The following is a 230,686-nucleotide window of genomic DNA, read 5'->3' on the forward strand; positions in this document are numbered from 1 at the left end:
AGAAAGAAAAATAAAATTTATAGTCTCGATAATGAAGGCGGTTTGCTAAATGATAAACTAACGAAACTAGAAGGCGAAAAAGAATCTATAGACAGGCAATTAAATTATTATTCTAATCTTAAAAACTATTTATTAACAAGTAGTTCGTTTACCGAAATACCTGCGCCTTCTGTTGCTGGTATTGGTGATGGCAATATTTTAAGTAATGTTTCTAAAATTAATGAGCTTTCGGTTCAAAAATCAAAATTGCAATATTCTGTTCGTAGTGATGCTTCTATTTTTAATGATTTAAATCGGCAAATAGAAGGCTTGAAAAATGTGCTTTTAGAAAATATCAGTTCGGTTACTGATGGTTTAAAAAGAGAATTAGTTACCGTAAATTCTAAACTTGATAGTATTGAATCTCAATTTAGTAAGTTGCCCGAAGATCAACAGCAATTATTAACTATTAAAAGGCAATACTCCTTAAGTCAGCAAACATATAATGCGTTTTTAGCAAAACGCGGTGAAGCTCAAATGATTAAAGCCTCCAATGTATCCGATATTTTAATCATTGATCCTGCAAAAAATACGGGAGCTCAACTTTTGGGGAGAAACCTTAATATTCGTTATGTTTTTGCTTTTTTCACGGCACTAATAATTCCGTTATTACTAGCTTTTGTTTTCACATTTATAGATAAAAATATCAACAGCCCTATGGATGTTGAAAAATTATCGGCTATACCTATGTTGGGTGTTGTTGGTAAAAACAGACTGGATAATAATTTAGTAGTTCATAGAAAGCCAAAATCGGCAGTAGCCGAAGCATTTAGAGCTATTCGTTCTAATTTGCAGTACTTTTATAAGTCTCAAGACTTAAATGGCGCAAGAACTTTAATGGTAACATCCTCTGTAAGTGGTGAAGGAAAAACATTTTGTTCCATTAATGTAGCAACCGTTTTTGCTTTAAGCGGAAAGAAAACGATTTTATTAGGCTTAGACCTTAGGAAACCAAAGATATTTGGAGATTTTGGTATAAACAATGATACAGGTGTGGTTAATTATATAATTGGTCAGGCCACCTTAGAATCGGTTATTCAAAAAACAGAAATTGAACATTTAGATGTTATCACATCAGGTCCTATTCCTCCAAATCCTTCAGAGTTATTAATGAGTGAAAAATTAGGGGAGTTAATTACCATTTTAAAAAAGGAATACGAATATATTATTTTAGATACGCCACCAGTAGGTTTGGTAGCCGATGCTTTAGGGTTAATAGACTATGTAGATGCTTCTTTATATGTGATTAGGCAAGATTACACCAAAAAAGGGATGCTTAATTTTATAAACGAAAAATACAAAACGAAGCAGATAAAGAATATCAGTTTAATTTATAATGGCTACGACCAAAAAGCAAAATATGGCTATGGTTATGGTTACGGCTATGGCTATGGTTATGGCTATGGAAATTATGCTAATGGGTATCATGATGATGGAAAACATAAAAAAGGTTTATGGCATAAGCTGAAAAAGGTTTTTAAAAAGGCATAAATGTATTATAATTAACCATTTAAAATGGATGAATTGTTTTTGGCTGCCAAAATACGGTGAGTCTTTAGCAGGAGATTCCGAAACACCTTCGGAATGATAGAAGTGAGTTGATTTGTCATGTTGAACTGGTTTCAGCATCTCCACAACCTAGTTAGTAACAGATTCCGAAACACCTTCGGAATGACAGTTCGTTCATTATTTGTCATGCTGAATTCATTTCAGCATCTCCACAAGCTAGTTAGTAACAGATTCCGAAACACCTTCGGAATGACAGTTCGTTCATTATTTGTCATGCTGAATTCATTTCAGCATCTATTAATGAACCATAATAAACAAAACCAAAACCTTGAAACGCGCGTATCACAATTATTGGGTTTATATTCTAACCAACAAACCCAGAGGAACACTTTACATTGGGGTTACTGGAGGCATAGACGATAGAATGGAACGCCATGTATTAGGTAAAGGATCTGTGTTTACAAAGAAATACAAACTAAAGCAATTGGTTTATTTCGAGGAGTTTCAATATATAGACGATGCTATAAAGCGAGAAAAGCAATTAAAGAATTGGCATAGAGATTGGAAAATCAATCTTATTGAAAGTCATAACCCAGAATGGAAAAACTTGTGGACGCCTTTAGACCTTGATATGTTTAAGCGAGATTCCGAAACGAGTTCGGAATAACAGAAGTGAGTTGATTTGTCATGCTGAACTTGTTTCAGCATCTAAAATATATAGGAAGGGATTCCGAAACACCTTCGGAATGACAACTCGTTCATTATTTGTCATGCTGAATTTATTTCAGTATCTAGTTAAGATGAGATAGATTCCGAAATACTGAAACCAGTTCAGCACAGGCAAGTTCGGAATGACAAAACTCTGTCATGCTGAATTCATTTCAGCATCTCAAAGTAGTTCATATTTACAATATATCAGTTTTTTACTTTAAATGATTTTTTTCAAAACATTTACCTGATTATATTTACTCTTTTAAGCAGAAAACATATAATACATTGATGATAAACAGCTAATTGTCCAGAGAATCTATGCCATTAGAAACCAAAATATATCAAAAAGAAAATAAAATAAGCCTGCTTAATTTGCTTAAAGACACTTTAAGCGATACAAGGCGTTCTTTATATTTGGCAAAACAGTTAACGGTTAGAGATTTAAAGGCACAATACAGACAGTCTTATTTTGGCATTATTTGGGCGTTTATAGCACCATTAACAACAGCATTTGTTTGGATTTTCTTAAATTATACAGGCACCATAAAGCTTACAGACACAGGTATTGCATATCCTGTATTTGCTTTTTCGGGCACTCTTATTTGGTCTATTATTAATAGCGCTATAAACATGCCGCTTAGCAGTACCAATGCCTCTAAAGGCATTATGGCTAAAATTAATTTTCCTAAAGAAGCTCTTATTGTTTCGGGCATCTATAGGCTCTTGTTTGATAGCAGTATTAAAGTAGCTCTGCTGTTAGCCTTTGTGTTTATTTTTGGTGTAGGTTTTCATATGTCTTTACTGCTATTGCCATTTGTGGTTTTGGGTGCTATGTTGTTTGGTATAACCATAGGGTTGTTTATTACGCCTTTGGGTATGTTGTATACCGATGTGATGCGGGTGGTTTCTATGGGTTTAAGTTTACTCATGTATGTAACACCCGTAGTCTATGTGATTCCTAAAACAGGATTATTAAAAACGATCATGGAGTTAAATCCGTTTACAGCACTAATAGTAACCTCAAGAGATTTTATAGTAGGGGCAGACCCTAGCTTTTTATATTATTATTTATGGATTATGTTGGCATGCATACCATTGTTTCTTTTAGGATTAATTTTTTATAGAATATCGATTCCTATATTTTTAGAACGAATGAGTGCCTAGGGACGTGGATTGTGAAGATCGTGAAAAGTGAAAAGTGAATCGTGAATATCGTCTCACGAAAAACGCTTCACGAAATAAAAAAATATGGAACATAAAGATTTAGATGTTTGGAAATATAGTATGGATTTGGTTGAAGAAATCTATAGCATATCCACTAAGTTTCCCGATGATGAGCGTTATGGGTTAACCAGTCAAATACGAAGAGCAGCTATTTCGATACCTTCTAATATCGCTGAAGGTGCTGGCAGAAAAGGAGATAAAGAATTGATTCAATTTATTTCAATAGCTTTAGGGTCGTTAACCGAGTTGGAAACACAGTATTTGATAGCAGTAAGATTAAAATATATTAGTATAAATGAAGCATTAGAAAAATTGATTATGAAAGTAAAACAACTATTGCTGGGGTTTAGAAATTATTTGAAACGGAAAGCGTGAAAAATCGTGAATATCGTGAAAGGTGAAACGTGAATGGTGAAAAAATCGTGAAAGGTGAATGGTGAATCGTGAAAGGTGAATCGACTCCCGACCTCCGTTTCACGTCTCACGTACAACGTTTCACGAACCACGTTTCACGAACAAGAATATGATAGAAGAAAAACACATAGAAACAAATAACGAAGTCCTTGTGAAGGTAGAAGGACTAAGTAAAAAATTCTGTAAAGACTTAAAAACAAGTCTGTGGTATGGAGTGAAAGATCTAGTTTCTAATGTTAGAGGTAATAAACAAGACCGGCAGTTACGCGATAAAGAATTTTGGGCAGTAAAAGATATTAATTTCGAGTTACGCCGTGGCGAATGCTTGGGTTTAATAGGGCATAACGGGGCAGGAAAATCTACCTTACTTAAAATATTAAATGGTTTAATAAACCCAGATGTTGGAAAAGTAACCATAAAAGGGCGTGTGGGCGCGCTCATAGAGTTAGGTGCAGGGTTTAACCCCATTTTAAGCGGTCGCGAAAACATTTATAACAATGGGGCGGTATTGGGCTTTACCAAAAAGGAAATTGACAGTAAAGTAGAAGAGATCATAGATTTTGCCGAAATACGTGAGTTTATAGACATGCCCGTGCAAAACTATAGCTCTGGCATGAAAGTACGCTTGGGCTTTGCAGTAGCCGCACAAATGGAACCCGATGTATTGATTATTGATGAGGTATTGGCTGTGGGTGATTTAGGATTTAGAGTAAAATGTCTAAATAGAATAGGTGAGTTATTAAAAAACACAGCAGTTATTTTTGTATCACATTCTATGCCCCAAGTAGCAAGAGTGGCAAATAAAGTGTTATTGATGAGAAATGGAATGTCTTTAATTTATACAGATGATGTTTCTAAAGGAATACAAGATTATTATTCTGAATTAATGCAAGTTAATAGTGATGGAATAAAGTATGGTAATGGCAAAGTAGAACTTTTAAATTTTAGTTTGAACGGGGTTGATTATAAAGTTGTCGTTCTAGAAACAAAATTTCAACATCCTTTAACATTGACAGTAAGTTTGCATGTGAAAGATGAAGTTACAAAATATTTTATTAGTTATGGTTTTATTGATGTTGACACTAAAATTGTTGCCAATGTTTTTTCTAGTATAAATAATGTTGATTTTTCAGGGAAAGGACAAGTGGAGATAGAAACAACAATACCATCATTATTATTAGGCGCAGGTAATTATACAATATCAATAGCTATAAATCAAATTTCACCTCTTGGAAATAGAGGAGAGGTTTATTATTATAACAGTAATATAGCCAGCATATTGGTTACAGATGTTTTAACAGCAGTTGCTCCTGTGCAGTTTGTTGGAAAATGGTCTGAAAAAGTAATTCTGTAGAGATGAATATTTTTAAGAAACAAAATAAAACAATCTATATTCATATTGGCACTATGAAAACAGGTACTAGTGCAATACAAAAATTTGTGCAAAATAATTTACAATATCTAAAGTCCAAAAACTTATTTTATTCCGAAACCAACATAAAAGCCCAAAATTATTTAGCTTTTTCATTAATGAATGAGGTTCCAAGTTATGTGCAGCAAGTATTACCAGAAAAAGCTGAGAGACTATATGGGAAGTTAATAGATGAGATAATTAAATCTAAGCAAGATAGAATATTAATATCTACAGAAATATACTCATTAATCAGTTGTGACCATTTTTTAGGTTATGAAGTGCCAAAACGATTATTTGAATTTTTTAAAGGGTATGGTTTTAATTTTAAAATTATACTTTTTTTAAGAAGGCAAGACGAATTTTTATTGTCAATGTATAATCAAATAATAAAGAGGCATAATTTTAATAATCTGTATAGCAATGATATTATGTCTTATTATGAAGATAATCAAGAAATTTTTGATTATGAGTATTTAATTAATAAATGGAGTAATGTTTTTGGATTAGAAAATATGATAATAAAACCATTTAATAAGAAAGATAGTATAGTTGATAGTTTCTTTAAAATATTTAATATCGATACTAGTAAATGTATAGATAACATTGGTGTAAATAACAAAAGTTTAGGAAGTAAATCAATAGAATTCATGAGGTTAGCTAATCAGTTTAATATTAATAAGCATGACGGCGGAGCAAATAATACTTTAATTAATTTAATTAGAGATGCAATATCTATTGAAGGTGAATTAGAATTAGAGATAAAAGATTCAAGCTTGATTTTATCAAAATATAACAAATTAAATACAAATATCTCTAATACTTTTTTTAAAGGGGATACAAGTTGGTTTAATTATCAAGATACGAGTATTATAAATGAAAATAAGAATTTAAAACTTGAAATTGATGATGTTGTAAGCATTGCAGTTAATATTTGGAACTATTTTCAAAAAAATAACAATGCATAAAAGAATAGCTTTCTCCTGTGTACTTGATTACTCTCCATTAATGGCTACTCAAGCCTATATTTGGTTGGTTAATTTAATAAGTATTGGTGTTAAACCAGAAACTATTTTTATTCATATAGTTGGTAATGTGCCACAAGAGTTTTTGGAATATCTAAACACCAAACAAGTAAATATTATTAAAAAAACATCTTTTGATGCAAGAAACAAATATTGTAATAAGTTAGTACAGTTAAAAACCTTTGAGCAATTAGATGGTTATGACTATGTGTTTTTAATGGATTGTGATACAGCTGTTGTAAGTTTAGATGGCTTGGTTTTTAAAAAAGACGTGTATGCAAAGGTGGTCGATTTTCCTAATCCACCTTTAAATATTTTAGAGCGCATATTTTCTGAGCATAATTATTCTGTTAACCAGGCGGTAACTACATTTCCATTAAAAGAAGAACAGCTAACAGACTGGAATAATTGTAACGGAGGGCTTTATATTATTTCAAAAACGTTTTTAAAAACTTTAAAGCCAGCATGGGAACGTTATGCACTGTGGTGTATTGAACATGCTGATTTATTTGGGGAGAAATATGATAAACATGCCGATCAAGTAGGGTTTACTCTGGCCATGGCTAGTTTAGGTAAAAAGACAACGCATCTTGGGGTTGAATGGAACTATCCAATTCATGTAAAAACCAATTTGAATGTATCACCTAAAATAATTCACTTTCATGTTGCAATTGATACTCAAATAAAATTAAAAAAGATAGGGCTATATAATGTTGATAATGTTATAGATATTGTAAATAAAAGAATCTCTAATTCAATCCGCTCTAGCCATTTAAATAGTATTTTTTGGGATTTCAGATACGCATTTTTTCCAGAGTTAGGCAGTGGTATTGGCTCCAGAGGTTATACTTTATTATATAAAAGAAAGCTTTTAAAAAGTTGTTTTGGTAATAATAGTAAAGTCATTTCAGTTTTAGATGTAGGTTGTGGTGATTTAGAGATTATTCATGTATTTGATTTTAAAGAATACTTGGGTTTAGATTTATCGTTGGAAGCAGTTAAAAAGGGACGAATTAAAAAACCAAATTGGAATTTTGAGTTAATAGGTAGTTCAATATTTGATTTTGATAAAAAGGATATAGTTATTTGTTTAGATGTTTTAATTCATCAAAAGAAGTATAAATCTTATTTGGATTTGGTTAACTCAATAGTACAACATACTAATTTGAGATTAATTATAGCAGCATATGACAATGAACCGAACTTTATATCTGATATAACCTTTTATCATGAGCCAATCACTGAAACTCTAACACGTGTAGGTGATTTTGAAAGAATTTATAAAGTTGGTGAGTATAATAGTACATCTGTCATTATAGCTGATAAGAAAGAATGTGGATTGATGAGAGTCAAACCCGCTAAGTTTTCACAAAATGAAAAAGACAGTTTAATTTATAGAATATTAAAAAAAATTAAAAAAGTTATTAAGTGATTTCTCATCAACATAAATGTATTTTTATACATATACCTAAAACAGCAGGAACTAGTATAAATTCTTTTTTTCATCCTGGTGTTAAATTTCATTTTGATAATCCAGATTATGAGCGACTTTTTGGGTGGTGTCCTAAGCGGCAACTGCATATGCAACATGCTACATCAAAACAACTTATAGAAACAGGGTTGGTTACTGAGGAACAATGGACTAGTTATTTTAAATTTGCTTTTGTAAGAAACCCATGGGACAGAGCTTATTCAGATTACTTATTTATTCAAGATTTTGCAGGAGTAAAAGGAAGTTTTAAAGACTATTTAGATAAAAAAAATGAGTTTCAACGTATCTTAATAAATACTTCGGGAAGTCATTATTTAGGAGATCATTTGTTAGCACAAACTGAATTTTTTGATGAAGAGAATTATAAATTAGATTTTATAGGAAGATTTGAGAATTTTGATTCCGATATTCAATTAGTTTTAGACAGACTTTCTATAAACGAAAAGTTTAATGAACATCGAAATAAGAGTTTGCGTGTAAAAAATTATTCCAATTTTTATACAAATTCTAAAATTAAAATGGTTCAGAATAAATATGCAGAAGACATTTTAAAATTGGAGTATTCTTTTGAAGATAACAGAACTGGATTTAATATACTTAAACGATTTTTATAAAACTTGAATAAAATTAAAAAATATATAAAGCAAAAAATAAGAACTATATACGAAAAACGTATAGGGTCCTTTTATTTTAAACAAAAAGGGGTTTGTCCTTGCTGTGAGTATGAAGTTTTATTTGTTGCTAATAACCCTTGGTTACGTGATCATTTTAAGTGTAGTAATTGTGGTTGCATTCCTAGAGAACGCGCTTTAATGCTTACCATAAAAAATCAGTATCCAAATTGGATGGCTTTGAAAATACACGAGTCGTCTCCAGGAAACCGAGGACATAGTGTTAATTTAAAAAAGCAATGCAAGAATTATATTTCTTCTCAATTTTATGCAAATGAACCATTTGGAACCATTGTTAATGGTTTTAGAAATGAAGATTTAGAAAATCAAACCTTCGAGGATAATTCATTTGATTTGGTAATAACCTCGGATGTTATGGAGCATATCTATGAACCTGAAAAAGCATTTAAGGAAATTAACCGTACATTAAAAGTTGGAGGTGCACATATTTTTTCGGTACCCATAATAAATAAACATAAACCTACGCAACGTTGGGCTAAAAAAGGGAAAGATGGAGAACCCGTGTTTTTATTCGAGCCTGAATGGCATGGAAACCCTGTAGATAGTAAAGGGTCGCCTGTAACCATGCATTGGGGCTATGATATTAAAGATTTTATTGAAAAAAGCACAGGTGCTCATTGTGAAATTATTTATATTGACGACTTAAATTATGGTATTCGAGCTGAATACATTGAAATAGTTGTTGCTAGAAAAATAAAATAATGCAAAAATTAAAACCCATAGCCTTTGTTTTACCACAATTTCACCCCATACCAGAAAATGATGCATGGTGGGGTAAAGGGTTTACCGAGTGGACCAATGTAACTAAGGCCAAGCCTTTGTTTAAAGGACATTATCAGCCCCATTTGCCAACAGATTTAGGTTTTTATGATTTGCGTTTACCAGAGGCAAGACTAGCTCAGGCCAATTTAGCTAAAGTTTATGGTATAGAGGGTTTTTGCTATTATCATTATTGGTTTAATGGCAAGCGCTTGTTAAACCAGCCTATTGATGGGATGCTAAAGCAAAAGGATTTAGATATGCCCTTTATGCTCTGTTGGGCTAACGAAAATTGGACACGCCGTTGGGATGGTAAAGATGATGATGTTCTAATACAGCAAAATTATAGTTTTGAAGATGATGCCAACCATATGCGCTGGTTGTGCCAAGAAGTGTTTTCTGATAGCCGATATATTAAGGTAGATGGAAAACCTGTTTTTGTAATTTATCGAGATAATTTATTTCCCGATTTAAAAAAAACAGCGGCTATTTGGCGTAAAATAGCTATTGAAGAGTTTAATTTTCCAGATTTATATTTATGTCTTACAGAAAGTTTTTATGGTGAGGCGAATCCTGAGTCTTTAGGTTTTGATGCAGCCATAGAGTTTTCGCCACTTGCTGTTATAAAGAATAAACAGCCAAAACCCTCAAAAAAGCATTTTTTGAAGTTGTTTAATATTCAACCTAAATCATTAGAAATTGATTTTAGGGACTTTGAAAAAGGTGTTAAAAACTGTATAGAAAGACCAATACCTGGTTATAAATTATTTAGGAGCGTTACTCCTTCTTGGGATAATACGGCACGTAAAAAAAAGGACTGGATCGTAGCAAAAGGGAGTAGCCCTGACTTATATTATAAATGGTTGCTGCACATAGTAAAATATTTTAAGCCTTATTCTAAAGATGAAAATTTTGTATTTATCAATGCTATGAACGAATGGGCAGAAGGAAATCATTTAGAACCCTGTATAAAGTATGGTACAAGGTATTTAGAAGCCACTAAAAAAGCCTTGGAATCGTGAACCCCAAAGTCTCAATAATTATTCCCAATTATAACCATGCATTGTTTTTGCAAGAACGGTTAGATTCTGTTTTTAATCAAACCTTTCAGGATTTTGAGGTCATTTTATTGGATGATGCTTCTACTGATGGTAGTGTGGATTTATTAAATCAATATAAAGACCATCCAAAAGTATCGCATGTTGTAATGAACAACGAGAATTCGGGTAGTCCGTTTAAGCAATGGCAAAGGGGGATTGAACTAGCCAAAGGCGATTATATATGGATAGCAGAGAGTGACGATTATTGCGAGCTTAATTTTTTGGAAAGCTTATTGCTATTTTTAAAAGATGAAGAAACAGTGTTAGCCTATTGTGCAACGAAGCATTTTGATGAAATACAAAAAAGTGTTTATCTGGACAAGTGGGCTTCTCAGCTAGATAAAGTTCGTTGGCAATCAAATTACACTAATATCGGTTGTTTAGAGATTAAATATTATTTTCGATATAGAAATATTATTCCTAATGCCAGTGCAGTTTTGTTTAAAAGAACCGCTATATTAAGAGTAGAACTTCCTCTTGAAATGAAGTTTTGCGGAGACTGGTTGATTTGGCTTAAATTGTTACAATATGGGGATATAGCTTATTGCTGTTTACCATTAAATTATTTTAGAAAGCATGAAAAAACAACTAGAGTTTTTAAAGGGTTTGTTGTTGAGAATCAAAGATTTAATGAGTATAAATTTATAGTAAAACAGTATAGTAGTTTTATAGATCGAGTTATAAATCTGGGTAAATACAAATGGATTGTTTTAGAATGTTACTTAAAAAGAAAAACGGTAGGTAAGTTTCCGAATTTCAAACTTAAATTACCCATCGAATTTCAAATAGCTTATGTTTTATTAATTTTAGGTAATAAAATAAATAAATGAAAAATATTATCTGCACAATTATTACTGCTAATTATGTACATTATGCACTTGCTCTTCACGATTCTTTTTTAAGATTTGATTCAGAAACCGAATATTGTATATTTATAAGTAGTGGAGAAATAGATAAAACACTCAAAGAAATAGTTTTATCACGTGGGATATTAATTTATTATACCAAAGATTTTAGAGGAAATAATTTAGCGCAAGAACTAGAGGAGAAGTATTCTGTAACAAATCAGGACGCATATAGATGGGGTATGAAGTCGATTTTAATACTTAAACTTTTAGAAAAGGGGTATAATAAAGTAATTTATGTAGATTGTGATATTTGTTTTTTTAATAGATTCGATTTTCTATGGGATGAATTAGAATTAAATAATATATTATTATCTCCCCATTGGCGTTGTTCGAATCCAAAGATAGATTTGAAAAACTTCAGGCATAATTTTTTAGATGGGATATTTAATGGGGGGTTTATTGGGGCAACAAAAGGTGGTACTGCAGCACTTACTTATTGGGCAGAATTATGCCTTCATAATTGTGAGGTAAACAGAGATGCTGGATATTATGTAGATCAACGCTATTTAGATATTTTGCCAACTCGATTTGATAATGTAGGACATATAACCCATAAAGGTTGTAATGTTGCGAATTGGAATATAGTTGATTGTAAGCGTGTTCTTCAGAAAGATGGCAACGTTTTAATTAATAACTCTGAGGCTATAATTTTTATTCATTTTACAAACAGTTTGTTCAAAGGAGCCTATGTTTGGAATGACGACACTTTATTGATACCATATATAGAGCTATACCGTGATATTGTTTTAAAATATCACAATAAAGACATTATTCAAGATTTTTTTGAAAATGGTATTAAAATACAATCGAGAAAAGAGCAAGAAATTTTTGTTAAAAAGAAGCATACCCTTTTGCTTAAAATGAAGAAGATGATGTATAATAAGTTAAAACAAATAAAGCATAAATTATTTTTACTTTGAACATCGCTATTTTTACTCCCAACCAAAATCCGTATTCTGAAACCTTTATTCAGGCGCATAAAAACCATTTAAAAGGTACTGTATTTTACTATTACGGTAGGGATGCCCATATACAACTTGAAGGGCAACAGCGGTTAATGCCTTTATATCGTTATAAGTTTTTAAGGGTATATGCAAAGCTTTTTAGAAAGCCCAGCAGCTATTTATGGCAACAACGCGTGTTGTATAGTTTAAAGGCAAACAATATTGAAACGGTGTTGGTTGAATATGGTACCCATGCCTATCATTTAAAAGACATACTCAATACTTCGGGATTGCCTGTAGCGGTGCACTTTCATGGCTATGATGCCAGTATTCGGGCAGTTATACAAAAGTGTGAAAATTATAAAGAAGTCTTTGCTATTACTAAAAAGATTATCGTTGTTTCAAAAGTAATGGCGCATAGGTTGTTAGAGTTGGGGTGTCCAAAGGATAAACTTGTTTATAATGTATATGGGCCAAACCCCGATTTTGAAACGGTAGTGCCTACGTTTACTAAAAAACAATTCGTTGCCATTGGGCGGTTTACCGATAAGAAAGCCCCATATTATACCATTATGGCTTTTAAACAGGTGTTGGAAACGCATCCTGATGCCCGTTTGTTAATGGCTGGAGACGGTGCGTTGCTAAACATGTGTAAAAATTTGGTAAAGGAGTATCAAATTGCGGAACATGTCCACTTTTTGGGCGTGGTGACACCAGAGCAGTACCGTGGTTTATTGGCGGAATCGTTGGCTTTTGTGCAGCATTCCATAACCGCTGATACGGGCGATATGGAAGGCACGCCTTTAGCGGTGTTAGAGGCTAGTACAGCGGGATTGCCTGTTATTTCAACTATTCATGCAGGTATTCCTGATGTGATTGTGCATGGCGAAACCGGTTTGCTTTGTGATGAGCATGATGTGGAGGCTATGGGTAAACATATGATGATGTTTTTGGATGATTTGGAATTAGCAAAATCTATGGGAGCTAAAGGGAAACAGCATATTAAGGCGCATTTTAGTTTGCAAAGGCATATAGATAGTTTGCAGGATACCTTGTTATGTTGAGTAGTTCTCGATACGATTTTCTCATGCTTCAAAAATCACTCGAACTGACATTGGTCCTTGGACAGGCTCAGTATGACAAGGTTTGTGGGATTCTGAAATGAGACCCTTAAACGAGTTCAGGGTGACAATCCTTCGACAAGCTCAGGGTGACAGGTACTAGGGTGTGTGGGCGAGGTTCAAAGTCAAACTTCAGTATGGCATCTCATATGCCACCATTCAACATTCATCAACAAATTTCCTATATTAGTGGCACTATAAATTAGTGTTATGACCAATACCCCTTTGATATCTATTATCATTCCAACATACAACCGTACACACCTCATTGGAGAAACCCTTGATAGCGTATTGGCTCAAACTTATGCCAATTGGGAATGTATTGTGGTGGACGATGGTAGTACTGATAATACAGATGAGGTTTTAAAAAATTATTGCCAAAAAGATGAACGCATTCAATACCATCATCGTCCAATAGATAGACCTAAAGGTGCTAATGCCTGTAGGAATTATGGGTTTGAATTGAGTAAGGGGAAATATATTCAATTTTTAGATTCGGATGATGTTTTGGAATCATTTTGCTTTGAAGAAAGAGTTGCGTACTATTTAAGAGATTCTTCCTTAGATTTGTTAATTAGAGATACAGGGTTGCTAAATGATTCAGTAAAAATATATAAATCTATTAATAAAGATCCTGACAAAAGTGATAGAGAAAATTATTTAAGATTGTTTTTATGTTATGATATACCTTGGCATACATCTTCATGTTTATATAGCAAGAAATTGTTGAATATCTGTAGATTTGATGAAAACTTGAGTAGATTTCAAGATGTTAGTTTTAATATAAAAATTCTTTCAACTTTTAAAAATATTAAGCTTTTAAGGGATTTTAAAATAGATACTTTTTACAGAGTTGACAAGCATAAAATTTACAATACTAATTTTAGAAACAAGGTGTTACATTCTTTATTAGATTTTTACAAAATACATTCAGATTTATTGAATACAAAAGAATTTAAACCCGAATTTAGAAAGTTTAATAATAAAATAATTAATGAATTTGTCATTCCCTTTTTTAATAAAAATAAAAAAAGATCAAATCAAGTTTTTTTATGGTCAATTAAATCAGGAATATACAATTTTGAAACTAAAATTTTATTTCTACTAATGATGCTTTTTATGAATTTAGGTATTTTTAAAATTAAAGGTATTGGGATGTATCGATTTTATAAAACATTTAGTTTGAAAATAAATTAAAACTAACAATTTAAAATGTCCATAATTGTATCAATAATAGTTCCTTGTTTTAATCAAGCTGAATACCTAGGTGAAGCATTGCAATCTGTAATGGAACAGACTTATACCCATTGGGAATGTATTATTGTGAACGATGGTAGTACCGATAAAACCGAAAGTATAGCTAAAAAGTGGCTAGAAAATGATGCCCGCCTTAAATATGTGTATCAAGAGAATAAGGGTTTGTCCAGTGCCCGAAATTTTGGTATAGCTAAATCCCAAGGCAAGTTTATATTGCCATTGGATGCTGATGATAAAATTGCAAGCAATTATATAACCATGGCTTTGGAGGCTTTTCAAGAAGATGCCAACCTAAAAGTAGTGTATTGCAAGGCAGAAAAATTTGGTGAAGAACAAGGTTTGTGGGAATTACCTCCTTTTTCTCTGTTAGATTTAGCTCGCTTTAACATGATATTTTGTTCTGGTATGTTCAGAAAGTTAGATTGGAAAATGATAGGGGGGTATGATGTAAATATGAAATTTGGATGGGAGGATTGGGAGTTTTGGATTTCGCTTTTAAAAAATGGAGGAAAGGTAAAATGTTTAGAATATACTGGATTTTATTATAGAGTAAGGAAAAATTCTATGGTAAGACACATTAATCTTGAAGAAAAAAAAAATTCTGAGACTTATGTTACCAAAAAGCATATTGATTTTTTTATTTCAAATTATGATATTTTAAATAAAAACAGAAAACAAATTGAACTTAGTTTTGAGAGCAAAAAATTTGCTTTTAATCTTTTTACCAAAACCTTTTTTAAGTTTAAGCTTTTTTAATTTATAAAATATTTTGTCTGGTCAATGGATGTCTCCATTATTATAATAAATTACAATACAGATGCTTTAACGCTTCAGGCTGTTGCATCGGTTTTTAAATATGTTAAAAACATTGATTTTGAGGTTATTGTTTTAGAGAATAATTCCAAAGTAACATGCCTTGACGTAGAATTGGCTAAATATGAAAACACCTATTTTTATCAATTGGATGAGAATATAGGTTTTGGTAAGGCCAATAATTATGGGTTTGAAAAATCAAAGGGAGATTTTATATTTTTACTTAATTCAGACGCCTATTTAATAAATGAAAATGCTATTATAAATTTTATAGATTATTTAAAGGCGCACCCAAAAGTTGCTTGTGTTGGTGGAAATTTGATTGATGACAATGGAAAACATAATATTAGTTACGGTAATTTTTTAAGTATTGAAAAGTTATTATTTGATTATGGGTTAAAACAGGGAACTGAGGACTATTATTATGACAAATTAGCGACTTCAAAATATTGTAAGATGCATGTTTCTGTACCAGTTGATTATTTAACAGGAGCCGCTATTGTTATAAAACGTGAGGTTATTGAAACTTATGGGCTTTTTAACCCTTCTTATTTTATGTATTTGGAAGATATGGAATTAGGCTTTAGGTATAAAAAAAGGGATTATTGAGTGTGATTTTACCAGATGTTAACATCGTGCATCTTGGTGGCCAATCTTGGAAAAATGATTCTTTATGGAGTAACAGGATTAGTAAAGAAATTGATTATAGTAAATATTTATTTTTACAAAATGTAACTATTTGGCCTGTAGCTTTTGGCTTGTTTGTTTTAGGGAAATGCATAAGGATGTTAAAAAGAGTGAAACATAAAATAAAAAGAATTGTATAAAAAAAACAAAAAAATAGCCATTTATTCTAACGCATGGGATACCAATGCTGGAGGTGGTATTACTTATGTTTTGGCATTGGCTAACTTATTAACATCAAGACAATTTGATGTGACTGTTTTTTTTTTTGAAACTGTTAATGAAACGGAATTAAGGAGTCGTTACAAAACAGGCGATTTACAGATAAAATTTATAGAAAGAAAACCTTTTCCTTTGTTGGAGCAGCTTAAATTTGCATTTAAAGAGCGGCTATATTACGATATTGTTATACAGCAATCATTAGTTGCTCCTAGAATAACCTTGGTTAAAAAGTCATATATTCTTTGTGATTTTCCCATGAAAAAAATAGAATCATTAAGCGAAAAAATACGGCTAAGGACGTGGCAGCATGTTATTGCCAATTCAGAGTTTACAAAACACTGGATATTAAAACGGTGGCATCGTTCAGCCCATGTTATTTATCCACCTATAGAAAACCCAACCGAATTGCCTTTAAATAAAAATGAAGATTGGGTTTGTATAGGTAGGTTTAATGAGGGAGAACGCTCAAAACGGCAAGATATAGTTATTGCATGTTTTATAGATGTTATTAGAAAAGGCAAGACAAATTGTAAATTACACTTGATAGGGTATGTGGGAGATAGGAAATTTGTAAACAGGTTGAAAAAACAAGCTGAAGGTTACCCCATCGTTTTTCATGAAAATGGTTCACTTGAAACACAAAAAGAAATTTTAGAACACTCTGCATTTTATATCAGTGCTTGTGGTTATAAAATTGATGAAACAAAACAGCCCATGTTTGTAGAACATTACGGCATTTCGGTTGTAGAGGCTATGGCCCATGGTTGTATTCCGCTTGTGATAGGTAAAGGGGGACATAAAGAGACTGTAGACCATGGTATAAATGGGTATCATTGGAATACAGAGGAAGCATTGAAATTTTATATTATGAAACTGCTTGAGAACACTTCTGAACTTAAAAAGGATATGGCAGCATCGGCCTATTTAAAATCGAAGTCATACGATTTTAATTCAGTAAAAAAGAATGTCAAAAAAATTTTTTAGCGCTATGAAATTTAAAAAGATAATTAAAAGTAGTGTCATAAGTTTTTTAAATAAAATGCCTTATGTGAGAGGTTTGTATAAACAGAGTCTTAATTGTTGTTTCCCCAATGGCCATTTTTATTCTCCTGTAGTTTCTATAGAAGATATAAAGGAGCGGGCGGATAGTATATGGCAAGCTGTTGAAACGCCTTTAATTAATGGCATTGATTTAAGAACAGAAGCACAAAAGCAGTTGGTAAAAAAGTTTGAAGCGTACTATAAGGAATTGCCATTTAAGCCAGAGAAAAGTGCGGGGTTGCGTTATCAGTTTGAAAATGGATCGTATTCATATACAGATGCTATAATCCTATATTCTTTTATCAGGCACTTTAAACCTAAAAGGGTTATTGAAATAGGGTCTGGTTATTCTTCCATGGTTATGTTAGATACTAATGAATTATTTTTTTCTAATGAGATAGATTTAACTTTTATAGAGCCCTATCCTAATCGCTTGTATGCTTTACTGAAAGAAGGAGATTTGTTAACGAATAAGATTTTAACAAAAAAGATACAGGATGTACCATTATCTGTTTTTGATGTTCTAGAATCTGGAGATATTTTATTTATTGATAGTACACATGTGTCAAAAACAGGAAGCGATGTGAATTTTATAATGTTCCATATTTTACCTAGATTAAAGGCAGGCGTTTTAATACATTTCCACGATATTTTTTATCCTTTCGAATACCCTAAAGAATGGGTCTTTCAAGGTAGAAATTGGAATGAAGCCTATATTATAAAAGCATTTTTAATGTATAACGCGCAATTCGAAATAAAATTATTTTCAGAATATTTGCATAAATTCCATGGTGCTATTTTTGAATCTATGCCCTTATGTTATAGTAATCTTGGTGGTAATCTCTGGTTAGAGAAAAAATAAAACTCTATATTGGTTTTTAATTAGAAACGCACTTGAAAAAAATATTACTTTGTTTTGGTACACGCCCAGAAGCTATTAAAATGGCGGCTATTTGTATGGCGTTAAAGCAACGGCAGTTACCTTATAAACTTTGTGTTACGGCACAGCACAGGCACATGCTGGATCAAGTGCTTGAATTTTTTGATTTGATTCCAGACTTCGATTTAAATTGCATGCAGCCCAACCAGAGTTTAAGCCAATTAAGTTCAAGAATATTATCTGAAATGGATAAAATTTTTGAAAAAGAACGTTTCGATCTTGTTTTGGTTCATGGCGATACTACAACGTCTACCATGGTAGCGTTAGCGGCTTTTCATTGTGGTATTCAGGTAGCACATGTAGAAGCGGGTTTAAGGACTTACAATAAGCGTTCCCCATTTCCTGAAGAATTAAATAGACAGATAACTGGACGAATATCAGATTTTCATTTTGCCCCAACAGAAAAAGCAAAACAGAACCTATTGAATGAGTATGTTCAAGCATCGCAAATTTTAGTAACAGGAAACACGGTGATTGATGCTTTGTTTTATACATTAAATAAAATTGATAACGGCTACACCAATGGTTTTATAGAAAATTTAGCTAAAAAGATAGATTTTAGTAAAAAGATAGTTTTAGTTACCGGACATAGAAGAGAAAGTTTTGGAGCTGGTTTTGAGAATGTTTGTGAAGCCATTTTAGAGATTTCAAAAAAGCATGATGTTGAAATCGTATATCCAGTGCATTTAAACCCGAATGTTCAAAACGTGGTTTATGAGAAACTATCTAACATTAAAAACATTCATTTAATAGCACCTTTAGATTATCCTTCATTTGTTTGGTTAATGAGGAAGTCTAATTTGATTATATCAGATTCTGGCGGTATTCAAGAAGAAGCCCCTTCTTTAAACATCCCTGTTTTGGTTACTAGAGAAACTACCGAGCGGGATGAAGGCATACAAGCCCGGTGTTCCATTTTGGTTGGAACGGACCCAAATAGAATTATTGAAGAAACGAGAAAAGTATTAAACAATAGTGATGCTGTTAATTGCATGAACAATCCTTATGGAGACGGATTTGCAGCCATTAACATAGTAGAATTTATTCAAAATAATAGTATTTAGTACATGTTAAAGCAAATTTTAGTAGTTGTAGATTCTATTAATGTAGATGATAGTAGCGGCTCTAAAGCCAATGTGGCTTTGATTAAAAATTTAGCAGCTATAGGGTACCGTGTTAAAGTTTTACACTATACGCAACAAAACATCCATTTAAAGGATGTTGAATGTATAGCTATACAAGAAAAGAAGTTTACATTGTTTTATTTTTTAAGCAGACTACAACGTGTTATACAGCGTTATTTTAAAGTGAATTTAGCACAATATCTAGAACCTGTATTTGGTTTTTCATTCACTTTTTTTAATGATATACGAAGTATTAAAGCAACTTTAATAAAGCAAGATTTTTCTGATGTATATTTAATAATAACTTTAAGCAAAGGGGGAGTTTTAGACCTCATTATGCCGTAAACAAGCTACCGGTTTTATATAAAAAGTGGCTGGCATATGTGCACGACCCTTACCCGTTTGTTTGTTATCCGCCACCTTATGATTGGAAAGATCCGGGGCATAAACAAAAACAGGCTTTTTTTAAAAGTGTTTCGGATCATGCGAAATTTTCAGGATTTCCTAGTATGCTTTTAAAAGACTGGATGGGTGGTTATTTCCCAAATTTTATTAAAACGGGAATTGTAATTCCGCATCAAGATTCTGAAGTTGAATTGAATCACTCTGTAAACCCTACTTATTTTGATGCTTCTAAATTTAATTTGTTGCATGCAGGAAATTTAATGAAACAGCGCAATCCAGAAGGTTTAATAAAGGGTTTTAAATTGTTTTTAGATAATAACCCTAAAGCAAAAGAAGAAACTAGATTATTGTTGTTGGGAAATGCGGCATATCATAAAAGTTTTATAGAAAAAAATGTGGCTACAATACCCGAAATACATACCCAACTTTCTAATGTTCCTTTTGATGAGGTATATTCGCTACAAAAGAAAGTATCAGTAAATATTATATTAGAAGCAAATTCTGAGATTAGTCCTTTTTTACCAGGCAAGTTTCCGCATTGTATTTCAGCAAAGAAGTTAATACTGCATTTGGGTCCCCTAAATAGTGAAACGAAACGCTTACTCGGTGAAGAGTATGAATACCATTCACGGGTAGATGATGTAGGCAAAATAGCATTATTGATAGAAAGGTTGTATTACATATGGAAAGAAGACCCAAACCGCTTAGTTTTATACCGAGAGGATTTATTATATTATATATCAAAAGACTATTTGAAAAAGTCTATAAATGATTTGTTGAACCGTTCTAGTTTATAAATAATGCAAACGTCTATTTTAATTGTATCAAAGGATAGAAAACAGGAATTGAAAAAAACATTGGAGATTCTTGAGAAATCGGTGGATTATTCAAGTTGTGAAATTTTGGTGTTTTTGGATGGTTGCATTGATGGTTCCCATGTATTAAAAAGTGAGTTCCCCAAAGTTTTTTGGTATGAATCTGAAAAGAGTTTAGGGGCATCATCAGCTAGAAATACATTGTATTCGTATGGCAGAGGTGATGTTTTTATAGGGTTGGATGATGATGCACATCCATTACAATCTGATTTTGTAGATATTGTACATACTGTTTTTAATGAGAATAAAAACTTAGGTATTATTGCTTTTCATGAAATTAAAGGGGTATTTAATAGTGACGAAGAAGCTTTATTGCAAAAATCCACAGATAAAATAGAATTTTTATGCAATAGTTTTGTAGGCTGTGGATTTGCTATTCAAAAAGAGGTTTATGAATCTACCAATGGGTTTCCAATATGGATAGATATTTACGGAGAGGAATCCTGTGTGGCCATAGAAGTTTTAGCAAACAACAAAGATATTCTCTATACCAATAATATTGTAGTAAATCACCGCGTTAATAAGCAGGAAAGATTGAATAATGGAAGAAATTATTATAGATTTGGAAAGCAATTAAAAAATACAGCTTTTTATTATATAGTTTATTATAGAAATCCAGTGTTTAAATTACTAAAGCTATTTTGGCATAACTTTACAAAATATGCACTGGTAGATAAAATCTATTTTAGAACCTATATTAGAATACTTGGGCTAATAATATTTCAAAGTTCAAAGGTTTTAAAGCATAGAAAACCGGTAGAAGCAAGTGTTTTAAAACGAGTAAATGAATTGAATTCACCAGTGTTTTAATAAAAAGAAAATGAGCGTTAAACTAATAGCTGAAATAGCCCAAGCACATAACGGAAGTTTAGACACAGCCCATCGTTATATTGATGCGCTCGCTGTTACCGGTGTTGATGCTGTTAAATTTCAAACGCATATTGCAGAGGCTGAAAGTAGTATTTTTGAACCTTTTCGAATAAAATTTTCAGAACAAGATAAAACCCGTTTTGATTATTGGAAGCGCATGGAGTTTACTTTAGAACAGTGGATAGGTTTAAAACAGCATTGTAATACGGTCGGTTTAGAGTTTATGAGTTCGCCGTTTAGTAATGCGGCGGTAGATTTGTTGGAGAAAGTTGGTGTAAATACCTATAAGATAGGTTCGGGCGAGGTTAATAATTTTTTATTGCTTGAGAGAATTGCTCAAACTGGTAAACCTATTATTGTGTCATCAGGAATGAGTTCTTTTAAAGAACTGGATGAAACGGTAGAATTCTTGAAATCCAAAGACGTTGAATTTTCCATATTACAATGCACCACATCCTACCCAACAAAACCAGAGCAATATGGCTTAAATGTTATTCAAGAATTAAAATCAAGATATAAAGTGCCTGTTGGATTTTCAGACCATTCGGCGAAAATGGAAACAGCTATTGCTGCAGTAGCTTTGGGTGCCGAAATTTTAGAATTCCATGCCGTTTTTAGTAGAAACGATTTCGGACCGGATGTTACGTCATCACTCACTATTGAGGAGATTAAAGCACTTTCAGAGGCTATTAGAAATATTGAGAAAGCCCAAATCCACCCAATAGATAAAAAAGATAATTCAAAATTTAAAGAACTTAAATCTATTTTTGAAAAATCTTTAGCTATAAACAAAGATTTACAATCTGGGCACATTATTAGGTTTTCTGATTTAGAAGCAAAAAAACCTGCAAATAAAGGAATTTCTGCATCAAATTTTGAAGCTATAATTGGGCATAAAATTATAAAAGACATGAAGCAGTGGGATTTTTTAAACATAGATGATATTAAATGAATAAAAGAAAAATTTGTGTAGTTATAACTGCAAGACCTTCTTATAGTAGAATAAAAACGGCGTTAACTGCTATACGGAATCATCCAAGTTTAGAATTGCAACTGGTTGTAGCTGGTTCAGCTTTGTTGGATAGATATGGGAACGCTGTGGATTATATTGAGAATGATGGTTTTAAAATAGATGCTAAAGTATTTATGGTTTTAGAAGGAGAAAACAAAACCTCTATGGCAAAAACCACTGGTTTGGGAGTTATGGAATTAGCTAATACTTTTTATAATTTAAAACCAGATGCAGTTGTTACCATTGCCGATCGTTTTGAAACCTTGGCGACCTCTATTGCTGCTTCTTATCAAAACATTCCTTTAATCCATATTCAAGGAGGAGAAGTTACAGGAAATATTGATGAAAAAGTACGTCATGCCAATACAAAATTAGCTGACATACATTTGGTAGCATCGGAAGATGCAAAACTTAGAGTTATTAAAATGGGTGAGGATGCTAATTACGTTTTTAATACGGGCTGCCCTTCAATCGATATAGCATATAAAGTTAGTAAATCTCCGAAATTAAATTTTAATCCTATAACAAAATACGGTGGCGTAGGACATACGATTAATTGGCAAGAAGGTTATGTTGTGGTGATGCAACATCCTGTTACTACAGAATACCATCAGGCTAAAGAAAATGTTTTGACTACTTTGAAAGTGATACACGAATTGGGAATTCCGGCTTTTTGGTTTTGGCCAAATGTGGATGCTGGTGCCGATGGGACATCCAATGGAATTCGTTCGTATCGGGAAATTCATAAACCCGAGAACATCCACTTTTTTAAAAATATGATTCCCGAAGATTTTTTACGCTTACTTATTAATAGTAAATGTTTGGTTGGGAATTCTAGTGTGGGAATTAGAGAGTGTGCTTATTTGGGCGTGCCAGTAATAAACATTGGTACACGTCAAAACGGACGAGCAAGAGGAAATAACGTTATGGATGTTTCTTATAAACAAGATGAAATAAAATCAGGCATACTAAATAGAATAGAAGCAAAGAATATTATTAGTAACGATACTTTATACGGTGATGGAAATTCTGGTGATAAAATTGCTAATATCATAGCTGAAGTTGAATTGCGTTTTCATAAAACTATTTCATATTAATGAGGATTTTAGGACTTATACCAGCAAGAGGAGGCTCTAAATCTATACCTGAAAAGAATATCAAAATTCTTAAAGGGAAACCTTTAATTCAGTATACCATTGAAGCTGCAAAAAATGCTAAAGAACTAACGCATTTAATTTTAAGTTCGGATGACGAGTCTATAATTGAAGTCGCTAAAAAACTTGATTTGGAAGTCCCTTTTGTAAGACCTAAAAATCTTGCAAAAGACACGTCGCCCACGCTTGTTGTCATTCAGCATGCTTTAAAATTTTACGAAGCACAAAATATTTATTTTGATGCGGTTTGTTTGCTGCAAGTTACAAGTCCTTTTAAAACAGGTATGTTTATAGATGAGGCTATTAAAAAGTTCACCGAAAGTGATTGTGATGCTTTGGTTTCTATACAAAAAGTTCCAGATGAATATAACCCGCATTGGGTTTTTAAAAAGGATAAAGTTGACAACTTAGAATTATTTACCGGTGAAAAAGACATTATTTCCAGACGCCAAGATTTACCCGAAGTGTATCATAGAGATGGACTTATTTATATTACCAAAACCAATGTTTTGTTAGAACAAAATTCTTTATATGGTTCTAAATTAGCTTATATAAAATCACCTTCAGATTATACTATCAATATTGATACTTTAGAAGATTGGAATAAGGCCGAGGCATTTTTAAACTTAAATAACGCATAGAATGTGTGGAATCGCAGGACTTGTTGGAACAGACGATTTTGAGTTTCAATTAAAGCGAATGCTGGAAGTTCAAGGCCATAGAGGTCCAGATTTTACAGGGACTTTCTTTGATAGAGGTTTCTCTGCATTGGGGCACAACAGGCTTTCCATAATAGATTTATCTCAAAAGGCTAATCAACCTTTTAATGATGTTTCAGGCAGATATATAATAGTTTTTAATGGTGAAATCTATAATTATTTAGAGCTTAAAGAAAGGTTGAAGCATGATTATCATTTTAAAACGGCATCTGATACAGAGGTATTATTAGCAGCTTTTATAAAATATGGGAAAGATTGTTTAAGAATACTTAATGGTATGTTTTCATTTGCCATTTGGGATACTTTGAAAAAAGAATTATTTGCTGCACGAGACCGTTTTGGTATCAAACCATTTTATTACTTTAAAAGTAAAGATGTATTTGTTTTTTCTAGCGAAATCAAAGCCATTCATAACACTGGAGTAAATAGAAAACCAAGTGGAATGGTTTGGTCTAATTATTTTGTAAATGGAAGTTATGGTTTACCAAACGAAACATTTTGGGAGGGAATTAATCAACTACAAGCAGGTCATTACTTAGAATTGTCTAATAACCAATTAAAAATAACAAAGTGGTACAATTTTGAAAGCAATGTAAATAATCAAGCTAAAATAACTGATTATGAGGAGGCTAAAGCCATTTATAAAGATTTGCTGATAGACAGCATTAGTTTAAGGTTTCGTGCAGATGTACCTTTAGGTTTTAATGTAAGTGGTGGTTTGGATAGTTCAGCATTACTGGCCTTGGCAAATATTTCACAAAAAGACATATCAAAAATTGAAGCTTTTACATTTTATACTGGTGATAAAAACTATGATGAATTACCTTGGGTAGAACAAATTATAGCACGTTATAAATGCCCGTTAAATAAAGTGTTGCTATCTGCTAATGAAGTTCCGGGTTTATCAAACTTTATAACTCAAATTCAAGATGAACCCTTTGGAGGCATACCAACTTTAGCGTATTCAAAACTATTTGCGTCAGCATCAAAAAAAGGTGTAAAAGTACTGTTAGATGGACAAGGAATGGATGAGCAATTAGCAGGTTACGATTATTACAACAATAATTCCAAATCTACAATTCAAGGGATTAATAAGAGTCCATTTAGAAAAGACATGTTACATCCATCATTCGCGGATAATGTCTCAAAAGGAGAATATCCAACGCCTTTTAAATCTTCACTAGAAAATCAGCAATACAGAGATTTATTTTATACTAAAATACCCAGATCTTTACGTTTTAATGACAGGGTTTCTATGGCTTATTCAACAGAATTAAGAGTGCCTTTTTTAGATTATAGATTAGTGGAATTTGGTTTTTCTCTCCCCGTAGAATTTAAAATTAAAAATAATCAGGGCAAGTGGCTTTTAAGAGATTTAATAAGTAACCATGTTGGTAGAAATGTTTCATATACACCAAAACGACCTTTACAAACACCCCAACGCGAATGGTTAGGTCATGATTTAAAAAGTTTTGTTAAAAATCATATAGATAATATCAAATCTAGCGAGTACAAATCGTGGTTTAATGAAACGAAAATGGATTTGGAATGGCATAAATATCTAGCAGGTGATAATCAATCAAGTTTTCATATTTGGCAGTTGGTTAACTTCTCAATGTTATTGGCTTAATGGTTTTTTGGTTAAACTAAAATATTATCTTTGGGTTCTTAACCACAACCACTCTAAAATTGCAAAACATAAAATCAAAGTTAGCTCTAGTAATAACGGATGGCGTTGGTTTTAGAAATTTCATTTTAAGTGATTTTTTGAAATTTGCAAATCAATCTTTTGATGAGGTTGTTATTTTATCATGTTTGCCAAAAGAAATCTATAATGAACATACGCATTTAAGAGTGATTGAATTGGATGTTTTCGAAGAGCGATTCAAAACATGGTTTTTTAGAAAAGCTAAAGAAATAGCACATCTTAAATTACATGAGAAAGGAAATCTAGGAATTCAAGATAATCTAAAAACCAATGATTCAAAACTTAAAACGCCCAGAGGCTACGCTACACGTTTTATCTATAAGTTGACTTCATTGTTTCATTCAGAAAAAAATATTCAACAGTTTCAGAAACTACAAAATTTAACGTTTTCTAACCATAAAATAACAAAAGAATATAAGTCTATTTTAGAAAAAGAGCAATTTACTTTATTATTTTTTACACATCAACGACCACCTTATATAGCACCATTGGTGTATGCAGCACAACAACTAAAATTAAGAACAGCAGCATTTATTTTTAGTTGGGATAATTTGGCTTCTAAAGGTAGAATGGCATCTAATTTTGATTATTATTTGGTTTGGAGTGATTTAATGAAACAAGATTTACTTCAATTTTATACATCTATTGAACAGGAACAAATAAAAGTGGTTGGAACACCACAGTTTGTACCTTATGCCATGCCAAATTATAAAATTCCCAAAGTAGAATTCATTGAAGAGTTCAATTTAAATACCAATTTGAAAACCATTTGTTTTAGTTGTGGTGATATTTCTACTAGTAAAAATGATGAATTATATATAGAAATTATTGCAACAGCGATTGTTGAAAAAAGCATTGAACCTGTTAATTTTATTGTTAGAACATCGCCAGCTGAAGATCCAATACGTTTTCAAACTTTGGTTGATAATTTTTCATTTATTAAATGGAATTTCCCAAAATGGAAACAAGTCCGGGCAAATCACCAAGAATCATGGTCGCAACGTATTCCAACAATTGAAGATATTAAACAATTACGAGCACTTTTAGAGTATTCAGATTTAAATATTAACATGCTTTCAACCATGAGTTTAGATTTTATGCTGTTTGATAAGCCTGTAATAAACCCTATTTTTGGTAATGTGAATAATGGATTATATAATGATCAACGATTTTTAGGATACGCACATATTCAGCATTTGGTAAATAGTCAATCTTCAAGAATTGTAAAAAATAAAGAACAATTGATTCAAGCTATTATAGCTTATTTAAATAACGATACAGATTCTATAAACCGAAAAAACTTTATTAAACAGCAAGTAGGAGTTTCTTTAGAAGAAACAAACAAACAACTAGTTGCGAGTTTGAAAATATGGGCATAAACCAAAAACATATCGCCATTATTTGTAACTACGAACTTCTTAAAGATAGGGTAGGCGGTATGGATTATTTTTTCTGGGCATTCAATAAAGCTTGTACGGATAAAGGGATAAAAGTTGATTGGTTTTTTCCAAACATAGGAACACATGGCGATTACCATACATTCGAAATTTTCCCTTCTAACGGTGTTACTTTAGAACAAGGTTTTATAAGACATATTAAAAAGCAGCCAGTTCAGTATTCATATATTGTCACCCATTTCGTGGAATTATGCACGTCATTTTTTGCAACTGTTAAAAAGCATCAGCAAGCTAGAATAATTGCTGTAGACCACAACCCAAGACCTTTATTGGGTTATCCGTTTAAAAAGCGATTGAAGAAACGAATAAAGGGGATATTGTATTCTAAATATATCGATTTATTTATTGGTGTTTCAAATTATACAAGTCAGGCCATTTTAAACGATTTTGGCAACTTTTTAAAACCAAAAACCCAAACCATTTATAATGGTGTTTTGATAGATGATATCATTCCTAAAACGGCAGCAAGACGTCGTGTAAATCCCAAGTTTTTAGTAGTGTCTCATTTGCGGGAATCTAAAGGCATTCAAGATTTAATTAAAGCAGTGCATTTACTGCCAGATAATTTAAAAGTTCATTTAAAGGTTGATGTTTATGGTGATGGCCCTTATGAAAAAGAGTTGTTAAAGTTAGTTGAAAACTATAAATTAGAAATCAATTTTAATTTTAAAGGCAGTCAATCTAATTTAAAAGCCTTATGTCAGCATTACGATTATTTAATTCAACCGACTCACATGGAGTGTTTTAGCTTGTCTATTTTAGAAAGTTTAGCTGCAAATATTCCAGTAATTACAACGCCTGTTGGAGGAAACTTAGAGGTGATTAAAGAAGGTAAAAATGGGTTTGTTTTTAAGACAAAAAATATTAAAGAGTTAGCGGTTTTATTAGAGGATGTAATTAATGGGAATAAGTACATTGAAGGACCTACAAGGAATTTAATAAAAACTCAGTTTTCATTAGATGATATGGTTGATAATTATCTTAGACTTTTAGACTAGATTAAGCAGAGCTCTTAATTTAGAATTAGTAATAACTATAAAAAAATGAATAAAAAAATAATTTTCTCAAATTCCTTTTCCCCTAGAACAGGACATAATTTTGCTTCAGAGGTTCTAAAAATATTTACAGATCACGAGGTATTGGCCCATCATCGAAGTGAGACAAGATTATCTACATTTTTAGACGCTTATTATTCGATTTACAATAACATTATTTATTATGAATCAGATAAAGCCTTTTTTGATAAAATTATTTTAAATGACATTAGGAAAAACATTATAAACGAATCTAAAAAAGAGTATGTTATGATAAAGGATACTTCTTTTAAAGGTGTGAAATATTTAAGTGAAGTTTTTCCCGATGATATTCATATCATATTACTTAGGCGTCCACAAGACGTTTTTGGTTCTTTGTTTAAAGGTATGAATTTAAAAAAAAAGGGAGTTAAAAATTTTATCAAGCGTATAACAACCCCTTTAGGGTTGTATCCCTATTTTTATTGTAGAAAGGTAACCCAAAAAGTGTTAAGTGATATGCCTAAAATAACCAAAAAACATTTTGTGTTACGTTATGAAGATTTAGTGCTGAAAAATGATAAAGTATTAAATGAGTTAAAAGTTAAGTTCAATACAAAAAAAACTTTATTACAAATAAAGAAAGAAATTGATGTGATAGAAGTTATAAATACTTCATTTATAGAAGAAACAGGTGCCAAACGGATATGGGAGTCTTTACCTAAAACAGAAGCATTTAACCCAGTAAATAGAAAAAAGCATCCTTTTTTAGTTCAAAAAGGAATTGATTTAGGGAGTAGGAAATTGGCTAGATATTTAAATTACTAGGATAATGAACATAGGCTTTCTAACACCCGAATATCCACACCCTAAAACAGGCAAGTCAGGCGGTATAGGGACCAGTATTTTCAATCAGGCCAAAGCCTTGGTTGATTTGGGACATGAGGTGCGTATTTTAGTGTATGGGCAGGATGGGGATGATTATTTTATGGAAGACGGATTGCATTTTCACAAAATAAAAAATATAAAAGTAAAAGGATTGTCACTGTTTTTAACCCAAAAAAAAGTAGAACGCGTACTTAATGCCTTATATGTGTCTGGTAAATTAGATATTGTAGAAGCCCCAGACTGGACAGGGTTTACAGCTTTTGTAAGACCCAAATGTCCCTTGGTAATTAAAGAACATGGGAGTGATACGTATTTTTGTCATTTGGAACAGCGCCCAGTTAAATTTAAAAATAAGTTTTTGGAAAAGCGTGCCTTCACAAAAGCTGACGGTATCATTAGTGTGAGTGCGTTTACAGGAAAACTCACTAATAGCTTATTTAAACTAAAAAGAGACTTTACTGTGATTCCAAATAGTATTGATAGCACGTTATTTGAGGCAAAAACTAATGATACTAGTACGTTGACGATTCTTTATTTTGGGACCCTAATAAGAAAAAAAGGGCTTTTGGAACTACCAAAAATTTTTAATTTGGTTTATAAAAAAAATACTAAAGCTAGATTGCTTCTTGTTGGTAGAGATAGTACCGATATTAAAACAGGTTCATCTTCAACCTGGGAATTAATGCAACCCTTGTTTGATGAGTCGGCTTTTAATAATGTAAGTTATTTGGGAGCAGTTGCCTATTCTGAAATTCAGGAACTTATTGGAAAGTCAACAGTTTGTGTGTTTCCCTCTTTTGCCGAGGCATTACCTGTTTCTTGGTTAGAAGCCATGGCTATGGAAAAAGCTATAGTAGCTTCTAATATAGGATGGGCAAAAGAAATGATTGAAGATGGTAAAGAAGGGTTTTTGGTAAATCCAATACATCATGAGCAGTATGCTGAGCGTGTTTTGGAATTGCTTGATGATACCAGTAAACAAAAACAATTTGGTAAAGCTGCAAGGGAAAAAGTAATTGCAAAGTTCAGTATGGAAACAGTGGCTAAACAAAGTTTAGAGTTTTATAGTCAACTAATACATTAGGCTATGGTTATACTTTATCATTGTCATAATAAGATTCAAGAGGTGGTTACTACTAAGCATCAAAAAATTGATGTTGATAAAAATGTGACGCTTGTTAAGGCTTTGCATAATCTAGCTAATCAATTTCCAAATGAAATAATAGTGTGGTGCCATCTGGATTACAAAGATTATTTAGATTTAAAGGTCATTAAAACTATTTTTCATCACAACAAAATAATGCTGTCATACCATCCAGGAGACCATCAATTTTTGGATGAGCGAATAGGTTATGTGGAGGAATCCGTTTTTATAAATATCAATAAAAAAGTATCCTACCCTACTTGGCAAATGAGTAGTGCAGTAGGAGCTATACATGCAACTGTTTTATTGGAAATAAAAAACAGCATAGCACTAGATTCTAACTTTGATTATTACCTTAATTCTTTGGCAAAATTAGCGATGCCGCTTGGATTATTCTGTTATTCAGAGCCTCGATTATTATCTGGGGAAATGAAATTGACTAATTCTAAAGCGGATATGTTTACTCTTTTCAAGTTTGTTAAACAGCATTATAAGATGCGATGGGTGTTTTTATTGGTTTTGAATATATGGTTGTATGAAAAAAAAATAATGTTGCTTCCTTTTTTGTATACATTTTGTTTTGGTAAAAGAACCAATATATCTATAAACTTGGATGCCATAACTGTTCAATCTTCCAAAAAAGGATTAGATAAAACAACCATAGATGTTATCATTCCAACCATTGGTAGAAAATCTTATTTGTACGACGTATTATGTGATTTGCGAAACCAAACTCAGCTCCCAAAACATGTGATTGTTGTGGAACAAAATCCAGTTGAAGAAAGTGTTTCAGAATTGGATTATTTAATATCAGAATCTTGGCCGTTTAAAATATTACATACATTTACACACCAAACAGGTGCTTGTCATGCCAGAAACATCGCTTTGAAACAAGTAAAAAGTGATTGGGTGTTTTTAGCGGATGATGATATTGTAATTGAAAATAACTTTCTAGCTAAAATCAATCACACTATTAATCAATTCCCATATAAAGCGTTTACTTTTCGTTGCTATTTAAAAGGAGAAACCAAAGTGTTCAATAAAATTATACAATGGGGAACTTTTGGTTCTGGTTGTAGTATTGTGAATATGGAGTCTTTAAACGGAAGTGTTTTTTCAGAAGCCTATGAACATGGCTTTGGAGAAGACTCCGATTTTGGAATGCAACTTCGTAATAAGGGTATTGATGTTATTTATTTACCAGAACCCTCTATATTACATTTAAAAGCCTCTATAGGTGGCTTTAGAACAAAACCTAAGTTGTTATGGCAAGACGAGGATGTACAGCCAAAACCATCACCAACAGTTATGTTATTTCAATTATTGCACAAAACCAAGACCCAACAATTGGGATACAAAACGTTATTGTTTTTAAAATATTACAATAAGCAATCCATTAAAAAACCTTTTAAATATTATAGAGCATTTAAAAAACAGTGGAGCCAAAGTTTAAACTATGCTAACCAATTAAAAAATAATTTCTAATGATGTTTTCATTGATAGTATGTACCTATATCCGACCGCAACCTTTGTTAGAATTATTGCAGTCGGTTAAAGAACAAACGTTATATCCTAATGAAATTTTAATAATTGATGGTTCATCAAACAACGAAACTGAGACAGTTTTAAATAAAAAACCTTTTAAAAACTTAAGATATTATAAGGTTGATAAATTAAACAGAGGCTTGACCAAACAGCGGAATTTTGGAATTAATTTGGTTTCTAAAGATTCTGAAATAATGTGTTTTTTAGATGATGATATTATTTTAACTCCTAGCTATTTTGAAACCTTAATTGAAACGTATTCAATTAAATCAGACGCATTAGCTGTTGGGGGTTATATTACGAATGAAGTTTCATGGAAATTATCAGATAATCAAAATGACTCGTCAAAATTTTATTTTGATGGTTGGATGCGTAATGAACCTTCGCGATTTAAAATAAGACAATTATTTGGTTTGTTGCCAGATGTGGACCCAGGATTTATGCCTACATTTTCTCATGGGCGTTCTATTAGTTTTTTACCACCATCAGAAAAGATTTATGAAGTTGAACAACTTATGGGGGGGTATCTAGTTATAAAAAAGAAGTTTTCAATAGCCTTAAATTTTCTAATTATTTTGAAGGTTACGGACTTTATGAGGATGCCGATTTTTCATTGAGACTAGCGAAAATGGGTCGTCTATATATAAATACTGGCGCACAATTAGAACATTATCATGATGACTCTGGACGACCAAATAAATATAATTATGGAAAAATGGTTATTAGAAATGGGTGGTATGTGTGGCGCGTGAAATATTCAAATCCTTCAATAAAAGCTAAAATAAAATGGCATTGTACAGCCATATTACTAACTAAAGTTAGGGTTTTAAATATAATAACAACTTCAAACAGAAAAGAAGCTTTAACAGAAAGTTTAGGACGAATTGTTGGTTGGTTTTCGCTTATCTTTAATCCGCCTAAGGTTGAATTATAAAACATCTATCTAATATTTAACAATGAAATTTTTAATCCTCACACATGTTTTACACAAGCAGCAGAACAACCAATGGTTTGCCTATGCGCCTTATGTGAATGAGATGAATTTATGGTTTAAATATGTAGATGAGGTTGAAATAGTAGCGCCAATTTTAATAAATAAAACAAGTTCAATAGAACACCCCTATTCACATAATAATATTAAGTTTAATAAAATACCATCTATTGCCTTTATAAATTTTAAGCAGTCTTTTTTGTCGATATTTTTATTGCCATCAATTTTCTTTAAAATTTTCAAAGCTTGTAAAGAAACAGATCATATTCATTTGCGATGTCCTGGAAATATTGGTTTAATAGGGTGTTTAGTTCAAATACTATTTCCTTCAAAACCTAAGACTGCAAAATATGCTGGAAATTGGGATCCAAACGCGAAACAACCCTTAAGTTATAAGTTGCAAAAATGGATTTTAAGGAATACATTTTTAACTAAAAATATGACCGTTTTGGTGTATGGAGATTGGAACCATCAAACTAAAAATATAAAATCCTTTTTTACGGCTACTTATAAAAACTCTGAAATAGAAAAACTTATAAAAAGAGAGTATTCAGACATGTTAAAGTTTGTTTTTGTGGGCAGTTTAGTTGAGGGCAAAAGACCTTTGTTTGCAATTAAGTTAGTAGAAGAACTATACAAGCAAGGAAAACAAATCACTTTAGATCTGTATGGTGATGGCGTTTTAAAAGAAGTTTTGCAAAATTATATAGTAGAAAACAAATTAGAAGATGTTATTGTCGTGCATGGTAACCAATCTAAAGAAATTATAAAAGAGGCATTACGAAAGGCTCATTTTTCAATATTACCATCAATTTCTGAAGGTTGGCCAAAAGCAATAGCTGAAGCCATGTTTTTTGGGGTAATTCCCATTGCAACAAAAATATCCTGTGTGCCTAATATGTTAGATTATGGAGAAAGAGGCATATTAATTGAACCAAAATTAGATGTTGCTACAACCATTATAAATAAGGCATTACCTAATGTTTTGTTATTAGAAGGGATGTCTCAAAAAGCTTCAAATTGGGCGCAAAGTTATACCTTAGAGGTTTTTGAGGAAGAAATTTCTAAACTGATAATGCCTTCATGAGAGTATTACAATTAATAGATTCATTACATGCTGGAGGTGCGGAGCGCGTCGCTGTAAACTTAGCAAACGGATTATCTACTAAAATTGATAAGTCCTTTTTATGTGCGACTCGACAAGAAGGACATTTAAAGGAAAGTATTTCAAGTCAGGTGGGTTATTTGTTTTTAAATAAAACAAAAACTATAGATTTTAGAGCGATACAAAAGTTGAAAGCTTTTATTAAAGAAGAAAAAATTGAAATAATTCACGCACATTCCAGCTCTTTTTTTTTAGCAACTATTATTAAAATAATATACCCAAAGCTTGTATTGGTATGGCATGATCATTATGGGAAAAGTGAGTACTTAGATAAACGTCCGACATTTGTTTTAAAATGGTGTTCGAAATTATTTAATCATGTTTTTGTAGTTAATTCCAAGTTAGAAAGTTGGTCTAAAGAAATGCTTGATTGTAAATCGGTAAGTTATTTGCCGAATTTTGCAGTTGCTAACAACAAAGCATCTTTAACAAAATTAAAAGGGGAAGCAGGAAAAAGAGTTATTTGTTTAGCAAATTTCAGAGCGCAGAAGGATCATATAAATCTTTTAAAGGCTTTTAATATGGTATGGAAAACAAATACGGGTTGGACATTGCATTTAGTTGGTCATGATTTTAAAGATGAGTATGCATTAGACATTAAAAATTTTATAAAAGATAATGCCTTAGAAAAGCATGTCTTTATTTATGGAAGTTGTACGGATATTTCTCATATTTTAAATCAGAGCGATATAGGGGTGTTATCTTCAAAATCAGAGGGTTTGCCTTTGTCGTTATTAGAATATGGCTTAGCAGGCTTAGCAACTATTACAACTAATGTTGGAGATTGTTACAAAGTGGTTTCCAAAGATGCAGAAGGCCTTTTAATTCCTTCAAATAATACAGATGCTTTAGTAAATGCTTTGTTGAAATATATCAATAATAAAAATTTAAGACTTGAGTCAGGACGATGTTTAAAAGCGAAGGTTAATACGTCGTTTTCTGAACCGTCTATATTAAATTCCATTTTAGAAACTTATAAAAAACACCAAATATGAAGTTGTCTTTGTATTATAAACTTCTTGTGTTTCATATAGTTTTAGCTATTGGTATTTTTGTCTATAAACCATTAGCATTAGCTTATTTTCTGCTCATTATTGTATTTTTTAGTTATAAAATTTTAAGGGCATCTAAAAAGTATAAAACATTCTATGTGCTATTAGCTTGTGCTTACATCGTGGGAATTGAAGTTTTTTTAAGGATGAATGGGGGTACAGTATTTTATGAAGCAAGTAAATATTTAGTTATTGTATTTGTTGTGATGGGATTATTGAGTAATAGCTTTTCAAATCAAGCCATAATTTATTTGATTTATATTTTATTGCTAATCCCAGGGATTTTTGTTGCGGTAACAGAAATGGGGTTTGAATCGGATATTAGAAGAGCCATTGCTTTTAATTTAAGTGGTCCTATTTGTTTAGGAATCACTGCATTTTATTGTTATAAGAGGAGTTTAAGCTTTAAGCAGATAAAAATTATATTGTTAGCTTTTTTATTTCCGCTTATTAGTATGGCTGTTTATTTGGTTTTATATACACCAAATTTACAAGAGATTATAACCAGTACAGGATCTAATTTTAGTGCTTCTGGTGGTTTTGGACCTAATCAAGTAGCAACCGTTTTGGGTATAGGTATGTTTGTGTTATCAACACGTTTTTTTATGTCTAGAGAGTTATTCTATCATAGAATTATTGATTTAATTTTGTTTGCATTATTAGGGTTTAGAGCATTGGTAACATTCAGTAGAGGAGGCGTCATTACAGCTACTATATTGATTGTCTTTTTTTTAGCCGTTTATTATTTTAAAGTTAATATAAAAACGAAATTCCGTATTAAATTTTCATTATTTGTTTTCTTAATGATGGTGGTCTTTACTTGGTTGGTTAGCTCCATTCAAACCAGTGGGTTTTTAGATAAACGTTATGCGAATCAAGATGCAGCTGGAAGAGAAAAGGAAGATATTACTACAGGAAGAACAGATTTGTTAGCTTTTGAGATTGGTGAATTTGTTGATAATCCTTTTTTAGGAATTGGTGTTGGTAAAGTAAAAGAAGCACGTTTAAATGAAACGGGTGTTGCTGCAGCCTCACATAATGAAATGAGCCGTATAGTTGCAGAGCATGGTTTGTTTGGGGTATTTGCTTTTTTAATTTTATTGCTTACTCCATTGGTGTTTAGAATGAGAAATAGAACGAATCTATTTTTTTATTCATTCTATTTGTTTTGGTTTCTAACCATTAATCATTCTGCCATGCGAATTGCTGCGCCAGCATTTATTTATGGACTTTGTTTGTTAAATATCACTTATGAAACACCCAAAACGAAATCATTATACCCAAAACATGATTAAACAGATGCTACATGTGACTCCCGATAGCTATCGGGATGAAAAACAATAAATATAACACATGAAAAAACTTCTATATATAGGAAATCAATTATCTCAAAAAGGTAAAACAGAAACAACTATTGAGACATTAAGCAAATCTTTGAGGTTAGAAGGTTATCTTGTTTTTACTGCTTCAGAAATTCAAAATAAGATAGTTCGTTTACTGGATATGCTATTTCACATACTTAGATATAGAGCCCAAGTTGATTTTGTTTTAATGGATACGTATAGCACACAAAATTTTTATTATGCTTATTTGTGTAGTCAATTGTGTAGATTTTTAAAGTTGAAATATATCCCTATTCTACATGGCGGTAATTTACCAAATAGGTTGAAAACACACCCAAAGTTAAGCAAACAGATCTTTAATAATGCTTATAAAAATATAGCACCTTCTGAATATATTTTATCGGAATTTAAAAAACAGGGTTATCATAATTTAGTATATATTCCTAATTCTATAAAGCTTAAAAATTATCCGTTTAAGCAACGTATTATTGATAAACCAAAACTTCTTTGGGTACGTTCTTTTTCAGAAATTTATAATCCATTATTAGCAATAGATGTTTTTAATCAGTTACTAAAAGAAGACGTTGAAGCCTCATTATGTATGGTTGGTCCGGAAAATGATGGTTCACTTAAAAAAGCGAAAGTCTATGCCAATCAATTAGATGTAGATATTACGTTTACGGGAAAACTTTCTAAGCAAGCATGGATTGATGTATCACAGGACTATAATATTTTTATTAATACCACTAATTATGATAATATGCCAGTAAGTGTTATTGAAGCTATGGCATTAGGATTACCTATTGTCTCAACCAATGTTGGTGGTATGCCTTTTTTAATTGAAAATGAAAAAGAAGGCATATTAGTTAAACCCAATAATGTAAATGTATTTGTAAGCGCCATAAAGAAGCTCCAAACTAATAGAGAACATGTAAATTCAATAACTAATAATGCAAGGAAAAAAGTGGAATGTTTTGATTGGGAAATTGTTAAAAAACAATGGCTTAGTGTTTTGCAGTGATTTTTGGTTTTAGTTGAATTAACTTACTATATTTACAGTCTCTCAAAAACTGCTCATTAAATGTCGAAAAAAGGAATTCACTTCAATATTTCCGAACGTAAAGTATTATTGCGTGTTTTTGATATTATTTCAATACTTGTTGTTTTATATTTTGTAAGTAACACATTTGATTTTGATTATTTTACTATCAATAAAGAAAATTGGAGATGGGTATTTGTGTTAATTTTATACATTTCTCTATTCGGAACTATTTTTGAACTTTACGATTTGCAAAAATCTAGTAGGTTAGAAAAAGTACTAGCTAATATTATACTCACAGCATCTGTTACCGTGCTGTTTTATTTTTTAACCCCATTTTTCACTCCTATTTTACCAGACAATAGATTGCAAATTCTTTATTTTTATTTTGCGATACTATTTGCTCTGTTTGTTTGGCGTTTAGCCTATATAACGTTTATAGTATCTCCACGTTTTTATAAAAAAGTACTAATAGTTGGAGAAACCTCTAATATACAAACGATTGTAGAAGCTTTTAATGGAGCAGATTCTAATTATAAAATAGTTGGTTTTATTAATTGTGAAGTACAGAAAATAGATAAGATTAAATTTAATGGAATAGTTGAATATAGCCCTAAGCAAATTTATCAAGTTATTAAAGATGAAAGTATATCTGAAATTGTTATTGCTAGCTATAATTCAGAATCGATAACACCAGAAATTTATAAAGATCTTATAACACTTTTAGAAGGCGGGTTTTCAATAAAAGAGTATGCACAGGTTTATGAAGACATGACCTATAGAGTGCCTGTTCAGTTTGTAGGAAAAGATTTTTATAAATACTTCCCCTTTAGTAGAAGTAATCAAAATAAAATGTATCTGTTTTTTCATCGTTTTTTTGATGTCCTTATTTCTGTGACAGGAATTTTATTTAGTGTTTTCATTATTCCATTTGTTATGTTAGGTAATTTAATTGGTAATCGTGGTCCTCTTTTTTATTCCCAGGAACGCATTGGTAAAAATGGTAACCTTTTTAAAATAGTTAAGTTTAGAACTATGGTGAAGAATGCTGAAAAAGATGGAGCCGTTTGGGCCAAAAAGAATGATGTTAGGATAACACCTTTTGGGAAGTTTTTAAGAAATTCTAGGCTAGATGAAGTCCCTCAGTTTTTGAATATTTTAAAAGGTGATATGAGTTTAATCGGACCAAGACCCGAGCGCCCATATTTTGTTAGAGAGTTATCGCAAACGCTTCCTTTTTATGAGACAAGGCATATTATTAAACCAGGTTTAACAGGGTGGGCACAGGTAAATACTAGATACGGGTCTTCAATAGATGATAGTTTACTAAAACTTCAGTATGATTTATATTATATTAAGCATAGAAGCTTTTTTCTGGATATTAATATTCTTATAAAAACCATTAGTACTATGATTTTCTTTAGAGGGCAATAGATTACGTTTTATGTCTAAAGTTTGTTATAATGATTTATTAAAAATATATACCGAATACATAAAGCGATTAATAAAGGAATTAGCCCAATTGCAAACACTTGTATTCCAATAATCCAATGTAAGGTTAATAGGCATAAAAGGATGACTAAAAGTTTTATGTACTTTATAAACCAATCACTAATATTCTTTTTATATAATTGGCTTAGTACTAAAATGTTAATAGGACAAGCCCAAAGTAGATTATAATTTTGGTGTGTACCTGTATGATTAGTAGCAAACCAAAGCAGTAAGATAACTACGCTAATAAGTCCAGTAACACTAAACAAAGTGATATCTAACCATTTACTTTGCTTGTTGTTTTTATAATCTTTATAAGTGATGAAGATGATAAGAAATCCAATAATTCCAAAAATGAATAAAGGACTCGTTAAAAAGGATTCTCTTTCTACAGTTTCTTTTTTAGCGTAAAGTATTTTGCTTTCTTTTACTAGTGGCGTACTCCCGTTATTTATGGTTGCTGCTTTAAAGAATTTATAGATGTATTTGGGTAAAAACATCTGTTCTTCTGGTGTTGCTTTTTTATCAATTACAGCACCTAAAGCCATATCGATGCCTAAACTTCCCCAAGAATTTCTATTAAGATTTTCGTGTATTAAGGTTCTAAACGATTTTTCTTCGTAATTTTCAGGAAGCTTAAATTGAATGGTGTTGTTTGCTGCAATATTAGTGACATCTTTAATTTTGGTAGCACAGTTATCAAAAAAGAATTCATATAAATAATTTCTATTTTTTGGCTTGTAATTGTTTAATAAGAAGTTGTATAATTTTTGTTTTTCAGTTTGAGAAAGGTTTAAAATTTGCGCTTTTATACTTCTATTATAATATGCATATACTTGATAAAACCTGTAAAAATCATCTTTCCCTATGGAATAGTTGAGTTTGCCTTGAGCAAATTTTAAATAAAAATTAGGAGCATTAAAATTAAATTCACCATAACCATAAACTTCATCAATTTTATTTTTACGATCTAAAATTCTAAAGGCACTATGTCCAAAAGCATCATTTAAATCATTACCAGGACCAACAGTAAGGACACTTATTTCGGCTTCATTAGATAAAATGTTTGGTTGAGCCTGTAGAGTAATAAAAAACAAAAAAGAGACTAAAAGGATAAGTTGTTTTTGCATATTTTATTGATTACCGAAAGATACTTAAATCTACTTTTAAAGAAAACACATTAGAATATAAAGCCACACTTTGGTCGCCAATATCGGTAAATGCATAATCTATTTGAATACCATTATATTTAAAGCCTAAACCAAAACTAGGTTGAAAACTTAACTGCTCGGTATTATCTATTTGTAACTCATTCTGAAAATTACCTAAACCAGCACGTAAATAAACCATATCTATATAACCAAACTCAAAACCTAAAGCAGGATTGATACTAGCAAATGATGAAGAGAATACATCATTGTTTTCTTCAAACCTAACATTTAAATTAACCGAAGTTAAAAGCGTATAATCGTAGTTGAAGTCTACTAATTTAGAAATTCCAATCTGTAGTTTAGGAATGGTTATTTCAGTAGTTTCTGGGAGTTCTTGGTTCTGTCCCTCTACAGCATTTTGTACTTTAGCAAATTCTGTTTCATCAATTGCCCAAGCATTAAATGTTGTAGTAATATCGCGCGCCATCACTCCAAATTTCCAGTCGTTTTCAGTTTCAAACTGAATTCCTAAATCTAAACCAAATCCCCAAGAAGACGCAAAATCGCCTATAATACGACGAATTACTTTGGCGTTAACACCATAGTTTAAACCTTGTACAGGAAGCTTTCTGGCATAAGAAAACGTTAAGCCATAATCGGCAGTTGAAAATAAACTAATTCTATCATAATTAATATTGCCTTGTTCGTCAATAAGTTGCGTTGTGTTTAAAATATCATCAACTGCAAAGCGAATTAATGATATGGCAATAGCACTTCTATCATCTAAAGGCATGGCATAAGCCGCATAATCATAGTTGGCAATATTAGCAAAGTAGCTAGAATGCATTAATGCTAATTGATTGTCTTCAAGTTTTAATAATCCAGCAGGATTCCAATAACTTGAGTTAACATCAGCCGTATGTGACGTTACTGCACTACTCATACCCAAAGCAGCAGCATCCACACCAATATTCATAAACTCATTAGAATATTTTCTAGTGGTTTGACTAAATATAGATATTGAAATTATAGAGAATAATACCGTTAAATAAGCTTTCAATCGCAATTTTTTTACAAAGATGCACATAATTTACAATCTTTAAAACTTCAAAATGTAATAGATATTGTTTAATACTGGTATTAGACGAAAATTGTTTATTATTTTTACAAAAACAAATTTGAGAACATGAACAAATATATTCCGAATGCATTAACCCTTTTAAATCTTTTCTGCGGAAGTATAGCAGTTATATTTGCGGTTAATAATAATTTTGTAACCGCTGCTTTGTTTGTGTTTTTAGGCATTTTTTTCGATTTCTTTGATGGTTTTGCTGCTCGAAAATTGAATGTTCAAAGTGCATTGGGTGTTCAGTTGGATTCTTTAGCGGATCTGGTAACTAGCGGATTGGTACCAGGTATAGTTATGTATAAACTTCTAGAATTATCTGATAGAAGTTGGACTGCGATAAATTTTATAAATGACTCCAGTTTGAGTTTTAGAGAAATTTCGCTTTTTCCTCTTTTTGGTTTAGCTATAACCTTGGCATCAGCATACAGGTTAGCAAAATTTAATATAGATGAAGAGCAACAAACTTATTTTAAAGGCTTGCCAACTCCAGCAAATACATTACTTATAATAGCATTACCACTAATAATAGAATTTCAAAATAGTGATGCAATAAATACTATTATTCTTAATAAATGGTTTTTAATTGTAGTGACTATTTTAAGCTGTTACCTTTTAAATTCAAACATTAAACTATTCGCTTTAAAATTTAAAGATTATAGTTTTAAAAATAACGGCACTAGATATATTTTTATTTTATTGTGTTTGGTGTTATTAATAGTATTACAATTTGCAGCTATTCCAATCATTATATTACTTTATATATTCATGTCTGTTCTAGACAATTTAACATCGAAATAATTTAATGGCATCAGGTTTTTTTGCACTTTTAGACGATATAGCTAGCTTAATGGATGATGTTGTAGCTATGAGTAAAATTTCCACTAAAAAAACAGCGGGAATATTAGGCGATGATTTAGCTGTGAATGCAGAAAAGGCAACAGGCTTTATAGCCTCTAGAGAACTTCCTGTATTATGGGCAATAACCAAAGGTTCTGCGCTTAATAAATTAATTATTTTACCAATTGCTTTTTTACTAAGTGCCTTTGCGCCATGGGGTGTTACTTTGGCTTTAATTTTAGGAGGATTTTATTTAGCCTTTGAAGGATTTGAAAAAGTATATCATTTCTTTTTACCACATAAACATGAAGGCACAGGAGAAAACCATTCTGAAGTAAAAACTATTTTATCAAAAGAAGAGGTAGCTATTGCTGAAAAAATGAAAGTTAAATCAGCAATTTTTACTGATTTTATATTGTCTGTAGAAATTATAATCATTGCACTTGGAACAGTAATAGGTAAACCTATTTTATTTCAAGTTTTAGTTGTATCAATAGTAGCTATTGTAGCTACAATTGGAGTGTATGGGATTGTAGCTCTTATTGTTAGAATGGATGATTTTGGATTGAAATTAATAGCCTTAAGTGTTAATAAAAAGGGGATATCACATATAATTGGAAATCTATTGATAAGAACATTACCATGGGTTATAAAAGGCTTGTCTGTTATTGGTACATTAGCCTTATTGTTGGTTGCAGGAGGTATTTTTGTTCATAACATAGACTTTTTGCATCATTTTTTAGAAATGCTTCCCAGTTTTATTAGAGATTTTATTGTAGGCTTGGGGGTTGGTTTTTTTGTGTTTATTTTAGTGAAAGTGTTTGTTTTTCTTAACAAGAAGTTGTTAAAGAAGTAGCGCGGAACCTTAGGATTGTACAAATGATAATATTAAATTAGTTAAAAAAGTTTTTATGAAAGACATTAAATATCCAATAGATTTTAAATTTAATATTGGAACGTTAGCTAACGATTTTACTGCAAAAGACTCCTTAGGAATCACAATAGCTTTTGTAAAGCAGAAAATGTTTAAGTTAAAAGAAGATGTTCTTGTTTATAATGACGAAAGTAAGCAACACATACAATATAGTATTCAAGCAGATAGATGGATTGATTTTTCTGCAGCATATAGTATAAAAGATAAAAACAATAAAGAAATAGGTAAAGTAGCAAGAAAAGGATGGAAATCTATTTGGAAAGCAGAGTATGAATTAATAGACCAGCACCAAAAACTTCAATATCATATTAGAGAAGATAATCCTTGGGTTAAAGTTCTCGATTCTTTAATAGGAGAAATACCAATTTTAGGTTTTTTTACTGGATACCTTTTTAACCCAAGTTACAGTGTGCTTAATTTAAATAATAAACCTATTGTTAAGCTAAAAAAAGAAGCCTCTTTTTTCGGAAGAAAATTTGAGTTATCAAAACTCAATGATATTGATTCTGATGATGAAGAACGTATTATTTTAGGTTTAATGATGATGGTACTTTTAGAAAGAAGAAAAGGCTAATCTAATCTTTAGTCTCTGAATTAGAAGATTTGTTTTTAGGTAAACGTTTCGCTTTTTTTAAACTTTCATTAAGCATCCATTCTAATTGACCATTAGTGCTGCGGAATTCATCCGCAGCCCATTTTTCAATAGCCTTTAGCATATCTTCATTTATACGTAATGCAAAAGCTTTTTTTTAGCCATTAGTTTTTTGTTCTAAATATCTATTAATTATTCTATCGGCATCTGCTTGTTTTTGAGTGCCAATTAAAATTTTTTTACCAGTATGTAATATTAATTGTATCCCGATATTTCCTTTTACATTAATAGCAATACCTTTATTTTTATTCAAAAAATTTCCTGATTTTAAACCCCAACCACCGTATTCTGTTAAAGCTTTATATGTTCTGGTTTTAGCATGTTTTATATCGTTCCAAAATATAGTTTTCATTCTAAAATGAAAAGGAAAAAATTGATAATGTATGCCAACATCGTCCATTCTAGTTTTTAATTTGAAGATAAATATTACCCCTGTCGTGATTAAAACTATGCCCATAGGAATTATATATTCAAATAAGTTTCTGTTATTTATATAGGCTTTAGTAATAATAACTATAGAAAATACAGATGTAATAATCATTAATATGATTAACCAAGGTTGTGTAAATCTCTGTTCTTCTTTAAAAATTCTCATTTTTATTGATTTAAGGTTCCAGTATTTAAAACAGGAGAAGCGTCCTTATCACCACAAAGTATAACCATAAGGTTACTAACCATTGCCGCTTTTCTCTCATCATCTAAATCTACAATTTGCTTTTTTCCTAATTCTTCAAGAGCCATTTCAACCATGCTAACGGCACCTTCAACTATTTTATGTCTTGCAGCGACAATAGCTGTTGCTTGTTGTCTTTTTAACATGGCATTTGCAATTTCCTGAGCATAAGCTAAATATCCTATTCTAGCTTCTAAAACTTCAATACCAGCGATAGATAAGCGTTCATCTATTTCTTTTTCAAGAGCTTCGCTAACTTCGTTTACACTCGATCTTAGCGTGATATCTTCTGTATGTCCTTCATCAGCGAAATTATCATACGGATACATACTTGCTAATTTACGTACAGCAGCATCAGTTTGTACACGTACAAAGTTTTCAAAATTATCTACATCAAAAGCAGCTTTATAAGTGTCTTTAACTCTCCAGACCAAAATGGTACTAATCATAATTGGATTTCCTAATTTATCATTTACTTTTAACCGCTCACTATCGAAGTTGCTAGCACGCAAAGAAATCTTCTTTTTTGTGTAAAATGGTATAACCCAATAGAAACCATTCTTATTAATTGTGCCAACATATTTTCCAAATAAGAGTAATATTCTAGAATTGTTTGGTTGCACCATAATGAATCCTGCGGAAATAAGAATAGCTATAAATACAGGAATAATAAAGAAAAAACTTTTAGTTATAAAGATTGTGGTAATGCTGCCGAAAAACATTATAATAAAAATGAATAGCATAAAGTATCCGTTTGCTGGTGTAATTATTTTTTCTTGTTCCATGATTTTATGATTGTTTAAGTGATATCATTTTGATATCATAAAGATATGACTAAATTTTTTATTTTTTATAAATTTTTATTGTTTTTTATAATGTGAGATGTAAATATTGGGCATAGCAGTTTGACCATTAGACTTAATATATAAGGGTAATGGTATTTATAAATAAGAAAATAGTTGTAATGGAAATAGAAAGGTCTTAGACTTTAATCCCGAATTTTCTTTTTACGAAGTTCAAAATTCTGTCCTAAATACACTTTACGCACCATTTCATCGTTAGCTAAATCTTCAGGTTCACCAGCTTTTAGAATACTACCTTCAAACATAAGATAAGTTCTATCGGTAATAGCAAGGGTTTCTTGAACGTTGTGGTCGGTTATAAGAATACCAATGTTCTTTTTAGTAAGTTGTGCTACAATACGCTGTATGTCTTCAACTGCAACGGGGTCAACACCTGCAAAAGGCTCATCAAGTAAAATAAAATTAGGATCGGTTGCTAAGGCACGAGCAATTTCGGTACGTCGACGCTCACCACCCGACAATAAATCGCCACGACTTTTTCGAATATGACCTAAACCAAACTCTTCAATAAGCGATTCCATTTTATGATGTTGCTCTTTTTTACTTAGTTTAGTAAGTTGTAGCACGCTTAAAATATTATCTTCAATACTTAATTTTCTAAAAACGGAGGCTTCTTGAGCTAAATAACCAATACCATTTTGCGCACGTTTGTACATCGGGTATTTTGTTATTTCAGTATTATCTAAAAAAATATGACCGCCATTAGGTTTAATTAATCCAACAATCATGTAAAAAGAGGTAGTTTTTCCAGCACCATTAGGTCCTAAAAGACCAACAATTTCGCCTTGCTTTACTTCAAGAGAAACATCTTTTACTACTTTTCGTCCGCTGTAGGACTTCATTAAATTTTCGGCTCTTAAAATCATATTTTATATACTGAACGCTAAAAATAGTAAAATCATATACACTATTATAGCAAGGTGTTTAATTTATGGTTTGTTTTTCTTTTCTTTTTTGATTTCTAATAACAACTTTTGAAATATAAATACTTACCTGATATAGAATAAGAATAGGTATAGCTACAATAATTTGACTTGCAATATCTGGAGGTGTAATTATAGCTGATAATATTAATACAATGACAAGCGCATACTTTCTATATTTTTTAAGGAATTCTGGTGTTACCAATCCTATTTTAGTTAAAAAATAAATAATAATAGGTAACTCGAAAATTAAACCAGAAGCTAAAACAGAAGCTCTTACTAATCCAATAAGAGAACTGATATCTATTTGATTATCGACTTTAGAAGAGATGCTATAATTTGCTAAAAAGTTGATAGAAAGTGGTGTGATGATGTAATAGCCAAATAAAGCACCTAAAAAAAACAGTATAGAACAAATAATGATGAAGCCACGCGAATGTTTTCGTTCGCTTTTATGTAAGCCAGGGCTTATAAATTTCCATAGTTGATAAATAATATAAGGAAATGAAATAATAAAACCACCTAAAATAGCCGTCCAGATATCTGCAGAAAACTGTCCTGCCATGGTTCTGTTTTGAAGAATCATTGGCATTTCATTATTACAAAAAGAGGTTTCAACGTTTAAAAAACGTCCTGTTTTACATAAAAACTCATAAGTTGGGAAATCCATCTCTAATGGTGCGAAAATAATAGCATCAAAAACAAATCTGCTAAAAATGAAGGCAAGAGAAGCAACAATAATAATTGCAGAACATATTCTAATTAAATGCCAACGTAAATCTTCAAGATGATCTAAAAAAGACATCTCATTTATATCTTTTTTCGCCATTATATAATACCTTCTTTTATTAAATCGTGTAGGTGTACAACACCAGTATATGTTCCGTTTTCTTCAACTAAAATCTGAGAAATATCATGGGCTTCCATAATTTCTAATGCATCAACAGCCATAGAATTACCTTCAATACGTTTTGGGTTTGCACTCATAATATCTTTAGCAGATAGTTTAGAGAAATCATCAACTTTAGTTAACATTCTACGTAAATCACCATCAGTTATAATACCAATAATTTTTTGGTCCTCAATAACAGCAGTAACACCAAGTCTTTTTTTAGTGATTTCTATTATTACCTCTTTAATACTGGTATCTAGGCTAACATTTGGTTTTTCATTTACAGAAGAAATATCTTTAACTCTTAAGTATAGTTTTTTTCCTAATGCGCCGCCTGGGTGATATTTTGCAAAATCGTTACTAGAAAAACCCCGTAAATCTAATAAGCAAACCGCAAGTGCATCGCCAATAACTAATTGTGCTGTAGTACTTGTAGTTGGGGCTAAATTATTGGGGCAAGCTTCTTTTTCAACATAAGAATTTAAAATAAAATGAGCTTCTTCACCAAGAAAAGATTTTGAATTACCAGTAATGGCAATAATTTTATTGTTAGCTCTTTTTATTAAAGGGATGAGTACTTTTATTTCTGGTGTATTACCACTATTCGATATACAAACAACAATATCGTCTTTAAGAATAAGTCCTAAATCTCCATGAATAGCTTCGGCGGCATGCATAAAAACAGAAGGTGTCCCCGTTGAATTTAAGGTGGCAACAATTTTATTAGCAATAATGGCACTTTTACCAATACCAGTAATTATAACACGTCCTTTAGAATTGTAAATAAGATTTACGGCATCTGAAAAATCATCATTTACTAAATTAGATAAATTAGAAATGGCTTTACTTTCCATTTCGATAGTTTGTTTAGCGATTTTAATAATGGAATTTTTGCTGCTCAAAATTTATTATTTTATAATTGTTGGTGCATTTAAAGATTTTATTATCTTTAAATGTTATTCAAATTAAATTTTTATTGTAATTTGAATTTTCGTTACAAAACTAACGAAAAAAATATGAGGGTTCTCGAAATATACTATTAAATTAATTATTGAAAATTGATTTATTATGGTGTATTAAACTGGTGAAAATAAATTTTATAAAATTCATGTCAATAGCAAAAAGTGATTTGCATTCTGCATTAAAAAAATATTTTGGATTCAACAAATTCAAAGGTCTTCAAGAAGGTGTCGTTGAAAGTATCATGTCTAAGAATCATACGTTTGTAATTATGCCGACAGGCGGTGGTAAGTCACTCTGTTATCAATTACCAGCATTAATGCAAGAAGGTACAGCCATTGTTGTCTCTCCTTTAATAGCGTTAATGAAAAATCAAGTAGATGCGATTAGAGGTATTTCAAAAGAGGAAGGTATCGCACATGTATTAAATTCTTCATTAAATAAAACAGAAGTAAAACGTGTAAAAGAAGATATTGTAAACGGCGTAACAAAGTTACTTTATGTAGCTCCAGAATCGCTTACAAAAGAAGAGAATGTTGAGTTTCTACGCTCTGTAAAAGTATCTTTTTTAGCTATTGATGAAGCACACTGTATTAGTGAGTGGGGGCATGATTTTAGACCAGAATACAGAAATTTACGTCATATTATAAAACGTATTGGCGATAATATCCCTATCATAGGATTAACAGCGACAGCAACGCCTAAGGTACAGGAAGATATTATAAAGAACTTGGGTATCACAGGAGCTAAAACATTTAAAGCTTCTTTTAATAGACCTAATTTGTACTATGAGGTACGCCCTAAAACAAAAAATGTTGATGTCGATATTATTCGTTTTGTAAAACAAAATGAAGGTAAATCGGGTATTGTTTATTGTTTAAGCCGAAAACGTGTTGAAGAACTAGCACAAGTATTACAAGTTAATGGCGTAAAAGCAGTACCGTATCATGCAGGATTAGATGCTAAAACAAGATCAAGTCATCAAGATAAATTTCTTATGGAAGATGTAGATGTTGTGGTTGCTACCATAGCATTTGGAATGGGTATAGATAAACCCGATGTTAGGTTTGTAATTCACCATGATATTCCAAAAAGTATAGAGAGTTATTACCAAGAAACAGGAAGAGCAGGTCGAGATGGAGGCGAAGGTCATTGTTTAGCGTATTATGCATATAAGGATATTGAAAAGTTGGAAAAATTCATGTCTGGAAAACCTGTTGCAGAACAGGAAATAGGACAAGCCTTATTGCAAGAAGTTGTTGCATTTGCCGAGACATCAATATCTAGGCGTAAATTTATTTTACATTATTTTGGCGAAGAGTTTGATAATGAAACAGGAGAAGGTGGTGATATGGATGATAATGTTCGGTATCCAAAAAAACAAACTGAAGCTAAAGACGATGCGAAACTGTTGTTAGAAACGATTCAAAATACGAATGAAAAATATAAATCTAAAGATTTAGTTAGCGTTATTGTAGGAAAAGAAAATGCGTTAATTAATTCTCACAGAACGAATGAACAACCTTTTTTCGGAAAAGGTAAGGAGAAAGATAATAAATATTGGATGGCACTTTTAAGGCAATTATTGGTTGCTGGTTATCTAAAAAAAGATATAGAAACATACGGTGTTATTAAGTTGAATGCCTCTGGAAAAGACTTTATAAATAACCCTCAGTCGTTTATGATGACTGAAGATCATATTTTTGAAGGCGAACAAGAAGATGGATCTATTATTACAGCCTCTAAAGGAAGCGGTGCAGTTGCCGATGAAGTTTTAATGGGAATGCTTAAAGATTTGCGTAAAAAGAATGCTAAAAAATTAGGCGTGCCACCATTTGTTATTTTTCAAGATCCTTCATTAGAAGATATGGCATTAAAGTATCCAATTAGCCTTTCAGAATTAGCTAATGTACATGGAGTTGGTGATGGTAAAGCAAAAAAATATGGTAAAGATTTTGTTGCGTTAATTTCTAATTATGTTGATGAAAATGATATTATTCGTCCAGATGATTTAGTTGTAAAATCTACAGGAAGTAATTCTGCTAATAAATTATATATCATTCAAAATATTGATAGAAAATTACCTTTAGATGATATTGCGTCTTCTAAAGGCATGTCTATGGAAGATTTTATAAAAGAAATGGAAGCTATTGTTTATTCTGGCACGAAGCTAAATATCGATTATTGGATTCACGATATTTTAGATGAAGATCAGCAAGAAGAAATTCATGATTATTTTATGGAGTCTGAATCTGATAGTATTGAAGCTGCTATTGAAGAATTTGATGGAGATTATGACGAGGACGAACTTCGTTTATACCGTATCAAGTTTATTAGTGAAGTAGCAAACTAATTACGTTGTAATTTGGGCGTTACCTTATTGGGGCGAGATTTTTACTATATTTTTTGTTTTTTTTTGTCATTCCTGCGCAGGCAGGAATCTATTAACATCGTAAGTGTATATTTTAAAAGTTCGGGATGCTTTAAGAAAAACTAAAGGAAGCCATTACAAATGCTTTGCATTCATGATTTCATTAATATAAGACATTAACCAATGAATACTCCCTAACGCATTTATTTGCTAGCTTATTTTTTTATCAAAATGTAGCCTTGTTTTGAGAGATTCGTTTAACGTTTATGTATAAGGAAAGTTGCGTGTTTGTGTGCGAGGATTTTCCGAAGGAAAATCAGAAGCAAGCAAACGAGCAACTGACATTGGTTTAGCTAAAACTAGCAATTTTTTTTATACAGTGTTAGCCAACGTTATTTATAATAATCAATTTCCCTAATTACAATTTCTACTGGCTTATTATTTTTAAATTGTTTCATTGTAATCCAATTATTCTTACTGTCATAAGTGTAAATATTTTCCAATGTTACTTTATTATTTTCTATTTCTTTGATTTTATTATTGTACTTATCTGTAAGCTCCCCCAAAAACCGAACTGTTTAAAAGTGTAAAATAATTATTAATTTTAAACAGTATTATGAGAAAAAGTAAATTTAGTCCGCAACAGATAGCAAAGATTTTAAAGGAGTTTGACACAGGCAAGAGTGTTGAACAGATTACGCGAGAACATGGCGTTAGTTCCTCTGCATTTTATAAATGGCGAGAACGATATGCTGGCATGAATGGCAAAGAGTTAAAACGGATCAAGGAGCTGGAAGACGAAAACCGTAAACTAAAACAGATGTATGCCACTTTAGCATTAGACCATCAAATGGCCAAAGAGATCATTGAAAAAAAGTTTTGAAGCCCTGCCTTAAACGCAGTATAAGTAAAGAACTTGCTCGTTACGGCATCAGTAGGGCGTGCCGTGTTTTGAATATGAGTAAAAGTGTTTATTATTACCAACCTTTAGCCAAAGATGATTCTGAGATTGAAAAAGCTTTACAAGAAAAGGCTGTCCAACGACCTGAAGAGGGGTTTTGGAAAGCTTATGGTCGTTTGCGTGAAGAAGGTGAATTGTGGAATCATAAACGTGTCTATCGTGTTTATAAAGCATTAGGTCTTCCTTTAAGGCGAAAAGTCAAGAAACGCTTACCAGCAAGAATACTCGAACCCTTAGAAATACCTGTAGAACAAAATCACACATGGAGCATGGATTTTGTAACCGACGTGTTGGAGAATAAAAGACGATTTAGAGCCTTTAATATCATTGATGATTATAATAGGGAGGCATTGCACATAGAAATAGACTTTTCATTAACGAGCAACCGCATTGTATGGGTGCTCAATCATTTGATAAATCGAAAAGGCAAACCAAAAAAAATAAGAATGGATAATGGTCCTGAATTTATAGCTAAGATTACATATGGATGGAGTACCATGCATAATATTGAATTTAAGTACATACAACCAGGTAAGCCTACTCAAAATGCTTTTATAGAACGATTCAATGGATCTTATCGAAGAGGGGTTCTTAATAAATATATCTTTGAGAACATAGACCAAGTCAGAGAACAAACACAAATATGGATGAAAGATTATAATCATCACAGGCCACATGATAGCTTAGGAAAAATATCACCAATAAAATATGCAAAACTTAATTCCAACAAGGCTAATAATATTAAACTTAAAAAGGATAACTTTATAGAAGTTTTGGAAAATTAAACAGTTCTAAATAGGGGAAGCCTACATACTGTTTTTCATCTAATGTTGGCTAACGACTTGATATGAAATCGTTTTAATGTTTTATATCTTACGTTAAACGAAGTTAGCTAATTTTTCTGACAAAGTTAAGTTGTGTTCTATGTTGTTTTGGCTAAAATGTATCAAAACAAATTTTAGTATTCAATAATCAGTCAGTTTCTCTTTCCGCGAAAGCGATAAAACTGTTTTCAAAAAACTTATAAGTGATAAACTCATAACTTTTAACTTCATTCCCTATCTTTGCACTTTATTAAAAATTAGAACAATGCAAGACGGTTTATACGCAAAATTTAACACAACTAAAGGAGAAATTCTTGTTGCTTTAGAATATCAAAAAACACCAGGAACAGTAGGTAACTTTGTAGCTTTAGCTGAAGGAAACTTAGAAAACAATGTAAAACCTCAAGGAACACCATATTATGATGGTTTAAAATTCCATAGAGTCATTCCAGATTTTATGATTCAAGGTGGGTGTCCACAAGGATCTGGTTCTGGAAATCCGGGATATAAATTTGATGATGAATTTCATCCAGATTTAAAACATGACGGACCAGGTGTTTTGTCTATGGCAAACGCAGGTCCAGGAACCAATGGAAGTCAGTTTTTTATCACTCATATTGAAACACCTTGGTTAGATAACAAACACACTGTTTTTGGTAAAGTACAATCAGGACAAGACATTGTTGATGCTATAGCTCAAGGTGATGTTATTGAGAGTTTAGAAATTATAAGAGTAGGAGCAGATGCAGAAGCATATAATGCAGTTGAAGCTTTTAGAACATTTGAAGGTTCTAGAGAGCAAAAACTAGCAGAAGCAAAAGCAGCTGCCGAGGCAGAACTTGAAAAGATTGCTTCTGGTTTTAATAAAACAGATAGTGGGTTACGTTATCAAATTATTCAAGAAGGTTCTGGTACTAAGGCAGAAAAAGGTAAAACAGTATCTGTACATTACAAAGGACAATTATCAGACGGAACAGTATTTGATTCATCATATAAACGTAATCAGCCTATCGATTTTCAATTAGGTGTAGGTCAGGTAATTCCAGGTTGGGATGAAGGTGTTGGTTTACTTAAAATTGGCGACAAAGCTCGTTTTGTTATCCCAAGTCATTTAGCTTATGGAAGTGCCGGTGCAGGTGGTGTTATTCCACCAGATGCCACTTTAATTTTTGATGTTGAGTTGATGGATGTAAAATAACATTCAGAACATATAAATGCTAAAGCGCTCAATTATTGAGCGCTTTTTTTGTTAAATAAACTAAGTAATGCTTTGTTGGTCGATTATATTTTTCATGTTATTTGTTACAATCTACTTTAGCGAAATGATTAGTATAAAAGAGACCAGTTTATATTCAGAAATACTAAAGGAATTTAATTATCCTTTCGGAAATATATTCATTTTTGATGGTTTTGTAGTCTCAGAAATCAATAGAGGAGTTGTTTTTAATTGGGATAATCATGGTAAATTAATAACAGAAGATATCTCCTGTTTTTTAGGAACTAATGGTAACGATATAGTTTATGTTTCTAATAGAATTCATTCGTATTCTTTAGTGGCTTCAGATTGGTTAAAGTTTTTTAAACACAGTTACTTATTAAAATCGTATTTGGTTGTATCTAATGATAAGATTAAAATTTTAAATTCTATGGTTGAAAGTTTGTTTTTTAATGATAAAATTAAGCGTTTCAATAGTTTATATGCTGCCATAAATTTTGTTAGAAAAGGTGTTCTTGAAGTTGCTTGACAATTTCTATCTTTGTTTTTATGACAGAACAAGAATTACAAAAGCTTAAATATCCAATAGGTCAATTTGAATGTCCTGAAAATATCTCTAAAAAACATATTGCAGATTGGATTTCCACTTTAGAGCATTTCCCAAATAAATTGGAAAATCTTGTTAAAGATTTAACCAACGAACAACTAGATACTATTTATAGACCTGATGGCTGGACGATACGACAAGTTGTTCATCACTTATCAGATAGTCATCTCCATAGTTATGCACGTTTTAAATGGACTTTAACTGAAGATAAACCAGTTATAAAGGCATATTATGAAGAACGGTGGGCAGAATTGTTAGATTCTAAAACAGCACCTATAGAAATGTCATTACTTCATTTAAAAAGTATTCACACGAAGTTAGTGTATCTTTTAAAAACTTTAAGTGAAGCTGATTTAAATAAATCTTTTATTCATCCTGAAACTAATAGCGAAGTTCTTTTAAATTTTAATATTGGTAATTATGCATGGCATAGTAATCATCATTATGCGCATATAGAAAATTTGCTAAAGCGTAATCATTGGATTTAATCGAAAAGAATTCCTCTGGGCTCTTTCTTAGGGTTGAAGTTGAAATTGTCATTCCCGTGAAAACGGAAATCTAAAAAAAACATTTATTTTTTATATGATAAGAGTTGTAAATATTAATGACGCCAGACAACTAGTCGAAATTTATAACTATTATGTTTTAAAAACGATTATAACTTTTGATAATGTTCCTTTTTCAATAGAAGCTTTCAAGAATAAAATTGAAATTATTTCAAGTAATTATCCATTTATTGTTTTTGAAAATGACAATAAAATTTTAGGCTATGCTTACGTAAACAAGTGGCGTGAAAAACCAGCTTACAAGCATACTGTTGAAGCAACCGTTTATCTAGATCACAAGGCTGTTGGAAAACAAATTGGCACCAAATTATATGCTGAACTATTAAAGGAGATAAAGAAGCGAAACTATCATGTTGTTATTGGTGGTTTAACTTTGCCAAACGATGCCAGTGTAAGGCTTCATGAAAAATTCGGTTTCAAGCAAGTTGCTCATTTTAAAGCGGTCGGTTTAAAATTCGATAAATGGCTAGATGTTGGTTTTTGGCAATTAACGCTTTAAAAAATAAAAGTCCTTTCCTTTGGGAAGGGTTTAGGATGGGATTTTCCATTTAATATTACAACCAATGCTAGGCTTTTGGGTGCTTGTATTTTCTTTGTTTTCAATTAAACAATCCATAGCATTTTTTAAATCTTTGCCAGTTACAGGAAGTCCGTTTCCTGGTCTGGAATCGTCTAGTTGCCCTCTATAAATAAGTTTTAGTTCTTTATTAAAAACATATAAATCTGGAGTACAAGCTGCATCATACGCTTTTGCGACATCTTGAGTTTCATCGTATAAATATGGAAATGGATAGTTTTCGTTTTCAGCCAAAACTTTCATCTTTTCAGGACTATCTTGTGGATAGTTTAAAACATCGTTACTTGAAATAGCTATAAATTGAATGCCTTTTTTAATATAATCATTGGCGATTTTCACTAGTTGTGAATTGATGTGAATCACAAACGGACAATGGTTACATATAAACATGATAACGGTACCTGTATCTCCTTTTAATTGTTGAAGTGATACATGGCTTTGAGATACCGTATCAAACAAATTAAAATCTGGAGCTTGCGTTCCTAACGGAATCATATTAGAAGGCGTATTTGCCATAAATAAAAGTTTTTACAAAGTTCGTGATTATTTGTATTTTTAAAAAATGAACAACCCAATAACTTTCGAAGATTTTATAAAAGTAGATTTTCGAGTAGGCACTATTATAGATGTTAATGATTTTCCTGAAGCACGTCATCCTGCATATCAACTCACTATTGATTTTGGAGATTTAGGAATTAAAAAATCTTCAGCTCAAATTACAACACGTTATAAAAAGGAAGATTTACTTCAAAAACAAATTGTTGCTATTGTAAATTTTCCTAAGAAGCAAATAGCTAAGTTTATGAGTGAGTGTTTAGTTTTGGCTGCAGTAAATGGAAACGATGTTATTTTATTAAACCCAGAGAACAAGGTTAAAAATGGCAGTGTCGTTGCTTAGCTAAAAACAAAAATCCGCTACATTTTAATTGTAGCGGATTTTTTATAAATTGTTCGAGTTAATTATATATCGTCAAAATCGATATCTGTAAAACTTTCAGGTTTCACTTCTGCATTAACTTCAGTGTCACCAGAGGTATCATCATATTCTTTTTTAAAGTCTTTTTGATGACGCTCACTAATAACTTCATTACCTTTTTCGTTTATGATGTAATCAGTCATTTCAGCTAGAATCTCTTTAAATTCAGCGAAGTCCTCTTTGTAAATATAAATTTTATGCTTTTTATAATGAAAAGATCCATCATCATTAGTGAATTTTTTACTTTCAGTGATCGTTAGATAATAATCTTCTGCTTTTGTAGCTCTTACATCAAAAAAATAAGTGCGTCTCCCTGCTCTTAATACTTTTGAAAAAATTTCTTCTTTCTCCATCATATCATAATTATTCATAGTGTTGTTTTGAAATTTATGCGATTAACATTTGTATCCCAAAAATCTTAAAAAAACCGATACTAACCAACAATTTAGGTAGTTTCTTTTTGAAATATTACTATTTAATGAATATAACAAAATAACAGTAAGCTATAAGTTTTGGTGTTTTGAGAAATTTAAATTTGATTTGAAACGGTTTCACTTAATTGTTTTAAATAAAGGTGTTTGTAGTATCCATCTACGTTAATAAGTGATTCGTGTGTGCCTTTTTGTACGATTTCTCCGTTATCTAAAACAATAATATTGTCGGCGTTTTTAGCCGAAGAAATTCTATGACTAACAATAATAGTTGTTTTGCCTTTAGATAATTTGTTTAAGTTTTTTAGTATTTTTTCCTCTGTTTCGGTGTCTACTGCCGATAAACAATCGTCAAATAATAAAATTTTAGGCGATTTTATAATCGCTCTAGCAATAGAGACACGTTGTTTTTGTCCGCCAGAAAGTGTGATACCACGCTCGCCTAAAACGGTGTTGTAGCCGTTATTAAATTTAATAATATTTTTATGTACTTGGGCATTTTTAGCAGCTTCAAAAACATCGTCATCGGTGGCGTCTTCTTTTCCAAACTTGATATTGTTCTTTATAGAATCAGAAAACAAGAAGGCGTCTTGTGGTACATAACCAATAGCGTTTCTTAAATCTGATAAATTATGTTTGTTAATTTCTATATTATTAATAATAATGCTACCCGTATCAATATCATAAAGCCTTCCTATTAAATCTAAAATAGTAGATTTTCCCGATCCGGTTTTTCCTATTACAGCAAGTGTTTCACCTGCTTTGATATTAAAACTAATGTTGTTTAAAGCTTGAATATTTGTATCATCATAAGTAAATGATACATTATTGAAAGTAATATCACCTGTAATTTCGGTATGAGCCTTAACGTTGTTTTTAATTTCAGGTTCTATTTTTAAAAACTCATTAATTCGTTTTTGTGAGGCTTCCGCTTGTTGCACAATAGAGGTTACCCATCCTACCGTTGCAACGGGCCATGTAAGCATATTTACATAAATTATAAACTCGGCAATGGTACCTAAACTTTCAATTTCACCATTTATATATTGCATACCACCTATGTAAATGACTAATAAATTACTAATGCCAATAAGCAGGATCATCATAGGGAAAAACCAAGCTTGTACTTTTGCTAAGCTAATTTGTTTTTGTTTGCTTGTAGCAGCAAGTTCATTAAAGTTTGTTGATGTTAATTGTTCAATACCATAAGCTTTAATTATAGAAATACCACTAAAAGATTCTTGAGTATATGTAGATAATTTTGATAAATATTCTTGAACAATGGTACTTCTGTGATGTATCTCTTTACTTAGTTTATAAATGACTATAGATAAAACAGGTAATGGTACGATGGTGTAAAGAGCAAGTTTTGGAGCCGTATTAAACATATAAATTAATGCAATTACAAAAAGAGTAATCGTATTAATACTATACATAATAGCAGGTCCAACGTACATGCGTACACGCCCAACATCTTCACTTATACGATTCATTAAATCGCCTGTTCTATTCTTTTTGTAAAAGTTTAAAGAAAGTTTTTGGTACTGGTTATATATTTCGTTTTTTAAATCGTATTCTATATATCGAGACACATTTATAATAGCTTGCCTCATAAAAAAAGTAAGAATACCACCAACTATGGCAGCACCAATAATATAAAGTATAATTATGGTTAGTTCACTTTCAATAGTTGTGCCTTCAGTTACATTCCCTGCTTTATATTTTTCAACTATAACAAAAATTTCTCTAACTAATCTTGGTGTAAAAAGTAAAAATATTCTAGCAACAATAGTGATAAAAATACCTGTTAAAAGGTGAACTTTATATTTTAAAAAATATTTATTTAAATGTTGTAATTCTTTCATTAATCAATTAGTGATTCATTTTTAAGTAAAAATGTGAGTTTACAAAGATAAAGGTTTATAACAAAACACATCTTAGCATTGGCATTTACTAAGTGTTAAATATACTTTAAAATCTCTTTGATAATAATGTAAATAATATGGAGTAGTTTTTTAAAATAATATTATTTTTGCCGAACGAAAATTAATAATAATTTCGTTTTTTAAATTTAAGTTCTTTTTTATTATGCTAAACAGAAGACATATTCGCGTAAAAGTAATGCAAACTATGTATGCCTTTAAAGGTGGTGAAAGTGATGATTTAAGTAAAGACCAAAAGTTTTTACTGTTTAGTATAGATAACATGTACAACTTGTACCTTTTATTAGTATCGTTATTACTTGAAGTTCAAAAAAGAGCAGAAAGCGATTTACAAAAAAAGCAGAAAAAACATTTAGCAACCAAAGAAGATAAAGATCCTAACAGAAAGTTTGTTAGCAATCAATTATTGCAGTTATTTAAAAATAATCTGGAGTTAAAAGACAGGTTAGAAGCTTATAAAATAAATAACTGGGATTTGGATAGTGAGTATGTAGATGTTATTTTTAAAGCTATTGTGGCTAGCGATTTGTATAAAGAATATATGCAAACTAAGGTGTCCGATTTTAAGGAAGATAAAGAATTTCTTGTTGATGTTTTTAAAGATATCATAGCGCCTAATGAGAAGCTTTACGAGTATATTGAAGATAAGAACCTGACTTGGTTAGACGACCTTCCAACTGTAAACACAACGATATTAAAAATATTAAGAAAGGCAAAAGCGAGTTCTCAAGATCATCATTTTACACCTAAACTTTATAAAGATATAGAAGATAAGCAATATGCTATTGATTTGTTTAGAAAAACACTTTTAAATAGATCGGCTATTAATAAAGAAATAGAAGGTAAAACTCAAAACTGGGAATCAGATCGTATAGCAAATGTTGATTACGTATTATTACAAATGGCAATTTGCGAGTTGAAAAATTTCCCATCAATACCTGTAAAAGTTACTATTAATGAATATTTAGAAATAGCTAAAGAATATTCAACGCCTAAAAGCAGTATTTTTATTAACGGAATATTAGATAAGTTAGTTAAAGAGTACGAAGAAGCTGGGACCTTAAATAAAGTAGGACGTGGATTAATGTAATTTTCTGTTAAAGGCATTAATAAAAGTTTTTAATAGATTAAATAATTGCTATTTTTACAACATTAATATTAAATAGTTTTAAAATGAAAAAAGTTATATTTGGATTAAGTGCTTTGTGCATCATAGCATTTGTTTCTTGTAAAGAAAATGCAGCAAAAAAGATAGAAGAAAGTAATGTTATAGCAGCAGCAGAAAGAGATGCAAATTCAACTAAATTTCCAGTTATCGAGTTTGATAAAACAGAGCATGATTTTGGTGAGATTGAAGCAAAAGCACCTCAAGAAACTACTTTCACATATAAAAACACAGGTGACGCTCCTCTAGTTGTTACCAATATTAAAAGTTCATGTGGTTGTACGGTACCACAAGATTGGAGTAGAGATCCTCTAGCTCCAGGAGAATCGGCTAGCTTTACAGTAAAGTTTAATGGTAGCGGTTCAAATAAAGTATCGAAAACAATTACAGTAACTGCGAACACAGAAAAAGGTTCAGAAATAGTAAAAATAACAGCATTTGTAAAACCAGACCCAAATGCTCAACCAAAAGCAGCAGCAGCTGCTAACTAAATAAAATAATATTATGGGAGAAGGAATCGGGCAATTTTTGCCGTTTATCTTAATGTTTGTAGTTGTGTATTTCTTTATGATTGCACCTCAAATGAAACGTGCAAAAAAAGAGAAAAAGTTTGCAGCCGAATTAAAGCGTGGTGATAAAGTGATTACCAAAAGTGGTTTACACGGTAAAATAGCTGAGTTAAATGATAAAGATAACAGTTGTGTTATTGAAACTATGGCTGGAAAGTTAAAGTTTGATAGAACAGCCATTTCTATGGAAATGAGCACTAAACTTAATGCACCAGCAAAATAAAAGAAAATCAAAATTCTTGATAAAAAAAAGCTTCCAAATAGGAAGCTTTTTTTATGGAATTATTTTTATGATAAAAGGCCTTCGATAGAAAGGTAACGCTCTCCAGTATCATAATTCATTGTTAGTATAGTCGCTTCGCCATCATTTAAAGTTTGTAATTGTTTTCTAACGGCAGCTAAAGAGGCTCCAGTAGAAATACCAACTAGAATGCCTTCAGTGGTAGCAATGTTTTTAACTTCGGCAAATGCTTCTTCTTTAGTTATTCTAATAGCGCCATCAATTATTTTAATATTGAAAACCTCAGGAATAAATCCAGGGCCAATACCTTGTAGTGGATGTGGTCCAGGTTCACCTCCAGAAATTATTGCAGAATCATCAGGTTCAACAGCAAATACTTTTAAATCAGGGAATTTTTCTTTTAAAACGTCTGCCATACCAGTAATATGTCCACCTGTACCAACACCTGTAATTAAATAATCTATGCCTTCAGGAAAGTCCTTAATTATTTCTAAAGCAGTGGTTTTTCTGTGTATTTCTGGGTTTGCTGGGTTTGTAAATTGAGAAGGCATCCACGCATTTTTATTATTTTCAACCATCTCGTTTGCTTTAGCAATTGTACCTCCTAAACCTAATTCTTTTGGAGTTAGTACAAGATTAGCACCATAAGCAGCCATGAGTGCGCGTCGTTCAACAGACATAGATTCTGGCATTACTAAAGTCAGTTTGTATCCTTTTACTGCGGCAACCATTGCTAGGCCAATCCCCGTATTTCCAGAGGTAGGCTCAATAATTTCTGTGTCTTTAGTTAAAATATTTCTTTTTTCTGCATCTTCAATCATTGATAACGCAATCCTGTCTTTAATGCTTCCTCCCGGATTTGATTTTTCAAGTTTCATCCAAACATTTGCATTTGGGAATAATTTACTTAATCGAACAACAGGTGTATTACCTATATCTTCTAAAATATTATGTATTTTCATAGTGTTTTATGTATTTGTAAAAACAGGTGTTACGCTTTTTTCTGTTTATTAATTTCGTCTTGCAATTGGCGCCTAACCTTTTGCTCGCGTTCTAAGGCTATTTTGCGGTGCTCTTCAAATTCTTCTTCAATTTCTTCAAGTGAATTTTTAGCATCTTTAGTAATAGCATTACTATTTTTAAACTTATATATGAAGAAAAGTAGCATCGCTAATAAGCCAGCAATAATAGACCACATAAGTACATTATAACCTGTTTTACTCATTTGAATACCAAATAAAGACATGTTGTTTTTTTCAGATTCTGTTTTATCTAAATCTGTTTGCGTATTTAATAGGTTAGATTTTAAATCTGTAATTTCTTTAGCTTGTTTTTTTACAACAACTTGTGTGTTAGCTAAGTCTTTATATGCGGTTTTTAGGGAATCAATAGTATGGGCTCTTAAAGTAAGAAGCATATTAAGTTGTACAGCTTCATACATTTGACCATTTGTACCTCTGAAATTACCTGACTTTTTAAGAACATATTCAAACTGACTATTAATGGTGCCACTGTTTATAGATAGGTTGTCTGCTTCTTCTGTTTTTGATTGTGAAAAGGATACTGATGTGAATATAAAAAGAAAGGCTATAGTTAGGTGTTTAATAGATTTCATTTAAGAAGGGTTTAAAATAGTTTTGTTTGGTTACTAAGTTATAAAATATTGTTTATTAAAACATAGCTTAATTAATAAAAAAAGCCTCACTTAGTAAGGCCAAATTATATACGAATAAAAAATAATTTTAGATTTTTAATTATTAATAAAAATGTAAGGTCTCGTTTAAGAATATATTTTACAAGTTAAAACCCTCTTAAAAATAATTTTTAAGAGGGTTTTAAAAATGTGTAAATAAGTATTTACTACCTAAAGTTATAGCGCTCTTTTTCTCCGTTAGAGTTTATAAGTTCAATTCTTAGAGGCTCGTGAGACGATTTGTTTTCTAAAGCTTCTTTTACGTCGTCAACATTATTTATTTTAGTATTATTAATGGAAGTAATAATAGCACCTTCTTCTACACCATTGTTTTTCCAATAATCGGCATATTCTTCATTTAATTCAATTATTTTAACACCATTAGTCGCTTTTAGCTTTTTTAAATCTTGTTTTTTTGTGTTTTTAATTCTTCCAACTAAAGGCATGGTATAGGTTTCGTTTCTAGTTAAAGTAACCGCTAAAGTTTTTAGCGCACCATCTTTTGAAATAATTAAATTCACAATATCTCCAACACGTTTAGAGCCAATGTGTCCCGTTAAATCGGCGAACTTAGACACTTTAATGTTGTCTATTTCCTTAATAATATCGCCTTTTTCTATACCCGCTTTTTCAGCACCAGAGTCTTCAACTACACTGTCTACATAAATCCCTTCAGTATCATTAATACCTAATTTTTCAGCAAAGGCACTGTTTAAGGAACCGCCACTAATACCTAAGATACCATTTTGAACATTGCCATATTCCATAATATCTTCAATTACACGTCTAGCAATATTGCTTGGTACTGCAAAGGAATACCCTATGTAAGAACCCGTTTGCGATGAGATAGCTGTATTTATACCTACAAGTTCTCCTTTGGTATTTACAAGTGCACCACCAGAATTACCTGGATTTACAGCAGCATCTGTTTGTATAAAAGATTGTGAACTTGTACCTGATAAATCTCGTGCTTTAGCACTAATAATACCAGCGGTTACTGTTGAGGTTAAATTAAATGGATTCCCAACAGCTAATACCCATTCGCCAATTTTTGCTTGGTCAGAATCTGCAAATGTTACATAAGGTAAATCTTCATCGGGTTCAATTTTCAATAAGGCAATGTCGGTTTTTGGGTCAGAACCTACAATTTCAGCTTTATAAGTCTTGTTATTATTTAATGTAACAGACAATTCATCAGAATTATTAATCACATGATTATTAGTAATAATATACCCATTTGCATTGATTATAACCCCAGAACCTGTCCCCATTTGTGCGCGCTTTGGAGATCTTCCAGAAAATAAATCTTGGATAGTCATTTGTCCTGTACTAATAGATACATTTTTCACATGTACTACTGCATTTACTGCATTTTCAGCAGCCACTGTAAAATCTGGAGCTTCGTTAGTTGCTAATAAATTACTCACATTACTAGTAGGTAAAAAAGAAGGGGTAGAGTTTGTTGAACTAAGTGCAACGTCATGCTTTGGTTCTAAAAAAAGTTTATATGAACCTAAGGTTAAAACGCCTCCTAATGCGGATACTAATACTAATGATAAAATCTTCTTCATAATTTTTAATTTAATTTTATTTTAAAATAATTCCTCGAAAATATATTTCCGAGGTTTCCTTTGAAATGGTCATTCCCGTGAAGGCGGGAATTTATTAACGATTAAAATTAAATATTTATTGAGTTACAAATTAAGTTTTAACGATTTTTAACGTCAACTTTAACGAGTATTTAACAATCAAAAAAACGACTTATTATTTATATATTTGTGCTTTATTATGCAACAGACTTTTTATAAATACCAAGGAACAGGAAACGATTTTGTGATGATTGATAATCGTCAGCAAACGTTCAATAAAAAAGACACGAAACACATCGCGTTTTTATGCGACAGACGTTTTGGAATAGGAGCAGATGGGCTTATTTTACTTGAAAATCATCCAGATTTAGATTTTAAAATGGTGTATTATAATGCCGATGGAAACGAAAGTACCATGTGTGGTAACGGTGGACGTTGTTTAGTTGCTTTTGCAAATTATTTAGGTGTTATAAAAGATAAAGCTGTTTTTGAAGCTATTGATGGATTGCATCATGCAACCATTGAAAATGATATAGTAAAACTACAAATGTTAGATGTTGATGCTATTGAGAAACATGAGAATTATGTGTTTTTAAATACAGGATCTCCTCATCATGTCCAGTTTGAGGATTTTATTAATGATTTTGATATAAAAACAAAAGGTGCTGAAATTCGTTATGGCGAACCATATAATGAAGCTGGTACTAATGTAAATTTTGTTAAAAAAATATCAAACGATACATTTAGAGTAAGAACTTACGAACGTGGCGTTGAGGATGAAACCTTATCTTGTGGTACAGGTGTAACAGCTGTAGCAATAGCAATGCATGTGCTTAAAGAGACTAATGAAAATTGCATCACTTTAAAGGTAGAAGGTGGTGAATTAAAAGTATCTTTTGATGTGCAAGATGGTTCATACAAAAACGTTTGGTTAATGGGGCCTGCAAATTTTGTTTACAAAGGCACTATATGATTACTTTAAAAGGAGATAATGTCTATTTACGCGCTTTAGAACCTGAAGATTTAGAGTTTGTTCACACTATTGAAAACGACGAAACGGTTTGGGAAATAAGTAATACCATAACGCCATATTCTAAATATTTAATAAAACAGTATTTAGAGCAAGCGCATAAAGATATTTTCGAGGTAAAACAATTAAGACTTGTAATTTCAAGTTATGAAGAGACTGCTTTGGGTATGATTGATTTATTCGATTTCGATTTTAAAAACGGTAGAGCAGGTATTGGTATTTTAGTAAAAGATGCTAGCGAAAGAGGCAAAGGTTATGGGAAAGAAGCTCTTAAGCTCTTAGTTGATTATAGTTTTACACATTTGTGTTTGCATCAACTTTACTGTAATATTTCGGAAGAAAACGAAACAAGTATCAAACTTTTTTCCAATCAAGGTTTTAAAATGATAGGCCTTAAAAAGGATTGGAATCTGGTTAATGGTGCTTACAAAAACGAATATTTATTTCAGCTTATTAATAATTAAATGTATATAAAAAAAATACTTTTAGCCATTTTGGTTATCGGACTTATTGCTGCTGCTTTTTTTGCAAACTTCGTTTATAAAGCTATGTTAAAGCCTAATACAGCATTTAATAATGAAGAGGCCTATGTTTATATAGCTTCGAATGATACTTATGAAGATGTTCGTAATCAATTAGAACCATTGTTAAAAGATATAGATACATTTGATGATATAGCTGAACAAAAAAAATATACGACTAATATAAGAGCAGGTAAATACGCTATTAAAAAAGGGATGAGTAATAATGATATTATAAACTCTATTAGAAGTAATAACTTGCCAATAAAAGTATCTTTTAATAATCAAAGTACTTTAGAGAAATTAGCGGAAAGAATTTCAAAAGAAATTGAAGCTGATAGTATATCTCTTTTAAATGCTATGAAAGATGAAGCATTTTTAACTAAAAATAATTTTAATAAAGCAACTGCTCTAGGGATGTACTTACCTAACAGTTATGAGTTTTTCTGGAACACGTCTGCTGAAAAATTTAGAGCCAGAATGCTTAAAGAATACAAGCGTTTTTGGAATGAAAAAAGAATTGAAAAAGCACGTAATATAGGGTTGTCTGAAGATCAAGTGATTGCTTTAGCCTCTATAGTTTATGAAGAATCTAAAGAAGCAAGCGAGCAACCAAGAATTGCAGGTGTTTATATGAATAGGTTAAGAATTGGCATGCCGCTTCAAGCAGACCCAACACTTAAATTTGCAGCTTATCAGCTTCCTGAGTATCAAAATACGGTTATTAAACGTGTTTTAAATGTTCATAAAGATATAGAGTCACCTTATAATACGTATAAAAATCTTGGGTTACCTCCAGGGCTTATCGCTATGCCTGATATATCAGCCATTGATGCGGTTTTAAGTTATGAAAAACATAAATACTTATATTTTGCGGCAGATGCAAAGCATTTTGGCTTTCATAAATTTGCTAAAACCTTAACTCAACATAATGTGAATGCTAGAGCATATCAAAGATATTTATCGTCTCAAGGCATAAATAGGTAATGCATATTTCAGCATTAAAATATTTATTTTTATTTACAGGAATACCCTTTTTTACTTTTTCACAGTCTGATATAGATGTTTTTTTAACGCCAAGTGATACTTTAAATGAACCAAGGAGAAATGCTATAATCATTTCTGAGGCTTCAATAGCAGGAATTACATTACTAGGGTTAAATCAGCTTTGGTATGCAGATTATAGACAGTCTAAGTTTCATGTTATTAATGATAATAACGAATGGCTTCAAATGGATAAGATGGGACATGTATTTACTTCCTATCAATTAGGGAAACATGGAGCTCAACTTTTAAATTGGAGTGGAGTCAGCAAAAAAAATCAATTAATTTACGGGGCAACTTTAGGTTTTACATTTTTAACAGCTGTCGAGGTTTTAGATGGTTATTCAGAAGAATGGGGTTTTTCTTGGGGTGATGTTTTAGCAAATGCATCGGGAACAGTTTTGTATATTGGACAAGAATTACTTTGGAAAAAGCAACGCATAGCGCTTAAGTTTTCATTTCATCAAACAAAGTACGCGTCTCAACGTCCAGATAAGTTGGGTAATGGATTTTTAGAAGAAGTTTTGAAAGATTATAATGGTCAAACCTATTGGCTTAGTGCAAATGTATATTCGTTTTTTAAGGAAAGCAAAGTGCCAAAATGGTTGAATGTTGCCGTAGGCTATGGAGCTGATGGCATGTTAAGCGGTGTTAAAGATATTGACAATCAGTTGTTAACAAATTTTGATAGACAACGGCAATTCTATTTAAGTTTAGATGTAAATTTGACTGAAATTAAAACAAATTCGAAGTTGCTTAAAGGTTTTTTTGACATTTTTAATTCCATAAAATTACCTTTTCCAACGTTAGAATTTAATAAAAAAGGGTGTGTATTTCATCTATTCTACTATTAAAAAAAGTAGTTGAACGATTAATTTTGATATTATCAAAAAAAATTCTAATTTTGCACGCTCAAATTTTCAGGCATACTTTACTATGTAAGTAGGCTGAAGAAATTTAAATTTATGAGAAAAAGTATTGCAAGTTACTTAGCCCTAACACTTACAATATGTATTCTATTGTTTGTGTCGTTTTTATCAAATGAAACGATAGATCTAAGTAAGTACTCAACAAATGGCTTAGAGTTACATTATACTGTAAGTCAAGACGAGAGCATTAAAGGTAATGTTTTAGCGTCAAATGATGTGAACCAATCGTTTTCTCCTTATTTAGGAAAATGTTTTGTAGGTTTTAAAGAAGCTTTAGCTTTTAAAGAATCTGGTGGTAATTATTTCTCGGTTAATACTTTAGGGTATTTAGGGAAATACCAATTTGGTAAAGAAACTTTAAAAATGATAGGAATTAATAATCCTGGTCTTTTTTTGAAGAATCCAATACTTCAAGAAAAAGCATTTATTGCTAATGCTGCGCGTAATAAATGGATTTTACGTAGAGATATTAAGAATTTTGTTGGTAGACGAATTAATGGCATTCTGGTAACGGAATCTGGTATTTTGGCAGCAGCACACTTGGCGGGTCCAGGGAGTGTAAAGAAATATTTAAGAAGTTATGGTTTAGATAATTTTGCAGATGGTTATGGTACAACAGTTCAGTATTATATGAAACGATTTTCTGGATATGATACCTCATTTGTAAAGCCAAATAAATTAGCTAAAGCAATATAATTGAAATTGTCATTCTCACGAAAGTGAGAATTTAACTTTTGTGAATAATAAATATGGTAGGTCTTTTATGAAGGTCTACCTTATTTTTTTTCCATGCATTTGCAGTTTGTGTTTTTATAAATTCTGTTGAAAGTGTTATGTCACATGCTACACATACTTCGGTGTTATTTTCAAGTATAGTTGACAGGTCTTCAATCATTTTATTGTTTCTGTAAGGTGTTTCAATAAAAATTTGTGATTGGTTGTGTTCAAAAGACAGGCGTTCTAATCGTTTTATTTCAGATTTTCTTTCGCCTTTATCAATAGGAAGGTAGCCGTTAAAAGCAAAGCTTTGTCCGTTCATTCCAGAACTCATAATAGCCATTAGTATAGATGAAGGCCCAACTAATGGTGTAACTTTTATGTTTTTTTGATGTGCTAATTTTACAATATCTGCACCTGGATCTGCAACACCTGGGCATCCCGCTTCAGATAAAAGTCCGACATTAATACCGTTTAAACAAGGGTTTAAAAAGTTTGGTAATTCACTAGCTTCTGTAAATTTATTAAGAAGAAATATGTTTAAAGAAGGTTGTGATTTTTCTGGAGTAATCTTTTTTATGAATCGTCTAGCTGTTTTTTCGTTTTCTACTATAAAAGTATCAGTGTCTTCTATAACTTTTTTTACTAACAAAGGTAAAACATCCATAGGATCGTTTTCGCCAAGTGTTGTAGGTATTAAGTATAGTTGCCCTTTAGTTGAGTTCATTTTGTTGATTTAAATCTTTGGCAATAATTTCGCAGGCTTCATCAAGCATTTTGTAAACGTTTTCAAAACCATCATTTCCACCATAATAAGGATCGGGAACATTATAATTTTGATTTGGATAGACTTCGTTTAAAATAAATTTGACTTTCTTAATATCAACTTCATTTCTAGCTAAATGAATAACATTATTATAGTTGGAGTCATCCATAACATAAATAAAATCAAATACATCAAAATCTGAAACTTCAAATTGCCTTCCTCTTAAATTAGAAATGTCTAAACGGTACTTTTTGGCAACAGCAATAGATCGTTTGTCTGGAGGGTTTCCAGTGTGATAATTCGCAGTTCCAGCAGAATCTACTAAAAAGTCGCTTGAAAGTTTAGACTTTAATATACCTTCAGCTAGTGGAGAACGACAAATGTTTCCCAAACAAACCATGAGGATTTTAGTCATTGTAATTAAGTTTTAAACAGTAAGTTTTTTAGATATATCTTCAACATATTTTCTAAATTGTTTATCTGTTGACGATAAGTTGTCTACCGTTTTACAAGCATGCAAAACAGTGGCATGATCTCGTTTTCCTATTTGCGAACCAATGCTAGCTAAAGATGCTTTTGTGAATTTTTTCGCAAAAAACATGGCTAACTGTCTGGCCTGAACAATATGGCGTTTTCTAGTTTTAGATTGCAGTGTGTCGATATCCATTTGAAAATAATCAGACACTACTTTTTGTATGTAATCAATAGAAACTTCGCGTTTTGTGTTTTTTACAAATTTCTCAACAATGAGTCTCGCTAAATCAATAGTGATTTCTTTTTTATTGAATGACGATTGAGCGATTAAAGATATAATAGCACCTTCTAACTCACGAACATTTGTTTTTATGTTTTTTGCGACATACTCAATTATATCTTCAGGCATTTCAACGCCATCACGATATAATTTGTTCTTTAAAATGGAAACTCTAGTCTCAAAATCTGGGTTTTGTAATTCGGCAGAAAGTCCCCATTTAAAACGAGATAGTAAGCGTTGCTCAATATCTTGCATATCAACAGGTGCTTTGTCACTTGTTAAAATAACTTGTTTACCGTTTTGATGTAAATGATTGAAAATATGGAAGAATACATCCTGTGTACCTGTTTTCCCAGAAAGGAATTGTACATCATCAATAATTAATACATCTATTATTTGATAGAAGTGAATAAAATCATTTCTATTATTTTTCTTTACAGAGTCTATATATTGCTGAGTAAATTTTTCAGCAGAAATATATAAAACGGTTTTTTCTGGGTATTTGTCTTTTATGTCAACCCCAATAGCATGTGCTAAATGCGTTTTTCCTAAACCAACACCTCCAAAAATTAATAACGGATTAAAAGATGTGCCCCCTGGTTTTGCTGCAACAGCTAAACCAGCACTACGTGCCAAACGGTTAGAGTCGCCTTCCAAAAAGTTATCAAAACTGTAATTAGGGTTAAGTTGAGACTCTATTTTTACATTTCTAATACCAGGAATTACGAAAGGGTTTCTTAATTCGGGATTTTTATTATTTAATGGAATATCGACATCTTGCGATTTTAGACCACTTCTGTTAGAACTAGGGATTTTTTCTGTAAATGGTTGCTTATTACCATACGTGTTTTCCATTTTAATAATGTAAACAAGTTTAGCATTTTCTCCTAATTCTTTTGTGAGTGATACTTTAAGTATTTTTACATAATGTTCTTCAAGCCATTCGTAAAAGAATTTACTTGGTACTTGAATACTCAAAGCTTTATCTGAAAGTTTAACTGCAACGATTGGTTCAAACCAAGTTTTGTATGCTTGCGGTTGGATGTTATCCTTTATAAATAATAAGCAATTATTCCATACCGATTGCGCAGTTACACTCATTGTTTAATTTTGTGATTTTTTGTTAGTTTGTTCTGGTAAAAAACTCGAATCTTTACCCCTTATTTTTGAGTGGCAAATATGTGAACAAAATTCTTAAAAAAAAAATGAAATGTCATTGAATTTCTGGAAAATTTTCACCATGTTTAACCTCTTGCCGAAGCTACAAAAAAATATTTTAAAAACCTTATGAAAATCGACGAAATACAAATTAGAGTGAGATATGGTGAAACAGATCAGATGGGTGTAGTATATCATGGGAATTACGCATTATATCTTGAAATGGGAAGAATTGAATGGCTACGGAAGTTGGGAGTTTCTTATAAAGATATGGAAAAAAATGGTGTTATGTTACCAGTTGTTTCTTTAAATATAAACTATAAAAAATCAGTAGGTTATGATGATGTAATTAATGTAAAAACTCAACTAAAAAAAGTGCCTACTGCTAAGATTGAATTTGAATATGAAATCACTAATGAAGAAGGTGAAATTTTAACAACAGCAAGTACTGTTTTGGTTTTTATTGATATGAAAACAAACAAGCCAACTAGAGCTCCTAAGTATATTTTAGACGCTATTAAGAATTAATATAAATTTCTTTTATTTTTATTTCGAAAAGGTGATTGAACGTTTCAAAAACAAATTCTGCATCTTTTTTTCTTACAGAAATTGTTATTTGACAATCCATTTCTAGTTTTTGATTAATGATATTCAATTTTTTTTCTTTTATAATACGCATTACTGTATTCATGTTTTTGTAATCGAATATTATAAGGTAATCTATGTTGATTGTTTTTTCGATAATAGTTGAAGCTTCTAATACCATTTGAGCAGCTGTTCTGTACGCATTTATTAATCCGCCAACACCTAATTTTACGCCACCAAAATAACGTACAACTACAATTAAAACATTGGTAACTCCAAAAGATTGTATCTGTCCGTAAATTGGCATACCTGCGCTATTGCTTGGTTCTCCGTCATCGTTAGCTCGGTATGTTATAGTTTCGGTGCCTAATTGGTAGGCGTAACACCAATGTCTAGCTGCGTGGTGTTCTTTTTTTAAAGATTCAATATGATGCTTTACGGAGTCTTCATTTAAAACAGGGAAAAGATAACCGAAAAACTTGCTGTTTTTATCTTTAAACAGAACAGGTTCTGTAGCTGTTTCAATGGTTTTGTATGTATCGTTTTCAGTCAAAAAAGATTAGAATAAATCACTTTTAATTTTAAATATATCTGATATATCTTCAGTTTCAGGGTTAATATGCCACGTTTTTATTTTTATTGTATTGGCTGTGTCTATATTGTTTTGATTATCATCAATAAATAAGCATTCATCTGCTTTTAAATTGTTTTCATCTAAGACAAATTCAAAAATATCTTTATTTGGTTTTCTTAATTGAATTTCTTGTGATAAGTAAAACGCATTAAAACAATTTTTAAACTCATTATAAAATGGCACGTTTTCTTTAACCCAATTAATATGAAGTTCGTTGGTGTTGCTTAATAAAACAAGTTTGTATTTGTTAGAGGCTTTTAGTGTTTTTAAAAAATCTAATCGGTGTTCAGGGAAATCTTTGAGCATAAAATTCCATAAATCAATCAATTCTTCTTTTGAAAGCATCGGAAAGTTTTCAGAATAAAAATCTATAAATTCATTTGTTGAAATTAATCCTTGTTCGTAAAAGCTGTTAAAAGCAATCATTTCTTCTGAAAAGACTTCAATATTTAAGGCTTCTAGCATTTTGTTTGTTGCACCTTCAATATCTAAATTGATAAATACATTGCCAAAATCGAAAATAATTGTTTTAATCATTTGTATAAGTTTTAAGATAATCAGTCATGATATTTTTTTCTGAAATTAATTGTCCAGAAAATTTAGGAGCTTTGATGCCTTTTTCAAATTTAATTGACCCAGTAAAAACGCGCGCTTCATCCCATAGGTTTTCATCTATAAAGGTTTGTAGTGTTTTTGCACCTCCTTCAATAATTACAGAGTTTATGTTTTTTTTAAATAAAACCTCGCAAATTTGTTGTGCTAGGTGCTTTGAGAAATCTATATTGTTTTGTGAAATAGTAATAGTTTCAGCGGCATCATTAAAAATGGAATAATTATTATTTGATAGCTTATGTGTTTTGTCAATGACAACACGTACTGGGTTTTCTCCTGTCCAATCTCTGGCTGTTAAACTAGGATTGTCTTGTAAAACCGTATTGGTGCCAACTAAAATAGCTTGTTCTTCGGTGCGCCATTTATGAACTAGTTGTCTCGAAAACACATTGGTTATCCAAACTGGTTTTCGTTCATTTTTAGATTCAGGAGCTATAAACCCATCCGAACTTTCAGCCCATTTTAAAATAATGTAAGGTCGTTTTTTGTTGTGAAATGTAAAAAAACGTTTGTGGTGTTTTTTACATTCATTTTCTAAAACGCCAACAATAACATTGCATCCTGCATTTTTTAGTTTTTCAATTCCTTTACCAGCAACTTGTAAATTATCATCCATACAGCCAATAACCACATTTGGTATTTGATGCTTAATTATTAAATCGCTACAAGGTGGTGTTTTGCCAAAGTGAGCGCAAGGTTCTAAGGTTACATAAATGGTTGCTTCTTTTAAAAGCGATTTGTCTTTTGCATTTTTTATAGCATTTACTTCGGCGTGGTTACCTCCATAGGCACTTGTGTAACCTTCGCTGATAATAATATTGTTGTGTACAACGACACTGCCAACCATAGGATTGGGTCTTGTGCTTCCTAAACCATTTTTAGCAATTTCCAGGCAACGTTTTATGTAAGTTTCGTGGTGCGACAATGTTTATTATTTAATTTTTATAGTTTCAGTTTCGTCAACATGATATCGGTATGAAAATCCAAAAACTTTATAAATGATATCGCCTTTGTATTGTACTTTAAATTTTTTACTGAATAAACTTCCTATTAAACCACTTAGATTTTTATTGCTAAAAATACTGTCGGTTGGAATGTTCGCTTTTAACGGAATTGAAAATTCTTTTTTAGCAGGTACATTGAAGTTTTTTGTAGAAACTGAAGTCATTTCATTGTCATTCACATAAATTTTTATTTCGTCAGTTTTTAATTCACCACCAATGTCATTGGGGTTTAGAAAATAAGCATCAGCATGAAGCGTTATGTTTTTTGATGTAGATTCTGAAACTTTAATATTACCAACGTTTATAAATTGAGGTTTTTCTTTAACCGTACAGTTAAAAAAAAGACTTGATATTGTTGATAAAATTATAAGTCGTTTTATCTTGTGTTTTTTAGATTTAAGTATCTTCACTTGCGTAAAATTAGCATTTTTTAGAGTTAGTAAAGATACTATAGTTATTCGAAAAACTAAGTTTACATAAAATCAAAATAGAAGTTGTTGTTTTAGGGTATTTGAAACATCCATGACTAAAAATTAGTCATATAAAGACATAATTACACTAGAGCTCTATCTAGCTCTTAGAAGCAGCAATAGAAATAAGCATATGAAATTAAAGGAAATACAATATACGTTTCATCAAAAATTAGATGCCATCTATGGAGAAGAAGAGGTGGATAGTTTCTTTTATATTTTAATAGAGGCGTATTATAATGTTTCAAGACTGCAGTTAGCTTTAAATTTAGAGTATGCTGTTAAGGATGCTGGTAGGGTTTTGGAGGCCCTGCATTTATTAGAGGAAGAAAAACCGATACAGTATATTTTAGGTGAAACGGAATTTTACGGTTTGCCTTTTAAAGTAAATGAGCATACGTTAATACCTAGACCAGAAACCGAAGAACTGGTTGAATGGATTATTAAAGAATTCAAAAATTACAATTCAGAAATACGAATTTTAGATATTGGTACAGGAAGTGGTTGTATTGCTGTTGCTTTAGCTAAGAGATTAAAGAATGTTAAAGTGTATGCTTTAGATATAAGTAAAGACGCTTTAAAAATAGCTCGAAAAAATGCTGAATTAAATGATGTAGACATTGAATTTATTGAAGCTGATATTTTAAATATTAATCAGTCTGTATTTAATGAGGAATCAGAATTTGATATTATTGTATCTAATCCGCCTTATGTTAGAGATAAGGAAAAAGAATTAATGAAAGCTAATGTTTTAAACAACGAACCGCATTTAGCTTTGTTTGTGAAAGATGAAAATCCGTTGCAGTTTTACAAAGCGATTACTGAGTTTGCGGTTGAGAAGCTAAATAAAAACGGACAATTATTTTTTGAAATTAATGAGTTTTTGGGTAAAGATATGATTCGACTTTTATTAAAAAATAATTTTAAAAACATTCAATTAAAACAAGATATCTTTAAAAAAGATAGAATGATTAAAGGTGAAAAAGAATAATGAGTAGTATTAAAGAGCAAATACAAGCTTTGCGTGAAGAATTACGCGAACACAACTATAATTATTATGTTTTAGATCATCCTACAATTTCTGATTATGATTTTGATATAAAGTTAAAAACCCTTCAAGAGCTGGAAGCAAAGCATCCAGAGTTTTTTGATGCTAATTCTCCGTCACAGCGTGTGGGAGGAGAAGTGACCAAGAATTTTGAAACCATTCCGCATGAACATCGCATGTATTCTTTAGATAATTCGTATTCAAAAGAAGATTTACAAGATTGGGAAACGCGTATTAGAAAACTGGTAGATGGTGACATTCAATATACTTGCGAGTTAAAATATGATGGAGCATCCATTAGTTTAACTTATGAAGAAGGTAAGTTGGTTCGAGCATTAACACGAGGTGATGGATTTCAAGGCGATAATGTAACCGCTAATATAAAAACTATTAAGTCGGTGCCTTTACAATTAAAAGGTGATTACCCATCAAAATTTGATGCTAGAGGTGAAATAGTGTTACCGTTTGATGGTTTTAATAAAATGAATGAAGAACGCATTGAAATAGGTGAGGAGCCTTATAGGAACACTAGAAATACCGCTTCTGGAAGTTTGAAATTGCAGGATAGTGCTGAAGTGGCTAAGCGTCCGTTAGAGTGTTTGCTTTATAATTTAATAGGATCAAATTTGGGAATAAATTCTCAATTTGAAAGTTTAGAAGCCGCAAGAAAATGGGGATTTAAAGTACCAATTGCAGCTAAACTTGTTCCTTCTATTGATGCTGTTTTAAAGTTTATAGATTATTGGGATATACATCGACACAATTTACCTTATGAAACCGATGGTGTTGTTGTAAAAGTAAATAGTTTACAAAAGCAAGAAGAGTTAGGTTATACCGCTAAGGCACCACGTTGGGCAATGGCTTATAAGTTTAAGGCAGAACGGGTTTCTACAAAATTAAATAGCATTACCTATCAAGTGGGGCGAACTGGGGCTATTACGCCTGTTGCGAATTTAGAACCAGTAGAATTGGCAGGAACTACGGTTAAACGTGCATCACTGCACAATGCCGATCAAATTGAAAAACTAGATATTAGAGTAGGAGACGAAGTTTATGTTGAAAAAGGCGGCGAGATAATTCCTAAAATTCTTGGAGTCGATTTAACTAAACGACCAATAGATTCTACTCCAACAATATATATTACTAATTGTCCGGAATGTGGTACAGAATTGGTTAGGCAAGAAGGTGAAGCACAACATTATTGTCCTAATTATAATGGTTGTAAGCCCCAAATAATTGGACGTATTCAGCATTTTATTTCTAGGAAAGCTATGGATATTGATGGTTTGGGAGGAGAAACGGTTGCGCTTTTAGTAAATGAAGGCTTAATTAATAATTACTCTGATTTATATGAATTGACTAAAGATCAGGTTGTTCCTCTAGAACGTATGGCTGAAAAGAGTGCCGATAATTTGATTAAAGGTATTTTAGAATCTAAAAACATTCCTTTTGAACGTGTTTTATATGCTCTAGGTATTCGTTATGTAGGAGAAACTGTTGCTAAAAAATTAGCGAAGCATTATAAAAGTATTGATGCTATTGCTAATGCTTCAGAAGAAGATTTGGTAAATGTTGATGAAATTGGAGTAAAGATTGCGCAAAGTTTGGTAGCCTTCTTTTCTTCAGAAAAAAATGTATCTATTATTGAAAGATTAAAATCGTTTGGAGTTCATTTAGAAATGTCGGCAGAACAACTTATTGGACAAACCAATAAATTACAAGGGCAATCAATTGTGATTACAGGTGTGTTTGAAAGCATTTCAAGAAATGAGCTTAAAAAGCTTATTGAAGATAACGGAGGTAAGGTGAGTAGTTCTATTTCATCAAAAACAAGTTATATAATCGCGGGCGACAATATGGGACCTAGTAAAAGAGAAAAAGCGGAAAAATTAAATATACTATTAATTAATGAATATGAATTCCTACAAAAATTAAAATAAATCAAAAAAAAATCGATAAAAAGTATATTTTCCCCGCCTAATTGTTAATTTTTTTTATATTTGTGCATTAACCTTAAATAGATGTTATGTACAAGTCAAGAATCTTGGTGGGTTTATTAGTGCTATTTTATATAGTATTTGTGTTTTTTCAATTAAAAGGTAATTTAACATTAGCTGAAAATTTTGATGCATTACTAGTACCAACAATTACTTTAGCTTATTTTTTGTTTGTTAAGCGTAAAACTTTATTTTTCTCACTCTTTTTAATCTTATTTTCTATTTCAGATTTAATGGTTTTAATCGATGATTATATTCCTTATAAGATTGATTATTTTGTAGGGAATGCGCTGTATATCTTAGCTTATGTTTCTTTGTTTCTTAAAATTTGCAAATCCATAAGCATAATTCATGTTCTTAAAAATTTTAAAATACATTTAATTGTTTTAATAGCGTTAAGTTTTTATATTGTTTATGTATTGCAGGTTATAATAGACCCTTATGTAAAAATGACAAACGAATATTATGTAGAGTTAGTTTATAATATTGTGATGCTAGTAACTTTATCAGCTTCTTTATTAAACTTTTTTTATCGAGATAATAACAAATCATTATACTTATTTATAGGAGTATTATGTATTGTTTTTTCTGAAGTCATATGGGTAGCATATACTTATGTTGCAGAAAGAAATTTACTTAATATTATTTCAGGAACACTATCTCTTTTGGCTTTTTACTTTTTCTATAAACAATCTAAACTTGTAGATGAAGATAAAAAGGAAATAGTTATGGTAATAGAATAACTTAATGTGATTTATTAATAAAAGGGATGTCTTTTTTGTAAATATAAAGTATCTTAAAAGCAAGTAAAAAGGTTACGATAGCTGTAGTAAACAAGATCCCATTATCATTATTTATCTCCATTCCCAAAATTGTTAAGTGCATTAATATAGCGCCTCCAATCACACTTAAAGTAAGTAGTGCGCCTAACCATACAGTTTTAGGAATAAGTAATAGGAGGCCCGCAATTAATTCTAAAATGCCAATTCCAATTCTTCCGTAAGGTTCTAAACCCATTTTTTTAAAAATATAAACACTATCTGGATGCGCTGTGAATTTAAAACGTAATGTTTGAATAAGTATTGCTGCTACAATAATCCTAAGAATGAATGGGATGTGTTTTTTCATTTTTATAATGTTTAAAAGAGGTAAACATTATGTCGTTTCATATTCTAATAACTATCAGCTTAAATAAGAATTACACAATTATAGACACACCATTAGCTGATTTATTTTTATCTAAATCAAAATAGAAGTCTATTTTTCCGAGATTAATACCATAACATCCAACTTGATTCACTAATGTGTTTTTGCCTTCTAAGTTTTTTACAACGGTCGGTTTAGATAAAAAAGTATGTGTATGTCCTCCAATAATTAAGTCGATATCTTTAGTGACAGCAGCTAGTTTTAAGTCGCATATTTTGTTTGGTTTCTTTTCTTCATAATAACCTAAATGCGATAGACAAATTATTAAATCGCATTTTTCTTCTGTTTTTAAAATACGAGTCATGTCTTGAGTGATTTCAATAGGGTCTAAATACTTTGTTTCTTTACTCAATTCAGGGAGAACTAATCCGTTTAATTCAATACCTAAACCAAAAACGCCTATTTTAATACCGTTTTTCATGAAAATTTTATAAGGTTTAGTATGTGTGTTTAGTATGGTATTTGAAAAATCATAATTAGCCGTAACAAATTCAAAGTTTTTATGAGGAAATTGGGCAAATAGTCCATCAATCCCATTGTCAAAATCATGATTACCAATAGTAGCAGCATCGTATTTTAGCATGCTCATTAACTTAAATTCTAGTTCGCCACCATAATAGTTAAAGTAAGGTGTGCCTTGAAAAATATCACCAGCATCAAACAAAAGTGTGTGTGGGTTTTCTTTTCTAATAGATTCAATTAAAGTAGCACGTCTAGCAACGCCACCTTTATTAGCGTATTTTCCATCTTCAAAAGTGTCAATATTACTATGTACATCATTAGTATGTAAAATAGTGATTTTTTTAGTTTTTGGAGATGTTGTAAACGACTGTAAACCAAAACTACCAAGAGTTATTAATGCGGTTCCAGCTGTTGCTTGTTGTAAAAAATCTCTACGTTTCATTTTAATTGGTAATTTGTATAAATCTGTCGTCTCTAATTGTTTTCAGGGTGTCAATTTTAATAAAATTATCAATTAAGGCATTTCTAACTTTATAATTTAAGATATATAAGCTGTCATTAGGTTTAAAAAAAGTCATATCATCACCACCATTATATAAATAATCATTACTGGCTACATAATAAACTTTGTCTGTTTCTACTTTACGTCCATTTATTGTGTAATCAATTAAATTAAAATTTTCATCAATAGATAGTTTCAGTTTTGATATTGGGTGCGCTTCTTTTGATTTAATTAAATAAGAAACAAGATTTTTAATTTGAGAACCTTTTAAGGCGACTACAACAATGCTGTTTTCAAAAGGCATTAATCGATAAGCTGTTTTAAATGTAATATTTCCTTTAGAAATTGAAGAACGAATACTACCATAATTCAAAATTACCATGTCTATATTGTGACCTGTTCTCATTTTAAAAATAGGGTTGGCTTCATTAAAAATAGCATCGGCCATAAAGTTGCCAATAGCCGTATTAAATTCGCTATCAGTTTTTGAATAATCTTCTTTTGAATAGGCTAAAACGCTATCTAATTTTTTTTGAACATGTTCTCTATAGGGTTTAATAAAATCTTCAATTTCAGAATTAAGAGATAAAGAATCTGTAACAGGAATCTGTTTTCCTTCTATAGTTTTAAGGTGAAATGGTTCTTGTTTGCAACTGAAAAAAAATAAAATATTTAACAAAAAAAATAAATGTGTGAACCTCATGTGTTAACCTTATGTTTTGAAAGTACTTTTGTTACCTTTGCGCAAAGTATAAAGGTAAATGATTTTAAAAGGTTTTAAAGAAAAATCTAATAAAAAGTACTTAAACAAATTGTTATCTAAAAGACAAGTAAGTGTTACAGATAGTAAGATTGAAAGCTTAGGTATTATCTTAAATATAGATGAAACTGATGGTTTTGAAAAGCTAAGGGATTTAGCTACTTGTTTAAAAATCAGACCAAATAAGTTGAAAATAATAGCCTTTTCTTCAAGTAAAACAAATGATTCAAATGCTTGGGAAGCCTGTTTCAATCCTAAAGATTTTGGTTGGAAAGGTGCTATTAAAAATATTGACTTACAGTCTTTTTTGGATATAAAATTTGATGCTTTAGTTAGTTTTTATGAAAAAGATGTTTTAGAACTCAAGACACTTACTGCTATGTCTAAAGCTAAATTTAAAGTGGGGCTTTTACAAGTAGATGAACGTTTAAATGATTTAATTATTAAAACGAGTATAAATGAATTTAATGTATTTAAAAAGGAGCTTTTTAAATACTTAACTATATTAAATAAAATTAAAAATGAATAGTAAGTTTTTAGGAACTGGAGTTGCTTTGGTTACACCTTTTAAATCAGATTTAAGTGTAGATCATGAGGCATTGGCAAATATTGTAAATTATAATATTGATAATGGCACCGATTATCTTGTAATTTGTGGAACAACGGGAGAAAGTGTAACCATTACTAAGCAAGAAAAAAAGGATGTTATAGCTACAATTTCTAAGGCTAATAAAGGTAGACTGCCAATGGTTCTTGGAATTGGAGGTAATAATACGATGGCTGTTATTGAAGAAATTAGAACAACAGATTTAAGTAATATTGATGCAATTCTATCTGTTTCTCCATACTATAGCAAACCAACTCAAGAAGGAATTTATCAGCATTTTAAAGCCATTGCTGAAGTATCTCCAGTAGATATTATTTTGTATAATGTGCCTGGTCGTACCTCAAAAGGTATGGAAACAGGAACAACGTTAAGACTGGCTAACGACTTTGAAAACATTATAGCTGTAAAAGAGGCTGGTAACAATGTTTATAATTATTTACAATTAATAAAAAATAAACCCGAAGATTTTTTAGTGATTTCTGGAGATGACGATTTAGCGTTAGGAATTGTTTTAGCTGGAGGTGCAGGTGTTATATCGGTTATAGGGCAAGCATTCCCTAAAGAGTTTTCTGATATGATACGTTTGGGGTTAAATGGAGAAGTTAAAGAAGCTTACAAACTTCATTATAGATTAGTTGATGTTATCGATTATATTTTTGAAGAAAATAATCCTGCGGGAATTAAAGCTGTTTTTGAAGCTTTAAACTTATGTAAAGACACGGTAAGATTACCTTTAGTACCAGCATCGAATCAATTAAAAGAAAAGATAGAAGATTTTGTAAATAAGTTTTAGGATTGTTAAATATTACTTAAACCTGATGCTTGCTATGTTTAAGCAATTAATTTAGCATTAAAATATATTTTTAAAATCCATATTAATAACTTAATTTTGCACCCTGTTTTATATTTATGAAAAATTTATTTTACATATTAATAACATTTACTGTTTTAAGCTCATGTAGCGAATATCAAAAGGCATTAAAATCTGAAGATATAGCCACAAAGTTTAAGATGGGAGAAGATTTATATAAAGAAGGTAAGTTTGCAAAAGCAAATAAGCTTTTTGCTTTAATTGTTCCTAATTATAGAGGTAAGCCACAAGCCGAAAAATTAATGTATTTGTATTCTAATTCATTTTATCAAATGAAAGACTACTATGTTGCAGGTTATCAATTCGAGCGTTTTGCATCGAGCTATCCTAAAAGTGAGAAAGTTGAAGAAGCTTCGTTTTTAAGCGCAAAAAGCTATTACATGCTATCACCAGTTTATAGTAAAGATCAAAAAGAAACTAAAGATGCTATAGAAAAACTTCAAACTTTTATTAATTTATATCCAGAGTCTCAATATGTTGGAGAAGCTAATAAATTAGTAAAAGAGCTGGATTTTAAATTAGAGAAAAAAGCTTTCGAAATTGCTAAGCAATATAACCGGATATCAGATTATCCTGCTTCAGTAAAATCATTTAATAATTTTGCTTTTGAATTCCCGGGGTCTTCTTTAAGAGAAGAGGCTTTGTTTTATAAATTGGATTCGGCATATAAACTTGCTATTAATAGTAGGGAAAATAAAATTACTCCTAATGGTATTGTTTCTTTAAAGAAAAACCGTTTAAATGAGGCTAAAGAATATTACGAAGCATTTAAAAAAACTTATGTTAATTCTAAGCATATTGAAGAAGTAGATAAAATGGCTATAACATTAGAAGAAGAATTAAAAAAATACAGCACTAAAAGTTAAATAACAATAATAATGGATTTAAAGAAAACCAATGCTCCAGTTAATACTGTAACATACGATAGAAATCAAATTGACGAGCCAACAGAGAATATATACGAGTCAATTTCAATTATTTCAAGACGTGCAGAGCAAATTAACACAGAGATTAAAAAAGAACTTATTGATAAGTTAGAAGAGTTTGCTACTTATAATGATAGTCTGGAAGAAATCTTTGAAAACAAAGAGCAAATTGAGGTGTCTAAATTTTACGAAAAATTACCAAAACCTCATGCTTTAGCTGTTCAAGAATGGCTAACAGATAAAATTTATTTTAGAAATACTGAGGAAGATTCTCAAGAATAATTTTTTAAAATGTCAATATTAAGCGGCAAAAACATACTATTAGGCATTAGTGCTGGTATTGCCGCTTATAAAACTGCTTCACTAGTAAGGTTGTTTGTTAAATTAGGTGCTAACGTAAAAGTCGTTATGACACCTTCTTCTAAAGAATTTGTAACACCTTTAACTCTATCAACACTTTCAAAAAACCCAGTATATTCCTCTTTTGTAAACGAAGATGATGACGAAGCTGTATGGAATAGTCATGTCGATTTAGGACTTTGGGCAGATTTATTTGTTGTGGCTCCAGCTACGGCAAATACCATGTCTAAAATGGCTAATGGCGTTTGCGACAATTTGTTGTTAGCAACATATTTATCTGCAAAATGCCCTGTGTATTTTGCGCCTACTATGGATTTAGATATGTACAAACATCCATCTACTTTAGCGTCTTTTGAAAAATTAAAATCTTTCGGAAATATTATGATTCCTGCTACAAGTGGCGAATTAGCTAGCGGATTGGTAGGAGCGGGTAGAATGGCAGAACCAGAAGATATTGTAACTTTTATCGAAAATGATATTCTAAGTAAACTTCCGTTACGCGGAAAAAAAGTGCTTATTACTGCTGGTCCTACTTATGAAGCTATTGATCCAGTTCGTTTTATAGGTAATCATTCCAGTGGTAAAATGGGATTTGAAATAGCTAAAGCTTCTGCTAATTTAGGCGCTGAAGTTATTTTAATTACAGGACCAACGAATCAAAAAGTAGCGCATAGTTTCATTCATGTTGTTCCCGTAACCAGTGCAGAAGAGATGTATAATGCAGCTCATGAATATTTTAATGATGTTGATGTAGCAATACTTTCTGCAGCAGTAGCCGATTATAAACCAAAAGAAGTTGCTTCTCAGAAAATAAAAAAGAACGATTCTACGTTAACTTTAAACTTAGTAAAGACAAAAGATATTTTAGCGTCTTTAGGAGCTGTAAAAAAACAGCAATATTTAGTTGGATTTGCATTAGAGACTCATAATGAGCTTGAAAATGCAAAAGGCAAATTAAAAAGAAAGAATTTAAACTTAATTGTTTTAAATTCGTTAAACGATAAAGGCGCTGGTTTTAAAGGAGACACTAATAAGGTGACTTTTATTGATGATAAAAACACCATAACTCAATTTGAGTTGAAGTCAAAAGCAGAGGTTGCAACCGATTTATTAACTAAAATTATAAAAGAAATTGATGCGTAATATTTTAGCTATTTTATTGTTTTGCATAGGAGTTTCAGGTATTTCGCAAGAATTAAATTGTAATGTAGTTGTAAATGCGCAACAAACCGGTAATGAAAACTTCCCTATTTTCAAGACTTTAGAAAAGCAATTAAACGAATTTGTAAATAACACCAAATGGACAAATAGAACCTTTGCTGCACAAGAGCGTATAGATTGTAGTATGGTTATAAATGTGGTAAGTTATAGCGGGGAGTCGTTTCAAGCATCTTTACAAGTACAATCTTCAAGACCTGTTTTTGGTTCGTCTTTTACAACACCAGTTTATAATTTTAACGATAAAGATTTTAATTTTAGATATTTAGAATTTCAAAATTTAATTTTTAATCCGAATCAGTTTGAATCTAATTTAATATCGGTTTTATCCTTTCATATTTATATGATTTTAGGATTAGACGCCGATTCTTTTTCTCCTAACGGCGGAGATGCTTATTATAAACAAGCGCAAATAATTACAAACTATTCACAACAAGGGAATTTTTCTGGATGGAAAGTAGAAGATGGCTTGCAAAGTAGATTTGCCTTAATAGATAATATGTTATCACCAACATTTAAAGAGTACAGAGATGTAATGTACACATATCATAGAGATGGTCTTGATGTTATGAGTAATAATGTTAAGCAAGGGAAAGAGAAAATAGCAGCATCTGTTAATAAGTTTCAGGCAATGAATAACAGAAGACCTAATTCATTTTTGTTACGTACCTTTTTTGATGCCAAAGCGGATGAAATTGAACAAATTTTTAGCGGAGGACCTAATGTTAATGTTACTAGCTTAAAAGAAACACTTCAAAAAGTAGCGCCAATGCACAGTAGTAAATGGCAAAATATTACCTTTTAAATTGGGGCATATTTAAATCCCTTTCACTATATTTATTTTTATAATTTAAATATCATAAAGAGTTTTGCTTACATCACTTTCTATAAAAAACTACGCATTAATAGATCATCTTCAAGTTAATTTTAACGAGGGGTTTTCAATAATTACAGGAGAAACAGGAGCCGGTAAATCTATTTTACTTGGAGGACTATCTTTAATTTTAGGAAAGCGTGCCGATTTAAGTAGCTTAAAAGATACCACGCAGAAATGTATTATTGAAGCTGTTTTTAAAGTGTCTAATTATAATTTAAAAGCGCTATTTGAAGCCGAAGATTTAGATTATGAAGACCAAACTATTATTCGAAGAGAAATTTTACCTTCAGGAAAGTCCAGAGCATTTGTAAACGACACACCTGTTAATTTAAGTAGTCTGCAATTATTAGGAGAACGCCTAATAGATATTCATTCGCAACATCAAACCTTACAACTTACAAGCAACGATTTTCAATTTCAAATTATTGATGCTTTAGGAAGTAATGATGGCGTTTTAGAAAATTATAGAGTAGAATTAAAAGTTTATAAGAAGCTTCAAAAAGAATTAAAAACACTTTTAGATTTTCAAGCTGAAGCCATAAAAGAGCATGATTATAATTCATTTTTATTAAATGAGTTAATTGAGGCTAATTTAGTTGATGGCGAATTAGAAACTCTTGAAGAAGAATACGAAACGTTAAATAATGTTGAGAACATAAAGGAAAAGCTATCTGAAGCCTACCAGTTACTAAATGAAGAGCAAATAGGGGTTTTGTCAAGTTTAACGTCATTAAAGAATGTATTACAAAAACTTTCGGGGTTTTCTAATAAGTATGAAGATTTGTTCAACAGAGTAAATAGTAGTCTTATAGAAATTGATGATGTATTTACAGAAGTTGATGTCCTACAAGATAATATAGATGCTGACCCTATGCGGTTAGAAGTTGTAGATGCAAAACTGAAAGTACTTCATAATTTAATGCAAAAGCATGTCGCAGCAAATGTTTCAGAATTAATTGCAATAAAAGATGCTTTAGACGACAAAGTATCAGTTACTGAGAATTTAGATGGTACTATTAAAAAGAAAGAAGAGGAAATAAGAAGTAAGGAAGATGTTTTAAATACCATTGCTCAAACAATTCATAAAAACAGACTGGATGTTTTACCGCAATTAAAACAACAATTAGAAACTCTATTGGCAAGTTTAGGAATGCCAAATGCTCAGTTTAAAATAGACGTTATTTTAGGTAACAACTTTTTAGCTAATGGAAAAGATGATTTATCCTTTTTGTTTTCAGCGAATAAGGGCGGACAATTTAATGAGCTTAAAAAAGCAGCATCTGGAGGAGAATTATCAAGAATTATGTTAGCTATTAAATCGATGCTTTCAAATTATATACAGTTGCCAACCATTATGTTTGATGAGATTGATACAGGTGTTTCTGGTGAGATTTCAAATAAAATGGGAGATATTATGTTGCAAATGAGTAAAACCATGCAAGTGTTTTCTATTACGCATTTACCACAAATTGCAGCGAAAGGACATTCGCATTTTAAAGTGTATAAAGAAGATGTGAATGAGACGACTCAAACTAATTTAGTGAAGCTAAACCATGATGAGCGTATTGTAGAAATAGCCCAAATGTTAGGCGGTTTAGATATGTCTTCATCTGCCATTGCCCATGCTAAAGAACTACTAAATTGAAAAAAAATAAAAGTTAAAAGTTATAAGTTAAAAGTTTAGTACTTTTGCCCGTAATATTAATGAAGTTGTTTAGACTTTTTAGACAATTGTGAAAAGTTTAAACGAGTTCAATGGTAAGTTTTAAATTAATCAACTAATTAAGATATAAAATAACCAATATGTCATATAATTTATTAAAAGGAAAAAAAGGAATCATTTTTGGAGCTTTAGACTCAAATTCAATTGCTTGGAAAACAGCAGAACGTGTGCATGAAGAAGGCGGGCAATTTGTATTAACAAATGCACCAGTGGCAATGCGAATGGGTCAAATTAATGAGTTAGCTGAAAAAACAGGTTCTCAAATTATTCCTGCTGATGCAACTTCATTAGAAGATTTACAAAATTTAATCGATAAATCTCAGGAGATTTTAGGAGGGAAAATCGATTTTGTATTGCACTCAATTGGAATGTCTATAAATGTTAGAAAAGGAAAGCATTATACAGATCAGAATTATGAGTGGACACAAAAAGGAACAGACGTTTCTGCTATGTCTTTTCATAAATTGATGCAAACACTTTATAAATCTGATGCTATGAATGAGTGGGGAAGTATTGTTGCCTTAACTTATATGGCGGCACAACGTGTATTTCCTGATTATAATGATATGGCAGATAATAAAGCTTATTTAGAAAGCATTGCACGTAGTTTTGGGTATTTCTTTGGACGAGATAAAAACGTACGTGTAAACACTATTTCTCAGTCACCAACACCAACAACAGCTGGTAGTGGTGTAAAAGGTTTTGATGGTTTTATTGCTTATGCAGATAAAATGTCGCCTCTTGGAAACGCAACAGCTTTAGATTGTGCAAATTATACAGTCTCTTTATTTAGCGATTTAACAAAACGTGTTACATTACAAAACTTATTTCATGATGGTGGTTTTAGCAACATGGGAGTTAGTGATGCTGTAATGAGTACTTTTATGGGAGAAGAATAAAATTCTTTAAAATATAGAAAACGAGCCACCCTTAAAACGGTGGCTTTTTTGTTACATTTGTGTTATGCAATTACAGTATTCATTCATAATTCCAGTTTATAATCGTCCGGACGAAGTACAAGAACTTTTAGAGAGTTTTGAGGCTTTAAAAACGAGTACCCAATATGAAATTGTTATTGTAGAAGATGGCTCCTCTATTTCTTCAAAAGAAGTTGTAGAAAGTTTCAAGTCGAAGCTTGATATATCTTATTTCTATAAAGAAAACTCAGGGCCTGGAGATTCTAGAAATTTCGGAATGCAACATGCAAAAGGTAATTATTTTATCATTTTAGATTCCGATTGTATTCTTCCAGAAAATTATTTAAGTGAAGTAGAAAAGAGTTTAAAGCAGGATTATGTAGATTGTTTTGGAGGACCAGATGCAGCACACGAATCGTTTACAAATCTTCAAAAAGCGATTAATTTTTCAATGACATCGTTTATTACTACTGGTGGTATTCGTGGTAATAAAAAGAGTGTTGATCGGTTTCAACCTAGGAGTTTTAATATGGGTATTTCTAAAAAAGCGTTTGAAGCTTCTAAAGGATTTGGACGTATTCATCCAGGTGAAGATCCAGATTTATCTATAAGACTATGGGATTTGGGGTATAAAACTAAGTTAATACCTGAAGCTTTTGTATACCATAAACGGCGAATCTCTTGGAGTAATTTTTATAAGCAGGTTAATAAATTTGGTTTAGTGCGCCCAATATTAAATACATGGCATCCAACAACTAAAAAGTTAACTTATTGGTTTCCATCTTTTTTTATTTTAGGTTTAATATTAGCTATGCTATTATTTTTTATTAACTTTAAATGGCTGTTATTAGGGTATGCCTTATATTTTTTATTAGCTTTTATTGTAGCGTTATTGTCTACCAAGAGTATTATAGTATCATGCTTTGCTTTAATTGCTATTTGCGTTCAGTTTATAGGGTATGGCTACGGGTTTATTAAATCTACTTTTGCTATTTCAATATTAAATAAAGACCCCGAAAATTATTTTCCTAAGCTATTTTTTAAATTGAAATGATAAGAAAAATTAAATCAGACATACTAGCATCTATAAAGAATAAAAGAATTAATGTCTTCATTTTATTTTTATTGTCGGCTTTTGTAATTCTAATATTTACAAAGCTTTCAAAGGATTACACTAACACTATTATATTTAATATTGATAAGGTAAATGTGCCTCAAGAAAATGTTATATTAAATGATTCTAATACGGTTCTTGCTATTACCTTAAAAACGCATGGATTTAAATGGTTAGATTATTATTTTTCAAAACCCAAAATAAAAGTTGATTTCAGTAAAGATGTTTACAAAAGAGATTCTGTTTTTATTTGGAGTAAATCTAAGGCATTTTTGAAGAACACACAGTTTGATAAAAATGTAGAATTGTTAAATATTTCCCCTGATACTTTAGTGTTTCTTTATGATGTTAATTTAATAAAAAGAGTACCCGTAAAGTTAAATGCTACTATTGGATTTGCTCCTGGTTATGATGTTTCAGAAACTTATGTTTTAGAGCCAGATTCTGTTCAAATAATTGGTCCAAAGGTGCTGGTATCTAATATAAATAACATTGAAACAGATTCCGTTTACTTATCCGAAGTCAGATCCAATTTATCACAAACCATAAAATTAAAACTACCAGAAAATAATAAGGAGTTAACGTTTTCAACCAAAAATGTTATTTTAAAAGCCTATGTAGAGAAGTTTACCGAAGGCACATTAAAAATACCAGTGAATGTTATAAATGTTCCTCCAGATAGAAGTTTAAAGTTTTTTCCAAAAGAAGTTAATGTATCCTATTCTGTAAGTTTAAGTAATTTTAATTCCATAAATAGTACAGATTTTAAAGTAGTATGTGATTATAATAAAATATCTAACAATCAGTCAGTTTTAATACCAGAGTTGGTAAAGATTCCTAAACTTGTAAAAAACGCAAAAATAAATCAAAAACATATAGAATTTATAATAACAGAATGATAATAGTTGGTTTAACAGGCGGTATAGGAAGTGGTAAAACTACGGTTGCTAAAGTGTTTAAGGAAAAACTTGGAATCCCTGTTTATATAGCCGATGAAGAGGCTAAAAAACTAATGAATAGATCTAAAATAATTAAAAGAAAACTCATTCAGTTATTTGGAGCCAATGCTTATGTTAATGAAGAATTAAATAAACCTTTTATAGCAAATATCATTTTTAACGATAAAGCATATTTGCAAAAAATGAATGCTATTGTTCATCCTAGAGTCGCAAAACATTTTCAAAAATGGGTGCTAAAGCAAGAAGCACCATATATTATAAAAGAGGTGGCTATTCTTTTTGAAAATGATGGCTATAAACAATGTGATTTTGTAATTACTGTTACAGCTCCTAAAGATTTAAGAATTAAACGCTTGTTGCAACGCGATAATACAACAAAAGCCAACATTGAAGCTATTATGAATAACCAATGGACAGATGAAGAAAAGGTAAAACGTTCTCATTTTGTTATTGAAAATATCTCTCTTGAAAACACTAAAGAACAGGTGCTTGAAGTGCATAACCAGATTCTTAAAAACCTGCAATAAATAACCAATTTTAACATTTCTGTTAATGTAAGGTTAAAAGGCAAGTGGACTAAATGTTAAAATGTTAATTTTGAGCAATGAGTAAAAGAGTATTTGTATTGTTAATCGTTTTAATGAGTTTATCGCTTATAGGTATTATATCTGTGCAGGCTTATTATATAAACGATTCGGTTCAAAATGAAAAGGAGCGCTTTAAATATAACGTAAAGAAGTCTTTAAGTTATGTCTCTAATACAATTGAGGAAAGAGAGTTTGATAATTATTTTCAAATATATCAACAATTAGATAATAAGAAAAAATCAGATTCAACAATTGTCTCTCAATTATTTTTCATTCAGACAAATAAGAGAACCAATGAAACCTTGTTTTACAGTCAAGGGGTTTTAGAAGAAAATTATAAACTATCTTCTTCATTATTAGATGCTGGTATCGATAATGATTCTTTATTCAATTTAAAATCATTGAATCAAGAATCTAAAATTGAAATTTTTCAAAATTCAGATTTAAAAGATAAAGATTTTAAGCAGAGCCCTATTACAAGAATTACTAATAGTGGTCCAATTTTAGAGGAAAATAAAAAGTATTTTGAAAAGAATTTTAAACAAGTTTTAAAAAGAAAACCAATATATAAAAGAGTTTCTGAAGAAGAAATAAAAACATTATTATTTAAAAAATTAACCGAAAATGATATTGATATAGATTATGAGTTTGCTATTTATAGTAATGATTTAGCAACAAAAGTACAAAGTGATAATTTTGAGAATGATGTAGAATCAACTTTTAGTACACCAATTTTTTATGATGATACTAACCAAACACCTTATAAACTTTTGGTTAATTTCCCTGGAGATGGAAAATACATTTTGTCATCTGTAATAAAAATGATATTGTTATCGGTGGTTTTTACATTAATCATTATAATAGCTTATACCAGTTCATTATATCAATTAATTAAGCAAAGAAAAATATCTGAAATAAAAACAGATTTTATAAATAACATGACGCATGAATTTAAAACACCAATAGCCACAATAAATTTGGCTTTAGATTCTATTAAGAATCCTAAAATTATTGGTGATAAAGACAAAGTTTTGCGTTATCTTAACATGATAAAAGAGGAAAATAAACGAATGCATGCGCAGGTTGAAAACGTTTTAAGAATCTCTAAACTAGAAAAAAACGAATTAAATATTAGTAAAGATAGAGTTAATTTACACGATTTAATTCTAGATGCAATAACACATGTAGAGCTTATAATTGAAGATAGACAAGGCTATATAAAAACATTTTTAAATGCAGAGAATTCATCCTTTTTAGCAAATGAAACTCACTTTACTAATGTAATAGTAAATATTTTGGATAATGCTATAAAATATTCTCCAAATGCACCAAAAATAGAAGTGTATACAGAAAATGTTGGAAACAATATTATATTAAAAATAAAAGATCATGGTAGCGGTATGAGTAAAGCTGCCTTAAAACGTGTGTTCGAAAAATTTTATAGAGAGCATACTGGAAATATACATAACGTAAAAGGACACGGTCTAGGTCTTGCGTATGTGAAAAGAATTGTAGACGATCATCAAGGTCATGTGTCTGCAGAGAGTGAAAAAGATAACGGAAGTACATTTACAATTAAACTTCCAATAATAACATAACTATGGAAGCACAAAACAAGAAAATTTTATTAGTTGAAGACGATCCAAACTTCGGTACTGTTCTTAAAGATTATTTAATGATGAACGATTACGATGTTGTTCATGCGAAAAATGGGATGGAAGGATTTGAAAAGTTTAAAAAAGACGATTTCGATTTGTGTATTCTAGATGTTATGATGCCTTATAAAGACGGATTTACATTGGCTAAAGAAATTCGCGAAAAAAACACCGATATTCCTATTGTGTTTTTAACAGCAAAAACCATGAAAGAAGATGTTTTAAAAGGCTATAAAGTTGGAGCAGATGATTATTTAAATAAACCCTTTGATAGCGAAGTGCTGTTGATGAAATTAAAAGCTATTATACAGCGTAAGGCAACAGAAACCATATCTGATAGCAAACAGTTTGAATTTAAAATAGGGCGTTTCGATTTAAATTCTAAATTACGTTTTTTAAAATTTGATGGAGGAGAACCTATTAAATTATCGCCAAAAGAAAATGAGTTATTACGTTTATTAGCGTTACATGAAAACGATTTAATGCCTCGTGAATTAGCTTTAACTAAAATATGGAGAGACGATAATTATTTTACATCTCGTAGTATGGATGTGTATATTGCTAAATTACGTAAGTACTTAAAACTAGACGACAAAGTAGAAATACTTAATATCCATGGCGAAGGTTTTAGATTAGTAGTTAACTAAAAATTCTAGTACATAATATTCTAAAATCCAGCTTTTGCTGGATTTTTTTATGGATATGATTTTGTTGAAAATTTAAAGTGTCGTTTAACGTTGATGTATATGGAAAGTTCGTGTTTGTGTGCGAGGATTTTCCGAAGGAAAATCAGAAGCTAGCAAACGAGCAACTAACTTTGGTTTAGCTAAAACTAGCAATTTTTTTAAACGTTGTTAGGCACAGTATTTTATCTTTAAATATTCTGTAGTCAGAAAATAAGACTTATTAAATATTATACTGTCTTTTCCTTTTTCGATAAATTCAGGTGTTTAATTACAATTTAGACATTTTTTTCATCTATTTTATGCAAAATAATGACATTTCCTTTTTAATTTTCAATCTGTCAATTTCAGATTTGTTCTTGCTTGTATTATTATTATTATTATTTAAATCATTCAAAAAGTAAAAAAAACATTAGTTAGTAAAAATCGTAATTATTTTCTAATTTTAATAATTCTATTAAACTAGTTTTATGCCTATCATTAAAAAACCAAATATTACGTATACAGGGATTAACCAAGAAATAGTATTAGATGATCCGAATGCTACACTTCTAGATTGTTCCATAATGAACCAAATACCCCACCTTCATGAATGTGGAGGGAATGGACGATGTACTACCTGTCGCATTAGAGTTATTGAAGGTCATAACAACTTAACTCCTAGAACACTAATAGAAAAAGAAACCACACGTATTCGGAAATGGGATCCGTCAATTAGATTAGCATGCCAGTGTTATGCAAAAGACGATGTAAGTATAGAGCGATTGGTTTGGACCAGTTCTGAAGTTAATCAACTGCAATTAGAAACTGTTCCTGATGGAGTTGCCGAAGAAAGAGCTATTGCCATTTTGTTTTGTGATATTCGTGGATTTACTAAAATAGTCTCAGAGAATAACACATTTGATATTGCTCACATATTAAACCGATTCTATACGGTTCTTGGCGATCCTATTTTAATTAACAACGGTATTATTTACCAATATGTTGGGGATGAAATTGTAGGTTTATTTGGAGTGTCTGGTGGTATGCGAGACAAGAATTGTAAAGATGCTATTCGAGCCGCCTTAGGTATGCAATATGCGATTAAAAGGCTTAATCATACGGAATTGGTCGATTTTGATATTAACATTAAAATGGGGATTGGAATAAATTTCGGTAAGGCTTATATTGGTCATTTAGGTCATCCCAAGCATAAACAATTTGCTGTTGTAGGTGATCCTGTCAATACTGCAAGTAGGATACAATCTTTTAATAAAGAGGTTAAAACAAGTATATTGATTTCGGATTCTATTTATCGAGGGGTTCCAAAAGACACATTAGATATTGGCCAAGAATTTAGTAATCAAATGGCAGGACATGAGCATCAAACCAAGATATATGAGTTAAAAGGATTTAAAGAAATGGATGTTCAACTTCAATTGCAGTGCTCATTGGACTATTTGTTGAGAAATGAGGAAGAATTCGCTTCTAAATTTTACGATAGAGTTTTTGAAAAAGCTCCAGAAGTGAGATTGTTATTTAAAAAAAATATGACTTCACAAGGAAGACTTTTAACACATATGCTTGGAGGAATTGTTTATTCGATGAGTAGACCAGATCATTTAAAAATGGGATTAAAATTACTTGGTGAAAGTCATTCTCGCTACGGAGTACGTAAAGAACATTATCCAATCGTATTGTCGTCCCTTCTTGAGACAATTGAAGAAGAGCTTGGAGAAATGTATTCAGGACAATTACTATCTGCTTGGGAACAAGCACTGACTATAATAACTTCAGAAATGAAAAAGTACGCCTAGCAAAAGAGTTCTGTTACGTCTAATTAATTTGGATCAATGTTACTAATAGAAAACGAGTAGATATTTTTTGTTACACTATTTTATTATTGTGCCTAACGACTTGATATGAAATCGTTTTAATATTTTATATCTAATGTTAAACGAAGTTAGCTATTTTTTCTGACGAAGTCAAATAGGGAGATAAACCTTCGGCTGTAAAAAAAGTCATTAGATTCGTTTACTCAACCAATCTTTAAGCTCATAAAAATTTTGTGGTGCTACGCCATGTCCTACAGGGAATTCGGAGTATTTATGAGCAATGTTTAAGCTTTTTAAAAACGGAGGCGTTTGTTGTGCCCATTGCACAGGGATTACCTGATCTACACTACCATGAGAACAGTAAAAGTCTAAATTCGAATAGTCTTTTTGGTTGATATCATCAGGGAATATATCTTGATTGATATAACCACTTAAAGCCACCACGTTTTTAACTTTTTCAGGATATGTTAACGCCACAGCATAGCTTAAAATACTACCTTGACTAAATCCTAAAAGGGAGACATTGTTTTTATTAACAGGATATGCTGCAATGGCTTCATCAATAAATTTAGCTATTAAATCGCGTGATTCTTTTGCCTGTTCGTTATCGTTCCATTTGCCTTTTTCGGCATCAAAATTAATAGCATACCAAGCATTTCCGTAAGGCTGCATGGTGTAAGGCGCTTTAACAGAGATAATGAAGAGTTCTTCTGGTAATTCGTTTGCAAATGAAAACAAATCGTTCTCATCGCTTCCGTAACCATGAAGCATGATTAATAAAGGTGCATTTTCAATTAAAGAAGATTTACGAATAATATGTTGTAACGACAGTGCTGTATTTACCATGTTTTAGTTGTCTAAGTTTTTAAAAAGTTTTTGATAGAATGCTCCAACTAAAGGAACTTCTTGTGCTTTTCTGCCAAGAGCACCTGTAAATCCGTAAATGAAAAGTACTGCAAAAAACACATAAAAACCAATGGAAATCATCCAATTATCAAAGCTTCCAATAGGGTAGCCTAAAGCCCAAAAAGTAAGCCATAAACCTAAAGATTGTCTAATATGGAAACTAGCAAAGTCACTTTTCTTATCGTCTTCTTTGTTTAAATAAAAAGCAATGATTACACCTATAATAGTTAAATAACTAATAATGGCATTTTTACGTCCTCTTTCGATATCTTGTTCTGTCATTATTTTAATTTAAAGCTATGTTGTTGTTTGCAATAATACCATAAACTTGTCCTTTTAAAACCTCACCTTCAAAAATGGCGTTTTTAGATTTTGAGACTATATTTTTTGTTGAAAATGTATATTTCGTATCTGGATTAAAAAGTGATATGTTCACTTTGTTTCCTATGTTTATAGGGGTGGTTTCTATTCCAAATCTAGTTTTTCCTTTGCTTAAAAGTTCTATGGTTTTCTTTATGGTAAATATAGATTGAAGCGCACCAAAAGCACTTTCTAATCCAATAGTACCATAAGCGGCATGGTCAAATTCTATTTTCTTGTGTTCAATATCAATAGGATTGTGGTCGCTTGTTACCATATCTATAGTGCCGTCTTTTATACCTTCAATTAAGGCGTCTACATCTGTTTGGGTGCGAAGAGGTGGCAAAACTTTAAAATGTGTATTAAAATCGTTTAATACATCGTCAGTGAAATATAAATTATGAATAGCGACGCTACAACTTACGTTTAATTTCTTCTTTTTTGCTTCTCTTATTAATGCAACCGATTTTGCAGTAGAAATGGTTGGAATATGTAATTTACCTTCTGTGTATTCTAATAGAAATAAATCGCGAGCAATTTGTAATTCTTCAGCAAGTGACGGGTTTCCTTTAAGTCCAAGTGTTGTACTAGTAATATGCTCGTTCATAACACCATGACCAGCTATTTTGTTTTCCTGAGGAAATGAGCAAACTAATCCATTAAAATTACTAGCGTATTGCAAAGCAATTTTCATGAGATTGGGATTGCTAATAGGTTTTTGGTAATCTGAAAAAGCCACTGCACCCGCTGTATTCATATCGTAAAGTTCGGCTAAATCAATACCTTGGCTGCCAACAGTTAGCGCCCCAATGGGTAATAAGGTTACTGCGTTATTACTGGCTTTAGAATTAACAAAAGTAATATCGGAATTAGAATCTATTACCGGATTGGTGTTCGCATTCATAGCAACGGTTGTAAAACCAGAAGCTGCGGCTGTTTTAAGTCCGTTCTTTATGGTGTCACGCTCTTCAAAACCAGGCTCTCCAAAACAAACACTACTATCAAACCATCCTTGAGATATATGGAGGTTTTCTAATGCTATTTCTTGATAATTGTTAGGGTTTTTAATCGTGCTGGCAATCTTAGTAATCACACCATTTTCAATTAATAAATCTTGAGTTGTATTATGAAACTCGCTTTTAGAATCTATAATTGTGGCAGACTTTATAAGTATGTTCATTTAAAATATTTTAAGATGAGCATTTCAATAATTAATAACGCTAATGCAAAAATAACAAACCATTTCCATAGCGCATTAATTTTTGTATCACTTTTTATGGTATCAAACGTTTTTGAGATAGAATTGCTAAGTATTATGTTTTTAATGTTAGATAGGTCTTTGTAAACTAAATCACTTTCAGTTCTGCTGTAATTATAACTTACGTTTTTTATCGTTGAATTATTATTTTTTACAGCGTAAATATTAGCGTCGTTAGGTGCCTCAGAAGTTTTTATAACAACTTTATTATTAAAATAACGCTGTTCTGGAATCATGTTAATAACCTTAGTTGTAAGCGATAAAACAGCATCTTGTTTTAGTTGTGTGCTTACATCAAATGTATTGTTTTTACCAATGGTGTAATATAATTCAGGAGTTTTAAAACTTTGCTTTCCAATATTATATAAAGTAGGAACAATTAAAGGAGAGTTTTTGAAATTTGAATTTTCGTTATTTAAAGCTGAAGTAAAAATATAAGCATAATTATTTTGAAATAAGAAGGGTTTGCCGTCTTCATATTTTAAGATGCTTGAAGCGTTATTTAAATTGGCATTAAAGTAGCTATTTACTTTTGGGTATTGAAAGTTGCTGACTTGCTTTTCAAATACGCCATTGTTGTATAATGGATGCGCATAATTAATAGTTGTGATGCGTTTTTCGGTTTGAATCACTTCATTAAAAGAAGCCTGATAGTTTAATAATAGCGTATTATATGAGGTGTTCGTTATGTCTTTTGAAGGAATTATAATAATAGAACCTCCTTGATTCGTAAATGCTTTTAAAGCAGCTGTTAAAGCGTTTGGAATACTGCTCAATTCATTTAGAATAATAAGGTTTTGAGATTCTAATAGACTATAATTTAATTGATTTTCTGTTGTTGAAATATAATTAAATTCATCATTTGTGTAAATGCGTTTTAAAAAGGAATCGTCTGTAGCGTTTAAAGCTAATACATTTATTTTAGATGTATTGTTGATGTTGAAAAACAAGGTGTTGTCAAACTGTAAGTTGGAGTCATTTATCGTTATTTTTCCGTTTATAATCGTATTAGCAGGAACAGAAAAAGTAGTGTTGGCTTCTTTAGTAATGGCTACCGAAGTTTTTGCTATTAAAGTGTCATTATTAAAGAGTGAAATGGGTAAGTTTTCAATGGGTGAGCCATTGTTTTTTAAAATAACTTTTAGGTTAATAGCTCTTGCTGTTTTTTCAGAAATAAAAACGCTGTCAACAGAAATGTTATGAGTATTTACAGGTTGTAATTTTACAAAATGAATGTTTGTTAATGAATCTTTTTCAATAGTTAAAGGGGTGTTGTTTTCTTGAAAATCAGAAATCAGAATTAAGTTTTTTAAGCTATTTGTTTGTTTACTAAAAAGTGTGTTGCCTTTTAATAAAACAGCTTGTGTTGTTAAACTATTTGGTGAATAACTAAGTTGTAATAATTCATTTTTTATAGCATTAATAGTGGTGTTTTTAAAAACTTTATCGTTTGTAATTACCGACATATTTTCTGTTTCAGGAACATGACTAATAATATCTTGAATCGCACGCTTTAGTAATTCTCCCTGACTTCCTTTTGCTTGCGTACTAAACGAATTATCTATATAGATAACGGTTTCTTTTTTAGTTTTAAACGTATTAATTTTAGATGTAAAAGGTTGTGTAAATGCTATAACAATTGCAGCGATTAATAGTAATCTAGTTAAAAGAATAAGCCACTTTTTTATCTGCGAACTTTTACGGGTTTGTAAAGTTGCCTCTTTTAAAAAAGCGACATTAGTAAAGGCGACTTTTTGAAACTTTCGTAACTGAAATAAATGAACAATAATAGGGATGAGCAGTAAAAATAAAGCGTAAAGAAGTTCGGGGTGTTTAAACTGCATTTCTTTTTAGATTAGTCAAACCTACATAATTTTTTTCATATTTCAGAAAGATTGAAATAAAATCAGTAGATTTTTCAAAGTTGATTATTCTTATAATATGATTATTTTATCAGTTTGATGATGTTAGGATAAAAACCTTTTGTTTTCCCGTTTCTGATTTTTATGGCAAATACTATTGGTAAAATAATATTCAAGGCATTAAAAGTTAACCAAGAAATTATTAACCCTTTAAAAGAAACAAACATACTACTGCCAATACTTAAATGTGTAATTTTTAAAAAAACAAATAAAATAATACTCCCATAATGTAGGCTTCCCCTATTTAGAACTGTTTAATTTTCCAAAACTTCTATAAAGTTATCCTTTTTAAGTTTAATATTATTAGCCTTGTTGGAATTAAGTTTTGCATATTTTATTGGTGATATTTTTCCTAAGCTATCATGTGGCCTGTGATGATTATAATCTTTCATCCATATTTGTGTTTGTTCTCTGACTTGGTCTATGTTCTCAAAGATATATTTATTAAGAACCCCTCTTCGATAAGATCCATTGAATCGTTCTATAAAAGCATTTTGAGTAGGCTTACCTGGTTGTATGTACTTAAATTCAATATTATGCATGGTACTCCATCCATATGTAATCTTAGCTATAAATTCAGGACCATTATCCATTCTTATTTTTTTTGGTTTGCCTTTTCGATTTATCAAATGATTGAGCACCCATACAATGCGGTTGCTCGTTAATGAAAAGTCTATTTCTATGTGCAATGCCTCCCTATTATAATCATCAATGATATTAAAGGCTCTAAATCGTCTTTTATTCTCCAACACGTCGGTTACAAAATCCATGCTCCATGTGTGATTTTGTTCTACAGGTATTTCTAAGGGTTCGAGTATTCTTGCTGGTAAGCGTTTCTTGACTTTTCGCCTTAAAGGAAGACCTAATGCTTTATAAACACGATAGACACGTTTATGATTCCACAATTCACCTTCTTCACGCAAACGACCATAAGCTTTCCAAAACCCCTCTTCAGGTCGTTGGACAGCCTTTTCTTGTAAAGCTTTTTCAATCTCAGAATCATCTTTGGCTAAAGGTTGGTAATAATAAACACTTTTACTCATATTCAAAACACGGCACGCCCTACTGATGCCGTAACGAGCAAGTTCTTTACTTATACTGCGTTTAAGGCAGGGCTTCAAAACTTTTTTTCAATGATCTCTTTGGCCATTTGATGGTCTAATGCTAAAGTGGCATACATCTGTTTTAGTTTACGGTTTTCGTCTTCCAGCTCCTTGATCCGTTTTAACTCTTTGCCATTCATGCCAGCATATCGTTCTCGCCATTTATAAAATGCAGAGGAACTAACGCCATGTTCTCGCGTAATCTGTTCAACACTCTTGCCTGTGTCAAACTCCTTTAAAATCTTTGCTATCTGTTGCGGACTAAATTTACTTTTTCTCATAATACTGTTTAAAATTAATAATTATTTTACACTTTTAAACAGTTCGGTTTTTGGGGGAGCTTACAATAAGATAGAAGCGTCCATAGAATTTGAAAATTTAATATATTAGTACCAGTTTCTTTCAAGCCTATTATTTTATCTTTTTTAGTCATCCATAGGATAAAAGGAATAATTATATTCCCTAATGGAATGATTAGAAAAGTTATAACTGATAAATGCAAATAGATCAAATAACTATTATCTGTTTTCTTTCCATAATCTAAAAGATCTTCAGTATTTAAGTCTAAAACTTCACAAATTAAATGAAGTGTTTTTCCTCTAGGTTCATTTTCGTTGTTTTCTATGCGTTGTATAGTTCTTAAATTTACTTTAGCAGCCTCGGCTAATTCTTCTTGAGAGAGCCCTTTTCTTTTTCTTACTTCTTTAATTTTATTTCCGATGTCATTCATAATTAATTGTGTTTAATTTTTGTCAAAACTACTTATGAATTCTTCTTTTTGATAACGGTTTATTTGCGACATTTTTATGACATTTATGTCTATAGGCATGATTTGCTTCATTTTTGGGAAGATTAACAAAAGAAAATATAATCTTCAACAGGATGCATATTTAGTTTGTCCATGTAATCCTTAATTTCTATTTGCGATGTTTTATTCGCAACTGTAATAATACTTTGCGGATTTTTAATCGTTTCTAAATAACTAAACGGCTGTAATATGTTACCATAAATATCGCGACCTATTTTGTTTGGGTTATTACAAATCCATTGAAAAGAAATATTCATAGCAATTAGTTTTTTAGCTATCGTTTTACCTTTATTCCCTGCGCCCCAAACTATTAATGTTTTGTTTGGGTTGAAATCGAGTTCTAAAAAATAATGCAGTTTTAATTCTATAAAATGATTTTCTGCATAATGTTTATGGGTTCTTGAGGTTCTGGTATTATAATCTCGCCAATCGTGTAAAACAACATCACAAGGAATGCATTTGTAATGATGTTTGTAAAACCGAAACGCTAAATCGTAATCTTCTGGATATCTATTAGGATTAAAAGCATCACAAGCAATTAAATCGCTTTTGTAAACCATCCAACAAGGCGAAGGAATGACGCATTCCTTATAAATTTCAGAATAATTAGTACCCATTTTAGTTAATTGGTTTAACCAAATCTCATAATTTTTATAGCCTTCTTTAATGCCTTCATCAGAAAAATAATTAACTAAACCAACAGCAACATGCTGTTTGCCATGTTTTAATAAGTTACCAACTAAGGTTTCTAACTTGTTAGGAAGCATCAAATCATCGCTATCCATTCTAGTAATAAACTCACCAGTACTTTCTGAAAAGGCAAGCCTTAAAGCATCAATAATACCACTTCCAGAATTTTTAAAAAGCTTAATTCTGTTATCTTTTTTGGTGTAGTTTTTAACAATATTATGACTTGAATCACTAGAACCATCGTCAACTATTAAAAGCTCCCAATTGGTGTAGGTTTGTTTTAAAATAGATTCCAGACAATCTGGTAAATAGGCTTCGGTGTTTTTAAAAGGAATTAGTATGCTTACTAAATTTTGTTGCATGATGCGAATTTAACAAAACCTTAAGAATATAGGGCGTAACATAATGGTATTTTGCAAGTCAATTTAAAAAGTAAAACATAATTACATGAATTCAAAAATATTTGCAGCATTATTTGCTGGTATTTTAATAGCAAGTTGTAATCCGACTAAGGGTGCTTCTAACGATTTAGCAACAAGTTTGCCAATTGATGTTTCTATTAATTTGTCTCAAATTCAAGATGATAAAGCACCAGTAACTATTAATCCAGGACGTTTTACAGTAAGTACAGTTACGTATCGTTTACCAAGAGTCGTTCAAGGAACTTACTCTGTGAGTAATTTTGGTAAATATATTGATACTTTCAAAGCTTATGATTATAAAGGTAATGAACTGACTGTTAATAAAATCGATACGAATACTTGGGAGATTTCTAATGCTAAACAATTAGACAAAATCACGTATTTGGTTAATGATACTTTTGATATTGAAGTAGAGGGCGGTATAGGTAAAGAAGAACCTTTTTCTCCTTCAGGGACAAATATTGAACCTAATAACTTTGTTTTGAACTTACATGGTTTTGTTGGCTATTTTGATTCATTAAAAAACAATCAATATAAATTAGACATAACAGGTTCAACCGATTTAGTTCGTACTTCTGCCTTACAAAGTATAGGTGATAAAACTAGTGAAGATGGAAAAAACACGACTACTACGTATTTAGCAAACAGATATTTTGATATTACAGATAATCCAATGTTTTATGGCGATTTAGATGTTGAGGAGTTTATGGTAGGCAATATTAAAATTGTTTTAAGTGTGTATTCACCAAACAAAGTGCACTCAGCTAAGTCTTTAAAAGAAACTGTTTTTAAAATGATGCAAGCGCAAAAGGTGTTTTTAGGAGATATTAACAGTACACCACGTTACGATATTTATTTGTATTTATCTGATGGTAAAGAAGATTCTGCAAAAGGTTTTGGTGCTTTAGAACATCATACATCAACGGTAGTCGTATTTCCAGAAGCATATAGTGATGAAGAATTAGCCGAAAGTATGATAGATGTTGTATCTCATGAGTTTTTCCATATTGTAACACCTTTAAGTGTGCATTCTGAAGACATACATTATTTCGATTATAATACTCCTACATTTTCAAAGCATTTGTGGATGTATGAAGGCGTAACAGAGTATTTTGCGACTTTATTTAAAGTAAATCAAGGCTTAGTTGAAGAAAGTGGTTTTTACAGAGATATCATGCAGAAGATTCAAAGGTCTAAGCAATTAAATGATGCCATGAGTTTCACTATCATGAGCGAGAATGTATTAAAAGCACCTTATAAAGATCAGTATTTAAACGTGTATCAAAAGGGTGCCTTAATAGGTATGTGCGTTGATATTTTAATGCGTGAAGAAAGCGAAGGACACAGAGGGATTTTGTCTTTAATGAAAGAATTATCAAATAAATATGGTAAGAACAAGCCGTTTGAAGATGATAAACTTATAGATGAAATTACTGCAATGACTTACCCTTCTGTTGGAGAATTTTTAAATACGCATGTGGTTGGAGATATTCCAATTAACTATAATGAGTTTTTTGAAAAAGTGGGAATAGAAATAGGGGAAGGTAAAGTAGAAACTAATTATATTTTAATGGATGGCGCTCCAATTGTTAGTGGAGATCCCCAAAAAGGAACCATCTTTTTTACAGAAAAGGTTTTAGATAATAGCTTTTGGGCTGAACAAGGCGCACAACCAAACGATGTTATTAAATCTATAGACGGTACAGCACTTACTATGCAAAATGCAAATCAAGTGTTACAAGGTGTGTTTATGTGGAAACCAGGAAATGATATTGAGGTAATATTGGATAGAGCAGGAGAAGAAGTTGTAATAAAAACAACTACAACAAAAACATATACTACAGGAAAAGGATTAATGCAAAAAGTAGATGCAACCGATGCTCAAAAAGCATTACGTGACGCCTGGTTAAAAGGATAAGTAGATTAAAATTTTTAGAATTTAGAATTTAGATTAACGATTGATGAACTTTGGTTTGTCAATCGTTTTTTTTGTTTAAAACCCTTCAAAAACCCCTAAACCAAATAAGGCAAAATCATATTTTACAGGATCTGTAGCATCTAGTTTTCTTAATGAGATATCTAATTCTAATAAGGCTTTACCATCATTTTGTTTGCGTTTTAGAAGATTTAATTTCCGGGCTACATTTCCAGAATGTACATCTAACGGACAAGATAATAGAGCAGGTGAGAGGCTTTTCCATATACCAAAGTCTACACCTGTAGTATCAGTTCTAACCATCCAACGTAAAAACATGTTTATCCGTTTTGCAGCCGAATTTCTTAATGGATCACTTACATGTTTCTGTGTTCTGGGTAAATGGTCTATTTCAAAAAATGTTCTTTTAAATTCAGATATAGAACTTTGCATTGAGTTTTTATGAGCAGATTTACCAAATAAGTTTTCTAAGCCATCATGGTTTTTATAAATATGCTGTAGCGATTTAATAAACTGAATACAATCGTCACCATTAAAAGTCCTATGAACAAAAGGTTTTAGTTTTTCTATATCGTTTTCTTGGTGATTCATTACAAAATCATATGGCGAATTATCTAGAAGTAGCATTAATCGTTTGGCGTTGTTAATAATGCTTTTACGGTTACCCCAAGAGATTGTGGCGGTTAAAAATCCTGAAATCTCAATATCTTCTTTTAGTGTGAATTGATGCGGTATTTGTATAGGGTCGCTTTCAATAAACTTTGGATTGTTATATTGTTCTACTTTACTGTCAAGAAAGTCTTTAAGTTCGGCTTGGTTCAAAACGAGTCTACTATTTTTCCATCAACCATTACCAATTTCCTATCAGCTAAATTCGCTAAGTCTTCATTATGTGTTACAATAACAAAGGTTTGTCCAAACTCATCACGAAGTTTAAAAAATAGACTATGTAAATTTTCGGCAGATTCGCTATCTAAATTTCCAGAAGGTTCATCGGCAAAAATTAAATCAGGATTATTAATTAAAGCTCTCGCAACGGCCACACGTTGTTGCTCACCTCCAGAAAGTTCATTTGGTTTATGGTTGTATCTGTGCGATAAACCTAAAAAATCTAAAAGTTCTTTAGCGCGTTTTTCAGCATTTGCTTTTTTTGTTCCTTTAATAAATGCGGGTAAACAAACGTTTTCTAAGGCTGTAAATTCTGGTAATAATTGGTGAAACTGAAAGATAAAACCAATATGTTCGTTTCTAAACTTTGCTAAGGCCTTATCATTAAGAGTACTTATATCAATATTATTGATGTTAAGTTCATGCTTTTCTTTTTTAGAGGCTCTATCTAAAGTGCCTAATATTTGTAATAAGGTTGTTTTTCCAGCGCCTGAAGCACCTACAATAGAAATAACTTCACCTTTTTGTATATGAATATCTACGCCTTTTAAAACTTGTAAATCACCGTAGTATTTATGAATGTTTTTTGCTTGAATCATCTGAAATAAATAAGAGCTGTGAATTTACTACTTTAATGTATTATGAACAATTATGTGCCGCTTTTCTTCATGAAAGCTTTTTTTAGACTAGAGTAATCAATATAATATTGAATGCGTAAAGAAAAAGTGTTTTGTATGGGTTGGCTGAACAAAGTTTTTAAACTTCTTCCATAAGAATCAGTTGAGGTATTATCATTATTAAATAATTGATTTCTATATAAAGCTGTTAAAAAACTACCTGGAGCAAATTGCCAAGTGTAGTTCAAATCTAAATTCCAAGTGTTGTAATTAATATTAGGATTATTTTCTAAATCTTGGACAGTATAATTTGAGTTTTGATTTAAATGACCATTATTTTCTAAAGTGAACAGATTTTTTTTATAATTAACAGTTGACCAATAATTTCTAAATGTTAAAGAAACTCCATGAAATGAACTGAAAGTGTAATTGGCAGAGATACTATTTACTTGGGTTTTTCTATCTCGTTCACCAAATATAATATCATTATCAACAGTTGTTGTATAACCTCTATCATTAAACTCTTTATTATAATTGAAAGAATATTTGAGTAACAGCTTTTCATTGAATCTAATTCTAGGACTTATACTAAACCAATATTCATTGGTGTCTCTGTTTTTTTCGAAAAATGTAGCTCCACCAATATTGGCATCTATAGCATATTTTTTATTATAGTTTGAAGAAAACCACATGTTAGAGTTTATTCTATTTTCATAAATAAAAAACCTACCTGCTGTTCTTGGTTCAAAATAGTCGTATTGTTTACCAATTTGAAAGTTGATGTTTCCACCATAGTTGTTGATTTTTTTAGTTTGTGCTTCATAATAAAAACCAAAATTAGTACCTGTATAGGTATCAGGATTTGCTAGCTTTTTATAGTTGATATAACTGCCAATGAAATAGTTGTTTAGTTTTTTTGTGGGCTTAAATATTTGATAAGATAGGTCTAACGAAATGTTATTGTAATTATTTCTTAATAATAAACCTAAATCATTAATGTCATATTTAGCATCAGCATAACTATGGTTTAAACTATATCTGAACTTTCCTGATTTTTTTCTAGCTGTAATAGAAGAGCTGAATCCTGTTGAAGAGCTATCTGCTAAATTAATAGTACTCATTTTAATTTCACTATAAAGTTTATAAGTGTTTTTTTTGTTGAAAATATCAAAAACTAAACCTGTAACGTTGGCATCTCTAAAATAACCATCTCTTGTTACATTCGTGTTTATTAAGCTTATAGAAGAGTTTTTATTAAATTGTTGGTCTAGAACAAAAACATTATAATTTGCAATTGGTTCAATAATTTCTTCTCTTATTTCCCCAGTAATAGTATTTTTTATAGAGGCTTTTGTTTTTTCTGTAATGGCATTAAAAACACCAATACCAAGTCCACCTTTTGTTCTACCAGAAACTTTTAAAGCGTTTAATACTTTTACAGAGTTGGGTTTATTTAATATTTCTTCATTATCGTTTAATTCAACTTCTCCTATAGGTTTGCCTCCAACACGTCTAGAAAAGAAAAGATGCCCTTTGTTAAATAAATCTACCCCTTCAGTAAAGAACTGACGTTGTTCGGAAAAGGTTTGTTCAAAAGGACCTAAATTTAATTCTAAATTATCAAAACCTGCTTGACTAAAATCTGGAACCAAAGTGGCATCCAATGTAAAGTTTTCGGTAATGCCATATTTTACATCTAATCCAAGGTTTAAATCGGTTTTAACATCGCCGTTATAGGAGTTAATTAAAGCAGAGGTAAACGGATAAAAACTAAGTCTAGTAGGAGAGTCTATGTTTTCTAGATATTTTATTTCTCCATGATAAAGACCTATATTTCCTTTTGTTCTATCAATAGGATTCCATGTATATTGCGTGCGATCTCTTCTAAAATGTCTATGAAATTGTAGTCCCCAAGTTTGTACATCTTTATTTGAAAAGCGAAGAGCGCTATACGGTATTTTTACTTCAACAATCCAGCCATCTTTAACCATTTTCACTTTGCTTTCCCATACCGCATTCCATCCAAAATCTTCATTTGAAGTAGGATTGGAAATAGCATCAGCTTGTGTGCCAGAACTAAATACGAAAAACTCGGTATCGTTTTGAGCATCATTATTAGGATTTAAAATAATTCTAAAAAAATCAGATTGCCCAAAATTATCTCTCATAGTGTATTGGCGCATTATTTTTGAAGGCTTGTCGTGTAAATAAGCACCAAAGTAAATGGCATCATTATCATAAGTGATTTTTACAATAGTTTTAATTTCCGTGCTGTCTTTTACACCCATTTCTGGGCTAAACTGTGTAAAATCCTTTGCTTCTTCAGAATTTAGCCAAATATCATCATCTAAAACGCCATCTATTTTAGGTGCTTTGTTCGTTTTTTTTATGTGATATGTTTTTTTGTTTTGTGAAAATCCCATTAAATTTATGAAAGACAGAAATACGAAAAATAGTAAAAGTCTCATAAATGAATTGATTGCTGTTTTTAAGTATTCTTTCTTTAAAAAGAATATTTAAAAATGAGTTTGTTACAGTTTTGTATTACAAATGTACGTCTGCTTTTAAATAGTTAATCATAACTAAAAGTTAAAAAATAACGGACATGTAAGGGTTTAAGGAGGAAAACAACTTAAATTTACTTAAATTTAAGTTTTATCAATAAAATATATCAAAAGCAGCTAAGTTTCAATGTGGTTGTTTTTAGAAATACTTTAGTAATTAAATATAAAATATAATGCCTTATAAAAATTTTGAAGAGTATAATATGCAAGTAACAGATGATGTTAAAGATCGGTATAAAAGTATTATACAAGATTTGGGAGAAAATACAGAGCGAGAAGGACTAGTTAAAACACCAGAACGTGCTGCAAAAGCGATGCAGTTTTTAACACAAGGGTATAATCAAGACCCAGTTGAGATTCTTAAAAGTGCTATGTTTAAAGAATCATATAATGAAATGGTTATTGTGAAAGATATCGAGTTGTATTCGCTTTGCGAACATCATATTTTACCTTTTTTCGGTAAGGTACATATTGCGTATATACCTAATGGTTATATTGTAGGGCTTAGTAAATTACCAAGAATTGTAGATGTATTTGCAAGACGTTTACAAGTGCAAGAACGTTTAACTGAGCAAATTTTAGACTGTATAAATGACACCTTGAGACCACAAGGAGTAGCTGTGGTAATTGAAGCTTCTCATATGTGTATGATGATGCGAGGTGTGCAAAAACAAAATTCCATTACAACAACCTCTGGTTTTAGAGGTCAGTTTGAAAAAATTGAAACGAGAAATGAATTTTTAAAGCTAATAGGGAAGTAGTTTTTGTATGTTTATTGTCTATATAAGTGTATAAAGATTATCTTCTTCAAGGAAATGACAAAAAATTATTGAATGGGTAAATACAAAAAACTAATCTTAGGAATTTTATTTGATGCTTTAGGATTTGTGTCTTTTATAATTCCTGGTATTGGAGAGTTTTCAGATATTGTGTGGGCACCACTTTCAGGGTGGATAATGACAAAATTATATAAAGGCAAATCAGGAAAAATAGCAGGTATTATAAGTTTTGTTGAAGAAGCGCTTCCTGGATTTGACGTGATTCCTACTTTTACTTTGATGTGGATTTATACTTATGTTTTTAATTCTGAAAAGAAAACTAAAAAATAAAAAAAGGAGGTCTTAAATTTAAGACCTCCTTTCCGTTATAATTGATATTTAATTCCAATATTTATATTTCTACCCATATTATTTATACCATCAGGTTTTAAACGCGATAGATGATTTATATAGGTTTTGTCGGTTAAATTAGTTCCCGATACTGTTACTGTTGCTTCCTTTTTAAATATTTTAAAATTCCCACCAAGTCCAGCACTTAATAAGTTATAACCATTAGTTGCTGTTTCAAAAAGACTGGCATTATTTTGTTTAAATGTAGACTTTAGTTTTATAAATGCATAGCCACTATGTATCCAAGATCTTTTAAATTCCACTCTTAAAGTATTGCTTAATGAGTTTGCAGGAATTAACGGTAAATATGTATCGTTGTCTTGTTTGCCTGTTACGGTTTCAAAACTAGATTCAATATGTAACCAATCTATAGGGTGTGGGTGTATATGTAAACCAATTTCTCCTCCATATAAGTTAGCATCATTTTGTAAGTAGTTATAAATAGGATTACCATTAATGGTATTTCCGTTAGGAGATAGGAATATATAGTTATTGATGCTGTTATAAAATCCATTTACATAAAATTCTACATGCTCATTTTTAAATTCTAAAGCTAAATCAGATTGAAAATTTTGTTCGGTATCCAAATCAGGATTTCCAATTTCATATCGGTTTGTGCCTTCATGCGCACCATCAGATGTTAATTCGGCTAAGTTAGGCGCTCTAAATCCCGATGCTAAATTTAACCGCGCAGTTATATTATTAGCAATATTTGTTTTAAAGCCTAAGGCGCCATTAAAACTATTAAAATCCTTATTCAAATTCGTAGCTGTATCAATATTACGATTATCAAAACGAGCACCTAGTTGTACATCTATGTTTTCAAAATGAATATGAGATGTTGCCAAAACACCTATATCGTTTGTTGTAGCATCTGGTATTAACTCTTCTTCTCCGTAATTGGTGTTTGTTTGATTCATACCTTGAACACCAACAATAGTCTCAAACTTTCCTAGTTTTGGTAAGGTGTATTTAACATCGTAATTAGCTGTTTTTAACTTCATGTGAAGTGCGGCTTCCAGATTTTCTTCATCCTCATGTTCTTCATTCTCATGATCTTCATCTTCATGATGATGTTCTTCAAACTCTTTTCTGTCATTATAAATATACCCTAAATTGAAATCTAGTTTAGAGTTATCAAAAAACAGGGTTGATTTTAAACTAAATATATGGTTCGTAATATTTTGATAAGGAAATAATGGCGTTCTATTAGTTGATTGTTCACCAATTTCTTCGGGAATTCCTAATTTAGAATTGTTAACGTTATAACGAAAATCTGTTTTAAAAGTGTTTTTTTGATAGCCAACACCAGCTTTAAAATCTTGTTCTCTAAAACGGGTGTTTGTAACTTTGTAATTTTTAGTTTTATAATCTGAGTGTTCGGCAAGATTTCCTCTAAATAAAAATTTAAAATGATTGTTAGACGATTTAAAACCTGCATTAGTACTATAACCTTGTGTATTGCTAAAATAATTACCGCTAAAATCTCCTGTAGCACTATTATTTTTTGCAAATTTTTCGGGGTTTAAATATAGCACACCTCCAAGAGCGTCGCTACCGTAAAGTAGCGATGCAGGACCTTTAATAACTTCGACACTTTCTACACCGCTGCTGTTAAGTCCTAAACCATGTTCGCCTCCAAATTGCTGGTTTTCTAAACGAACGCCTTGTGTGTATACTAAAACTCTGTTAGAAGATAGGCCTCTTATAACAGGTTTGCCTATACTCAAGCCAGTTGTTACGCTTTCAACTCCTGCAATATTTGTAATACCCTCTGATAAGTTAAGAGCTCCTTTAGCATTTAAATCTTTTACTGAAACCTGCTCAACCTTCATCACATTTTCACTCTGAAGCTTATGAAAAGGCGTCGATATTATAATGCCTTCCATTTCTATAGCAGAAGGTTCTAAACGGATTGAAAGGTTTTCAGAATTCGGGATAGTCACATTTATAGATTTAGTTTTATAACCAATAAATGATACTAGCATATTGTAATTTCCAGACGGTAAATTATCAATTAAAAAATCACCGTTTTCATTTGTTGAGGTACCCTTTTCAAGTCCTGTAAAATAAATGTTTACAAAGGCTAAGCCTTCACCTGTATTAGTATCAATAATGTTTCCTTTTATTGAATTTTGTGCATATAAGTTTGTTATTGCTAGTAGTAGCAATATATTTAATAATCGCATATTTTTTGTTTTGTAATTTAATAATGATTCAAGCTGAATTCCATTTCAGCATATTTTCAGTTTATTAAATTAAGTACGGAGGTCCGCGAAGTGAAGTTTGTAAACGCTGATACTCACTTAAAAATTGGTATTGCGAAGCTATTTTTAGAGGTACTTCTTTAGGAGAAAATAAGCTGAAATTAAAAAAAGTAATCGCATAACTATTACTTAATTTGAATTTGTGTAAATCACAATCAATATTTAATTCATGTAAATGTGTCGATTTTTCACCTAAACAAATATCATGCTCATGATGAGCAAAAATATGTGCAAACTTCAGTACAGTGGGAACTAATAAAATAGCAACCAAGCTTAAGGATACTATTTTGAATACGATATGTTCCTTTAAAGTTTGCATTAATAATTAATCAACAAAGCGTTTTAAACCTATTCTTCTAAGCATTTTCTTTTCAAAATTCCAGAAAAATTTGTGTTGCCCAAATAGCCAACCAAAGCATACAAGCATAATTTGGTACATTATAAATAATAAAATAATGCGGGTAACCCAATAACCAAGCGTAGTAAAACTTTCAGGAGAGATGTTCAAATAATTTAAAATAGGTTTTCCTATATAAGAAGCAGTAGATCCTGTAATAGCAAATACTATAAAAACAATAATGATTTGCCAGTTATGTTCAATGCCCCATCGTGCTTTTAGTTTTTCCACAACATTAATTTTATTGTGCAAAAGTAGCTAAAAGACTTTTAAATTCTAGGAACAAAAGGACCTAATCTTTGCTTGTAGGTTAATTGAAAATAGATAAAGTAATTATAGAGTTTATAATTAACTTCATAACCATAATCAATGCCTTGTTGGTAATCAATTTGCATTTCGTACAAATTAGGGTTGAATCTTTGAGGTTGTAGTACTCTGTTATTCCACTCTAACACATATTGGTAATTTCTGTTTTCTAAAAATTGTTGCGAATAAAAGCCTTCAGGTTTTGCGTTGCTAATTAACCATGAATTAAACCCAGGTTCTATAATGATTATTTGATATTCTAGTTCTTCATTAGCAATGGTAACGGTGTCGTTATTAATTGCAGTAAGCTCTTTTTCTGATTTCTGTTTATTTGAGGTTATAGGTTTTGAAGTGTTGCAACCAATAATAAAACCGCAAATAATTAATATGTATATATAATTTTTCATGTATTTAGATTTATTGTTTTTTTAATTGTAGCATATAACTTTTATTTAATCATTCTTATGTGTAATTAAATTTATAGTTATGGAGGTTTCATTTATAATAATTTTAATTCAAAACTATTTGAAAAGCTATTAATTAAAAAACATAAATGAGTTAACCGTTCTTATCATTGAGTAAACTCCCTTTTTTTTAATCTTTATTCTATTATTAAAAATACAAAAAATCATTGCTTAAATGCTTGTTTTAAAAGTTTTTAACATAAAAAAAGAGCCAAACATTTGTGTTTGACTCTTTTCTTTTTTTATAGGAATTAAGTTTTTATTTTCCTCCAAATAAGCCTCCTAGTAAACCACCCAGTCCACCTTTCTTTTTGTTACCCCCTAAAACCATTCCTGCTACATCATCAATAACGCTACCATCACCATCGGCATCTAGAATAGATTCTAAGAAACTTTGTTCTTGTTGCGGTGAGTTTCCCGTAAGTAAACCGCCTAATAAGCTTTCAATTCCATTAGAACTGCTTACATTTTGTTGTTTTGCTTGTTTTCCTAAAACACCCATTAATATTGGTGCTGCTACTTTAAGAATTTGAGCTACCGAACCAGCATCCATTCCTGCTTTTGCTCCTAGGAAATTTTCAACATGTTGTTGCTTTCCACCTAAAACATGATCTAATATTTTACTTCCATCTTCTAAAACATTAGAGTCTACGCCACCACCAAATAAACCACTAAGGTTGTCTAGAATACCTCCGTCATGTTTGCCGCTAATAGCACCCAATAGTCCTTCTGCGCCTTGTGGTGTAGCTGCATTACGTTTCATAGCTTGCATTAAAACTGGTAATGCCATGGTTAACACATCTTGTGTTTTGTTTTGTGGTTGATTGGTTTGACCAGCTACACCGCTAATAATGGTTTTTCCTAGATCACTGTTTAATAAGTCTAATATTCCTGACATAATTTCTATATATTATTTATTTAAAAATGGGTAATCAATGTACAAAAAAAAGTCCTATACATAATGTATAGGACTCAAATATAACCTTTAGGTCACATTATGTTTTAATTATCCAAGAATACTAATTATTTGAGCTGCTAACTCTGTACCAATTCTATCTTGTGCTTCATTTGTTGCAGCACCAGTATGTGGCGTTAATGATAATGCAGGATTCATTAATAATTGCATTTCTGGTTTTGGTTCTTTTTCAAAAACATCTAAGGCAGCTCTAGCTACTTTACCACTTTCTAAGGCTTTTACTAATGCAACTTCGTTAAGTACACCACCACGTGCTGCATTAGCGATAATAACACCATCTTTCATGATATTAAATTCTGCTTCATCAATAACATATTCTTTTTGTGCAGGAACGTGTAATGTAATAAAATCAGCTTGCTTTAAAACCTCTTCTTTAGAAATCATTTTTATGTCAAAATTCACAGTTTGTCCATCAAAAAAGTCTAACTCCAAATTTACATTTTCTAAAAAAGGATCAAAAGCAACCACTTTCATTCCAGCTCCTAAGGCAACTTTAGCAGTAGCTTGACCAATACGTCCAAACCCTAAAACCCCTAAAGTTTTACCTTTAAGTTCAGTACCTTTTGCATAAGCTTTCTTTAAGCCTTTAAAGTTACTATCACCTTCAAGAGGCATATCTCTATTCGAGTTATGCAAAAAACGAGATAACCCATAAAAATGTCCAAAAACTAATTCTGCAACAGAGTGTGAAGAAGCTGCAGGTGTGTTAATAACACTTAGTCCTTTTTCTCTTGCGTATTCAACATCAATATTATCCATACCTACACCACCACGACCAATGATTTTTAAGTTTGGACAAGCATCAATTAAATCTTTACGAACTGTTGTTGCACTTCGAACTAATAAAACAGCAATATCTTTTTCGTTAATGTAGTTTATTAATTGTTCTTGAGCCACAGTTGTTGTGATAACTTCATAACCACCTTTTTCTAAGGCATCAATACCACTTTGTGAAATACCATCGTTTGCTAATACTTTCATTTATCTAAGTTAAAAGTTAAAAGTTAAAAGTTAAAAGTTCTAAGAATTTTAAATTCAACTTATAATTCAATTTTATTTTATTCATTTGAGTAAGCAACTGCAGGTTGCAAGTGTTTACTACAAACTTGTTTTACGCTTTACTTTCTAATTCGCTCATTACTTCTACAAGTGCTTTTACGCTATCAAGCGGTAATGCATTGTACATAGATGCTCTATAACCACCAACACTTCTGTGTCCGTTAACACCACTAATACCAGCTTCTTTAAGCATAGTGTCAAATGTTTCTTTTAGGTTTTCGTTAACTAAGTTGAAGGTTGCATTCATATTTGAACGATCTTCTTTAGCTGAAAATCCTTTGAATAATGGATTTAAATCAATTTCAGAATACATTAAACGTGCTTTCTTTTCATTTTCTTTTTCAATACCTGCAATTCCACCAAGACCTTTTAACCATTCTAAAGTTAACATAGAGGTGTAAACAGGGAAAACAGGAGGTGTGTTAAACATGCTGCCAGCTCCAATATGTTTTTTGTAATCCATGATAGATGGTATATTCCTAGATACTTTACCAAGAATATCTTCCTTAATTACAACCAGAGTAGTACCTGCTGGTCCCATATTTTTTTGAGCACCTGCATAAATTAAATCGAATTGTGTGAAATCTAACTGACGTGAAAAAATATCGCTACTCATATCACAAACAACAGGAATATCGCATTTAGGAAACGCTTTCATTTGTGTTCCGAAAATAGTATTGTTTGATGTGAGGTGAAAATAATCGTAATCTGAAGGAATATCAAATCCTTTAGGAATATAATTGAAGTTAGCATCTTTAGATGAAGCTACTTCATAAATATCGTCTAAAATTTTAGCTTCGTTTATTGCTTTTTGACTCCAAGCACCTGTATTTAAGTATCCAGCTCTTTTTTCTAAAAGATTCATGGCAACCATTAAAAACTGAGTACTTGCTCCACCTTGTAAAAATAAAGCTTTGTAACCTTTTCCCTCTAAACCAAGAAGCTCTAAAACTAAAGTTCTTGCGTTCTCCATAATATCAACAAAGTCTTTACTTCTGTGTGATATTTCAATTAAAGATAACCCTGAATTATTATAATCAATTACTGCTTCGGAAGCTTTTAATAAAACCTCTTGCGGTAAAATACTTGGTCCTGCACTAAAGTTGTGTTTTTTCATTTTATGTAGTAAAATTTAAAGATGCAAAGTTGCTAATTAATTGGGTATTTTATGTTATAAATTCAATAATTTTTTTGTCAAATTGCTAATAAAAATTCAATAGAATCTACACTATCCGCATAATCCCAAAGTTGAGGTTTTTGTGTAGCACCAAATGCAATTTCATTTTCAGTAAAATCTTTAGAAACGATGCATTGGATTTTATTGTCATCTTCCTCTAGTTTTTTCTTTAATTGCTCAGTGTTTTCATAAAACTCATAAAACAAAGTTGCTATTGGAGATGCGTAACTTTCATCCTCTTTAATCATAAAAAAGCCATTTTCAAGCATGTCAAATTCGCTCATTAAATACACCGCTTTATTGTAATCATAGTTGTTCGCATATTTAGCTTTTTCTACAATAGGGTGCCAATGGTAGATGCCTTCGAAAAAAGCGTCAAATTTATAGTCTTTAGGTACAAATAATTTGGAAACATTTCTGCAACCCAAACCATAATATCTAAAAATATCTTCAGAAAGGTTTTTTAAATCTTCAGCAGTTTCATTACCCGTTAAAACAGCTACAGAATTTCTATTATTTCTAATAATGGAAGGTTTTCCTTTAAAGTAATATTCAAAATAGCGTGCTGTATTATTACTACCTGTAGCTATAACAGCATCAAAGTTTTCAATTTTAGCTTCTGTAAAACTTATTTTTCCTTTAAATTCAGGAGCAACATATTCTAAATATTTAGCTAAATAGGGGAGTAGGTGTTTGTCGTTTGAGGATTGTTTAACCAATACTTTATGACCAGATATTAAAACTGATAAAAAATCATGAAAACCAACTAAAGGAATGTTTCCTGCCATAATAATGGCAACTTGCTTAGGTTCAGAAATGTTGATGCTATAATGTTCTAACCATTTGTTTAGGTTCGCTTGTGTTAACAATTCTGTCCAGCCTTTTATGGCAAACACAATGTTTTCTTTGGTAAACCAGCCATTGTGTTCTTCTGCAAGTTTTAATTGATGTTTAAAACCATCAAAGAATAAGTCATTATGTTCAATATTATCCTTTTTTTGAATAAATTCATTAGAAAATTGCTTTAAAAAATCTCCTAATTTTATAAAAGCGTCAATTTTTTCTTGTAATTGCATGCTTAATTTGGTTATGAATAGTTTTGGCGTTATTTTTGCTTCTGCAAAGTTAGAAAAAGAAAACGCTATGGCAATTATAATAACAGATGAATGTATAAATTGTGGTGCTTGTGAACCTGAGTGCCCAAATACAGCAATATATGAAGGTGCCGATGATTGGCGCTATAAAGATGGAACAAGTTTAGAAGGAACAGTTGTTTTAACCAATGGTAAAGAGGTTGATGCAGATGAAGCTCAAGAACCTATAAGTGACGAGCTTTACTATATTGTACCAGACAAATGTACCGAATGTAAAGGGTTTCATGACGAACCACAATGTGCTGCAGTTTGTCCTGTAGATTGTTGTGTGCCTGATGAAGATGTTGTAGAAACTGATGAAGAGCTTTTAGCTAAACAACGTTTTATGCATCCTGAAGATTAAATAAGAGTAAATTTTAATATATAATAAATCCTGAGCTTTTAGCTTGGGATTTTTTTTATTCTAAATTTAGTGTAACATTTATATAGAATTTTCAACTTATATACTGTAAAAACAATAAATATTAACACATGAAAGAAGATAAGCGCCTAGTCTTAGGAATGAGTATGGGAATTGTTATAGGGACAGCGATAGGAGTTGCAACTAAAAATTTAGGACTGTGGATAGCCATAGGTGTTTCTATTGGTGCTGCATTAGGCTTTACAATAAAAACTAAGAATACTAAAGATGAAGAAGATGAATCTTGAGTTTTAGTTTTAATAAATAAAATTTGCTATTCAGATAGTATTATTCATTTTAATATGAAATAAAAAAAATATAGTTTAGCTAGCCAGTTTGTTAATTTGTATTAAACCAATCAATAAATGAGTAAGAAAATCAAATTTATAATTATAGGAAGTGGTAATATTGCAACTACTTACCTTTCTGCAATAACAAACATTACAAATGCCCAAGTTGTTGGTATTGTATCAAGCAAAACCAACAAACCAGAAACGCTTAGTTCCCTTCCTTTTTTTAAATCACTATCTGATATTAATATAGATTTTGATGCCGTTATTATTTGTACTCCAAACGGGTTGCATCATGTTAGCGCCATTGAGGCAGCGTCTTTAGGTAAGCATGTTTTATGCGAAAAACCAATAGATATTACTTTAAAGTCTATTGATAAGATGATTAATTCCTGCAAAGAAAATAACGTTAAGCTTGCTGTTGCTTATCAAAGGCGTTATAGCTCTGATAACCCAATTGTAAAAAAGTTGATTGATGAAAATAAGTTGGGGAAAATATTTTCGGTTGATTTGTCAATTAAAAATTATCGTGATGATGATTATTATAATTCTTCAGCATATCGAGGGACTTACAATATTGATGGAGGTGGACCATTTATTCAACAAGCATCACACTACATAGATTTATATTATTGGTATTTTGGTAAGCCAGTTAAATTAGTGAGCCAGTTAGGAACTTTTGTTCACGATATCGAAGTAGAAGATCATGGTGCAGCTATTTGTGTACATGATAATGGGATGATAGCAACCATTACAGCATCAACAGCTACGAAACCAGGTTTTCCAGCAAAAATGGAATTATACACCAGTAAAGGTTATCTTATTCTAGAGAACGATGTTATTACACATTGGGATATTGAAGGCGTAGAGAATCCAACAACAGTAAAGTCAACCAAGAACACACATACGGGTGCTGCAACTGCATCTGTAAGCGATACCACAAACCATGAAACTGTTTTAAATAATTTTATAGAGGCTATAAATAACAATGCAGAACTTTTAGTAACAGGAGAATCTGCTAGAAATGCTACAGAAATTATTTTAGATATTTATAAAAACCAATTCTAAGAAATATATTTAATTAAGCATTAAACCTTCTTACAACAGTTAAGTCATACAAGTAAAAAGAAGTAATAATGACAAATAAATATATGCGAATTATTCATCGCTATTTAGGTTTTTTTCTAATTGGAATTATGACCGTTTATGCATTAAGTGGAATTGTTTTAGTTTTTAGAGATACCGAATTTTTCAAAAAAGAAGTTCATGTACAACGACAATTAAAACCTAATATTGAATCTGCAGAATTAGGAAAACAACTCCGTAAAAGAAATTTTAAAATTGTTAAAGAAGAAAATAATGTTTTGTTTTTTGATAACGGGCAATATGATAAATCTACAGGGATTGCTAAATATACAAATAAGGAATTACCTTATGTGCTAAATAAAATGACTAAACTGCATAAGGCGAGTTCAAAGCAACCTTTGTATTGGTTAAATATATTTTTCGGACTGTCCTTATTGTTTTTTGCTATATCCTCTTTTTGGATGTTTTTACCAAAATCTAAAATTTATAAAAAAGGATTATATTTTACTTTTTTCGGAATGATTTTAACCTTTATTTTGCTTTTTGTTTAGGGTGTAATAGATTTAAATACTACTTACATCTTTTGTATTTTTGCCCAAATGAATGAAAAGACAGTATTTCTACTTATAAATGGAGAACCACCAAGCGAGATTCCAGATTTAGCAAATTATAATGTTATTTGCGCAACAGATGGTGCTTACCAGTATTTAGAAAAAAATGATATTATTCCTAATTTTATAAGTGGTGACTTCGATTCGGTAAAAAAACTTCCTAAAAACATTGAAGTTATTCATACGCCTAATCAAGATTTTACCGATTTTGATAAAATTTTACAGATTTTATTTGAAAGAGATTATAAATCAATTCATGTTTTTGGAGCCAGTGGGCAAGAGCAAGACCATTTTTTAGGAAACTTACACTCAGCCGTTCAGTGGAAAAAGAAACTTAATCTTACTTTTTTTGATAATTATGGTTCTTATTTTTTGGCAAATAAAACCACACAATTATCTAGTTGTAAGGGGAAAACAATATCATTAGTGCCTTTTCCAAAAGCTACTGGAATTATTACAGAAGGATTGCAATACCCCTTAAAAAAAGAAACACTTTCTTTTGGGAGTAGAATAGGTACTAGAAATATAGCTATTTTAGATGATGTTGTTATTACTTTTAAAACAGGTGATTTATTCGTTTTTATAAATCATTAATTAATATGATTACAGGGTGTAAAGTTATCGAATCTATTTACTTTAAATAATTGCGGAAATAACTACATTTGCACTCGCAAAATAGCTTACCACTAAGAAGGTAATCTTTTTAAGTAAAAAATAGAATTAAAAGGTTTCCGTCCCGATAGTTATCAGGATCACGGAATAAATAAAATATAATTTTCAATGAAAGCAGGCATCGTAGGATTACCAAATGTAGGGAAATCAACTTTATTTAATTGTTTATCTAATGCAAAAGCACAAAGTGCAAATTTTCCATTTTGTACAATAGAACCAAATATAGGTGTGGTAAATGTGCCAGATCCACGTTTAGAAAAACTTGAAGAATTAGTAAATCCAGTACGTGTGCAACCAGCAACGGTAGAAATAGTTGATATTGCTGGATTGGTAAAAGGAGCAAGTAAAGGCGAAGGTTTAGGAAATCAGTTTTTAGCAAATATTAGAGAAACCGATGCTATTTTGCATGTGTTGCGTTGTTTTGATAATGATAATATTGTGCATGTTGATGGTAATGTAAATCCAATTCGCGATAAGGAAACTATCGATATGGAATTGCAACTTAAAGATTTGGAAACCGTTGATAAAAAACTTGACAAAGTAAAACGTGCCGCTAAAACAGGTAATAAAGAAGCTCAAAAAGAAGAAGCAGTTTTATTAAAAATAAAGGCAGGATTAGAAGCAGGAGTTTCTGTAAGAGCTTTAGAGTTTAGTGAAGAAGATGATATCGATTTTGTTAAGCCATCACAGTTTATTACAGATAAACCTGTTATGTATGTTTGTAATGTAGATGAAGGATCTGCAGTTTCAGGAAATTCGTATGTAGATTTAGTAAAAGAAGCTGTTAAAGACGAAAGTGCTGAGGTTTTAGTTTTAGCGGTTGGTACAGAAGCTGATATTAATGAATTAGACGATTACGAGGAGCGTCAAATGTTTTTGCAAGATATAGGATTAGATGAAGCTGGTTCTGCTAAATTAATTCGTTCTGCTTATAAGCTTTTAAATCAACAAACATATTTTACTGCTGGTGTAAAAGAAGTTCGTGCTTGGACAATTGATATTGGAGCTACAGCACCTCAAGCAGCTGGGGTTATTCATACCGATTTTGAAAAAGGGTTTATACGTGCTGAAGTAATTGGATACGACGATTTTGCAAGCTACGGTAGTGAAGCAAAAGTTAAAGAAGCTGGAAAAATGCGTGTAGAAGGTAAAAATTATATCGTTAAAGATGGTGATGTAATGCATTTTCTGTTTAACGTGTAATAATATTTATATTAAATAACGTTCTTTATTGGTAAGAAATAGATTATGTTTGTATTAATTTTTATATAAAAAGTATACAAATGCCTACAATCGAAATAAAAACGGAAATACATTCTGATAAAAAAAAGTGTTTTGATTTAGCTAGAAATATTGAGCTTCACCAAGAGTCATTAAAGTTTTCTGGAGAGAAGGCTATAGCTGGAAAAACAAAAGGGTTGATAGAACATGGTGAATGGGTGAGTTGGGAAGCAAAACATCTTGGTTTTGTACAACACCTAACCTCCAAAATAACCGAATTTGAAGCCCCAAATTATTTTGTAGATGAAATGGTTTTAGGAGCCTTTAAATCATTTCGACATGAACATCATTTTGAAGAAACGAATGCTGGAACTCAAATGACAGATGTTTTTTATTTTGAATCCCCTCTAGGGATTTTAGGCAAAATTGCAAATACGCTTTTTTTAAAGCGGTATATGACAAGCCTTTTAAAAACTAGAAACAAATTCTTAAAAGAAAAAGCCGAAGCTTTAAAACAATAAATGCTTTGCAAATTTAATTCGTTTATTAAATAGTATCTAACGTAATGTTTTTAAGTGTTTAGGTGTTTTTATTAGTTGAACATCGTAATTCTCATATGATTTTTAAGATCAGTAAATAATACAAGTCTAAATTCGTGCTATGCAAACAAAAAGAAGCTTTTGGTATGGTATAGCAATAGGTGTTTTAGGAATTGTTCTTTTTTCCTCAAAAGCCGTTATGGTAAAATTAGCTTATAATTACAAGGTAGATGCCATTAGTATATTATTACTTCGTATGTTATTTTCATTTCCGTTTTATGTGGTTATAGCTTATGTATACGGTAAGAAACACAGTAATCATGTAGTAGAGAGAAAAGATTATGTTTGGATTGTCTTTTTTGGTTTTGTTGGTTATTATTTAGCTAGTTATTTCGATTTTGTTGGACTTACTTATATCAAAGCAAGTTTAGAACGAATCATTTTGTTTATATATCCTACTATTGTCATTCTTTTAAATAAGCTCTTTTTAAAACAGCCCATAAATAAAATTCAATTAGGAGCAATTGGATTAACCTATTTAGGAATTATTATAGCTTTTTGGGATGAAGTCGTTATATCTGGAACAGATACTTATTTGGGTGGTTTCTTTATTTTATTAAGTGCCATAACATATGCGTCTTACTTAGTTGGTACTGGTTGGTTAATTCCAAAATTTGGAGTCATGAAATTTACAGCCTATGCTATGCTTGTTTCATGTGTATGTGTTTTTATTCATTATGGAATTATATATAAAACAAATTTATTTAGTTTTACTTGGGAAGTCTATGTTTTAGGGATTTTAATTGCTGTTTTTGCAACAGTTATACCATCGTTTTTAGTGTCTGCTTCTATAAAAATGATTAGTTCTTCAAATTTTGCTATTGTTGCTGGTATTGGGCCTATTTCAACTATTATTTTGGCTGCTGTTTTTTTAAATGAAAAACTAACCTTATTACAGTTGTTTGGAGCGTTAATAGTTATTATTGGTATATTATTTGTCTCAATAAAAAAAAGTAAAGCATAATATTAAGGTTCTCAACAAAAACCAATCTATATTGTTAATTACTTTGTGTAAAGGTTATTTCTTTTTTTATGAGGTTGTATTATATTAGCAACCAATCACGAAATTTTACTCAACATCTACTATGGCTGAACAATCTAATTACACTGAAGATAATATACGTTCACTTGACTGGAAAGAACATATTCGTATGCGTCCAGGAATGTATATTGGTAAGCTTGGTGATGGATCGTCTCCTGATGATGGTATTTATATACTTTTAAAAGAAGTCCTAGACAATTCTATTGATGAGTATGTTATGGGAGCTGGAAAAACCATAGAGATTTCTATTCAAGGCACTAAGGTTACGGTTCGCGATTATGGTCGTGGTATTCCCTTAGGGAAAGTAGTAGATGTGGTGTCTAAAATGAACACCGGTGGGAAGTACGATTCCAAAGCTTTTAAAAAATCGGTTGGATTAAATGGTGTGGGTACAAAGGCAGTAAATGCTTTGTCGTCTTTTTTTAGAGTAGAATCTACTCGTGATAATAAAAGTGCTTCCGCAGAATTTGAGCAGGGTAACTTAGTTAATCAAGATTTATTAGATGAAACGTCGCGCCGAAAAGGAACAAAAGTATCTTTTATTCCGGATGAATTAATCTTTAAAAATTATAAATTCAGAAGTGAGTATATTGTTAAAATGCTTAAAAACTATGTGTACTTAAACCCTGGTTTAACGATTGTTTTTAATGGCGAAAAGTATTTTAGTGAAAACGGATTAAAAGATTTGTTGAATGAGAAAATTGCAGAATCCGATTTATTATACCCAATAATTCATCTCAGAGGTGAAGATATTGAAGTTGCCTTAACACACAGCAAAACACAATATAGCGAAGAGTATAATAGTTTTGTAAACGGACAAAACACCACGCAAGGTGGAACACATTTAAATGCGTTTAGAGAAGCATTAGTAAAAACTATTCGTGAATTTTATGGTAAAAATTACGACGCATCAGATATTAGAAAATCTATTGTAAGTGCCATTGCTATAAAAGTTATGGAACCCGTTTTTGAAAGTCAGACAAAAACGAAGTTAGGCTCTACCGATATGGGAGGCGACTTACCTACTGTTAGAACTTATATTAGTGATTTTCTAAAAACATATTTAGATAACTATTTACATAAAAACCCAGAAACTTCAGAAAAATTACAACGTAAAATTTTGCAGGCCGAACGGGAGCGTAAAGAATTATCGGGTATTCGGAAGCTAGCCAAAGATCGCGCTAAAAAGGCGAGTCTTCATAATAAAAAATTACGTGATTGTCGAGTTCATTTTGGTGATACAAAAAACGAAAGAAACTTAGAAACGACCTTGTTTATTACAGAGGGAGATTCGGCTTCTGGAAGTATCACAAAATCACGCGATGTCAATACGCAAGCAGTTTTTAGTTTAAAAGGAAAACCTTTAAACTGTTATGGTTTAAGTAAGAAAATTGTTTACGAAAATGAAGAGTTTAATTTGTTGCAGGCTGCATTAAATATAGAAGAGACTTTAGAAGATTTAAGATATAATAATGTTGTGATAGCTACCGATGCCGATGTAGATGGTATGCATATTAGGTTGTTATTAATTACGTTTTTTCTTCAGTTTTTTCCTGAAGTTATAAAAAATGGACATCTATATATTTTACAAACCCCTTTATTTAGAGTTCGTAATAAAAAGGAAACTATCTATTGTTATTCTGAAGATGAACGTAGAAATGCTATTGAAAAATTAAAGCCAAAGCCAGAAATAACTCGATTTAAAGGACTTGGTGAAATTTCGCCAGACGAGTTTAAACATTTTATTGGAGATGATATACGATTAGATCCTATTATGCTAGATGATAATATGTCTATTGAAGATTTATTAGCATTTTACATGGGTAAAAACACACCAACAAGACAAGAGTTTATTATTGATAATTTGAAGGTGGAATTAGATATTGTAGAATAAATTAATGCCTTAATTTATTTATATTCAAAAAAAAATAGCAAAAAAAAGGTTAAAAAAATAGTTAAAATAATAATTAAAAAAATCTTTAAGTTTAAATTTGTACTAAATAAAAGAGATTCTTAAATTTAGGAATAGAAACAGTAAAATTTTACAAATTTAAACTACAATAAGATGTTGTATAATAAGAAAACCGAAAAGCCTAAAAGACGGTCGTATGAATATTTACATATTCATACAAGCAGCGAACAAGTGCATAGATTACACAAAGAAGGTAGAGTTATGCTCAACGGAACCCCAAAAAAGAAAAAATAATTAATGATTGAAGACAGCGACGATTTAATTAACGAACAAGACGAACCTCAAGAAACCATAACCCGTATTACGGGAATGTATAAAGATTGGTTTTTAGATTATGCCTCTTACGTTATTTTAGAAAGAGCTGTCCCAGCCATTGAGGACGGATTTAAGCCAGTACAGCGCCGTATCATGCATTCTATGAAAGATTTGGATGATGGGCGCTACAATAAAGTAGCTAATATTGTTGGTCATACTATGCAATATCACCCGCACGGTGATGCCAGTATTGCAGATGCCATGGTGCAAATAGGTCAAAAAGATTTATTAATAGATACTCAAGGTAACTGGGGAAATATTTTAACAGGCGATCGCGCTGCTGCTTCGCGTTATATTGAAGCCCGTATTTCTAAGTTTGGATTAGATGTTGTTTTCAATCCTAAAATAACGGAATGGCAAGCCAGTTATGATGGCAGAAGAAAAGAACCTGTAAATTTACCTGTTATGTTTCCTTTGCTTTTAGCACAAGGAGGAGAAGGTATAGCAGTAGGGTTGTCTACCAAAATATTACCACACAATTTTATAGAACTTATTGATGCTTCTATTAAGCATTTACAAGGGAAACGTTTTACTATTTTACCTGATTTCCCGACAGCAGGTATAGCCGATTTTTCTAATTATAATGACGGTTTACGTGGTGGTAAAGTGCGTGTTCGTGCTAAAATTTCACAATTAGACAAAAATACCTTAGTTATTACTGAAATTCCTTTTGGAACGACGACTTCTACTTTGATAGATTCTATTTTAAAGGCGAATGACAAAGGAAAAATTAAGGTTAAAAAGATAGAGGATAATACCGCTGCCGAAGTTGAAATATTGGTGCATTTACCGTCTGGGTTATCACCAGATAAAACTATTGATGCCTTATTTGCTTTTACAAGTTGTGAGTCTTCAATTTCGCCTTTAGGATGTGTTATTGAAGATAATAAACCGCTGTTTGTTGGTGTCACAGAAATGTTAAGACGCTCAACCGATAATACTGTTCAGCTTTTAAAACAAGAATTAGAAATAAAATTAGGGGAGTTTGAAGAACAATGGCATTTTGCTTCTTTAGAGCGTATTTTTATTGAAAATAGAATTTATCGTGATATTGAAGAAGAAGAAACTTGGGAAGGTGTTATTCGTGCCATAGACAAAGGACTTCAGCCACATATAAAACATTTAAAACGCGCCATTACAGAAGATGATATTGTGCGTTTAACAGAAATTCGTATTAAACGTATTTCCAAATTTGATATTGATAAAGCACAACAGAAAATAGATGCTTTAGAAGCACAAATAGCCGAAATTAAAAACTATTTAGCTAATTTAATAGACTATGCTATAGCTTATTTTACAAGGCTTAAAAAAGAATACGGAGCGGGAAGAGAACGTAAAACAGAGATTAGAACCTTTGATGATGTTGATGCGACTAAAGTGGTTATAAGAAACACAAAACTTTATGTGAATAGAGAAGAGGGCTTTATTGGCACCTCTTTACGTCGTGATGAGTATGTCTGTGATTGTAGTGATATTGACGACATTATAGTATTTACCAAGCAGGGACAAATGATGGTTACCAAAGTAGATTCTAAAACCTTTATTGGTAAAGATATTATACATGTTGAAGTATTTAAAAAGAAAGATAAGCGTACTATTTATAATATGATTTATCGTGATGGAACTAAAGGACCATCTTATATAAAACGTTTTGCAGTAACCAGTATTACACGTGATAGAGAATATGATTTAACTAACGGAAATAAAAACTCTACAGTATTATATTTTTCAGCTAACCCTAATGGTGAAGCAGAAGTTGTTACTATTTTATTACGACAAGCGGGAAGTATTAAGAAACTAAAATGGGATATTGATTTTGCCGATATTTTAATAAAAGGGCGTGTATCAAAAGGAAATTTAGTTACTAAATATTCTATTAAGCGTATAGAGCTTAAAGAAAAAGGTGTATCTACTTTAAAACCACGGAAAATATGGTTTGATGACACTGTACAAAGACTTAATGTAGATGGCAGAGGAGAGTTAATTGGAGAATTTAGAGGAGAAGATAAACTGCTTATTATTAATCAGTCAGGAATTGTAAAAACAGTAACACCAGAGGTTACCATGCACTTTGATAATGATATGATTGTCATGGAAAAATGGGTACCTAAAAAACCAATATCTGCGGTTTATTTTAATGGTGAAAAAGACTTGTATTATGTAAAACGGTTTTTAATTGAAAATGAAGGTAGAGAAGAGTCTTTTATCTCGGAGCATCCTAATTCACAATTAGAAATTATTTCAACAGATTGGAAGCCTATGGCAGAAATTGTTTTTGCTAAAGAACGTGGAAAAGAAAGAAAAGATAACTTAGAGATTAATTTAGAAGAATTTATTTCAATAAAAGGTATTAGTGCTTTAGGAAATCAATTAACTAGAGAAAAAGTAAATCAAATAAATTTATTAGATCCTATTCCTTTCGAAGCACCAGAGGAAGTACATGCCGACGACTTAGAAGTTGTTGATGAAACTGAGGTTTCAACTGAAATTGAGCAAGATTCTAATACTGAAAATTCAAAAGTGAATGGAGAGTCTAAAGCCGATTTAGATATTGATGAAGAAGGACAAATTACCTTGTTTTAATCAGTTACTTAAAAGTCTGAAATAATTTTTTCTGTTGAAAAAAGACTAATTAGGTTATTCAATATTTCATTATAATTAGTCAGTTGATCGTTGTTAATAAACTCGTTAGCCCTATGCGCTTGATCAATAGATCCAGGACCACAAACAATACTTTGTAAACCAGCTTCATTAAATTGTCCAGCTTCTGATGCATAAGCAACAGTTTCAATATTGGTATTAGAATTTATTTTCCCCATGAGTTTAACAATATCTGCATCCTCGTTAGTTAAAAAACTTGAAACAGGAGGGTGTATTTCTTCAGTTTCAATTTTAAAATCAGGAAATATAGGTTTCAATTCTTCTATTCTTTTATTGCAATGTGTTGTAAATTCATTAATAATTTCTGCTAAATTATCATTAGGTATAACCCTAGCGTCCCAAGAAAAATAAGCCTTGTCAGCAATAACATTTGGTGCAATTCCTCCATGAATAATTCCAGTATGTAATGAAGAATGAGGTGGTGTAAAACGATTATCGATGTTACCAGAATCTACCAATACATTCATTTTATTTTCCAGCCATAAAATTAATCGTGCCGCTTCATGAATAGCACTTACTTCTTTTCTAATACCACTACTATGTCCCGCAGAACCATTTACTTTGGTCGTGTATAAACAAATACCTTTATGCCCAATAATGGGTTGTAATAATGTAGGCTCGCCTATAATGGCATATTTTGGTGTTTCTGGATAATGATTTAATAAATGCGCTATTAATTCTGGTGCAGCCAAACAGCCAATTTCTTCATCGTAAGAAAACGCAAAATATATGGGTTTTTTTAAATCGGCTTTAACCAAACGGGGTAAGACACTTAAACAACACGCTACAAAGCCTTTCATGTCGCAAGAACCTCTACCGTATAATTTACCATCATTTTTATCAGTTAAAATAAAAGGATTTGTTTCCCAGTCTTGTCCTTTTACTGGAACAACATCGGTATGTCCAGATAATATGATGCCACCACTTGCTGAGGGACCTATTCTGCAATGTAAAGACGCTTTATCACCTTCTTTATTTGGAACTAAAGTACATGCAATATCAAATGATTCAATATATGTTTTAATCCAATGGATTATCGATAAGTTACTTTCACCTCCTAAAACAGGAAAGGAAACGAGTTTCGATAGTATAGCTTCAGTAGTCATTAAAGTAGGTTTTAAAAATTTGTTCTATGATTGATTCTGGGCAGTTAATTCAGCAATCTTACAAATAACCTCAGTAGCTTTAATCATACTTTCTACGGGCACATATTCATAGCGTCCATGAAAATTATGTCCGCCAGCAAATATATTAGGGCAGGGTAATCCCATATAACTTAATTGCGATCCATCTGTACCACCACGAATGGCTTTTATTAAAGGCGTTATTCCTAATTGTTTCATAGCTTCTTCGGCAATATCAACAATATGCATTACAGGTTCCACTTTTTCTTTCATATTGTAATACTGGTCTTTAATTTCTGTAACAATAACTTCTCTGCCATATTGAGAATTAAGCTCATTGGTGAGTTTTATCATCACTTCTTTTCTAGCTTCAAAATGCCCTTTATCATGGTCGCGAATAATATATTCTAAAGTCGTTTCTTCCACATCACCATGAATATTGTGTAAATGAAAAAATCCTTCGTAACCTGTGGTGTGCTCTGGTGTTTCCATTCGAGGTAACGAGTTTATAAACTCTTGTGCGATATACATGGAATTAATCATTTTACCTTTGGCATAACCAGGATGTACAATTTTCCCTTTCACTTTCACCACGGCTCCTGCGGCATTAAAATTTTCATATTCTAATTCACCTATTTGACTACCATCCATGGTGTAAGCCCAATCTGCTCCAAATTTGTCAACATCAAATTTATGAGCACCTCTACCAATTTCTTCATCGGGTGTAAAACCAATACGAATTTTTCCATGTTTAATTTCAGGATGATTTATTAAGTATTCCATGGCCGAAACTATTTCGCAAATTCCTGCTTTATCATCAGCTCCTAAAAGGGTAGTGCCATCTGTGGTTATTAAGGTCTGCCCTTTATATAGTAGTAAATCTTCAAAATAATCTGGAGATAAAATAATATTTTCAGCTTCGTTTAAAACAATATCTTTTCCGTTGTAATTTTCTATAATTTGAGGGTTTACATTAGCACCTGTAAAGTCTGGTGATGTATCAAAATGAGAAATAAAACCAATTGTTGGAACGTCATGACTAACATTACTAGGTAGCGTAGCCATAATATATGCGTTCTCATCAATAGTTACTTCTTCCAAACCAATAACTTTTAGTTCTTCAGCTAGATTATTAGCTAAGTTCCATTGTTTTTTTGTGCTAGGGGTTGTATTTGAAGTAGGATCAGATTCTGTATCAACAGTAACATAACTTATAAAACGTTTAATGATGTGTGCTTTTGAAATCATTATTTTAGAAATTTAAGAGTTTGAGTGAGGTAAAAAAATACTTTGTAAATGGAATCAAAAATACGACTAATAATTTTTTTGTCTTTTGAATTGTCCAATTTTTTATTTCGAAGTACTTTTGCATAAATAATATCAGATGTACAAATTACTGTTACGACCTTTGTTTTTTCTTTTTGATCCAGAAAAAATTCATCATTTTACTTTTTCATTAATAAAAGTTACTTCTAAAATACCAGGATTTGCATCCATATTCAGAAGTTTGTATGTTATTGATAATAAAAAATTAGAGCGTAATTTATTCGGTTTGACTTTTAAAAACCCCGTGGGACTAGCTGCTGGTTTTGATAAAAATGCGGTATTATATAATGAATTAGCAAATTTCGGATTTGGTTTTATTGAAATAGGAACTGTAACTCCAAAAGCTCAAGCAGGAAATCCTAAAAAACGACTGTTCAGATTAAAAGATGATCAAGGCATTATTAATCGTATGGGTTTTAATAATGAAGGTGTAGAAACAGCAATAACTCAGTTAAAAAAGAATAAAGGCAAGTTAATCATAGGAGGGAATATAGGTAAGAATACCGACACGAAGCCAGAAGATTACACTAAAGATTATCTAGAGTGTTTTAATGCTTTGCATCCCTATGTAGATTATTTTGTACTAAATGTTAGTTGTCCAAATGTTGGTAGTCATGCTAAATTAAATGATAAAGATTATTTAGAAGAGTTAATTGGAGCTGTAAAAAAAGCTAATCATACTTTTGAAAATCAAAAACCAATTCTTTTAAAAATAGCACCCGATTTAAACAACAATCAATTAGATGAAATTATTGAGCTAGTTTCTACTACAAATTTAGATGGTGTTATTGCTAGTAATACCTCTACAGATAGAAGTGATTTAAAAGCAACAAAAGAACAGCTTGAAAATATAGGCAATGGTGGTTTAAGTGGAAAGCCTATTAAAGAAAAAAGCACGCAGGTTATTAAATACTTATCTGAAAAGAGTAAAAAAGCATTCCCTATAATAGGCGTTGGTGGTATTCATTCTGCACAAGATGCTTTAGAAAAGATAGCAGCAGGTGCAGATTTAGTTCAGATTTATACTGGTTTTATTTACGAAGGACCAAGTTTGGTTAAAAAAATAAACAAAGCTATTCTTAAATCTTAAATACGGCTATTTTATAATCTTCTTTACCGTTTTATAATGCGCATTGCTAACAGTAAGTAGGTATGTGCCAGAGGATAAGTTACTCACATTAATGGGCTGGTTTGTTACAGTTCCAGATAAATAAACTTGACCAAATACATTTGAAATGCTGTAGTTAATTATTTCTCCAGGCGTATTGGTTTTAATAGTTATCATTTCATTTTTAATAGGATTAGGGTATACTTTAGCAGTTAGATAATTTGAAATTGGAACATCTATAGTTTTAATAAATATATTATCAATAGCAATATCAGAATCCCAATTTGCACCACGTACCGCTCTAAAACGAACTTTTATGGATTGGTTTGTGTAAGCCGATAAATTTATTGTATTAGACATAAAGGCATCACCTTGATTCGCTTGTTGGTTGCCATAAAGTGGATCAATAATATCATTAATATATCCAGCATCTGTTTTTAAATCGATATGCAATGCTCCCATGTGCTCACCAAACATATGATATGAAAATTCTAGTGCAGAATTTTCATTATTAACATTTATGCAGGGTGAAATAAGTTCTGCTACATCACCAGATTTAGCACCTGATGCTTCAGCATATATATAAGTATTAATCTTGTTATTAATTGATTTTTGTAGTATCGGACCCGTTTTATCTGAAACAGTTTCACCTTTATTTAATAACCAATTATATCCATTTTCAGAAACATCTTTAATCGACCAATCTAAATCACTTAATAATTCAGCGTTTTCAAAATCTTCATTAAAATTAGTAATGGAATTTCCGACTTTAATAAATTTTGAAAATGTTTTTGAAATGGTTTTAGATTTATTAGAAACTTTTAGGGTTACATCGTAAATACCTTTGCTATAGGTGTGAGTGGGGTTTTTAATTATATAATCTATAATTCCATCACTATCTATATCCCATTCCCATTTAGTTATGTCATCACAATTACTATTAAAATTAACCGTTAATGTGTCCTCACAGGTTTGATTGTTATCAACACTAAAATTTGCATTAAATGTAGAACAAGCTAAATAACTTTTTGTGGTTTGGTAAAACGCATACATTCGTGCAAGTTGCTGAGGTGTAAAATGATTTCTACATGCTTTTCCAGAATACGACATGATGTTATTTGTGTCTGGGTTGTACTTATCGCCATTAGCATCTGTTTCATAACCTGTATATTCACAAAAATTATTAATGTTAGCACTAGTTAATCCTGGGTCTGCTGGTGTATCACAAATACCATCGCCGTCGGTATCACAATTACTTCCATTAACCAACTCAGTAGTTGTATCTTCTAATCCGTGAGTATGTATTAGTGAGAAAAAATGCCCCATTTCATGCGCAAATGACGAATTATTAGTCGCACAATTATTATTTAAAAAAATAAGATCAGTTCTACCTTCGTTTTCTGAATATCCACAAATACTTTCATTAGAAGCATTTGTAATAGAATGTGTAAAATAAATATTTATAACTCCAGGGGTATTATATACTTCTGATAAACTTTTTTCATCTCCTTTAGTTATATGAACTAATTCATCATTATCAATGTAGTTTATATCGCCACATAAAAAAAACGCCATATAAGCTTCAGCATATATAGAATTTAAATTATAAATAGCCTCATTAATTTCAGAACTGCTTATTCCATCTGAGCCATTAGTATATCTTAAAACATGTACTTTAATAGGAATAGAATTAATACTTTTTGTGTTGTTGTTTTTGCTACTAGGCTTATTGATGATTTTTTGAAAAAAAATCTGTTCGTATTCTTGAATTTGAGATTTTATGCTTTTTAAGTATTCAAGTGACTTTTCAGAAGTAATCGTTCCACAAGATTCAGTTTCATTTTGAGAATACAAAACATTACAAAATAATATGAAAAGTGTTAGTAGGAGTTTGGAAGTTAAATATTTAAAAACATTCATTTGGGGAAAACATTTTATTCAAATGTATTTGATAATGAATGTTGTAAAAAATAAAAACGGTTAACTGTAAGATTTTAACGCTAACCTAAGTTTGTGTTAGTATACTAATTAATTAAGAATGAGTTTCTCGGTTTTAAGCTTGCCATTTTTGGTTTTCAATTGAAGTAAATAAACACCATTACTTAAAGTTGATAAATCAATTTCAAATTTATTTATTCTGTTTTTTATTGAAATACCTTTTACTAAACGACCTAATATATTGTAAATCTCAATAGTATTTAATTCAAGGTTTTGGGGGTTAGAAATAGTGATTTTTTCTTGGGTAGGATTAGGAAATACTTTTATAGTTTCTATGGATTTAATAGGCGGTGTATTTAAGGTAGATGAATTATAAGTAAAAGTTAATGTCCCAATTCTATTTGCATTAAAAGGATAAATATTTGATAAACTTGTTATAACACCTTGCGGATTGGTTGCTGGGTTATTAAAAGAGTAGGTGTTTCCATCTTCGGTGCCAGCATCATAAGGGTATAAATCGATAGTAAAAGTTGCTTTCCAACCATTATTCATGCTACTATTTCCAGATCTTAAATTGATACCATTAACTGCTATAAACCAATCAGGACTTGGCGCTATCATTGAGGCTAAAGTTATTAAAGGGAAATCTTCTCTAACATTTATATTATTTATGGATATTGTTCCTTTTGCAGAATCTAAACCTGTGCCAGCTAGATATTGGTCAGCATCACTATTTGTATTTACTTCTGTTTGAAAAGTACTTGTACTTCCTGTTTCAGCAATTGATTCAATACCTGCAGAAGCTGTTCCATTTAACATTAAAAAGACGTTTTCTGTTTTGTGTGTAGCACCAACTAGCGGCGACCAATGAGCAGATTCTGGTAATTCGATAGTGCTTATGCCATGAGTTGGGTTATTTGTTTCAGATTCCCAAAAACTTTCAAATACAATATTATAATTAGCTATGCTTTGGCTAAAACACACGAAAGGAAAAAATAGTAAAAATAATAGACTGTTAGTAAAATTTTTCATGAAGCATAATAAGTTGATTTGTTTTTATGTCGTTAAACATAATTACGTCTTACAAAATAATAGTATTTTTATCGTCATATTTTAGGAAGTATACATGTCTAATCAAGTTAAAATTATTGAATGCCCGCGAGATGCTATGCAAGGTATAAAGCAATTTATTCCAACAGCGCAAAAAGTTCAGTATATCCAGTCACTACTACGTGTTGGTTTTGATACCATCGATTTTGGAAGTTTTGTTTCCCCTAAAGCCATTCCTCAAATGGTTGATACAGCCGAAGTATTATCTCAATTAGATTTAAGTAAAACGAAGAGTAAACTCTTGGCAATCGTTGCAAATACAAGAGGGGCACAAGCAGCTTCAATACATTCTGAAATTAATTATTTAGGCTATCCGTTTTCTATTTCTGAGAACTTCCAGATGCGTAATACTCACAAAACGATAGCGCAATCTGTAGTCACACTTTCTGAGATTTTAGAAATAGCAAATAAATCAAATAAAGACGTTGTTGTTTATATATCTATGGGTTTTGGAAATCCGTATGGTGATCCTTGGAATGTTGATATAGTAGGCGAGTGGACAGAGAAATTAGCCAAAATGGGTGTAAAAATACTATCGCTTAGCGATACAGTGGGGACTTCAAACCCTGAGACCATCAATTATTTGTTTAAAAATTTAATACCCTTATATCCAAATATTGAATTTGGTGCACATTTACACACAACACCTTCTACTTGGTTTGAAAAAATTGACGCGGCCTATAAAGCTGGATGCATTCGTTTTGATGGAGCTATTCAAGGGTTTGGTGGCTGTCCTATGGCAAAAGATGAGTTAACAGGCAATATGCCTACTGAAAAACTATTATCTTATTTTACTTCTAAAAAAGAGAACACTCTAAATGCTCTTAGTTTTGAGAGCGCTTATAATGAAGCTTCTAAAATATTTCTTAATTATCATTAATTTTTTTAGCGCTTAAAGAGCTTATTAACAACTGATTAATGCTGTTGTTTAAAAACTATTTAAATTTAATCTAAATAAACTTTGCTAAAGTAATTATGTGTTTTATATTTGCTGCTTCAAACCATAAATTATTTATAATAAGTCTAAATAAAGACTAATAACTATTAGAACTAATGAAAAAACTAACCTTATTTATTTCAATTCTTGCAACATCATTTATAGGTGCACAAACGGTTCAGGATTCAATAACTTTTGATCCTCAAAAACAATTAAATGCAGCCCAACGTATTTTATCAGGAAATTATGGTAAAGCTGTTACGGTAGGAGCATATGGAGAATTAACGTATAATCAGCCTGAGGGCAATAATGGTGAATTAGATGTACAACGTTTAGTATTGCTTTTTGGATACAAATTTAATGATAAAACACAATTTGTAACTGAAGTTGAATTTGAGCATGTAGAAGAAGTTTTTATTGAACAAGCTTTTGTTAATTATGCGATAGCTTCAAATATGAGTTTACGTGGTGGTTTAATGTTAGTGCCTTTTGGTATTGTTAATGAATTTCATGAGCCAACAACTTTTAATGGGGTTGAAAGACCAGCTATAGATAACGTTATTATCCCTACTACTTGGAGAGAAATAGGTGTTGGTGTTACAGGGAGATTTAATGACATATCATTAGGATATCAAGCCTATGTGTTCAATGGTTTTAAATCAACTTCATTTGATGGATCAGGTGGCGTTAATGGATATTTGAAAGGTTCGAATGCCTTGCGTGGCGGACGTCAAAAGGCTATTCAATCTACAATAGATAGTCCAACGCTTTCTTTAAAGTTTGATTATTATGGTTTACCTGGATTACGTTTAGGACTTTCAGGTTATTTTGGTGATACTCAAGCTGAAGATGATGTTGAAACTATTGACGGATCAAATATTGGAATTTCCATGTTAGGGTTAGATGCTCGATATGCTTACCAACGATTTACTGCACGTGGACAATTTGTTCATGGTTCACTATCGGGGACAGAAGCTTATAATAATTTAACTGGAAAAGATTTAGGAAGTGAATTACAAGGTTGGTATTTAGAAGCGGCATATAATTTGTTACCTCAAGAAAAAGAACAACGTTTATTTGCTTTTGCTAGGTATGAAGAATATAATACACATGCAGATACGGCTGGAAGTTTATTACAAAACGACGCTTATAACAGAAATGATATAACAACAGGGCTAAGTTATCATGTAGCTCCAGGTGTTGTTTTTAAAGCAGATTATCAGTTTAGAGATAATGCGGTTTCTGGAGGAGATGTTCAAAATAGACTTAATTTCGGAATAGGCGTTTGGTTCTAGAATGAATAACATGATAAGGCTAATACAATTTTTATTAAGGATTATGTATTAGCCTTATCTTGATTAATATTAATTCAATATTTTTGTACCATAAAACATTCATGATTATATTGGTGTTTTATGCGATTATTGAAAAACAATAAACATTAAGCATGATGAAATTAAAACAAGGTTTACTATTATTTCTGGCTTTTATTATGTTGTCTTTTGGTTTACCAAAAAACATACAAAAGAAAGTTGATAAAGAGATAAAAGATGTTTTTAATATTGAATCCTTTGCTTTAAATGAAATTATTATAGCTAATAAAATAGCGGAGAGTTTACCTTCAAAATTTAATCATAATAACTTATTTAAAATAGAGGCCGATAACACCCTTTTAGGATATGCGTATTTGTCTCAAGCATCAAGTAAAACGGCGCAATTTGATTATATGGTTTTGTTAGATAAGGATTTAGTTATATTAAAATCTAAAGTACTTATTTATAGAGAAGAGTATGGTGGCGAAATTGGTAGCAGACGTTGGCTTAAACAATTCATTGGTAAAACTCAAAATGACGATTTAAGATACGGAGATAATATTGTTGCTATATCTGGTGCAACAATCTCGGTGCGTTCTATGACCAATGCTGTGAATGATTTATTAAAATCTTTAAAAGTATTGCATACTAAAAACATTCTGTAAATGCAGTTAAATGGCCTCATACTTACACTACCAAAAGAAATTAAATTATTAATTGCTGCGTTTGTTATTATATTAAGTATAGGTTTTTATACAGGATTATTATTTGTTGGCGAGACTTCAACTACAAATCCAAATGGTATTGAAGAACAATATTTAGGAAATGAAAACGATGAAAATGCGGAAGTTATGCGCTTTAAAAAAAGCGATAAAGAAATGCTCACATTGGTTCATAATCATATATTGTCCATGTCTATTATTTTCTTTTTATTGGGGCTTATTGTGTCTACTACAAAGTTAAACAGGAAACTGAAATTAATTTTAATGATAGAACCCTTTGCTTCAGTAGTCCTAACTTTTGGGGGACTTTATTTATTATGGTCCGGTATACTCTGGATGAAATACATTGTTATGATTTCAGGTGTATTAATGACGGTTACTTATACAGCCTCTGTAGTTGTCATTTTAAGTCAACTTCTTCAGAAAAAATAATTGTTATTTTTACGTTTATAAATTAAACCTTTAGCGTTGGTTGTGGTCTTATCATATAATTGATTAAACCTAACGACAACCATTTTGAAAACGCTATTACTTTTTTTAGTATTTACTTCAACATTATTTGCGCAAAAATTTACCTTGTCAGGTATTGTTAAAGACCAGGATTCAATTATTTTAGAAGGTGCTACGGTTTATCTTCAGAGTATAAAAGATAGTATTCCTATATCTTATGGAATTACTAATAAAAATGGTGAATTTTCATTACAAGTAAATACAGAAGATGATAAAAAAGCCATATTTAACATTGCATATTTAGGCTATAAACCATTTCTAGAAGATATTAATGTTCCAAACAGCGATAAGTTGAATATTGGTGTAGTGATTTTGGAAGATCAAGTAGAAGCGTTAAATGTAGTGTCTATAATAGGAAAAGCACCCCCGGTTTTAATAAAAAAAGACACGATTGAGTATAACGCTGATAGTTTTAAAACTTTGCCTAACGATAGGGTTGAAGATTTGTTAAAAAAATTACCTGGTGTAGAAATAGATTTAGATGGCAGTATAACAGTTAATGGTGTCGAGGTTGAAGCTATAAATGTAGATGGCATGAGTTTCTTTGGAGAGAAAAATGGCGCTATAGCTTTAAAAAATATTCCAAGTAATGCGGTAAGTAAAGTACAGGTTACAGATTATAAAACAGATATGCAAAAGTTTACTGGAGAAGAGTCTGATTCTGGTACTAAAGAAATAAACTTAAAAATTAAGAAAGGAAAAAACAAGGCCTATTTTGGCGATGTAAATTTAGGCTACGGTACAGATGAAAAATATCAAGCTAATGCAAATCTTTTCCAGTTAATTGATGGTAAACAATTGGGGGTGATTATGGGAACCAATAATATTAATATGTCTAGAGGATTTAATGCATTACCCGATGCTAATTCTAGCAACGGTTATATTGAGTCAGATTTTGTTGGAACTAATTTTTCTAAAGGAAAGTGGGACGAAACCAGAATAAATGCCAATTACAAATACAGTGCTCAAAACTCTGATAATGAACAAAAAAGTTATAGTGAGAATTTTTTACCAGATTTAAATTATATAACGAATTCTACAAGTAGTGGTTTTAATGATTCAGACAGACATGATGCGGGTTCAGATTTAAAATTCAATATTAAGCCCAAAAATAAAGCGTCAAAGAATAATGTTCGATTATCTAATGTGACCAACTTTAATGCTTCTAATAATAATTCTTTTTCAACAGTAGAGCGAACATCTAAATATACAAATGGCGATTTAGTAAGTCGTTATTTTTCTGAAAGAGAATCAACGAATTCCAATTACAACATAAATAATAGTTTTAATGTTACATCAAGAACAGGTAAAAAAAGAGATTATTTTAATATCGGTTTTAGAACAGCCTTTAATAAGGGAGATGGAGAGCGCTCTAGTTATTCTAGAAATGAATTAGAAAGTAGTAATACCGAAATTGTTCAAGATCAAATTTCTAACACTAATAATACGGGTTCTAATATACGTTTTAATGCGAGATGGAGTAAAGAGTTGCTGCCAAATTTCAGAATAATCCCTCGGTATAATGCCAGCGTGAATACAAGTAAAAATGAAAATCTTATTTATGATTATGATGAAGATAGTAATGCATATAGTAGCTTTAATAATCAAATAAGTACAGATAGTAAATATATTAATACAACGGTGCGCCCGTCTTTAAGGTTTCGCTACGATTATAAATCAATTCGTTTTGAATTAGAAGGTGCTTATACAAATACCTACAGAAAGTATCAAGATAATATTATTGAAGCACGAAATTTTAAAAATGATTTCCAATATCTAACGTATTCTGGACGGATACGCTATAGAGATAGTAAAGGTTATAAAAATATAGATTTAAGATACAATCAAAATGTTAATGTACCTTCAATTAGTCAGCTGCAACCAGTAGAAAATGTTAGTAATATTACCAATATCGTAAAAGGTAATCCTTTTTTAGAACCAGCTATAAGTCATGATATTAATTTCAAATATCAAAATAATATAGCTTTTAATCATATTAATATTTCAGCTGGAGCCAAAGCACAATTTGTTCAAGATAAAATTATTAATTCAACAATAACAGATGCAGATTTAATAAGATATACCACTTTTGAAAATATTAATGGCGATTATAATATGTCTGGTAATGCGGCCATTTCTAAATCTTATTTTAGAAAAAACACCAATTTTAATATTAATGTGCGACTTAATGGAAACTATAGAAATATAAGATCCATTCAAAATACGGTAAGATTTACAACAAAAACAAACACGTTACGCCCATCATTTTCTTTAAGTTATTCGCAAGATAAAAAGCTAGACCTAAGTACTTCTTATAGTTATAGTTTGACTAAAACAACGTATGATACAGATATTTATAATAATAACGATTATTTTGTTCAGAATTTAAGACTTGAATCTTCATTGTTTTTTCTTAAAGATGCTTTTTTTACTAATAAAGTATCCTATAGATACAACAGTAGAGTAGGAGATGATTTTGATGGGGCAGCAGTTTTTTGGAACGCTGGTTTGGGAATTCAACTTTGGGATAATAAGGCAACGGTAACATTGGTAGGATACGATATATTAGGAAAAAATAATGGCTATAGCAGGTCGGTTACTGAAACGGCTATTAGAGATGTAGAAAACCGAATATTAGAACAATACTTTATGGCTACTTTTGTTTATAAGTTTGGTCGCTTTGCTGGGCAAAATATGAATGTAGGTGGTCGAAATTATAGAAGAGGTCGAAGGTAATATTGATTGTTAAAATTAACCGAGATATTATTATTATGTTGTATATTTGCACGCAATTATAACGTAATTGCAACATGACTGCACATCAAGACAAAATACTAGGAGAAGGTTTAACTTATGACGACGTTCTTTTAGTTCCAGCTTTTTCAGAAGTTCTTCCTCGCGAAGTAAATATTCAATCAAAATTCACCCGTAACATTACTATTAATGTACCTATTGTCTCTGCGGCTATGGATACAGTTACCGAAAGTAAAATGGCTATTGCCATGGCGCAAGAAGGTGGTATTGGTGTTTTGCACAAAAACATGAGTATTGAGGCTCAGGCTTTAAAAGTTAGGAGAGTAAAACGTGCCGAAAGTGGTATGATTATAGATCCCGTTACTTTACCATTAACAGCTACTGTTTTAGATGCCAAACAAAATATGGCAGAACATGGTATTGGAGGAATTCCTATTGTAGATGCCGATGGTATTTTAAAAGGGATTGTTACGAATCGCGATTTACGTTTCGAGCATGATAGCGAAAGAGCCATAACAGAGGTTATGACGAGTGAAAATCTGGTTACTGCTCCTGAAGGTACATCTTTAGGTGATGCCGAATCTATTTTACAAAATTATAAAATTGAAAAGCTACTTATAGTAGATGATAATTATAAACTCTCTGGTTTAATTACTTTTAGAGATATCACGAAGTTAACACTAAAACCAATCGCCAATAAAGATGAATTTGGACGTTTGCGTGTAGCAGCTGCTATTGGAGTAACAGGAGATGCCGTTGATAGAGCAGAAGCTTTAGTAAATGCAGGTGTTGATGCGGTTGTTATTGATACAGCTCACGGTCATACAAAAGGTGTGGTGTCTGTTTTAAAAGAAATAAAAGCGAAGTTCCCTCAATTAGATGTTATTGTTGGAAATATTGCTACAGGTGCTGCGGCTAAATATTTAGTTGAAGCAGGTGCCGATGCCGTGAAAGTTGGTATTGGTCCAGGATCAATTTGTACAACACGTGTGGTTGCAGGTGTAGGTTTTCCACAATTTTCTGCCGTATTAGAAGTTGCAGCAGCTATAAAAGGATCAGGTGTTCCTGTAATTGCCGATGGTGGTATTCGTTATACAGGAGATATCCCTAAAGCCATTGCAGCTGGTGCCGATACCGTCATGTTAGGATCACTTTTAGCAGGAACAAAAGAATCGCCAGGAGAGACTATTATTTACGAAGGACGTAAATTTAAGTCTTACAGAGGTATGGGGTCTGTTGAAGCTATGAAAGAAGGTAGTAAAGACCGTTACTTTCAAGATGTTGAAGACGATATTAAAAAATTAGTACCAGAAGGCATTGTAGGGCGTGTGCCTTATAAAGGTGAATTGTTTGAAAGCATTCATCAATTTATAGGTGGTTTACGTGCAGGTATGGGCTATTGTGGAGCAAAAGATGTTGCTACTTTAAAAGAAACAGGACAGTTTGTTAAAATCACAGCAAGTGGTATTAACGAAAGTCACCCACATGACGTTACTATTACTAAAGAATCGCCTAACTATTCTAGATAGGTTATATTTAATAGATTAAAAAAAGGCTCAAGTTTCAATTATGAAATTTGAGCCTTTTTTGTTGATGTGTTTTTTAGAATTGAGTTTTTATTTGTTATATGTGATTTTGTTTCAGGAGGATTATTAGTATCTAGTTGATTTTTCACTATGTCTAGAATCTGCTCTCTTAATATTTCATTATTCTTCATGGTCAAACGGATTTTCCAAGTAGACGAGAACCAAGCAATTATTTTTTACGGGTGTTGGCAGACGTATTTTTATTCAGTTTTACATATTGAACAATTCGATTCTCCAATTAATTTGCCATTTTTGTCAAGCTCATATTTACAACATTCGTTGAATTTTTTCTTTAAAATAGCTTTTGCCCTTTTAACTCTCGCTTTTACATTTTCAAGACTTATTTCTAATTCCTTTGCAACATCTTTTTGTTTTTGTCCTTTTATATAAATCAGTTCAATTACGTGTTTATAAATTTCGGGCAAATCATTTATGAATTTATCAAAACAACATATATGTTCATACTTTTCCGAAGAAATTTCTTTATTTGTATCCAATTTCTGTACATAAACAGATTCTTTGTTAAAGTGATTAAGTATCTCGTTACGAGCAATTTGAAAAACCCAAGCTCTTGCCTTTTCTTCTTTTTCGAGCTTAGATAAATTATTATGAATTTTCAAGAATGTATTTTGAAAAATATCGTTAGTAACGTCTTTGTCTTTTACCTTTTTTAGAATGAAGAAATATAGTTCATCATTGAAATTGTCCCATATTTTTTGTGTTTCCATATTCAAAAATAAATAAAAGATTAGTTTTTAAACTAACCTTTATTATATTTAGCAACAATCGCATTTATCACATTCACATTTAGAACAAGTACAATTATTTTCTAAACAATTTCCACAATTGCATTTAGTACAATCGCAATTTGTGCATTTACATTTATTCATAACTTTAAAATTTTATGGTTCATTAAGTAGACTAATAAACATCATAAAAGATACATTTTTTTCGTTTTTTATATGCTCGTTAAGGGACATGGTTTACACAAGTTAAAGATTGGACTTTGCACTAAATTAGTTTCCAACTTTATATTCGATTATTTTCAGTGTCAATTATCTGTTGAATCAAATCAGGTAAACTTGAACTCTTAAAATCTGCTTGTAAATAATAAGGGTGATATATTTCTTCCTTGCGCTTTATATATGCAGTTCTAAGTCCAGCTTTTTTTGCTCCAAACAAATCCCAATCATGAGTTGCAACCATCACTATATCCTCCGTTTTCAACCCTTCTTGTTTTGCTGATGATTGATAAATGTCTTTGAATGGTTTGTACTTTTTAACATTATCAACTGAGTAATAGGAATGAAATTCGTCAATAATTCCTGCATTCATTAATTGTTCTTTTATCATTGTTAACGATGAATTTGAAACGGCAACAACACGAATGTTTTTCTCCTTGAGAATATTAAGAGCAGGTCGAACATCTTCATAAGCAGGTAATCTTCTAAACTCTCCAAGTATCTCTTTTTTTGTTTCGGTAGTTAAAGGTTTATTATTCTCGAAGAATAAGTTTTCTAAAGCAACATCAGCTAATTCTCCAAAATTCCGATATTCATCCATAATCCCCATGATACTTGAACTGTATAGTAGTTTTGTGAACCAGTATTTCAGAACATACTTATCATTAAAGTGCTTATCAAACTGAATCTTAAGCAAACTCAAATTCAATAAAGTTTCGTTCATGTCAAAAAAGACTGCCTTTATCATACCCTTTTTTAGTTTAATAATCTGTTTTTTGCACTAGGTTCTTCAAGCTTGCTTACAACGTGTTTGTTTATGATTAGTGGCGGATTAAAATGCACTTACTTTTCTGTTAAACACTGACCTTATTTATATTTAATTACTTTTGTTTTAGCGATAATACCGCTATTATTTTTATACATTGTTGTAAGCTGGCTTTCCACGTCCTGCTTGGTTTTCCGAAGTTTTAATGCTAATTCGGATGTTTCCGTTGGCAAGACATACTCTTTTGTAATTTTTGGCTTTAGCGTTGGTTGGTGCGAATTGCAAATGTGTATGGCTTTTAGCGTTGGCTATTTAGTTAAGATTTTATCATTGATGACGGGTTGTTCTTCACTTTTTCTAACTGTTCCTTCTTCCACTCTTCAATTGCAACCTGTGCAATTTCAGCCTGTGCACGTGCTATAGACTCGAGTAAATCCTTATTTGCAGTTAATTCAGCATTTAATTTTTGTGCGTTTTTGTCCGCATTAACTTTAACAGCAGTATTAATTTCTTCATTAATATTTGATTGTAGAAGAAGTTGCTTCACTTTTCCTTCATGTTTTATTCTATCAAGAATATCATCATAAGTACCTCTCTCAGTCATCATCTTAAACATAATTGGTGCTATTTCAATAAATATAAATAGTAGTGTAATTAGCCATTTAGCGTACCAAACAGCTGTTTTCTCTTTTTCAATTCTAACAAGCTCTTTTTTTTCATCAACTATCTCGTAAAATGGCACTTCTTGATACATTAAATTGTCCATAGCTTTTAATCTAGCAATTAAACCATTATTTTGAGCTTGTACAGTCTTTTGGTTTTCTATGTCAGATTGAGTAGACTTTTCTCTATCCTTAATCTTTTCGTCTATTTCATCAATAGCCTTGTAATCCTTTTTATTTAAATCGGTAAAGCTGTTTTTCATTGATGAGTATTCATTTTCTGCATCATTAGATATTTTTTTGAGATCTTCATAATAACCACCTTTTCCTTTTTTACCACTGAATTTACCTAGGTTCCATTCATCATTTTTATCTTTGTCAGTTTGTTGCCATGTGATTCTTTTTTGATTAATCTGATTGTTGCGATTGGTTATATTATTCTGAAGATCTTTTCTTTCATCCTTTAATCTATTTAGAACGGGATCGTTTTCTCCAGATTTTATTATAGTACTATTTGTTATCGCAATTTGGGTGCTTATCTCTGCATTTATTTCTTTTTCAAATAGTTTTAATTCAAGTGGTGTTGCAATAACAAAACCAAGTAGTATTGCCATCAATAATCTTGGAGCTGCTTCAATTAGTTCTTGTTTTGAAATAGTCTTCTTACCATCACCAACGCCAAAGGTTGAAACGATATATCTGTCAAGATTAAAAATTAAAGCACCCCAGAACAGACCGAAAAACACAGATAATATCTCGCTTAATAGTGTATAGCCAATAACCAAACCTTGGTCATCTAAAACTTCCACTCTAAACGCAGTGAAAAAAGCATATCCTCCAGCAAAAGTAGCCATCAAAGCAGTAAAAATTATCGTTCCTCCAATTCCAAAGAATTTGTTGTTATCAGTTGGAGCTTGTTTGAGAATGTCTAAATCAGCACCAGATGACCACAAGAAAAACTTATATATTTTTTGAAAGGGATATTTAATTAGTTTTTTCATCTGTTCAATCGTTTATGTATTTTATGTAGAACACTATCATAAATATCAGATAGTGTAATTTTTTCTTTATTGAATTTGCTTATTAGGGCATTTTCATTTTCAAACTTTGGAAATTCAAGAGAAGATTCTAATTCTGTTGAATTTATTTCGAGGTTATTGAAATGCACGCTGTTTGAAAACTGGATATTGTTTGCCGAGAATAGTTCTTTAGGTAGATTAGATTCTGAAAAATCAATATTCGTATTAATCTCAATTTTTGGAGCCTCTGCAAATATTTGTTTAACAATAGGCACTGGAAAAGGGTGTGCCGTAATTTCTTTCTCAACACTACTAAACAAACCTTTTGCTATTAATTTAAAATCTGTTTCCTTGTTGATTGGCATATGAGCTAAACCATTAGGAGAACTTTCTGTTACGTTTGGAATAATTTCAACGCTTTGTGCTTCGGTTGTTTCCCATAATAAATCTATATTATCTATTCCTTCATTAAGATTTATTTCCCAAGTAAATGCTTTAATTATTGGAGCAATAACATCAATCGTTAATTCCTTAGAAATCTTTTCATCAAAAAATCCGATTGCTGTTAAAATGTAGGTCGTTTTTGATTCTGGTTCTACATTGGTGTTCCCTTGATTAGAAAAGGAATCTGTTAATCCTGAGATTGAGACCTCTTTAGCCGAATTGACTAACCAGCTTAATATAACAGGTGATTTTGTGTTTCTTAATTGTGTGGACGCTTCAAAAAGCAAAATTTTTGGTTCAGTTTTTATAGCTTTAATTTCGATAAAATCTTCAATAACTTCAAAATCATTAATTGACTTCAAAACAATTTTAGAACTGTCTTGCAATGGAAGGGTTATTGAACTTTGATTTAAAGGAACGAGTTTATCGTTAAGGTAAACCGCATTGTATTTTTGAACTTCAAATGAAAAAACAACTTCTTCATTCTTTTGATTGATAGACGTTTTACTTGAAGTGTAGTTTTTAATTAGCGGATTATTCTCAAGTGATTGATTCAGGTTTAAAAGTAAATTTTTCCATTCTTTTGATGTTAACCGTTTTGTTTCGTTTTTATATCCTTTATTGAAAACAGTTTTAAAAGCACTAATTAATTCCGTAGTACCTGCATTTTCTAATTGTTCTATGAAAGACATTATTGCTTGGTGCTGTTGTGAGTTAGCTTTATTAAAAAGCGGAGAGGAGTGGTCAATATTTGGCCATTCAAATTTCCCTAAATATTCTTGTTTAGTATTATCATCTGTATCTGATAAAAAGAAAAATGGCATTACTCCAAATATTACCTCAAAGGTTGCATTTGCTAAAACCCAATATTCTTCATAAAGTCTATCAAGTGTTGATAAATCTGAGGAGTCCTTTTTCTGTCCTATAATATTCCTGAAGGTGCTACCAATCCAATGCCCAACCTTGCCAACTGTTGTTGGCTTTCCTTGTAAATCAAAATGATAGCCACTATCATAATCAATAATCGAGAGTTGCACTCTTTTAGAATTGAACCACAACGAGTTTTCACTTAAATCTGCGTGAATGAATTCAATCTGATGTAGAAATTCAATTGTTTTGGTTAATTGATATGCGAGATACAATTTGTCAGGAATACTTAATGATTTGTATTCTGTTAACTCTGCTTTATCGCTACCATAATCTTCATAGCTTAACTTTTCAAGATTGTACATCAAAAAAGCAACACAATGCTTTTCCGAAATGTTGTCATATCCTTTGAAAACTAAAAATGGAAGTCCTAATAATTCAGGAATATCATGATAGACAGGTGTTTTAGATTTGCTCTGACGTTTTTTTAATTTTTGATGTAAAAGCTTTATTACATCATAAGCGTGTTGCTTATGTTCTTCATCTGTGAATATTTTTAAAACAAATTCAGATTTTGAAATACCATCTATGGATTGGACTATATGAACCGAGCCAAACCCACCTGCCCCTAAAGCATTATCATCAAATTCAATTTTTGAAAAGGTGAGAATATCATTTGCCCCATTTTGGTCAATGACTGATATATCGGTTATGTTTGAAAGAGATTTAATCATTAAGCTTTTCCTTATAATGATTTAAAGTGCTTTCTGTAATAATGATTCCTAAGGAAGCATCATCTTCTAAATAATTTTCACTTTTCAATTTTTCTAGAATTGCTTGGTTGTATTCAATAATTTCTTCTTGAAAAGTTACTTGGTTATTCTTTGATTTTAAGAAAAGGTCTAATTCTTTTAAAATCAGTTGAATTGCAGGGTTTTCGTTTCTCCAAAATCTATTTTCATTATCCTTTAATATGACTTTATCTTCAAGGGAAGAAATACCATCACTAAATAATAGGATTATATCTCCATTTATATAATTAAGATTGAGTTCTATTGTTGAAGAGGCTAGTTCTACTTTTTCACTATTATGTGAAATATGCTTTGTCAAAGCTCCACTTGGGGATATATGGGGTATCATTATTTCACCATATCGGTATGGTTCATCTGAATTTACATTTGTTGAAAAATCCCCATGTAAATGAATTACCCCTCCATTACCAAGATATTCTATTTGAACTTTATCGGAGTTGTTTTTATTTATTGCACTTATGAATGTTGTACCGCCAATGATATTATTGGTTTTTAGTTTTACAAGTTCGTTGTCGGCAATTAATTCGGATAGTTTAAAGTAATGTTTGCCAATAAATTGGTCAACGACCACCTTTGAAACTTTTCCGGAATCTGAAAATTCTCCAATTCCATCACAAAGTACCAATGATTTTGAATTATCTTCAATTAGAAAATCGGCATAATCTTGATTTAGTTTTACATCTATATGTTTGACTGAAAAATACATTAATCAATTTTTGAAACTGTTGAAATACTTTTAATCATGTGTTTTCTAATTTCTTCGGGATCTATAGAAGTAACAAACAAATCAATACTTGATGCAAAATTTTTAAATCTATTTGCAATACGTTCTTCATCTTGTCTGACTTCTTCAATTGTCCAACGCGAAGAATAGTCTATTTCCCCTGTTGCTTCATTTGAAGAATACCATTCTTGGCCTTGTTCAATATGTGACTCAAGAAACTGGCAGGAAACGGTTGTGTTTTTTATATTTTTTAAGTCATTAACTGTTTTGATTGATTCATCATAATCACTTATAGCACCATCTGAAAGAATTTGAATTAGTACTTGGCAGTTTTTAAGTTTGTTTTTTAGATGATAATCATTAACTATTTCTTTTGAGTGAAGCAAGGCTCTATTTAATTTTGTTCCTTTTGGGGTAACGTATTTTAATGGGTTAAAAGATTGTTCTATTGAGATGTCTTTTACATTTTTTAAGGAAAACACATCTTCAAAATCATCAGAAAAAGCTAAAAAGCAAACGTCAAACGAATTATTGTTTTTACTTTTTTTAAGTCTTTGTATTATTGACCTTATTCCTTTGTCAATTTCATTTGCTTTTGAAATTCCATTTTTTGAATCCTCATTCATAGAGTTAGAGCCATCAATTATGAAAATAACTAATTGGTAAAATAACCTTGGAATAGCCAAGTCATTTAAACTTGCGGTAAGTGCAGAAGTATTTATATTGAGTAAATCAAGCTTTCCACTTTTAGAAATGTTAATATCGTTTTTATCTGTATTTTGTAGGTATTTACTCATGTTTCACAAATTTTTCAGTTAAAGTTTCGTGCTCTTGTTTTAAGAGTGATTTTTGATTTTCAAAATATTCAGTCCAATCATCAATATTTAAAATCATTTGGTAGGTTTCTGAAGATTGGATTAACGACAACTCATTAACCAAGTAATTATATTTAGCTTTTAAGGTTTCTAGTTTTACCCTTAAATGCTCTAGTTCATTAAATTGGTCAATATCAGATACAGGATTTCCTAACTTTAATTCGTTCCAAATAAATCTTACTTTTTCAATGTCATTCGCTTTTACGGCATTTGTCAATTCTCCGAATACTTTTGCAGCTTCTGTTTTATCTTCATAGATACAACTAGGTGAATCAGGATGACACAATTTCACCGCTTCACGGTGCATTTTTTTAATGTCCGCTGTGTCTTCGTTATTTAATTCAGGAATATCAATTTTAATTTCTTCCTGATATTCCTTGTTTTTCTGTTTAAACTCTTCTTCTATTTTTTCAAAAGTATCATCTACAATGCCGTGTTTTTTTAACTTCTCGTAAATCTTCTTTTTTAGAGCAAGAATTTTTGAGATTAGTGGGTTTAACTCAATTATATATCGGTGATTGAATTGTTCAATTTGAGCCTCAATTTCAGTTTTTTCAATTTCAAGAGTTTCAATTTGATATGAGAATAATTTTATTTGAGATAGGATTTGTGCTTTTTCAATTGCACTAACATCAACAATTTGAGTGTAGTTTTTCTCAAATTTTTCAATTTCAATAAATGCTAAATCATATTTTTCAGCTAATAGTAAAGTTGTAATTGGAGCTAGTTCTTTGATGAGTTTTAGTTCGTGGATGTAGGGTTGGATGTTTGCTGTTTCTCCTAAATCCACAAAGGCTTTTATAAGTTTGAAGTATTTGAATGCTTTTGAAACATCCAAAGCCTCTTGATGTTTCTGAATTTTCCCAGATAGTTCTTTTAAACGTTCAAATTCTTCTAAAAAGTCATTTGTTCGCTGTTGGTTTCCTGAAACAATAGTTACTTCTTCATTATTTACTGTAAATGCTCTATTCGACCAATTTGCTGAACCACTAATAATAGTATCATAGTCAATAATGCAAAACTTCATATGCATTAATTGGTCATCATTACCAATTTCAGCAAAGAAACCACCATTCTGTTCTATTAAGTCATAGTCAAGTCTATTGAAATCATGGTTGGTAATTATAACCTCTACTGTAACTCCTTTATTTTGTAATTCAAGAAGTTTGTCAAATAGGTTGGTCTCAGTAAACCATGCCACAGCTACGCATACCCTTTTAGTGGCATTATCAAGATTTTCAAGTATTATTGCTCTAACATCTGTTTGTTTTGTAAAGTAACTGTCAATGTTCATTGTTCATTCTTTTTTCGAGCGTTGGCAAAAAACAGCTCTTTTGTTTTTTTCAGCGTTGGCTTTCTTGTCGGCAAAAACCAAATTTGCTGTTTGTGCGGTTGGCTTTTCAGCTTGCTTACAACTTAGTTATATGATTACTTTTATTACTCATATCCCGTAAATAAGTCAGAATATAGTAAGTTTTTTTGCTACTGTTATCCTGTAAATATAATTAAATTTTCTTACGTGTTGATGTAATAAACCTGACGGTTTTGTATCAAGTGTTGTTTTATTGAATTAACCTTATTCAAAACTATAGTTCAGAATTTTGCTAATTCATTAATTCTATTTTCTATGATGTTGTAAGCTTTTTTAAAGTCTTTTAATTTACCAACTTGGAATATGGTTTCACTTTTATTGTCTTCAAGTAGAAAAACAATTCTATTCTCATTGTATAGTCTTTGGGCATCGGCATCGGCAATGGGACTGCGACCTCCAAAAATCAGGAATTGACGTTTTAAAAAATAGCTTTTCTTAATATCTTTAAATGGTATGGATATCGATTTATCAAACTCTTTTGCAAGACTTTTTGAATTAAACGCTATCAAATCTTGAGAGATTTGAAGCTGCTCTTTAGACGAGAATAAAAAAAATAATAACGCTATAAATAATGTAATAAATCCTAAAAAGTAAAGCACATCATAACCTTGATAAACAAAAGCAGTTATAAAACATGTTAAGCCAATAAATAACAAAGTTGTTTTTATATAAGATGTAAACTTAAATGCTGACTTAACTTCGAATTTTATACGATCCATAACCTAAATTGACTGTAGTTTCTTTAGTCAAATGTAAGTTATTTATCATTAATTTAAAGCCTCTTTATACGTTTTAAGACAGCGTTCTCTAGCCATTTTATGATCTACAATAGGTGTAGGGTAAGTGAGTTCTTGAAAATCGGGCACCCATTGTTTTATGTATTCTAAATTTTTATCAAACTTTTCAATTTGAGTTGTCGGGTTAAAAATTCTAAAATAAGGCGCAGCATCTACACCACATCCAGCAACCCACTGCCAGTTTCCAATATTACTGGCCATATCGTAATCGTGTAGTTTTTCGGCAAAATAGGCTTCGCCCCAACGCCAATCTATTAATAAATGTTTACATAAAAAACTACCAACAAGCATACGCACACGATTATGCATAAATCCCGTTTGGTTTAATTGTCGCATGCCTGCATCTACAAGCGGATAACCAGTTTTGCCATCACACCAGGCTTTAAATTCGGTTTCGTTATTGCGCCAAACAATGCGGTCGTATTGGGGTTTAAAACTTTCGGTTTGTGTTTGTGGGAAGTGCCATAAAATTTGTGTAAAAAACTCACGCCAAATAAGTTCTTGCCAAAATATTTCATTCTGTTGAGCCGTTGCTTTTTTTACCATCTTACGGATACTGACTGTACCAAAACGTAAATGCGGACCTAATTTAGAGGTGCTGTCTTGTGCGGGGAAGTTTCGTGTGTCTTCATAGTTCTCTATAAGAAGCGGAGTTACCGTATAAGGTGCTATTTTTTGACTTGATTTAGTAAAACCAATGGCCTCTAAACTTAAATTTGAAAAAACATGATTTGAGATGAGGTTTGATAATAATGTTTCTGATGGATGGATTTTAAAATCAAGTACTCTAAAGGCGTCTTTCCAACTTTTCATATAAGGTGTATACACTAAGTAAGGCTTGCCATCGCTTTTAGTAATCTCGTTTTTTTCAAAAATAACCTGATCTTTAAAGGTTTTAAAAACCACTTTTTGTTCTTTTAAAAACGTTTCAATCTGGGAGTCACGTTCTTTTGCATAAGGTTCGTAATCATGATTGGTATAAATATTTTCAATAGTATAAGTTTCTAATAACTGTTTAAAAATAGCTATAGGTTTTCCGAAGAACATAGAAATACCGCTATTGAATTCTTTTTTAAGGCTTGTATTTATGTTCTGTAGTGTTTCATGTATAAACGTAACGCGAGCATCATCTTTGGGTAATCGCTCTAAAATATTTGAATCAAAAATGAAAATAGGAAGCACAGGATTTCTGTCTTGTAGAGCTTCAAATAATCCGTGATTATCATCTAAGCGTAAATCACGGCGAAACCAGAATATATTTATAGTTTGTGTCATTAAAGTGTTTACTTGGTTTTATAAACGCCAAATAGTGCTTCTAGCTTTTTAGTCCGGTAGTTAAAAATTTCTTCCAGTTTTGGTTTTACTAAAATAGGGTGAACAAGTTGTCCTAAAATTCCAAAAGGGACTTTGTAGTCTATAATATCTTCCATTTCTACACCGCCATCAATTTCTTTTATAAAATGCTTATGGTGCCATAACGCATAGGGACCAAAACGTTGTTCATCAACAAAATAATGTTTATCAACAGCATGGGTAATTTCGGTAACCCATTTGGTTTTAATACCTAAAACAGGCGTTACCATATACTGTATTATTTGACCAGCAAACATAGGTTTGTCTGCTCCAGATAAAATATGAAATCCCATATAATCTGGAGTAATGGTTTTTAAGTTTTTCGGACTCGACAAGAAATCCCAGGCTTCTTGAAGCGTAATTGGCAGATTTTGTTTTTTATGTAGCGTATATATTTGCATTTGAATAAATTTAAATTAATTATTAAATAAAATATAGGCATTAAGTGATGTGGCGATACATAACCAGATAAAGTAAGGGAGTATTAGTAGGCTTTTTAGTTTTAAATGGTTTTTGTAATTGAATAAAAATAGGCCAACAATTATGGTGAGTAAGATGATGCATATAAAACCTAAGAATACTAAATGCCGATTGAAGAAAATATAGTTCCAAATAACATTAAGAGCAAACTGGATGGTGAATAGTATTTTTAGTTTGGTGTTAGGCTGCAATTTATATAGGTAAGCCATATACACAGAAAAACAAATCATTATGATGCTCCAGGCAACACCGAAAACCCAACCTGGTGGTGTCCATGGTGCTTGATTTAAATTTTGATACCAATCGGTTCTTGGGCCGTTATTCATGAGCCAGCTACCAATAGCTAAAGCACCAAAGTTGATGATTAAAAAAGCAATAATGTATTTGAATACTTTCATCAGTTCATATGTATTATTTTCTTATTTGTCATATGTAACATCCATATAATCATTCTGCTGCATGACAAAATTTTAGTCATGGATGTTTCATTGTTTCAAGATTTCAATTTGTTTTGAAATAGCTTCTGCTTCGGCATATTTCTTATCACTTTCGGCTCTATTAATGCTTGATAGTTTATGCCATTCCGCCATAAGTGATTTGTATGTATCTTGAAGTTTTTCTAATTCTGTTTTCTTTTTGAATAATCCGAACATTGTCTTTATTTTAGGTGTTTTGTTATTTTATCACTTAAAGGCTTTGTTGAAGAGAAGTAGTAGTTTACTAAATTACCTTGCGTATCAATTAAGTATTTTTGAAAATTCCATTTTACAGATGAATCTGTTTTTCCATTCTTTACTTTTTTTGTTAACCATTGGTATAGTGGATGTTGGTTTTTACCTTTAACCTCTATTTTTTCCGTCATTAAAAAGGTAACACCGTAATTTAATTTGCAAAAAGTTTGTATGTCTTTTTCAGTACCTGGTTCTTGATTCCCAAATTGATTACAAGGCACGCCTATAACCATAAGTTTGTCTTGGTAGGTATTATATAGTTTTTGTAAATCTTCATACTGTCCAGTAAAGCCACATTTTGAAGCTACGTTTACAAATAAGATGTGTTTCCCTTTAAAAGTAGATAAATCAATTTCTGATCCGTTTAAACCATTAATTTTAATATCATATATAGATGATTTGGGAGTTGTTTGCGCTTTTGAATTTGAAAATATTGAGAACATAATACTTAGTAGAATTATTTTTTTCATTTATTATATTTTAAAGGATACAATACCACAGTCCATTTTAAAAATTTGACCTGATAGTGATGTTGATTTTTCTGAAATTAAGAACTCAGCCATATCTGCAACTTCTTCGGGATTTAAAAACTTTTTTAAAGGATGGCGTTCTGTAATGTTTTCAATCATTTTGTCATTTCGTAATAGTTTAGAAGCCAGATCTGTATTTGTAACAGTAGGCGCTATGGCATTAATACGAATAGTAGGCGCAAGTTCTGCTCCTAATGATTTTACTAAACCTTCAACTCCAGATTTTGCGGTAGCAATGCTGGCATGAAAAGGCATACCTAATTGCGTTGCAACGGTGCTAAAAAGAAGTATAGCAGGTTGGTTACCTTGTTTAAGTATTGAAAGATATTTTTGAATTGCTTTAACCGCTCCAAGTACATTAATTTCAAAATCGTTTTTAAAATCGTCAATACTCAGTCTGGTTATAGGCTTTAAGTTAATACTACCAGGACAATAAATGAGCGCATCTGCAGCTTCAATATCTGGGAGATTATCTTGAGTAATATCGCAAGAAAAGTGAGTTAAATTAGCATGATGGAATCCTGGGAGGGTTCTGCTAATATTTATAACTTTAGAATAGTTAAGTAGCTTTTTTAGTATGGCATTTCCAATGCCCTTACTTCCACCTACAACAATAATTGTTTTCATATGGTTTCAGGGCATGGTTTGCTTTATGGCCTGCCCTTTAGCCGTTTTTCAATTTTTTGTTTAATAGCTGTTAATCGCTTCATTAGATCCATTATTTCCGGATCTTTTTCTTCTTTATAAATAGCATTTAAACTTAATATTAAATCTTTAACTTCTCTAGATGATTCAATACGTTCACTTGTTGTTTTAAAAGTGTGTTTACGTTGTTCGAATTCTAAAGCTTTATCAATAATCTCCATAATTTTATTAATCTTTAATCTAATTTTGTTTATTCCGAATGTAAAATATTTTCAGAATTTGCCAATATAATAAAATCTAAGAGATTATTGATTTTTATAGCAATTTATTAAGAGAAAATTAATAATTTATTTTTTTATTCCGATTTTTTTGTGTTTTAAGCAGTTAAAGGCGCTCCTTTAAGACGCTTTTCTACTTTTCTTTTTATCACCGTTAAGCGCTTCATGATATCCATGATTTTTTCATCTTTTTTTGCTTTATAGATCTCGTTTAAATCTAGTATTAAAGCTTTAGCTTCACGAGATAGTTTTACACGATCGCTTGTTGATAACGATCTCATTTTTGTTTTCTCAAATTCTAGTGCTTTGTCTATTATGTCCATTATTATAGGTATATAAAATTGTATTAATTACTATATTTTTATTAGGTGTAAAATTACAGAATTGTTTAATTTATTTCTATTTATATTGAACAGGATAATTGATGCCGTCATAAGAATAATTTATTACGCTTGTGAAAGTTTGTTAATCATACCTTTAAAAATAAACCCATGAAAAGGGAGCACACTATACCAATACAGGCGACCCCAAAGTCCTCGAGGCCTGAAGGTCGCTGTTTGTTTTAATAGGTTGTTTTCTATTTTAAACTCTAACCACGCTTCACCAGGAAGTCTCATCTCAGCGTAGAGTAGAAGTTTTTGTTGTTCTTTATCTGCAAAAATAACACGCCAAAAATCTAAGGCATCACCAGCATCTAAGTCTATAGGACTCGTGCGGCCTCTACGCAGGCCAATACCTCCAAAAAGTTTATCAATATAACCTCGTATTTTCCATAAAAAAGTTCCGTAATACCAACCCGTGGTGCCACCAATACTCCAGATTTTGTCTATGGTTTTTTTGGTGTCTTTTACAGGTCTTTCTTTGTAATCTTTAAAGCAGCCATACTGCGGGACATTGATATATTTATGTAGATTGTTTCTTAATCTGCCGCTACTTACCATCGCATCTTTCCAACTAGAAACGATACTGTTTTGCTCTATTTTTTCAAAGGCAAGCTCTACAGCTTGGATGTAAGTTAAAGGGTTTACATTTAGTAGTTTATTTATATTACTTGGTTTGCCAATAATTTGAACCCCCATACTGTCAACCAAAGTAGAAGCTAATTTATATGAGGTTGAAGTTACAAAGTAAAGCCAATATGATGATAGTTTTGGCGTCATTACTGGTACTGTTAAAATATAGCGTTTTAAGTTTCTAGCTTTTGCAAATTGAAGTAGCAACTCTTTATAAGTTAAAATTTCTGGACCAAAAACATCATATGTTTTATTGAATAATTCTTTGTTTCCAGCTGCGCCATACAAAAATGCTAATACGTCTCTAACAGCTAGCGGTTGTGTTTTTGTGTTTAGCCATTTTGGGGCTATCATAAAAGGAAGTTTTTCTACTAAATCTCTAATAATTTCGAAAGAAGAACTGCCAGAACCCACAATAATACCAGCTTTAAATATAGTTGTAGCATATTTTTTTGAAACTAAAATGTCTTCAACATTTTTTCTTGAACGTAAATGTTTTGATAGTTCTTCTTCGTTAGTTATGCCACCCAAATAAATGACCTGCTTGGTGTTTGTGGTTTCTATGTAGGATTTAAAATTTGTGGCACAACGCGCTTCAAGAGATTCAAAATCTTTTGAAGGGTTAGACATGGAATGAATTAAGTAATAAGCAACATCAATATCTTTAGGGATATTATTTAGTGTATCCGATTTTAAAAAATCGGCTTCAATAATATAGATGTTTTCTTCTTCTATATAGTTTTTATCAGCTCTTAGTTTATCACGAACTACACAAACAACCTGATGCCCCTCGTTTATTAAAAGCGGGATAAGTCGTTTACCTATATAGCCAGTAGCGCCTGTAACAAGAATCTTCATTTTTATATTTGTAATTTTGGTCTTTGGTAACCAAAACGTGTATTATTTTCAGGAATGGCATAGCCATCTAAACCATTTATAGCGGCAACTTTTGCCTTTGCTAGATCTATAAATCCATCATTTTGCAAAATATTGTCCTTAAGGTGTATACCAATAATTTTACCAATAACCAATATAGTGTTATTTGCTTGAATATCATATTCCTCTACAAATTGCATTGCTAATTGTACAGGTGCATCTTTTACAAAAGGCGCGTAAAAATTGTTTTTATATTCAGAATTTAAATTAGTAACCTCAAATTCTGATATGGAACCATCATATTTAGCCGATGTATGATGTGCGTCTTCTATTATATTTTCATGAATGTGATTTATAGTATAAAAACCAGTTGCTTTAATATTGTCGTAGGTATTCCTAATAACTGTTGTTGGTCTCATAAATAGCCCTAACATGGCAGGACTAGAACCAATGTGAGTTACAGAACTAAATACTGCAACGTTTTCTATACCTGTGTTAGATTTCGTTCCTATTAGGTTAGATGATTTATAACCAGAACAGCTATTTATTAAATTAATTTTATATAAATGTTCAAGATTTTCTATGGTATCTTCATTTAAATAATTCATTCTAAATCGGTATAATTATTTATTTTAATATTTTCAGATTTAAGATCAAACATTAAATTGTAGAGACCAAAAAAGGTTCTGTTTATGTAAATGAAGTGCTTAGACCCGCGATTACCATTCATTTTTTTTAAGTCAGTACTTTTTGAATACCGTTCTCCCAATTCTGCTATTTTGCCAAAGAATTTAGCATCTGAAAAATCGAAAGTTTCAGAGTGGAACGGTTGTGTAAACAAACTTAGCATGTCATGAAACATTTTCGTGAAAAACTCAAGTTCTTCTTTGCTGTCATCTTCCTTAAGTATTTCTAATTCATATAATTTTGAAATAAAAAACGCTTCGTTATTGATGTTTTCAGGATTTGCAAGTTCAAAATAAGGTGTATAAAATTCATTAGGAATAGATTTCATACACCCAAAATCAAGTGCTATTAATTCTCCTTGCTTTGATATTAAAAAATTTCCTGGGTGTGGGTCTGCATGTACCTTTTTTAGTTTATGAATTTGAAACATATAGAAGTCCCAAAGGGCTTGCCCTAATGTATTTGCTTTTTCTTGGTTGGTATTATATGCCGTAAATTCAGAAAGATGTTCACCTTCCATATAATCCATAGTAATAATACGTTCTGAAGAGAATTCTTCGTAATACTTAGGAAACAATAGGTTGGAAATGTGAGAGCAAGCAGCAGCAATTTCTTTACTTTGCTTCATTTCCAACACATAATTTGTTTCCTCAACCAACTTGTTTTCTACTTCTTTAAAATATTTATCAGAGTCTTTGCCTTTAATATTAAACATATTCATAGCAATAGGTTTAACCATAGCTAAATCTGAAGCAATACTTTCCGCAACTCCTGGATATTGGATTTTCACAGCAAGTTTTTTCCCATCTTTTTCTGCAATATGCACTTGACCAATGCTGGCAGCGTTTACAGAAGTTGCGTTAAAAGTATCGAATATGTCATTAGGTGTTTTACCAAAATATTTTTTAAAAGTTTTTAATACAAGAGGAGGAGATAATGGTGGAACAGAGAATTGTGCTAGCGAAAATTTCTCTACATAAGCTTGAGGTAAAATACTTTTTTCCATACTAAGCATTTGTGCTACTTTTAGAGCGCTTCCCTTTAGCTGCTTTAAACCATCATATATATCTGTTGCATTATTTTTATTTAATCGGGCTTTGGCTTCAATTTCAGAATTAACCATTTTATCGCCATAATACTTAATGTAATTAACGCCAACTTTAGCTCCTGTTGAAACCAATTTTGTAGCACGTTGTATTTTAGACGTAGGTATTTTATCTATAGTTTGCATAGGCTTAATTCATTTGGAATTTTTCTTTGAAAAGGAATTTCCCTAAATCGATAACACTTTTTATTGGTGCTATATCCAGTACATCAAAGCTTGTATTTACAGATTTTTCGATAAAAATGTCTGTTTTTTCAAAAGAAGGCGAAGTATCATCAATCCAGAATTTCATAGTTAAAAGTAATTGTATCCATGCTGATTCTTTTAATGCCTTTTGTTGAATTTTTTCAAGCTGTTCTTGTTTAATTTCCAGCATCTCTATATCTAAATGGTCTATGTAATTTGAGAAATGCTGTTTTAATCCTGATAGTATTTTTAATCCTTTTAAACTGTTTTTGTGCTTGTTAAGTGCATATATAACGTAGCTTCTATTTGCTGTTAGATTTTCAAAAAAAGTAAAGTATAAGCTTAGAAGCTTGTTTCTAGAGTCAAAGCTTTCATAATCTTCACTTTTATTTAAAATAGCTATAGAATTATGAAAGAAGGCTTCAAAAATTTCTATTTCAATAGTTTCAAAAGAAGAAAAGAATTCATAAAATTTAGCTTCTTCAAAGTGGTGCATTTTAGAAAAAACAAAAACCGATTTAGGATTTTCGCCATGTTCTAATACATAGTCCATATAAAAGGACATGATATCGTGTCTTGAAATCGTTTTATTCTTTGCCATAATTATTAATTTATGGTAAAGATACAAAATGTTTAACTTATTTTAGTTTTTGTTAAACAAAATAAGTTGTTTTTTATGTAAACTTTAACAACAAAGGTCGTCAATTAGTAGTTTGCAGCTAGAAACGGCGGTAATAGCTCCTAAGATTGGAGCAGATATATATAACCATAAATATTGAAAATTACCAGTAAAAAGGGCAGGAGCAATAGAGCGAATAGGATTCATAGAAGCTTTAGTCATAGGACCTGCAAACATAGCTTCTAAAAGAATAACACCACCAACAGCAATAGCGGCCATGGTACCAATTTCTTTACTTCCTGTTGAAATATTTATAATAACTACCATTAAAAAGAAGGTAAGTAAAAACTCTAGTATTGCTGCTTTATAAGGAGGGAAACCCTCTGCAGGCGTAGTTTCTCCCAAAAACTGACTTTCAGGAAATAGAAACCATAATAAAAATGCAGCTAAAATAGCGCCAATCGCTTGCGCTAAAATGTATCTAGGCACTTGTTTCCATGAGAATTTTTTAGCAAAAGCAAAACCAATAGTAACAGCAGGGTTAAAGTGTGCTCCTGAAATTTCTCCAAAAGCATATATCATTGCCATTACTATAAGTCCCCAAGTGGCGGCAACACCAACATGAGAAATACTTCCGTTAGTAATTTCGTTAATTGTCATAGCGCCACAACCACAAAATACCATGGCGAAGGTGCCTATAGTTTCTGCGTAATACTGTTTCATATTGGTTATTTTATTCATTTTATGCTTTTACTTAATTTAATGCAGCAAATATACAATGTCTTATTTTAAGCTTTTGTTAACAATTAAAGGGATTTTGATACGTAAATTTATACCAAACAATAAATAATCTAATTACTACTTAAAATGAAAAAACTACTATTAATCTTATTAGCATTTACAACGGTTTATTCGGTAAATGCTCAAATTGAAACGCCACAACCTAGTCCTTTTTCCAAAATGGAGCAAAAGGTTGGATTAACAGATGTGACTTTGGAATACTCTAGACCAAGTATGCGTGGGCGTACTATTTTTGGAGATTTAGTGCCTTTTGGAAAGCTTTGGCGTTTAGGTGCTAATGCAAACACGAAAATTACATTTAGTGATGATGTTACTGTTGAAGGACAAACGTTAAAAGCAGGTACATATGCTATTTATGCGACACCAGGTGAAGAGTCTTGGGAGGTTGTTTTTTATAGTGACACTAGCAATTGGGGAACACCAGGTGAGTGGGATGAAGCAAAAGTAGTAGCAAAAACTACCGCAAAGGTTCATCAAATGCCATTTAATGTTGAGACTTTTACCATAGATATTAATGCCATAACTAATAATGGTGCACAACTGGAATTTATTTGGGAAAGTACTTATGTAAGCGTGCCTTTTGAAGTCCCTACCGATAAAATGGTAAGTGCCTCTATAGATAAAATCATGAATGGTCCTGGAGCTGGAGATTATTATGCATCTGCAGTGTATTATTTACAAGCTGGTAAAGATGTTAATCAAGCCAAAACGTGGATTGATAAAGCGATTGCTATGGCAGGGGATAATCCCCCTTTTTGGCAGTTAAGACAACAATCATTAATCTATGCTAAAGCGGGTGATGTTAAAGGCGCTATTGCTGTAGCTAAAAAATCGTTAGCAGGAGCAGAAGCGGCTGGTAATGCAGATTATGTAAAAATGAATAAAGAATCTATTGCTGAGTGGAGTGGCATGTAGATTTTTAGATGCTTCTAGAAATATGAAAAACGCAACTTGTTAAGAGTTGCGTTTTTTGTTTAGATTTTACTATTCTGTAACAGAAGCCCAATTTTCACCTCTTTTTATTCGATAAAGTTGCATTTCTGAAATGCCAAATTGTTTAGCTATCATCTTCATTCGCGTTCTTCGTTTAGGATCGTTTATTTTTCTTTTAATTAGTTTGACTTTAGTTTCTGTAAGTTTTGTGTGCGATGGTTTTTTACGAACTATTTTTTTAAAATCTGGATTAGAGAATTGATGATTTTCTTTTTCTTTTTTTGTTGCCCATTTTAAGTTTTCTAAACGGTTATCTGTTTTATCATAATTTAAATGAATAACATAAATGCCATCTCCCTGTTCAAGGAAATGTTCTGCTACGAGTTTGTGAACATATCTACTGGTTAATTTCCCATTACGTTTTTGTTTAACAGGTAAGTTTTGATAACCATTAATATAATATCTCTTTACTAAATATTCTTTTTCATCTTTACAATTTAAAATTCTACCATAATTAGAAATTTTAAATTTTTCATTTTCAGAAATGTTTTCATCAAACTGAATCTCTTTCCATTTTTCATTCCAGTAGTTTCTTATTCTTTTCAATGTCTTGTATTAAATACGTTACAATCTAGTTGAATGTAGCTTGTTTCGTGGTTTAATAAATGAATTTAATAAAAAAGAAATGAAAAAAAAATTATGAAACTGACGACAGATTGTCTTTTTTTAGTTAATCTTCATCTTCTAAAAAGAAAATGTTTTCAACGGGCTGTTTAAAAAGTTTAGCTATTTTAAGTGATAGCACTGTAGAAGGTACATACTTGTTTTTCTCCATAGCGTTAATAGTTTGCCTACTAACACCAATTTTATCTGCTAAATCAGCTTGAGTCATATCATGAATGGCGCGTTGGATTTTAATTTTATTCTTCATCAGTATTAGATTTTAGTTTTAAAAAATTAAATCGGATAATAAAGAATATTAGTGGCGTGAACATATTATATATCAAAACTGTAAAAAAGTTACCTTCATAAATAAATATTACAGTAATTAATAAAATAACATAGTTTAAAATAATAGCCCAAACTAAAGAATCGTTTCTAAGTTTAAATATAAATTCATCTTCAATTTTTTCTTTGGTAAAGCCTACTAAAAGCCCACCAATAATTATTAGGACAGAAATTATTTCATCTAAAAATTCATAACCGAAGTCATTAATTAGACCTATATCAAAAAGATCTCTTTTTCCATCAGAAATTTGTAGAACTATTCCTGAAATTATTCCTAATAAAAATAAAGTCCAACCAAATTTCTTATACTTGTTTGGTAATAAATAATTTGTTTTCATAAGTGTTCGTTTTTAAATTGATTTATGTGATTGATAAATCAAAAGTAAAACAAACTTTACATATAGACAAGTATAGTTAACTTAAAGTAATGAAAATCTAACTATTAGTATTCTAATTTAATAATGTCTCGAACGTCGTCTAGAAGTTTTATGAGTTTTCTACTAAACTCGAAAGTCATAATATCACTCTCCGTTTTTCCATCTCTTATAAGTTGATTAAAGTGAATGGTTTCGTAATTATATCCAATAGTGTTATAACCGAAATCTTTTATCTCTTCTTTACCATCAATAAGTATCGAAACAGTTGTTGGCATATGAAACATGGTATTAATTTTTATAATTCCTTTTTCACAATAAAAAATAGCTTCGGTTGGTAATACTTCTAAAAGAGAACTTTTTAAATGTGCTTTTACATCGTGATCATAATTAAAAGTCATATTACAAGATGAATCTGCTCCGTTTTCAAAAAATGTAGCACTAGCTTCAATGTTTTTAGGTAGGCCAAGTGTAGAAAGTGTTGCGAAAATAGGGTAGATGCCAATATCTAAAAGGCTGCCACCACCAAGATTTTTATCAAAAAGTCTGGTGTTTGTATCGTACAGACGTTGAAAACCAAAATCAGCTTCAACTTTTAATAGGTTTCCGTAAGTTTTATTTTCTAATACTTTTAATACAAATTGATAATGTGGTAAAAAGTAAGTCCAAAGCGCTTCCATTAAAAGCACATTTTTTTCTTTGGCTTTGGTAATCATCTCTTCAACTTCTTCGGCATCCATAGCAAAAGGTTTTTCACCTAAAACAGCAATTCCGTTTTCTAGACACAAAAGCGCATTTTCTTTATGTAAAGTGTGAGGCGTTGCAATATAAACCGCATCAATATTAGGGTCGTTTGCTAAAGCTTCATAGCTATCATAAGCTTTGGTTGCACTATATTCTTTAGCAAAATCATCTGCTTTTTCTTGATTTCTAGAAGCAACAGCATATAATTCGGCATCTTTAATAGTTAACAAATCGGTAGCAAATTGATTGGCTATTCTTCCTAAGCCAATAATGCCCCATTTTATTTTTTTAAGTGGTGATTCTTGTGTCATTATTTTTATTAATTAGTTGTAATAAACATGCTATGGTAATAACAATGGCGCAACCAACAAAGTTTAACCATAGAAAAGGGAGGTTAATATATTCGTATAAATCTAAAAGGTAGAGTCCAATTACAATGCCCTGAGTTATTAATGCACCAATAAAAACAGCATTTCCTTTTACAAATTTAAAGAAGAAAGCTAACAAAAAGATGCCTAGAACATTGCCATAAAATATAGAACCAATAATATTTACGAGTTGAATTAAATTTTCGGCTAGATTGGCAATACAAGCGACTCCAATGGCAATAATACCCCAAGCAAATGTGAACCATTTAGATGCTTTTACCATTTGTTCTTCCGTTTTTTCGCTGGTATTACGTTTGTATAAATCAATTGTAGTTGTAGAGCCTAAAGCATTTAATTCGCTCGCTGTGCTAGACATAGCAGCACTTAAAATAACGGCTAATAGTAAACCAATGAGCCCGCGAGGTAAGTTGTTTATTATAAAGTGAATAAAGACATAATCTTTGTCGTTGCTTTCAATTTTAATACCTTCACTTTTAGACGCTTTATCAATTAAATCTCTTGCTTCAATTCTTAATTCATCATTCGCTTTATTAGCTATTGCAATATATTTTGAAGCTTGAGGGTTATCAGAATTTATGAAGGCTTCAATGATTTTCTGTTTGTCATTAAAAATGTCTTTTTGTTCTTTCTGAAGGATTTTATAATCATTAGCAAATTCAGAATTTAGAACAACCTCGGTAGCTGTTGGATTAAAATTAACGGGAGCTTCGTTAAATTGATAAAACACAAAAACCATAACGCCTACTAGTAAAATAAAGAATTGCATAGGCACTTTTAGTAAGCCGTTAAAAATTAAACCGAGTTGCATTTCTTTAACCGATTTACCTGACAGGTAACGCTGTACCTGACTTTGGTCGGTTCCGAAATAAGATAGCATTAAAAAGGTTCCTCCAATTATACCACTCCAAAATGTATAGCGGTTATCTAAATTGAAAGAGAAATCTAAAACTTCCATTTTACCACTAGCTCCTGCAATATCTAATGCTTTACTAAATGTTATATCCTGAGGAAGTTTATCGACTATTAAAAAAAAGGCGACTAGCATCCCAATAAAGATAACAACCATTTGATGTTTTTGAGTGACATTTACAGCACGCGTGCCACCAGAAACCGTATAAATAATAACTAAAAGTCCGATAACGATATTTAGAGTCAGTAAATCCCAGCCTAAAACAACCGATAAAATAATAGCAGGAGCAAAAATGGTGATTCCAGCTGCTAAACCGCGTTGAATTAAAAATAGAATAGCAGCTAAGGTTCGGGTTTTTAAATCGAAACGGTTTTCTAGAAATTCATAAGCGGTATATACTTTTAATCGGTGATATAGCGGGATAAAAACCACGCAAATGACTATCATGGCAATGGGTAAACCAAAATAGAATTGTACAAAGCCCATTCCTGAATGAAAGGCTTGACCAGGTGTAGAAAGAAAGGTTATAGCACTGGCTTGTGTTGCCATTACAGAAAGCCCTATAGTCCACCATTTGGACGTGTTACCACCTTTTAAATAATCTTGTACATTTTTGCTGCCTCTAGTTTGATATGTGCCATAAGTAACTATAGCTATTAACGTTATACCAAGTACTGTCCAATCAATCCAACTTATAGTTTGCATGGTGTTAAAAGGATTTTGTTATGATGTAGAACGCTATAAAATAGATGGCATTGGCAATTAAAACAATAGAGTAAAGTTTTAACCAAGGTTGTTTTGTTTCTTTTTCTTCAGACATTTTAATCGTTTAATTTGGCTTCTAGTTTTAAATCTTCTTTCCCTATGGAAAGCATATTTGCAAACAAGCGGTAGGCACCAGATACTCCACCAGGAAATTCTCTAAAAAAGCTTAATCCTGTGTATATGTAATAGCCTTTGCCATGTTTTGCAACCAATAAACTGCCGTCTTTTGGTGTTTCTCCTTTATCATGCATGGATAGAATAGGTATAAATTCGTTAGACCATTCATTTGGGAAATACAAACCACGTTCTTGCGTCCAACCTTCAAAATCATGTTGAGTAATTTTGTTTGGGTGGTTTAAAATAGGATGTTCTGGATTTAGAAATGTGACTTCGGCATTTTCATCGGTAACACGATCTCGAGATACTTTTAAATCATAGGGTGCTAATTGCTCTGTTTTTAGTCCGCGATTGGTATTATATTGTACAATCATATTACCACCTTGAGCAACAAAATCAAAAAGAAGTTCTTGTTTAAATTTTAAATCTTCAACAATGTTATAAGCGCGAATTCCAATAACTATAGCATCAAATCTGCTTAATGTTTCAGCATTTATTTCTTCTGGTTTTAATACACGTACATGGTAACCAATTTGTTTTAAGCTTTCTGGAACCACATCGCCAGCACCTTGTATATAAGCAATATTTTCGCCTTTCTTTTTTATGTCTAATCGAACCACTTTGCTTTCACTTGGTAATAAAACGGTTTGAAATGGAATGTGCTCATAATTAATTTCTATAAGTTCTTTGGTAAAATCTTTGTCATTGATGTGAACAATGGGACTTATATTGCCTTCACTCTGATTTTTAGGAGGAATGACTGTAAATATAAAGGTTTGCTCTTCGCCTTTATTCGCAATGCTAACCTTTTGTTTTTCGGGATATATGTTCCAGCCATTTGGGTGACAAATTTCAATATAACCTTCTAAATTATTATGTCCAGCCTTTACAATAACTTCAATGTCTTTTTGTTTTTCGTTTTCAAAAATGATAACTTTTTCAGAGATTTTAGCCGAAGCTTCTGGAATGATTTCAAACGGACGGTATAATTCACCTTTATCTGGTTTTGAATAACGCTGAATGATATTTTTTGTAAAAGTAATTGGTGTGTTGTCTATTAAAAGGTTGAAATCAACATGAAAAGCTCTAGGAGTTTCAGGTAAGCCTATTAAGTTAGAATCATCTACTTGATACATGCCTAACGTTCCTTTTTTTGTTAACCAATATGGTGAAGTAGGTTGCGGCGCTTTATCAATTTGTAATTGTTCCTTGAAAGTATATTTTGTGTTTTCGTTTAGAGTTATGTTTTTTGAAATTTTCAACTCACTACCATTTTCGATACTTTCTAGGCGGATAGGATAATTACTTCTATTTAAAACTTCAATATTTATGTTGACTGTTTCGTTTTGTGTAGCCCAATTATTTTCAGCAGAAGCTTCTAAATACAAGCCTGCACACATTTCTATAATGGATTTTAACTCTTTTGTTTTTTGAATTCTCCAATAATCATCTTCAATATTTTGAAGTAATTTGTATGCCTCTATTAACTGTGGAATATGTACTGATGGGTTTGTGAAATTAAAATTTTCTTCCACTTTATATAAAATACCACCAATAGTTTTGCCTCCTTTTACGCGATTCCACGAGGTGTCAATACCTGCGAATACATCTTCATTATTAGTTAACGGATCTCCTTTTAAAAATTCGACATATTCATTTTGAGTACCACGTTGAGATAAACGTCCGAAGCCTTGACTTAAATGTTGACTACTGGCAATAGACGCCACTTCATTATTAGACAATCCTTTTAGGGCATAATATGTGCCTATATCAAAATGTATCATTTTGCTTTTATCGGCGGCATCAAATTTTTCTTGACTACCATAAAACCAATAACTTGTGTTAAAGAATAATCGTTTTGGTTGCCAGATACTTGTTTGTTTGAGTTGAGTTGGATAGGCTGTTTTTTTGTTGGCAAGATCAAAAGCTTCAAAACTTAACATGGCAGAACTGGTATGGTGTCCATGTGTAGTCCCTGGACTTCTATGATCGAATCGATTGATAATAATATCGGGTTTAAAACGTCTGATAGCTAAAACAACATCGCTTAAAACCGCATCTTTATTCCAAATAGCAAGCGTTTCATCTGGGTGTTTTGAGTAACCAAAATCGTTAGCTCTTGTAAACATTTGTTCGCCACCATCAATACGTCTTGCGGCGAGAAGTTCTTGAGTTCTAATAACACCTAATAGTTCTCTAATCTCTGGACCAATAAGGTTTTGTCCGCCATCACCACGTGTTAATGCTAAATACCCTGTTCTGGCTTTTACATGATTAGACATGTATGCAATAAGTCGAGTATTTTCATCATCTGGATGTGCTGCTATATACAATACAGAACCTAAAAAGTTGAGTTTTTGTATAGATTCGTATATTTGAGAAGATGAAGGTGTTTTTGGTTTTTGAGCTTGTAAAAGCGAAAAGGAAAGTAATGTTATAATAAAAGAAAATATAACTTTTTTCATATTTATATCTAATGTTTTTTGTTGGTTACATGTATTATTCATTTAATGATTACCTAGGGTGTCAAGATATGGATGTTCCATGAACAGTTAGTTTGTTAGACTCAAATATAACAAACTAAAATAGTGAAGTCGGTACTTTTAATGTTTCTTTAACTTTAATCGAAAAGAATTTTTCCTAGTCTTTGCTTGGTTTTTCCGTTGAGATTGTTATTCCAGTGAAACCAGTAAGTTCATGAATATATTATTTTAAAATTTAAATAATTGAATAATACGGGAATCTAAAATACAGAATTTTGGTTTTTGAATTTTTTAAGTCAAAATGAAATCACCGAAATGTCTCTATGGCTCTGTTTTTAGGATAATTGGTTTCAAGAAAGTCTTTATTTTTATAGCCATTTTTTGCGTTTAAAGTAAATGATCATACCAATAAAAATAGCAACCATGACTCCCCAAAGGATGAAATATGAATATTTATAGTGAAGCTCTGGAATGTACTCGAAATTCATACCGTAAATACCTGCTATAAATGTTAGAGGAATAAATATAGAAGCCATTATGGTAAGTACTTTCATAACTTCATTCATTTTATTGCTAATGGTTGTCATGTACATATCCATTAAACTCCAAATCATTTCTCGATAGATATCAATGTTTTCCGAAACTTGAACTAAGTGGTCGTAAATATCTCTGTAATAGGTTTTTGTTTTCTTTTGAATAAGTGGGCCTTCATATTTTTCAATGCGACTTATAACTTCACGAAGCGGAAAAATAGCACGTCGTACTCTAAGAATTTCCTTTTTTAAATCGCGAATATCTTTGTTAATTGTGTTATCTGTATTTCCTAAAAAAATATCGGATTCAAAATCTTCAATTTTATCACCCAAAGTTTCAATAACGCTAAAGTAATGGTCTATAATTGCATCCATTAAAGTGTAAAGGAGATAATCAGACTTCATACTTCTTATTCTACCTTTGGCATGTCGTATTCGGTCTCTTAAAACATCAAAAACGTCACCTTCTGCTTCTTGAAAAGATAATACATAGTTTTTTCCTAAAACAAAGCTTACTTGTTCTGATATGATCTTCTCGTCTTTATCATAGTAGAGCATTTTTAAGACTACAAATAGATAATCATCATACTCATCAATTTTTGGACGTTGTGAGATGTTTACAATATCTTCTAATACTAAAGGATGAATTTCAAAATGAGTACCTAATTTTTCAATATCATTTACATGACTTAAACCATTTAAATTAATCCAAGTAACAGAATCGGAATACTTATAATCAAATGTTTCTTCAATAGTTTCAAGCTCTTTTTCTGTAGACTGATCTTTATTATAATCAATAGCTTCAATAAATATTTTAGAGCTAGACTTTTCTCCGGTATAAATAATACTACCTGGAACTTGACCTATTTTTTTTTGATAATTTTTGCTTCTAGTCTTTGCCATGATATAACTATATGTAATGTTTAAATAGCATCACTACCATCGTCAATAGCGTCCTTTTCTATTAAAGTTACCGCTTTTTGTAACATTAAATTGTTTGGGTATGTTACTAAGTCGCCGTTTTCAAGACGTAAATGTAATTGGAAAGCTCTTATATCTTCAATAATCGCTGTAATAGGAAAATCTTTATCATGTATTTCTATTTTATCTCCTACTTTATAAGGGAAGTTAAAAAACATAATAATACCCGATGTAATATTGCTTAAAATGGACCAAATGGCAAATAAGGCAATACCAATTATCGCAAAAACCGAAGAAAAAATGACTGTAAGATCTGCTAATTTGGCGCCTAGATTGTAGGATTCAATAAGTAATGCAATTAAAAAAAGGGTAACTGTTATGTATCTGCGAATAAGCCTTATTCTAGCATCATTTATACCATTTCTTCTAGCTACTTTAGTAATAGTGAAATGGATTATAAATCTTATAATAAGTAATGAAATTAAAATGATTCCGCTCCAAAGTAATTCACTTTGGTATTTATCAAAAAAACCAATAAAGTTCATAAAGTATTATATTTTTAATTAATACAAAGATACATTCAAAAAAAATAGTAGATTAATTTATTTGAAGTGTATCTCTTAAAATGACATCTTTATTATCGTGTTTTTTCCAATAAGCAGTTTTTATTGTTTTTATGTGGGTCGCTTTTGTTGTCATTATTTTTGCTCTGTCTCCAAAACCACTTTTATAAGTCTCTTCCCAACCTAGAATATTATAAGGAAAACTAGTGTTAAAGTTTATACTAATTGTTCTGTTTAACTCTTGATAAGATATACTGTAAGTGTTATTTTTTAAATTAGCAACTGCTTTATATGCTTTTATAGGAATATGTCGTAATCTGGTATATTCAAAAGAGGGGACGATTTTTAAATCGCCTGTAGGTAGAGATTTTGGATCGATACGTAATTGCGTCCATAACTCATTTTCTAAAATAGTTTTGTTTATTTTAAAACTGGTATCACCTTCATTTTCAAAATATGAATGCGACATGATTTCAAACTGCTCTTTGTTATTAAGTTGCGTGTAAACATGTCCACACCATTCTTGAATTGAACTAGAGACTTTTATTGCATGTTTATTGTTTGAAACAGGATAAAATGTACTTTGCATGATGGAGTATGGATACATACCCGTATTAAATTTTTTAACGGCATTTAGTTTTAATACAGCTATGTTATTTGTATTGTTTTTATCTGCTTTTACCTGTTTCTTTGGTAGGAAATCTTCGGTTACATAAATTAAAATTGCTTTTCCGTTACGTATTTCTCCATAGCGTGCTTGTTCTAGCTTGTACGATGTGATTTCGGCATTATTAGCATACCAATAATCTTTAAATTCTTTAGAGATTTTCTTGTTATTAAAATCTTGACTTGCAACAAAATTGGAGTCTACATTTTCGTTTAAATTTTTTGAAATGCTTTCTTTTTTACACGATGTAGTTGTTATTAATACGCCTATGGCTAGCCAAAAAAGTAATTTAACTTTAGTAATCTTTTTCATTGTAATGGCTTTTGTTATAAAGTTACTGACTTAAGAAGTATTTGCAATGTCATTTAACGTTTTGTAAACAAGATGAATAGGTAGTCCCATGACATTAAAATAAGAGCCTTCTAATTTTGTAACTCCAATTTGTCCAATCCAATCTTGAATGCCATAAGCACCAGCTTTGTCGTAAGGTTTTGCGGTTTTTATATAGAATAAAATTTCTTCGTCGGTTAAACTTTTAAACGCTACTTTAGTAATAGCGTGCAGTGTTTTTTCGTACGTTTTTGTAGTGAAACAAACCGAAGTAATAACCTCATGAGTTTCATTACTTAGCGATTTTAAAATACTAAACGCTTCGTTTTCATCTCTTGGTTTTCCTAATGCTTTGTTATTGTGCCAAACTATGGTGTCGCTAGTAATGAGTATATCGTTTTTTTGTAATTCATCTTTAAAAGGCAACGCTTTTAGTTGAGCTAAATAATTACTAATTTCAAAATGGGTTAAACGTTTTGGGTATTCTTCTTTAATAGGTTTTAAGCGAATTTCATAATCAAGACCTAAGTTTTTAAAAAACTCTTGACGTCTAGGAGATCCCGAAGCTAAAATGATGTGATAGTCTTTAAGTTTTTCGCTTAACATATTTAAAATAAGATATACTTGTATAAAAGTAAAGAAAGCATTCCGAAAACCATAACTATTTTTAGTATACTACTAATATGATGGTATTCTTTTTTTGTTTTTGCATTAAAAGATTTAATACTAATATAAAGTAATGGTCCAATAATGAAAAGCAAAAAATATCCAACAGCTATTTCGTTTTTATAAAGAGAATTTATAACATAAAAGGTTATAGAAAGTAAAGGAATAAGAGATAATACGAATAATACGTTTGTAGCTCGTGTTCTTCCTATAGCGATTGGCAGAGTATTCATACCTGCTTTATAATCACCATCAATATCTTCTAAGTCTTTAGCAATTTCTCTCAATAAATTAATCATGAAAGCAAATACGGCATAATCGAATATTATTTTGAAAAAGGTTAGTTGAGTTTGTTGATTTTGAAGGGTTATAGCTGGAAGTAATTCGAAAATACCAACAATTAAAATACTTAATGCAACTATAATAGAAATAATAATATTTCCTATTAGCAATGTTTGTTTTAAATAACTAGCATACACATATAGTAAAGCTGAAATAATGACAAATAAAGAGAAGAACGCATTTTTATCTACTTTATTAGATAAGTAAAACCCAATACCAACGCCAATAACATTAAAAATAATGAATAGGGTATAAGCCGTTTTTTCTGAAATAGTTTTGCCAACAATAAGCTTTTCAGGCTTGTTTACAAAATCGGTTTCAACATCATAAATATCATTAATAATATTTCCTGCAGCCGCAATAAAAATGGTGGCTAGTATTAAAAGAAAAATGCCTAAAGCATTAAGAGTTGTGCTTACACCAAAAGGTTCTAAAAGTGCATATTTTATTAATGATTGCACTAAGGCAATCATTAATAAGTTTTTCCAACGGATAAGGTTTAAAATGCTATGCATTTAGTTAAAAATGAATAGTTAATAAATTAGCCACGAATTCACGAATAATCATTTTTAATTCCTGTTAACTGAGACTGAATACTAAAACTTAATCGTACTTCGCGTTAAAATTACCATGCCATTTCCCTTGTACTTTAAGGACTTGTTCAATAACATCGCGAGCGGCACCTTTGCCTCCTTTTTTATGAGAAATATATTTTGAAATATTCTTGATTTCAGGAACGGCATCTTGCGGACAACAAGGTAAGCCAATACCTTTCATTACAGGGTAATCTGGAATGTCGTCACCCATATAAAGGACGTTTTCAGATTTTATATCGTTAGCGGTAAGGTATTCATCTAGCTGTTCAATTTTATTATGGGCACCTAAATATATATCAGTAATGCCTAATCCTTTTAATCTTAAACGAACCCCTTCATTAGATCCTCCAGAAATAATACATATGTTAAATCCAGAATCAATTGCTGTTTTTAATGCATAACCGTCTTTAATACTCATTTTACGTAACAAATCCCCATTAGTTAAAACAGTAACCGAACCATCAGTTAGCACACCGTCTACATCAAAAATAAATGTAGTAATATGATTTAAATATTCTTTATAACTTTTTTCTTCCATGAGTGTGTTGTATAGAGGTTGTAAGTAATTCGTAAATGTCTTTATGGTGTTGTTCTTTTAAAAGCTTCAAGTGTTTTTTGATGGTTTTTTTATCATTACGCTTCGCAGGACCTGTTTGTGCTTTAAAAGGCGATAAGTCTTGAACTTTTTTAGCAGTTTCTAAAATAAGCGGTTTTAACATATCAAATTCGGCACCTTCACTTTCTGTTATTTCGTGTCCGATTCTATATAATTGATTCGTGAAGTTATTTACAAAAACAGCGGCTAAATGCAATATTTTACGTTGGTCTCCATTAACTCTTTTTTTGGACTTCCAATAGCAACAGCTAGGTTTTTTATAGTAGCATAACATTCTTTATTGATGGTTTCAAGGCATATAGGCACATTTTTAAAATCCATTTCGGCGTCTTTGCTAAATGTTTGCAGTGGATAAAATACACCACGTTTGTGTTTTTTGTCAATATCATAAACACTAACGCTTCCAGACGTGTGTACAACTAGTCTGTTTTCAAAAGGGATTTGAGAAGAAAGTTCAGCTATCGCATCATCGCTTACCGCTAGAATGTATATATCTGCATCTTTTAGTGTCGACAAATCATCTGTTATATCAACCTTGTTTTTATAAGCTTCAATAGATTTTAAGTTTCTATTAAACCATTGGTTTACAATTATATTATCTGCTTTATTAAAAGCTTTAAACAAATGTGTTGCCACATTTCCTGCGCCAAGAATTACTACTGAAATCATAACGCTAAAATAAGTAAGTATTACATGATATAAAAGCCTTATAGTTTATCTTTGTTAACTATGACAAAAAAAGATATTAGCACAAGAGAAGATATATTTTTACTCGTATCTTCTTTTTATAAAAAGGTTAGAAAGGATCCTGTTTTAGGACCGTTTTTTAATGACGCTATAAAAGATTGGGACGAGCATTTACATAAGCTAACTACCTTTTGGGAATCCAGTCTTTTTATGACTCGAAAATTAGAGCATAAGTACAAAGGGAATCCATTAGAAGTTCATGCGAAAGTTGATAAGGACAACAATAATTCTATAACCGAACTTCATTTTGGCTTATGGTTAAATCTTTGGTTCCAAACTATAGATGAGCTTTTTGAAGGTGATTATGCCGAAAATGCAAAACGACGTGCCAGAAAAATGGGAACCTTTTTTTATTTAAAAATTTTTGAAGCGCGAGGTGAGTAGTCTTCACTTCTTAGTCATTAGTTCTTAGTATGAAGTATTCATTCCCTTTACTTTGGTCTTCCAGTTTGTGTCTTTGGTTTTTTTTAAGCACTTTAACACTTTTGAATAAACTTAAATCATTAAATTTGCATCTCCTTAAAAAGGGCTTATATTATGCAAGATAAACTCTCCAAAATTCTTTTTTCAACACGACTTACCGCTATTTTATTTCTTGCCTTTGCAGCTGCTATGGCAACAGGTACATTTTTAGACGCTGGACAAGCAACATCACCTACGCCATACACTAGAAATTTAATATATAATGCTTGGTGGTTTGAAGCTATTATGGTGTTTTTTGTGATTAATTTCTGTGGAAATATTTTTAGATACCGTTTATATAAAAAAGAAAAGTGGTCAACATTACTATTGCATTTAGCTTTCATCTTCATTTTAATAGGTGCATTTATTACAAGATATGCCAGTTTTGAAGGTATGATGGCGATACGGGAAGGCGCAACTGAAAACACTTTTTTATCTCAAAAAACATATATAACAACTTATATAGATGGAGATTATGAAATTGATGGTGTCCCTCAGCGGTTACCTATTCAACGAGAAGTTGATTTTTCTGGACGTTTAGAAAACCATTTTAAAATTGAAACGAAATATAATCAGCAGCCAATAACTATAGAACTTGAAAAGTTCATAGTAGGAGCTGAAGAAGATATTATACCCAATGAAAGCGGAGAGCAATATTTAAAGTTAGTGGAAGCAGGAGGTAACGGACCTCATAATCACTTTTTAAAAGTAGGGCAGGTAAGTAGTATTCATAATGTTTTAATAGCATTAAATAAACCAACCGATGGTGCTATAAATATTACTTATAAAAATGATAATTTAACTATTCAATCGCCATTTGAAGGAGAATATATGACTATGGCTACTATGGCGCAAGGAAAATTGGTTAAAGACAGTTTGCAGCCTTTAATATTACGTTCGCGTTACGTGATTGGTAATATGCAAATGGTGTTTCCAAAACCTGTTGTAAAAGGGGTGTTTGATATTGTACAAAAATCAAGAATTTTAAAGAATGATAGCGATGGTTTAGTATTAAAAGTAACTACAAATGGAGAAACAAAGCGTGTCGGTTTATTGGGAGGCAAAGGCATGAATAATGCTTTTAAACAAATTAAAGTCGGTGGATTAGATTTTGCTTTTAAATACGGATCTAAAGTTCTAGAATTGCCGTTTTCAATAAAATTGAATGATTTTGAAGCGGAACGTTACCCTGGAACAGAAAAAGGTTACTCGTCATATTCTAGTAAAGTTACAGTTATCGATGATAAAACAGATGATTTTGATTATAAGATATTTATGAATAATATTTTAGATCATGGTGGTTATCGCTTTTTTCAATCGAGTTTCGATCCTGATGAAAAAGGAACTGTGCTCTCTGTTAATCACGATTATTGGGGCTCTTTATTGACTTATATTGGCTATTTTATGCTATACTTTGGACTAATGGCTATTCTGTTTTCAAAGCATTCTCGTTTTGGCGATTTAAAAAAGCAATTAGAAAAAGTTAAAGCTAAAAAAGCAAAACTACTTACTGTTATTGTATTGTGTTTTGGATTAAATGTATTTTCTCAAGGACATTCTGAAAATGATGGTCACGATCATTCTAGACCAACAAAAACTCAAATGGATTCAGTCCTAAAAGCGAATATAACACCAAAAGCGCATGCCGATGAATTTGGACATTTAGTTATTCAAGATCTTAGCGGACGTATGATGCCTGTAGATACTTATGCGTCTGAAATGCTTCGTAAATTAAGTAAACAGGAATCTTATGAAGAGTTTGATGCTAACCAAGTGTTTTTGTCTATTCAAGAAAGTCCGCAACTTTGGTACAACATACCTATCATATATTTAAAACCTAAAAAAGCCGATTCGATACGTAAGCTTATTGGGGTTGAAAAAACTGTAAAGTATGCTACTCTTGCAGACTTTTTTACGGATAGAGGGGCGTATAAATTAGCGCCTTATTTAGATGAAGCATATAAAGCTCAGGTGCCTAGTGGTTTTCAAAAAGAATTTAAAGAAGCAGATCAACGTGTTAATTTATTATATAATGCTGTTGAAGGCATGTCTTTAAAAATATTTCCAATTCCAGATGATGATAATAATAAATGGATTTCTGCTTACGATTATAAGTTTGGTAATCATAAAATAGAAGATTCTCTGTATGGAAATTTTATCAAAAACGGATTTAAAGCCTACTTGTATACGCTTAATAACGCTAAACAAACAGGTGATTTTTCCGAAGCATCAAAACTTTTGGCTGCTTTCAAAAAAACACAACATCAATTGGGAAGTAGCGTCATGCTAAGCGACGATAAAATAAACACTGAAATCCTATATAACAGGTATGATATTTTTAAGAAGTTGTTCAGTTGGTATATGTATGCAGGTACTTTATTATTTGTGTTATTAATTGTTCAAATATTTAAAGATAAGAGTAAAATATTAGATACTTCTGTAACAGTTTTTAAGTTTATTATTTTAGGTTTATTTGTTTTGCATACGGCGGGTTTAATTGCACGTTGGTACATATCTGGTCACGCACCTTGGAGTGATGCTTATGAGTCTATGATTTATGTAGCCTGGGCAACCATGTTCTTTGGTTTGGCTTTTGGAAGAAAGAGCGATTTAACACTTGCTTCTACCGCATTTGTAACTTCTATGATTTTAATGATAGCCCATTGGAATTGGATGGATCCAGCAATTGCTAACCTTCAACCAGTTTTAAATAGTTATTGGCTCATGATTCATGTCGCAGTTATTGTTGCTAGTTACGGACCTTTTACCTTAGGGATGATTTTAGGTGTGGTGTCTTTATTTTTAATGATTTTTACTACTGAAAAGAACAAAACTAAAATGTCATTAAATATAAATGAACTTACTATAATTAATGAAATGGCTTTAACAGTTGGTCTAGTCATGCTTACCATTGGAAACTTTTTAGGTGGTATGTGGGCTAACGAAAGTTGGGGACGCTATTGGGGTTGGGATCCAAAAGAAACTTGGGCACTTATTAGTATTATGATTTATGCCTTTGTAATACATATGCGATTGGTTCCTGGGCTTCGTGGGCGTTGGGGTTTCAATTTAGCTTCAATTATAGCTTATGCTAGTATTTTAATGACGTATTTTGGGGTGAATTTCTATCTAGCTGGACTTCACAGTTATGCCAGTGGCGATCAAATTGTAAGTGTTAAATTTATAATAATTGCTTGCGTAATTGTTGCAATACTTGGTGGATTCGCCTATCGAGGTTATGCGAAACATTATAAAAAGTAATCTTTTGTTTCCTTTTTATAACAGGCTCAGGCTTTATTAATAAAAATAGGCTAGTTTTTCAAATCTATAAAATACAACTGAATTTTTAAAGTTTAGGTATGAAACTATTCAAAGAATTTAAAGAGTTTGCTGTAAAAGGTAATATGATGGATATGGCCATTGGTATTATTATTGGCGCAGCATTTAATAAAGTAATTGATGTATTAGTAAAGAAAATATTTTTACCACCATTATCTTTATTAACAGGAGGTGTTAATTTTCAAAATAGACGTATTATATTAAAAGAAGCGGTAACTGATGCTGCAGGAACTCTTATTACAGATGAAGTAGCTATAGGTTATGGGGCTTTAGGAGAAGTGTTATTAGATTTTCTTATTATAGGTTTTACAGTATTTATTATTGTTAAATTTATGAATAGATTAAGAAATAAAGCTCAAGATACAAAAGACGAAACCGTTGCAACGCCAAAAGATATTGAGTTACTTTCTCATCTTACCGAATTAATGGAAGAACAAAATGCTTTACTAAAAGCTAAACAATAATTATGGCAAAAACAGGACGCGATAAAAATACCAAAAACAAAGCAAAGCATTCTAAGTTAATGGCTCAGAAAAAGAACAAGAAAAAAGCTGAGGAAGTTTTAAGAAAAGAGCGTTTAAAAGCTATTATTAATAAAGCTAAGGAAGAAAAATAAAGGGAGTAGCTAATTTTTTAAGAGAACTTGTAATGTTTATGTTTAAGTTTCGACGAAGTTTAAATATGATTAAATCATAATATTATGAGAGTATTCTATTTGTTTTTTCTAGTTTTAATTTCTTTTCAATCGTGTTCAACATCAAGTAATGATGATATGATTGTAAAAGAAGAGAAGGAAATGGAAATGAAAGAGGAGATGCAAATGGAAGAAGATATGTCTAATTCAAATTTGTTATCTGGCGATTTTATTTCTGGTGCACATACAACTTCAGGCAAAGCTTCTGTAAACGAAGATAATACCACTTTATCATTTTTAAATTTTAAGACAGATGAAGGTCCTTTATTAGAAATATATTTAGCTACAGATACTTCTGCTAAAGAATATATAACATTAGGTGTTATAAAAGGAGTTAATGGTAATTACGAATATGATTTACCTGAAAACATTGATTTAGTAAAGTATAATCATGTACTTGTTTGGTGTGTTACTTTTTCTGTTAATTTTGGGCATGCTGTGTTAAAGTAACGTTTTTATTTTATTATAATAAACCTCTTTAAAATCACCAATTTTTAAATTAGCATTTGTGTAATCTTGATTTTTAGAGTGTTCACTATCAAATCCGACGCAAAATATATTAGCAGCGTTAGCAGCAGCTATTCCGTTAGTAGAATCTTCAATAACAATACACTCTTCTGTATTAAAACCAGAGGCTTCGGCAGCTTTAATAAAAATTTCAGGATGTGGTTTTGATGCTTTTAAATCGGCGCCACTTAATTTTGCTTTAAAATATTTATTTAAATCAAAACGATTAAAAATACGGTCAATACTTGGCATAGATGCAGATGATGCTAAAACTAAAGTTAAATCATTAGCGTGATAATCTTTTATTAAATTTAAAACACCATCAATTAAATCGAATGTTTTATCATTTTCAAAAATGTATTCATAATGTTTACGTTTAATAGCAACTAAAGTTTCGGGTGTTTCTTTAAGTTTAAAAGTGTCTTTAACATACTTGCACACATTTAATGTAGATTGTCCAGTACAAGATTCGTAAAGGGCATCAGACACCTTAATATTTACTTCTTCAAACATTTTGTGGTAGGCCTTATGGTGTAAAGTCTCACTATTAATAATAACCCCATCCATGTCAAAAATAACTGCTTTTAGCATCTTTAATTTTTTTTTGCGAAGATAAAGAATCAAAATTATTTCCTAGATTCATTTTGTAGTTTGTAATGATTAATTTTGTATCATTATTGCAGAACATTAGTTATACTTAAAGTTAAATATAAAATCATCAAAACAAATCCAACCTTCCACAAAAGAAATAAGCATAAATCAGGATATGATTTGGATGTTTTATGTGAAAAATATCCAGATTTATTACCCTTTGTATTTAAAAATAAATACGAAACGAAAACTATAGATTTCGCAAATCCAAAAGCGGTAAAAGCTTTAAATACAGCTTTGTTGTTTAAGTATTATGATATTAAATTTTGGGAATTCTCAGATAGTAATTTATGTCCGCCAATTCCTGGGCGCGTAGATTATATACATCATCTTTCAGATTTGATTCGTAAATCTGAAATTAAAGAAGATATAACAATTTTAGATGTTGGCGTAGGAGCAACCTGTATATATCCTATTTTAGGACATGCTGAATATGATTGGCATTTTGTAGGCACCGATATTGATGAAAATTCATTACAGTTTACTCAGAAAATCATAAACGAGAATGAGTTGGAAGCTGCTATATCATTGCGACACCAAAAAGATACATCTCAAATTTTTAAAGGGATTTTAAATAAAAATGACAAGTTTGCAGCGTCTATTTGTAATCCGCCATTCTACAAATCGGAAGTAGAAGCATTAGAAGCAACTACTAGAAAATTAAAAGGATTGAATAGGGAAGTGGATGCTACTGTTAGAAATTTTTCTGGCACACATCATGAACTTTGGTATAATGGAGGTGAAAAAGCATTTCTTCATAATTATTTGTATGAGAGTTCTTTGTTTAAAGAACAGTGTCATTGGTTTACAACACTAGTTTCAAAAAAAGACTTGGTAAAAGGGATGTATTCGTCTTTGAAGAAATTAGGAGCTACCGATATTAAAACCTTAAATATGGGGCAGGGTAATAAAATTTCACGAATTGTAGCTTGGACTTTTTTAGAAAAATAAGTATCTAAAAACTAGGTCTTTGTTTTCTTTATATGATTTGTTTTTATATAGTACCCAATTTCTATTCTGTGTAAATTTAGACCATTTATTTTTCGGTTTACATATCCCATTTGTAGATTGTTAGATTTAGAAATATTGATGCCTAATGCACTGTAAAACCTGTTTTCGGTTGTAAATCCCTTGTTTAAAGTTGTGAAAAACTCATTGTTTAGTCGAATAAATAAATATTTGTCTAATTTGATGCTTGTACCTAAGCGGTAACGTAATCGATGGTTTGTTTTGTTTGTTACAGGCGTGTTAAGAAACCGTTGTTCTACTCTAAACCGATGATCTATTGGTAATTTGGAAATGGTATGTTTATAAGTAATTTGTTCAAATATTCTATTTTCAAAAGTATGGTTAGAATTTGTATTAAAAGCACTATCAATATCAAGATATCCATACGAAACATTTACAATTAATTTTGGTGAGATATAATAATTTAATCCAGAACTTAAAAATATTAAATTAAAATTATCACCTACTTCGTAAAGCCATAATTGAGAGCAGGTGTGAATACTGATTTTTTCAGATATTTTATGAGTTCCTGAATATGTAAACCAAGAGCCTAATTTTTTTTCTGGGTTAGATTGACAAAACCCAAGTGCTATATTAAGGCAAAATACAAATATAATGAGTAAACGTTTCATTCTTAAAATCTTGATGTTTGGGATATAAGAAATTAAAGCACCATATTTTAATGATGCTTTGTTAAATTAGTAATAATGTAAAAGGAGCTCTTTAAGAGCTCCTTTTACGGTCAATAAGAACCTATTAAAAATGTTCGTGTAAGTGATGATGTTCATCAATTAGTGGGCCACCTTCAATAATTTGTTCAGATGCTTGTTGAGCAAATTTCTCAAAGTTTAAGTGGAATGAGTGTGCTAATTGAATAGCTTTTCCAACATAAGCACCTTTTTGTAACCAAGTATTCATTGGATCTAACATTTCTGTTGGAACACCAGGACAATATTTAGGCATGAATAAACCGAAAATAAAGTTTTGTTCATATTCTACATTATCAAGCTCGCCATTAAGAATAGCCGTAATCATAGCTCTTGTGTGTTTTAATTTTATACGAGATCCTACACCGTAAGGTCCTGCACTCCATCCTGTGTTAATTAACCATACATTAACCCCAGCTTCTGTCATTTTTTTACTTAACATTTCGCCATAAGCAGTTGGGTGTAATGGCATAAATGGTTCTCCAAAACAAGCAGAGAATGATGGTACTGGTTCTGTAATTCCAGCTTCTGTACCTGCAACTTTTGCTGTATAACCAGAAATAAAGTGGTAAGCAGCTTGACCAGGTGTTAATTTAGATACTGGAGGTAACACACCAAATGCATCACAAGTTAAAAAGAATATGTTCTTTGGATTATTTGCATAAAGTGTTTCTTGAATGTTATCAATATGATGAATCGGGTAGCTTACACGTGTGTTCTGTGTAATACTTCCATCCATATAATCTGGTTCTCCATCTTCTTGAAATACTATGTTTTCAAGTATTGCTCCTGGTTTAACAGCTCTAAAAATATCTGGTTCTTTTTCTTCACTAAGGTCAATTACTTTTGCATAACATCCACCTTCAAAGTTAAAGATTGTATTATCAGCGGTCCAACCATGTTCGTCATCACCAATTAATTTACGTTCTGGATCTGCAGATAACGTTGTTTTTCCTGTACCTGATAATCCGAAGAAAATAGCAGTATCCCCTTTTTTGCCAACATTTGCAGAACAGTGCATTGGTAATACGTTTTTCTCTGTTGGTAAAATCAAGTTTAATGCAGAGAAAATACCTTTTTTCATTTCACCTGTATATGCAGATCCACCAATTAAAGCAATCTTTTGTGTAAAGTCAAGTATTGAGAAATTGCCTTGACGGATACCATACTCTTTTGGTTCTGGACAAACGTATCCTGGAGCACAAAGAATTAACCAATCTTCTTCAAAATTTTCTAATTCTTTTTGACTTGGTCTTAAAAACATGTTATAAACAAACATGTTAGACCAAGGTAATTCTGTTACGGTTCTAATATTTGTTCTATATTCTGGATCTGCACATACATATCCGTCTCTAGCATATATTTCTTTTCCAGATAAATATTTAATAATTTCATTTTTTAAAGCATTGAAATTTTCTGTAGATATAGGTTTGTTAGTTTTTCCCCACCAAACTTTATCAGCAGTATATTCATCTTTTACAAGAAAACGGTCTTGAGGAGAACGTCCTGTGAATTTTCCTGTGTTAATAGCTAGCGTTCCGTTTGGTGTTTCTTTACCCATTCCTTTTTCAACTGTAATTTCTTGAAGTTCTTCAGGTGATAAATTCCAGTTTACTGTAACATCTTTTAATCCATACTTTTCTAAGTTTGTATGATTCTGCATGATTGTTGCTTCTTTCATTTTATTAAATTTTAGATTCCTATACGTGTTTTAAAGTGCCTTATTACAGGTGCTTATATTTATATCTTTCTTTATTACATAGTAAAATTACATCGCATAACGCCTAATAATTATGACTAATGTCATACTTTTGAGAGATGTGATATTTTTCAATTATTGTTATATTTAATATCATAAAGATGAAAATAATATTAGCGAATACGTTTTCGTAATATTGGTTTTTAAGGGATTAAAGTTTTTTGTTATAATTAATGTTTAATTACTTTGTTGAATCTTATGTAAAAATTAAAAAATATTCAAAAAAAGAAGCGATCTGTTAAATGATACAAGAATATTTTATCTTTTATTTACAATAAAAAGATAAAACGGGATATTTGTAATTAAAAATATAATTGACCAATGGATGTGATTGTATAAATATTGCATTTTTTGAAATGAGTATTTTTAGCTAAGATTAAAATAAATTAAAATAAATGAAATTAGATATACTTGCCATAGGAGCACACCCAGATGATGTTGAATTAGGATGTGGTGCTACTTTAGCTAAAGAGATTGCTTCTGGCAAAAAAGTTGGAATTATAGATTTAACTCGAGGCGAGTTAGGTACACGCGGAACTGCAGAGACAAGAGATGAAGAAGCTCTTGAAGCTGCAAAAGCATTAGGAGTAACTCTAAGAGATAATATGAGATTTGCTGATGGGTTTTTCTTAAATGATAAACAACATCAATTAGCCATTATTAAAATGATACGAAAGTATCAGCCAGAAATAGTAATTTGTAATGCTATAGACGACAGGCATATTGATCATGAAAAAGGAAGTAAACTAGTAAGTGATGCTTGTTTTTTAAGCGGATTGATTAAAATTGAAACGAAAGATACTAATGGAGAGTTGCAAAGTGCTTGGCGCCCTAAACACGTTTACCATTATGTGCAATGGAAAAACTTAGAACCAGATTTTGTAGTTGATGTTACTGGGTTTATGGATAAAAAGATGGCATCTGTATTAGCTTATAAAACACAGTTTTATGATAAAAACAGTAATGAACCAGAAACACCTATATCTAGTAAGAACTTTACAGACAGTATTATGTACAGAGCAAAAGATTTAGGCAGACTTATTGGAGTTGAATATGCAGAAGGTTATAATGTAGAGCGCTATGTGGCGGTTGATAGTTTGTTCGATTTAAAGTAGTTAGGATTATTGTGAAATTTATTTTTAGTTTCTAGATAAAATATTAAAAAAAGTCTTTGTAGATAAGAGTGAAATAAATTACATTTGCACACGCATTACAAAATGTGTTACACGGTGGTTGTAGCTCAGTTGGTTAGAGCATTGGTTTGTGGTACCAAGGGTCGCCGGTTCGAATCCGGTCTTCCACCCAAAAAGTAAAAGCCTTTCAAGAAATTGAAAGGCTTTTTTTGTTACTGTTATTTATGATTTAATCAATTTTTATACGCTCTTCACGATTAGCTAATTCCCAAGCTGTATAGAAAATTAAACGTGCGCGAGTTTTTAAAAACTCGTAGTTAATTTTGTCTGGTGTATCTGTTGGTTTATGGTAATCGTCATGAGTCCCATTAAAATAAAAAATGACTGGAATATTATTTTTAGCAAAATTATAATGATCAGATCTGTAATAAAAACGATTAGGGTCGTCATCATCATTATAGGTATAGTCAAACTCTAAATTAAAGTACTTTTTATTTACTGCTTCAGAAATGTCATGTAGCTCTTGGCTTAATTTATCTGATCCTATTAGATATAAGTAATTAGCTTTTCCTTCATGTTTTTGGTCTTCACGACCAATCATATCTATGTTTAAATCGACAACAGTATTTTTTAAAGGAAAAACGGGATCTATAGTAGTATAATAACGCGACCCTAAAAGCCCTTTTTCTTCTCCTGTAAAATGTAAAAATAAAATAGTTCGTTTAGGTCCATGTCCATCTCTTTTAGCGGCTTTAAAAGCTTTTGCTATTTGCATAATAGCTACAGTACCAGATCCATCATCATCAGCGCCATTGTTAATATCTCCATTGCCTGATATACCAATATGATCTAAATGTGCTGATAAAACAATGATCTCATTTGGCTTTTCAGAACCTTTTATATAGGCTAATACATTTTCTGAAGCCTTAGCTTTTCCTGAAAAAAAGGCTTCTGGAATTTCTTGAAAATAATCACCATCTGCAATTGGTGATGAGATGTTATGTGAAATATAGAAATCTTTTATAAAGTTTATGCCTTTTTTTTGTCCAGGTTCACCTGTTTCTCTGCCTTCAAATTCATCAGAAGCATAGGTGTAAAGCATGTCTTTTAGTTCGCTAGCGCTAATTTTATTAGCATAAGCTGTAATGTCTGGAGTATCTTTTGATTGTTTTTTGTTTTGTGAATTACCACATGATGTAATGAAAAGTGAAACAAAAAAAAGTAATAAAATTTTTTTCATCTGTTCGTATTATTAATTAAGGTCAGATGTAATTCGCTAATAAGCTTATAAGTTGATTACAATTTAATTTTTATTGGCGTATTTCATAGGTTTTAGAAATGCGATATTACAAAAAGGAATATAAATATGAATAGTATTTCAGGCTATTTTAACAGTTCATTGTTTTTATCAACCGACAAACTATGTTCTTGATTAGCTATTTGCCATATAGTTGCAAAAATGAATTTGGTGCGTTTTTCTAATAATTCGTATTCTATTTTATCTGGTGTGTCACTTGGACGGTGATAATCTTTATGCTCTCCATTAAAATAGAATATAACTGGAATACCATGCATTGCAAAGTTATAATGGTCTGATCGGGTATAGTAACTGTTTTTTTCTCCTTCAACATTATATCTATAATCTAAATCAATGTTGAAATAAGCGTTATTAATTTTTTCTGAAACATAATGCAATTCTTTACTTAATCTATCAGAGCCAATTAGATAGATGTAGTTTTTATTGTTTTCATGAATTTCATCAACTCGTCCTATCATATCAATATTTAAATTTGTTATGGTATTCTCTAAAGGGAATACGGGATTTTTTGTATAATATTCAGAGCCTTTTTTACCAATTTCTTCTCCTGTAAGGTGTAAAAATAAAATACTTCGTTTAGGACCATAGCCTTCGTTTTTTGCTAATTGAAAAGCTTGAGCCATTTCCATAAGAGCTACTGTTCCTGAGCCATCATCGTCTGCTCCATAATTTATTTGTCCGTCTTCATTTATTCCAAGGTGATCTAAATGAGCAGAAATGATAATAATCTCTTCTGGTTTTTTAGAACCTTTAATAAATGCTAAAACATTTTCAGAGGCATTATATTTTTCATAAAAAAAACTTTTAGGTATGGTTTGGTAATAATTATCTCCTCCAAAAGGAGATTCTATACCTTCGCTTATATAATAGTTTTTTATAAATTCAGCAGCTTTTTTTTGACCTTCTGTTCCTACTTCTCGTCCTTTAAATTTATCAGATGCGTAGGTGTATAAGTGAGTGCTTAATTCTTCCGAATTAATTGTGTATGCATATTTAAAAACAAGGGTACTATCAACTAATTCAACATTATTTTTAATGTTTTGAATTTTAGTCGTGTACTTTTGTGTTGCGCAAGTACCTATTAAAGTAAAGATTGAGAGAATAAAAAAGGTTTTCATGTTATAATAGTCTTTTAAGACATGAGTTCGTAATAGCTTAATTTACTAATTACAAATATATAACAAACGAGGAAATTGCTTACTATTCTATATCGATATTTTCTAGTTCAGTTTCGTCAATTTCAAAATCATCAATTTCAAGGTTCTCTAATTCATCGATGGCTTCTTCTTCTAATATAGCTTCTGTTTTTTCCAAACTTTCAGTACTTGCAACTTCTGTAGTTGTAAAAATTGATTTATACATTGTTATAGATAGCGCTATAATGGTTAGAAAAAAGGTAAATTGAATTATTTTTTTTACTTGCCCCGTTTTTTTTGATAAATAAAAAGCATATATACCAAATATAAACGCAAAAATAATGGGTATTATTGCTAAGTTAGACACTGGTAATACAGCTAGTATGATTGCAAAAACAGAAAAAACAATTGCTAAAATGGTAGATATTTTTTTCATTTATTTAATTTTTTAAACTAGAAGCCGATTTAATTTTTAATTCACCATTACCAACAGGGATTTTAAATTTTCCATAAACAGGAATTTTATTTTCATCTGCTGTAAGCCATAAAAAATTACTATCTTTTCCTTGTAAAGCATTCTTTTGGTTAGAACTAATTGCTAATTTGTAGCATTCTTTATTACCAATAGCTGTGTTAATAGTTTCTTTTCCTAAATAGGTTATTATACCTTTTACTTCTTTACTATCAAATATAATGGTAATGGTTTTTGTACTGCCTTTAGCCATGCTTGTATAATCTAATAGTCTAATATAATACATTGTAGAAATAATGTCTTTTGTGCCAGAACCTATAGTAACACTTTTTTTTAGTTCGTAATTGTTTTTCTTTTTTAGTGTAGATTTAACTGTTTTGGTACTATGGCTGAATGTGTATTTTACATTTTTATGATAGCCTCCTTCATTAAGATCTCTATTATATAAATATGGTGTTAATGTTTTTGGATTAACATAGCTTTCGTATAAATCTCTTATTTTAAAAAAATTATCCCATTTGCTATAAGTTACAGCAGTGCATTTAAGTCTTAAGAGTGTTGCTTTTGACGTTTTTACAGCACTAGTTTCCATTTTCACTTCAGCTATATCTGTTAATATTCCAGACATATTATATGAAGCTGTATATGTTAATTTTTCACTAGAACCTATTGCACTGTTTTGTGCGTTGGTATTTAGTGTTATTAGTAAAATAAAAAGAAATAATATGCGTGTCATGAAAAACAAATTTGTAGATATTAACGTGTGAAATAACATTTATTGTGCCGAAAATACAATGCTTTAAAATAGTATACTAATTTTTTTTTCTTTTAGGATTTATGAGCTTTTTTTTCTAACTGACAATTATCATAGTTTTTACTCGATAACGAGATTATATTTACTTTGTAATCAAATTTTTAGAGACATGAAAAATATATTGCTACCAACCGATTTTTCTAAAAATTCAATAAATGCCATAAATTATGCTGTAGAGATGTACAAGGATATAACATGTAATTTTTATATTCTTAATGTGCAAAAAGCCTCTTCATTTATTAGTGATGATATGATGTCTGTTTCACCATCAGCAACTATTTATACGACTATAGTCGATGCGGCAAAAAAATCTATAACAAACATCATTACACAAATAGAAACGCATTATAACAATAAAAATCACAGACTTTTTTCAATAGTAGATTATGATAATTTTGTAGATTCTATAAAACAAGTATCAGAAAAGTATGAAATAGATTTAATTATTATGGGAACCAAAGGCGCTTCAGGTTTAGAAAAAGTGATTTTCGGGACTAATACGGTTCATGTTATGCAGCGCTGTAATGTTCCTGTTTTAGCAATTCCTGATGGTTGTACATTTACTAACTTAAATAATATAGCTTTTACTTCAAGTAATTTATTAGCAGCTAATATTAAAACATTAGAACCTTTAAAAGATTTTATAACATTATTTCAATCTAATTTAAGTGTACTTCATATCCCAGATGAAAAGCATTTAGATCAGAATCAAAACAGCATTTTTGATTTCTTTAAAATATATTTTAAAAACGCAAAGCATAAACTTATAGAGATTAAGAAAGGCAATACATATGATATTGTCCATAAGTTTATTGAAGATAATGATATAAAAATGTTGTCATTTATGGATGAGAAACATTCCTTTTTAGAACGGTTTTTTACAAAACATCCTGTAGAAACATTTGCTTTTAAAATAGATATTCCATTTTTAGTAATGAAAAAGTTAGATTGAAATTAGTTAAATAAGTAAATGAATGAAAAACACACTTTTCACAATTATCCTTTTGGGTTTGTTCTTTTTTAGTTGTACGAACTCTAATAAAAAAAATAGTTATACGTCTCAAAATAATCTGCAAATAGCAGATACAATTCATCCTGGCGAAAAATTAATGAAAGTGTATTGCTATGCCTGCCATAATGCTACTACAAGCGAAAATGATAGAGTTGCACCGCCAATGATTGCTATAAAAAGGCGTTATATTTTTGAAGATACATCAAAGGATGAATTTATAAACGACATGAAATCTTGGATTCAAAATCCAACCGAAAAAAAAGCAAAAATGTTTGGAGCAGTTAGGCGTTTTGGTGTGATGCAAAAATTACCGTATCCAGATAAAGTTATAGAAAAGATAGCAGATTATGTTTATGATAATGATATAGAAAAACCCGTTTGGTTTGAAGAGCATTACAAACAAATGGGAGGCCAAAGAGGTTATTAAAAGGTATTGAAAGTGTTTTTAAAAGAAAAGCCCTAATAACTGAGCGCATATAATTAAAAGCACCATAGCAATAGGATAAACAGTTGCATAAGCAATGGACGCTGCGTTGGTTTTAGTCATAGTATCTATTGCAGCAAGTCCAGGCGTACTAGTCATAGACCCTGTTATTGTTCCTAAAAAGGTTAATGCATTTGTTTTGAAAAATAATTTAGCAATAATTGATGCTAATATCATTGGTAAAAGCGTAATAACACCTCCTATTAAAAATAGTTTTATACCGTATTGAGAATAGGTTTCCACTAATGTAGAGCCAGCTTTTGTTCCAACAGAAGCTAAGAATAGCATTAAACCAAATTGTCTTAAAAGTTGGTTAGAATTCCCGCTCATTACCCATAAAACATGTCCTGTTTTACCAACACGTCCTAAAATCATGGCTACAATTAAAACGCCTCCTGTTAGACCTAAGTTAAAGGTTATAGAGTTTCCAAAAGAAAGTGAAACACCTCCAACTAAAATTCCAATTACGATACCTAATGCTAAAGGAAAGAAATTGGTATCTGAAAGTTTACTTTTATTATCTCCAATTAAATTAGAAATTTGAAGGGTATTCTCTTTAGAACAAGCAATCATTAGTTTATCTCCCATTTGTAGTTTTAAACTCGGACTTGGAGATAAATCAATACCACTACGTCTAATTCGTGTTACTGATGCATTGTAATTATTAAGTAGATTTAACTCTCCAAGCGGTGTGTTTACTAATTCGGTTTTTGTTAGTAGAAATGATTGTATCATGTATTGTGCTCCAAGAGGTATCTCTACATCTACTTCTGGTCCTATAAGTAATTCTACTCGTTTTAAGGCTTCTTTACTGCCAACAACTTTAATATAATCGCCTTTGTGTAATACGGTATTGTTTTGTGGCGTAAAAGCTTTGCCTTTGTGTAAAACTCTTGAAATGACACCTTTTGTCATAGACCGGACTCTCAATTCTTCAATAGTTTTATCAATAGCTCCTTCATTTTCTACAACAAAATGACTTCTTGTAATTTCTTCATAGAGACTTTGACTTTTTGTTTCATAGTCTTCCTCTTCTTTTGTTATGTTTATTCTAAACAGCTTAGGGTATAATTTTACAAATAAAATAACCCCTATAACACCAAATGGATAAGCAATACCATATCCTATAGATGCTAATGGAGAATGTGTAACATCAATGGCGGTCGCTAAACCTGGTGTACTTGTTAAAGCTCCAGCCATGAGTCCAATAGCAATAGGTTTTTCAATATCTAAAATTACTATAGCTAATAATGCAATGATTGCTGCTGATAAAACAATAACGACCGACATGATAACTAAATTTTTTCCTTGTTCCTTAAACGAATCAAAAAAACCAGGGCCAGCTTGTAATCCAATGGTATATATAAATAATATTAATCCTATTTTTTGTAAAATGTCTGGTAATGAAACGCCTAAATGTCCAAAAAACAATGCGACAAAAATAATGGCTGAAATATCTAATGAGATCCCTTTTATTTTAATATTTCCGATAATAAATCCAATACAAATAATTGAAAATAATGCTAGATAGGTTGTGTTAATAAAGTCCATAGTTTGCCACTTGTTTATAAGAACAACAAAATTACTTTATTAATAGATAAAAAAACTGACATTTGTCAAGTAATGATTGAAATAAAATCTTAGTTTATAATTAACATTAAACAGTGCTATATAATGTTAAATGTTAATGATTTAAATAGGATATTATAACAAAACTTAAATTTATTGGTTATTATCATAAATTTTGACAAAAAAAATGAGGCTTAATATTTTACTATTTAAACCTCATTTTTTTGATAAAAGTTATTATTTGTCTTCTTTTATATAACCCCAGCCTTCTTGTTGTTTCTGCACAATTTCAAGGATACCATCTGGGACTGGTGATACACCATTAATGATTTGTGAGGGTTCTATTTTATGACGTTTCATCGTACCACCACAAATTAAAAAGGTGATGTGTTCGTTTTTTGCTAAATCAGCAATGTCTTTGGCAACAGTTGATTTGTTTTTTAAAACCATATCTATTGAGCCTCCATACATTACAACTTCAAACTCTGAATCGGGATATGCTTCAGACATTGCTTTTACGTGTCTAACTGTCGATTGATGTACATCTATATTACTACTTGTAACATCAAATACAATTTTTACAGGTTTTTCTTGAGCCAATATTGTACCTGTAAAAATTAATGCTATTATTATACTTATATAATTTTTCATCGTTAAAAAGATTAATGTTATTCTCCAGCAAAAATATAACCACAACCATGTTCTTGAGCTCTGCCTAATGCCCAAACACCAGAAGGAACAGGCTGTATACCAGGTAAAATACCGCTAACCCAGTCTTCATATACTTCTTTTGGATCTAAATCCATTTTGGTAGCAACGGCATTGCTAAATACTTTTGTAGCTAAATCGCATGCACAAAACATAGCACCTCGTTCTTGCATACGTTTTATGCCATCGATTCCTGGTAGCGGAAAATCACCGTCCTGTGGTTCGTAAAATGGATTTCTATTATAATTTGATCCATCACTTTTTTTTAAGTTAAACACTTCACTTAATGGATATTTTTCCCATAAGCGATCTTCAAAAGCTATACATAATGCATTATGTCTTAGTACAGTCATAGCTGTCATATCATCATCTGGAGTTCCTGTTTCGTTATTTGTCAAATAAAACGCCCAGTTCCAAATTATTGGAAAGCCATGATGTGGCATTGATCCGTCATAAACAATACGATGTTTGCCTTTAATTTTATCGAACCAATTTTCAGCCTCATTCATTCCTTTCGCATCAAAGGTTTTTACGCTTGCATAAATTGGATTTGTTAACACAGATATTGTGCTAGCCGTTGCTCCAAGAGCTAATGCTCCTAGAAATTGTCGTCTTGAATTACTGTCATTTGTTTTCATAATTATTTGGTTTTAATGATATTGTATTTTTGTTTATAAAATGCCATTATTGGCTGAAAAGGACCTAATTGATGTTGTTCAATTGAAAAATTATCTGCATAAGGTGGGTAAGGGGTGGAAACTGGTTTTTTCTTTAAATCTGGAAAATCTCTTTCAGGATGAGTTTTTTGAGGTCTTGGTTTTTGATTAATATAACCCGCAACATCATAAGCTTCCTCGTCAGTTAATACTGGCGCATCATAGGTAGTTAATTCAAAAGGCATGTTCCCTTTTATAAAACGAGCAGCAGTTATTACCCGATTCATGCCAGCACCATTATTAAAAGAGTTTTTCCCCCAAAGTGGTGGGTATTCATAAGTATATCCATCTGTGTTTTTTACACCTTGTCCGTCTTTGCCGTGACAAATAATACAATGTTTTATAAATACTTTTTTTCCGTGGTCTAGATTCACGGCTCTCTCAGGTATTTTAATTTTTAAAAAGCCTTTTCCTTTTATTTCTCCATCTTCTGGAGCATATCTACTTAACCATTTTAAATAGGAAACAATAGCTTCCATTTCTTTACCTGAAGCTGGTAACACATGGCCATTCATACTGCGTTCCATACATCCATTAATCCGTTCTTCAATGGTTCCAATTTTATTTTCCCTACCTCGAAATTGAGGAAAACGTTGTATAATACCTATGAGAGGACCAGAATATGGTCTAGTGCCAGAATCAAGATGGCAGTTTTTACATGCCAATCCATTACCTGTAAAAATCATACTTGTATCCCCGTTATTTGGTCCAATATATTTTGGTGTATTTTCAAATAATTCAAATCCATATTTCAATAACTCATACTCTTTTGAGTTGGGGAGTGTTGAAACATCATAGTTCATATCATAAAGACTAGAAAGTTTATTTTTGGATTTAAATAAATCTTTAGGAACTAAATCAAAACAGAAAAGAAATAATATAGATGCTAATATTAGTATAGTACCAAAACAGACTATCATCTGTTTGATGATTTTTCTATAATAGTATAATGCTTCTTCAGTCATTATTAATTGTATTACAACATTATAAATGTTGATAAAAATTAATTTAAAAAGTTTGGGGCTTTTTATATAAATACTGATTTACTATACATATAGAAGGTTAAGTAATTTAGGGAGAGATGTTTACTTTAACCGTTAATATAATTGATTATGAAAGTTACAAAAAAAAAACGATCCACAAAATCTTAATTTTAATTCGTTCTATCCTTTTGTTTTTACTACTAAAATCAAATTTATCTGGTATTTTAAATGCGTATATAGTTTTATGAGATTCAATGGATTTTATATTCTGAGTATATACCAGTCATGGGTTTTTATTGAAAAAAGCGAAATAGAATATATTTCCTCTTATTATGATTCTTCAATATAGGATTAGGAGATTAGTAAAATTCGTTAGATTGGCTAGAAAAAGATTTTAAATATGAAGGCCTAGTACTTTTTATTTGAAGTTTAAAAAGCGATGTTAAATTTTAATCTATAAGTGATGAACCCATTTTTTACCTTATTAACTAAGATCTATTAATTGTATTTCCTTTTTTTTAATAATTGTAACATTTTTTGATTGTTGGCGTCATATTAGTATCAATCAAAAATTACCATCATGCGAGAAGACAATCAATTAATCGTTATTACACACTTAAGTCAGTTAATTACTTTAGTTACAGGTTTTGGAAGTTTGTTAATTCCTTTGGTGCTTTGGCTAACGCAAAAAGATAAAGTGTACCAAATGGATGTACATGGTAAAAATATTATAAACTTTCAGTTAAGTTTATTAGTATACTTTATAATATGCATTCCATTAATATTGTTTTTGGGCTTAGGCTTATTAGGATTTTTAATACTTGGATTAATTTCTATTATTTTTCCTATTATAAATGCAGTAAAAGCAAGTCGAGGAGAAATTCCTGAATATCCTTTTACCATTAAATTTATTAATTAAATACGTTATCTCTTTTTAATTTTATTAGTTATTTTGTTAGTATGAGATAAACAAAAACGCTCACCAAATGGTGAGCGTTTTGATATTACAAAAGCAACGGTTTGTTTAGTTTAGTTGGTAAAGTGTTTTTTGCTTTTGTAAATATATATTAACTGTTAAGCATCACAGGCATAACAAGCATAGTTATGTGTTCGCCTTCGTCCAGACCATCTATAGGTGTTAATATACCTGCTCTATTTGGCATACTCATTTCTAATTGTACGTCATCAGAATTTAAATTATTCAGCATTTCAGTTAAAAAACGTGAGTTGAAACCAATTTGCATATCATCTCCTTGGTAGTCACAAGTTAAACGTTCTTCTGCTTTGTTACTGTAATCAATATCTTCTGCTGAAATATTTAATTCGGCTCCAGCTATTTTTAAACGTATTTGATGCGTTGTTTTATTTGAGAAAATACTAACACGGCGCACAGAATTTAAAAACTGAGTTCTGTCAATGGCTAATTTATTAGGGTTTTCTTTAGGGATTACAGCTTCATAATTAGGATATTTACCGTCAATTAGACGACAAATTAATTCAGAATTATCAAAGGTGAATTTAGCATTAGATTCGTTGTACTCGATGGTTACTTCATCTTCATTTGCTGCTAAAATACCCTTTAAAAGATTTAAAGGTTTTTTAGGCATAATAAATTCTGCTACCTGACTAGCTTTTACATCTTCACGTGTATATTTTACTAATTTATGAGCATCAGTAGCAACAAAGGTTAAGCCTTCAGTTGAAAATTGAAAAAACACACCACTCATTACAGGACGTAAATCGTCATTACCAGCAGCAAAAATAGTTTTGCTAATGGCTGTTGCTAAAACATCACCAGTAATGATTGTTTTACTTGGGTCTTCAAGGGCTACGGCTTTTGGGAATTCGTTTCCATCGGCGTAAGCCAGAGCATATTTACCATGATTAGAGCTAATTTCAATAGTATTGTTGTCTTCAACAACAAAAGTTAAAGGTTGCTCCGGGAATGTTTTTAATGTATCTAATAATAAACGAGCAGGTATTGCTATGCTGCCTTTACTTTCGCTTTCAACATCTAAAGACGAGGACATAGTTGTTTCTAAATCGCTTGCAGAAACGGTAAGTTTGGTATGATCTAGTTCAAATAGAAAATTATCTAAAATTGGTAAGGTGTTAGAGCTATTAATAACGCCACCTAAAACCTGTAATTGTTTTAATAAATATGTGCTTGATACAATAAACTTCATGTGATATTTTTAAAATTTTTATTACATATTTCGACTTTACTCAGTACAAAAAATGCAACATTCGTAAATAATTAAGTTAAAAACTTTAATTAGTAACAAATGTTTCATGAAACTAACTTCGTTTAAAGAAGTAATACTACCTACAAATATATTCGAAACAGTCTATATTAGGAAACAAACTTATTAACATTTAACGTGCGTATTTTTTCTTTCTGAAGTAATTAAAAATTAAACCAAAAAGACCTAGTAAAATCAGTGGTAATGTGGTATTTACAAACTGCCACTTGGTTTTTTGATCGGTTATTTCTTGTCTATTTAAAAACGCAACGGTTATTTCTTTAGAGCGAATGTTTATAAGTCCATCATCGTCTAGTAAGTAATTAACCGCATTCAGTAAAAATTCTTTGTTACCATAGGTTTTTCCTGTCCAACGATCAAAACCTAATTCTTGAGGTATATTTCTAACAACATCATTTTTAATAACATCACCATCGGCAATGATAATCATTTTGGTAGGAACACTTTTTTTCTGTTCTGCTTTAAGATTAAAAGGTTTTACACGATTGCTATAAACCGAATTAAATTCGCCTTCTAAAAGTACAGCAAGCGTTTGTTTTCCTTTATTAAAAAGGGCAGGATTTGGCTTTTGAGTAACTACCTGTAAGTTTATTTCTCGTGGTGTACCTTCTAGTTTTGTTAAAGGAGCAGTTTCTAAAAGAATGGTTTTTGTAATAGTGCTTTTTAGGGTGTCTATTTGGTTTGCAAAATCAAACTTTACCAAATCTAAATTGTTTACAATAGGGTGATGACTACTTGAGCCTGCTAATGGAGAGTAGGGCCATCTTAAATGCTGAAATTGAGAATCGCTACCGTCACCCATGGCAACAGTAATAGGGGCAGAGTAAAGCGAGCTAATTATTTCGGGATTTATTCGAACACCATATTTAAAAAAGAAATCGGTAAGATTTAAATCTCTAGTAACAGCAAAGTTACTACCAGTCTCATTATATAAACTGTCTTTTTCCATAGCAACAGCATCAATAAGCCAAAGACTTTTTCCGCCATTCATGGTATACTGATCTAAAACAAGTTTTTCTTTTTCAGAAAAAGCTTCTGTAGGTTTTGCAGATATAATTAAATCAAAGGTATTTAACTCATTAAGTGTTTTTTGTGCATTTTTAGCAACACTATCTAAAGTAAAAGGTGCAATAAAATAATAGTCACCAATTTTTTTGACAAAATCGGTAATGTATTTGTCTTCTAATTCTTTATTCCCTTTTAAAATAGCAATTTTTTTATGCTTAGGTTTTGTTAGTTTATTAAATCCGTCTGCGAATGCATATTCTAAATGCTGTACAGAATTAGTAACTAATTCTTGTTGTGTGGCACCTATTTTGTTTTTAATAAGAGGTATAACAACAGTTTGGTCTTTATAACTGGCCAATGCCCATGGAAAAATAACGGCTTGGGTAGATTTTCCGCTTTCTTCTACACTTAATTGCATAGGTGTAAGTCCGCGAGCACTTAATTGTTGTATGTTAAGCTCTCGACTTGATTCATCTTTTAAAGGATTAATAAAATGAAAAATAATATGGTTGTTCTTTGCAGAAAACTCTTCTAGTAATTGTTTAGTTTCTCGTTGAAGCCTTCTAAATTCTGAAGGAAAATCTTCGCCTTCTAAAAAAACATCTACAATAATTGGTGACTCAACATCTTTAATAATATTTACGGCAGCATCACTTAGTGTATAACGAGCATCTTCGGTTAAATCGAAACGTTTAAAAACCTGATAACTTAAAATGTTAATGGCAATTATAGCGATTATAAGGATTACGATATGTTTTATTGTTTTATTCAAAGGTCTTTTCTAATTGATATTGTCTTACTGTTTTAACGGTATTGTTATTAAATTCCAGCTCAATACATTCTTGCATATTATTAAAGGCACCTGGCTTAAAACCTAAGTTGTAATTCCATTTTTCGGGAGAATTTGCTTTCATCGTATCATCCCATCCGTACCATTCGCTTGCTCCTAAAATAGCTTTGACTTCTGGTTTTGTTTTTCCAATTAATAAACTATCATCCATTATATTATTAAGCATTTCGAAACGTAGTCTAGGAGTTTCTTTCCAAGCTTCGGTTTTAAAATATTTTTCATGATGATAACTACTAAAAATATTTATAACAGGATATAATACATAAAAATAAGCTATAGGTGTTAATACGATGCTTATTAAAAACGTTAGCCATTTGCGTTTATCTATAGTGTTAGTAAACAACCATACTAAAACGAATACTAGTATTAATAGAATAACAAAAGTTGGTGTTATAATCATTTAGGTTCTTTATTCAAGTTTAGTTTTGTGAGTATTAAAAAAAATACGGTGACGCTCAAAAAATATATAATATCTCTTGTATCAAGTACACCACGACTCATACTTTTATAATGCGCACTCATACTCAATTGATCTATTAAATTATTTGAGGTGAATTCTGCAATGCCTTCAAGACCAATATAAAATAAAAAACATAAAAATACCGAAGTGATAAACGCCACAATCTGGTTGTCTGATAATGTGGAAGCAAATATACCAATGGCGGTGTAAGCAGCAATTAAAAATAGTAATCCGAAATAAGATCCCAAAGTACTTCCTATATCTAAATTGCCAATAGGATCTCCTAGTTGATATACCGTATAAACATATAATAAAGTAGGTAATAGAGCTAATAAAATTAAAATGAAAGCTCCAAAATATTTACCTAAAACTATATGTATAGCTGATATAGGTTTAGTGAGTAAAAGTTCCAACGTGCCTTGTTTTTTTTCATCAGAAAAGCTCCGCATCGTTACCGCGGGTATTAGGAAAATTAAAATCCAAGGTGCCAATAAGAAGAAAGGTGATAAATCGGCAAAACCATAATCTAAAATATTAAACTCGCCTTTAAAAATCCATAAAAATAAACCGTTTAATAATAGAAAAATGGCAATCACCAAATAACCAATGGGTGATGAGAAAAATGAGTTTATTTCTTTTTTAAGTATGGCTAACATTTACAAATTATTTTAAACTTTCAATTTTATCTAAACTCCAAGCTTCTGGTTTCATATTAAAGAGAGGTTTGGTTTTATTCCAAATATTTTTAAATAAATCAGATTGTCTGTAATGTTCTAAATCGGCTTCCGTTTCCCAATAACTATAGGTGAAAAAAATATTAGAGTTGTTTCTGTCTCTATATAATTCTAAGAAAGAACAACCTTTAAACCCTCTGATTTTGGTTTTTGTATCGTCAAAATTTTTCATAAAAATAGCTATATTTTGTTTATGAAATCCCATTTTAACGATTCTAACTAGCATATTAATAGTCTCTAGTTTTAGAAGCAATTTGTAATAGGTCATTTTCTAAATTACTAATAGGTTTAGTAATAAAATTAATGCTTACGGTATCCATTAATCCAAGCCCCATTAGCGTAGAAGCGCTACCAACAGTTGCACTATTACTTTTATAAACCGCAATTTCTAAGAAATTGCCAGAATTAAAAACGACTAAACCTCTACCTTCATCTTGTCGTTTTTCTTCAGCGATTTCAAAATTTACAATATCACTATATTTATTATATATTTTTTTGAATTTATAATGTCTTGCAGATATTTCAAAATCACGTCCTTTTTGTATGGTTTCAAAAAAGCTACGTTTAATGTTAGTAACCACATTGCCATAGTTATCAATATAAATGATACTTCCAATAATTTGAGATTTGTCATCATTTACATAAGGTACTATGTTTTTAATTGGTTTGATGTCTTTAATAGTTTTACCAATAACTTCAAGAGTACCACCACGCGCAATATGGCAAGCCACTTTTACAAAAACATCTAGTACAGGAAAACTAGTTTGTATTTTATCATGAATATTTATTTCAACAATTTTTTCTGGAGCTATTTCAGAGCAAATCATACTCATTATGCCATTGTTGGCACAAATAAAATAATGGTCGTCAAGTTTTAAAGCAATGTGTTTGTTTTCTGGGTTTATTTCAGAATCAATACCAATAATATGAATCGTGCCTTTAGGAAAACTGATATAGGCATTTTGAATGATGTAGGCCGCTTCAGGAATGCTAAATGGTGACACATTATGTGAGATATCAACAATTCGAACATCTGGTAGCTCACTATATATAGCGCCTTTTGTTGCGCCAGCAAAGTGATCTTTTTCTCCAAAATCGGTTGTTAAAGTTATGATTGCCATTGGCAAAATTGTTGATATGTTTTTAGCGTTAGGTCACCCAAATTTATGTATTTTTGAGTTTCACATGTGTGAGATACAAAACTAATAAATCATTTGGTCTGATAACACATAATTTTAAAAATTAAAACAACGCCTTTGAACGAAATCATTATAGAACTTGAAGAAATCTCTCCAAAAGAGTTTTTTGGAGCACAGAATGTAAATATTGAACTTCTAAAAAAATATTTTCCTAAATTAAAAATTGTTGCACGTGGAAATAAATTGAAAGCCTTTGGTGATGAAGAATTACTAGAAGAATTCGACCGACGTATTAGCATGTTATTAAAGCATTTTGGAAAATATAATAAGTTAGATGAAAACGTTATAGAGCGCGTATTAACAAGTCAAAGTAGTGATGATTATGCCACCTCAAAACAAAGTGGCGAAGTTATTGTTCATGGCGTTGGCGGAAAATTAATAAAGGCACAGACAGCAAACCAACGTAAAATGGTAGAACTTATGCGTAAAAACGATATGGTTTTTGCTATTGGTCCTGCAGGAACTGGTAAAACCTATACAGGTGTTGCTTTGGCGGTACAAGCATTAAAAAATAAAGAGGTAAAGCGCATTATTTTAACGCGTCCTGCTGTTGAAGCTGGCGAAAATTTAGGTTTTTTACCTGGCGATTTAAAAGAAAAACTAGATCCGTACATGCAACCCTTGTATGATGCTTTGCGCGATATGATTGCACCAGAAAAGTTGGCACATTATATCGAAAATGGGACGATTCAAATCGCACCTTTAGCATTTATGCGTGGTCGTACATTAGACAATGCCTTTGTAATTTTAGATGAAGGTCAAAATACCACGCATGCACAAATGAAAATGTTTTTAACTCGTATGGGAAAACATGCTAAGTTTTTGTTAACCGGAGACCCTGGACAAATAGATTTACCGCGTCGCACTATTTCTGGATTAAAAGAAGCTTTATTAATTTTGAAGAATGTAGAGGGCGTTGGCATGATATTTTTAGACGATAAAGATGTCATTCGTCATAAACTAGTTAAAAAAGTTATTGAAGCATATAAAAGCATCGAAAACAGAGAGTAATTCAGTATGCAGTGAACAGTAAGCAGTTTGCAGTTAACTAAAACTAAATGTCACGTTGAACGTAGTCGAAACGTTTTAAATAAAATAAAAAATATTAGAAGCTATTTCCAGCTTGGAGTTTATACTGAGCGCAGTCGAAGGACTTAATCTTTTTTGAAAAAAACAAAAAAGGACGCCGCATCAATCTGGGCTAGGGCTTTCTAACTTAACATAATAATAGAAACTGAATATCACACTAAGCGCAGTCTAAGTGTCTCATAAACAAATCAACTCATAAACGAATAAACAGTTTTAATAAATAATGAGCAATACAATAATAGACACCAATTTCAATTTTCCAAACCAAAAGAGTGTTTACAAAGGAAAGGTAAGAGAAGTATATAATATTAATGATAAAGAGTTGGTCATGATTGCTACCGATAGATTATCAGCGTTCGATGTGGTTATGCCTAAAGGTATTCCGTACAAAGGACAAATATTAAATCAGATAGCCACTAAAATGATGGCAGCTACCGAAGATTTAGTGCCTAATTGGTTAACCGCAACACCAGACCCGAATGTAGCTGTAGGGCATTTATGCGAACCCTTTAAAGTAGAAATGGTTATTCGTGGTTATATGTCTGGGCATGCTGCACGCGAGTATAAATTGGGAAAACGTATGCTTTGTGGTGTGCCAATGCCAGAAGGTATGAAAGAAAATGATAAATTTCCTGAGCCAATAATTACGCCTGCTACCAAAGCAGAAATGGGCGATCATGATGAAGATATTTCCCGTGAAGATATTTTAAAACGCGGTATTGTTTCAGAAGAAGATTATATCATTTTAGAAGATTATACCCGTAAATTGTTTCAACGTGGTTCTGAAATAGCAGCATCAAGAGGCTTAATTTTAGTAGATACCAAATACGAATTCGGAAAAACTAAAGACGGTCAAATCGTTTTAATTGATGAAATTCACACGCCCGATTCGTCTCGTTATTTTTATGCCGATGGGTATCAGGAACGTCAAGATAGAGGAGAAGCTCAAAAGCAACTATCTAAAGAGTTTGTACGCCAATGGTTAATAGCTAATAACTTTCAAGGCTTAGAAGGACAAACCGTGCCTTTTATGAGCGACGAATATATTGAAACCGTTAGCGAACGTTATATTGAGCTTTATGAAAACATTACAGGCGAAACTTTTATAAAAGGAGATGTAACTAATATTCAAAAGCGTATTGAGGATAATGTTTTGGCGTATTTAAAGTAAATTTTTAGAAAACTTTATGTCAACAAAAGAGGCCTTGTTTTCACAAGGTTTTTTTTGTTGAGTTTATTTTTAGTTACTTTTATCAATCAGGAAATGAACTCCTTTCAATATGTAATATTATGTTTATATCAAAAGTTTTCAACATAATGTTTCCCTTGCCATAAATTCTTTTCAACTAGTTTTTTATCAATTTTTGCAACCATTTCAAAATTCTTGAGACCATTCCACTTCGGAGCAATTAATAAATGAGCTGGAGATTCGCTAATAAAGCGTTCAATAATAATATCAGGTCTTAAAAGGGCAATAAATTCAGTAACTAAATCAATATATGCTTCTGAAGAATACAAACTAAACATCTCTGGTTTTTCTTTTAATTGAATCGCCATCATAGTATGTTTTACCACTTGTAATTGATGTAGTTTTAAGGTGTTGATTGGTAATTTAGAAAGTTTGGTAGCATGGTTTAAAATGTCTTCTTTGCTTTCTCCAGGTAGTCCAATAATCAAGTGAGCACCTAAGTGTAATCCTTTGTTTTTAGAGCGTTCATAAGCGTCAACAGTTTCTTTAAAGGTATGGCAGCGATTCACCATTTTTAACGTTTTATCTAAAGTGCTTTCAACTCCAAACTCTAAAGAAATGTAATAGGTTTTAGATAATTCAGACAGAAAATTAATAAGATCATCATTAATGCAATCTGGTCGTGTACCAATAACCAAACCAATCACTTTTGGATGATTAAGCGCTTCTAGATATAATTCCTTAACTAAATTTATATCTGCATAGGTATTGGTATACGCTTGAAAATAGGCTAGATATTGCTGAGTTTTATATTTTTTAGAAAAAAAAGCAATGCCACTATCTAACTGCTCACTAATGCTTTTACTTGGTTTACAATAATTAGGGTTAAATGTATTGTTATTGCAATACGTACATCCCCCAACGCCTTTCGTACCGTCTCTATTAGGACATGTAAAACCAGTATTTAAAGAAATTTTTTGAACGCGTTCAGAGAATTTTTTCTTGATAAAAGAACTGTAATCATTGTAGCGTTTGTTATTGTTGTTAAATGACATATAGTAACACTCATTAAAGTAATTTAATCAACTTTAAAAATTAATAATTTAGCTTAACTTCTCTGTCGTTTAAAGGTTGTTCGTTGCGGTAGTTATTAATGGGCATATTGTTTTTTAGCTTCAAAACTTCTGTAATCGATAAAATAATGGGTTCTTTAAATACAACCCAATTTACTCCTTCTGTACATGGGGGTGTGGTTAGCGAACCGTTATAAGAGTAATAATGCTTTTCAGTTGAAAATAAACTAGATAAATCTATGTCGTGATTTATGTCTTTTGTAACACCATTTTTAAGAGGTAAAAAGCTTTCAAAGAATTCGAATAATTGGCTTTCTTCTCCTTCTTCACCTAAAATACCCAAAACGGTAATTTTCCCCGTTTTACTAACATGTACTAAATGCATTTCGATGGGGTAAATAACCCCATTTATTTTATGTTCTGATGGCTCGTGGAAGTGAATTTGTTTTAAATGATAGGTTTCGTTTTTGTAGTTGATAGAATCACCTTCTTCAAAATCAAATTGTATGGAATGCCCGTTGTTTTCAACTTCACTAATACGTGTTGTTGGGGTGTATAATATTTTTAAATCACCTTTTGAATCTAATGAATTTACGTCTTTATGGATAATGTTAATAGGCGATTGATGGTTGCCATCACAATCTGAATTTTTTTCAATTTCAAGCCAATGTTCTGGTGAGGTTTCTCCAGAATAACTCCAATGTTTTGCATTTTCGTGATGAGTATTATTAGAATGAGTTTCTTTTGTTTCTTTTTTGCATGATATAGCTGTTATTAAGAAACCAAATATTAATAGAGTAATTTTACTATTCATATATATATAATATTGAAGATGTTTTTTTATGAGATCAAAAATAGTAATTGCGAAACCTAAGAAAACTGATAAAAGTTAGTTTTACTATTTATAATTTACAATAAGTGGTTTTATTTAAGTTTTGGTGATAATGGATGTATCAATATGTAATAATTATTTTTTATTTCTAGGTTTACTTGCCTTAGCTAATGGGTTAAAAGCGATGCATAAATCTACCCAATAACTTAAATTATCTTCAGAGTCAAAACCATCTGGTGTTACAAAAATATAGCCTCGCATTGGTCTCCCTGTAAAATCCATGGGCAAGCATTCTGGTTTTTTTAATTCTTGATCATAAACAGATTCACCAATACGCGCCATGAGTAAGCTATCTCCATATTTTTTATCAGTATGAATATCACAAAGCATTTTATTGTCAACCTTAAGGCATAAGCCTCCTATCATTATTAGCTCATCAAAATGGATGTGTTTTATTTTTTTAGGTTTGTCGAATTCTATCTGCTAAAAACTCATCGTACACCCTGTTATTTTTGGAATTTATCAGCTAGTTTCCTTGCCAAATTATAAACAAAATGATTGGTTCGTACGTAATAAAATGAAATAAAGCAGACGATAGCTATAAAGAGAAAAGCACCGATAATAGCTTCAGTAGGATTTAAAGATTGATTTAAAAATCGTTTTAATCCGTAACCCGTATAACTTCCAAAAAGAATAATAAAGTGTATGACGTAAATAGATAGTGTTTTCTCTCCTATTTTAGAAATAATAGATTGTTTTAAAAATCTTTCAAAGGAATAAAAAATTCCAAACAAAATTAGCACATTACCCAAACGGGTAAACAGGTAATTGTAATCAGCACTTTGCTTTAATAATTCAATATTTGTGATTTCATTAAGTTTTAAAAGAAACCATGTAGAATAATACATAAATAAAAATCCCATTATAAAAAATGCAAGTATAGTAACTGTTTTAAAGCGATTACGATGGGCATGTCTAAAAAAAACAGTTGATATAAATGCTCCAAAAGCAGAATAACCAAACCAAGGTAAAATGGTAAAAATAGAACCGTTTATTTTGGTCATATAATTAGCAACAATAAGCGGTAGATTGTCTATAATTAAATTTCTATATAGTGGTTCAGATAAAAAAGATAAACACCCAATTATAAAAAGTACAGTAGAAAATAGGTAACTATAATTTTTAAATAGAATATGTAAACAGACTAAAATAATTAATGATAGTCCAATACATTGTAATACATCAACAACCAAAAAGTAAGAATTAAAATATCCACTTAACCAACTTACTAAATTTACTCTAAGACTATAGCCAATAATAATGAGTAGGACGCCTCTAAATAATCCTTTTTTTATTCTAGGTTGGTCATTGCCTTTAGCGTGAGCACGTAAAAGTAAATAGGTAAAAATTAAACCAGAAATAGTAAAAAATACAGGTGCTGTAATACCTCTAAAGTAATACCATACAACAAAAATCGTATTAGAATCGTCTTTGTAAATAGGGTCGATAAGCGTGTCAATAAAATGACCTTGAAGCATCATTAATATAGCAAATGCTCTTACAGCATCAATAAAATATAATCGGTTGGTTTGCAATACAATTTGGTTTGATGGAGATAAAGATACTTTTAAAATTTAAAATATAAGAATACATAAATCCAATTACTGTTTTTTATTTGTAGTCATCAACAAGTTTCTTTAAATAGAAAAATATAATTGTATTTAACATTCTAAATATTATATTAGCAGTCTTATTGCTAAATTAAATGTTAAATATTTAATTTTTTGATGCTTTTTTAATGAATTAACCAATCGTTAAAACTGTCGAAATTCACAAAAAAATAAAGAATTCTAAATATAACCAACTAAACTAAATAAGAAATGACAAAGAATAAAGCAAAGGCCTATTGGAAAGAAAATATAAGGTATTTACTCATCCTTTTAGCAATATGGTTTTTAGTGTCTTATGGCGCAGGTATTTTATTTAAAGATACTCTAAATCAAATAAAAATAGGAGGTTTTAAACTAGGGTTCTGGTTTGCACAACAAGGTTCTATGTATGTGTTTGTTATACTCATATTTGTTTATGTTCGCCTAATGAATAAACTTGATAAAAAATATGGTTATGATGCATAGTTTATTGATTGAAGGGATTGGGGTTCAAAATTGGACTTACATATTAGTAGGAGTTACATTTACAATTTATATAGGAATTGCGATTTGGACCAGAGCTGGATCTACCAAAGAGTTTTATGTTGCAGGAGGCGGTGTTTCTCCTTTAGCCAACGGAATGGCTACAGCTGCAGATTGGATGAGTGCAGCGTCATTTATATCAATGGCAGGAATTATTTCCTTTGCAGGATATGATGGTGCCGTATATTTGATGGGATGGACAGGTGGATATGTGCTTTTAGCATTATTATTAGCACCATATTTACGTAAGTTTGGGAAATTTACAGTACCCGATTTTATAGGCGACCGTTATTATTCTAATACGGCACGTTTTGTAGGTGTTGTTTGTGCGCTTTTAGTGTCGTTTACCTATGTAGCTGGACAAATGCGCGGTGTCGGTTTGGTGTTTTCTCGTTTTTTAGAAGTGGATATTAATACAGGTGTTATCATAGGGATGCTTATTGTATTGTTTTATGCTGTACTTGGAGGTATGAAAGGTATTACATATACGCAAGTAGCTCAATATTGTGTGCTAATTTTTGCTTTTATGGTGCCTGCTATTTTTATATCTATTCAAATGACAGGTAACCCGATTCCGCAATTAGGATTTGGTAGCACATTAGCCGATGGTTCTGGAACCTATTTGCTTGATAAATTAGATGGGTTAAGTACCGATCTTGGTTTTGCTGAATATACTGAAGGCTCTAAATCGATGATTGATGTTTTTGCTATTACATTAGCTTTAATGGTTGGTACAGCAGGATTACCGCATGTTATTGTGCGTTTCTTTACAGTAAAACGCGTGAAAGATGCTCGTAAATCTGCAGGATTAGCATTATTACTTATTGTGATTTTATATACTACGGCGCCAGCAGTTTCTGTTTTTGCAAGAACTAATTTGATTGAAACGGTTTCTAATAAACCTTATGCTGATGTTCCTGTGTGGTTTAAAAAATGGGAAACTACAGGTTTAATTACATTTACCGATAAAAATAATGATGGACTTATTCAATATGTGGCAGATAAGTCTAAAAACGAATTAGTAGTAGATAATGATATTATGGTTTTGGCAAATCCTGAAATAGCAAATTTACCTGACTGGGTTATTGCTTTAGTTGCTGCAGGAGCATTGGCAGCAGCATTATCAACTGCAGCAGGATTGTTGTTGGTTATTTCATCATCGGTTTCTCATGATTTAATTAAGAAAATGGTGAACCCTAATATTTCAGAAAAAGGAGAATTAATTGCTGCTCGTTTATCAGCAGTCGTAGCAGTATGTGTTGCAGGGTATTTCGGAATTAATCCCCCAGGATTTGTAGCCGCAACAGTTGCTTTAGCATTTGGCTTAGCCGCAGCATCCTTTTTTCCAGCCATTATTCTGGGTATTTTTTATAAAAAGATGAATAAAGAAGGCGCCATAGCAGGAATGGTAGTTGGTATAACTTCCATGTTATTATATATGGTTAAATATAGATTAGGGTGGTTTGATGATGTTTTACCAGATAAAAGCGAATGGTGGTTAGGAATTTCTCCAGAAGGTTTCGGGACAGTAGCCATGATTTTAAATTTCTTAGTATCTATAGTTATTATGAAATTTACACCAGATCCGCCTCAAGACGTTCAAGATATAGTTGAAAATATAAGAATTCCAAGTGGAGCAGGAGAGGCAACACATTAAAAAGGAATATAGTAAAATAGAATAATTAAATAGCAGCATGAGTAATTATCACATTAAACATTTAGAAGAATATTATCAAGTTTATAGAAAATCGATAAGAGAACCAGAAAACTTTTGGGAAGAAGTAGCCGAAGAGCATTTTATGTGGCGGAAAAAATGGGATAATGTTTTAAGTTGGGATTTTAGTAAGCCAGAAGTTAAATGGTTTGAAGGCGCTCAATTGAATATCACTGAAAACTGTATTGATAGACATTTAGCAACTCGTGCTGATAAAACGGCTATATTATTTGAACCAAATGATCCTAAAGAGCCTGCTGAACATATTACGTATAAGCAATTGTATGAGCGTGTTAATCAGTTTGCGAATGTATTAAAAGACCAGGGTATTAAAAAAGGTGATCGTGTTTGTATCTATTTACCAATGATACCTGAATTAGCTATTTCAGTTTTGGCTTGTGCTAGAATAGGTGCGATACATTCTGTTGTTTTTGCTGGTTTTTCATCTACAGCCTTATCAACTAGAATTAATGATTCTGATTGTAAAATGGTTGTTACGAGTGATGGATCCTACCGAGGCTCAAAAACGATTGATTTAAAAGGCATTGTAGATGAAGCTTTAGAAGATTGTGATGGTATTGAATCAGTATTAGTTGCAAAACGTATCAACACAGATATTAATATGAAGGCGGGACGCGATCAATGGTTGCAACCCCTTTTAGATAAAGCTTCTACAGTTTGTAAAGTAGAAATCATGAATGCTGAAGACCCTTTGTTTATTTTATACACTTCAGGTTCTACTGGTAAACCAAAAGGGATGGTGCACTCAACAGGTGGTTATATGGTGTATACAGCCTATACCTTTAAAAATGTATTTCAATATAGAGAAAATGATGTATACTGGTGTACTGCCGATATTGGCTGGATTACAGGGCATAGTTATATTGTTTATGGTCCATTAGCAAATGGAGCTACTACTTTAATGTTTGAAGGTGTACCAAGTTATCCTGATTTTGGGCGCTTTTGGGAGGTTGTAGAGAAGCATAAAGTAAACCAGTTTTATACAGCACCAACAGCTATTAGAGCTTTAGCAAAACAAGGTATGGAGTTAGTTGATAAATATGATTTATCATCACTTAAAGTTTTAGGTTCTGTAGGTGAGCCAATTAACGAAGAAGCTTGGCATTGGTATAATGATAATATTGGTAAAAAGAATAGCCCGATTGTAGATACTTGGTGGCAAACCGAAACAGGAGGTATTATGATTAGCCCTATCCCGTTTGTAACACCAACCAAACCAACATATGCAACTTTACCTTTTATAGGTATTCAGCCAGCATTAATGGATGAAGACGGAAAAGAATTAAAAGGGAATCAAGTAGACGGGCGTTTATGTATTAAATTCCCATGGCCAAGTATGGCACGTACCATTTGGGGGAATCATCAACGCTATAAGGATACGTATTTTTCAGCATACGAAAACAAGTATTTTACAGGTGATGGCGCATTACGTGATGAGGTTGGGTATTACAGAATTACAGGTCGTGTAGACGATGTTATTATCGTTTCAGGACATAATTTAGGAACAGCTCCAATTGAAGACGCGATTAACGAGCACCCAGCAGTTGCAGAGTCTGCTATTGTAGGATTCCCTCATGACATCAAAGGAAATGCATTGTACGGATACGTTATATTAAAAGATTTTGGAGAAACGCGAGACCAAAATAATTTACGTAAAGAAATCAACCAAATTATTACGGAGCATATTGGTCCAATTGCTAAGCTTGATAAAATTCAGTTTACAAGTGGTTTACCAAAAACACGATCAGGAAAAATTATGCGTCGTATTTTACGAAAAATAGCGTGTAAAGACACTAGCAATTTAGGTGATACGAGTACCCTTTTAAACCCAGAAGTGGTTCAGGATATTATGGATAATGCATTATAGATTACATACTATCTATTTAGCAAATATCCCCAATTTAAATGCTTGCGTTTATCTAACCGTGATAAGATTTTCAAAAAAACAAATGCTGTGATAAGTGCATCGCCAGTAGCGGTGTGCCTATCAACGGTAGGAACATGGAGTTCTTTACATAAATAATCTAAAGTATAAGGCTTGGTGTTGTCTTGATAAATAATATGTAATGATTTTTTGTATAAAATACCTGTGTCTATAAACTTGTTTTTTAGCTTGCCTAAACCATGCCTTGAAAGCATTTCGTTTATCATGTTTCTATCAAAACTAGCATGATGAGCAATTAAAACATCATTTTTTATATATTCTAAAAAGGTTTTTATAGCCTCTAATTCAGACACTTTTTCTAACGATCCATTTTTCATTAAACCATGAATTTTAACAGTTTCAGCTTTAAAAACATCTTGTTCTAAATAAAGTTCTAAGCTATTATTTACTTCAATGGTTTTGCCAACAAATGATACAGCTCCAATAGATAATACCCGATCTTCTTTTCTGTCAAAACCTGTAGTTTCAGTATCAAAAGCAATAAAGCGAGACATGTCGATATCGGTACTGTTTTTGTTTTTAAAACAATTCAGATATTCTAACCAAAAATCTGGGTATTCAGGTTGCTTTTTAAATGGCCAATTAAAGGTCATATTACATAAAGTTTTTTAAATCAAATCTTAATTTTAAGGTTTCTTGAATTTCACTTATGGGTTTAAAACAGCGTTTTAATTTTAATTGTTCTTCTTTAGATAAAGATTCAATTTTTATGAATTTCCCCGAATTATTATGAAGTAAGCCTTGTTTGGTTTTAAATTTAGATAGGGCTTTAAAAGCATACGAACACGATTCGTAAAGTTCTTTATTATTAGGTTCTATTTCGGCTAATTTTTCAAAACGTTCAGAAGTGTTATTAATGCCTTTTATTTTTTTACTTAAAACAAGAAGTCTTGCAGCATCTATTAACGGCATAAGCGCTCTACTTTTTATATTAAAGAGGTCTTTTTCTTCGTCATTTTTTTCGAATACAAATTGTTTAAAAAGTCCAAGAGGAGAGGGGTTTTTAAGCGCATCTCGTCCTAAAAACTTAAAAAACAAAGCAGATTCGTCTAATGCATTATAAATTGAATTAGATAAGTCTTCAATTAAATCTTTATCACCATAAACACTATTAAAATCGAAAAAAATGGACGATAGTAAAATGGCTTTATCATCAGGGTTTAAAATCCAGCTACTAAATTGAGATTTCCATTCTGAAATAGATTTGCACCATTCTATATTGCTAGCCATCATATCAGCTTCACAGTATTCAAATCCTATTTTGTTTAAAGATTTTGTTACTAGTTTTGCTAATTCTAAAAAGTAAGCCTGTGTATCTTCATATTGGTCTTCATCTACATCTTGAAATACAATAGCATTATCTTGGTCTGTGAAAAGTAATTGTTCTTTTCTACCTTGACTACCAATAGCCATCCATGAAAACGGAACAGGAGGCGGTGTAGGCATTTTTTTTAAAGCTATTTCTATAGCGCGAATGGTAACGGCATCATTAATTTGTGAAATTAATTTTACAATATGTGACAAAGGAATGTTTTGTTCTAAATAGCTTTTAATTAGTGTTTTAGCTTTTAATCTGGCGACTCTTAATTTTTTAGTGCGCTTTGCCCGTTTTATTTCTTTTAATATAACAGATGGATTATTGCCTAAAGTAACTAAAACATCATGATGGGTTAAAACACCAATTAGTTTAGAGTTTACGGTACCATCTTTTGTTATGCATAAATGACCAATGTTATGCTTTATCATTTGAAGTTGCCCGTCAGCAACAGTTAAATCTTTTTTGCTAGTTATTACAGGAGCATTCATAATATTACTAACAGGTGTTTCAATAGGGAATAAGCCTGTTGCAATCTTATTCTTTATATCACTATTAGTTATGATTCCTACGGGGTTTTTATGGTCGTCAACAACAATAATACAGCCAATTTTATTGTTACTCATTTTAGTTGCAGCATCTTTTAAAGAGGAACTAATTTTACAAGTAATAGGTTTTTTTGTATAGTTAGCTGTTTGAAAGTTTACAATATCTTGAGAATTGTTTGGTAAGTAATCTCCAAATATTTTGCCTGTTTCTTCTGCGGTGTAAGGATCATAGGAGTTAGTGGCAAACGCAGTAATCAAAAACTTGTAAACCTCTGCATTATTGTTTGTAACCGTCTCGAATATATTTATAGGAATACCATAAACTATAGATTCTTCATTAGCTACAGCTGTTAATCTGTAATCTTCTTTAGCAATAAGAGGCCTTACTCCAAATACATCTCCAGCATCACTTATGTTGATGATTTCCTGAATATTATTTGGCGTTGTGTGTAGCAAAGCAATACCACCGTTTCTAACCATATAAAAATGATGGTTAAAACTATCTCCTTTTTTAAATAGGGTGTCGCCTTTTTCTAAATAGATAATAGAAACTTGGGTTGATATTTTTAATAAATCTTCATTCTTTAAAAGATTGAAAGGGGGATAGTTTTTTAAAAAATCATTAACGCGTTCTGCAATGGAGTTTTTCATTTAATAAGTTTTTACTCTAAGAATAAAGAAATATATGACTTGTTAAATCATTTTGAAATCTAAAAGTAATTCACCTTCAATAGAAGCTTGTAAGTGGTCGCCTTTAAAAATTTCTCCAGCTCCAATAGCAGGTGTTCCTGTAAAAATGAGATCGCCAGGTTCTAAGGTCATGTATTGAGATGTGAAAGCTATAATGTCATTAAAATTATAAATCATAAAACCAGTATTTCCAACTTGCTTCTCTTCACCATTTATAAGTAAATTAAAATTGATATTACCAAGTTCAGGGAATTTAGAAATTGGTTTGAAATTAGATATAGGTGCAGCGCCATCAAATCCTTTTCCTAAATCCCACGGACCTTTAGTTTCTCTACATGCATTAAAAATATCTTTGGCAGTGTAATCAATACCTACGCCAATTTCTGAAATGTATGATGCAGCATCATTAAGCGAAATATCTTTTCCTTGCTTCCCGATTTTAATAACTAACTCAACTTCATAGTTTAATTGGTTAGTAAAACTCGGATAAATAACATCTTTATTGTTTTTTACAAGACTAGATTCTGGTTTTGAAAATATAATTTGATTCCCACTTTTATTGGCATTAATATCTTCTTTATTGGTTACATAATTCTTTCCTATAGCTAGTATTTTCATCCTATTTTATTTAGTTGTGATTAAGAATGTAAATTTAATAAAATAAGATGGTTATAATTGTTCTATATTTAACTTCTTTAAGATAAAATATTGACAAGAATATAATGTGTGATTATTTTAAGTAAGTTAATAAAAGTGCAATTTAAATTGTGTTTAAAGTTTAATTTTTAAAACTAAATATCTGCAATATGGCAAAATCTAAGGATGCTAAAAAGAATGTAAAGAAAGAAGCTGTTTTAACTCCAAAAGAGAGAAAAAGCAGCACGATTAGCAAAAATCGCTAAACGCACTTAAGTTATTAGTGCTAAAATTTTAAATAAAAACCACTTTGTTAAAGTGGTTTTTTAGTTTTATTGATAGATTTTTTTTGATTTTTGTTAAGTTGTAAACTAAGTTAAAAATGGTGTAATATAATTCTTTTAAAACACCTGCCCTCTATGTGGCTTCAATGCATCTCTAATAGGTTTCATGTTATTTTCATTAACAACTAAAAAAGCAATAGCATGCGAATTATTTATACTTTCAAATCCAGTGATGGAGATGTCTAATTTTTCAAGCAGGATGTATTCTTTTAAGTGAATTTCATGGTGTTTGGCAATTTTAAGAGAATCGGGTCCACGAAAATCCCAAATAAGTTTTAATTGTCTCATGTTTTTTATAAAAAGTTAACAAATCAAATATAGTTTAAAAAGGGAAATAATTTTGTTTTTAAAGCGTTTGTTAAACCAACTTGTATTATAGGTTAATATTAGTATTTTTGTCAAAATCATAAAATTAAAATTTCATATGAAACTCAAGTCGCTTTCATTATTTTTATTCATTCTTTTTTTAACTAAAGTTAATGCACAATCTGCTCAAGATGATGTGCTTTTTTCAGTTGGTGAGGATGCTGTTTATGCTTCCGAATTCATAAGAGTTTATAACAAGAATTTAGATTTGGTTCAAGATGAGTCTCAAAAAGATGTTGATGAGTACTTAAAGCTTTTTACTAATTATAAGCTGAAGTTAAAAGAAGCAAGAGCATTAGGCTTTGATGAAAAACCATCATATATTAGAGAGTTGTCAAATTATCGAAAGCAATTGGCTAAAAGTTTTGTTACAGACACAAAGGTAACCGAAGCTTTAATAGAAGAAGCTTACCAAAGAATTTCTTATGATATAAAAGCAAATCATATTTTAATAAAAATTGATGAAAATGCAAGTCCGGCAGATACTTTGTTAGCCTATAATAATATTTTAAAATTACGTAACCGTGCATTAAATGAAGGATTTGATGTTGTTAGAAAAGAAGTGCATAATGGACAAACTATTTTTGGTGAAGAATTAGGTTATTTCTCTGGATTTAAAATGGTTTATAAATTTGAATCAGCGGCGTTTAACACGCCTGTAGGCGAGATATCGCAACCGTTTAGAACAAGATTTGGTTATCATATTGTAAATGTTCAAGACAAAAGAGAATCTCGAGGAGAGCGTACTGTAGCGCATATAATGGTTGTTAAAAACGAAGCCGATTCTTTAGCTGAAAAACCAGAGAATAGAATTCAAGATATTTATAAAAAAATACAACAAGGTGAAGATTTTGAAGCCTTAGCAAAACAGTTTTCAGATGATAAAGCTACGGCACCAAAAGGAGGTATGTTAGCTCCTTTTTCAAGCGGACAAATAAGTGTACAAAAATTTGAAGATGTTGCTTTTGGATTAAAAAGTGTAGGGGATGTATCTGAGCCTTTTCAAACCCAATATGGTTGGCATATTGTAAAACTCTACAATAAAAAGCCAATTCCTGCATTTGAAGTTATGAAACCAGAGTTAGAGCAAAAAGTAAAACGTGATTCTAGATCAAAATTAATTGATGAAGCGTTGTATAATTCACTTAAGGAAAAATATAATATTACAACAAAACAACCAGCATTAAAATATTTTGAAGCCATATTAAATGATGATTATTTAAAAGGAACATGGAAGCTTCCAAATAATTTTGAAGCAGATAAACCTTTAATTAAGATTGGTGATAAACAATTTTATTTTAAAGATTTTGGAGCCTATTTATTAGGAAAGCAGCGAGGTGTTGATGCAAAATCGACTTACGATGCTATTGTTTTAAAACAATACGATGCTTTTTTAAACGAAAGTTTAGTTACATACCAAGAAGATAATTTAGAAAATGAAAATGAAGAATTTGCATATATTGTAGAAGAATATAGAGATGGTTTGTTGTTATTTGATTTAATGGAAAACACCATCTGGAATACAGCAAAAAAAGATTCTGTTGAGATACACGAATATTATAATGCCCATAAAAGTAATTATACACTACCTAAACAAGTAGATGCTGTAGTTGCTTCTTCAACAAAACAAAAAACACTTAAAAAGGTTGCTAAATTATTAGAACAAGGCATGGCTTTAGAGCAAATAAAATCTTTAGTAAACAGTAATGATAAAGTAGAAGTTATTTTTACTACTGGTATTATGGATAGTACTCATCAAGCACTTCCTAAAGGGGTTTCATTTAAAAAAGGTCTTTCAAAAATATATAATCATAATAATGCTTTTGTAGTTGTAGAGGTAAAAGAGATTTTGCCTGAAACACAAAAAACGTTTGATGAAGCCAAAGGTGCTGTTATTTCAGATTATCAAACAAACAAAGAAGAAAAATGGATTAAAGGTCTTGAAGAAAAGTATCAGGTAAATATTAACCAACAGACTTTAAGTAAAGTTAAATCTCAAATTAAAAATCAGTAAGTGCGCTTAAAACCCTTCATAATCTTATTATTTATTATTGTAACGTCATGTGATTTTTTTAAAAAAGCAGATGAGCGTATCCCTATAGCCAGAGTTAATGATGCTTATTTATATCAAGACGATATTAAAGATTTAGTTTCAGAAGGAACATCTATACAGGATAGCACACTTTTGGTTCAAAATTTTATTAATAAATGGGCTACACAGCAATTGCTTTTAGATGGCGCATTACTTAATTTAAGTGAAACAAAACAACATGCTTTTAATAAATTAGTTAATCAATATAAAAACGATTTATATGCCAAAGCGTATCTTGATGCTTTGGTAAGAAGGAGTATAGATACTATTGTTAATTTACAAGAGGCCGAAGATTACTATAACAATAATAAAGAAGCCTTTAAATTAAATGAGGAACTTATTAAATTTCGTTACATACATGTCGATGAGAATATTATAGATTTTAAGACTATTGAAAAGAAGTTTAAAGTATTTAATAAAAAAGATAAAAAAGAGCTAGATTCAATAGCAATACAATTTAAATCTTATTCTTTAAACGATTCCATTTGGATAAAAGTGAATCAGGCCATTGATAAAATCCCTGTTTTAACTACCGAAAATAAAAACCAACTGTTAAAAAAATCTAATTTTGTACAACTCAAAGATTCATTAGGAGTATATTTGATGCAAATTAATGATGTTTTGTTACGAAATGATACGGCTCCGTTAGAGTATGTAAAGCCAACGATAAATCAAATCGTTATTAATAAGCGAAAGCTAGAACTTATTAGAAAATTAGAAAAAGATATTACTAAGGATGCTATTAAAAATAAACAATTTGAAATTTACAATTAATTTGAAAAACCTATTACTATTAAGCATATCATTACTAGTTGTAAATGCTATGTCTGCTCAGGAAGTTATAAAGGAAGCAAATGAAATTAAAGCAGATACGTTAAATGTAGTTAATGAGAAACCTGTAGATTCTTTATCTAGTGTTGTTAATACTAAAATAGTAGATTCCATTAGGACTTTTAGAGCGCTTAAAGTAGATGGTGTTGCAGCAGTAGTAGGCGACTATATTGTTTTAGAGTCTGATGTTGATAAAGCATATTTACAGTTAGAAGCACAAAAAGTCGATATTAGTGAAATTCCACGTTGTCAATTATTTGGAAAGCTTTTAGAAGATAAATTATATGCACATCATGCTATTCAAGATAGTTTACCAGTTTCTGATGCTGAAATTCGTCAAAATGTAGATTACCAAATTCAACAGTTTTTACAACAAGTTAATGGTTCTATGGAAAGACTTTTAAAAGTCTATAATAAAGAAGATGAAAAAAGTTTAAGAGACGAAATGTTTGAGGTTAATAAAGGCAATTATTTAGCTCAGAAAATGCAAGCAAAAATTGTAGAAGAGGTCGAAGTTACTCCAGAAGAGGTAAGAGCTTTTTTTAATAAAATACCTAAAGACGAAAGACCTAGGTTTGGAACAGAACTTAAAGTCGCTCAAATTGTAGCAGAACCAAAAGTATCAGCTGAAGAAAAACAAAAGGTTATAGATAGACTAAAAGGCTTTAAAAAAGATGTGGATGAAAACGGTGCTAGTTTTCGTTCTAAGGTTGTTTTGTATGGTGAAGATCCAGGTTTAAAACAATCGGGTTATCATTATGTTCTAGATAGAAAAAAACCGAAAATGGTTAAAGAATTTAGACAAGTAGCATTTTCGCTTCAAGAAGGTGAAGTGTCTGATCCTTTCGAAACAGAATATGGTTTTCATATTATTCATTTAGAAAAAATAATGGGTCAGCAATATGTGGTTAGTCATGTTCTTATGATGCCAAAAGTATCTATAGAAGCAGAGAATGAAGCTAGAGAGCGCTTAAGTAAAATAAGAGAGCGTATTGTAAATGGTGATATTTCTTTTGCTGATGCCGCTAAAGAAGCTAGTGATGAAAAAGAGACTAGAGGAGATGGTGGGCAACTAATAAACCCACAAACACAGGATTATAATTTTGAATTAACAAAAATGGAGCCTGAATTATATTCGCAAATTCAAAATTTAAAAGATGGAGAGGTAAGTCTTGTTCAGGCAGAACAAGATAGAACAGGAAATAAGAAGTTTAAGATTTTAACAGTTACAGATAGAATAGACGATCATGAAGCAGACTATGCTCGTGATTATTTAAAAATTAAAGATCTAGCACTTGAAGAAAAAAGAATAAAGACGATTGAAGAATGGCAAAAAGAAAAAATATTAGACACTTATATTAAAATAAGTGGTGAGTATAGAAATTGCGAATTTTCTAGTAACTGGTTAAAAAAATAAATTTATGTCTGATGTAGCTGCCATCGAAAATTTTGTTAAGCAATATAAAAATTTAAAAACTGAAATAGCTAAAGTTATAGTAGGTCAAGATGATGTAGTAAATCAAATATTAATTTCTATATTTTCTGGTGGGCACTCCTTACTTATAGGAGTACCAGGTTTAGCTAAAACATTAATGGTAAATACCATTGCACAAGCATTGGGTTTAGATTTTAAACGCATTCAGTTTACACCAGATTTAATGCCTAGTGATATATTAGGAAGTGAAATTTTAGATGAAGACCGCCATTTTAAATTTATAAAAGGTCCCATTTTCGCAAATATTATTTTAGCCGACGAGATTAATAGAACACCTCCAAAAACACAAGCAGCTTTACTTGAAGCTATGCAAGAGCGAGCTGTAACAGTAGCTGGACATCATTATAAACTAGAATTACCATATTTTGTTTTAGCAACGCAGAACCCTATAGAGCAAGAAGGAACCTATCCGTTACCAGAAGCGCAGTTAGACCGTTTTATGTTTGCTATTAATTTAGATTATCCATCTTTTGAAGAAGAAGTGCAAGTTGTTAAAGCTACAACTAATGATGCTCCCTCCAAAGTAAACGCTTTGTTTACAGCAAAACAAATTGTTGAATTTCAACATTTAATTCGTAGAATTCCAGTAGCCGATAATGTTATTGAATATGCTGTTACTATGGTAGGAAAAACAAGACCACATAGTGATGCAGCAGACGATTTAGTAAAAACCTATTTAGATTGGGGAGCAGGACCAAGAGCTTCACAAAATTTAATTTTAGCAGCCAAAACACATGCCGCAATACATGGTAAATTTTCACCAGATATTGAAAATGTTCAGGCTGTAGCTCATGGAATTTTAAGACACAGAATTATTAAAAACTACAAAGCCGAAGCAGAAGGGGTTTCAGAAGAAACTATTATTAGAAGCTTGTTTTAAAAAAATGTTTTAAACAAGATTATTGTTCGTTTTGTGTTGTTAAAGCGAAAAGCCTATAGTAAATTTAATAAATTCTTAATTTATTCTCAAACACGTTCTTGTTTATCTTGAGAAATCCTCAGTTTTAATATTAAAATAGTGATAAATGATTAGTCATTTTATTTTTAAATATCACTATAATAATTTCATATAGAACCTTAGTGTATTATTTTTAAATCTTTGCATTAATTTTGTATTTTGCGTCGCTTTTTAAAATTAAATTTTAATTCAATTTTTACGCATTTATATTTGATTAAGGAGAAAATCTAAATTATAGATTGTGTTGTTAGCCCATTTAATGTCGTTAACAATCCTTACTTATTCAAATCAATTTAACATTGAAATTTTTCTCATATGAATACCTATAAAGATTACATTAAGGAGATCGAAGAACGTAAAGGTCAAGGTCTTAATCCAAAACCAATTGATGGTGCCGATTTACTAAGCGAAATTATCGCTCAAATTAAAGATTCAACCAATCCATACAGAGAAGATTCTCTAAACTTTTTTATTTACAACACTTTACCAGGTACCACAAGTGCTGCAAGTGTAAAAGCAAAATTTTTAAAAGAGATTATTCTTGGAGAATCTGTTGTTGAAGAAATCACACCAGCTTTTGCATTAGAACAATTAGCACACATGAAAGGCGGACCTTCAATAGAGGTTCTACTTGATTTAGCTTTAGGAGATGATGTTTCAATTGCAAATGAAGCAGCCAAAGTTTTAAAAACGCAAGTGTTTCTTTATGAGGCAGATACAGAGCGTTTGATTGAAGCTTTTAAAAATGGAAGTGAAATAGCAAAAGATATTCTTGAAAGTTACGCTAAAGCAGAATTTTTTACAAAATTACCAGAGATTGATGAGGAGATTGAAGTTGTTACTTTCATTGCAGGAGTAGGAGATATTTCAACAGATTTATTGTCTCCAGGTAGTGATGCGCATTCTAGATCAGATCGTGAGTTACATGGTCAGTGTTTATTTGAACACAACAAAGATATGCAAAAAGAGCTTTTAGCTTTGAAAGAAAAACATCCAGACAAGCGTGTGATGTTAATTGCTGAAAAAGGAACCATGGGAGTTGGCTCGTCAAGAATGTCAGGTGTAAACAATGTCGCTTTATGGACAGGTATACCAGGTAGTCCTTATGTGCCATTTATTAATATAGCTCCTGTAATTGCAGGTACAAATGGTATTTCACCAATTTTCCTTACAACTGTTGGTGTAACAGGAGGTATCGGTATTGATCTTCAAAACTGGGTAAAACAAAAAGATGCTGATGGTAATACTGTTTTTGATGCAGATGGAGAACCAGTTTTAGAGCAAACATACTCAGTAGAAACAGGTACAGTGCTTACAATAAACACAAAAACTAAAAAACTATATAGCGGAGACAAGGAATTAAAAGATATTTCTACAGCATTAACACCACAAAAAATGGAGTTTATTAAAGCTGGTGGATCTTATGCCGTTGTTTTTGGTAAAAAATTGCAAACTATTGCCGCTAAAATTTTAGGAATTGATGTGCCTCAAGTTTATGCCAATTCAAAAGAAATTTCTATTGAAGGACAAGGGTTAACAGCGGTAGAAAAAATATTCAATAAAAACGCAGTAGGAACCACACCAGGTAAAACATTACATGCTGGATCTGATGTTCGCGTTGAAGTAAATATTGTAGGTTCTCAGGATACTACAGGACTAATGACATCTCAGGAATTAGAAATGATGGCTGCTACAGTAATTTCTCCTATTGTTGATGGTGCATACCAATCAGGTTGTCATACGGCTTCAGTTTGGGATAATAAGTCCAAAGCTAATATTCCAAGATTAATGAAGTTTATGAATGACTTCGGATTAATTACGGCTCGTGATCCAAAAGGAGAATACCATGCCATGACTGATGTTATTCATAAAGTATTGAACGATATTACAGTTGGTGATTGGGATATTATTATTGGTGGAGATTCCCATACACGTATGTCTAAAGGGGTTGCTTTTGGAGCAGATTCAGGAACTGTAGCTTTAGCATTAGCTACAGGTGAGGCTACTATGCCAATTCCAGAATCGGTTAAAGTAACTTTTAAAGGCGATATGAAAAGTTACATGGACTTCCGAGATGTGGTTCATGCGACACAACAACAAATGTTAAAGCAGTTTGGTGGAGAAAACGTATTTCAAGGACGAATTATTGAGGTGCATATTGGTACTTTAACTGCAGATCAAGCCTTTACATTTACAGATTGGACTGCAGAAATGAAAGCGAAAGCTTCTATCTGTATTTCAGAAGATGAAACTTTAATAGAATCATTAGAGATTTCTAGAGATCGTATCCAAATCATGATTGATAAAGGAATGGATAATGCAACTCAAGTGCTTAAAGGTTTAGTTGATAAAGCAAATACCAGAATTCAAGAATTGAAGTCTGGTGAAAAAGCAGCTTTAAGACCTGATGCTACCGCTAATTACCATGCAGAAGTTATTATTGATTTAGATGAGATTGCTGAACCAATGATTGCCGATCCAGATGTAAATAATGAAGATGTATCGAAACGTTATACACACGATACTATTAGACCATTATCTTATTATGGTGGTGTTAAAAAAGTAGATTTAGGCTTTGTAGGGTCTTGTATGGTTCACAAAGGCGATATGAAAATTTTAGCTCAAATATTAAAAAATGTAGAGGAACAACAAGGTAAAGTTGAGTTTAATGCGCCTTTAGTAGTGGCGCCACCAACCTATAATATTGTTGATGAGTTAAAAGCTGAGGGTGATTGGGAAGTGCTACAAAAATACTCAGGTTTTGAGTTTGATGACAGTGCTCCAAAAGGTTTAGCGCGTACTAAATATGAAAATATGCTATACTTAGAACGTCCTGGATGTAATTTATGTATGGGTAATCAAGAAAAAGCTGAGCCAGGTGATACTGTAATGGCTACTTCTACACGTTTATTCCAAGGACGCGTTGTTAAAGATTCTGGAGAGAAAAAAGGAGAATCTTTATTATCATCTACTCCAGTCGTAGTATTGTCTACAATTTTAGGAAGAACACCTACTATGGAAGAGTATGAAACTGCTGTTGATGGTATTGTATTAACTAAATTTAAGCCATCTCAAAAAGAATTAGTGATATAATTTTTGCTATTTGATATATTTAAAAAGTCCGAGTCTTTTAGATTCGGACTTTTTTTTTACACGCAATCGAAATTATCGTACATAACAACTAGCTTTCTGTTTTTTAATCGAGTACTTATTTTGTATCTTAGGTGCTCTTAATAAGAATCTATAAATAATTAAAATAAATTATATGGCATTTGATATTGAAATGATTAAAGGTGTTTACACCAAAATGGCGGAACGTGTTGATAAAGCTCGAGAAGTTGTAGGGAAACCATTAACCCTTTCTGAAAAAATATTATACAATCATCTTTGGGATGGTGCTCCAACAAAAGCATTTACTAGAGGAAAAGATTATGTAGATTTTGCTCCAGACAGAATAGCATGTCAAGATGCCACAGCTCAAATGGCTTTATTGCAATTTATGCAGGCAGGAAAAACTAAAGTAGCTGTACCTACAACAGTACATTGTGATCATTTAATTCAAGCTAAAGATGGTGCTGCTGCCGATTTAAAAAACGCTAATAGTGTAAGTAGTGAGGTGTTTAATTTTTTAGAGTCAGTATCTAATAAATATGGTATTGGTTTCTGGAAGCCAGGAGCAGGGATTATTCACCAAGTAGTATTAGAAAATTATGCGTTTCCAGGAGGTATGATGATTGGTACCGATTCACATACGGTTAATGCTGGTGGATTAGGAATGGTAGCTATTGGTGTTGGAGGAGCAGATGCAGTAGATGTTATGGCTGGTATGGCTTGGGAATTAAAATTTCCGAAGTTAATAGGTGTTAAGTTAACAGGTAAATTATCTGGATGGACCGCACCAAAAGATGTGATTTTAAGAGTAGCAGATATTCTTACTGTAAAAGGAGGAACTGGTGCTATTGTAGAATATTTTGGAGAAGGAGCAACCTCTATGTCTTGTACAGGTAAAGGAACCATTTGTAACATGGGGGCTGAAATAGGTGCTACTACATCAACATTTGGATATGATGAATCTATGGAGCGGTATTTACGTTCTACAGATAGAGCAGATGTTGCCGATGCAGCAAACGCAGTGAAAGAATACTTAACAGGTGATGTTGAAGTATACGCAAATCCTGAGCAGTATTTTGATGAGGTTATTGAAATTAATTTATCTGAATTAACTCCGTTATTAAACGGACCTTTTACGCCAGATTTATCGACGCCTGTAGGTAAAGATATGAATGAAAAAGCAAAAGCTAACGATTGGCCAATTGTAGTAGAATGGGGGTTAATAGGGTCTTGTACTAATTCATCTTACGAAGATTTATCTCGTGCGTCTTCTATAGCGCAGCAAGCTTTAGATAAAGGTTTGAAAATGAAATCAGAATTGGGTATTAATCCAGGTTCTGAGCAAGTACGTTATACAGCAGATCGTGATGGTATTCTTCAAGTTTTCGAAAAATTAGATGCTAAACTATTTACAAATGCTTGCGGACCATGCATTGGGCAATGGGCTAGATATAGCGATCCTAAAAATGCACCTAAAAATAGTATTGTTCATTCTTTTAATAGAAACTTTGCTAAACGTGCTGATGGAAACCCAAATACGCATGCCTTTGTAGCATCTCCAGAAATTACTGCAGCAATTGCTATTGCAGGTCGTTTAGATTTTAACCCAATGACCGATAAGTTAATTAATGAAGAGGGACAAGAAGTAATGTTTGATGAACCAACAGGATGGGAATTACCTCCAAAAGGTTTTGAGGTTAAAGATAATGGATATTTAGCACCAGAATCTGATGGTAGCCATGTGCAAGTAAAAGTAGCAGAAGATTCAGAAAGATTACAATTGTTAACTCCTTTTGAGCCTATTGGAAATGATATTACTGGCGCTAAATTATTAATTAAAGCTTTTGGAAAATGTACTACCGATCATATTTCTATGGCTGGGCCTTGGTTACGATTTAGAGGTCATTTAGATAATATTTCTAACAATTGTTTAATTGGTGCTGTTAATGCATTTGGTAAAAAAACAAACTTTGTTAAAAATCAATTAACAGGAGAGTTTGGTGGTGTTCCAGATACAGCTAGAGCATATAAAGCAGCAGGTGTTCCATCAATAGTTGTTGGCGATCATAATTACGGTGAGGGATCTTCTAGAGAGCATGCAGCCATGGAACCAAGACATATAGGTGTAGTTGCAGTTATTGTAAAATCGTTTGCTCGTATTCATGAAACAAACCTTAAAAAACAAGGGATGCTAGGTTTAACTTTTGCCAATGAAGCCGATTATGATTTAATTCAAGAAGATGATACGTTTAACTTCTTAGATTTAAACGAATTTACTCCAGATAAACAACTAACTTTAGAAGCTGTTCATACTGATGGAAGTAAAGATGTTATTAAACTAAACCACACATATAATGATGCACAAATAGCATGGTATAATGAAGGTTCTGCTTTAAACTTAATTAAAAAAGAGAATGCAGCTTCTTAATCGAAAAGATTTTCTATAAGCTTTTTTGCGAGGTTTCCGTTGAAATTGTCATTCCCGCGAAGGCGGGAATCTAAATATATAAAAATCCAGTACTTTTGCTGGATTTTTTAGTTTCTAGAATTATGTTTTGGGAGTTACTTTTATCCTGAATTAAGTTCAGGAACAGTTCGGGCTTGGTGTTTATCTTGAGTGAAGTCGAAAGACTATATCTTTTGTTTTTATCATCCCAGTGCAGGTAGGAATCCATAATAAAGTTTAGAACTCTCTTTTAAAGTTGTTTTATCAATACTTAAAACAAAGGGATGCCGCATCAAATGCAACGCATTCATGATTTCTTTAATTTAAGATATTAACCAATGAATACTCCCTAATACATGTTTTTGCTAGTTTATGTTTTAAATTGAAAATTATTTTGTTTTTGGAGAGGTTCGTTTAACGTTTATGTGTAAGAATAGTGCGGTTTTGTATACGAGGATTTTCCGAAGGAAAATCAGAAGCTAGTAAACGAGCAACTAACATTGGTTAAGCTAAAAATAGCAATTTTTTATACACGGTGCTGTGGTATCGTTTTTTTATTCAGTCAATTTGTTTACAATTTTAGGATTCACTTTTGTCAATTCCTGTGCAAATCCAATTTTATCTTTAGGCGAAATTATGATTAAGTCAAATTCCCCATAAGTCAGTTCAATTCTGTCTAATGAAGGAGCTGGAGAGGAAATTAAATTATTGGTTTTTGCTATTGTCTTGATTTTGCTAATGTCAAACCTTTTGTTGTAGAAAAACCCGTATTTTACCTTTAAAACCCCATCATTTGTAAGCGTATATTCGGTCGATAAATTCAGGTAAAGGAATAGTCCGTAGACCAATGAAAAGATTCCTCCAACCAAAATTATTGCTTTCAATGATTCATTTTTATAAACCATAAATCCAATAATTGAACAGAATAATAGTGCAAGGAACACCATTATTTTATATCCAAATTTTGATTTGTAAGTTTTCATTTTATAATTCCTTTTGTTCAATTATTGTTCGGTATTCTTAAATGCACCACAACACTACCTTGATATGAAATCGTCTTAATGTTTTATATCATACGTTAAACGAAGTTAGCTATTTTTTCTGACAAAATCAAGCGACAACATAAAACATAGAAACTTAATAAATAAAGAAACCTTAAAGCAATTATTGAATACAATAATTTCAATTCAAATAAATCAAAACCGTATTTTTACAAAAACATCAAAAATGAATTCCAGAGCCCAACAACTAAAAGCATTTGATAGACTATTAACCATTATGGACGAATTGCGGGAGCAATGTCCGTGGGATAAAAAGCAAACCATGGAGACCTTACGTCATTTGACTATTGAAGAAACCTACGAACTTGGTGATGCTATTCTAGATAAGGACTTAGAAGAAGTTAAAAAGGAATTAGGCGATGTGTTGCTCCATATTGTGTTTTATTCTAAAATAGGAAGCGAAACCAACGATTTTGATATTGCTGATGTATGTAATGGTATTTGCGAAAAATTAATAAACAGGCATCCGCATATTTATAGTGATGTAAAGGTTGAAAATGAAGATGATGTAAAGCGTAATTGGGAAAATCTAAAATTAAAAGAAGGAAAAACAAGTGTTTTAGAAGGCGTTCCTAATAGTTTGCCAGCTTTAGTAAAGGCTAATAGAATTCAAGAAAAGGTAGCAGGTGTAGGGTTTGATTGGGAAAAGCCAGAACAAGTATGGGAAAAAGTAGAAGAAGAGCTTTCAGAATTTAAAGTAGAAGTAGAAAAAGGCGATAATAATGCTATGGAAAGCGAATTTGGAGATATTTTATTTTCTATGGTAAACTATGCTCGATTTTTAAATATTAACCCAGAAAATGCTTTAGAGCGAACTAATAAAAAATTTACTAAGCGTTTTCAGTATCTTGAAGAAAAAGCAAAATCTATCAATAAACCATTAAAAGATATGACTTTAGCCGAAATGGATGTTTTTTGGGAAGAGGCTAAAAGTTTATAATTAATGACCTTATCGTTAGAAATTAGTTACTTAGGCTGTATTTTTGTATATTTGCCAAATGGGTAATGGAATACATGAAAAGCGAAATAATAGAATCTTCAATTTTAATTTTCTGGTTTTTAGAGTTCAATCAGATAAATTTATTCCACCTGCATTAAAATCCTAAAAGGGACATCTTAATTACTCTGGCTTTTTAAGCTTTAATTGATTACTTATCTGCTTACTTAAATTTAAGTACATAATCATTCACATTTAATTAAAATTTCAATACGTTTTGTGTATTATTTTATACACCGTATAGATATAATACCTAATAATGACTATAAAAACATTTGATGCTTTTTCTAGGATGTCAATTATTGACATTAACCGAATAACCAATTTTATATATAAACATTCAGGAGAGTTTGGAGACTCTAAAACCGCTATTCGTAAGTCAATTATGTATGCTGCAAAAGAACTTCCTGGTTTAGGAGGTTATGTGTTTGTTATGGAAGATGGTAATGAAATTATAGGAGCTGTAGTTGTAAATAGAACAGGAATGAATGAATACCTTTCAGAAAATATAATGGTTTATGTGGTGGTTAAAGAAAGTTATAGAAAGAAGGGTATTGCAAAAAAAATAATAGAACATACTATAAAGTATTGTAAAGGCGAAATAGCGGTTCATATAAATATAAATAATCCTGTTGTTAAATTATTTGAAAAACAGGGTTTTAAATCAAGAAATATAGAAATGCGATTAGAACGCTAATCCATTTAAAAAAAACATAAAACATGAAAATTATATACATAAAGAGAGAAACAAGATACGAAAAGCGATATTCAATTAAAATGGGTGAATTAACGACTAGGGTTACCTATGTAAGAAAATGTTTGTTCGGAATGCCTATTAAAACACTTCATAAATACCGTGAAACTTATTATGGAGAGGTTAAAGATAGTAGTGATTGTATGCTCTTCGTTTAATAAAAATGTCAATAATTAAAATTAATCAAATAATATATATTAAATGAAAGTACTAGTAATTGGTGCGGGTAACATGGGGCTTACCTATGCCGAAGGAATGTCGAAATCCAGACTTTTGAAAAAGCGAAACATCATGGTTTTAGATAAATCTGATGAAAAATTAGAAGAGCTAAATCAAATATCACATTTTGATGCATTTAAAGAATTAGATGACTGCGTTCCTAATGCCGATATTATTTTTATAGCGGTAAAACCTTACCATGCCGTTGGTGTATTTAAGGCTATTAAAACATTAGTAAAGCCTGAACAAATAATTGTATCTATAATGGCAGGTGTTTCTATAGCTTCAATAAAAGAGATTACAGGTCTAAATAAAGTAGTTAGAGCTATGCCTAATTTGCCTGCTCAAATAGGAAAAGGATTAACATCATATGTTACTTCTCCCGAGATCTCAAGAATAGAAATGCTAACTGTTGAAAGTTTATTAGACACAACAGGCAAATCTATGCGCGTATCAAACGAAAACTTTATTGATGCCTCTACAGGAATTTCAGGTAGTGGACCAGCTTATGTATTCTATTTTATGCAAAGTATGATGGAAGCTGCATTGCAAATGGGATTTTCAAAAAACGATTCAACCGTTTTAGTAAGTCAAACTTTTACAGGTGCTGTAGAGCTATTTAATCAATCTAATTTATCGCCCAATTCATGGATGGAAAAAGTAGCATCAAAGGGCGGTACTACACGTGCGGCGTTAGATTCTATGGAAGACAATAATGTAAATGAATTAATAAAAGAAGCTGCTTTTGCTGCATTTAGTCGTGCAGTAGAATTAGGTAAAGAATATTAAAATGTATAAAGAAAAAATAGTTGTTAAAGTTGGGACCAATGTAATGACCAACAAAGATAATAGAATTGTTAGACCTGTTTTAAGAGAACTTGTAAGACAAATAGCTGAGCTTTACGAAAGGGGTATCATGACTATTTTAGTGTCTTCGGGTTCTGTGATAGCAGGTAAGGAGGTATTAGGAAAATCGAAAATTAAGGATAGAACTCAAAAACGACAAGTGTATTCTGCGATAGGGCAACCAAGAATGATGCGGCTTTATTATAATATTTTTCAAGATTTTGGAATGAAGTGTGCGCAAGTATTGCCTACAAAGCGAGATTTTAGCCCAGGTATCCACAGGCAAAATATGATTAATTGTTGTGAAGGTTTATTGTCAGAAGGTATTGTTCCTATTGCTAATGAAGATGATGCCGTATCAGTGACTATGTCTATGTTTTCTGATAATGATGAGCTTGCAAGTTTAATTGCTCAACTTTTAGATGCTGATAAACTTATTATTTTAACAGATATTGATGGTCTTTATACAGGCCACCCAGAAGAAGATAGTAGTGATTTAATAAAAAATGTTAATCCAGATGAAGATTTAGATAAATATATTCAAGACAACAATAAAGCTGAAGGTGAAGGTAGAGGCGGTATGGGATCAAAATTAGATTATGCACAACAAGCAGCTGCTAAAAATATCCCAACTTTTATAGCGAATGGAAAAAAGGATAATACTATTATTGATATTATAGAAGGAAAATCGGTAGGTACAAAAGTATCTCTTTAATAAAAACATTAAGAGAAATAATCTTAGTACAAATGGTGTTTTTAGTGAAGAAACTAAAGAGCCTTTTATCGTTTATTAGGGTTTCTTTATCTTAAAGATTTATAACATGCTAAATATCTAAGAAATATTTGTTTTATTTATATAAATATTTAGCATGTAATTTTATGTACAAGAAAGCAATCTACACGATATTTTATATTGTGTTTTTTATATTTTCCACAAATTTTTGTTGGTCTCAAAATGAAGCTCCTACATTAACTGCAATAGGAAATCAACCATATTGTCCTAAATCTGAAATTAATATTGTCACTGATTTTACTGTTGTTGACCCTGATGATACTGAAATTGAGGCTTTTTATATTCAAATTTCTACAGGATATATTTCAAGTCAAGATACATTAACACTTTTAGGTACCCATTCAAATATTGTGACATCTTGGAGCTCATTAGAAGGAAAACTTACTTTAAGCGGAGTTGCATCAGCACCCGTAAGTTATGATGATTTTATTGCAGCAATTAAAGACATTGTTTTTAAAAGCACCAGTAATAATCCAACTAATAAAACATTTTCAATTACTATAGGTGATGCTAATTATTTACCTTCAACAGGGCATTATT

229 protein-coding genes and 1 tRNA gene (2 of these 230 only partly in view) are annotated in these 230,686 nt (G+C 31.2%); 123 read left to right on the top strand and 107 right to left on the bottom strand.

Annotated features, from left to right (window positions below):
* From RHP49_11975 to RHP49_12165, 39 genes are all read left to right on the top strand, one after another.
* Positions 1-1,530, top strand: the 3' portion of a protein-coding gene (locus tag RHP49_11975; protein ID WNH11613.1) for a polysaccharide biosynthesis tyrosine autokinase. It extends 933 nt beyond the left edge of the window; 1,530 of the gene's 2,463 nt are visible here — the last part of the coding sequence; the start codon falls outside the window, past its left edge; the stop codon is at positions 1,528-1,530.
* A 346-nt stretch (positions 1,531-1,876) separates the two neighbouring features.
* Positions 1,877-2,215 (top strand): GIY-YIG nuclease family protein, encoded by a 339-nt coding sequence (locus RHP49_11980; protein ID WNH11614.1) that lies wholly within the window; start codon positions 1,877-1,879, stop codon positions 2,213-2,215.
* 347 nt (positions 2,216-2,562) lie between these two features.
* A complete protein-coding gene (locus tag RHP49_11985; GenBank protein WNH11615.1) occupies positions 2,563-3,423 on the top strand; it encodes an ABC transporter permease in 861 nt (286 codons plus the stop codon).
* 84 nt (positions 3,424-3,507) lie between these two features.
* A complete protein-coding gene (locus RHP49_11990) occupies positions 3,508-3,858 on the top strand; it encodes a four helix bundle protein (GenBank protein ID WNH11616.1) in 351 nt (116 codons plus the stop codon).
* 148 nt (positions 3,859-4,006) lie between these two features.
* On the top strand, positions 4,007-5,251 hold the full coding sequence (locus RHP49_11995) for a polysaccharide ABC transporter ATP-binding protein (GenBank protein ID WNH11617.1): 1,245 nt from the start codon (positions 4,007-4,009) through the stop codon (positions 5,249-5,251).
* 53 nt (positions 5,252-5,304) lie between these two features.
* Complete coding sequence (locus RHP49_12000; GenBank protein WNH11618.1) at positions 5,305-6,276, top strand: hypothetical protein; 972 nt, start codon at positions 5,305-5,307, stop codon at positions 6,274-6,276.
* Positions 6,269-7,765, top strand: a complete 1,497-nt coding sequence (locus tag RHP49_12005) for a class I SAM-dependent methyltransferase (GenBank protein WNH11619.1) — start codon at positions 6,269-6,271, stop codon at positions 7,763-7,765. Before RHP49_12000 ends, RHP49_12005 begins: the two co-directional genes overlap by 8 nt.
* Positions 7,762-8,439 carry a sulfotransferase family 2 domain-containing protein gene (locus RHP49_12010; GenBank protein WNH11620.1) on the top strand — a complete coding sequence of 226 codons (678 nt, stop codon included), beginning with the start codon at positions 7,762-7,764 and terminating at the stop codon, positions 8,437-8,439. The genes RHP49_12005 and RHP49_12010 overlap by 4 nt, the downstream gene beginning before the upstream one ends.
* A gap of 3 nt (positions 8,440-8,442) precedes the next feature.
* Positions 8,443-9,219: a class I SAM-dependent methyltransferase gene (locus RHP49_12015; GenBank protein WNH11621.1), complete on the top strand. Its 777-nt coding sequence runs from the start codon at positions 8,443-8,445 to the stop codon at positions 9,217-9,219.
* The gene (locus RHP49_12020; protein WNH11622.1) at positions 9,219-10,298 is read left to right on the top strand and encodes a glycoside hydrolase family 99-like domain-containing protein; all 1,080 of its coding nucleotides are present in this window, start codon (positions 9,219-9,221) and stop codon (positions 10,296-10,298) included. The genes RHP49_12015 and RHP49_12020 overlap by 1 nt, the downstream gene beginning before the upstream one ends.
* Positions 10,295-11,206, top strand: coding sequence for a glycosyltransferase family 2 protein (locus RHP49_12025; protein WNH11623.1), 912 nt, complete (start codon positions 10,295-10,297; stop codon positions 11,204-11,206). Before RHP49_12020 ends, RHP49_12025 begins: the two co-directional genes overlap by 4 nt.
* Entirely contained in the window at positions 11,203-12,204 is a 1,002-nt protein-coding gene (locus tag RHP49_12030; GenBank protein WNH11624.1) for a hypothetical protein, read from the top strand. The genes RHP49_12025 and RHP49_12030 overlap by 4 nt, the downstream gene beginning before the upstream one ends.
* Positions 12,201-13,292, top strand: coding sequence for a glycosyltransferase (locus tag RHP49_12035; GenBank protein WNH11625.1), 1,092 nt, complete (start codon positions 12,201-12,203; stop codon positions 13,290-13,292). Before RHP49_12030 ends, RHP49_12035 begins: the two co-directional genes overlap by 4 nt.
* 267 nt (positions 13,293-13,559) lie before the next feature.
* A complete protein-coding gene (locus RHP49_12040) occupies positions 13,560-14,546 on the top strand; it encodes a glycosyltransferase family 2 protein (protein ID WNH11626.1) in 987 nt (328 codons plus the stop codon).
* Between the two features lie 15 nt (positions 14,547-14,561).
* The gene (locus RHP49_12045) at positions 14,562-15,362 is read left to right on the top strand and encodes a glycosyltransferase family A protein (GenBank protein WNH11627.1); all 801 of its coding nucleotides are present in this window, start codon (positions 14,562-14,564) and stop codon (positions 15,360-15,362) included.
* 24 nt (positions 15,363-15,386) lie between these two features.
* Positions 15,387-16,028, top strand: a complete 642-nt coding sequence (locus RHP49_12050) for a glycosyltransferase (GenBank protein ID WNH11628.1) — start codon at positions 15,387-15,389, stop codon at positions 16,026-16,028.
* Positions 16,025-16,246: a hypothetical protein gene (locus RHP49_12055; GenBank protein WNH11629.1), complete on the top strand. Its 222-nt coding sequence runs from the start codon at positions 16,025-16,027 to the stop codon at positions 16,244-16,246. Before RHP49_12050 ends, RHP49_12055 begins: the two co-directional genes overlap by 4 nt.
* Entirely contained in the window at positions 16,239-17,309 is a 1,071-nt protein-coding gene (locus RHP49_12060) for a glycosyltransferase family 4 protein (GenBank protein ID WNH11630.1), read from the top strand. Before RHP49_12055 ends, RHP49_12060 begins: the two co-directional genes overlap by 8 nt.
* A gap of 4 nt (positions 17,310-17,313) precedes the next feature.
* Entirely contained in the window at positions 17,314-18,228 is a 915-nt protein-coding gene (locus tag RHP49_12065; GenBank protein ID WNH11631.1) for a class I SAM-dependent methyltransferase, read from the top strand.
* 32 nt (positions 18,229-18,260) lie between these two features.
* On the top strand, positions 18,261-19,370 hold the full coding sequence (gene wecB, locus RHP49_12070) for a UDP-N-acetylglucosamine 2-epimerase (non-hydrolyzing) (GenBank protein WNH11632.1): 1,110 nt from the start codon (positions 18,261-18,263) through the stop codon (positions 19,368-19,370).
* 3 nt (positions 19,371-19,373) lie between these two features.
* Positions 19,374-19,775 (top strand): hypothetical protein, encoded by a 402-nt coding sequence (locus tag RHP49_12075; GenBank protein ID WNH11633.1) that lies wholly within the window; start codon positions 19,374-19,376, stop codon positions 19,773-19,775.
* A 38-nt stretch (positions 19,776-19,813) separates the two neighbouring features.
* The gene (locus RHP49_12080) at positions 19,814-20,632 is read left to right on the top strand and encodes a hypothetical protein (GenBank protein ID WNH11634.1); all 819 of its coding nucleotides are present in this window, start codon (positions 19,814-19,816) and stop codon (positions 20,630-20,632) included.
* Positions 20,633-20,635: 3 nt separating this feature from the next.
* A complete protein-coding gene (locus RHP49_12085; GenBank protein ID WNH11635.1) occupies positions 20,636-21,520 on the top strand; it encodes a glycosyltransferase in 885 nt (294 codons plus the stop codon).
* 10 nt (positions 21,521-21,530) lie between these two features.
* A complete protein-coding gene (locus tag RHP49_12090; protein WNH11636.1) occupies positions 21,531-22,532 on the top strand; it encodes an N-acetylneuraminate synthase family protein in 1,002 nt (333 codons plus the stop codon).
* Positions 22,529-23,689, top strand: a complete 1,161-nt coding sequence (gene neuC / locus RHP49_12095; GenBank protein ID WNH11637.1) for a UDP-N-acetylglucosamine 2-epimerase — start codon at positions 22,529-22,531, stop codon at positions 23,687-23,689. The genes RHP49_12090 and neuC overlap by 4 nt, the downstream gene beginning before the upstream one ends.
* A complete protein-coding gene (locus tag RHP49_12100; GenBank protein ID WNH11638.1) occupies positions 23,689-24,387 on the top strand; it encodes an acylneuraminate cytidylyltransferase family protein in 699 nt (232 codons plus the stop codon). The genes neuC and RHP49_12100 overlap by 1 nt, the downstream gene beginning before the upstream one ends.
* Before the next feature lies 1 nt (position 24,388).
* Positions 24,389-26,095, top strand: coding sequence for an asparagine synthase (glutamine-hydrolyzing) (asnB, locus tag RHP49_12105; protein WNH11639.1), 1,707 nt, complete (start codon positions 24,389-24,391; stop codon positions 26,093-26,095).
* A 59-nt stretch (positions 26,096-26,154) separates the two neighbouring features.
* Positions 26,155-27,552 carry a hypothetical protein gene (locus tag RHP49_12110; protein ID WNH11640.1) on the top strand — a complete coding sequence of 466 codons (1,398 nt, stop codon included), beginning with the start codon at positions 26,155-26,157 and terminating at the stop codon, positions 27,550-27,552.
* Positions 27,543-28,628: a glycosyltransferase family 4 protein gene (locus tag RHP49_12115; GenBank protein WNH11641.1), complete on the top strand. Its 1,086-nt coding sequence runs from the start codon at positions 27,543-27,545 to the stop codon at positions 28,626-28,628. Before RHP49_12110 ends, RHP49_12115 begins: the two co-directional genes overlap by 10 nt.
* Before the next feature lie 45 nt (positions 28,629-28,673).
* Complete coding sequence (locus tag RHP49_12120; GenBank protein ID WNH11642.1) at positions 28,674-29,471, top strand: sulfotransferase; 798 nt, start codon at positions 28,674-28,676, stop codon at positions 29,469-29,471.
* A 4-nt stretch (positions 29,472-29,475) separates the two neighbouring features.
* Positions 29,476-30,615: a glycosyltransferase family 4 protein gene (locus RHP49_12125; protein WNH11643.1), complete on the top strand. Its 1,140-nt coding sequence runs from the start codon at positions 29,476-29,478 to the stop codon at positions 30,613-30,615.
* Positions 30,616-30,618: 3 nt separating this feature from the next.
* Positions 30,619-32,160 carry a glycosyltransferase gene (locus RHP49_12130; protein ID WNH11644.1) on the top strand — a complete coding sequence of 514 codons (1,542 nt, stop codon included), beginning with the start codon at positions 30,619-30,621 and terminating at the stop codon, positions 32,158-32,160.
* Entirely contained in the window at positions 32,160-32,837 is a 678-nt protein-coding gene (locus tag RHP49_12135) for a glycosyltransferase family 2 protein (GenBank protein ID WNH11645.1), read from the top strand. The genes RHP49_12130 and RHP49_12135 overlap by 1 nt, the downstream gene beginning before the upstream one ends.
* An 11-nt stretch (positions 32,838-32,848) precedes the next feature.
* Positions 32,849-33,154 carry a hypothetical protein gene (locus tag RHP49_12140; GenBank protein WNH11646.1) on the top strand — a complete coding sequence of 102 codons (306 nt, stop codon included), beginning with the start codon at positions 32,849-32,851 and terminating at the stop codon, positions 33,152-33,154.
* Positions 33,155-33,176: 22 nt separating this feature from the next.
* Positions 33,177-34,298, top strand: coding sequence for a glycosyltransferase (locus tag RHP49_12145; GenBank protein ID WNH11647.1), 1,122 nt, complete (start codon positions 33,177-33,179; stop codon positions 34,296-34,298).
* The gene (locus RHP49_12150; protein WNH11648.1) at positions 34,295-35,371 is read left to right on the top strand and encodes a glycosyltransferase; all 1,077 of its coding nucleotides are present in this window, start codon (positions 34,295-34,297) and stop codon (positions 35,369-35,371) included. The genes RHP49_12145 and RHP49_12150 overlap by 4 nt, the downstream gene beginning before the upstream one ends.
* Complete coding sequence (locus RHP49_12155; protein ID WNH11649.1) at positions 35,368-36,723, top strand: O-antigen ligase family protein; 1,356 nt, start codon at positions 35,368-35,370, stop codon at positions 36,721-36,723. The genes RHP49_12150 and RHP49_12155 overlap by 4 nt, the downstream gene beginning before the upstream one ends.
* 58 nt (positions 36,724-36,781) lie before the next feature.
* Positions 36,782-37,792 (top strand): glycosyltransferase family 4 protein, encoded by a 1,011-nt coding sequence (locus RHP49_12160; GenBank protein WNH11650.1) that lies wholly within the window; start codon positions 36,782-36,784, stop codon positions 37,790-37,792.
* A 60-nt stretch (positions 37,793-37,852) separates the two neighbouring features.
* Positions 37,853-39,244: a sugar transferase gene (locus RHP49_12165; GenBank protein WNH11651.1), complete on the top strand. Its 1,392-nt coding sequence runs from the start codon at positions 37,853-37,855 to the stop codon at positions 39,242-39,244.
* Between the two features lie 14 nt (positions 39,245-39,258).
* On the opposite strand, the gene RHP49_12170 is transcribed toward RHP49_12165, so the two are convergent.
* Positions 39,259-40,431: a DUF4105 domain-containing protein gene (locus tag RHP49_12170; GenBank protein WNH11652.1), complete on the bottom strand. Its 1,173-nt coding sequence runs from the start codon at positions 40,429-40,431 to the stop codon at positions 39,259-39,261.
* Positions 40,432-40,441: 10 nt separating this feature from the next.
* Positions 40,442-41,512 carry a PorV/PorQ family protein gene (locus RHP49_12175; protein WNH11653.1) on the bottom strand — a complete coding sequence of 357 codons (1,071 nt, stop codon included), beginning with the start codon at positions 41,510-41,512 and terminating at the stop codon, positions 40,442-40,444.
* Between the two features lie 126 nt (positions 41,513-41,638).
* Here RHP49_12175 and RHP49_12180 point away from each other — a divergent pair, with 126 nt between their 5' ends.
* The 3 genes from RHP49_12180 to RHP49_12190 are packed head-to-tail and all read left to right on the top strand — an operon-like array spanning position 41,639 to position 43,926.
* Positions 41,639-42,379, top strand: a complete 741-nt coding sequence (locus RHP49_12180; GenBank protein WNH11654.1) for a CDP-alcohol phosphatidyltransferase family protein — start codon at positions 41,639-41,641, stop codon at positions 42,377-42,379.
* A gap of 4 nt (positions 42,380-42,383) precedes the next feature.
* Entirely contained in the window at positions 42,384-43,274 is an 891-nt protein-coding gene (locus RHP49_12185; GenBank protein ID WNH11655.1) for a DUF808 domain-containing protein, read from the top strand.
* Positions 43,275-43,329: 55 nt separating this feature from the next.
* Entirely contained in the window at positions 43,330-43,926 is a 597-nt protein-coding gene (locus RHP49_12190; protein ID WNH11656.1) for a hypothetical protein, read from the top strand.
* Between the two features lies 1 nt (position 43,927).
* Here the strand turns inward: RHP49_12190 and RHP49_12195 are convergent, their stop codons facing one another.
* The 6 genes from RHP49_12195 to RHP49_12220 all read right to left on the bottom strand — a co-directional run bounded on the left by RHP49_12195 (position 43,928) and on the right by RHP49_12220 (position 48,257).
* Positions 43,928-44,068, bottom strand: coding sequence for an Arc family DNA binding domain-containing protein (locus RHP49_12195; GenBank protein WNH11657.1), 141 nt, complete (start codon positions 44,066-44,068; stop codon positions 43,928-43,930).
* 33 nt (positions 44,069-44,101) lie between these two features.
* Positions 44,102-44,599 carry a hypothetical protein gene (locus RHP49_12200; GenBank protein WNH11658.1) on the bottom strand — a complete coding sequence of 166 codons (498 nt, stop codon included), beginning with the start codon at positions 44,597-44,599 and terminating at the stop codon, positions 44,102-44,104.
* Between the two features lie 2 nt (positions 44,600-44,601).
* Positions 44,602-45,462, bottom strand: coding sequence for an SPFH domain-containing protein (locus RHP49_12205; GenBank protein ID WNH11659.1), 861 nt, complete (start codon positions 45,460-45,462; stop codon positions 44,602-44,604).
* Between the two features lie 203 nt (positions 45,463-45,665).
* The gene (gene lptB, locus RHP49_12210; protein ID WNH11660.1) at positions 45,666-46,406 is read right to left on the bottom strand and encodes an LPS export ABC transporter ATP-binding protein; all 741 of its coding nucleotides are present in this window, start codon (positions 46,404-46,406) and stop codon (positions 45,666-45,668) included.
* A 58-nt stretch (positions 46,407-46,464) separates the two neighbouring features.
* A complete protein-coding gene (tatC, locus tag RHP49_12215) occupies positions 46,465-47,292 on the bottom strand; it encodes a twin-arginine translocase subunit TatC (GenBank protein ID WNH11661.1) in 828 nt (275 codons plus the stop codon).
* Positions 47,292-48,257, bottom strand: coding sequence for a KpsF/GutQ family sugar-phosphate isomerase (locus RHP49_12220; protein WNH11662.1), 966 nt, complete (start codon positions 48,255-48,257; stop codon positions 47,292-47,294). Before RHP49_12220 ends, tatC begins: the two co-directional genes overlap by 1 nt.
* A 206-nt stretch (positions 48,258-48,463) precedes the next feature.
* On the opposite strand from RHP49_12220, the gene RHP49_12225 reads away from it, so the two are divergent.
* The 6 genes from RHP49_12225 (at position 48,464) to RHP49_12250 (ending at position 55,359) form a co-directional block, all read left to right on the top strand.
* Positions 48,464-50,668: a RecQ family ATP-dependent DNA helicase gene (locus RHP49_12225; protein ID WNH11663.1), complete on the top strand. Its 2,205-nt coding sequence runs from the start codon at positions 48,464-48,466 to the stop codon at positions 50,666-50,668.
* Positions 50,669-51,302: 634 nt separating this feature from the next.
* A protein-coding gene (locus RHP49_12230) for an IS3 family transposase (protein WNH11664.1) occupies positions 51,303-52,432 on the top strand; the annotation gives its coding sequence in 2 pieces (ribosomal slippage) (positions 51,303-51,564 and positions 51,564-52,432; 1,131 coding nt in all).
* A 304-nt stretch (positions 52,433-52,736) separates the two neighbouring features.
* The gene (locus RHP49_12235) at positions 52,737-53,669 is read left to right on the top strand and encodes a peptidylprolyl isomerase (GenBank protein ID WNH11665.1); all 933 of its coding nucleotides are present in this window, start codon (positions 52,737-52,739) and stop codon (positions 53,667-53,669) included.
* A 124-nt stretch (positions 53,670-53,793) separates the two neighbouring features.
* Positions 53,794-54,216: a hypothetical protein gene (locus tag RHP49_12240; GenBank protein ID WNH11666.1), complete on the top strand. Its 423-nt coding sequence runs from the start codon at positions 53,794-53,796 to the stop codon at positions 54,214-54,216.
* Between the two features lie 20 nt (positions 54,217-54,236).
* A complete protein-coding gene (locus RHP49_12245; GenBank protein ID WNH11667.1) occupies positions 54,237-54,782 on the top strand; it encodes a putative metal-dependent hydrolase in 546 nt (181 codons plus the stop codon).
* 94 nt (positions 54,783-54,876) lie between these two features.
* On the top strand, positions 54,877-55,359 hold the full coding sequence (locus RHP49_12250; GenBank protein WNH11668.1) for an N-acetyltransferase family protein: 483 nt from the start codon (positions 54,877-54,879) through the stop codon (positions 55,357-55,359).
* Positions 55,360-55,389: 30 nt separating this feature from the next.
* Here the strand turns inward: RHP49_12250 and RHP49_12255 are convergent, their stop codons facing one another.
* Entirely contained in the window at positions 55,390-55,953 is a 564-nt protein-coding gene (locus RHP49_12255) for a thioredoxin family protein (protein ID WNH11669.1), read from the bottom strand.
* A gap of 46 nt (positions 55,954-55,999) precedes the next feature.
* Here RHP49_12255 and RHP49_12260 point away from each other — a divergent pair, with 46 nt between their 5' ends.
* Positions 56,000-56,335, top strand: a complete 336-nt coding sequence (locus tag RHP49_12260) for a tRNA-binding protein (protein ID WNH11670.1) — start codon at positions 56,000-56,002, stop codon at positions 56,333-56,335.
* Positions 56,336-56,397: 62 nt separating this feature from the next.
* Here RHP49_12260 and RHP49_12265 read toward each other — a convergent pair whose 3' ends face one another.
* Together RHP49_12265 and RHP49_12270 are read right to left on the bottom strand one after the other, a co-directional pair.
* A complete protein-coding gene (locus RHP49_12265; protein WNH11671.1) occupies positions 56,398-56,784 on the bottom strand; it encodes a PUR family DNA/RNA-binding protein in 387 nt (128 codons plus the stop codon).
* A gap of 158 nt (positions 56,785-56,942) precedes the next feature.
* On the bottom strand, positions 56,943-58,709 hold the full coding sequence (locus RHP49_12270; protein WNH11672.1) for an ABC transporter ATP-binding protein: 1,767 nt from the start codon (positions 58,707-58,709) through the stop codon (positions 56,943-56,945).
* A 223-nt stretch (positions 58,710-58,932) separates the two neighbouring features.
* On the opposite strand from RHP49_12270, the gene nusB reads away from it, so the two are divergent.
* From nusB to yajC, 3 genes are all read left to right on the top strand, one after another.
* A complete protein-coding gene (nusB, locus tag RHP49_12275; protein WNH11673.1) occupies positions 58,933-59,877 on the top strand; it encodes a transcription antitermination factor NusB in 945 nt (314 codons plus the stop codon).
* An 83-nt stretch (positions 59,878-59,960) separates the two neighbouring features.
* Positions 59,961-60,443, top strand: coding sequence for a DUF1573 domain-containing protein (locus RHP49_12280; protein WNH11674.1), 483 nt, complete (start codon positions 59,961-59,963; stop codon positions 60,441-60,443).
* A gap of 13 nt (positions 60,444-60,456) precedes the next feature.
* Positions 60,457-60,744 (top strand): preprotein translocase subunit YajC, encoded by a 288-nt coding sequence (gene yajC / locus RHP49_12285; GenBank protein ID WNH11675.1) that lies wholly within the window; start codon positions 60,457-60,459, stop codon positions 60,742-60,744.
* A 65-nt stretch (positions 60,745-60,809) separates the two neighbouring features.
* On the opposite strand, the gene cysK is transcribed toward yajC, so the two are convergent.
* The 3 genes from cysK to RHP49_12300 form a co-directional block, all read right to left on the bottom strand.
* Positions 60,810-61,724, bottom strand: coding sequence for a cysteine synthase A (gene cysK / locus RHP49_12290; GenBank protein WNH11676.1), 915 nt, complete (start codon positions 61,722-61,724; stop codon positions 60,810-60,812).
* A 29-nt stretch (positions 61,725-61,753) separates the two neighbouring features.
* A complete protein-coding gene (locus RHP49_12295; protein ID WNH11677.1) occupies positions 61,754-62,377 on the bottom strand; it encodes a tRNA (guanine-N1)-methyltransferase in 624 nt (207 codons plus the stop codon).
* 245 nt (positions 62,378-62,622) lie between these two features.
* The gene (locus RHP49_12300; protein ID WNH11678.1) at positions 62,623-64,026 is read right to left on the bottom strand and encodes a trypsin-like peptidase domain-containing protein; all 1,404 of its coding nucleotides are present in this window, start codon (positions 64,024-64,026) and stop codon (positions 62,623-62,625) included.
* 217 nt (positions 64,027-64,243) lie between these two features.
* Here RHP49_12300 and dapF point away from each other — a divergent pair, with 217 nt between their 5' ends.
* The 5 genes from dapF to RHP49_12325 all read left to right on the top strand — a co-directional run bounded on the left by dapF (position 64,244) and on the right by RHP49_12325 (position 68,264).
* Positions 64,244-65,017 (top strand): diaminopimelate epimerase, encoded by a 774-nt coding sequence (gene dapF / locus RHP49_12305; protein WNH11679.1) that lies wholly within the window; start codon positions 64,244-64,246, stop codon positions 65,015-65,017.
* Positions 65,014-65,538 carry a GNAT family N-acetyltransferase gene (locus RHP49_12310; protein ID WNH11680.1) on the top strand — a complete coding sequence of 175 codons (525 nt, stop codon included), beginning with the start codon at positions 65,014-65,016 and terminating at the stop codon, positions 65,536-65,538. The genes dapF and RHP49_12310 overlap by 4 nt, the downstream gene beginning before the upstream one ends.
* Positions 65,539-66,582, top strand: coding sequence for an endolytic transglycosylase MltG (gene mltG, locus RHP49_12315; GenBank protein WNH11681.1), 1,044 nt, complete (start codon positions 65,539-65,541; stop codon positions 66,580-66,582).
* Complete coding sequence (locus RHP49_12320) at positions 66,582-67,493, top strand: DUF2279 domain-containing protein (protein ID WNH11682.1); 912 nt, start codon at positions 66,582-66,584, stop codon at positions 67,491-67,493. The genes mltG and RHP49_12320 overlap by 1 nt, the downstream gene beginning before the upstream one ends.
* Before the next feature lie 111 nt (positions 67,494-67,604).
* Positions 67,605-68,264 carry a peptidoglycan-binding protein LysM gene (locus tag RHP49_12325; protein WNH11683.1) on the top strand — a complete coding sequence of 220 codons (660 nt, stop codon included), beginning with the start codon at positions 67,605-67,607 and terminating at the stop codon, positions 68,262-68,264.
* 31 nt (positions 68,265-68,295) lie between these two features.
* Here RHP49_12325 and RHP49_12330 read toward each other — a convergent pair whose 3' ends face one another.
* The 3 genes from RHP49_12330 to dnaA are packed head-to-tail and all read right to left on the bottom strand — an operon-like array spanning position 68,296 to position 70,906.
* Positions 68,296-69,012 (bottom strand): SAM-dependent methyltransferase, encoded by a 717-nt coding sequence (locus RHP49_12330; protein ID WNH11684.1) that lies wholly within the window; start codon positions 69,010-69,012, stop codon positions 68,296-68,298.
* The gene (locus tag RHP49_12335; GenBank protein WNH11685.1) at positions 68,999-69,466 is read right to left on the bottom strand and encodes a low molecular weight protein-tyrosine-phosphatase; all 468 of its coding nucleotides are present in this window, start codon (positions 69,464-69,466) and stop codon (positions 68,999-69,001) included. Before RHP49_12335 ends, RHP49_12330 begins: the two co-directional genes overlap by 14 nt.
* 12 nt (positions 69,467-69,478) lie before the next feature.
* The gene (dnaA, locus tag RHP49_12340) at positions 69,479-70,906 is read right to left on the bottom strand and encodes a chromosomal replication initiator protein DnaA (GenBank protein WNH11686.1); all 1,428 of its coding nucleotides are present in this window, start codon (positions 70,904-70,906) and stop codon (positions 69,479-69,481) included.
* A 186-nt stretch (positions 70,907-71,092) separates the two neighbouring features.
* Between dnaA and RHP49_12345 the strand changes: the two genes are divergently transcribed.
* Positions 71,093-71,491, top strand: a complete 399-nt coding sequence (locus RHP49_12345) for a thioesterase family protein (GenBank protein ID WNH11687.1) — start codon at positions 71,093-71,095, stop codon at positions 71,489-71,491.
* Here RHP49_12345 and RHP49_12350 read toward each other — a convergent pair.
* Genes RHP49_12350 through RHP49_12365 form a run of 4 tightly spaced genes read right to left on the bottom strand, consistent with a single transcriptional unit; the run spans position 71,481 to position 74,208 of the window.
* Entirely contained in the window at positions 71,481-72,101 is a 621-nt protein-coding gene (locus tag RHP49_12350) for a YigZ family protein (GenBank protein WNH11688.1), read from the bottom strand. The genes RHP49_12345 and RHP49_12350 overlap by 11 nt on opposite strands.
* 6 nt (positions 72,102-72,107) lie before the next feature.
* On the bottom strand, positions 72,108-72,719 hold the full coding sequence (locus tag RHP49_12355; protein WNH11689.1) for an HAD family phosphatase: 612 nt from the start codon (positions 72,717-72,719) through the stop codon (positions 72,108-72,110).
* Positions 72,712-73,719 carry a bifunctional diaminohydroxyphosphoribosylaminopyrimidine deaminase/5-amino-6-(5-phosphoribosylamino)uracil reductase RibD gene (gene ribD / locus RHP49_12360; GenBank protein WNH11690.1) on the bottom strand — a complete coding sequence of 336 codons (1,008 nt, stop codon included), beginning with the start codon at positions 73,717-73,719 and terminating at the stop codon, positions 72,712-72,714. The genes RHP49_12355 and ribD overlap by 8 nt, the downstream gene beginning before the upstream one ends.
* Before the next feature lie 6 nt (positions 73,720-73,725).
* Positions 73,726-74,208: a hypothetical protein gene (locus tag RHP49_12365; protein ID WNH11691.1), complete on the bottom strand. Its 483-nt coding sequence runs from the start codon at positions 74,206-74,208 to the stop codon at positions 73,726-73,728.
* Between the two features lie 193 nt (positions 74,209-74,401).
* Here RHP49_12365 and prmC point away from each other — a divergent pair, with 193 nt between their 5' ends.
* From prmC to RHP49_12380, 3 genes are all read left to right on the top strand, one after another.
* A complete protein-coding gene (gene prmC, locus RHP49_12370) occupies positions 74,402-75,259 on the top strand; it encodes a peptide chain release factor N(5)-glutamine methyltransferase (GenBank protein WNH11692.1) in 858 nt (285 codons plus the stop codon).
* Positions 75,259-77,256: an NAD-dependent DNA ligase LigA gene (gene ligA / locus RHP49_12375; protein ID WNH11693.1), complete on the top strand. Its 1,998-nt coding sequence runs from the start codon at positions 75,259-75,261 to the stop codon at positions 77,254-77,256. Before prmC ends, ligA begins: the two co-directional genes overlap by 1 nt.
* 86 nt (positions 77,257-77,342) lie before the next feature.
* Positions 77,343-78,056 carry a hypothetical protein gene (locus tag RHP49_12380; GenBank protein WNH11694.1) on the top strand — a complete coding sequence of 238 codons (714 nt, stop codon included), beginning with the start codon at positions 77,343-77,345 and terminating at the stop codon, positions 78,054-78,056.
* 1 nt (position 78,057) lies between these two features.
* Here the strand turns inward: RHP49_12380 and RHP49_12385 are convergent, their stop codons facing one another.
* The 3 genes from RHP49_12385 to RHP49_12395 form a co-directional block, all read right to left on the bottom strand.
* Positions 78,058-78,441, bottom strand: a complete 384-nt coding sequence (locus RHP49_12385) for a DoxX family protein (GenBank protein WNH11695.1) — start codon at positions 78,439-78,441, stop codon at positions 78,058-78,060.
* Positions 78,442-78,511: 70 nt separating this feature from the next.
* Entirely contained in the window at positions 78,512-79,423 is a 912-nt protein-coding gene (locus RHP49_12390; GenBank protein WNH11696.1) for a metallophosphatase, read from the bottom strand.
* Between the two features lies 1 nt (position 79,424).
* Complete coding sequence (locus RHP49_12395) at positions 79,425-80,186, bottom strand: 5'-nucleotidase (protein ID WNH11697.1); 762 nt, start codon at positions 80,184-80,186, stop codon at positions 79,425-79,427.
* A gap of 58 nt (positions 80,187-80,244) precedes the next feature.
* On the opposite strand from RHP49_12395, the gene RHP49_12400 reads away from it, so the two are divergent.
* From RHP49_12400 to RHP49_12465, 14 genes are all read left to right on the top strand, one after another.
* Positions 80,245-80,772 (top strand): hypothetical protein, encoded by a 528-nt coding sequence (locus tag RHP49_12400; protein WNH11698.1) that lies wholly within the window; start codon positions 80,245-80,247, stop codon positions 80,770-80,772.
* The gene (gene dapA / locus RHP49_12405; GenBank protein ID WNH11699.1) at positions 80,765-81,643 is read left to right on the top strand and encodes a 4-hydroxy-tetrahydrodipicolinate synthase; all 879 of its coding nucleotides are present in this window, start codon (positions 80,765-80,767) and stop codon (positions 81,641-81,643) included. The genes RHP49_12400 and dapA overlap by 8 nt, the downstream gene beginning before the upstream one ends.
* A gap of 116 nt (positions 81,644-81,759) precedes the next feature.
* Positions 81,760-82,587, top strand: coding sequence for an outer membrane protein assembly factor BamD (bamD, locus tag RHP49_12410; protein ID WNH11700.1), 828 nt, complete (start codon positions 81,760-81,762; stop codon positions 82,585-82,587).
* Positions 82,588-82,599: 12 nt separating this feature from the next.
* The gene (locus RHP49_12415; GenBank protein ID WNH11701.1) at positions 82,600-82,929 is read left to right on the top strand and encodes a DNA-directed RNA polymerase subunit omega; all 330 of its coding nucleotides are present in this window, start codon (positions 82,600-82,602) and stop codon (positions 82,927-82,929) included.
* A 9-nt stretch (positions 82,930-82,938) separates the two neighbouring features.
* Complete coding sequence (gene coaBC, locus RHP49_12420; protein ID WNH11702.1) at positions 82,939-84,150, top strand: bifunctional phosphopantothenoylcysteine decarboxylase/phosphopantothenate--cysteine ligase CoaBC; 1,212 nt, start codon at positions 82,939-82,941, stop codon at positions 84,148-84,150.
* On the top strand, positions 84,143-85,030 hold the full coding sequence (locus RHP49_12425; GenBank protein WNH11703.1) for a DUF4835 family protein: 888 nt from the start codon (positions 84,143-84,145) through the stop codon (positions 85,028-85,030). The genes coaBC and RHP49_12425 overlap by 8 nt, the downstream gene beginning before the upstream one ends.
* Before the next feature lie 64 nt (positions 85,031-85,094).
* Positions 85,095-86,747, top strand: a complete 1,653-nt coding sequence (gene recN / locus RHP49_12430; protein ID WNH11704.1) for a DNA repair protein RecN — start codon at positions 85,095-85,097, stop codon at positions 86,745-86,747.
* A gap of 158 nt (positions 86,748-86,905) precedes the next feature.
* Entirely contained in the window at positions 86,906-87,724 is an 819-nt protein-coding gene (locus tag RHP49_12435; protein WNH11705.1) for an SDR family oxidoreductase, read from the top strand.
* Between the two features lie 64 nt (positions 87,725-87,788).
* Positions 87,789-88,796 (top strand): glycosyltransferase, encoded by a 1,008-nt coding sequence (locus tag RHP49_12440; GenBank protein ID WNH11706.1) that lies wholly within the window; start codon positions 87,789-87,791, stop codon positions 88,794-88,796.
* Positions 88,793-89,755 carry a YbbR-like domain-containing protein gene (locus RHP49_12445; protein WNH11707.1) on the top strand — a complete coding sequence of 321 codons (963 nt, stop codon included), beginning with the start codon at positions 88,793-88,795 and terminating at the stop codon, positions 89,753-89,755. The genes RHP49_12440 and RHP49_12445 overlap by 4 nt, the downstream gene beginning before the upstream one ends.
* The gene (gene coaE, locus RHP49_12450; protein ID WNH11708.1) at positions 89,752-90,342 is read left to right on the top strand and encodes a dephospho-CoA kinase; all 591 of its coding nucleotides are present in this window, start codon (positions 89,752-89,754) and stop codon (positions 90,340-90,342) included. Before RHP49_12445 ends, coaE begins: the two co-directional genes overlap by 4 nt.
* 77 nt (positions 90,343-90,419) lie before the next feature.
* Complete coding sequence (locus RHP49_12455) at positions 90,420-92,000, top strand: HAMP domain-containing sensor histidine kinase (GenBank protein WNH11709.1); 1,581 nt, start codon at positions 90,420-90,422, stop codon at positions 91,998-92,000.
* Between the two features lie 2 nt (positions 92,001-92,002).
* Positions 92,003-92,704, top strand: coding sequence for a response regulator transcription factor (locus RHP49_12460; protein ID WNH11710.1), 702 nt, complete (start codon positions 92,003-92,005; stop codon positions 92,702-92,704).
* 506 nt (positions 92,705-93,210) lie between these two features.
* Positions 93,211-94,536, top strand: a complete 1,326-nt coding sequence (locus RHP49_12465) for an adenylate/guanylate cyclase domain-containing protein (protein ID WNH11711.1) — start codon at positions 93,211-93,213, stop codon at positions 94,534-94,536.
* Between the two features lie 207 nt (positions 94,537-94,743).
* On the opposite strand, the gene RHP49_12470 is transcribed toward RHP49_12465, so the two are convergent.
* From RHP49_12470 to RHP49_12500, 7 genes are all read right to left on the bottom strand, one after another.
* Positions 94,744-95,400 carry an alpha/beta fold hydrolase gene (locus RHP49_12470; GenBank protein ID WNH11712.1) on the bottom strand — a complete coding sequence of 219 codons (657 nt, stop codon included), beginning with the start codon at positions 95,398-95,400 and terminating at the stop codon, positions 94,744-94,746.
* 3 nt (positions 95,401-95,403) lie between these two features.
* On the bottom strand, positions 95,404-95,742 hold the full coding sequence (locus RHP49_12475) for a hypothetical protein (GenBank protein WNH11713.1): 339 nt from the start codon (positions 95,740-95,742) through the stop codon (positions 95,404-95,406).
* A gap of 4 nt (positions 95,743-95,746) precedes the next feature.
* Positions 95,747-97,000 carry a dihydroorotase gene (locus tag RHP49_12480; GenBank protein ID WNH11714.1) on the bottom strand — a complete coding sequence of 418 codons (1,254 nt, stop codon included), beginning with the start codon at positions 96,998-97,000 and terminating at the stop codon, positions 95,747-95,749.
* Complete coding sequence (locus RHP49_12485; GenBank protein WNH11715.1) at positions 96,997-98,922, bottom strand: BatA domain-containing protein; 1,926 nt, start codon at positions 98,920-98,922, stop codon at positions 96,997-96,999. Before RHP49_12485 ends, RHP49_12480 begins: the two co-directional genes overlap by 4 nt.
* A gap of 332 nt (positions 98,923-99,254) precedes the next feature.
* Positions 99,255-100,384 (bottom strand): IS3 family transposase gene (locus RHP49_12490; protein WNH11716.1). Its coding sequence is split into 2 segments (ribosomal slippage): positions 99,255-100,123 and positions 100,123-100,384, totalling 1,131 coding nucleotides; the frame shifts between segments, so codons are not numbered across the junction.
* A 26-nt stretch (positions 100,385-100,410) separates the two neighbouring features.
* On the bottom strand, positions 100,411-100,833 hold the full coding sequence (locus RHP49_12495; GenBank protein ID WNH11717.1) for a helix-turn-helix domain-containing protein: 423 nt from the start codon (positions 100,831-100,833) through the stop codon (positions 100,411-100,413).
* A gap of 122 nt (positions 100,834-100,955) precedes the next feature.
* Positions 100,956-101,963 carry a glycosyltransferase family 2 protein gene (locus RHP49_12500; GenBank protein ID WNH11718.1) on the bottom strand — a complete coding sequence of 336 codons (1,008 nt, stop codon included), beginning with the start codon at positions 101,961-101,963 and terminating at the stop codon, positions 100,956-100,958.
* An 85-nt stretch (positions 101,964-102,048) separates the two neighbouring features.
* Here RHP49_12500 and RHP49_12505 point away from each other — a divergent pair, with 85 nt between their 5' ends.
* Positions 102,049-103,941 carry a peptidase M61 gene (locus RHP49_12505; protein WNH11719.1) on the top strand — a complete coding sequence of 631 codons (1,893 nt, stop codon included), beginning with the start codon at positions 102,049-102,051 and terminating at the stop codon, positions 103,939-103,941.
* A gap of 75 nt (positions 103,942-104,016) precedes the next feature.
* On the opposite strand, the gene RHP49_12510 is transcribed toward RHP49_12505, so the two are convergent.
* The 3 genes from RHP49_12510 to RHP49_12520 are packed head-to-tail and all read right to left on the bottom strand — an operon-like array spanning position 104,017 to position 107,887.
* The gene (locus RHP49_12510) at positions 104,017-104,781 is read right to left on the bottom strand and encodes a TIGR02757 family protein (GenBank protein WNH11720.1); all 765 of its coding nucleotides are present in this window, start codon (positions 104,779-104,781) and stop codon (positions 104,017-104,019) included.
* Positions 104,778-105,446, bottom strand: a complete 669-nt coding sequence (locus RHP49_12515; GenBank protein ID WNH11721.1) for an ABC transporter ATP-binding protein — start codon at positions 105,444-105,446, stop codon at positions 104,778-104,780. Before RHP49_12515 ends, RHP49_12510 begins: the two co-directional genes overlap by 4 nt.
* 50 nt (positions 105,447-105,496) lie before the next feature.
* Positions 105,497-107,887, bottom strand: coding sequence for a DUF5916 domain-containing protein (locus RHP49_12520; GenBank protein ID WNH11722.1), 2,391 nt, complete (start codon positions 107,885-107,887; stop codon positions 105,497-105,499).
* 314 nt (positions 107,888-108,201) lie between these two features.
* Here RHP49_12520 and folE point away from each other — a divergent pair, with 314 nt between their 5' ends.
* Positions 108,202-108,789: a GTP cyclohydrolase I FolE gene (gene folE / locus RHP49_12525; protein ID WNH11723.1), complete on the top strand. Its 588-nt coding sequence runs from the start codon at positions 108,202-108,204 to the stop codon at positions 108,787-108,789.
* 72 nt (positions 108,790-108,861) lie between these two features.
* A complete protein-coding gene (locus RHP49_12530; protein WNH11724.1) occupies positions 108,862-109,137 on the top strand; it encodes a hypothetical protein in 276 nt (91 codons plus the stop codon).
* A gap of 35 nt (positions 109,138-109,172) precedes the next feature.
* Here the strand turns inward: RHP49_12530 and RHP49_12535 are convergent, their stop codons facing one another.
* From RHP49_12535 to RHP49_12570, 8 genes are all read right to left on the bottom strand, one after another.
* Positions 109,173-111,386, bottom strand: coding sequence for a TonB-dependent receptor (locus RHP49_12535; protein WNH11725.1), 2,214 nt, complete (start codon positions 111,384-111,386; stop codon positions 109,173-109,175).
* Positions 111,387-111,450: 64 nt separating this feature from the next.
* Positions 111,451-111,783 (bottom strand): hypothetical protein, encoded by a 333-nt coding sequence (locus RHP49_12540; protein ID WNH11726.1) that lies wholly within the window; start codon positions 111,781-111,783, stop codon positions 111,451-111,453.
* Positions 111,784-111,789: 6 nt separating this feature from the next.
* Positions 111,790-112,092, bottom strand: coding sequence for a diacylglyceryl transferase (locus tag RHP49_12545; protein ID WNH11727.1), 303 nt, complete (start codon positions 112,090-112,092; stop codon positions 111,790-111,792).
* Between the two features lie 38 nt (positions 112,093-112,130).
* Positions 112,131-112,574, bottom strand: coding sequence for a DUF6146 family protein (locus RHP49_12550; GenBank protein WNH11728.1), 444 nt, complete (start codon positions 112,572-112,574; stop codon positions 112,131-112,133).
* A 316-nt stretch (positions 112,575-112,890) separates the two neighbouring features.
* A complete protein-coding gene (locus RHP49_12555) occupies positions 112,891-113,529 on the bottom strand; it encodes a DUF937 domain-containing protein (GenBank protein WNH11729.1) in 639 nt (212 codons plus the stop codon).
* A gap of 108 nt (positions 113,530-113,637) precedes the next feature.
* Positions 113,638-114,588 (bottom strand): D-2-hydroxyacid dehydrogenase, encoded by a 951-nt coding sequence (locus RHP49_12560; protein WNH11730.1) that lies wholly within the window; start codon positions 114,586-114,588, stop codon positions 113,638-113,640.
* Positions 114,589-114,718: 130 nt separating this feature from the next.
* Positions 114,719-115,783: a 3-phosphoserine/phosphohydroxythreonine transaminase gene (gene serC / locus RHP49_12565; protein WNH11731.1), complete on the bottom strand. Its 1,065-nt coding sequence runs from the start codon at positions 115,781-115,783 to the stop codon at positions 114,719-114,721.
* Between the two features lie 77 nt (positions 115,784-115,860).
* Positions 115,861-116,919, bottom strand: coding sequence for an acyl-CoA reductase (locus RHP49_12570; GenBank protein ID WNH11732.1), 1,059 nt, complete (start codon positions 116,917-116,919; stop codon positions 115,861-115,863).
* A 67-nt stretch (positions 116,920-116,986) separates the two neighbouring features.
* Here RHP49_12570 and RHP49_12575 point away from each other — a divergent pair, with 67 nt between their 5' ends.
* The 10 genes from RHP49_12575 to RHP49_12620 all read left to right on the top strand — a co-directional run bounded on the left by RHP49_12575 (position 116,987) and on the right by RHP49_12620 (position 127,788).
* Positions 116,987-117,340, top strand: coding sequence for a 4Fe-4S dicluster domain-containing protein (locus RHP49_12575; GenBank protein ID WNH14420.1), 354 nt, complete (start codon positions 116,987-116,989; stop codon positions 117,338-117,340).
* Positions 117,341-117,468: 128 nt separating this feature from the next.
* A complete protein-coding gene (locus tag RHP49_12580; protein ID WNH11733.1) occupies positions 117,469-117,645 on the top strand; it encodes a hypothetical protein in 177 nt (58 codons plus the stop codon).
* 117 nt (positions 117,646-117,762) lie between these two features.
* Positions 117,763-118,755 carry a Gfo/Idh/MocA family oxidoreductase gene (locus tag RHP49_12585; GenBank protein ID WNH11734.1) on the top strand — a complete coding sequence of 331 codons (993 nt, stop codon included), beginning with the start codon at positions 117,763-117,765 and terminating at the stop codon, positions 118,753-118,755.
* Positions 118,756-118,823: 68 nt separating this feature from the next.
* Positions 118,824-119,324, top strand: a complete 501-nt coding sequence (locus RHP49_12590) for a hypothetical protein (GenBank protein WNH11735.1) — start codon at positions 118,824-118,826, stop codon at positions 119,322-119,324.
* 48 nt (positions 119,325-119,372) lie between these two features.
* On the top strand, positions 119,373-119,978 hold the full coding sequence (locus tag RHP49_12595) for a thiamine diphosphokinase (GenBank protein ID WNH11736.1): 606 nt from the start codon (positions 119,373-119,375) through the stop codon (positions 119,976-119,978).
* Between the two features lie 186 nt (positions 119,979-120,164).
* Complete coding sequence (ychF, locus tag RHP49_12600; protein WNH11737.1) at positions 120,165-121,259, top strand: redox-regulated ATPase YchF; 1,095 nt, start codon at positions 120,165-120,167, stop codon at positions 121,257-121,259.
* An 80-nt stretch (positions 121,260-121,339) separates the two neighbouring features.
* A complete protein-coding gene (locus RHP49_12605) occupies positions 121,340-121,798 on the top strand; it encodes an SRPBCC family protein (GenBank protein ID WNH11738.1) in 459 nt (152 codons plus the stop codon).
* 139 nt (positions 121,799-121,937) lie between these two features.
* Positions 121,938-122,840 carry a DMT family transporter gene (locus RHP49_12610; protein ID WNH11739.1) on the top strand — a complete coding sequence of 301 codons (903 nt, stop codon included), beginning with the start codon at positions 121,938-121,940 and terminating at the stop codon, positions 122,838-122,840.
* Between the two features lie 121 nt (positions 122,841-122,961).
* A complete protein-coding gene (locus RHP49_12615; protein WNH11740.1) occupies positions 122,962-124,812 on the top strand; it encodes a DNA topoisomerase IV subunit B in 1,851 nt (616 codons plus the stop codon).
* Positions 124,813-125,127: 315 nt separating this feature from the next.
* The gene (locus RHP49_12620; protein WNH11741.1) at positions 125,128-127,788 is read left to right on the top strand and encodes a DNA gyrase/topoisomerase IV subunit A; all 2,661 of its coding nucleotides are present in this window, start codon (positions 125,128-125,130) and stop codon (positions 127,786-127,788) included.
* Between the two features lie 8 nt (positions 127,789-127,796).
* Here the strand turns inward: RHP49_12620 and argE are convergent, their stop codons facing one another.
* The gene (argE, locus tag RHP49_12625) at positions 127,797-128,972 is read right to left on the bottom strand and encodes an acetylornithine deacetylase (GenBank protein WNH11742.1); all 1,176 of its coding nucleotides are present in this window, start codon (positions 128,970-128,972) and stop codon (positions 127,797-127,799) included.
* 24 nt (positions 128,973-128,996) lie between these two features.
* Complete coding sequence (pepT, locus tag RHP49_12630) at positions 128,997-130,238, bottom strand: peptidase T (GenBank protein ID WNH11743.1); 1,242 nt, start codon at positions 130,236-130,238, stop codon at positions 128,997-128,999.
* A gap of 136 nt (positions 130,239-130,374) precedes the next feature.
* On the opposite strand from pepT, the gene RHP49_12635 reads away from it, so the two are divergent.
* A complete protein-coding gene (locus tag RHP49_12635) occupies positions 130,375-131,406 on the top strand; it encodes a quinone-dependent dihydroorotate dehydrogenase (GenBank protein WNH11744.1) in 1,032 nt (343 codons plus the stop codon).
* 6 nt (positions 131,407-131,412) lie between these two features.
* On the opposite strand, the gene RHP49_12640 is transcribed toward RHP49_12635, so the two are convergent.
* Positions 131,413-133,344, bottom strand: a complete 1,932-nt coding sequence (locus tag RHP49_12640) for a T9SS type A sorting domain-containing protein (GenBank protein WNH11745.1) — start codon at positions 133,342-133,344, stop codon at positions 131,413-131,415.
* Positions 133,345-133,452: 108 nt separating this feature from the next.
* A complete protein-coding gene (locus RHP49_12645) occupies positions 133,453-134,394 on the bottom strand; it encodes a spondin domain-containing protein (GenBank protein ID WNH11746.1) in 942 nt (313 codons plus the stop codon).
* 94 nt (positions 134,395-134,488) lie between these two features.
* On the opposite strand from RHP49_12645, the gene RHP49_12650 reads away from it, so the two are divergent.
* From RHP49_12650 to guaB, 6 genes are all read left to right on the top strand, one after another.
* On the top strand, positions 134,489-135,352 hold the full coding sequence (locus RHP49_12650; protein WNH11747.1) for a hydroxymethylglutaryl-CoA lyase: 864 nt from the start codon (positions 134,489-134,491) through the stop codon (positions 135,350-135,352).
* A gap of 173 nt (positions 135,353-135,525) precedes the next feature.
* A complete protein-coding gene (locus RHP49_12655; GenBank protein WNH11748.1) occupies positions 135,526-136,704 on the top strand; it encodes a porin in 1,179 nt (392 codons plus the stop codon).
* 152 nt (positions 136,705-136,856) lie between these two features.
* On the top strand, positions 136,857-137,387 hold the full coding sequence (locus RHP49_12660; GenBank protein ID WNH11749.1) for an FMN-binding protein: 531 nt from the start codon (positions 136,857-136,859) through the stop codon (positions 137,385-137,387).
* Positions 137,388-137,876: a hypothetical protein gene (locus RHP49_12665; protein ID WNH11750.1), complete on the top strand. Its 489-nt coding sequence runs from the start codon at positions 137,388-137,390 to the stop codon at positions 137,874-137,876.
* An 84-nt stretch (positions 137,877-137,960) separates the two neighbouring features.
* Positions 137,961-140,690 carry a TonB-dependent receptor gene (locus tag RHP49_12670; GenBank protein ID WNH11751.1) on the top strand — a complete coding sequence of 910 codons (2,730 nt, stop codon included), beginning with the start codon at positions 137,961-137,963 and terminating at the stop codon, positions 140,688-140,690.
* A 74-nt stretch (positions 140,691-140,764) separates the two neighbouring features.
* Positions 140,765-142,237, top strand: a complete 1,473-nt coding sequence (gene guaB, locus RHP49_12675) for an IMP dehydrogenase (GenBank protein ID WNH11752.1) — start codon at positions 140,765-140,767, stop codon at positions 142,235-142,237.
* A gap of 257 nt (positions 142,238-142,494) precedes the next feature.
* On the opposite strand, the gene RHP49_12680 is transcribed toward guaB, so the two are convergent.
* From RHP49_12680 to RHP49_12780, 21 genes are all read right to left on the bottom strand, one after another.
* On the bottom strand, positions 142,495-143,022 hold the full coding sequence (locus RHP49_12680; protein WNH11753.1) for a sigma-70 family RNA polymerase sigma factor: 528 nt from the start codon (positions 143,020-143,022) through the stop codon (positions 142,495-142,497).
* A 301-nt stretch (positions 143,023-143,323) separates the two neighbouring features.
* On the bottom strand, positions 143,324-144,004 hold the full coding sequence (locus tag RHP49_12685; protein WNH11754.1) for a haloacid dehalogenase type II: 681 nt from the start codon (positions 144,002-144,004) through the stop codon (positions 143,324-143,326).
* A 334-nt stretch (positions 144,005-144,338) separates the two neighbouring features.
* Positions 144,339-145,685 (bottom strand): DUF4407 domain-containing protein, encoded by a 1,347-nt coding sequence (locus tag RHP49_12690; protein ID WNH11755.1) that lies wholly within the window; start codon positions 145,683-145,685, stop codon positions 144,339-144,341.
* Positions 145,682-147,748, bottom strand: a complete 2,067-nt coding sequence (locus tag RHP49_12695) for a hypothetical protein (protein WNH11756.1) — start codon at positions 147,746-147,748, stop codon at positions 145,682-145,684. The genes RHP49_12690 and RHP49_12695 overlap by 4 nt, the downstream gene beginning before the upstream one ends.
* Positions 147,741-148,532 carry a hypothetical protein gene (locus RHP49_12700; GenBank protein WNH11757.1) on the bottom strand — a complete coding sequence of 264 codons (792 nt, stop codon included), beginning with the start codon at positions 148,530-148,532 and terminating at the stop codon, positions 147,741-147,743. The genes RHP49_12695 and RHP49_12700 overlap by 8 nt, the downstream gene beginning before the upstream one ends.
* A complete protein-coding gene (locus RHP49_12705) occupies positions 148,532-149,347 on the bottom strand; it encodes a VWA domain-containing protein (protein ID WNH11758.1) in 816 nt (271 codons plus the stop codon). Before RHP49_12705 ends, RHP49_12700 begins: the two co-directional genes overlap by 1 nt.
* Positions 149,340-150,719 carry a phospholipase D-like domain-containing protein gene (locus RHP49_12710; GenBank protein WNH11759.1) on the bottom strand — a complete coding sequence of 460 codons (1,380 nt, stop codon included), beginning with the start codon at positions 150,717-150,719 and terminating at the stop codon, positions 149,340-149,342. Before RHP49_12710 ends, RHP49_12705 begins: the two co-directional genes overlap by 8 nt.
* A gap of 299 nt (positions 150,720-151,018) precedes the next feature.
* A complete protein-coding gene (locus tag RHP49_12715; protein WNH11760.1) occupies positions 151,019-151,516 on the bottom strand; it encodes a hypothetical protein in 498 nt (165 codons plus the stop codon).
* 48 nt (positions 151,517-151,564) lie between these two features.
* A complete protein-coding gene (locus RHP49_12720) occupies positions 151,565-152,869 on the bottom strand; it encodes a deoxyribodipyrimidine photo-lyase (GenBank protein ID WNH11761.1) in 1,305 nt (434 codons plus the stop codon).
* Between the two features lie 8 nt (positions 152,870-152,877).
* Complete coding sequence (locus RHP49_12725; protein WNH11762.1) at positions 152,878-153,348, bottom strand: SRPBCC family protein; 471 nt, start codon at positions 153,346-153,348, stop codon at positions 152,878-152,880.
* A 15-nt stretch (positions 153,349-153,363) separates the two neighbouring features.
* A complete protein-coding gene (locus RHP49_12730; protein ID WNH11763.1) occupies positions 153,364-153,825 on the bottom strand; it encodes a TspO/MBR family protein in 462 nt (153 codons plus the stop codon).
* A gap of 87 nt (positions 153,826-153,912) precedes the next feature.
* Positions 153,913-154,080 (bottom strand): Lacal_2735 family protein, encoded by a 168-nt coding sequence (locus tag RHP49_12735; GenBank protein ID WNH11764.1) that lies wholly within the window; start codon positions 154,078-154,080, stop codon positions 153,913-153,915.
* Between the two features lie 5 nt (positions 154,081-154,085).
* On the bottom strand, positions 154,086-154,601 hold the full coding sequence (locus tag RHP49_12740; protein ID WNH14421.1) for a glutathione peroxidase: 516 nt from the start codon (positions 154,599-154,601) through the stop codon (positions 154,086-154,088).
* 30 nt (positions 154,602-154,631) lie between these two features.
* A complete protein-coding gene (locus tag RHP49_12745; protein ID WNH11765.1) occupies positions 154,632-155,315 on the bottom strand; it encodes an SDR family oxidoreductase in 684 nt (227 codons plus the stop codon).
* A 23-nt stretch (positions 155,316-155,338) separates the two neighbouring features.
* The gene (locus RHP49_12750; GenBank protein WNH11766.1) at positions 155,339-155,554 is read right to left on the bottom strand and encodes a hypothetical protein; all 216 of its coding nucleotides are present in this window, start codon (positions 155,552-155,554) and stop codon (positions 155,339-155,341) included.
* Between the two features lie 155 nt (positions 155,555-155,709).
* Positions 155,710-155,934, bottom strand: coding sequence for a hypothetical protein (locus tag RHP49_12755; GenBank protein WNH11767.1), 225 nt, complete (start codon positions 155,932-155,934; stop codon positions 155,710-155,712).
* Between the two features lie 123 nt (positions 155,935-156,057).
* Positions 156,058-157,482: an SDR family oxidoreductase gene (locus RHP49_12760; GenBank protein ID WNH11768.1), complete on the bottom strand. Its 1,425-nt coding sequence runs from the start codon at positions 157,480-157,482 to the stop codon at positions 156,058-156,060.
* A gap of 2 nt (positions 157,483-157,484) precedes the next feature.
* The gene (locus RHP49_12765) at positions 157,485-158,108 is read right to left on the bottom strand and encodes a flavin reductase (protein ID WNH11769.1); all 624 of its coding nucleotides are present in this window, start codon (positions 158,106-158,108) and stop codon (positions 157,485-157,487) included.
* On the bottom strand, positions 158,105-159,418 hold the full coding sequence (locus tag RHP49_12770; GenBank protein WNH11770.1) for an AarF/UbiB family protein: 1,314 nt from the start codon (positions 159,416-159,418) through the stop codon (positions 158,105-158,107). The genes RHP49_12765 and RHP49_12770 overlap by 4 nt, the downstream gene beginning before the upstream one ends.
* A 4-nt stretch (positions 159,419-159,422) precedes the next feature.
* Positions 159,423-160,079, bottom strand: coding sequence for a TetR family transcriptional regulator C-terminal domain-containing protein (locus RHP49_12775; protein ID WNH11771.1), 657 nt, complete (start codon positions 160,077-160,079; stop codon positions 159,423-159,425).
* Positions 160,080-160,163: 84 nt separating this feature from the next.
* A complete protein-coding gene (locus tag RHP49_12780) occupies positions 160,164-160,838 on the bottom strand; it encodes an aquaporin (GenBank protein ID WNH11772.1) in 675 nt (224 codons plus the stop codon).
* Between the two features lie 126 nt (positions 160,839-160,964).
* Between RHP49_12780 and RHP49_12785 the strand changes: the two genes are divergently transcribed.
* Positions 160,965-161,813: a DUF2911 domain-containing protein gene (locus RHP49_12785; GenBank protein WNH11773.1), complete on the top strand. Its 849-nt coding sequence runs from the start codon at positions 160,965-160,967 to the stop codon at positions 161,811-161,813.
* A gap of 69 nt (positions 161,814-161,882) precedes the next feature.
* On the opposite strand, the gene RHP49_12790 is transcribed toward RHP49_12785, so the two are convergent.
* The 14 genes from RHP49_12790 to RHP49_12855 form a co-directional block, all read right to left on the bottom strand.
* The gene (locus RHP49_12790; protein ID WNH14422.1) at positions 161,883-162,428 is read right to left on the bottom strand and encodes an HNH endonuclease; all 546 of its coding nucleotides are present in this window, start codon (positions 162,426-162,428) and stop codon (positions 161,883-161,885) included.
* A gap of 133 nt (positions 162,429-162,561) precedes the next feature.
* On the bottom strand, positions 162,562-162,762 hold the full coding sequence (locus RHP49_12795; GenBank protein ID WNH11774.1) for a helix-turn-helix transcriptional regulator: 201 nt from the start codon (positions 162,760-162,762) through the stop codon (positions 162,562-162,564).
* Complete coding sequence (locus RHP49_12800) at positions 162,752-163,177, bottom strand: hypothetical protein (GenBank protein WNH11775.1); 426 nt, start codon at positions 163,175-163,177, stop codon at positions 162,752-162,754. Before RHP49_12800 ends, RHP49_12795 begins: the two co-directional genes overlap by 11 nt.
* Positions 163,178-163,281: 104 nt before the next feature.
* Positions 163,282-164,268, bottom strand: coding sequence for a Gfo/Idh/MocA family oxidoreductase (locus RHP49_12805; protein ID WNH11776.1), 987 nt, complete (start codon positions 164,266-164,268; stop codon positions 163,282-163,284).
* Complete coding sequence (locus RHP49_12810) at positions 164,246-165,961, bottom strand: sodium:solute symporter (GenBank protein WNH11777.1); 1,716 nt, start codon at positions 165,959-165,961, stop codon at positions 164,246-164,248. Before RHP49_12810 ends, RHP49_12805 begins: the two co-directional genes overlap by 23 nt.
* Positions 165,962-166,077: 116 nt before the next feature.
* A complete protein-coding gene (locus RHP49_12815; protein WNH11778.1) occupies positions 166,078-168,603 on the bottom strand; it encodes a PIG-L family deacetylase in 2,526 nt (841 codons plus the stop codon).
* Between the two features lie 386 nt (positions 168,604-168,989).
* Entirely contained in the window at positions 168,990-170,057 is a 1,068-nt protein-coding gene (gene corA, locus RHP49_12820; GenBank protein WNH11779.1) for a magnesium/cobalt transporter CorA, read from the bottom strand.
* Between the two features lie 20 nt (positions 170,058-170,077).
* Positions 170,078-170,620: a mechanosensitive ion channel gene (locus tag RHP49_12825; GenBank protein ID WNH11780.1), complete on the bottom strand. Its 543-nt coding sequence runs from the start codon at positions 170,618-170,620 to the stop codon at positions 170,078-170,080.
* Positions 170,621-170,672: 52 nt separating this feature from the next.
* On the bottom strand, positions 170,673-171,617 hold the full coding sequence (locus tag RHP49_12830) for a septum formation inhibitor Maf (protein WNH11781.1): 945 nt from the start codon (positions 171,615-171,617) through the stop codon (positions 170,673-170,675).
* 30 nt (positions 171,618-171,647) lie between these two features.
* Entirely contained in the window at positions 171,648-172,241 is a 594-nt protein-coding gene (locus RHP49_12835) for a Maf family nucleotide pyrophosphatase (protein WNH11782.1), read from the bottom strand.
* A 2-nt stretch (positions 172,242-172,243) separates the two neighbouring features.
* The gene (locus RHP49_12840; GenBank protein WNH11783.1) at positions 172,244-173,158 is read right to left on the bottom strand and encodes a geranylgeranylglycerol-phosphate geranylgeranyltransferase; all 915 of its coding nucleotides are present in this window, start codon (positions 173,156-173,158) and stop codon (positions 172,244-172,246) included.
* Positions 173,159-173,246: 88 nt separating this feature from the next.
* A complete protein-coding gene (locus RHP49_12845) occupies positions 173,247-173,777 on the bottom strand; it encodes an HAD hydrolase family protein (protein ID WNH11784.1) in 531 nt (176 codons plus the stop codon).
* Positions 173,758-174,051: a DUF2520 domain-containing protein gene (locus RHP49_12850; protein ID WNH11785.1), complete on the bottom strand. Its 294-nt coding sequence runs from the start codon at positions 174,049-174,051 to the stop codon at positions 173,758-173,760. The genes RHP49_12845 and RHP49_12850 overlap by 20 nt, the downstream gene beginning before the upstream one ends.
* Positions 174,042-174,524, bottom strand: a complete 483-nt coding sequence (locus RHP49_12855; GenBank protein WNH11786.1) for an NAD(P)-binding domain-containing protein — start codon at positions 174,522-174,524, stop codon at positions 174,042-174,044. Before RHP49_12855 ends, RHP49_12850 begins: the two co-directional genes overlap by 10 nt.
* Before the next feature lie 60 nt (positions 174,525-174,584).
* On the opposite strand from RHP49_12855, the gene RHP49_12860 reads away from it, so the two are divergent.
* The 5 genes from RHP49_12860 to RHP49_12880 all read left to right on the top strand — a co-directional run bounded on the left by RHP49_12860 (position 174,585) and on the right by RHP49_12880 (position 179,547).
* A complete protein-coding gene (locus RHP49_12860) occupies positions 174,585-174,986 on the top strand; it encodes a group III truncated hemoglobin (GenBank protein ID WNH11787.1) in 402 nt (133 codons plus the stop codon).
* Positions 174,987-175,139: 153 nt separating this feature from the next.
* Positions 175,140-178,325 (top strand): cytochrome c biogenesis protein CcsA, encoded by a 3,186-nt coding sequence (ccsA, locus tag RHP49_12865; GenBank protein WNH11788.1) that lies wholly within the window; start codon positions 175,140-175,142, stop codon positions 178,323-178,325.
* A gap of 98 nt (positions 178,326-178,423) precedes the next feature.
* Positions 178,424-178,867: a large conductance mechanosensitive channel protein MscL gene (gene mscL, locus RHP49_12870; protein WNH11789.1), complete on the top strand. Its 444-nt coding sequence runs from the start codon at positions 178,424-178,426 to the stop codon at positions 178,865-178,867.
* Between the two features lie 2 nt (positions 178,868-178,869).
* Positions 178,870-179,019 carry a hypothetical protein gene (locus RHP49_12875; GenBank protein WNH11790.1) on the top strand — a complete coding sequence of 50 codons (150 nt, stop codon included), beginning with the start codon at positions 178,870-178,872 and terminating at the stop codon, positions 179,017-179,019.
* 84 nt (positions 179,020-179,103) lie between these two features.
* A complete protein-coding gene (locus tag RHP49_12880) occupies positions 179,104-179,547 on the top strand; it encodes a DM13 domain-containing protein (protein WNH11791.1) in 444 nt (147 codons plus the stop codon).
* Here RHP49_12880 and RHP49_12885 read toward each other — a convergent pair.
* Complete coding sequence (locus RHP49_12885) at positions 179,539-180,195, bottom strand: HAD family phosphatase (protein WNH11792.1); 657 nt, start codon at positions 180,193-180,195, stop codon at positions 179,539-179,541. The genes RHP49_12880 and RHP49_12885 overlap by 9 nt on opposite strands.
* A gap of 75 nt (positions 180,196-180,270) precedes the next feature.
* On the opposite strand from RHP49_12885, the gene rlmF reads away from it, so the two are divergent.
* On the top strand, positions 180,271-181,206 hold the full coding sequence (rlmF, locus tag RHP49_12890) for a 23S rRNA (adenine(1618)-N(6))-methyltransferase RlmF (protein WNH11793.1): 936 nt from the start codon (positions 180,271-180,273) through the stop codon (positions 181,204-181,206).
* A gap of 11 nt (positions 181,207-181,217) precedes the next feature.
* On the opposite strand, the gene RHP49_12895 is transcribed toward rlmF, so the two are convergent.
* The gene (locus RHP49_12895; protein WNH11794.1) at positions 181,218-181,895 is read right to left on the bottom strand and encodes a DUF2490 domain-containing protein; all 678 of its coding nucleotides are present in this window, start codon (positions 181,893-181,895) and stop codon (positions 181,218-181,220) included.
* Between the two features lie 124 nt (positions 181,896-182,019).
* A complete protein-coding gene (gene pckA, locus RHP49_12900) occupies positions 182,020-183,651 on the bottom strand; it encodes a phosphoenolpyruvate carboxykinase (ATP) (protein WNH11795.1) in 1,632 nt (543 codons plus the stop codon).
* A gap of 473 nt (positions 183,652-184,124) precedes the next feature.
* Between pckA and bshB1 the strand changes: the two genes are divergently transcribed.
* Together bshB1 and RHP49_12910 are read left to right on the top strand one after the other, a co-directional pair.
* Positions 184,125-184,844: a bacillithiol biosynthesis deacetylase BshB1 gene (gene bshB1 / locus RHP49_12905; protein ID WNH11796.1), complete on the top strand. Its 720-nt coding sequence runs from the start codon at positions 184,125-184,127 to the stop codon at positions 184,842-184,844.
* 113 nt (positions 184,845-184,957) lie between these two features.
* Positions 184,958-185,033: transfer RNA gene (locus tag RHP49_12910), tRNA-His, on the top strand.
* Between the two features lie 58 nt (positions 185,034-185,091).
* On the opposite strand, the gene RHP49_12915 is transcribed toward RHP49_12910, so the two are convergent.
* The 4 genes from RHP49_12915 to RHP49_12930 form a co-directional block, all read right to left on the bottom strand.
* Positions 185,092-186,102 (bottom strand): M28 family metallopeptidase, encoded by a 1,011-nt coding sequence (locus tag RHP49_12915; protein ID WNH11797.1) that lies wholly within the window; start codon positions 186,100-186,102, stop codon positions 185,092-185,094.
* 143 nt (positions 186,103-186,245) lie between these two features.
* A complete protein-coding gene (locus tag RHP49_12920; protein WNH11798.1) occupies positions 186,246-187,298 on the bottom strand; it encodes a M28 family peptidase in 1,053 nt (350 codons plus the stop codon).
* An 82-nt stretch (positions 187,299-187,380) separates the two neighbouring features.
* Positions 187,381-187,752, bottom strand: a complete 372-nt coding sequence (locus RHP49_12925; GenBank protein ID WNH11799.1) for an FUSC family protein — start codon at positions 187,750-187,752, stop codon at positions 187,381-187,383.
* Positions 187,753-187,756: 4 nt separating this feature from the next.
* Positions 187,757-188,524, bottom strand: coding sequence for a DUF3108 domain-containing protein (locus RHP49_12930; protein WNH11800.1), 768 nt, complete (start codon positions 188,522-188,524; stop codon positions 187,757-187,759).
* A gap of 187 nt (positions 188,525-188,711) precedes the next feature.
* On the opposite strand from RHP49_12930, the gene RHP49_12935 reads away from it, so the two are divergent.
* Positions 188,712-189,554 (top strand): universal stress protein, encoded by an 843-nt coding sequence (locus RHP49_12935; GenBank protein WNH11801.1) that lies wholly within the window; start codon positions 188,712-188,714, stop codon positions 189,552-189,554.
* Positions 189,555-189,576: 22 nt separating this feature from the next.
* On the top strand, positions 189,577-190,041 hold the full coding sequence (locus RHP49_12940; protein ID WNH11802.1) for a hypothetical protein: 465 nt from the start codon (positions 189,577-189,579) through the stop codon (positions 190,039-190,041).
* A gap of 18 nt (positions 190,042-190,059) precedes the next feature.
* On the opposite strand, the gene RHP49_12945 is transcribed toward RHP49_12940, so the two are convergent.
* From RHP49_12945 to RHP49_12960, 4 genes are all read right to left on the bottom strand, one after another.
* Complete coding sequence (locus tag RHP49_12945; protein WNH11803.1) at positions 190,060-191,649, bottom strand: TrkA C-terminal domain-containing protein; 1,590 nt, start codon at positions 191,647-191,649, stop codon at positions 190,060-190,062.
* A 255-nt stretch (positions 191,650-191,904) separates the two neighbouring features.
* Positions 191,905-192,318, bottom strand: a complete 414-nt coding sequence (locus RHP49_12950) for a DsrE family protein (GenBank protein ID WNH11804.1) — start codon at positions 192,316-192,318, stop codon at positions 191,905-191,907.
* A 17-nt stretch (positions 192,319-192,335) separates the two neighbouring features.
* Entirely contained in the window at positions 192,336-193,013 is a 678-nt protein-coding gene (locus tag RHP49_12955; protein ID WNH11805.1) for a Tat (twin-arginine translocation) pathway signal sequence containing protein, read from the bottom strand.
* Between the two features lie 2 nt (positions 193,014-193,015).
* Positions 193,016-194,056: a c-type cytochrome gene (locus tag RHP49_12960; protein ID WNH11806.1), complete on the bottom strand. Its 1,041-nt coding sequence runs from the start codon at positions 194,054-194,056 to the stop codon at positions 193,016-193,018.
* Positions 194,057-194,654: 598 nt separating this feature from the next.
* On the opposite strand from RHP49_12960, the gene RHP49_12965 reads away from it, so the two are divergent.
* Positions 194,655-194,993 carry a DUF4870 domain-containing protein gene (locus RHP49_12965; GenBank protein ID WNH11807.1) on the top strand — a complete coding sequence of 113 codons (339 nt, stop codon included), beginning with the start codon at positions 194,655-194,657 and terminating at the stop codon, positions 194,991-194,993.
* Between the two features lie 148 nt (positions 194,994-195,141).
* Here the strand turns inward: RHP49_12965 and dnaN are convergent, their stop codons facing one another.
* The 6 genes from dnaN to RHP49_12995 all read right to left on the bottom strand — a co-directional run bounded on the left by dnaN (position 195,142) and on the right by RHP49_12995 (position 200,511).
* On the bottom strand, positions 195,142-196,260 hold the full coding sequence (gene dnaN / locus RHP49_12970) for a DNA polymerase III subunit beta (GenBank protein ID WNH11808.1): 1,119 nt from the start codon (positions 196,258-196,260) through the stop codon (positions 195,142-195,144).
* A gap of 190 nt (positions 196,261-196,450) precedes the next feature.
* Positions 196,451-198,118 (bottom strand): gliding motility-associated ABC transporter substrate-binding protein GldG, encoded by a 1,668-nt coding sequence (gene gldG, locus RHP49_12975; GenBank protein ID WNH11809.1) that lies wholly within the window; start codon positions 198,116-198,118, stop codon positions 196,451-196,453.
* Positions 198,111-198,596 (bottom strand): hypothetical protein, encoded by a 486-nt coding sequence (locus RHP49_12980; GenBank protein WNH11810.1) that lies wholly within the window; start codon positions 198,594-198,596, stop codon positions 198,111-198,113. Before RHP49_12980 ends, gldG begins: the two co-directional genes overlap by 8 nt.
* Complete coding sequence (gene gldF, locus RHP49_12985; GenBank protein ID WNH11811.1) at positions 198,593-199,312, bottom strand: gliding motility-associated ABC transporter permease subunit GldF; 720 nt, start codon at positions 199,310-199,312, stop codon at positions 198,593-198,595. Before gldF ends, RHP49_12980 begins: the two co-directional genes overlap by 4 nt.
* Positions 199,313-199,319: 7 nt before the next feature.
* Positions 199,320-199,616, bottom strand: a complete 297-nt coding sequence (locus RHP49_12990) for an antibiotic biosynthesis monooxygenase family protein (GenBank protein WNH11812.1) — start codon at positions 199,614-199,616, stop codon at positions 199,320-199,322.
* Position 199,617: 1 nt separating this feature from the next.
* Positions 199,618-200,511, bottom strand: a complete 894-nt coding sequence (locus RHP49_12995) for an SAM-dependent chlorinase/fluorinase (GenBank protein WNH11813.1) — start codon at positions 200,509-200,511, stop codon at positions 199,618-199,620.
* Between the two features lie 135 nt (positions 200,512-200,646).
* Here RHP49_12995 and RHP49_13000 point away from each other — a divergent pair, with 135 nt between their 5' ends.
* Both RHP49_13000 and RHP49_13005 read left to right on the top strand, forming a co-directional pair.
* Positions 200,647-201,600, top strand: coding sequence for a PhoH family protein (locus tag RHP49_13000; GenBank protein WNH11814.1), 954 nt, complete (start codon positions 200,647-200,649; stop codon positions 201,598-201,600).
* A 301-nt stretch (positions 201,601-201,901) separates the two neighbouring features.
* Complete coding sequence (locus RHP49_13005; protein WNH11815.1) at positions 201,902-202,849, top strand: phosphoribosylaminoimidazolesuccinocarboxamide synthase; 948 nt, start codon at positions 201,902-201,904, stop codon at positions 202,847-202,849.
* 128 nt (positions 202,850-202,977) lie between these two features.
* Here RHP49_13005 and RHP49_13010 read toward each other — a convergent pair whose 3' ends face one another.
* From RHP49_13010 to RHP49_13025, 4 genes are all read right to left on the bottom strand, one after another.
* Complete coding sequence (locus RHP49_13010) at positions 202,978-203,922, bottom strand: TIGR01212 family radical SAM protein (GenBank protein ID WNH11816.1); 945 nt, start codon at positions 203,920-203,922, stop codon at positions 202,978-202,980.
* 40 nt (positions 203,923-203,962) lie between these two features.
* Positions 203,963-204,754 carry a carbonic anhydrase family protein gene (locus RHP49_13015; GenBank protein WNH11817.1) on the bottom strand — a complete coding sequence of 264 codons (792 nt, stop codon included), beginning with the start codon at positions 204,752-204,754 and terminating at the stop codon, positions 203,963-203,965.
* Between the two features lie 153 nt (positions 204,755-204,907).
* A complete protein-coding gene (locus RHP49_13020) occupies positions 204,908-205,198 on the bottom strand; it encodes an RNA methyltransferase (GenBank protein ID WNH11818.1) in 291 nt (96 codons plus the stop codon).
* An 80-nt stretch (positions 205,199-205,278) separates the two neighbouring features.
* Complete coding sequence (locus RHP49_13025) at positions 205,279-206,367, bottom strand: heparan-alpha-glucosaminide N-acetyltransferase domain-containing protein (protein WNH11819.1); 1,089 nt, start codon at positions 206,365-206,367, stop codon at positions 205,279-205,281.
* Between the two features lie 285 nt (positions 206,368-206,652).
* On the opposite strand from RHP49_13025, the gene RHP49_13030 reads away from it, so the two are divergent.
* From RHP49_13030 to acs, 3 genes are read left to right on the top strand one after another with little or no spacing between them, the layout of a single operon-like run.
* Positions 206,653-206,907: a DUF4212 domain-containing protein gene (locus RHP49_13030; protein WNH11820.1), complete on the top strand. Its 255-nt coding sequence runs from the start codon at positions 206,653-206,655 to the stop codon at positions 206,905-206,907.
* A 16-nt stretch (positions 206,908-206,923) separates the two neighbouring features.
* A complete protein-coding gene (locus tag RHP49_13035; protein ID WNH14423.1) occupies positions 206,924-208,621 on the top strand; it encodes a sodium:solute symporter family protein in 1,698 nt (565 codons plus the stop codon).
* A gap of 37 nt (positions 208,622-208,658) precedes the next feature.
* Complete coding sequence (acs, locus tag RHP49_13040) at positions 208,659-210,566, top strand: acetate--CoA ligase (protein ID WNH11821.1); 1,908 nt, start codon at positions 208,659-208,661, stop codon at positions 210,564-210,566.
* Positions 210,567-210,574: 8 nt separating this feature from the next.
* Here the strand turns inward: acs and RHP49_13045 are convergent, their stop codons facing one another.
* The 4 genes from RHP49_13045 to RHP49_13060 all read right to left on the bottom strand — a co-directional run bounded on the left by RHP49_13045 (position 210,575) and on the right by RHP49_13060 (position 214,465).
* On the bottom strand, positions 210,575-211,237 hold the full coding sequence (locus RHP49_13045) for a 3'-5' exonuclease (GenBank protein WNH11822.1): 663 nt from the start codon (positions 211,235-211,237) through the stop codon (positions 210,575-210,577).
* A gap of 1 nt (position 211,238) precedes the next feature.
* A complete protein-coding gene (locus tag RHP49_13050) occupies positions 211,239-213,158 on the bottom strand; it encodes a DUF294 nucleotidyltransferase-like domain-containing protein (protein WNH11823.1) in 1,920 nt (639 codons plus the stop codon).
* Positions 213,159-213,200: 42 nt separating this feature from the next.
* A complete protein-coding gene (locus RHP49_13055) occupies positions 213,201-213,815 on the bottom strand; it encodes a fumarylacetoacetate hydrolase family protein (protein WNH11824.1) in 615 nt (204 codons plus the stop codon).
* Between the two features lie 419 nt (positions 213,816-214,234).
* On the bottom strand, positions 214,235-214,465 hold the full coding sequence (locus RHP49_13060) for a hypothetical protein (GenBank protein ID WNH11825.1): 231 nt from the start codon (positions 214,463-214,465) through the stop codon (positions 214,235-214,237).
* A 136-nt stretch (positions 214,466-214,601) separates the two neighbouring features.
* Here RHP49_13060 and RHP49_13065 point away from each other — a divergent pair, with 136 nt between their 5' ends.
* The 6 genes from RHP49_13065 (at position 214,602) to RHP49_13090 (ending at position 225,458) form a co-directional block, all read left to right on the top strand.
* Positions 214,602-216,557: a peptidylprolyl isomerase gene (locus RHP49_13065; GenBank protein WNH11826.1), complete on the top strand. Its 1,956-nt coding sequence runs from the start codon at positions 214,602-214,604 to the stop codon at positions 216,555-216,557.
* The gene (locus RHP49_13070; GenBank protein ID WNH11827.1) at positions 216,558-217,409 is read left to right on the top strand and encodes a peptidyl-prolyl cis-trans isomerase; all 852 of its coding nucleotides are present in this window, start codon (positions 216,558-216,560) and stop codon (positions 217,407-217,409) included.
* Entirely contained in the window at positions 217,372-218,883 is a 1,512-nt protein-coding gene (locus RHP49_13075; protein ID WNH11828.1) for a peptidylprolyl isomerase, read from the top strand. The genes RHP49_13070 and RHP49_13075 overlap by 38 nt, the downstream gene beginning before the upstream one ends.
* 4 nt (positions 218,884-218,887) lie before the next feature.
* Entirely contained in the window at positions 218,888-219,841 is a 954-nt protein-coding gene (locus RHP49_13080) for a MoxR family ATPase (GenBank protein ID WNH11829.1), read from the top strand.
* 393 nt (positions 219,842-220,234) lie between these two features.
* Complete coding sequence (locus RHP49_13085; protein ID WNH11830.1) at positions 220,235-223,012, top strand: bifunctional aconitate hydratase 2/2-methylisocitrate dehydratase; 2,778 nt, start codon at positions 220,235-220,237, stop codon at positions 223,010-223,012.
* A gap of 172 nt (positions 223,013-223,184) precedes the next feature.
* Positions 223,185-225,458: an aconitate hydratase gene (locus RHP49_13090; protein WNH11831.1), complete on the top strand. Its 2,274-nt coding sequence runs from the start codon at positions 223,185-223,187 to the stop codon at positions 225,456-225,458.
* 572 nt (positions 225,459-226,030) lie between these two features.
* Here RHP49_13090 and RHP49_13095 read toward each other — a convergent pair.
* Positions 226,031-226,459 carry a PH domain-containing protein gene (locus tag RHP49_13095; protein WNH11832.1) on the bottom strand — a complete coding sequence of 143 codons (429 nt, stop codon included), beginning with the start codon at positions 226,457-226,459 and terminating at the stop codon, positions 226,031-226,033.
* A 244-nt stretch (positions 226,460-226,703) separates the two neighbouring features.
* Between RHP49_13095 and mazG the strand changes: the two genes are divergently transcribed.
* The 5 genes from mazG to RHP49_13120 form a co-directional block, all read left to right on the top strand.
* Positions 226,704-227,477 carry a nucleoside triphosphate pyrophosphohydrolase gene (mazG, locus tag RHP49_13100; GenBank protein WNH11833.1) on the top strand — a complete coding sequence of 258 codons (774 nt, stop codon included), beginning with the start codon at positions 226,704-226,706 and terminating at the stop codon, positions 227,475-227,477.
* Positions 227,478-227,793: 316 nt separating this feature from the next.
* The gene (locus RHP49_13105; protein WNH11834.1) at positions 227,794-228,231 is read left to right on the top strand and encodes a GNAT family N-acetyltransferase; all 438 of its coding nucleotides are present in this window, start codon (positions 227,794-227,796) and stop codon (positions 228,229-228,231) included.
* A 258-nt stretch (positions 228,232-228,489) separates the two neighbouring features.
* Complete coding sequence (proC, locus tag RHP49_13110) at positions 228,490-229,296, top strand: pyrroline-5-carboxylate reductase (GenBank protein WNH11835.1); 807 nt, start codon at positions 228,490-228,492, stop codon at positions 229,294-229,296.
* Between the two features lies 1 nt (position 229,297).
* Positions 229,298-230,068, top strand: a complete 771-nt coding sequence (gene proB / locus RHP49_13115; GenBank protein ID WNH11836.1) for a glutamate 5-kinase — start codon at positions 229,298-229,300, stop codon at positions 230,066-230,068.
* A gap of 164 nt (positions 230,069-230,232) precedes the next feature.
* Positions 230,233-230,686, top strand: partial view of a T9SS type B sorting domain-containing protein gene (locus RHP49_13120; protein ID WNH11837.1) — the 5' end (the start) only. It continues 2,858 nt past the right edge of the window; 454 of the gene's 3,312 nt are visible here — the first part of the coding sequence; its start codon is at positions 230,233-230,235; its stop codon lies beyond the right edge, outside the window.

This window comes from Flavobacteriaceae bacterium HL-DH10 (assembly GCA_031826515.1).
Classification (GTDB): domain Bacteria; phylum Bacteroidota; class Bacteroidia; order Flavobacteriales; family Flavobacteriaceae; genus Thalassobellus; species Thalassobellus suaedae.

What these genes read in the sequence shown, in the direction of transcription:
- RHP49_11990 (WNH11616.1), top strand. Translation starts at nt 3,508, where the DNA reads ATGGAACATAAAGATTTAGATGTTTGGAAATATAGTATGGATTTGGTT.
- RHP49_11995 (WNH11617.1), top strand. Translation starts at nt 4,007, where the DNA reads ATGATAGAAGAAAAACACATAGAAACAAATAACGAAGTCCTTGTGAAG.
- RHP49_12000 (WNH11618.1), top strand. Translation starts at nt 5,305, where the DNA reads ATGAAAACAGGTACTAGTGCAATACAAAAATTTGTGCAAAATAATTTA.
- RHP49_12005 (WNH11619.1), top strand. Translation starts at nt 6,269, where the DNA reads ATGCATAAAAGAATAGCTTTCTCCTGTGTACTTGATTACTCTCCATTA.
- RHP49_12020 (WNH11622.1), top strand. Translation starts at nt 9,219, where the DNA reads ATGCAAAAATTAAAACCCATAGCCTTTGTTTTACCACAATTTCACCCC.
- RHP49_12030 (WNH11624.1), top strand. Translation starts at nt 11,203, where the DNA reads ATGAAAAATATTATCTGCACAATTATTACTGCTAATTATGTACATTAT.
- RHP49_12040 (WNH11626.1), top strand. Translation starts at nt 13,560, where the DNA reads ATGACCAATACCCCTTTGATATCTATTATCATTCCAACATACAACCGT.
- RHP49_12045 (WNH11627.1), top strand. Translation starts at nt 14,562, where the DNA reads ATGTCCATAATTGTATCAATAATAGTTCCTTGTTTTAATCAAGCTGAA.
- RHP49_12050 (WNH11628.1), top strand. Translation starts at nt 15,387, where the DNA reads ATGGATGTCTCCATTATTATAATAAATTACAATACAGATGCTTTAACG.
- RHP49_12065 (WNH11631.1), top strand. Translation starts at nt 17,314, where the DNA reads ATGAAATTTAAAAAGATAATTAAAAGTAGTGTCATAAGTTTTTTAAAT.
- RHP49_12075 (WNH11633.1), top strand. Translation starts at nt 19,374, where the DNA reads ATGTTAAAGCAAATTTTAGTAGTTGTAGATTCTATTAATGTAGATGAT.
- RHP49_12085 (WNH11635.1), top strand. Translation starts at nt 20,636, where the DNA reads ATGCAAACGTCTATTTTAATTGTATCAAAGGATAGAAAACAGGAATTG.
- RHP49_12090 (WNH11636.1), top strand. Translation starts at nt 21,531, where the DNA reads ATGAGCGTTAAACTAATAGCTGAAATAGCCCAAGCACATAACGGAAGT.
- neuC (WNH11637.1), top strand. Translation starts at nt 22,529, where the DNA reads ATGAATAAAAGAAAAATTTGTGTAGTTATAACTGCAAGACCTTCTTAT.
- RHP49_12100 (WNH11638.1), top strand. Translation starts at nt 23,689, where the DNA reads ATGAGGATTTTAGGACTTATACCAGCAAGAGGAGGCTCTAAATCTATA.
- asnB (WNH11639.1), top strand. Translation starts at nt 24,389, where the DNA reads ATGTGTGGAATCGCAGGACTTGTTGGAACAGACGATTTTGAGTTTCAA.
- RHP49_12115 (WNH11641.1), top strand. Translation starts at nt 27,543, where the DNA reads ATGGGCATAAACCAAAAACATATCGCCATTATTTGTAACTACGAACTT.
- RHP49_12120 (WNH11642.1), top strand. Translation starts at nt 28,674, where the DNA reads ATGAATAAAAAAATAATTTTCTCAAATTCCTTTTCCCCTAGAACAGGA.
- RHP49_12125 (WNH11643.1), top strand. Translation starts at nt 29,476, where the DNA reads ATGAACATAGGCTTTCTAACACCCGAATATCCACACCCTAAAACAGGC.
- RHP49_12130 (WNH11644.1), top strand. Translation starts at nt 30,619, where the DNA reads ATGGTTATACTTTATCATTGTCATAATAAGATTCAAGAGGTGGTTACT.
- RHP49_12135 (WNH11645.1), top strand. Translation starts at nt 32,160, where the DNA reads ATGATGTTTTCATTGATAGTATGTACCTATATCCGACCGCAACCTTTG.
- RHP49_12140 (WNH11646.1), top strand. Translation starts at nt 32,849, where the DNA reads ATGGGTCGTCTATATATAAATACTGGCGCACAATTAGAACATTATCAT.
- RHP49_12145 (WNH11647.1), top strand. Translation starts at nt 33,177, where the DNA reads ATGAAATTTTTAATCCTCACACATGTTTTACACAAGCAGCAGAACAAC.
- RHP49_12150 (WNH11648.1), top strand. Translation starts at nt 34,295, where the DNA reads ATGAGAGTATTACAATTAATAGATTCATTACATGCTGGAGGTGCGGAG.
- RHP49_12155 (WNH11649.1), top strand. Translation starts at nt 35,368, where the DNA reads ATGAAGTTGTCTTTGTATTATAAACTTCTTGTGTTTCATATAGTTTTA.
- RHP49_12160 (WNH11650.1), top strand. Translation starts at nt 36,782, where the DNA reads ATGAAAAAACTTCTATATATAGGAAATCAATTATCTCAAAAAGGTAAA.
- RHP49_12165 (WNH11651.1), top strand. Translation starts at nt 37,853, where the DNA reads ATGTCGAAAAAAGGAATTCACTTCAATATTTCCGAACGTAAAGTATTA.
- RHP49_12170 (WNH11652.1), bottom strand. Translation starts at nt 40,431, where the DNA reads ATGCAAAAACAACTTATCCTTTTAGTCTCTTTTTTGTTTTTTATTACT.
- RHP49_12180 (WNH11654.1), top strand. Translation starts at nt 41,639, where the DNA reads ATGAACAAATATATTCCGAATGCATTAACCCTTTTAAATCTTTTCTGC.
- RHP49_12185 (WNH11655.1), top strand. Translation starts at nt 42,384, where the DNA reads ATGGCATCAGGTTTTTTTGCACTTTTAGACGATATAGCTAGCTTAATG.
- RHP49_12190 (WNH11656.1), top strand. Translation starts at nt 43,330, where the DNA reads ATGAAAGACATTAAATATCCAATAGATTTTAAATTTAATATTGGAACG.
- RHP49_12195 (WNH11657.1), bottom strand. Translation starts at nt 44,068, where the DNA reads ATGCTAAAGGCTATTGAAAAATGGGCTGCGGATGAATTCCGCAGCACT.
- RHP49_12200 (WNH11658.1), bottom strand. Translation starts at nt 44,599, where the DNA reads ATGAGAATTTTTAAAGAAGAACAGAGATTTACACAACCTTGGTTAATC.
- RHP49_12205 (WNH11659.1), bottom strand. Translation starts at nt 45,462, where the DNA reads ATGGAACAAGAAAAAATAATTACACCAGCAAACGGATACTTTATGCTA.
- lptB (WNH11660.1), bottom strand. Translation starts at nt 46,406, where the DNA reads ATGATTTTAAGAGCCGAAAATTTAATGAAGTCCTACAGCGGACGAAAA.
- tatC (WNH11661.1), bottom strand. Translation starts at nt 47,292, where the DNA reads ATGGCGAAAAAAGATATAAATGAGATGTCTTTTTTAGATCATCTTGAA.
- RHP49_12225 (WNH11663.1), top strand. Translation starts at nt 48,464, where the DNA reads ATGTCAATAGCAAAAAGTGATTTGCATTCTGCATTAAAAAAATATTTT.
- RHP49_12235 (WNH11665.1), top strand. Translation starts at nt 52,737, where the DNA reads ATGCAAGACGGTTTATACGCAAAATTTAACACAACTAAAGGAGAAATT.
- RHP49_12240 (WNH11666.1), top strand. Translation starts at nt 53,794, where the DNA reads ATGATTAGTATAAAAGAGACCAGTTTATATTCAGAAATACTAAAGGAA.
- RHP49_12245 (WNH11667.1), top strand. Translation starts at nt 54,237, where the DNA reads ATGACAGAACAAGAATTACAAAAGCTTAAATATCCAATAGGTCAATTT.
- RHP49_12250 (WNH11668.1), top strand. Translation starts at nt 54,877, where the DNA reads ATGATAAGAGTTGTAAATATTAATGACGCCAGACAACTAGTCGAAATT.
- RHP49_12255 (WNH11669.1), bottom strand. Translation starts at nt 55,953, where the DNA reads ATGGCAAATACGCCTTCTAATATGATTCCGTTAGGAACGCAAGCTCCA.
- RHP49_12260 (WNH11670.1), top strand. Translation starts at nt 56,000, where the DNA reads ATGAACAACCCAATAACTTTCGAAGATTTTATAAAAGTAGATTTTCGA.
- RHP49_12265 (WNH11671.1), bottom strand. Translation starts at nt 56,784, where the DNA reads ATGAATAATTATGATATGATGGAGAAAGAAGAAATTTTTTCAAAAGTA.
- RHP49_12270 (WNH11672.1), bottom strand. Translation starts at nt 58,709, where the DNA reads ATGAAAGAATTACAACATTTAAATAAATATTTTTTAAAATATAAAGTT.
- nusB (WNH11673.1), top strand. Translation starts at nt 58,933, where the DNA reads ATGCTAAACAGAAGACATATTCGCGTAAAAGTAATGCAAACTATGTAT.
- RHP49_12280 (WNH11674.1), top strand. Translation starts at nt 59,961, where the DNA reads ATGAAAAAAGTTATATTTGGATTAAGTGCTTTGTGCATCATAGCATTT.
- yajC (WNH11675.1), top strand. Translation starts at nt 60,457, where the DNA reads ATGGGAGAAGGAATCGGGCAATTTTTGCCGTTTATCTTAATGTTTGTA.
- cysK (WNH11676.1), bottom strand. Translation starts at nt 61,724, where the DNA reads ATGAAAATACATAATATTTTAGAAGATATAGGTAATACACCTGTTGTT.
- RHP49_12295 (WNH11677.1), bottom strand. Translation starts at nt 62,377, where the DNA reads ATGAAATCTATTAAACACCTAACTATAGCCTTTCTTTTTATATTCACA.
- RHP49_12300 (WNH11678.1), bottom strand. Translation starts at nt 64,026, where the DNA reads ATGAAGAAGATTTTATCATTAGTATTAGTATCCGCATTAGGAGGCGTT.
- dapF (WNH11679.1), top strand. Translation starts at nt 64,244, where the DNA reads ATGCAACAGACTTTTTATAAATACCAAGGAACAGGAAACGATTTTGTG.
- RHP49_12310 (WNH11680.1), top strand. Translation starts at nt 65,014, where the DNA reads ATGATTACTTTAAAAGGAGATAATGTCTATTTACGCGCTTTAGAACCT.
- mltG (WNH11681.1), top strand. Translation starts at nt 65,539, where the DNA reads ATGTATATAAAAAAAATACTTTTAGCCATTTTGGTTATCGGACTTATT.
- RHP49_12320 (WNH11682.1), top strand. Translation starts at nt 66,582, where the DNA reads ATGCATATTTCAGCATTAAAATATTTATTTTTATTTACAGGAATACCC.
- RHP49_12325 (WNH11683.1), top strand. Translation starts at nt 67,605, where the DNA reads ATGAGAAAAAGTATTGCAAGTTACTTAGCCCTAACACTTACAATATGT.
- RHP49_12330 (WNH11684.1), bottom strand. Translation starts at nt 69,012, where the DNA reads ATGAACTCAACTAAAGGGCAACTATACTTAATACCTACAACACTTGGC.
- RHP49_12335 (WNH11685.1), bottom strand. Translation starts at nt 69,466, where the DNA reads ATGACTAAAATCCTCATGGTTTGTTTGGGAAACATTTGTCGTTCTCCA.
- dnaA (WNH11686.1), bottom strand. Translation starts at nt 70,906, where the DNA reads ATGAGTGTAACTGCGCAATCGGTATGGAATAATTGCTTATTATTTATA.
- RHP49_12345 (WNH11687.1), top strand. Translation starts at nt 71,093, where the DNA reads ATGAAAATCGACGAAATACAAATTAGAGTGAGATATGGTGAAACAGAT.
- RHP49_12355 (WNH11689.1), bottom strand. Translation starts at nt 72,719, where the DNA reads ATGATTAAAACAATTATTTTCGATTTTGGCAATGTATTTATCAATTTA.
- prmC (WNH11692.1), top strand. Translation starts at nt 74,402, where the DNA reads ATGAAATTAAAGGAAATACAATATACGTTTCATCAAAAATTAGATGCC.
- ligA (WNH11693.1), top strand. Translation starts at nt 75,259, where the DNA reads ATGAGTAGTATTAAAGAGCAAATACAAGCTTTGCGTGAAGAATTACGC.
- RHP49_12380 (WNH11694.1), top strand. Translation starts at nt 77,343, where the DNA reads ATGTACAAGTCAAGAATCTTGGTGGGTTTATTAGTGCTATTTTATATA.
- RHP49_12385 (WNH11695.1), bottom strand. Translation starts at nt 78,441, where the DNA reads ATGAAAAAACACATCCCATTCATTCTTAGGATTATTGTAGCAGCAATA.
- RHP49_12390 (WNH11696.1), bottom strand. Translation starts at nt 79,423, where the DNA reads ATGAAACGTAGAGATTTTTTACAACAAGCAACAGCTGGAACCGCATTA.
- RHP49_12395 (WNH11697.1), bottom strand. Translation starts at nt 80,186, where the DNA reads ATGAGGTTCACACATTTATTTTTTTTGTTAAATATTTTATTTTTTTTC.
- RHP49_12400 (WNH11698.1), top strand. Translation starts at nt 80,245, where the DNA reads ATGATTTTAAAAGGTTTTAAAGAAAAATCTAATAAAAAGTACTTAAAC.
- dapA (WNH11699.1), top strand. Translation starts at nt 80,765, where the DNA reads ATGAATAGTAAGTTTTTAGGAACTGGAGTTGCTTTGGTTACACCTTTT.
- bamD (WNH11700.1), top strand. Translation starts at nt 81,760, where the DNA reads ATGAAAAATTTATTTTACATATTAATAACATTTACTGTTTTAAGCTCA.
- RHP49_12415 (WNH11701.1), top strand. Translation starts at nt 82,600, where the DNA reads ATGGATTTAAAGAAAACCAATGCTCCAGTTAATACTGTAACATACGAT.
- coaBC (WNH11702.1), top strand. Translation starts at nt 82,939, where the DNA reads ATGTCAATATTAAGCGGCAAAAACATACTATTAGGCATTAGTGCTGGT.
- RHP49_12425 (WNH11703.1), top strand. Translation starts at nt 84,143, where the DNA reads ATGCGTAATATTTTAGCTATTTTATTGTTTTGCATAGGAGTTTCAGGT.
- RHP49_12435 (WNH11705.1), top strand. Translation starts at nt 86,906, where the DNA reads ATGTCATATAATTTATTAAAAGGAAAAAAAGGAATCATTTTTGGAGCT.
- RHP49_12440 (WNH11706.1), top strand. Translation starts at nt 87,789, where the DNA reads ATGCAATTACAGTATTCATTCATAATTCCAGTTTATAATCGTCCGGAC.
- RHP49_12445 (WNH11707.1), top strand. Translation starts at nt 88,793, where the DNA reads ATGATAAGAAAAATTAAATCAGACATACTAGCATCTATAAAGAATAAA.
- coaE (WNH11708.1), top strand. Translation starts at nt 89,752, where the DNA reads ATGATAATAGTTGGTTTAACAGGCGGTATAGGAAGTGGTAAAACTACG.
- RHP49_12455 (WNH11709.1), top strand. Translation starts at nt 90,420, where the DNA reads ATGAGTAAAAGAGTATTTGTATTGTTAATCGTTTTAATGAGTTTATCG.
- RHP49_12460 (WNH11710.1), top strand. Translation starts at nt 92,003, where the DNA reads ATGGAAGCACAAAACAAGAAAATTTTATTAGTTGAAGACGATCCAAAC.
- RHP49_12465 (WNH11711.1), top strand. Translation starts at nt 93,211, where the DNA reads ATGCCTATCATTAAAAAACCAAATATTACGTATACAGGGATTAACCAA.
- RHP49_12470 (WNH11712.1), bottom strand. Translation starts at nt 95,400, where the DNA reads ATGGTAAATACAGCACTGTCGTTACAACATATTATTCGTAAATCTTCT.
- RHP49_12475 (WNH11713.1), bottom strand. Translation starts at nt 95,742, where the DNA reads ATGACAGAACAAGATATCGAAAGAGGACGTAAAAATGCCATTATTAGT.
- RHP49_12480 (WNH11714.1), bottom strand. Translation starts at nt 97,000, where the DNA reads ATGAACATACTTATAAAGTCTGCCACAATTATAGATTCTAAAAGCGAG.
- RHP49_12485 (WNH11715.1), bottom strand. Translation starts at nt 98,922, where the DNA reads ATGCAGTTTAAACACCCCGAACTTCTTTACGCTTTATTTTTACTGCTC.
- RHP49_12495 (WNH11717.1), bottom strand. Translation starts at nt 100,833, where the DNA reads ATGAATGACATCGGAAATAAAATTAAAGAAGTAAGAAAAAGAAAAGGG.
- RHP49_12500 (WNH11718.1), bottom strand. Translation starts at nt 101,963, where the DNA reads ATGCAACAAAATTTAGTAAGCATACTAATTCCTTTTAAAAACACCGAA.
- RHP49_12505 (WNH11719.1), top strand. Translation starts at nt 102,049, where the DNA reads ATGAATTCAAAAATATTTGCAGCATTATTTGCTGGTATTTTAATAGCA.
- RHP49_12515 (WNH11721.1), bottom strand. Translation starts at nt 105,446, where the DNA reads ATGATTCAAGCAAAAAACATTCATAAATACTACGGTGATTTACAAGTT.
- RHP49_12520 (WNH11722.1), bottom strand. Translation starts at nt 107,887, where the DNA reads ATGGGATTTTCACAAAACAAAAAAACATATCACATAAAAAAAACGAAC.
- folE (WNH11723.1), top strand. Translation starts at nt 108,202, where the DNA reads ATGCCTTATAAAAATTTTGAAGAGTATAATATGCAAGTAACAGATGAT.
- RHP49_12530 (WNH11724.1), top strand. Translation starts at nt 108,862, where the DNA reads ATGGGTAAATACAAAAAACTAATCTTAGGAATTTTATTTGATGCTTTA.
- RHP49_12535 (WNH11725.1), bottom strand. Translation starts at nt 111,386, where the DNA reads ATGCGATTATTAAATATATTGCTACTACTAGCAATAACAAACTTATAT.
- RHP49_12540 (WNH11726.1), bottom strand. Translation starts at nt 111,783, where the DNA reads ATGCAAACTTTAAAGGAACATATCGTATTCAAAATAGTATCCTTAAGC.
- RHP49_12550 (WNH11728.1), bottom strand. Translation starts at nt 112,574, where the DNA reads ATGAAAAATTATATATACATATTAATTATTTGCGGTTTTATTATTGGT.
- RHP49_12555 (WNH11729.1), bottom strand. Translation starts at nt 113,529, where the DNA reads ATGTCAGGAATATTAGACTTATTAAACAGTGATCTAGGAAAAACCATT.
- RHP49_12560 (WNH11730.1), bottom strand. Translation starts at nt 114,588, where the DNA reads ATGAAAGTATTAGCAAACGATGGTATTTCACAAAGTGGTATTGATGCC.
- serC (WNH11731.1), bottom strand. Translation starts at nt 115,783, where the DNA reads ATGAAAAAACACAACTTTAGTGCAGGACCAAGTATTTTACCGCAAGAG.
- RHP49_12570 (WNH11732.1), bottom strand. Translation starts at nt 116,919, where the DNA reads ATGCAATTACAAGAAAAAATTGACGCTTTTATAAAATTAGGAGATTTT.
- RHP49_12575 (WNH14420.1), top strand. Translation starts at nt 116,987, where the DNA reads ATGGCAATTATAATAACAGATGAATGTATAAATTGTGGTGCTTGTGAA.
- RHP49_12580 (WNH11733.1), top strand. Translation starts at nt 117,469, where the DNA reads ATGAAAGAAGATAAGCGCCTAGTCTTAGGAATGAGTATGGGAATTGTT.
- RHP49_12585 (WNH11734.1), top strand. Translation starts at nt 117,763, where the DNA reads ATGAGTAAGAAAATCAAATTTATAATTATAGGAAGTGGTAATATTGCA.
- RHP49_12590 (WNH11735.1), top strand. Translation starts at nt 118,824, where the DNA reads ATGACAAATAAATATATGCGAATTATTCATCGCTATTTAGGTTTTTTT.
- RHP49_12595 (WNH11736.1), top strand. Translation starts at nt 119,373, where the DNA reads ATGAATGAAAAGACAGTATTTCTACTTATAAATGGAGAACCACCAAGC.
- ychF (WNH11737.1), top strand. Translation starts at nt 120,165, where the DNA reads ATGAAAGCAGGCATCGTAGGATTACCAAATGTAGGGAAATCAACTTTA.
- RHP49_12605 (WNH11738.1), top strand. Translation starts at nt 121,340, where the DNA reads ATGCCTACAATCGAAATAAAAACGGAAATACATTCTGATAAAAAAAAG.
- RHP49_12610 (WNH11739.1), top strand. Translation starts at nt 121,938, where the DNA reads ATGCAAACAAAAAGAAGCTTTTGGTATGGTATAGCAATAGGTGTTTTA.
- RHP49_12615 (WNH11740.1), top strand. Translation starts at nt 122,962, where the DNA reads ATGGCTGAACAATCTAATTACACTGAAGATAATATACGTTCACTTGAC.
- RHP49_12620 (WNH11741.1), top strand. Translation starts at nt 125,128, where the DNA reads ATGATTGAAGACAGCGACGATTTAATTAACGAACAAGACGAACCTCAA.
- argE (WNH11742.1), bottom strand. Translation starts at nt 128,972, where the DNA reads ATGACTACTGAAGCTATACTATCGAAACTCGTTTCCTTTCCTGTTTTA.
- pepT (WNH11743.1), bottom strand. Translation starts at nt 130,238, where the DNA reads ATGATTTCAAAAGCACACATCATTAAACGTTTTATAAGTTATGTTACT.
- RHP49_12635 (WNH11744.1), top strand. Translation starts at nt 130,375, where the DNA reads ATGTACAAATTACTGTTACGACCTTTGTTTTTTCTTTTTGATCCAGAA.
- RHP49_12640 (WNH11745.1), bottom strand. Translation starts at nt 133,344, where the DNA reads ATGAATGTTTTTAAATATTTAACTTCCAAACTCCTACTAACACTTTTC.
- RHP49_12645 (WNH11746.1), bottom strand. Translation starts at nt 134,394, where the DNA reads ATGAAAAATTTTACTAACAGTCTATTATTTTTACTATTTTTTCCTTTC.
- RHP49_12650 (WNH11747.1), top strand. Translation starts at nt 134,489, where the DNA reads ATGTCTAATCAAGTTAAAATTATTGAATGCCCGCGAGATGCTATGCAA.
- RHP49_12655 (WNH11748.1), top strand. Translation starts at nt 135,526, where the DNA reads ATGAAAAAACTAACCTTATTTATTTCAATTCTTGCAACATCATTTATA.
- RHP49_12660 (WNH11749.1), top strand. Translation starts at nt 136,857, where the DNA reads ATGATGAAATTAAAACAAGGTTTACTATTATTTCTGGCTTTTATTATG.
- RHP49_12665 (WNH11750.1), top strand. Translation starts at nt 137,388, where the DNA reads ATGCAGTTAAATGGCCTCATACTTACACTACCAAAAGAAATTAAATTA.
- guaB (WNH11752.1), top strand. Translation starts at nt 140,765, where the DNA reads ATGACTGCACATCAAGACAAAATACTAGGAGAAGGTTTAACTTATGAC.
- RHP49_12680 (WNH11753.1), bottom strand. Translation starts at nt 143,022, where the DNA reads ATGGAAACACAAAAAATATGGGACAATTTCAATGATGAACTATATTTC.
- RHP49_12685 (WNH11754.1), bottom strand. Translation starts at nt 144,004, where the DNA reads ATGATAAAGGCAGTCTTTTTTGACATGAACGAAACTTTATTGAATTTG.
- RHP49_12690 (WNH11755.1), bottom strand. Translation starts at nt 145,685, where the DNA reads ATGAAAAAACTAATTAAATATCCCTTTCAAAAAATATATAAGTTTTTC.
- RHP49_12695 (WNH11756.1), bottom strand. Translation starts at nt 147,748, where the DNA reads ATGATTAAATCTCTTTCAAACATAACCGATATATCAGTCATTGACCAA.
- RHP49_12700 (WNH11757.1), bottom strand. Translation starts at nt 148,532, where the DNA reads ATGTATTTTTCAGTCAAACATATAGATGTAAAACTAAATCAAGATTAT.
- RHP49_12705 (WNH11758.1), bottom strand. Translation starts at nt 149,347, where the DNA reads ATGAGTAAATACCTACAAAATACAGATAAAAACGATATTAACATTTCT.
- RHP49_12710 (WNH11759.1), bottom strand. Translation starts at nt 150,719, where the DNA reads ATGAACATTGACAGTTACTTTACAAAACAAACAGATGTTAGAGCAATA.
- RHP49_12715 (WNH11760.1), bottom strand. Translation starts at nt 151,516, where the DNA reads ATGGATCGTATAAAATTCGAAGTTAAGTCAGCATTTAAGTTTACATCT.
- RHP49_12720 (WNH11761.1), bottom strand. Translation starts at nt 152,869, where the DNA reads ATGACACAAACTATAAATATATTCTGGTTTCGCCGTGATTTACGCTTA.
- RHP49_12725 (WNH11762.1), bottom strand. Translation starts at nt 153,348, where the DNA reads ATGCAAATATATACGCTACATAAAAAACAAAATCTGCCAATTACGCTT.
- RHP49_12730 (WNH11763.1), bottom strand. Translation starts at nt 153,825, where the DNA reads ATGAAAGTATTCAAATACATTATTGCTTTTTTAATCATCAACTTTGGT.
- RHP49_12735 (WNH11764.1), bottom strand. Translation starts at nt 154,080, where the DNA reads ATGTTCGGATTATTCAAAAAGAAAACAGAATTAGAAAAACTTCAAGAT.
- RHP49_12740 (WNH14421.1), bottom strand. Translation starts at nt 154,601, where the DNA reads ATGTTCTCAATATTTTCAAATTCAAAAGCGCAAACAACTCCCAAATCA.
- RHP49_12745 (WNH11765.1), bottom strand. Translation starts at nt 155,315, where the DNA reads ATGAAAACAATTATTGTTGTAGGTGGAAGTAAGGGCATTGGAAATGCC.
- RHP49_12750 (WNH11766.1), bottom strand. Translation starts at nt 155,554, where the DNA reads ATGGAGATTATTGATAAAGCTTTAGAATTCGAACAACGTAAACACACT.
- RHP49_12755 (WNH11767.1), bottom strand. Translation starts at nt 155,934, where the DNA reads ATGGACATAATAGACAAAGCACTAGAATTTGAGAAAACAAAAATGAGA.
- RHP49_12760 (WNH11768.1), bottom strand. Translation starts at nt 157,482, where the DNA reads ATGAAGATTCTTGTTACAGGCGCTACTGGCTATATAGGTAAACGACTT.
- RHP49_12765 (WNH11769.1), bottom strand. Translation starts at nt 158,108, where the DNA reads ATGAATTATTTAAATGAAGATACCATAGAAAATCTTGAACATTTATAT.
- RHP49_12770 (WNH11770.1), bottom strand. Translation starts at nt 159,418, where the DNA reads ATGCAAACTATAGATAAAATACCTACGTCTAAAATACAACGTGCTACA.
- RHP49_12775 (WNH11771.1), bottom strand. Translation starts at nt 160,079, where the DNA reads ATGGCAAAGAATAAAACGATTTCAAGACACGATATCATGTCCTTTTAT.
- RHP49_12780 (WNH11772.1), bottom strand. Translation starts at nt 160,838, where the DNA reads ATGAATAAAATAACCAATATGAAACAGTATTACGCAGAAACTATAGGC.
- RHP49_12785 (WNH11773.1), top strand. Translation starts at nt 160,965, where the DNA reads ATGAAAAAACTACTATTAATCTTATTAGCATTTACAACGGTTTATTCG.
- RHP49_12795 (WNH11774.1), bottom strand. Translation starts at nt 162,762, where the DNA reads ATGAAGAATAAAATTAAAATCCAACGCGCCATTCATGATATGACTCAA.
- RHP49_12800 (WNH11775.1), bottom strand. Translation starts at nt 163,177, where the DNA reads ATGAAAACAAATTATTTATTACCAAACAAGTATAAGAAATTTGGTTGG.
- RHP49_12805 (WNH11776.1), bottom strand. Translation starts at nt 164,268, where the DNA reads ATGACACAAGAATCACCACTTAAAAAAATAAAATGGGGCATTATTGGC.
- RHP49_12810 (WNH11777.1), bottom strand. Translation starts at nt 165,961, where the DNA reads ATGCAAACTATAAGTTGGATTGATTGGACAGTACTTGGTATAACGTTA.
- RHP49_12815 (WNH11778.1), bottom strand. Translation starts at nt 168,603, where the DNA reads ATGAAAAAAGTTATATTTTCTTTTATTATAACATTACTTTCCTTTTCG.
- corA (WNH11779.1), bottom strand. Translation starts at nt 170,057, where the DNA reads ATGGCAAAGACTAGAAGCAAAAATTATCAAAAAAAAATAGGTCAAGTT.
- RHP49_12825 (WNH11780.1), bottom strand. Translation starts at nt 170,620, where the DNA reads ATGAACTTTATTGGTTTTTTTGATAAATACCAAAGTGAATTACTTTGG.
- RHP49_12830 (WNH11781.1), bottom strand. Translation starts at nt 171,617, where the DNA reads ATGAAAAAGATTACTAAAGTTAAATTACTTTTTTGGCTAGCCATAGGC.
- RHP49_12835 (WNH11782.1), bottom strand. Translation starts at nt 172,241, where the DNA reads ATGTTAAGCGAAAAACTTAAAGACTATCACATCATTTTAGCTTCGGGA.
- RHP49_12840 (WNH11783.1), bottom strand. Translation starts at nt 173,158, where the DNA reads ATGCATAGCATTTTAAACCTTATCCGTTGGAAAAACTTATTAATGATT.
- RHP49_12845 (WNH11784.1), bottom strand. Translation starts at nt 173,777, where the DNA reads ATGGAAGAAAAAAGTTATAAAGAATATTTAAATCATATTACTACATTT.
- RHP49_12855 (WNH11786.1), bottom strand. Translation starts at nt 174,524, where the DNA reads ATGATTTCAGTAGTAATTCTTGGCGCAGGAAATGTGGCAACACATTTG.
- RHP49_12860 (WNH11787.1), top strand. Translation starts at nt 174,585, where the DNA reads ATGACAAAAAAAGATATTAGCACAAGAGAAGATATATTTTTACTCGTA.
- ccsA (WNH11788.1), top strand. Translation starts at nt 175,140, where the DNA reads ATGCAAGATAAACTCTCCAAAATTCTTTTTTCAACACGACTTACCGCT.
- mscL (WNH11789.1), top strand. Translation starts at nt 178,424, where the DNA reads ATGAAACTATTCAAAGAATTTAAAGAGTTTGCTGTAAAAGGTAATATG.
- RHP49_12875 (WNH11790.1), top strand. Translation starts at nt 178,870, where the DNA reads ATGGCAAAAACAGGACGCGATAAAAATACCAAAAACAAAGCAAAGCAT.
- RHP49_12880 (WNH11791.1), top strand. Translation starts at nt 179,104, where the DNA reads ATGAGAGTATTCTATTTGTTTTTTCTAGTTTTAATTTCTTTTCAATCG.
- RHP49_12885 (WNH11792.1), bottom strand. Translation starts at nt 180,195, where the DNA reads ATGCTAAAAGCAGTTATTTTTGACATGGATGGGGTTATTATTAATAGT.
- RHP49_12895 (WNH11794.1), bottom strand. Translation starts at nt 181,895, where the DNA reads ATGAAACGTTTACTCATTATATTTGTATTTTGCCTTAATATAGCACTT.
- pckA (WNH11795.1), bottom strand. Translation starts at nt 183,651, where the DNA reads ATGAAAGAAGCAACAATCATGCAGAATCATACAAACTTAGAAAAGTAT.
- bshB1 (WNH11796.1), top strand. Translation starts at nt 184,125, where the DNA reads ATGAAATTAGATATACTTGCCATAGGAGCACACCCAGATGATGTTGAA.
- RHP49_12915 (WNH11797.1), bottom strand. Translation starts at nt 186,102, where the DNA reads ATGAAAAAAATTTTATTACTTTTTTTTGTTTCACTTTTCATTACATCA.
- RHP49_12920 (WNH11798.1), bottom strand. Translation starts at nt 187,298, where the DNA reads ATGAAAACCTTTTTTATTCTCTCAATCTTTACTTTAATAGGTACTTGC.
- RHP49_12925 (WNH11799.1), bottom strand. Translation starts at nt 187,752, where the DNA reads ATGAAAAAAATATCTACCATTTTAGCAATTGTTTTTTCTGTTTTTGCA.
- RHP49_12930 (WNH11800.1), bottom strand. Translation starts at nt 188,524, where the DNA reads ATGACACGCATATTATTTCTTTTTATTTTACTAATAACACTAAATACC.
- RHP49_12935 (WNH11801.1), top strand. Translation starts at nt 188,712, where the DNA reads ATGAAAAATATATTGCTACCAACCGATTTTTCTAAAAATTCAATAAAT.
- RHP49_12940 (WNH11802.1), top strand. Translation starts at nt 189,577, where the DNA reads ATGAAAAACACACTTTTCACAATTATCCTTTTGGGTTTGTTCTTTTTT.
- RHP49_12945 (WNH11803.1), bottom strand. Translation starts at nt 191,649, where the DNA reads ATGGACTTTATTAACACAACCTATCTAGCATTATTTTCAATTATTTGT.
- RHP49_12950 (WNH11804.1), bottom strand. Translation starts at nt 192,318, where the DNA reads ATGAAAAATTATATAAGTATAATAATAGCATTAATTTTTACAGGTACA.
- RHP49_12955 (WNH11805.1), bottom strand. Translation starts at nt 193,013, where the DNA reads ATGAAAACAAATGACAGTAATTCAAGACGACAATTTCTAGGAGCATTA.
- RHP49_12960 (WNH11806.1), bottom strand. Translation starts at nt 194,056, where the DNA reads ATGACTGAAGAAGCATTATACTATTATAGAAAAATCATCAAACAGATG.
- RHP49_12965 (WNH11807.1), top strand. Translation starts at nt 194,655, where the DNA reads ATGCGAGAAGACAATCAATTAATCGTTATTACACACTTAAGTCAGTTA.
- dnaN (WNH11808.1), bottom strand. Translation starts at nt 196,260, where the DNA reads ATGAAGTTTATTGTATCAAGCACATATTTATTAAAACAATTACAGGTT.
- RHP49_12980 (WNH11810.1), bottom strand. Translation starts at nt 198,596, where the DNA reads ATGATTATAACACCAACTTTTGTTATTCTATTAATACTAGTATTCGTT.
- gldF (WNH11811.1), bottom strand. Translation starts at nt 199,312, where the DNA reads ATGTTAGCCATACTTAAAAAAGAAATAAACTCATTTTTCTCATCACCC.
- RHP49_12990 (WNH11812.1), bottom strand. Translation starts at nt 199,616, where the DNA reads ATGCTAGTTAGAATCGTTAAAATGGGATTTCATAAACAAAATATAGCT.
- RHP49_12995 (WNH11813.1), bottom strand. Translation starts at nt 200,511, where the DNA reads ATGGCAATCATAACTTTAACAACCGATTTTGGAGAAAAAGATCACTTT.
- RHP49_13005 (WNH11815.1), top strand. Translation starts at nt 201,902, where the DNA reads ATGAGCAATACAATAATAGACACCAATTTCAATTTTCCAAACCAAAAG.
- RHP49_13010 (WNH11816.1), bottom strand. Translation starts at nt 203,922, where the DNA reads ATGTCATTTAACAACAATAACAAACGCTACAATGATTACAGTTCTTTT.
- RHP49_13015 (WNH11817.1), bottom strand. Translation starts at nt 204,754, where the DNA reads ATGAATAGTAAAATTACTCTATTAATATTTGGTTTCTTAATAACAGCT.
- RHP49_13020 (WNH11818.1), bottom strand. Translation starts at nt 205,198, where the DNA reads ATGATAGGAGGCTTATGCCTTAAGGTTGACAATAAAATGCTTTGTGAT.
- RHP49_13030 (WNH11820.1), top strand. Translation starts at nt 206,653, where the DNA reads ATGACAAAGAATAAAGCAAAGGCCTATTGGAAAGAAAATATAAGGTAT.
- acs (WNH11821.1), top strand. Translation starts at nt 208,659, where the DNA reads ATGAGTAATTATCACATTAAACATTTAGAAGAATATTATCAAGTTTAT.
- RHP49_13045 (WNH11822.1), bottom strand. Translation starts at nt 211,237, where the DNA reads ATGACCTTTAATTGGCCATTTAAAAAGCAACCTGAATACCCAGATTTT.
- RHP49_13050 (WNH11823.1), bottom strand. Translation starts at nt 213,158, where the DNA reads ATGAAAAACTCCATTGCAGAACGCGTTAATGATTTTTTAAAAAACTAT.
- RHP49_13055 (WNH11824.1), bottom strand. Translation starts at nt 213,815, where the DNA reads ATGAAAATACTAGCTATAGGAAAGAATTATGTAACCAATAAAGAAGAT.
- RHP49_13060 (WNH11825.1), bottom strand. Translation starts at nt 214,465, where the DNA reads ATGAGACAATTAAAACTTATTTGGGATTTTCGTGGACCCGATTCTCTT.
- RHP49_13065 (WNH11826.1), top strand. Translation starts at nt 214,602, where the DNA reads ATGAAACTCAAGTCGCTTTCATTATTTTTATTCATTCTTTTTTTAACT.
- RHP49_13075 (WNH11828.1), top strand. Translation starts at nt 217,372, where the DNA reads ATGCTATTAAAAATAAACAATTTGAAATTTACAATTAATTTGAAAAAC.
- RHP49_13080 (WNH11829.1), top strand. Translation starts at nt 218,888, where the DNA reads ATGTCTGATGTAGCTGCCATCGAAAATTTTGTTAAGCAATATAAAAAT.
- RHP49_13085 (WNH11830.1), top strand. Translation starts at nt 220,235, where the DNA reads ATGAATACCTATAAAGATTACATTAAGGAGATCGAAGAACGTAAAGGT.
- RHP49_13090 (WNH11831.1), top strand. Translation starts at nt 223,185, where the DNA reads ATGGCATTTGATATTGAAATGATTAAAGGTGTTTACACCAAAATGGCG.
- RHP49_13095 (WNH11832.1), bottom strand. Translation starts at nt 226,459, where the DNA reads ATGAAAACTTACAAATCAAAATTTGGATATAAAATAATGGTGTTCCTT.
- mazG (WNH11833.1), top strand. Translation starts at nt 226,704, where the DNA reads ATGAATTCCAGAGCCCAACAACTAAAAGCATTTGATAGACTATTAACC.
- RHP49_13105 (WNH11834.1), top strand. Translation starts at nt 227,794, where the DNA reads ATGACTATAAAAACATTTGATGCTTTTTCTAGGATGTCAATTATTGAC.
- proC (WNH11835.1), top strand. Translation starts at nt 228,490, where the DNA reads ATGAAAGTACTAGTAATTGGTGCGGGTAACATGGGGCTTACCTATGCC.
- proB (WNH11836.1), top strand. Translation starts at nt 229,298, where the DNA reads ATGTATAAAGAAAAAATAGTTGTTAAAGTTGGGACCAATGTAATGACC.